Source organism: Klebsiella sp. RCJ4, from assembly GCF_009025755.1.
Taxonomy (GTDB): Bacteria; Pseudomonadota; Gammaproteobacteria; order Enterobacterales; family Enterobacteriaceae; genus Klebsiella; species Klebsiella michiganensis.
Genome location: NZ_WCIN01000041.1, coordinates 1 through 230,686, shown reverse-complemented (window position 1 = coordinate 230,686; position 230,686 = coordinate 1). Strand labels below are relative to the sequence as shown.

Sequence of the window (230,686 nt, the reverse complement as noted above, 5' to 3'; positions counted from 1 at the left end):
AATCGGCACTCTCTCCCCCAGACGCACTGAAGTCGAGTTAAACGGCGTGTGTTTACTGCGGGCGATATACACCAGCTCATCATCATCGATCACGCCGACCGAAGCGTGCTCTTCCGTCCGGCTGGCGATGTACTCCACGATCGGTCGTACCATGCGTGGGAACTGCGCCGAATCGACATACGCCTGCCCCAGCCTTAACGCTTTAGGCGTTAGCCAGTAATGGCGTCCGTCGGTTTGCAGATAGCGCTCATGGAGCAGGGTAAGGAAAAAGCGCCGCGCGGCGCTTTGCGTCAGGCCGCTCATTTTCGCCGCCTGCGGCACGGTGAGCCGGGGGAACTCTTTTGAAAATAGCTGGATCAGCGCCAGCCCTTTTTGCAGGCCGACGATCAGATCGCGGGTATGAATCTGGTTTTGCATACTTGTTCACACTTTCGCAACAATACAATCAGTTTAGCGCGATTATCGCAGTGGTAGTGCGATTAACAACCAGTATGGCCGAATTCTGCGTTGTCGCTCTCAGCTTCCGCTGAAATACTTTCACAACATTCATTTAACAAAATGAGGTTTGAAATGGTCAGTGGATTCACTCAGGTCGTCGCCGTCATCGGCCACCCGATTACCCAGGTTAAGTCGCCGGAGAATTTCAACCGCTTCTTTGCTGACCAGCAGATGGACAGCGTCATGATCCCGGTTGATATCGCCCCCGAAGCCGTTACTGACTTTCTGCAGGCCCTGCGCGGCTGGCACAACATGAGCGGCGTCCTGGTCACCGTTCCGCACAAACAGCGGGCCGCCGCCCTGGTCGACGAGTTAACCCCGCGAGCTCAGCACCTTAATGCCATTAACGTCATCCGTAAGCTGGCCGATGGCCGTTTACAGGGCGATATGCTCGACGGCGTCGGTTTTCAGCTTGCCGCAGAGGCGCACGGCTTTAGCGCCGGCGGTAAAAAGGGGCTGCTCTCCGGCTGCGGCGGCGTCGGCAGCGCTATCGCGTGGGGGCTTTGCGAAGCGGGCATCCGCCAGTTGGCCCTTTATGATCAGAATCCCGCCACCCTTCAGCTGCTGCATAACCGGCTGGCCACCCATTTTCCGCACGTTCATCTCGTCGACCTGCCCGCTACGCTTGCCGGCCTGGATTTGCTGGTGAATGGTTCCCCGGCGGGAATGGCCGGTTTCGAGCCGTTGCCGCTGCCGCAGTCGCTGCTGGAAACCCTTCCGCTATCCACGCATGTCGCCGACGTGGTGACCGCCCCGATCATCACCCCGCTCCTCGCCTTCGCCCGGGATCGCGGCTGCGCGATCCAGACCGGGCCGGAGATGGCGCTGGCGCAGATGAAACTGATGGGGCAATTCATCGGCGCCATTGCGCAGGAACAAGGAGCGGCGGCATGAAAAGCTGGGATGTCATCGTTATCGGCAGCGGCGCCGCAGGCTTTGCCGCGGCGGTGACCGCCAGCTGTAAGGGACTGTCGGTACTGATGCTGGAAAAAGCCCCGCAGTTTGGCGGCACCTCCGCCATTTCCGGCGGCGCGGTGTGGATCCACGATAGCGATCAGGCGCGGAAAATGGCCGTGGGCGGCAGCCCGCAGGCTATCGAAACCTATCTGCGGACGATTATCGGTGAGCCTCATTATCGTCAGGATCTGGTGGATGCCTTTATCGCTTCAGGGCGTGAGGCGCTGGCATTTCTTGAAAAAGAGGGCGCGGTGAAATATAGCCTGCGCCCGCTCTCTCCGGATTATTACCCGGATGAGCCCGGCGCCGTCGATGTCGGGCGGGCGCTGGAGGTGGTGGAGTTTGACGGACGGGAACTGGGTGCGCATTTTCGCGACCTCCGCTCTCCCCCACCGGGAATGCTGCTGTTTGGCGGGATGATGGTTAACCGGGTTGATATCCAGCACTTTCTCGATATGCGCCGCTCCCCGCGCTCGTTCGCGCACTGCTGCAGACTGCTGCTGCGCTTCGGTCGCGATCGCCTGCGGTACCCTCGCGGTACCCGCCTGGCGATGGGCAACGCGCTGATCGCCCGCATGGCGACGCTCGCCTTTCGCAAAGGTATGCAGCTCAGGCTCAACGTCAACGTGCTTTCGCTGAGCGAACGCAATGGCGAGGTGACCGGTGTAGTAATTGAGCGCGAGGGTCAAAAGCAGGCTCTTGAAGCCCGCTGCGGGGTGGTACTGGCGGCGGGTGGTTTTGCCGCAGGCAGGCTGGCTGAACGCTATCGCCCCCAGACCCGCGAGCACTACACCATGTCCGCCGCCAACGACGGCGCCGCGCTGCGCCTTGCCGCCGCGGTCAATGCCCGGGAAGGGGCTGACCTGCCGTCTAACTTTTTCTGGGCGCCGGTCTCGGTTTTACAGCATCCCGACGGCACGCAAGAGCGCTTCCCTCACCTGGTCACCGATCGCGCCAAACCCGGAGTGATTGCCGTCAACCAGCGCGCGGTGCGCTTCGTGAACGAATCTAACTCTTATCACCACTTCGCCAGCGCCATGCAAAGCCGGGCAGAAAATGCGCCCTGCTTTCTGATTTGCGACGCCCTGGCCATGAAGCGCTACGGCCTCGGCCTGGCGCGCCCTGCCCCGGTCAATAACGACGCGCTGGTGAAAGCGGGCTATCTGCATAAGGCCGATACGCTGCCTGAACTGGCGCAGCGGCTCGGCCTGGATCCGCAGACGCTCGCTGACACGGTGGCACGCTACAACCGCGATGCCGCTCAGGGCCTCGATCCGGCGTTCACCAAAGGCGGCAACAGCTATAACCGCGCGATGGGCGACCCCGGCCACCGGCCAAACGCCTGTAACGCTCCGCTGACCCGCGCGCCGTTTTATGCCGTCACCCTCTATACCGGCGATCTCGGTACCTCGCGCGGCCTGGTCACTACCGCCGATGCTCAGGTCATTAACCAGCACGGTGAGCCGATCAAAGGCCTCTATGCCGTGGGTAATGATATGGATTCGATGATGGCCGGAACCTACCCCGGCCCAGGTATTACGCTCGGTCCGGCGCTCACCTTCGGCTATCTCTCAGCCAGCCATATGGCGCAACAACACGCACTATAAACAGGAGAAAATCATGATCTATGAAAAACGCACCTACACCATCAATCCGCTGAAAATGGCCGACTGGCTGGCGCTGTACAAAAGCGATGCTTACGCCGTGCAAACCGAGCACCTCGGTAAGCTCATCGGCTTCTTCTTTACCGAAATTGGCGTGGTCAATCAGGTGGTGCATATCTGGGCCTATGAAAGTCTGGACGATCGCCTGGCGCGTCGGGCGCGCATGACGCAGGACGAACGCTGGCTGACGTTCTCGCGCAAAAACCGCGAGCTGGCCGCCGTCGAGCGCCTGGAGTCGGTGCTTCTGCGCCCCACTGATTTTTCACCACTGCAATAAGGAGAGGGTCATGAGCGGGCAGATGAACGTGGATGTTCTGGTCGTCGGCTCCGGCGCGGCGGGGCTCTCTGCCGCCGTCACCGCCGCGCTCGGCGGCGCCAGCGTACTGGTTGCGGAGAAAGAGTCGGTCATTGGCGGCACCAGCGCCTGGTCCGGCGGCTGGCTGTGGATCCCGCGTAACCCGCTGGCTCGTGAAGAAGGGATTGAAGAAGAGCCCGGCGCGCCGCTCGCTTATTTACGCCATGAAATGGACGGTGAGCCTGCCGATGCGCGTCTGCTTGCCTTCTTACAGTACGGACCGGAGATGATCGACTTTTTCCGCCGCCGCACCGCCGTGCAGTTTCTTTCCGGCAGCAAAATGCCCGATTTTCACGCTTCACCGGGCGCTGCGCTGGGCGGCCGCTCGGTCACGGCGCAGCCTTTTGACGGACGGCTGCTGGGCGACTGGCTGCATCGCCTGCGGCCTCCGCTGGAGACCATCAGCCTTGCGGGTATGGGCATTGCCGGCGGCACGGACATGGCGCACTTTTTCAACGCGACCCGCTCACCGGGCTCGGCGCTGTATGCGACCCGCCGCCTGCTGCGTCACGGCTGGCAGCGGCTGCGCGCCGGTCGCGGACAGCATCTGGTTAACGGCAACGCGCTGGTCGCCCGCCTGCTGCGTTCGGCGCTGGATGCGGGGGTTAATTTTCAGCTTAACGCGCCGGTAGAACGTCTGCTTACCGACAACAACGGCGTTGCAGGCGCCATATTACGCAGCGACGGCGGCGCGCTGGAGGTTCGCGCCGGCGCGGTGATCCTCGCCTGCGGAGGCTTTCCTCACGACAGGCAGCGTCTGGCCGAAAATGTGCCGCACGCCGCCAGCGGCTACGGCCACTTCTCCGCCGCGCCCCCGGGCAATCAGGGGGATGGCATTCGGCTCGGCGAAGCGGTCGGCGGCCAGTTTGATACCTCACTCAGGCACGCCATGGCCTGGGCGCCGGTGTCGCGCGTTACCCTCGCCAGCGGACTGCAGCTGCCGTTCCCGCATCTGGTTGAGCGCGCCAAGCCCGGCTTTATCGCCGTGTTGCCCAACGGTAAACGCTTCACCAATGAGGCCGACTCTTATCATGATTTTATTGCCGCGCTGCTGGACGCGACGCCGCCGGGCGAAACGCCGCAGGCGTGGCTAATTGCCGACGGCCGTGCGCTGCGGCGCTACGGATTGGGCCATGCTCGCCCCTTCCCGTTTACCCCCGAGGCCTGGCGACGGACCGGCTATCTGTACGTGGGTGAGACGCCGGAAGCGCTGGCGAAAACATGCGCCATCAATCCGCAGCAGCTAACGGAAACGATCGCCCGATTTAACGGCTTTGTAGACCAGGGAGAGGATAAGGATTTTCGGCGCGGCGCCTCGGCCTATAACCGCGCGCAGGGTGACGCCAGCCGCTCGCCCCACCCCACGCTCGGGAAACTCAGCCATGGGCCTTTTTATGCGGTACGCATATTGCCCGGCTCGCTGGGTTCCTTCAGTGGATTAATCACCGATGAAAATGCCCGTGTTCTCAACGCCCAGCGGCAGCCGATCCAGGGGCTTTTCGCCATCGGCAACGATATGTCGAGCGTGATGCGGGGATTCTATCCCAGCGGCGGTATCACGCTGGGTCCGGCCATGACTTTTGGCTATCTGGTCGGAAAAAACCTGGCAGAAAATCTTAATAAACCAACGCAGTAAAAGCATTCCACCAGGGACGGCAATACGCATAACAACAATCACCTGCAACTGTACTGGAGTCCTTTATGAACATGCGAACCCTCTCACTCGCCGCGCTTACCCTCCTCGACGTTCCGCCGCCGGAACAGGTACGCATTGCGGCCCAGGCCGGATTCACCCACGTTGGTCTGCGCCTGCTTCCCGCAACCCCGTCAGATCCGGATTACGACATGCTCGGCGACACCGCCGCCGTACGCGATACCCTGGCGGCGCTGATGGAAACCGGCGTTCGCGTTTCGGACGTTGAGATCGTCCGCCTGACGCCCGATTTTTCAGTGGACGCTCGTTTGCAGCTTTTTTTTACTACCGCCGCGCGCCTTGGCGCAAAGCAGGTTTTAGTGGCAGGAAACGATGATAACCGCGCGCGCAGCGCGGAAAATCTCGCCCGACTTGCCGAAGCCGGCCAGGAGCATGGATTAATCATGAACCTGGAGCCCATGCCCTGGACCCACCTGCGCACCATTGCCGAAGCCCGGGCGCTTATCACCGCCAGCGGCCGCAGCGATATCGGTATTTTGATTGACGCTATTCACTTCTGGCGGGCCGGCGAATCCCTGTCCACGATCGCGGCGCTACCGCAAAATTGCCTCAACTATATGCAGCTTTGCGATGCCTCACCGCAACCCCCCGCTGACGAGCAGGAGCTGATTTACCAGGCCCGCGCCGCTCGCCAGGTCCCCGGCGAAGGCGGACTCGACCTGCACGGTCTGATGGCGGCGCTTCCGGTCACGCTGCCGGTATCCATCGAGGTCCCGCTAAGCGGCGATCGGGGTGCGCTGCCGGCGCTCGCTCGCGCTCAGCTACTGTTTAACGCCGCGCAGTCCTACCTGCGCCCTTGCGCATAAGGAGAGTCCCATGACACAGACTCAACGCCTGGACGTCAGGGAGTTAATCAACGCCAATCCGCTAAGCCGCTTTCAGAAGCTGGTGGTGTTTTTAGGCTTCTGCGTTATCGCGCTGGACGGCTTTGATATCGCCATCATGGGATTTATCGCCCCGACGCTGAAGCAGGAATGGGGAGTAAGCAATCACCAACTCGGTTTTGTCATCAGCGCCGCGCTGATAGGCCTGGCGCTGGGGGCCATTTTCTCCGGGCCGCTCGCCGACTGGCTGGGACGGAAAAAAATTATCATTAATAGCGTCTTCTTCTTCGGCTTCTGGACCATCGCCACCGCCCTTTCACAAAATATTGAGCAAATGATGGTTTTCCGCTTCCTGACCGGGCTGGGATTAGGCGCCGCCATGCCGAATATCGGCACCCTGGTGTCAGAGTATGCGCCGGAGCGCCAGCGCTCGTTCCTGATTACAATTATTTTTTGCGGCTTCACCTTTGGCGCGGCGGCGGGCGGTTTCTCCGCATCCTGGCTAATCCCGCAGTTTGGCTGGCACTCGCTGATGCTGCTTGGCGGGATCCTCCCGCTGCTGTTCGCTCCGGTCCTGATCTGGCTGTTACCGGAATCGGTGCGTTTTCTGGTCGTTAAGCGCGCGCCTGCCGAACGTATTCGGCGGATTATGCAGCGCCTCTATCCGGGACAAATCCCCGATGAGGCCGAGTTCAGCCTCCCGGCCCAGCCCGTTCAGGCAAATGCCATGCGCATCGTTCTCTCTCGCCAGTATCGCTTCGGTTCGATGATGCTCTGGCTGGTTTACTTTATGGGCCTTTTTTTGGTTTACCTCCTCGGCAGCTGGCTACCGACGCTGGTAAAAGAGGTGGGCTTAACGGTCGGCCAGGCGGCGGTAATGACCGCAATGTACCAGGCGGGAGGAACCCTTGGCTCGCTGTTTGCGGGCTGGCTAATGGACCGGATCAACCCACATCGGGCGCTCGGGTTGATTTACGCGGTTGGCGGCCTGTTTACGATGGCGATGGGCTATGCCGCGGCAAGCTTTGCGCTCATCTGCCTGCTGGCGTTTATCAGCGGAGCCTGCTTAAACGGCGCCAATACCGGCATGAACGCGCTCTCCGCCCGCTACTATCCTACCGAAGCACGGGCTACCGGCTCCAGCTGGATGCACGGCGTTGGCCGCATGGGCGCGATCCTGAGCGCCTTTGCCGGGGCGGAGATGCTGGCGCTGAATATCAGCTTCGAAAGCGTTTTCCTGATCCTTGGCATTCCCGCCGCGATAACCGTCGCCGGGCTGGCGGCCAAAGGTATTTTCGCGGCTGGCCCGACGGCAAGAGCCACCGCGTCAACCGCGCCCGTCAGAAGTACATTTTAAACGTTGACGCTAAGGCAGGCGTGTTTCAAAAACGCGCCTGCCAAAAAAAGAAAAATTAATTTCATTTAAATGAACAATGAAAAATAAAAATGCCATGCAGTATCGATTCACTTCACAAAATCACAGCGCAAAATCATTAAATACATACAAAAAACAAATCAAACATCGTTCAGAAAAACACTTAATAACCTTATCAATCAGAATGACTTGATAGCTGTAGCCAAAAAATTTACGGCTCAATTTTTACGGTTTTTCGATCCGCCTCGCATATACAGAAATTAAATTCCAAACAACCATTGAAATGAAATAAATATTTCCTTATGTTCTGGCTGATATTCAGGATAAGGTCGTGCCGGTGGAACTGGCGCAGAGGTCCTGACTTGTCCTTCCAGACAAAGGAATTGACCATGAGTGAACAGCAGATTCTTCTCTCTCCCGCGGCAGCACGCGTCGATAAGCTAAGCTGGGCTACCCGAATCGCTTACGGCGGCGGCGATACCGCCTGTAACGTCGTTTTCGGCATGATCGGCACGGTTTTAACCCTGTTTTATACCGACTATGTCGGCATCAGCATCGCCACCGTTGGCCTGGTGATGCTGATCTCACGTCTGTTTGACGGCGTTTCCGATGTCATCATGGGCCTGATGGTGGAACGCACGAACTCTCGCTGGGGTAAATCACGCCCCTGGCTGCTGTGGATGAGCGTGCCCTACGCCGTATCGGCAATTTTACTGTTCACCGTCCCGCAGACCACCGGCACGCTGCAGTTTCTCTATCTGCTGGTCGCCTATAACTTCTGCACCACCGTGTGCTATACCGCCATCAACCTCCCCTACGGCAGCCTCTCTGCGATGATGACCCGCGCCTCCTGGGAAAGGGATATGCTCAGCATCACCCGAATGTCGATGTCGCCTTTTGGTCGTATTCTCGCCGTTGCCTGCACATTGCCGCTGGTGAAGTACTTTGGCGACGATCAGGCGGCGTGGATCAAAACCATGTCTATTTGGGCTTTTCTGGCGCTGCTGTTGCTGCTGTTTTGCTTTTATAAATGCGAAGAGAAGGTGGTCATCAAAGCGCGAGAGAAACAGGGAAACGTACCGGTAAAAACCCAGCTTTCCGCGCTTTTTCGTAACCAGTACTTCTGGGCCAGCGCCATCCTGTGGACCGCGCAAAGCGTGTACTACACCGTGGTAGGGATCGCGCTGCCTTACTACTGCCGCTACGTGCTCGGCGACGATACCTTCTATAGCTCCATTTTCGTTGCCGAAACCGCCTGCATTATTATTTTCACCTTCCTGAGCTCCGTGCCCATCCGCAAATACGGTAAACGCAACGTTGCCCTCTGCGGCATCGTGCTGGCGACCATCGGCCAGGTGCTGTTTATGTTTAACTCTGATGATTACCACTGGGCGCTGGCAAACGCGATTATTCGCGGTATTGGCTTCGCCCCGCTGAACGCCGTGCTGTTCGGCTTCTGCGGCGATGCCGTCGAATTCGGCCAGTGGAAAACGCGCGTCAGACAGGAAGGGATGATCTTCTCCGCCGGTTCCGTTGGGACGAAACTCGGCGCAGGTATTGCCGCCGCGGTTATCTCCGGCCTGCTGAGCATGGCGGGTTACGTCAGCTCCAGCAGCGGATCCGGCGTTCAGCCGCAAAGCGCTATCGACATGATTAACCACGTTTATCTCTACGGCTCTTTCTTCCTGTGGATCGTGGTCATTATCACCCTGCTGTTTTATCGCCTGGATAAGCAATACCCGCAGATCATGCATGACCTGAAAGAACGCGAAGCCCGTGGCGAGATGTAAAACCTTAGAACCAGGCCCGCGCTCGGCGAGCGCGGGTACACAGAAGAACATCTGAAATCCGTAGGATCTCTATCATTGAGGAGTGCACCATCATGTTAAACGGCATGAAACCCTTATCCCGCTCCCTGCGCTGGGGCATGGTCGGCGGCGGCGGCACCAGCCAGATTGGCTACAGCCACCGCTGTGCGGCGCTTCGCGACAACGTCTTTACTCTGCTCGCCGGCGCGCTTGATATCGATGCCGAGCGCGGTCGTCAATTCGGCGAGCAGCTCGGCATCGCTCCTGAACGCTGCTACGCCGATTACCAAACGCTGTTCGCGGAGGAGGCCAAACGCCCTGACGGCATTGAAGCCGTATCGGTCACCACGCCGAACAATACTCACTTCGCTATCACTAAAGCGGCGCTTGAAGCCGGGCTGCACGTGATTTGCGAAAAACCGCTGTGCTTTACCGCCGACGAAGCGCGCGAGCTGCTGGCGCTAAGCAAAAAGCAGAATAAAATTATCGGCGTCACGTACGGTTATGCCGGACACCAGATGATCCAGCAGGCGCGGCAGATGATAGCGGAAGGGAAGCTCGGCGAGATCCGCATTATTAATATGCAGTTCGCCCACGGTTTTCATAATGAAGCCGTTGAGCTGCAGGCTGAATCCACCCGCTGGCGGGTAACGCCCAAATATGCCGGCCCTAGCTATGTGCTGGGGGATCTGGCAACCCACCCGCTATTTATTGCCGAGACGATGGTGCCGAACCTGAACATCACCCGCCTGATGTGCGCGCGTCAAAGCTTCGTCAAATCTCGCGCGCCGCTGGAAGATAACGCCTTTGTGCTGATGGAATATAACAACGGCGCCGTTGGCTCACTGTGGACCAGCGCGGTCAACAGCGGCGCGATGCACTCGCAAAAAGTCCGCGTTATTGGCGAAAAAGCCAGCATCGAATGGTGGGATGAGCGTCCAAATCAGCTCAGCTATGAGGTACAGGGCGAACCGGCCCGCGTCCTCGAGCGCGGGATGCCCTATCTCAGCCAGCAGGCGCTGGCGGACGACCGCATTGGCGGCGGTCACCCTGAAGGGCTGTTCGAGGCGTGGGCCAACCTCTATCGCCGCTACGCTATCGCCATCGACGCGATGGATCGCGGGGACCAGGCGTTCCTGGAGACCTTCTGGTATCCGGACGTCGAAGCCGGTCTTCACGGCGTTTACTGGGTTGAGCAGTGCGTCAAATCCGCCGACGCAGGCGGCCAGTGGGTTGACTTTAACTGCCAATAACCGCTGAACACCAGTGGAGGCCCCTCCACTGGTTTTTTCTTTCTACCGTACTCACCTCATCATGCAACACAGTCGTAATATCTGTTAAACAAACATTTATTTACGCTTCTGTTTCCCCCCACTACACTATGCGCAGTTTTTATATTGAGGTGGTAATGAACGATAATAAAATGACGCCAGGCGAACTGCGTGCGACCTGGGGTTTGGGGACCGTATTCTCTTTGCGCATGCTCGGCATGTTTATGGTCCTGCCGGTTCTGACCACTTACGGCATGGCGTTACAGGGCGCAAGCGAAGCCCTTATCGGACTGGCAATTGGTATTTACGGGCTGGCCCAGGCGCTGTTCCAGATACCTTTCGGGCTGCTTTCTGACCGCATTGGCCGTAAGCCGCTGATCGTCGGCGGCCTGTTAATCTTCGTTGTCGGCAGCGTTATCGCCGCGCTTTCTGACTCTATCTGGGGCATTATTCTTGGCCGCGCGCTGCAGGGCTCCGGGGCGATTGCCGCTGCGGTCATGGCGCTGCTTTCCGATTTAACCCGCGAGCAAAACCGCACTAAAGCCATGGCGTTTATCGGCGTCAGCTTTGGCGTCACCTTTGCTATCGCTATGGTTCTCGGGCCTGTCGTTACCCACCAGCTCGGCCTGCACGCCCTGTTCTGGATGATTGCTCTCCTGGCGACGCTCGGCATCCTGCTGACGCTATGGGTTGTGCCGAACAGCCAGAATCACGTGCTGAACCGCGAGTCCGGTATGGTGAAAGGCTGCTTCAGCAAAGTTCTTGCCGAACCAAAACTCCTGAAGCTCAATTTCGGCATTATGTGCCTGCATATCATGCTGATGTCCACGTTTGTCGCTCTGCCGGGCCAGCTTGAGGCCGCCGGTTTCCCCGCCGCCGAGCACTGGAAAATCTATCTGGTCACCATGCTGGTCTCATTTGTCGCGGTGGTGCCGTTTATTATCTACGCCGAAGTGAAGCGCAAAATGAAGCGCGTCTTCCTGCTGTGCGTCGCCATCCTGCTGATTGCTGAAATCGTACTCTGGGGTGCCGGAGGCTATTTCTGGGAGCTGGTCGCCGGCGTTCAGCTATTTTTCCTCGCGTTTAACCTGCTGGAAGCGCTGCTGCCGTCGTTGATCAGCAAAGAATCACCGGCCGGATATAAAGGCACCGCGATGGGCATTTACTCCACCAGCCAGTTCCTTGGCGTGGCCATCGGCGGAGCGCTCGGCGGCTGGGTGGATGGCTTTTTTGATTCGCAAACCGTCTTCCTGCTCGGCGCCCTGCTGGCGATGCTGTGGCTGCTGGTGGCCAGCACCATGAGCGAGCCGCCCTACGTTAGCAGCCTGCGGGTCGAAATCCCGGAGGATATCGCCGCGGACAAAATGCTCGAAGCGCGCTTACGGGCTAAAGAGGGCGTCAAAGAGGTGCTGGTGATTAGCGAAGAGCGTTCGGTGTATATCAAAATCGACAGCAAGATCACTAACCGCTTTGAAATTGAGCAGGCAATCAAAGGGATATAAAAGCGAGCACCTTTGTTCAGGCAGGCAAAAACGGTTCTGAGCGGTGCTTTGTGTCCTGCCGGGCGGCGGCTAACGCCGAGCCCGGCCGACAGACGGGACTCTTTTAATCGCGGAAGTTTTTGAACTGGAACGGCTGGCCTAAATCACCACCGCGCACCAGCGCCATAACCGCCTGCAGGTCGTCGCGAGATTTACCGGTAACGCGAATCTCTTCGCCCTGGATCTGCGCCTGTACTTTCAGCTTGCTGTCTTTAATCAGCTTGACGATTTTTTTCTGCGTCGCGCTCTCAATGCCCTGCTTCAGCTTCGCATCGACAAACCAGGTTTTACCGCTGTGCACGAACTCGTCCGGCACTTCGATAGAACTGCCCTCAATTCCGCGTTTCAGCAGCTTGGCGCGCAGAATATCCAACAGCTGGTTAATCTGGAAATCAGACTCGCTGAGGACCTTGATGGTCTCGTTTTTTTCGTTCAACTCAAAGCTCGCTTCGACGTTACGGAAATCAAAACGCGATTCAACTTCGCGGGTCGCGTTCTCTACGGCGTTTCGAACTTCCTGAAGATCGACTTCAGAGACAATATCGAAAGATGGCATCTTTTCCTCTCCTTCAGTTTCTTTTGCGTTGCATAATACCCGCAACGCGACATAACTCAACTTGTTATCCCGAAAGGATAACTGATAACGCTATACTTTAGCCATGAGCACCTGATGCAGCACTCACAGGTGAGGAGGAATAATGAAAGTAACCGTACTCGGATGCGGTGCACTGGGACAGTTATGGCTAACTGCGCTGTACAAACACGGACATGAAGTCCAGGGCTGGTTACGCGTCCCACAGCCATTCTGTAGCGTCAATGTGATTGAAACCGACGGCAGCGTGTTTAATGAATCGTTTACCGCTAACGATCCTGATTTTCTCGCCAGCAGCGACCTGCTGCTGGTCACCCTCAAAGCCTGGCAGGTCTCTAACGCGGTAAAAAACCTGAGCGCCATCCTGCCGTCGTCAGTACCTGTTCTGCTCATGCACAACGGTATGGGTACCGTTGACGAGCTTAAGAGCCTCAAACAGCCGCTGCTTCTGGCTTCGACAACGCAGGCGGCCCGCCGCGACGGCAACGTGATCGTCCACGTCGCCAACGGCACCAGCCATATTGGCCCGGCGAAAGCCTATCCTGAGGATTATAGCTATCTCGCCGATGTACTGCAGAGCGTGCTGCCCGACGTCGCCTGGCATAACAATATCTACCCCGCGACCTGGAGCAAGCTGGCGGTAAACTGTGTGATTAACCCGCTGACGGCGTTAAAAAACTGTCAGAACGGCGATTTACGCGAATACCCGCAGGAGGTCGCCGCGATTTGTTATGAAGTTGCGGCGGTGATGGATCGCGAGGGGATGCATACCTCGCCGGAAAACCTGTTATTCTATGTACATCAGGTTATTGAAAGTACGGCAGAAAATACCTCCTCCATGCTGCAGGATATTCTCGCCCAGCGCCATACGGAAATCGACTATATCACCGGTTATCTGTTAAAACGCGCCCGAGCCCACGGTATCGCCGTACCTGAGAATACCCGCCTGTTTGAACTGGTAAAGCGTAAGGAGAATGAATATGAGCGCGTCGGCACTGATTTGCCTCGCCCCTGGTAGCGAAGAGACCGAAGCGGTCACCACCATGGATTTACTCGTTCGCGGAGGCGTAAAGGTCACGACCGCCAGCGTTGCCAGCGATGGCAGCCTGACCATTGTCTGCTCGCGCGGCGTTAAGCTGCTGGCCGATGCGCCGCTGGTCGAAGTGGCCGATGGCGATTTCGATATCCTTGTTCTACCCGGCGGCATTAAGGGTGCGGAGTGCTTTCGCGACAGCCCGCTGCTGGTTGAAACAGTACGTCAATTCCATCTTTCCGGGCGCATCGTTGCGGCGATTTGCGCCGCGGCGCCGACCGTGCTGGTGCCGCACAACCTTTTCCCCATCGGCAATATGACCGGCTTTCCGGCGCTGAAAGAACGCATTCCCGCCGAGCAGTGGCAGGATAAGCGCGTCGTCTGGGACGCTCGCGTTAAGTTGCTCACCAGCCAGGGGCCGGGAACCTCAATTGATTTCGCCTTGAAGATGATCGACCTGCTGGTTGGACGCGAAAAAGCGCACGAAGTCGCTTCACAGCTGGTGATGGCGGCAGGAATTTATAACTACTACGAATAAATGCAAAACGGCAACCCAGGGTTGCCGTTTTCATGATTGCGCCTTGCTCCTGAAGAACTAGGGGCGATATACCTTCACGTTTTCAAAGCCCTGCTCGCGCAGATACAGCGCCTGCAGGCGGCTCATCACCCCACGCTCGCACCACAGCAGCCAGGTTTTACACTGGTCGAGATCGCCAAATTTGGTGCTCAGCTTATAGAACGGCAGAGAAACCACGTCCACGCCTTCCACCTTCAGCGGCTTATCGTCCTGCTCGTCGATAGAGCGGATATCGAGGATCGCGTCGTCAGGGCCAAAACCGCTGACGGTTTCCACTTCCACTACGTCCTGCTCGGTCTGCTGAGCGATATCGCGGATATCAATGTTGCTCGCTTCCGCCACCACTTTCTCAAGGATGCTGAAATCGAAGTGCTCTTCTTCCGCCTCGATCTTCGCCTTCACCGCTTTCACGGTGGGGCTCTTCGAGATAACGCCGCAGTATTCCGGCATGGTGCGGGCAAAATCTTCGGTGCCGATTTCACGCGCGAGGTCAATAATGTGCTCTTTATCGTGCGAAATCAGCGGACGCAGAATCAGCGTGTCCGAGACGTTGTCGATCAGGCGCAGGTTGGTCAGCGTCTGGCTGGAAACCTGGCCTAACGCCTCGCCGGTGACCAGCGCCTGGACGCCGTAGCGCTCGGCGACTTTTGACGCCGCGCGCACCATCATCCGCTTGAGCACCACGCCCATCTGACCGTCGTCGACTTTCTCCAGGATCTCACCCACCACCGGCTCGAAGTTAATCGCCACGAAGCGCACGCGGTGTGAGCTGCCGAAGCGGTTCCACAGATAGTGCGCGACCTGACGCACGCCGATTTCATGGGCCGCGCCGCCGAGGTTAAAGAAGCAGTAATGCACGCGGCAGCCGCGGCGCATCAGCATATAGCTGGAAACGCCGGAGTCGAAACCGCCGGAAATGAGCGACAGCACGTCTTCCTGGGTGCCGATCGGGAAACCGCCGATACCTTCGTAGCGCCCTTTAACCAGCAGCAGGCGATCGTTTTCGATCTCGAGGTTAACCGTCACATCGGGGTCGGTCAGCTTCACCCGCGCCGTTTCAATATGCTGGTTCAAACCGCCGCCGACGTAGCGCTCCACTTCGATTGAGGTAAACTCATGCTTACCGCGACGCTTAACGCGCACGCAGAACGTTTTACCTTCCAGCGCGTCACGCCACAGCGGCAGCGTCTGCTCGAAAATATCGTGCAGAGAGGTATAAGGAACGTCTTCGACTTCCAGAATATGGTGGATACCGGGGATACGGGTCAGGGCATCGCGAATAGCCGGACGCTGGTTTTCATCCTTCGCCCGGACCTCGATATGATCCCAGTGACGAACGACGGCAAGCGTCTCATCATAGTTTTTGAGAACGTTACGAATGTTCCCGGTTAAAATTTTAATGAAGCGCAATCGCACAGATTGGCTTTTGATGGTGATTTCCGGGAACAATTTAATGATAAACTTCATGGCGACACTATTCGTTGGCAAGCCCGACGGGGCTTTAAGCATAAAAAGTTGTACAGGCGCGACTGGCGTCTGCATCCAGGGCGCGGAGTATACCACTATTGGACGCTTTTCACCTGGCATTGCGCGTTATTTGATTAACCGCGCGACTTCGTTACCATATTGATAGCCATCGAGACATTACAAGAGTCTATATTCACTATGCCAAAGAAAAATGAGGCCCCGGCCAGCTTTGAAACCGCCCTGGGCGAGCTGGAGCAAATTGTTAATCGTCTGGAAAGCGGCTCGCTGCCGTTAGAAGAAGCGCTCGGCGAATTCGAGCGCGGGATCCAGCTGGCGCGCCAGGGGCAGGCAAAGCTGCAGCAGGCCGAACAGCGCGTACAAATTCTGCTGGCGGATAGCGAAGACGCGCCGCTTACCCCTTTTACGCCGGACGCTGAATAAATGGACTTCCCGCAACAGCTACAGGCGTGCGTCGAGCAGGCTAACGAAGCGCTGCGCCGTTTTATCGCTCCGCAGCCCTTTCAGAACACTCCGCTGGTCGAAGCCATGCAGTATGGCGCACTATTAGGCGGCAAACGCCTGCGCCCGTTCCTGGTTTACGCGACCGGCGATATGTTTGGCGTTAGCCGCGCTACGCTGGATGCCCCTGCCGCCGCCGTCGAATGCATCCATGCCTATTCGCTGATGCACGATGATCTCCCGGCGATGGACGATGACGATTTACGCCGCGGCCAGCCGACCTGCCATATAAAATTCGGCGAAGCGAACGCAATTCTTGCCGGAGACGCCCTACAAACGCTGGCGTTTTCTATACTGAGTGATGCGCCGATGCCGGAAGTGCCGGATCGCGATCGCCTGGCGATGATTTCTGAGCTGGCCCAGGCCAGCGGCATCGCCGGTATGTGCGGCGGTCAGGCGCTGGATCTGGAAGCGGAAGGCCATCAGGTTGATCTGACGTCGCTGGAGCGAATTCACCGCCATAAGACCGGCGCGTTGATTCGCGCCGCGGTACGAATGGGCGCGCTGAGCGCAGGTGAAGCCGGACGCAGGGCGCTACCCGCTCTCGATCGCTACGCCGAGAACATCGGTCTCGCCTTCCAGGTCCAGGATGACATTCTCGACGTGGTAGGGGATACTGCCACACTTGGCAAACGTCAGGGAGCCGACCAGCAGCTGGGCAAAAGTACCTACCCCGCCCTTTTGGGACTCGAGCAAGCCCGGAAAAAGGCCTTTGACCTGATTACCGACGCCCGCCGGTCGCTAACTGAGCTGGCCGCGCAATCTCTGGATACCACGGCACTGGAAGCGCTCGCGAATTACATAATTCAGCGTGATAAATAAACAATAAATGAGTCTCTGATGAGTTTTGATATTGCCAAATACCCGACCCTGGCGCTGGTGGATTCCACCCAGGAGTTGCGTTTGTTGCCGAAAGATAGCCTGCCGAAACTGTGCGACGAACTGCGGCGTTATCTGCTGGACAGCGTCAGCCGCTCCAGCGGACACTTTGCCTCCGGGCTCGGTACGGTAGAACTAACCGTGGCGCTGCACTACGTCTACAACACGCCTTTCGATCGCCTAATCTGGGACGTCGGCCACCAGGCTTACCCGCATAAAATTCTGACCGGACGCCGCGATCGGATTGGCACCATCCGCCAGAAAGGCGGGCTGCACCCCTTCCCGTGGCGCGGAGAAAGCGAGTATGACGTCCTGAGCGTCGGCCACTCGTCGACCTCCATCTCTGCCGGAATCGGCATAGCTATCGCCGCAGCCAAAGAGGATAAGCAGCGCCGCGCGGTTTGCGTAATCGGCGACGGGGCGATAACCGCCGGGATGGCGTTTGAAGCGATGAACCACGCTGGCGATATCAAACCCGATCTGCTGGTGGTGCTCAACGACAACGAAATGTCGATCTCCGAGAACGTCGGTGCGCTAAACAATCATCTGGCGCAGCTGCTCTCCGGCAAACTCTACTCCACGCTGCGCGAAGGCGGCAAAAAGGTCTTCTCTGGCGTGCCGCCGATTAAAGAGCTGCTCAAACGCACCGAGGAACATATCAAAGGGATGGTGGTTCCGGGGACCCTGTTTGAAGAGCTGGGCTTTAACTACATTGGGCCGGTGGACGGTCATGATGTTATCGGTCTGGTAAATACGCTGAAGAATATGCGTGACCTGAAAGGGCCGCAGTTCCTGCATATTATGACCAAAAAAGGCCGCGGCTATGAGCCCGCCGAAAAAGACCCGATCACCTTCCACGCGGTGCCAAAATTCGATCACACCAGCGGCGTGCTGCCGAAAAGCAGCGGCGGCCTGCCCTCTTACTCGAAAATCTTTGGCGACTGGCTGTGCGAAACCGCCGCGAAAGATGACAAACTGATGGCCGTCACGCCAGCGATGCGCGAAGGTTCCGGGATGGTCGAGTTCTCGAAAAAATACCCCGACCAGTACTTCGACGTGGCCATTGCCGAGCAGCACGCGGTGACCTTTGCCGCCGGCCTGGCGATCGGCGGCTATAAGCCGGTGGTGGCGATCTACTCCACCTTCCTGCAGCGCGCCTACGATCAGGTGATTCACGATGTCGCCATCCAGAAGCTGCCGGTGCTGTTCGCTATCGACCGTGCGGGTATCGTCGGCGCCGATGGGCAAACCCATCAGGGCGCGTTTGATATCTCCTTCCTGCGCTGCATTCCTGACATGGTCATCATGACCCCCAGCGATGAGAACGAGTGCCGCCAGATGCTGTATACCGGTTATCACTACAACGACGGCCCGAGCGCGGTGCGCTATCCGCGCGGCTCCGGTACCGGCGCGGCGTTTGAACCGCTGGCCTCGCTGCCTATCGGTAAAGGCGTGGTGAAACGCGAAGGTGAAAAAATCGCGATTCTGAACTTCGGCACGCTGCTGCCGCAGGCGGCAAAAGTCGCGGAAAAGCTTAACGCCACCCTGGTGGATATGCGCTTTGCCAAACCGCTGGATGAAGCGCTGGTGCTACAGCTGGCTGCAGAACACGAAGTGCTGGTCACCCTGGAAGAGAATGCCATTATGGGCGGTGCGGGCAGCGGCGTGAATGAGCTGCTGATGTCCCGCCGCCGCGCGGTTCCTGTGCTCAATCTCGGCCTGCCTGATTTCTTTATCCCGCAGGGAACCCAGGAAGAAGCGCACGCCGACCTCGGCCTGGACGCAGCCGGAATAGAAGCCAAAATCCACGCCTGGCTGGCATAATTGCCGCCACCGCTCCTGCTATGCTTAAAGGATACCCTTTACCCGTAGCAGGAGCGCACTATGCACTATATCCCTCTTGGCGATACCGATCTCCGCGTTTCCCGACTCTGCCTCGGCTGTATGACCTTTGGCGAACCGGATCGCGGTAACCATGCATGGACCTTACCGGAAGAGAGCAGCCTCCCGCTGATAAAATACGCCCTTGAGGGCGGCATTAACTTCTTCGACACCTCGAATAACTACTCTGACGGCAGCAGCGAAGAGATCCTCGGGCGCGCGCTGCGTGAGTATGCTCGTCGCGATTCCGTGATCGTCGCCACCAAGGTTTACCATCAGGTGGGCGATCTGCCGCAGGGACTGTCGCGCGCGCAGATCCTGAGATCCATTGACGACAGCCTGCGCCGCCTCGGCATGGAGTATGTCGATCTGCTGCAAATCCATCGCTGGGATTACACCACGCCCATTGAAGAAACTCTCGAAGCGCTCAACGACGTCGTCAAGGTGGGTAAAGCCCGCTATATCGGCGCATCGTCAATGCATGCCCGCCAGTTTGCCCAGGCGTTAGCGCTACAGCGGCAGAATAACTGGGCCCGCTTCGTCACCATGCAGGATCACTACAATCTGATTTATCGTGAAGAAGAAAACGAAATGCTGCCGCTGTGCAGCCGTGAAGGCGTCGCGGTGATGCCGTGGAGTCCGCTGGCGCGCGGTCGCCTGACCCGTCCGTGGGGGGAAACCACCGCCCGTCTGGTATCCGATGAAGTCGGTAAGGCGCTCTACAATGCCACTGATGAGAATGATGAACTGATTGCGACAAACCTGGCCGAAGTCGCGGAAGAGCTTGACGCCAACCGCGCGCAGGTGGCGCTGGCCTGGCTATTGAGCAAGCCGGGCGTGGCCGCGCCGATTATCGGCGCCTCAAGGCAGGAGCAGCTGGATGAGCTGCTGCATGCGGTCGATTTAACGCTGACGCCGGATCAAATTGAAAAGCTGGAGACGCCGTATAAACCGCACCCGATTGTGGGGTTCAAGTAACGCGCGGTTCCCTGCCGATTCCCGGCTCGCGCTGCGCTTAGCCGGGCTACAGGTTCTGCTTCCGGGGGCGACGCAAAGCGCTGCCCGGGCGACTGACTCACCAACGCCTGCGGGCCGGTAGCCCGGACAGGTGCGCAGCACCGCCTCCGGGAAAAGCCTGCCTGCTCCATTTCCCAGAGGCGCCAGGCCAGCCGGGCCAGACTGGTTTAAAAAAGACCAATCGGCCAGTGGTGGCCAATCACGTACAGCACCCCGGCGGAAATCACCCCGGCGACAATATCGTCCACCATGATCCCCATCCCGCCGTGGATATTGCGGTCGAACCAGCGGATGGGCCACGGCTTCCACATATCAAAGAGGCGGAAAATCACAAATCCGGCGGCGACCCACTGCCAGTCCATCGTCGGTAGAGCCATCAGGGTGATCCACATCCCGACAAACTCATCCCAGACAATGCTGCCATGATCGTGGGTACCCATATCTTTCGCCGTACGGTGGCAAATATAGACGCCAATGCAGATGCTCATCATCACCGCCAGCGAATAGAGCTGCCAGGGGAGTAAGGTCAGCAAATACCAGAAGGGGATCGACGCCAGCGATCCCATAGTGCCGGGAACCACGGGGCTAAGGCCGCTGCCAAATCCCGTTGCCAGCAGATGCCAGGGGTTGCTCATCTTCAGGCGGCTTTTCGCCACATCTCTACTACGCGCCAAAATGATCGTATCCCTTAAAATCGAACGTGACGGGCTTACCTTCGCGCGTGAACTGCAGACCTTCCGATTCCGGCAGGATCTGCCCAATGCAGGTAAAACGCGCGCCGAGGTTGGCAAGGGCCACGTCCAGCGCCCCGCGATTGAGTTCAGGTACGGTAAAGCACAGCTCGTAATCTTCACCGCCGGAGAGCGCCCAGCGCAGCGCCTGCTCAGGCTCAACCTGGCGCAGCATCGCATCCGAGAACGGCATCGCATCAAGATCGACGCGCGCGCCGCAGCCGCTGGCCTTGAGAATATGCCCCAGGTCAGAAATCAGGCCGTCGGAGAGATCGATGGCGGCGTTCGCCAAATCGCGCAGCGCCTGCCCCTGCAGAACCCGCGGCAGCGGACGCAGATGGCGCGCCAGGAGATAATCCGCGTCGGCGTCATCTTCAACCTGCAGCCGATCCTGCAAAATCGCCAGACCCGCGGCGCTGTCTCCCGGCGTGCCGGTGACGTAAATCCAGTCGCCATGCTTTGCCCCGGAGCGCTTCAAAGCGCGTCCCGTCGGCACATAGCCGTGAATACCCAGCGTCATCGACAGCGGTCCGCGCGTGGTATCGCCGCCAATGAGCTGCATATCGTAATAATTAAGCTGCACGAACAGGCTGTCGCTAAAGGCCTCAAGCCAGGCTTCGTCCGCTTCCGGCAGGGTCAGGGCCAGGGTTAGCCACGCCGGTTCAGCGCCCATTGCCGCCAGGTCGCTCAGGTTGACCGCCAGCGCTTTATAGGCGAGGTCGGCAGGGTCGATATCGGGTAAAAAATGGTTTCCCGCCACCAGGGTGTCGGTGCTGATTGCCAGCGTTTTTTTCTCGGGGATGTTCAGGAGCGCGCAGTCGTCGCCAATGCCGGTTTCAACATCAAGACGTGCGCTTTTTACGCGATCAAAATAACGGGCAATCAGGGAAAATTCGCCGCATGCCATACGTTATGCCTCAGAAAAAGAAAAGAATAAGGCCGGTTTGCAGAAGTGAGACTCTGCAAAAACCGGCCCTGGAATTTACTTTTTGTTGGGACGAATTACCGGGGCAGCTTTGTCCAGCACGCCGTTGACAAACTTATGGCTATCTTCAGCGCCAAAGGTTTTCGCCAGTTCGATGGCTTCGTTAATCGCAACTTTGTACGGTACATCGCTACGCTTTGACAGCTCAAACAGTGCGATACGCAGCACCGCTTTTTCCACCTGACCCAGCTCGTCCAGCAGACGAGAAAGATACGGCTTCATCAGGCCGTCGAGATACGCGCTGTTAGTCGCCACTCCGGACAGCAGTTCGCGGAAATACAGAACGTCTACATCTTTCACATCCTGTTCCGCCAGGAACTGGTATTCGACATCAGCGATGTCGTTTTTGGACAACTGCCAGGAGTAAAGCGCCTGGACAGCACACTCACGGGCGCGGCGACGAGCAGCAGGTTTCACGGAATTCCCCTTACAAAAATCAGGCCTTGATGGCTTTCAATACGTTAATCATTTCCAGCGCGGTCAACGCGGCTTCAGCGCCTTTGTTACCGGCTTTGGTGCCAGCGCGTTCGATGGCTTGTTCAATACTTTCTGTGGTCAGAACACCGAAGGCTACCGGGATTCCGCTGTCCTGAGCGACGTGCGCCAGGCCATTGCTTGCACCGCCAGCCACATATTCAAAGTGCGCGGTGCCGCCACGGATAACGGTACCCAGCGCGATCACTGCGTCATACTTACCGGTTTTCGCCAGTGCGTCAGCCGCCAGCGGCAGCTCATACGCGCCTGGAACCCAAACCACGGTAATGTTTTCATCTTTGACCTGGCCAATACGCTTCAGGGCGTCAATCGCGCCATCCAGCAGGCTGTCGTTGATAAAGTTGTTGAAACGCGCGATGGTGATGGCGACGCGAGCGTCCGGGGTAGCAACGTTAGCTTCAATAATGTTCATACTCTTCCTTCGGGTTCAGTTCATTTGGCCCCGCAAGGGGGGCGGATTCTATCATAATAATCGGCGCACTGCTTTCCCTTTTGTCCGGGGAAATCAAGCGTTCACTAAATGCAGGCAAATATCCGGGCCTACATGACGTATCTCATTGAATTTGAAATGGGGTGCTTGCTCAAGTTTCTCAAGCCCCGGCAGTACACATAATCCGCGCGCATCGCTGCCTAACAGTTTAGGCGCAATATAGACGATAAGCTCGTCCACCAGCCCGGCCTCCAGCAGCGCGCCGGCAAGGGTGGGGCCTGCTTCCACCCAGATCGAGTTAATTTGCTGTTTGCCCAGCAGCATCATCAGGACCACCAGATCCAGGCGACCGTTATGCTCCGGCACCAGCAGCGTGCGTACGTTCTCCGGCCACTGGCGTTCATCTGCACGGGTACGGGCAAACAGCGTTTCACCCACCTGCTCCACGATACGATGCTGCGGCGTGACGCGATTCTGACTATCGATAACGATGCGCAAAGGCTGGCGCAGGTTTTCCTGCGGGTACAGCGCCTGAGTGTCGGCGTTGAGCTCGTCCCAGCGTACGGTTAGCGCCGGGTCATCCGCCAGCACCGTCGCGCTGCTGGTCAGGATGGCGTGGCTTTGCGCGCGCAGGCGCTGCACATCGCGCCGCGCCTGCGGTGAGGTGATCCACTGGCTCTCTCCGCTGGCCATCGCCGTGCGCCCATCCAGCGATGCGCCCATTTTTAACTGAATCCAGGGAAAACCGGTGCGCATCCGCTTAAGAAAACCTTTATTCAGCGCCTCGGCTTCGTTCATCATCAGCCCGTGACTGACGTCGACCCCTTCCTGCTGCAAACGGTACAAACCGCGACCCGCGACCTGCGGGTTCGGATCCTGCATCGCCGCAACCACGCGGGTCACCCCTGCGGCAATCAGCGCCTCGCAGCACGGCGGCGTTCGCCCGTGATGGCTACAGGGCTCCAGCGTGACGTACGCCGTCGCGCCTTTCGCTTTTTCGCCCGCCATGCGCAGCGCGTGCACTTCCGCGTGCGGTTCACCGGCGCGATAGTGAAAACCTTCGCCGACGATCTGGCCATCTTTAACGATCACGCAGCCGACATTCGGGTTTGGGTGCGTGGTGAAGCGTCCGCGCGCGGCCAGCTTCAGCGCTCGCGCCATGTATATTTCATCCTGCATGGGCTCAGTCCTGTAAGCGGGCGATCTCTTCGCCAAACTCTTTGATATCTTCGAAGCTGCGATAGACGGAAGCAAAGCGGATGTAGGCGACTTTATCGAGCTTCTTCAGCTGCTCCATCACCAGGTTGCCGATCATTTTGCTCGGCACTTCCCGCTCGCCGGTCCCGCGCAGGTGGGTTTTTATATGGTTAACCGCCATTTCGACATCGTCTGAGCTGACCGGGCGCTTCTCCAGCGCTTTCAGCATACCGCTGCGCAGTTTGTCCTCATTAAAAGGCTCGCGCACGTCGTTGCTTTTTACGACTCGCGGCATCACCAGTTCCGCCACTTCAAACGTCGTAAAACGTTCATTACAGACCAGACACTGACGACGACGACGCACAGAAGAGCCCTCGCCCACCAGACGAGAGTCGATAACTTTGGTATCTACGGCGAAACAGAAAGGGCAATGCATGGCGCGTCCTGACATGTAGTTAAACTAACGGGTAGTTTACCGCGAAGTGACCCGACAACAAAGAAAGAGCTTTTGAGACAAAGGATCTATAGTGCGATTATCCGATCGGTCTACCATTAAGCATCCTCTGTTAACGGAATCCCAACTATGACAAGACGTTATTTAAAGCTGGCCATCGTGGGTAGCATTTTCACCCTCAGCGCCTGCGCGCAGCAAAGCGAAATCCGCCAGATGAACCAGAGCGTGAGCACGCTGAGCAAAGAGATGACCCAGCTCAACCAGCAAACGGTCAAAATTACCCAACAAAACGTGCTGAATGCGAAATCGAGCAGCGGCGTATACCTGCTGCCGGAGGCGAAAACGCCGGCCCGTCTCAAAAGTCAGATTGGTACGCTGCGCATGTCGCTGCTCAATATCGCGCCGGATGGCGACGGTACGCGCCTGACCCTGCGTATCCAGGGTGAATCAAACGATCCGCTGCCGGCCTTTAGCGCGACGGTCGCCTCCGGGCAGATCAGCGGCACCACCGATAGCTATCAGGAAGTTAACGTACAAAATCAGCTGATTAGCGCGCCGGCAAGCGTTCTGGCGCCGAGCGACGTCGATATTCCGCTACGCCTGAATGGCGTAACGCCCGAGCAGGTTGGCTTTGTCCGCATCCACGATATCCAGCCCGCAAACACGCCGTAACGCCCTCAGCCGGATGCCCTGAACATCCGGCTCCCCTCCCCTCATGCTAATCCACTTACAGATTTTCCATTCAGTTCACTAAAAATTGCCAGAATTTATGAATTTCGGTGGCATTCCCGCAAGAAATGCATAAAATCGTGAACGCAATCGATTACGCATATGTTCGTTATGTGAAACAACACATATTTTTGTGAGCAATGATTCCTATAATAGACGCCACAGAAATACGAAATATTTAGAAACGCTTCGGCGCTTCTTTTAACGCCTTCAGGCTTAATTTAAACAGTGGCATCATTATGAAAAAAACATTACTGGCAGCCGGCGCAGCTCTGGCGCTCTCCGCATCTTTCTCTGCCAGCGCGGCAGAAAACGACAAACCGCAATACCTGTCTGATTGGTGGCACCAGAGTGTAAACGTGGTGGGTAGCTACCACACTCGTTTTGGGCCGCAGATCCGTAACGATACTTATCTGGAATATGAAGCGTTCGCCAAGAAAGAGTGGTTTGATTTCTATGGCTATATGGATGCGCCGGTATTCTTCGGTGGTAACACCAACGCGAAAGGTATCTGGAACCACGGTTCTCCGCTGTTTATGGAAATTGAGCCGCGCTTCTCCATCGACAAACTGACCGGTACCGACCTCAGCTTCGGCCCGTTCAAAGAGTGGTATTTCGCTAACAACTATATCTACGACATGGGCCGCAACAAGTCCGGTCGTCAGAGCACCTGGTATATGGGTCTGGGTACCGATATCGATACCGGCCTGCCGATGAGCCTCTCGCTCAACGTCTATGCGAAATATCAGTGGCAAAACTATGGCGCATCAAACGAGAACGAGTGGGACGGCTACCGCTTCAAAGTGAAATACTTCGTGCCGCTGACCGACCTGTGGGGCGGTTCACTGAGCTATATCGGCTTCACCAACTTTGACTGGGGCTCCGATCTGGGCGATGACAACGCTTATGATTTGAACGGTAAGCATTCACGCACCAGCAACTCCATCGCGTCCAGCCATATCCTGGCGCTGAACTACGATCACTGGCACTACTCCGTCGTGGCGCGTTACTTCCACAACGGCGGCCAGTGGGCGGATGACGCGAAGCTGAACTTCGGCGACGGCGACTTTAACGTCCGCTCTACCGGCTGGGGTGGTTACTTCGTGGTCGGCTACAACTTCTAATCGGCTCGATGATCCCCGGCAACTACGCCGGGGATCATAAAAGCTAACGCTCTTCGCATCTCACCTTACGCAAGAAATCACTCAATGAGCGATCGGCTCGTTCGCTGAAATGACGCCCGGTGGCGGAAATCTCCAGACAGCGGTCGAGGCGAAAACAGCGATAATCTTCCCGCAGTTCGCACCATGTCACCAGCAGCCAGCGCTCGCCCCAGAAAAAAAGCCCCAGCGGCAGTACGTCACGCTGCGACACGTTTCCCGCTTCATCGCGATAGCGCAGCCCCAGCGCCTGCTGGGCGGAGACTGCCCGATGCACTATATCAAACTGATCTTTACTATAGCCCTGCGCACCAAAGTCCGGTGCGAACACGCGCGACTGCTCCGCCTTACGCCGGCTCTCGGCAGGCAAAATGGCCAGCACTTTTTCCTGCGCCGACTCCAGCGCCTGGGACAGCGAGGCGCCGCCCCAGGTTTGCAGCAGCCGTATAGCGGCCATCAGCGCTTCCGATTCCTGAGTTGTCAGCATCAGCGGCGGTAGGTCATAGCCCGCCAGCAGCCGGTAGCCGCTCCCGGCTTCCCCCTCAACCGGGACGCCGGAGAGCGAGAGGTCGCGAATATCACGGTAGATGGTGCGCTCTGACACGCCGAGCCGCTCGGCCAGCAGCCCGGCGGTGGTTAATCTCCTCCCGCGCAGGATCTGGACGATTTGAAAAAGACGGTCGGCGCGTCGGCTCATTTCTGTTTTCTCATTTACGCGGGTTGGTGAAGGCCAATCCGATTACCCTCACTGTCGATAAACAGGGCAATCGTGCCGATATCGTCCGCCAGCTCAAGGGGGCCAAACGCACAGCTTCCGCCCGCCGAGTTGACGCGATCGAGCGTGGCCGCCAGATTGTCAGTATGCAGATAGATAATACATCCCTGATCGGAGGGCTTAACGCCATCGAACTTTGCCAGCGCGCCGCCGGGAGCCGAATCCTCATGCGGGAAAACGGCCATCTCGATGCAATCCATTTTTTCCCGACGCAGCGTCACCTGCATCACCGGCTCGTAAAACGCCACGGCACGATCCATCTCCGCAACCGGGATCTCAAACCAGTTAATTACGTTGTTCATACATCCTCCTGTCCATTGTTTGGGTTCAGGAGGAGTGTAAGACAGACCTACTGACAGCATTGTGTCAGTATGGTGCGCACACCAGCGCGCGCTCGGGACTCAGCAGCCACGGACGCAGGTATCCCACGGTACTGGAAAATGGCAGCACCTCTTCAGGAAGCACAATGCCAAGCTGCTCGCCGATATACAAGCGCCGGGCGACGATACGCTGCCAGAGTTCGGGATAGCGCTGCGCCAGCTCCCGACGCAACGCGCTATCGGCAAGCGCCACGGTATCTTCAATGCTTGCGCCGCCGTAGCCCGGGCGGGAAGGAATGATGTCGATTTGCAGTATCATCCCGCTTTGCAGGCAGGCGGTTGAATGGGGGCCAATGGGCGAACAGAGCCACTCCTCATCCGCGACCAGATGCCCCGGATTCAGGTGCCAGTGATATTCCGCCTTCGGCAACGCTTGCTCTATCAGCGCATACATATCGCCGCCGCGCATGCCGATGCGCAGATTTTCCAGCCAGTTCACCACCGCGTTGAAATAGGGCTTCGCCACGACCTCGAGGTAATCAGCCACCTCGGGCGCCAGTTCGCTCTCATCGGCCACCACGTAGGCGGCGCGGCTGCTCAGGCCGCCTTTGAAGCCGGTGGTCAGCGAGAATTTATCTCCGCGCTGAATCACCTTATCGCCCGGATAGAGATTCGCCCAGGCGAAGCGCTCGCCGGTAGCGGCAATCATCACCACGCTATTAGGCTGCCCTTCCGCCGCCAGCAGCGCGCCGATTTGCTTTTCCGTTTTACCCGGCGCAACGGCGTTAAGCGCGGTGAGAATCGCGGTGGAAGCCAGATTTGCGCCGTACTCATAGTGCGCCAGCTCGTTGGCATTATTGGTGACTCGCGCTCCGCTTGCCGGGTCGATAAAAATGCCGGTGGCGTTAGTTAATCTTGCCTGCGGGCCGGCGGCCTGGCGAATAGCATCCACGATAAAAGCAGGCAGATCGAACATCTGCGCGCGGTCATCCGCCGCGCCGGTAAAGAGCTTCCAGCCCGCCAGGCCAATTCGTTTTTCCGCCGCAACGCCTGCCTCCTGAAGCCGCTGAGCCAGCGTTTTACCGGTTTCCATCGGCTGATTGGGCAGCGAAAACCACGGGGCGTGAATCACACGGTTTTCCAGCCGGGCATGGCCTGCCAGCTTGAGATTCTCGTTACCCAGCACCAGCACCGCCTCGCCGTCCCGATGCAGCACCAGCAGCGCCTCTTCGAAACGGGGAATAAAGCCGGTGAGATACTCAAAGTTGCCGCCGTGCTCTTTGTCGGCATAGACAATAAGCGTGTCTACGCCGGACTGACGCATATTTGCCAGCACCCTGGACTTGCGCAGCCGCAGCGTGTCGTCGTTAAGCGTAACGGAAGGCACATCGTGCCAGAGCGGGGGGTGAGGAACGGTGGAAAGCGTTACGACAGCCATCGGCATTTCTCCATGTCATTGCGTGCTGATACGGGAGAGTAACCAAAATCCGGGCGGCTGTAATAAAAAAATCCCGGCCTTGCGACCGGGATTCGTTTTATCGCTACGCGATTGCCTTACGGCAGAATTGACGGCTGATCCGCCCCTTCTTTCTCGACTTTCTGCTGCAGCATGTGCTCGCGCTTCATGCCCAGCTTCAGCGCCAGCGCGGACGCGACGTAGATAGAAGAAGCCGTACCGATGGAGACACCGATCAGCATGGTCAGCGAGAAGCCTTCCAGAATCGGACCGCCGAAGAGGTACAGCATCAGGATAACCATCAAGGTCGTTCCGGAGGTGATCAAGGTACGGTGCAGCGTTTGCGTCAACGACACGTTAAAGATTTCGTACGGCGTACCGCGGCGAATCTTGCGGAAGTTTTCACGAATACGGTCGGATACCACGATACTGTCGTTCAGCGAGTAGCCGATAACCGACATCAACGAGGCCACAATGGTCAGGTCGATCTCGATATGCAGTAGCGACAGCACGCCCATGGTGATCACCACGTCGTGCGCCAGCGCGATAACCACCCCTGCCGCCAGACGCCACTCAAAGCGGAAGCCGACGTAGATCAGGATACACACCAGCGCGGCTATCAGCGCCAGCGCGCCGGTCTGCGCAAGGTCCGCGCCAACGCTCGGCCCCACAAACTCAATACGTTTGACCGTCGCGTTCTGGCTGGTCGAGTCGTTAATCACGCTAACGACCTTGCTGCCCAGCTCCTGGCTGCCGTTGGCGTCATGCACCGGCGGCATACGCACCATGATGTCGCGGCTGCTGCCGAAGTTTTGCAACTGCGGCTCTTCAAAGCCCGCCTTCTGCAGCGACTGACGCACCTGGTCCATATCGACAGGTTTTTCGAGGGTGATCTCAATCACCGTACCGCCGGTGAAATCCAGACCCCAGTTAAACCCGCGCACGCCAATAATAGCGATGGACAAAATCAGCAGAAAACCTGAAATGCCGAAAGCCCAGTAGTCCCAGCGCATAAAGTCCCAGACTTTACGGCCGTGGTTCAATTGTTCAACAGTATATTCCTGTGCCACAACGCACTCCTCAGATAGACAGCTTTTTAACGCGCTTGCCGCCGTACAGCAGGTTCACGATGGCACGGGTGCCGACGATAGCGGTAAACATTGAGGTCGCAATACCGATACCGGTGGTAATCGCAAACCCTTTAATGGCACCGGTACCGACCGCGTACAGGATAATGACTTTGATAAGCGTCGTAATGTTGGCATCAAAGATGGAGCTGAACGCGCCGCGATAACCTTCGTCAATCGCCTGCTGCACGGAGCGCCCGTTGCTCAGCTCTTCTTTAATACGTTCGTTAATCAGAACGTTCGCATCGACCGCCACCGCAAGGGTTAACACGATCCCCGCAATCCCCGGCATGGTCAGCGTCGCCCCCGGAATCAGGGACATAATGCCGACAATCAGCACCAGGTTAGCCACCAGCGCAGAGGTCGCAATCAGGCCGAACTTCTTGTAGAAGAAGATCATAAACAGGATGGAGACCACCAGACCGGCCAGACACGCTTCCAGGCCCTGCTTGATGTTCTGCATACCGAGGGTTGGACCGATGGTCCGTTCTTCAACAATCTGAATCGGCGCAATCAGCGCGCCTGCACGCAGCAGCAGGGAGAGCTGGCGCGCTTCGGTCGGGTTGCTGATGCCGGTAATACGGAAGCTGTTACCCAGACGAGACTGGATGTTGGCGATGTTAATCACCTCTTCCTCTTTCGCCAGAATCGCGCGCCCGCTGGCATCTTTCTTCCCGCTGTCTTTGTACTCCACAAACAGGGTCGCCATCGGTTTACCGATGTTGTCCTTGGTGAAGTTAGACATGATGTTGCCGCCAGCGCTATCCAGGGAGATGTTAACCTGCGCCTGGTTGTACTCATCCATGCTCGACGTCGAGTCGGTGATGTGGTCACCGGTGAGGATGACGCGCTTGTACAGCACAACCGGCTGGCCTTCGCGGGTATATTTCACTTCAGAGTCGCCCGGAACGCGACCGGAGGCCGCCGCGGCGCTATCAACGTTAGTGTTAACCAGACGGAATTCCAGGGTCGCGGTCGCGCCGAGGATCTCTTTCGCACGCGCGGTGTCCTGGATACCCGGCAGTTCAACCACAATACGGTCGGCGCCCTGACGCTGAACCAGAGGTTCGGCAACGCCCAGCTGGTTTACACGGTTACGCAGGATATTGATGTTCTGCTGAACGGCATATTCGCGGGCTTCTTTCAGACGGTCGTCGGTCATCACGGCTTTCAGGCCAGTGCTGCCCTGAGTGGAGATAACCAGATCGCGGTGACGAGGGCTAAGGTATGAGATAGCCTGGTCGCGCGCGGCGCTGTCGCGGAAAGCGATGCTCAGGCCATAGTTGTCTTCTTTACGCACGGTCGCGTAAGGAATGCCTTTATCACGCAGTTCGCTGCGCAGGCTGTCGATATTTTGTTCCTGCAGTTTGCCCAGCGCGGTGTCCATGTCGACTTCCATCAGGAAGTGCACGCCGCCGCGCAGATCAAGACCCAGCTTCATCGGCTCGGCATACAGGGCCGCCAGCCAGCGCGGGGTTGCCGGAGCAAGGTTAAGCGCCACGACGTATTTGTCACCCAGCACGCCCATCAGCGCTTCGCGCGCGCGCAGCTGGATATCAGTGGTGTCGAAGCGCGCAAGAATTGCGCCCTCTTCCAGTGCCACAGACTTCGCGGTAATTTTTTCTTCTTGTAGTGTTTTCTGGACCTGGATCAGCGTTTGCTCACTGGCGGCGACGCCGCGCGCGCCAGTGATTTGAACGGCCGGATCCTCACCATACAGGTTGGGAAGCGCATACACTAAGCCGACGACAATGACGACGACCAGCATGACGTACTTCCACAAAGGATAACGGTTTAACACGGCAGTTCCCTTAGGGAAAATGGGTAATTACAGCGCCTTCATGGTGCCTTTCGGCAGAACGGCAGCTACGAAGTCACGTTTGATAACCACTTCAGTGGTATCGTTCAGCGCGATAGCGATGTAGCCGCTTTCCGCGACTTTAGTGACGCGCCCAACCAGGCCACCGTTGGTCAGTACTTCATCGCCTTTGGCAATGGAGTTCATCAGGTTTTTATGTTCCTTGGTGCGTTTCTGCTGTGGGCGCAGGATCATGAAGTAAAAAATCAGACCAAACACCACCAGCATCAGGATCAGAGACATCGGGCTGCCCTGCGCCGCGCCACCGGTTGCTGCTACCGCATCAGAAATAAAAAAGCTCATTGAAATTCCCTCATTATTAAAATTAGTCAACGTTCAAAGGTGGAACGGTTCGACCCTGACGTTGGTAAAAATCGGTCACGAAGCTCTCTAATTTACCCTCTTCAATAGCCTTGCGTAAACCAGCCATTAAGCGCTGATAGTATCGCAGGTTATGAATGGTATTGAGTCGCGCGCCCAATATTTCGTTGCAACGGTCAAGATGATGCAAGTAAGCGCGTGAATAGTTGCGACAGGTGTAGCAATCACATTCTGCATCCAGCGGCGAAGTATCGCTCTTGTGCTTCGCGTTACGGATTTTCACCACGCCGTCGGTGACGAACAGGTGGCCGTTGCGCGCATTGCGCGTCGGCATGACGCAGTCGAACATATCGATCCCGCGACGCACCCCTTCAACCAGATCTTCCGGCTTACCGACGCCCATCAGGTATCGCGGCTTGTCGGCCGGGATCTGCGGGCAGACGTGCTCCAGAATACGGTGCATATCTTCCTTCGGCTCGCCGACAGCCAAACCGCCGACAGCGTAGCCATCAAAGCCAATCTCTACCAGACCTTTAACAGAGATATCACGTAAATCTTCGTAAACGCTGCCCTGAATGATGCCAAACAGCGCGTTTTTGTTGCCCAGACCGTCAAACCGATCGCGGCTGCGCTTCGCCCAGCGCAGGGACATTTCCATTGAGCGCTTAGCGTAATCCCAGTCCGCCGGATACGGCGTACATTCGTCGAAGATCATCACGATATCGGAACCGAGATCGTACTGAATCTCCATGGATTTTTCCGGATCGAGGAAAATCGGATCGCCGTTGATCGGGTTGCGAAAGTGCACGCCCTGCTCGGTGATTTTGCGAATATCGCCGAGGCTGAAGACCTGGAAGCCGCCGGAGTCGGTGAGGATCGGTCCTTTCCACTGCATAAAGTCGTGCAGATCGCCGTGCAGCTTCATGATCTCCTGACCAGGACGCAGCCACAGATGGAAGGTGTTGCCGAGGATGATTTGCGCGCCGGTCGCTTCAACTTCTTCCGGCGTCATCCCTTTCACGGTGCCATAGGTGCCAACCGGCATAAAAGCTGGCGTTTCAACGACGCCGCGCTCAAACACAAGACGGCCGCGGCGCGCGCGACCATCGGTGGTATCTAACTCAAATTTCATTATCACTCCCGCGTCAGAAAAACAGTCTGACGTTTAACGACTCGCTACGGAATGATTCCATAGCTAATAAATTCCTGAAGGCGTCAAAATAACCAGCGCGACAGCCTTCTTATGGGCGCTCAAAAATAGCCTGCGGATTGTACGTGATAAACATCGCGTCCCCGTAGCTAAAAAAGCGATATTTTTGTTCTACCGCAGCCTTATAGGCGTTCATGGTGTGCTGATAGCCGGCAAATGCGGAAACCAGCATAATCAGCGTGGATTCAGGCAGATGGAAGTTGGTCACCAGCGCATCAATGACTTTGTACTGATAGCCCGGGTAGATGAAAATCTGCGTATCGCCGAAGAAAGGCTCAATCAGGTCGTTTTTCGCCGCCTGCGCCGCGCTTTCCAGCGAACGCACCGAGGTCGTGCCCACCGCAATCACCCGGCTGCCGCGCGCTTTTGCCGCCAGCACCGCATCGACCACCTCCTGCGGCACTTCCGCATATTCAGAGTGCATAATATGCTCTTCAATGCTGTCTACGCGTACCGGCTGGAAGGTTCCTGCCCCCACGTGCAGCGTGACGAACGCCATCTCAACGCCCTTTTCGCGAAGCTTCGCCAGCATCGGCTGGTCAAAGTGCAGGCCGGCGGTTGGCGCCGCGACGGCGCCCGGTTTTTCGCTGTATACGGTCTGATACAGCTCGCGGTCGGCGTCTTCGTCAGGACGATCGATGTACGGCGGCAGCGGCATATGGCCGATAGCGTTGAGAATGTCCAGCACGCTGCGCGCGTCGTCGAACTCAACTTCAAACAGCGCGTCGTGGCGCGCTACCATGGACGCTTTAATGCTTTCATCGTCGCCGAGCAGCAGCGCCGCGCCCGGTTTCGGCGCTTTAGACGCGCGAATATGTGCCAGAATACGTTTATCATCGAGCATGCGCTCGACCAGCACCTCAATCTTGCCGCCGCTGGCTTTACGGCCAAACAGGCGGGCCGGGATCACGCGGGTATTATTAAAAACCAGCAGATCGCCAGGGTTGAGCTTGTCGAGTAAATCGGTGAAAGTACCGTGCGTCAGCGCGCCCGTCGGCCCGTCTAATGACAGCAAGCGGCAGCTGCTGCGCTCGGGCATGGGATAGTGGGCAATCAGGGATTCGGGTAATTCAAAGGAGAAATCGGCGACGCGCATGGCATATACTCATGACTTAAAAACAGGCGGCTTAGTCTAGTGCTCACACCTCTTCGCTGCAACAACTAGCCGTATCCGGATAACGAATCGCATGAATTTTCTCGCACACCTGCACCTCGCCCATCTCGCTGACAGCTCCCTTTCCGGTAATTTACTGGCCGATTTCGTTCGCGGCGACCCCGCCGGCGAGTGGCCCGCTGACGTCGTGGAGGGCATTTTTATGCACCGCCGGATCGATGTACTGACGGATAACCTGCCCGAAGTCACCGAAGCCAAAGGGTGGTTTCGTCCCGAAACGCGCCGGGTCGCGCCAATTACGCTGGATGTGATGTGGGACCATTTCTTATCACGCCACTGGACGCAGCTGTCGCCCGAGCTGCCGCTGCCGGAGTTTGTCCGCTACGCCCACGCCCAGGTCTCGTTTATTTTGCCCGATTCCCCGCCGCGTTTTGTCAATCTCAACGAATACCTGTGGTCAGAGCGCTGGCTTGAACGCTATCGGGATATGGCGTTTATTCAGCGGGTTCTGAACGGTATGGCCAGCCGCCGTCCGCGGCTGGACGCCCTGCGCGACTCCTGGCAGGATCTGGATACCCATTACGATCGTCTTGAGCAGCAGTTCTGGCGCTTCTACCCGCAGATGATGGCGCAGGCGAAAAAAGGTGAACTGTAAAAGATTGCGCTTTTTTGGCAAAAGACTATTCTGAATAGCCGTTTCAAATAACGATTGATAGGCAAAACCTATCTCATCGATTGTCAGCGTCACGTTGAGTTCGCCGACGCCTCTCCCTATACTTGCCCGCGTTGCGTTCCAATTAACCTTAGTATTAACAGGAGAATCATATGGTTCTGGTTACTCGTCAGGCTCCGGACTTCACCGCGGCAGCGGTTTTAGGTAACGGCGAAATCGTTGAGAAATTCAATTTCAAACAGCACACCAGCGGTAAAGCCACCGTTCTGTTCTTCTGGCCGATGGACTTCACCTTCGTTTGCCCGTCTGAACTGATCGCGTTCGATAAGCGCTACGAAGAATTCCAGAAACGCGGCGTAGAAGTGGTTGGCGTTTCTTTTGACTCCGAGTTCGTCCACAACGCTTGGCGTAACACCCCGGTAGACCAGGGCGGCATCGGCCCGGTTAAATACGCCATGGTTGCTGACATCAAACGCGAAATCCAGAAAGCGTACGGTATTGAGCACCCGGACGAAGGCGTTGCCCTGCGTGGTTCCTTCCTGATCGACGCCAACGGCGTTGTTCGTCACCAGGTGGTTAACGACCTGCCGCTGGGCCGTAACATCGACGAAATGCTGCGTATGGTTGACGCGCTGCAGTTCCACGAAGAGCACGGCGAAGTTTGCCCGGCGCAGTGGGAAAAAGGAAAAGAAGGTATGGCCGCTTCTCCGGAAGGCGTCGCTAAATACCTGACCGAGAACGTATCCAGCCTGTAATCGGCGTACGTTCGGCAAAAGGCTCGCAGATGCGAGCCTTTTTTGTTTTATACGGAGCCGCTTTTTTTCACTTCGCGCCAGATTCGCCACGCCATCAGCGCCAGCACCAGGACGCCCACTATTAGCGCTCCCCATACCAGCAGCGTTTTCCAGCCGCTTTGCTGCTCGGTAGCCGATGTCGCCGTCAACCGCGCTTCACCGCCGAGGGTGACGCTCTCCTGCGCGACGGCCAGCGGTAGATCGCTTACAGCCTGCGTTTTGCGCAGCGACGCCGGGATCAGCATGTCCATGGCGACATCTGCCTTTGGCGCCGCCCGGTTGCCCCAGGCCAGCATATAAGGCCCTTTTCCCTGGGTATTAAAAACCAGCTGGTATTTGTCTCGCGCACCGCTTATCGCGGGCAGCGACGTCGGTAATCTGGCGTTAATCGTTGTGATCCGCACCGCTTCAACCGGCTGGCCTGAAAGTTGAATATCCTGCGAACGCTTTCCGTCCAGTCGATACAGCACGGTTTTGGTCAGCGGCTGCCAGGCTTCTTTTTCGCCGCTGCGCCAGGAGAGCGCGACCGGCAGAACCCCTTCGCTGGCCATCGATATCCTGAGCGAAGTCAGCGGCTGAGGCCGGGCCCAGCGCCAAACGGCTTCCTCATCTGAAATCTTGTTCGCCTGCGCATCAAGCTCAATGCGCGTAGACTCGGGCTCTCTGCGTTCGGCCAGGGCCGTCACGCTCTTTAACACGACCGCCTTGCTTTGCGAATCGAGGATCACCAGCAGGTAACGATTCCCGTCCGCGGAGAGCGTCAGGTCAGCGCTAATGGTATCCATTTTCAAACGATCGCTATCGCGCGCCAGATCCATAAGGGGCGCATCCTCCTGGACAGGGCGCCAGTACTTCAAATCCCGACTGGAATAGACCGACGCTTTCCCCTGCCAGCTGCCCGCCAGCGCCGCCCAGTTCAGCCGCAGCTGAGCCAGCGCAAACGCGTCCGTTTTCTCCGTCGGCAGCGTCAGTAAGTAGCTCTGCCCGAGCGCCTTCGCATCATCGGTTTCCAGATGAATTTCGATCCCCGTTGTTGAACGCAGGACCAGTGATTCTCCGCCGCGTCGCCCCTCTTCGCGCGGCGGAACCGGCGACATCTCCAGAGGGAAAAGCCGCAGCGTCATCGCTTCAGGCGTAACGGGCTGCGCCTTCTGCACCTGCAGCGCGAACGGTACGGTCTCTCCCTGATGGTTAAATACCCGCACATCGCGCAGGTCAGGCCACGCCGTCCCCTGATAGAGCAGCGGGGAAAGCTCGACGCGATACCAGGGCGACGCGCCGGTGGTTTCCAGCATCATCCCCTGCATATAGTCCAGTGGTTTTTCTCGCGCTTCATCGCCGCTGACAGCCGCGCCCGTCACGCCCAGCAGCACGCAGCATAACACCGCTTTCATCCATTTCATTTTTCTTCTCCTGCTTTGGGCGGTAACGGGGAAAAATACCCGACGATCAGCACCAAAATAGCCACGCCGATAAACGCGACAGCGCGCGCCAGCCCGCCGCCGCGCGCGCTGTCCACCAGCATGAGTTTCACAATGACAACGCCTAACAACGCCGCGCCGCACAGCCATTCGCGGCGGGAGTGTCGCCGCGTCGCACGCAGCATGACCGCCAGCGCCGCCAGCGTCCAGACCAGAGCGAAAGTGGTCTGAATTAAGCGCGAATGCCACAGCGCCTCTATATTCCAGGCCACCTCGCCGTACCAGGCCAGGGCGCGCAGCAGCAGGCCATTCAGCCACCAGAAGCCGAGCGCCAGCAGCGCAACCGCGGGCCAGGGGCGGCATACCGATAGCTGCAGCGGAAAATAACGCCGCGAAACGCGATAAAATATCGTCAGCCCAAGCAGCGCAAAAGCGGCGCCCTCTTCCAGCGGGTTAATCAACGGCAAATAGGTCTGACCGTAGACCGTACCATCCTGCACGTTCGTCAGCGTTAGCAGGCATCCCAGCGCAACCGCCACCGGTATCATGGCCTGAGAGGCATACAGCCCAGGCCATACCCGGAATGGCCATATTTGCCGATGAACGGCTTCAGAGACAAGGAAGATCAGCCCCCCGCCTGCCGCCATCATTAATCCACTCGCCCAGGCCGACATGCCCCACGGCAAATCCCGGGTAAACCAAAACAGCTCCATCGCCAGCGCCAGCAACACCATCCAGAACAGCGACAGGTGGGCGAGCCTGTTTATGCGCGGCGGGAGCGAAGGCCCATCACGCCAGAGCAGCGCCACCGCCGCGGGCAGCGCCGCGCACCAGGCCAGATTTTGCCAGCCAGCAGCGAAAATCTGCTGTTGGGATAGCTGATAAAACAGCACTATCAGCATCATTGGCCACAACAACCATTTGCTGGCATCCAGCTCTTGCCAGACTAAACGCGCAGCGACCGCGCGCCAGCACCATACCGACGCGGCCAGCGTCGCCAGCACGCCAAATATAATCTGCGAGTCTTTACTCAACGCCAGCTGCGATGCGCCGACAAGCGCCACCACCCAGAACAGTAGCCCGCCCAAAAGCAGTCCTCCACTGGCGTGCACTTCAATGCTTCGCCACAGCCAGGCGGCGACCAGCCAGCTAAGACTGAGTACAGCGAAAATCAGCAGCAAAGAAAGCGGCGTGGCGTCATTTGCCTGCGCCCAGAGCGCGCTGCCAACCGCCAAAAAGAGTAGCGCAGTCCCACTATAGCTCATACGCCGCTGCTGCTGTTGCACGCCCAGCCAGAGGATCCCGAGCCCCTCCAGCGACCAGGCCATCGCGGTCCAGCGAGCCGAAAGCGCAAGGGGAATAGCAAGGGTGGTAAATGCGCCGCCGAGCGCCAGCGCGGCCAGTACCAGCGGCTTCCCTAAAGAGGGGTAGCGACGCAGTGCCAGCCAGGCTAAAGCCAGATAGAAGCCACCGTAGCCCAGCGCGCTGAGCGCCGGACCATATTCCATATGCCGGGTGATAGCGTACTGCATACCAAAGCCGACCAGCGGCGGTGCAAACAGCAGAACGCCGTCAATAATCTGCTTACCCTTTTCCTGCGCCCGCAGCGACAGCGCCACGCTCAACACGCCAAAAATAATCGTATTGGCGATTAAGAACAGCTGGCAGCTCAGGTAATACTCTGGCCGATAATCATTCAGCCCCCACAGGCCACCGACGCCAAAGGTAAACAGCAGGCCAAGCAGATTAAGCTCCCGCCAGTGCTGGCGGATGCTGATGGTAAGAATGCCCACCGACAGCAGAAGATAGAATGAGAACAACGCCACATGACTGCCGCCGCCGGTAGAGAGCAGCAGCGGCGCAAGATAACCGCCAAGACTCGCCAGCATGGCCAGGCTGAGCGCTTTTTGCACAATCGCCAGCCCTACGCTCGCCGCGCAAATCACCACCAGCAGCGCAAACGCCAGGGTCATCGGCAGCATCTGCCACAGGCGAAAGGCGCCAAAAACGGTGAGATAGAGCGCCCCCGTTGCCCCACCCTGTAAGATCAGGGCGTACATCGGTTGCTTATGCCGCAATCGCCATCCGACAGCCAGCAGGACAATGGCGAACAACGACGCCGCGACCAGACGTAACTCGAGGGGGAACAGCGCGTGTTCAACGGTATAGCGCAGCAGAAAGGAGAGGCCAAGAAACAGCAGCAGGATCCCGAGCTTCGCCAGCGGGTTACCCTGCATAAACCAACGAACCAATGACGATACCATCCCGCCAAACGCGGAAGGTTGTTCGGTTTCAGGAGCCGATTTCGCCATCTGCTCCGGCTTCGGCGTTGGCTTCGGCTGCGAAAGCCATGGGTCAACGGCTTCCGCCACGGGCGCCGGTGATGGCTCGTGTTCTACCAGCGCTGTTGCGTCAACAGAGGCAACGACTTCCGGAGCAGTCGGCACGACGCCACTTGTCTCCGCCACCGGTGCCTGCGCAACGCCGCGCAGCTCAAGCTCCTCAACCCGACGCTGCAAAGCCGCCAGTTCCACACGGACCGCCGCGCTGCGCCTGAGCGCGGCAATCGCCACGAGCGGCCCAACCACCAGCCCGCAGAATAAAATCACAGCGCCAAAGATCAGTAGATCATCCATGTTCTCACCTTCACTGTTTGAAGAGGGAGCAGAATGACACACATTGTCTTATCAGCGCTATCCGAGAAAATGAAAAAGGCCAATGAGGGCGTTGATGCTCTCATTGGCCTACCGGTACTAATAAGCGCCCGTCGCGCTAAAAAGCAAAGCAGGAGCAGCCGAGTACGCCCCAGAACGCCTGCTCATCGGCAACCGGAATCGCCGATTTGCGCGCAATATCATGCTGATGTCCATGTACGCCGCAGCTGCCGCAGCACTGGTGCATCTGAACTATCGCGCCGATATTCGCGGCCGTCGGCGGCGCGGAACGGTAATGGCCCGGAACTTTCACCACCGGCGACCACTCGGGCAGCACCGGAATAGGCGGCGGCGCCAGCGGCGAAAAGTGTCCCGCCGCGTACACCACCTTGCCGTCCACCACCGTCAGCACCGACTCGATCCCCTTGATTTCCTCTTCCGCGACGCTGAAGTAGTCTTTCGACAGCACCACCAGGTCGGCAAGCTGGCCTTGCTCAATGCGCCCTTTCTTGCCCTGCTCGCTGGAAAACCACGCGCTTCCCGCCGTCCACAGCTCCAGCGCCACGTCGCGCGGCAGGCGGTTGCTGTCGTCGTACATCGCCATCCCGCCGACGGTACGCCCTGATACCAGCCAGTAAAGCGCGGTCCACGGATTGTAGCTCGCCACGCGGGTGGCATCCGTCCCCAGACCCACCGGAACCTCCAGTTCGAGCATTTTCGCGACCGGCGGCGTATGTTTGACCGCGTCTTTACCGTAGCGGTCGACAAAATATTCGCCCTGGAAAGCCATACGGTGCTGTACGGCAATGCCGCCGCCCAGCGCTTTAACGCGTTCGATATTGCGCTCGGTGATGGTTTCCGCATGATCGAAGAACCAGTGCAGCCCGTTGAACGGAATATCGCGATTCACCTTCTCGAAGACGTCGAGCATCCGGCTGATGGATTCATCATAGGTGGCGTGCAGGCGGAACGGCCAGCGGTGTTCAACCAGATGGCGCACCACCCGCTCCAGCTCATCTTCCATCCCTTCCGGCAGATCCGGACGCGGCTGGAGGAAGTCTTCGAAATCCGCCGCCGAGAAAACCAGCATCTCCCCGGCGCCGTTGGCGCGGTAAAAATCGGTGCCCTGTCCCGGCTTGAGCATATCGGTCCAGCGCTCAAAATCTTCCAGCTCCTGCTTAGGCCGCTGGGTAAACAGGTTATAGGCGATACGTACGGTCATCTGCTCTTTGGCGTGCAGCTGTTCAATAATTTCATAATCTTCCGGGTAGTTCTGGAAACCGCCCCCGGCATCAATAGCGCTGGTCAGCCCCAGACGATTAAGCTCGCGCATAAACTGCCGCGTTGAGTTGACCTGAAGTTCCAGCGGCAGCTTCGGCCCTTTGGCCAGCGTCGAGTAGAGGATCATCGCATTGGGTTTGGCGATCAGCATCCCGGTCGGGTTGCCGTTACCGTCGCGAACGATCTCGCCGCCCGCCGGATCCGGGGTCTCTTTGGTGTAGCCCACCGCCTTCAGCGCCGCGCGGTTTAACAATGCGCGATCGTACAGATGCAGGACAAATACCGGCGTATCCGGCGCCGCATCGTTAAGCTCCTCCAGCGTCGGCATCCGCCGTTCGGCGAACTGGAACTCGCTCCAGCCGCCGACCACCCGCACCCACTGCGGCGACGGCGTGCGGTCGGCCTGATCTTTTAGCATCCGCAGCGCGTCCGCCAGCGAGGGAACCCCCTCCCAGCGCAGCTCCAGATTGTAGTTCAGGCCGCCGCGGATCAGGTGCAGGTGGGAGTCGCTCAGGCCGGGGATCGCCGTATGGCCTTTGAGATCGATAATTTGCGTCCCGTCCGCGGCAAAGCTCATGATCCGATCGTGGCTACCGACGGCGAGAATTTTACCGTCAGCGATCGCCACCGCATCGGCCAGGGGATTTTGACGATCGAGAGTATGAACCCGACCGTGGGTCAGGATCAGTGTGGCAGTTTGCGACATAACGCACTCCTTCAGGAGACTGGCTCAGTTTTTCTTTAACCAGCCAGCAAACAGACGGGTCACGATGGGCATCCAGAACCAGACCACCAGCGCGACCACACAGGCATCATTGATCAAATGCAGCAACAGGCTTCCCTTCAACGAGGGCAACAGTATTCCGGTTATTGATGGCACCAGATTAGTACTGGGGAAAATCACCAGCAGGGTGATTAAAAATTGCTTCCAGCGTCGCGGCTGGCGCACGTTCGCCGCGGGCGGCGTAAACCAGAAGGCCGGTTCAGTCCGGACTTCGGTACGATCGCCTTCGCTCAGCAGCGGCGCAATTTCCGCCACAAGCTGGCGGCGGGTCTCCGACTGGGTCCAGGCGTAAAGATGCTCAATGGTGTCGAAGCGAATAATCACGCTCCATAAATTCTGCCCGGGGGCCGGACGAATGACGTTTGCGCCAAGATGACCGGGAAACTCTGCCGCAATCGGCATAATTTTGCCCAGCCACGCTTCATACTGCTGGCCATGCTCCGGGTCGAGCACATGGCTGATCACCAGGGTCACCGATTTCTGTTGCGCCATTAAGAGTTCCTTGCTTCAGGGAATGGCGGGTTGTCCGCCGCCATTCGCTATACATGACCATACAAAAAATCATTCATGCTGCGTCGAGGCGGGCAGACGAAGCCAACAAAGAGGCAGCTTGAAGGATGAAGTGTATTTAAGCTTTACGCTCTGGGGCGCCGTGCACCATGGTATAAGCGTAATCCACGCCCATCCCGTAGGCGCCGCTGTGCTCGCGCACCAGGTCCATCACCGCGTCATACGTCTCTTTACGCGACCAGTCGCGCTGGTACTCCAGCAGCACCTGCTGCCAGGTTACCGGCACCGCGCCGGCCTGCACCATACGGTCAATGGAGCGTTCGTGGGCATCAACCGAGGTGCCGCCGGAGGTATCGGTCACCACGTAAACTTCATAGCCCGCATCCAGCGCCATCAGCGCCGGGAAAGTCAGGCAGACTTCTGTCCACAGTGCGGAAATAATCAGTTTCTTGCGTCCGGTCGCCTTTACCGCTTCAACAAAAGCCGCGTCTTCCCAGGAATTCATTGAGGTACGTTCAATAGGTTTCACATCAGGATGTACGGCCAGCAGTTCCGGCCAGATATAGCCGCTGAAGCTTTTGGTTTCTACTGAGGTATAAATCACCGGAACATTAAAAATTTTGCCCGCTTTGGCTAAGGCCACCGTATTATTTTTCAGGGTCTGGCGGTCAATATTGGCCACGCCAAAAGACATTTGCGGCTGGTGGTCAATAAAAATAAGCGCTGAGTTTGAGGGATCGATCAGTTCACGAATAGACATAACATATCCTGTTAATCAATGAGTTAAAAAGATACTACCGTTTCCGTTGTGCTGTCTGGATCCTGACTGATAAAACATGGTGAGTATAGTCAGTAATTTCTAACGAGTTATTAAAGATTTTTTTCTGATTTATTTCCAAAGCGAAAAGTGATGGCTATTCGATTAACCATTACAAGATGGGCGAAATTATGTTTATCAAATTTTTACGGTTAACCGTTCTAAATTATTCACTGGAATTGAACAGGGCGCTCCGGTAAAACGGAGGCACTCTTTTTTACCGGAAGCTGACGCATGCGCCTGAACCTTGATGTCCTGTTGATTCTCGACGCGCTGGACAAACATGGCTCTTTTGCCACCGCCGCAGAATCGCTATTTAAAACCCCTGCCGCGCTGAGCTACATGATTCAAAAGCTGGAAAACGATCTGAATATCACTCTGTTGGATCGCTCCGGGCACCGGGCGAAATTTACCGATACGGGCAGAATGATGCTGGAGAAAGGCCGATTGCTGCTGAATGCCGCCAAAGATCTGGAAAAGCAGGCGGTGCAGCTCAGCGCCGGTTGGGAACGGGATCTGGCAATCGCCCTGGATGACTCTTTCCCGTTTAGCGCGCTGCTGCCGCTGATCGACGCGTTCTACGCCCAGCATCCGCAAACCCGCCTTAACTTTACCCACCATACCCTTGCGGGCTCGTGGGAAGAGCTCACCCACAACGGCGCGGATATTATTCTCGGGGCGATCAATGAACCGCCGACCTCCGCCGAATGGTCGTGGAAAATGCTCGGCGCCATGGACAATATTTTCGTCATCGCGCCGGGGCATCCGCTGGCGGAAACAACCCAACCGCTGACCAACAAGCAGCTCAGCCTGCATCGCGCGGTGGTCATCAGCGACAGCGCCCGCTACTGCCATCCGCTCAACAGCAACCTGCTCGACGAGCAGCCGCAAATCCGCGTCGATGATTTCGCCAGTAAAGTCGAACTCTTGCGCGCCGGGCTGGGCTGCGGCTTTTTACCGCGCCACATTGCCCGGCCGTGGCTGGAAAAAGGCGAGCTGGTCGAAAAGGCCGTCATCTCCTGCCGCGAGAAAGATATCACCTATATGGCCTGGCGCAGCGGCAACGACGGGCTGGCCCAGCGCTGGTGGCGCGAGGCCATTTTGCAAAGTGAAAGCCTGAGCCAGCTTTACGACTAGCGGCTAAACCAGACGCTGGCGGAGATCGCCGGTAGCGTCAGCACGCCGTCGTGTAGCGCCCCGGCGCCCTCTTTCAGCTGCCAGCCGGTGACGTCGAGCAGCGGCGAATCCTCCACCACCACCTCGCAGGCTTCGCCGCGGTTGATCGCCACCAGCACGCGCTGCTGCTTATAGACGCGCACGAACACCACCACGTTATCTTCGGCATAAATCACCTGACAGCCGCCGTAGCGCAGCGCCTGATTGGCCTTACGCAGCTTGCTCATCCGCTTGTACAGTTCGAGCAGAGCGCCATCCTGCAAAGCCGGATCCCACGGGAACGGCTTACGGCAGAACGGATCGTTATTGCCATCCACGCCCACTTCATCGCCGTAGTAAATGCACGGCACGCCCGGCCAGCTAAATAGCCACACCACCGCCAGCGGCAGGCGGGCAACATCTTTGCCGAGCAGAGACTTAAAGCGCGCGGTATCGTGGCTATCGAGCTGGTTAAACATCCGCAGCTGCTGCTGGTGCGACAGTCCGGCGCGATAGTTATCCATCCACGCCATACAGGTCTGCGCATCGATTTTCTGCGGATCGTAGGAGATATCGGTGTTCGCGAGAAAGCCCCACAGCGGAAAGGTAAAGCCGCGGTAGTTCATCGCCGAGTCTTCAACGTCGGCCTGTAGCCACTGGCGCGCGTCGCCGAAATGCTCACCGAACACGAAAGCGTCCGGCCGCTCCAGCTTCGCCGCCTGGGTAATGCAGGCGATATGGCGCAGGTTATTGCGCGCCCCGCCCTCTTCGCCCAGCATATGCACCACGTCCAGGCGCCAGCCGTCCATGCTCCATGGCGCTTTCAGCCAGTGGCGCACGATACTATCTTCCCCGCCATAGATTTCATCGATCAGCGTCGACGACCGGTAGTCCAGCTTAGGCAAGCTGGCGTATCCCAGCCAGTCGTGGGCAACGCCCTCGGGGGAAAAATTATACCAGTCGCGCCACGGCGAATCGGCGTTATGGCAGGCGCCGCCGCTACCGCGCTGGTGGCGGTCGAACCAGGCATGCGAATCGCCGCTATGGTTGAACACGCCATCGAGGATCAGACGCATTCCCTCTTTTTGCGTATGGTGGCGCAGGCGCAGCAGCGCCGCATCGCCGCCAAACTGCGGATCAACGCGACGATAATCCTCGGTATCATATTTATGCACGCTGGGGGCGACAAATACCGGGTTCAGGTACAGCGCCGTTACGCCAAGCTGCTTCAGGTACGGCAGCCGCTCGCTGATACCATCGAGATCGCCGCCGTAAAAGGTGGAGCCGCCCGCCTCGGCGGTTAGCGGTTCATCCCACGCTTTGCGTACGATGTCGTGACCGGCGGCGTGATGGTAATAAATCGCATCCTGTCCCGCTTCGCGAGACTCGCTGCGGGCAAAACGGTCAGGGAAGATTTGATAAAATACCTGATCGGCTACCCACTGCGGTCCGCTGTCCGGCAGATCGACCGCAAACTGCTCCAGCCTCGCCGGCGGAAAGCGGTTGAACCCCTGCGGCGTGAACCACAGCTGGCGGTCGGCCCACAGCAGCTTGAAGCTGTAACGCCGACGCGGCTGCCCGTTAACGAGGCTGATTTCCCCGCGCCACGCCACCACGCCCGGATGCGGCTCCTGCCGCAGGCGGTGCATCGGCAGCGACAGCTCTTCGTTATCCTCTTCCGCGCGCAGCGTGACCCGCGGCGGCAGATCGTCCCCGCTTAACCATAGCGTAATAATCAGTCGTTCCTGCTGTTCCTTAATAAACGGAGCAACCGGGAGGTGCCATGCCTTCAACATCATTATTCCTCTCTTTGCAGAATGGGCACACCTTGCCACAGCGTACTGGCGTATGACTCATCATCGGCAGAATTATTGGGGGAGGATGGCGGGGGTGGAGGGATAGCTTGCCGGATAGCCCGTGCGTGCGTATCCGGCAAGAAGAGAACGAAAATGACTAGGCTTTCGCCAGTTTTCGCTCGCGGCGGGTTTTAAACTGCCAGCCAATCAGCAGCAGGAGAATCCACGCAAAGCCAACGTACAGCGAGATGCGGGTATCAGGATGGTAGCCGATCAGACCGATAATAAAGACCAGGAACAGCAGGCCAATCACCGTGGTCGCGACCCCGCCAGGCACCCTGAACTTCAGCGCCTTCGCCTCTTCCGGCGGCAGGCGGCGACGGAAGGCGATCTGCGACAGCAGGATCATAATCCACACCCAGACGGTGGCGAAGGTCGCCAGCGAGGCGATCACCAGGAAGACGTTCTCCGGCATAATGTAGTTAAGATAGACCGCGAACAGCAGGGCAATCGTCATCACCGTCACCGTCACCCACGGCACCCCGCGACGGGAGGTTTTCGCGAACATCTTCGGCGCGCTGCCCTGTTCCGCCATGCCGTGCAGCATACGCCCCACGCCAAAGACGTCGGAGTTAATCGCCGACAGCGAAGCGGTCAGCACCACAAAGTTCAGGATGCTGGCGGCAAAAGTGATGCCGAGATGCTGGAAGGTCAGTACGAACGGGCTGCCGTTGGTCCCCACCTGGTTCCACGGATAGATAGACATAATCACAAACAGCGTCCCGACGTAAAACACCAGGATACGCATCGGCACCGAGTTAATGGCGCGCGGAATGGATTTCTCCGGATCTTTCGCTTCGCCGGCGGTGATACCGATGATTTCGATCCCGCCGTAGGCGAACATTACCATCTGCAGCGACATCACCATCCCCAGCCAACCGTTGCTGAAGAAGCCGCCGTTGCTCCAGAGGTTGTGGATACCCGTCGGCTGCCCGCCGTTGCCAATACCCCAGATAATGATGCCGAAACCGGCGAGGATCATGATGATAATCGTGGCGACTTTGAAGAAGGAGAACCAGAACTCCAGCTCGCCGAAGACCTTCACGCTCATCAGGTTGACGGCGCAGATAATCAGCACCACGCTGAGTACCCAGATCCAGTGCGGTACCGCCGGGAACCAGACGCCCATATAGATACCGAAGGCCGTGACGTCGGCGATGGCGACAATCAGAATTTCGAAACAGTAGGTCCAGCCGGTGATATAGCCCGCCAGCGGGCCAAGATAATCCTGCGCGTAGCGCGAGAATGAACTGGCGGCCGGGTTATGCACCGACATCTCGCCCAGCGCGCGCATGATAATGTAGGCCGCGGCGCCGCCGATAATATAAGCCAACAGAACGCTCGGCCCCGCCATTTTAATCGCGTCAGCCGAACCATAGAAAAGGCCGGTACCGATTGCCGACCCCAGCGCCATAAAGCGAATATGCCGGGTACTTAGCCCGCGCTTAAGCTTGTTACTACTTTCCATCGTGTTCCATGCCGTTTTTCTCCTCTGGCCTTCGCGGGGGCAAAGAACAAAGGAGGGTGACCAATAAAACAAAAAACCACGGGACCTGAAGTCCCGTGGTTAAACACCTGTGTAAAGCGTCGGTTAGTGCGCGCTGGATGTCACCTGACGTCCCGCTGCGCGATCCCAGATAACCGCCAGCACCACCATAACGGCGGTTGGCATCAGCCAGGCCAGACCCTGCTCCGCCAGCGGCAGACGCGCGGTCCAGGACGGCATCATCTCTGCAAACGCCGACGCTTTAATGCCGTCAATGATACCAAACATCAGGCTGATAAACATTGCCGGGGCGATAACGCGGGACGAATTATGCCACCAACCGCGGGTAAAGCTTAATACAACCAGTGCGATACACGGCGGATAGATAGCCGTCAGCACCGGAATCGAAATCTGAATCAGGTGGCTCAGGCCGAGGTTGGAGACCGCCATCGAAAACAGGCCGAGGATAAACACCAGCGTACGGTAGGAGAACGGCAGGTACTGGGCAAAGAACTCCGCGCAGGCGCAGGTCAGGCCCACCGCCGTCACCAGACAGGCGATAAAGATCAGCGCCGCCAGCAGGAAGCTTCCCGCGCCGCCGAAGGTGTGCTGGACGTAAGCATGCAGAATCGCCGCGCCGTTAGCGGACTGCTCCACCAGCGTGCCGCTATCGGAACCTAAACGGAACAGCGCCAGGTACAGCAGCGTCAGGCCCACGCCGGCCATCAGGCCAGCCCAGACGGTGTAGCGGGTCAGCAGGCGGGCTTCGGTGACGCCGCGAGAACGCGCGGCGTTAACAATCACGATACCAAAGACCATTGCCCCGAGGGTGTCCATGGTCAGATAGCCGTTGACGAAGCCGTTAGAGAACGGCGCGGTGCGGTAGGCTTCCATCGCGTGGCTCAGCGGACCGGCAGGCCAGACGATTGCCGCCACGGCGAGAATAATCAGGGCGATAATTTTCAGCGGCGCGAGGAAATTCCCCACGGTGTCCAGCAGCTTGCCCGGGTAGAGCGAAACGAGGATCACCAGCGCAAAATAGATAACGCTGTAAATCAGCAGCGGCAGCGGGCCGTCGCCGGTCAGCGGGGCAATCCCCACCTCAAAAGAGACGGTCGCGGTACGCGGGGTCGCGAACAGCGGCCCTACGGCCAGATAGCAGACGACCGCCAGCAGGATACCGGCGACTTTACCAATCGGCGTGCTCAGGCTCTCTACGCCGCCGCCGACTTTTGCCAGCGCCACGACCGTTAGCACCGGCAGACCCACGGCGGTAATCAGAAAGCCAATGGCCGCGCTCCAGACGTGTTCGCCGGCCTGTAAGCCAACCATTGGGGGAAAGATAATATTGCCTGCGCCGACAAACAGCGCGAAGGTCATAAAGCCCAACGCTATGATGTCGCGAGATTTTAACTGATGGGTCATAAATTCATTACAGCCTGTGGATGTGGTGTTGTAAAAACGGATAAATACCGCGCCTTTTCCCTGGGGATGATACAGCGGCCATTGTCAGTAAACTCAGCGGGATATGCTCCCAAAGCGGCGTGGAAAAGAATTGTTTTTTGAATTACCACGCAAAAACAGTCTGTCTGCGACCGTAGGGGGGCAATTTAAACGCTTATAACGTTTTAAAGCAAGGAGGGATCGCAAAAGCAGATGATTATGCTAACTCTATTTTGATGCGTAGAATTATTTACCTGATGGATAGAAAACATCTGGCTTATCATGCGAACAAAAAAGCAGCTAGCGTTCGTTAATTACGCAGCTGTGATTGCGCTGCAAAGGAAAATGACCAGCCGAAGCTGGTCATTGGCAAGTTATTCTGACACCCGGCCGCTCGGGCTCAATTTTTGGCAATTAAACGTTCCGGTAACAGGAAGCTAAAGCGGGTGCCTTTCCCCAGCGTACTCTCAATTTCGAGGCGGCTATCGTGATGGCTGACGGCGTGTTTGACGATCGCCAGCCCCAGACCGCTGCCGCCGGTCTGCCTTGAACGCGCTTTATCCACCCGGTAGAAACGCTCGGTCAGACGCGGAATATGTTCCGGCGCGATGCCCGGCCCGTTATCTTCGACGCTGAACAACGCTCCGTGCGGCGCGCGCTGCCAGCTTACGGTAATGTCCGTGCCCGGCGGCGTATGGTTGACCGCGTTATAGACCAGGTTGGAAATGGCGCTGCGCAGCTGTTCTTCATTACCCAGTACTTTCAGCGATTCATCGACCGAAAAATGCAGCACCTGCCTCTGCTGGCTTAGCGTTTGCGCCTCGCGCTCGACCACCCGCAGCATCATCGGCACATCGATTTTATCGTTCATCGCCAGTACCGGCGCGGCTTCGATTCGCGACAGCGTCAGCAGTTGCTTAACCAGGCCTTCCATGCGCTGGGTTTGTTCACGCATGGTGTGCAATGCTTTTTCGCGCGTTCCCCCTTCCAGCACCTGCTCCTGCATCATCTCCAGATACCCCTGCAGCACCGTCAACGGCGTGCGCAGTTCGTGGCTGACGTTGGCGAAAAAGTTTCGCCGCGCCCCTTCCAGTTGGTGCATCTGCGTGACATCGCGCGCCACCATCAGCAGCTGTTTATCGCTATAGGGCATCACGCGAATTTCCAGATGACGGCCGTTATTCAGCACCAGATTGAGCGGTTTGGAAAAATCGCGGTATTTCAGATAATTGGCAAATTCAGGGTAGCGCAAGAGGTTAAGGATGTTCTGCCCGTTATCGTCAGGCCAGCGCAGATTCAGGATCTGCTGGGCCAGACCGTTGCACCAGAACATCACCCCTTCTTCGGTGGTCAGCACCACCGCATCCGGCAGAGACTCCGCCCCGCTGCGAAAGCGCTTAATCAGGCTTCCCAGCTCACGGCGGCGCTTTTTATTACGCATCTGCATCTGGTGCAGTCCGTAAAGCAGCGGCTCCCAGCTGCCGCTGCCCGGCGGCGGCGTCATGCTGCGATCAACCCACAGCCACCACGACAGGCGCATCAGATTCCAGAAATGCCAGACAAGAAGACCGGTCACTGCCGCCAATAAAAACCACGGCAGATAACCTAAAAACGCCCCGAGGATCAGGGCCGGGATACAACACAAGAAAAGCTCAAGCGCCAGCCTTTTCCATGACAGCCGTTCCAGCACGGTTCACACTCCTGTCAGCATTCAGAAACGGGCGGAGAAACGATATCCCGTACCGCGAACCGTTTGTACCATCCGGTCATGGCCGCTATGTTCCAGCGCTTTGCGCAGACGGCGAATATGCACGTCTACCGTTCTGTCTTCGACATAAACGTTGGTTCCCCAGACGTGATTCAGCAGCTGTTCGCGGCTATAGACTCGCTCCGGGTGCGTCATGAAGAAGTGGAGTAATTTAAACTCCGTAGGCCCCATATCCAGCGGATTTTCGCCGGTCATGACGCGATGCGAAGAGGGGTCGAGGCTCAGCCCCTGCATTTCAATCACCTCCTCCACCGCCATCGGCGAAATGCGCCGCATCACGGCTTTAATTCGCGCCACCAGCTCTTTCGGGGAAAACGGCTTAGTGATGTAGTCATCGGCGCCGGTCTCCAGGCCGCGGACGCGATCTTCCTCTTCGCCGCGGGCGGTCAGCATCACCACCGGAATATCACGGGTCATCGCTTCACGCTTGAGCTGTTTAATAAACTGCAGACCCGACCCGCCCGGCAGCATCCAGTCAAGGAGGATCAAATCAGGCCAGGGTTCATTGAGCTGATTGACCGCGCTGTCAAAATCTTCCGCCTCGACGGGCTGAAAGCCGTTTTGCTCCAGAACAAAGCAAACCATTTCGCGGATTGGAGCTTCATCTTCAACGACCAGAATTCTTCTCGCCATTATTTACCCTGTATTTTTTAGCCATCAGTATAGAAGTGCGCGGCCATTATGCGTCAGATTTATGACAGATTTATGAAAAAAATGACCGCCAGATGAACGCGGATTTCGAATTGTGACACGGACTTAACTCACCCAAAAGCAGCGTTATCCCCTCAATAATTCAGGTTTCACTCCCCACAAGCACAGGTAACCAGGTGGCTGGACGTAGCCAACGCATAAGCAACTTGAAGGATGACGGGTATATAATGCCGCTTACGCTTTTTCGCTATGGAACAACTATGCGCATCCTTCACACCTCTGACTGGCACCTTGGACAAAATTTTTACAGCAAAAGTCGCGCCGCCGAACATCAGGCGTTTCTCGACTGGCTGCTGGCCAGCGCGCAGGAGCATGACGTCGATGCCATTATTGTTGCGGGCGATATTTTTGATACCGGCTCACCGCCGAGCTACGCGCGCGAGCTGTATAACCGCTTTGTCGTTCAGCTGCAGCAGACCCGCTGCCGGCTGGTGGTGCTGGCGGGAAACCACGATTCGGTTGCCACCCTCAACGAGTCGCGAGACATTCTCGCCTTCCTGAATACGACGGTGGTGGCCAATGCCGGCCACGCCCCTTTTATCCTGCCGCTGCGCGACGGTACGCCGGGGGCGATTTTTTGTCCGGTACCGTTCCTGCGCCCGCGTGAGCTGGTGACCAGCCAGGCCGGGCACTCTGGCGGCGAAAAGCAGCAGCTGCTGCTCAGCGCCATCAGCGACTACTACCAGCAGCAGTACCAGCTGGCCTGCGAACTGCGCGGCGACCGGGCGCTGCCGATTATCGCCAGCGGCCATTTAACCACCGTCGGCGCCAGCAAAAGCGACGCGGTTCGCGAAATCTATATCGGTACGCTGGACGCCTTCCCGGCGAGCCGTTTTCCGCCCGCCGACTATATCGCGCTCGGCCACATTCACCGGGCGCAGGTGGTCGGCGGCTGCGAACATATCCGCTACAGCGGTTCGCCCATCCCGCTGAGCTTTGACGAAACCGGGAAAAATAAGAGCGTCAATCTGGTCACTTTCGCTAACGGCTGCCTGACGGACGTCACGCCGCTTATCGTCCCCGTCACCCAGCCGCTGGCGGTCCTGAAGGGCGATTTCGCCAGCATTAGCGCACAGCTAAACCAATGGCAGAATAACGACCAGCAGCCCTCAGCGTGGCTGGATATAGAAGTCACCAGCGACGAATATATGCATGATATCCAACGTAAAATCCAGGCGCAGACCGAAACGCTGCCGGTAGAAGTGCTGCTGGTGCGCCGCAGCCGCGCCCAGCGCGATCGCATTCTGGCCGGCGCTCAGCGCGAGACCCTCAGCGAACTGCAGGTGGAGGACGTCTTCGCCCGCCGTCTGGCGCTGGAAACGCTGGAAGCAACGCAGCAGCAGCGCCTGGAACAGCTCTTTAATGAAACGCTGCATAGTCTGAACGGTGAGGATCGCCTGTGAAAATACTCAGCTTACGCCTGAAAAACCTCAACTCACTCAAAGGCGAATGGAAAATTGATTTCACCGCTGAGCCCTTCGCCAGCAACGGACTGTTCGCGATTACCGGGCCAACCGGCGCCGGAAAAACCACCCTGCTGGATGCTATCTGTCTGGCGCTGTATCACGAAACCCCGCGCCTGAGCAGCGTGTCGCAATCGCAGAACGATCTGATGACCCGCGACACCGCCGAATGCCTGGCGGAAGTGGAGTTTGAGGTAAAAGGCATCGCCTACCGCGCCTTCTGGAGCCAGAACCGGGCGCGAAACCAGCCGGACGGCAACCTGCAGGTTCCGCGCGTCGAGCTGGCGCGCTGCGAGGACGGCAAGATCCTCGCCGATAAGGTCAAAGATAAGCTGGAACTGACCGCCTCGCTCACCGGCCTGGACTATGGCCGCTTCACCCGCTCGATGCTGCTGTCGCAGGGGCAGTTCGCCGCCTTCCTGAACGCGAAACCGAAAGAGCGCGCCGAGCTGCTGGAGGAGCTGACCGGCACCGAGATTTACGGCCAGATTTCGGCACAGGTCTTTGAAAAGCATAAGCAGGCCCGCGTCGAGCTGGAGAAAATTCAGGCCCAGGCCTCCGGCGTGCTGCTGCTGAGCGACGAACAGCAGCAGGCGCTCCAACAAAGTTTGCAAGCGCTTACTGATGAAGAAAAACAGCATGTTAGCGAACAAACCCGCTTGCAAAATGCCCGTCAGTGGCTGGTACGCGGCGCAGAGCTGACGGCAGAAGATCGGCAGGCTCAAACCGCGCTACGCGAAGCGCAGGCTGCGCTGGAGCAGGCGCAACCGCAGCTTACCGTATTGCTGAATGCCCAGCCCGCGGAGCAGCTACGCCCGCAGTGGGCGCGTCAACAGGAGCAAACCGCCGCGCTGGCGCAAACCCGCAATCTGAGAGAAGAAGTAAATACTCGCTTACATGAACGACTGCGGCTGCGAGCGGGGATTCGCCTCGCCGCCCGGCAGCAATCTGAACGCCTGCAGAACCACCAGCAAACGCTCGCCGCATGGCTAAAAGAGCACGACCGCTACCAGCGATGGGGCAATGCGCTGGCGGGCTGGCGGGCAGCTTTCCAGCAGCAGGCCCGCGATACGCAGCAGCAAGCCGCGCTGCAGCAGCGTCTGGCGGAAACCAGCCGTCGGCTGTGCGAACTGCCGCCCGACGGGCTGGCGCTGGATGCTGAGCAGGTCAGCGCCGGCCTCGCGCAGCACGCCGCGGCGCGCGCTCTGCGCCAGCAGCTCGCGGCCCTGCATGGCCAGCTGCAGCCGCTGAGCCAGCGTTTATCCCAGCTTCATGCCGCCGGGCAGGCCAGTAAGCAGGAGCAGGAGCGGCTGGAAACCACCCTGGCCCAGCGCCGTCAGGCCTATAAAGAGAAGAATCAGCAGTTTAGCGATGTCAAAGCCCTGTGCGAAATGGAAGCGCGCATTGCCGGCCTGGAGGCCGAGCGAGCCCGCCTGCAGCCCGGTTCCCCCTGTCCGCTCTGCGGTTCCGCGCAGCATCCGGCCGTCGCCGAGTATCAGGCGCTGGTTCCCGGCGTAAATCAGGCGCGGCGCGATGCGCTTGAGCGCGAAGTCAAACAGCTGGCGGAGGCCGGCGCCCTGGTGCGCGGCGAGCTGGACGCCCTGCTTAAGCAGCAGCAAAAAGAGGCCACCGAGAAAGCATCGCTTCTGCAGCAGGAGCAAGCGCTTACCTCACGCTGGCAGGCGACGATCGCCGGATTAAATATCGACCTGACGCCAAAGGATGACATTCCCGGCTGGCTAAACGCGCAGCAGGAGCATGAACAGCGGCTGTATCAGCATCAGCAGCGTCTGGCCTGGCAGGCCCAGCAGCAGGAGTGCCAGCAGCAGCTCCAGCAGCTCCAGCAGGAACAAGCGCAGCGCAGCGCCGCGCTGGCGGCTGAACTGGCCGCATTTGCGCTAAGTTTACCGGCAGCAGAGCAGGCCGCAGGCTGGCTGGCGCAGCGGGAAGACGAGACCCGCGGCTGGCAGACCAAACAGAACGAACTGATCGCCCTGCAGGAACAGCTTCAGCAGCTGACCCCGCTGCTGGAGTCCTTGCCGGAAACGGACTTAGCGGCGGAACCCGCGCCGCTGGACGGCTGGCGCCAGGTGCATGACGACTGTCTCGCGCTTCAGAGCCAGTGGCAAACCCTGGGGCAGCAGGAGAGCCAGCAGCAGGCTCAGTTGAAAGAGAGCGAAGCGCAGTTCAGCGCGGCGCTGGCCGCCAGCCCGTTCGCTGACCAGCAGGCGTTTCTCGCCGCGCTGCTCGATGAGGAGACGCGCCGGCGCCTTGAACGCCTGAAGCAGACGCTGGAAACTACGCTACAGCAGAATCAGGCGCTGGCGATGCGGGCCCGCGAGGCGCTGGACAGCCACCGCCAGCAGCCGCCGGCGGAAACGGATATCAGCCAGCCTCTTGAGCGGGTACAGGAACAGCTTCAGCAGCTGACGACGCTGCTGCGGGAAAACAGCGCCCGTCAGGGAGAGATTCGCCAGCAGCTGAAGCAGAATGCAGAAAACCAGCAGCGTCAGCGGTCGTTACGCCAGCAGATGGAACGCGCTGCGCAGGAAGTGGAAGACTGGGGATGGCTGAACGCGCTTATCGGCTCCAGAGAGGGCGATAAATTCCGTAAGTTTGCGCAAGGCCTGACGCTGGATAACCTGGTGTGGCTGGCCAACCATCAGCTCAACCGCCTGCACGGCCGCTATCTGCTGCAACGCAAAGCCAGCGACGCCCTGGAGCTGGAAGTGGTCGATACCTGGCAGGCGGACGCGGTGCGCGACACCCGGACGCTGTCCGGCGGCGAGAGCTTCCTCGTGAGCCTCGCGCTGGCGCTGGCGCTCTCCGATCTGGTGAGCCATAAAACGCGAATAGACTCGCTGTTTCTCGATGAGGGCTTCGGCACTCTGGACAGCGAAACCCTGGATACCGCGCTGGATGCGCTGGACGCGCTCAACGCCAGCGGCAAGATTATCGGCGTCATCAGCCACGTTGAGGCGATGAAAGAGCGCATTCCTGTGCAAATTAAAGTTAAAAAAATCAACGGGCTGGGCTATAGCCGTCTCGATAAAGCTTTCGCCGTCGAATAAATTTCCCTCTCCGCACCTGTCTTCAAGCCTCTCCCCCACGGGAGAGGTCGCGCCGTTGCCCGGGCTCAGCATTCACGATAAATCTTGATATTGCACGAATTTGCATGATAAGTTTAAATTCGTTGCTTTAACGATGAGCATCAGGCGAAATCATGCATAAAAACCGTGCTTATTATTTTAACCACATCTATTCGTGCAAAACCGTGCATTGATAACTTTTTCTGAGGGCGTGCTGCAGCCTCCGGCAGCATCGTCCCATCCCCTCTGGCCCATTAAGAAGGTCTTAACCATGAAAAGCTTACTTATTTTGATTGCCGGCCCGGTACGCAGCGGCACCCACAATCGCGCGGAACTTATCGACGCTAACCTGAACAATATGGCCCAGGTTGCGCTACGCGTTTACCAGAAAGGCCATATCCCCGTGGTCGGCGAATGGCTGGCTCTGCCCATCGCCAAAGCTGCGGGTTCAACGGAAATTGGCGATGCGATTAGCGAGGAATATCTCTATCCGGTCGCTCACCGTGTCATTAGCCGCTGCGACGCTATATTGCGCATGCCGGGCGAATCCCGGGGAGCGGACCTGGATATTGAGGAGGGTAAAAAAAGGGGGCTGTCGATTTACTACAGCCTGGAGGAGATCCCGGACCGGTAATCCGCGGGGTACCCGCTGCGCCGTTCAGGCCGCGCAGCGGATTGATGATTACAGCGGCCACAGCCAGGCCGCGCCGCGCACGCCGCTGGAGTCCCCGTGCGCCGCCCGGCGAATCGGCGTCTCGCATTCACCGCCGAATACCCATGGTTTTAGCAGATTCGGCACCGTCTGGTAGAGACGGTCAACGTTGCTCATTCCGCCGCCAAGCACAATAACGTCCGGATCGAGGATGTTAACCACGTGAGCCAACGACTTCGCCAGCCGCATCTCATAGCGGCTCAGCGCCAGCTCCGCCACCGGATCCCGCTCGCCCACGCGCTGCATAATCTCGCTGCCTTTTAGCGCATGACCGCTTAACCGCCGGTAATCGGTCGCAAAGCCGGTACCGGAGATAAAGGTTTCAATACAGCCCTGCTTGCCGCAGTAGCACGGTACTTCAGCGCGATAGCGAAGTTCATCTTCATCCATCCACGGCAGCGGGTTGTGCCCCCACTCGCCCGCCGTACCGTTGCCGCCAATATGGGCGCGTCCGTTAAGCGCCACGCCTGAACCGCAGCCGGTGCCGATAATCACCGCAAATACCGTTTGCGCTCCGGCCGCCGCGCCGTCTACCGCTTCCGACACCGCGAGGCAGTTGGCATCGTTGGCCAGACGCACTTCCCGTTGCAGACGCTGGCTAAGGTCTTTATCAAACGGCTGACCGTTGAGCCAGGTTGAGTTAGCGTTTTTGACCACGCCGGTATAGGGCGAAATCGACCCGGGGATGCCGATGCCGACCGTGCCGCTCTGCCCGGTAGCCTGCTCGGCCATCTCGACCAGCGAGGCTATCGTCTCTATTGTCTGGCGATAATCGCCCCCTGGCGTAGGCAGGCGATGACGAAATAGCTGCGCTCCCTGGTCGCTCAGCGCGATGACTTCCGTTTTGGTTCCGCCTAAATCAATGCCAATGCGCACTGTGAATTCCTCTCCCGATTAACAATGCAAGCATAGCGACAATTCGCTATCATGCCCGCTGGATTTAACGACTAAGCCGTGGAAATTATCATGCTGTGGTTCAAAAATTTAATGGTTTATCGTCTCAGCCGCGACATTTCCCTGCGCGCCGAGGAGATGGAAAAACAGCTGGCCGAGCTGACCTTTACTCCTTGCGGCAGCCAGGATATGGCCAAAACCGGTTGGGTACCGCCGATGGGATCGCACAGCGATGCGCTGACGCATACGGCAAATGGCCAGATCGTTATCTGCGCGCGTAAAGAAGAGAAGATCCTGCCGTCTCCGGTGATCAAACAGGCGCTGGAAGCAAAGATCTTCAAGCTGGAAGCCGAGCAGGGCCGTAAGCTGAAAAAAACCGAAAAAGATTCTCTGAAGGATGAAGTGCTGCATTCCCTGCTGCCGCGCGCCTTCAGCCGCTTCAGCCAGACCATGATGTGGATCGATACCGTCAACGGGTTGATCATGGTGGACTGCGCCAGCGCCAAAAAAGCGGAAGATACGCTGGCGCTGCTGCGTAAAACTCTGGGCTCGCTGCCGGTTGTTCCGCTGGCGCTGGAAACCCCGATCGAACTGACGCTGACCGAGTGGGTGCGTTCCGGTACCGTGGCTCAGGGCTTCCAGCTGCTGGATGAAGCCGAGCTGAAAGCGATGCTGGAAGACGGCGGCGTGATCCGCGCGAAAAAACAGGATCTGGTGAGCGACGAGATCGCCGTGCACATTGAAGCCGGTAAGGTCGTCACCAAGCTGGCGCTCGACTGGCAGCAGCGCATTCAGTTCTTAATGTGCGATGATGGTTCGATTAAACGCCTGAAGTTCTGCGACGAACTGCGCGATCAGAATGAAGATATCGATCGGGAAGATTTCGCCCAGCGTTTTGACGCGGACTTTATTCTGATGACCGGCGAGCTGGCCGCGCTGATTCAGAATCTGGTGGAAGGGCTAGGCGGCGAAGCGCAGCGCTAATCTCGTGAATTCCTTCCTGCCAGCGCAGGAAGGAAACGAACATTACAGGTAGCGGCACAGATAAGAGGTCGGCTCAGCCACCTGCAGATTAAACTCGCTATTCCCCGGAACGTTGAATACTTCCCCGGCGGCATAGACTTTCCACTCGGTTTCTCCCGGCAGAAGTACGTTCAGCGCGCCGCTGACTACGGTCATCTCTTCCGGCTGCGCGGTACCAAAGGTATATTCCCCTTCCGCCATCACGCCCACGCTCGCATGACCGGTGCTGCTGCTGGTGAAGCCGATAGATTTTACTTTTCCGTCAAAGTATTCATTGCTTTGAAGCATAAACTCGCCCTTATGATCTTGTGTTGAAGGCACAATATAGGGGGCGCTCCTTGCCCCTGTCACGTAAAATTAACGCGTTACATCAGGTTAAACTAATAGTTCTGCCGCCAGCCGTGAAACCAGCACATTTGACAACAGAACCGGAATATCCAGCGCCTTTTGTAATATGTCGCGATGCTGCTGGTGGTAGCAAAGGCAATCCAGCATTAATACGTCTGCGCCCTGTTCAATCAACTCCCTGCCCGCGGCGATTAACTCCTCTTTACCGCCGCTCACCGGATTGGAAATGGCGTAAAACGGAGTATTTTCTAATACCTGCCATTTATTCCGCTGCAGCGGCAAAATCTCTTCAACCGGAACAATCACCCCCACCTGATGGCCGTCGACAATCGACGCGACCAGCGGCGGAATAATTCTTTGCGGCTCAAGCAGGATCGCATTATTCGCCGTAAATCCGCTAAAGGGATGAGTGCTCATGAGTAAAATAAGGTCGTAATTTTGTTTATCGAGCATCGCAATGACGCTACGTAAATCACGCTCAACCTTCTGCCGTGAGACCTGCGCAATTTGATTATCGTTAAGCAAGGTCAATAGCATCTCATCGCCGGGCTCTATGCTGTAGTCCCGCATAACGTCTTCGCGCGTCATTTTGCCGAGCAGGCTAATGTGGGCGATCTCGTCTTCCCTGATATGTTCAGTTAAAAGCGGCAGCATCTCCGCCACGGGTACGACCCCAATGGTCAAGATTGCCATCGATGCACTACTCATATCGTTTACCTTTTCACAACCGCTGTTTCAAAACAGGCTTTTATTTACAACTTCTGCCCCCTGGTGACCCAAAGCAACCGTCGAGAAGCGTAGCAGGTTACGGCTGATATGGAATGTAAAGATTCCAGAAGCGTCAAAAACGCTCCTGAAAATCTGTACCTTAGGTAATCATTAGTACCGTTAATAGATTAAAAATGTGATACATGTCCGGTAGCGATCTTTTCAGAACGAATCCCGGACATTTAAGAGGAATTAAGACTTATCAGGATCTTCGTAACGCCGTTTGGCGTCCAGCGCTTCCTGTTCTGTAGGATGTTCGCTGATGAGTGAGTTTGGCGTCGGGTGATCGGCGCGCAGTTCATACCAGGTGACCGTCTGGCCCTGCGGGCCCTTTTCAACGGCGACAACACGCGCTTCCCTTGGATATGGAGGTCTGGTCGGCATAGCGTTTCCTTTTTTTACCTTAAGAGCTTTAAAGTATAGGCGCTGCCGATCCGTTTACCCCAGGCAAAGTCTTAACTGGTATAGGTCTCGCCGCAGACGGTGGTCATAATCTGTTCCACGACCTCATCCGGCGTGGCGGTCGCATTAATAATATGATGCGCGGCCGCGCGATACAGCGCTTCCCTCTGCGCCAGCACCTCACCCACTTCATCGCGGATGGGCTTTCCGGTCAGCGTCGGGCGCTGTTCCGCCTTCGGATAGGCTTCAAGGCGGTCAATCAGCGCGGAAACCGAGGCCTCGAGATAGATAACGATGCCATTTTCCCGCATAAACTGTCGGTTGTATTCGCTGAGGATAATGCCGCCGCCGGTGGCGATGATCGTCGCGGGTTGAGCGACGCGTTCTAAAGCCTGCGTTTCCAGCGCACGAAAGCGTTCCCAGCCTTCCTGCTGGACGATAGCCGCTACCGTGCGCTGCTCATGCTCCTGCAGCTCATGGTCCGTGTCGGCGAACTTAAAGCTGCGAGCTTTCGCCAGCGCATGTCCGATGGTCGTTTTACCGCAGCCGCGAGGCCCGACAAGAAATATTAGCTGTGTCATTACCGAAGACCCCTTGGTTCCGCATTTTGCGGATAAATGAAAGCGAAAAGAGAAACAATGGTACCGCAAACTTACCCAACGCAAATCGTAAAATAAACGTTACACACCATCTACAAACCCTTTCACCTTAGTATTAGAAAGGACATTTAATGTAAACTTATCATTGCATTTGGTGTTATGCCAGCTTTACTTTTGTACAGAAGTTATTTTTTGTTCGCAGTCTGGCGTAAACAGTAACACATTTCTGCACAGCTTTACGCTGCCGCATATTTACAAGATGCGTGCTTCGGAGCGAATCTGAAGCTAATCAATCAGTATGACAGAGGTATGTAGTATGCAATCTGAAGAGCAACGCCTTATCGATGGACTGTTTTCCCGATTAAAAGAGGCCGAGAGCCACAGCGCATCACGGGATGCCAGCGCTGAGGAGCGGATTGCCGGGCACATTAAAGAGCAGCCGTTCGCCCCTTACTATATGGCGCAAACGATTCTGATTCAGGAAGCGGCGATCAAACAGCTCAACGACCGTATTCAGGCGCTGGAGAGCCAGGTGACCCAGCTTCAGGCCGCGAAGCCGAGCAGCGGCGGGTTTCTCTCAGGCCTGTTTGGCGGCGGTCAGTCGCGCGGTTCCGACCCGATTCCTGGCGCCGAGCAGTATGGCCGACCGCAGGCCGGCGCCCAGCCTCAGTATGCTCCGCAGGCGCAGCAGCAGAACTACGCCCCTCAGGCGTCGCGCAGCGGCGGCGGTTTTATGGCCGGCGCGCTGCAAACGGCGGCAGGCGTCGCGGGCGGCGTGGTGCTGGGAAACATGTTGACCAATATGTTTAGCGGCTCGCATCCGCAGGAGATCGTCAATATCATCGAAGAGAAACCGCAGCCGGATCTCAGCCAGGCGCAGGACAATAGCGTCGCTGACGATACCTTCCGCCAGGATGACGGGCAGTTCCTCGCCGACAACAACGATTATGACGCCGACTTTGACGCCGGTTTCGGCAATGATGATTTCGGCAGCGACGACGACAGCTGGGTTTAACCCTGCTGGCCCTTAACGTCTAACAGCCATTTCTCCAGCGCGGCGGCAAACTGCTGCCGATCGCGCTGGGATAAGCTATCCGGGCCGCCGGTCTGCACGCCGCTGGCCCGCATCGTTTCCATAAAGTCGCGCATCGTCAGGCGTTCGCGAATGGTCGCCTCGCTGTAGCGTTCACCGCGTGGATTCAGCGCCGCCCCGCCTTTCTCCAGCACTTCCGCCGCCAGCGGAATATCGGCGGTAATCACCAGATCTCCCGGCTCGCATAAACGTACGATTTCGTTATCCGCCACGTCAAACCCCTGCGCCACGCGCAGCGTGCGGATAAAGCGCGACGGCGGGACGCGCAGAGGCTGGTTAGCAACCAGCGTCAGCGAGATTTGCGCGCGCTCGGCGGCGCGGAACAAAATATCTTTAATGACGTTCGGACACGCGTCCGCATCAACCCAAATAGCCATTGCGGCTCCTGTCGATGAAAAAGAGATGCCGTATTGTCGCCTGCTTTTGCCTTCCGCGAAAGCAACAAGATGTTAAGCTATATCGCTAACGATAAAACAAACAAAGGGGATTGGTGATGGAGAAGAAAATCGGCTTTATCGGCTGCGGCAACATGGGCAAGGCCATCCTGGGCGGCCTGATCGCCAGCGGGCAGGTGCAGCCGGGTCAAATCTGGGTCTATACCCCGTCGCCGGATAAAGTGGCGGCCCTGCACGACCAATACGGCATTAATGCGGCGCAAAGCGCGCAGGAAGTGGCTCAGGTGGCGGATATCGTTTTTGGCGCCGTAAAGCCGGGCGTGATGGTAAAAGTGCTCAGCGACGTCGCCTCCAGCCTGAATAAAGACTCTCTGGTGGTTTCTATCGCCGCGGGCGTAACGCTCGACCAGCTGGCGCGCGCCTTAGGCCATGACCGCAAAATAGTCCGCGCGATGCCCAACACGCCTTCGCTGGTCAACGCGGGGATGACGTCGGTCACGCCGAATGCGCTGGTCAGCGCCGAAGAAACCGCGGAGATCCTGACCATATTCCGCTGCTTTGGTCAGGCGGAAATCATTGCTGAGCCGATGATTCATCCGGTGGTCGGCGTCAGCGGCTCCGCGCCGGCTTACGTCTTTATGTTTATCGAAGCGATGGCCGACGCCGCTGTGCTTGGCGGAATGCCCCGCGCGCAGGCTTATAAATTCGCGGCGCAGGCGGTGATGGGCTCGGCCAAAATGGTACTCGAAAGCGGCGAGCATCCGGGAACGCTGAAGGATATGGTGTGTTCGCCCGGCGGCACCACCATCGAAGCCGTGCGCGTGCTGGAAGAGAAAGGCTTCCGTTCTGCCGTCATCGAAGCGATGGTGAAATGCATGGAGAAATCAGAGAAGCTGAGCCGTTCCTGATTGCAATAGCGAATAGCGGGTGAGGTTTCCCTCACCCGCCCATTTCTTACACCTGTTTTTTCAGGCAGGCGCTCATAAATTTGCTGCGATCGTCCCCTTTCAGGGACTGCTGGGTCGCCTGAGCGTTACACTCGCGCATTTTCTGCTGCTGAGGCGTTAGCCCCTTACCGTCCTGCGCGGCGCCATCTTTCTTCAGGCAGCTACTCATAAACGTTTTACGCTCATCCCCTTTCAGCGACTTCGATGACGCTTCTTTATTGCAGACGCTCATCTTTTGCTGCTGAGGGGTCAACTCTTTTTCCGCGGCACTCACCGCTGTCATAAATACCAGGCCAAAAAGTAAGGTCACAAGTAATGTTATTTTCATCGCACCATCCTCTATGAGTGGATCTCTGTAAGTCTGGTCGCTGATGGAGAAAAAACCAGCCGGTAACGAAAATTCATCACCGGCGCCCGGTTATTTCAGATTAAGTGCGGCTTTCATGGTGTAGAACAGGTCCGTCTGGTCGGTTAAACCCACCACGTTGGCCGCGTGCGGGCCGTAGGCGGCAATACGCAGCTGGGTGCCGGTATGTTCCATCGACTCTTCTTCAGAGTTGCCGTAGCTCATCACCATCACCGAACCATCTTTGGTGTTCAGCGCCTGCGTCAGGCCCGGCGCTTTGGTATCTGCCGGGATAATCTGGCTGGCGTGAGCGTGGTCGGCGGTGACGATAACCAGGGTATTGCCCTCTTTTTTGGCAAATTCCAGCGCCTTCTGTACCGCTTCGTCCAGATCGACGGTCTCGCCAATCTGACCGCACGGATTCGCCGCGTGATCCTGTTTATCGATAGAAGCGCCTTCCACCTGCAGGAAGAACCCCTTCTCATTGCTGCTCAGCAGATCGATGGCTTTTTCGGTCATCTGCGCCAGCGTCGGCACCGATGCATCGCGTTTCGGGTTCGGCGTACAGGTCACCGCCGCCTTATCGATATTGCCGTGATAAGACGCCTTTGGGCCTTCCCAACGCACCGGCATATTGCCTTCCGCGAAGAGACCGAGCAGCGGTTTGTCCTGATTGGCCTGGCTAATGGCGGCCAGCGAGCTGGCGTCGGTGACGATCTGGTAGCCGCGGGCTACCGCCTGATCGTGCAGCGTTTTGCCCTGCCATTCACCGGCCGTCGCGCTTTCCGCGAAGGTTTTCGCACCGCCGCCCAGTGTTACGTCGGGACGGGCGTTCAGCAGCTGTTCGGTAATCGAACCTTTACCGCCCTTTTCCAGCGCGTTGCTGGCGCATTTTTCGCTGGTCACGCTCGGGCCGTAGCATTTACGCGACGTCACATGCGCCACCAGCGCAGCGGGAGTGGCGTCCTGCAGTTCCGCCGTGGAGACGTTACCGGTAGCTAAGCCCGCCGCTTTCGCCAGCTCAAGGATGGTCTGATGATCTTTTTCATGGATATCCACGCCCAGCGCGCCGTTATAGCTTTTCACGCCGGTGGTCCAGGCCGTTGCGGAAGCGGCGGAGTCGGTGACATAATCCGGCTTGCCGGTTTTCTTATCCAGAGAATAATGGGTGTACTGGCCGGTCAGCGGCAGCGCGTCAATGCCTTTAAAGAAGCCGCCCGCCCCTTCTGCATAATTTCGCGCGGCGGTGATTTCAGAATCGCCCATTCCGTCGCCAATCAGCAAAATAATATTTTTAGCCGGTTTATTGATTAACGAAGCGCGCAGCGCCTCGGTCTGGTCACCGCTTAAACGACGCGCGCCGCCCGGCGTGGTGATATCGCCCTGCGCGGCACGATTTTCCAGAACCGGTGCGGTTGTTGTTTCTGCGTGAATAATCGGGGAGCCCAGCAGAGGCAGCAGGGCAATAAACAGGGCGCTTAATTTCACTTTTATCGTCTCCATGTAAAAAATACTTTAAAAAACAAAACGAGGGAGACTGTATAAAAGCGATGTGACAGTAAAATGACAGCATCCATACCCTGTCACAAAACTAGCTACGAGGATGCCGTAACAGCTTCTTTATATATTGCTGCAGGAGCTGGGTATCGCGGTCATCCACCAGCGGGCCGGGGCTGGCCTCATCGATTGCCTGCTCAATATCGATGATGAGCGCCTGCTGGGCGTCCTGCTCCATATGACGTAGCAGAGCGGTCACCACCACTTCCAGCGCCTCAACCTGGGCCGTCAGCTCCTTCGATTCTTCTTCCTTTTGGGCGAGTTTTACCAGTAGCTCAGCAATGAGATTCTTCACAGCACTTTATCCTTATGCGAGGTCCGTAGTCTGCTATTTATGTCATACATTAGCCGTCGGTTGCCACTATTATTTTTTAAAAAAGTTCGCCACGCCGGTGAATAACAAGCGAAACGTTTTGCTCTTTGCATGCCACCCGCCAGGAATTTACTCAATGCGGATTAATAAGCATCATAACCAACTTTAACAAATAAGAATAAAATGGAATATCGCTATTCTATCGATAACTATAACGTATCGCCATAATATATCTGGTAGGCCAGATTCACGCTGTCCGGCGCGTCTTTACCGGCCAGGCGCGCAATAAGTATTTCGCTCGCCGTTTTACCGATTTCATAACGTGGGGTAATGACGCTGGCTATTTTTTGCAGCCGCGCACGGCCAATTTCCAGCCCGTGAAAACCGGCGATGGCGATCTCCTGCGGAACGGCTTTCCCCTGCGCCTGGCACTCGAGCAGCACCCCCACCGCCAGATCGTCGTTGGTACAAAAAATGGCGTCAATATCCGGGCGCGTCTGCTGCATCTGCAGGAACATCTGCCGGCCAAGCGCAACCGAGGAGATGGTCCGCGGCGCCATGTGATACGCCTTCAGGCCGTGCTCCGCCAGCGCCAGCTCGGTGCCGCGGAAGCGGCTTAAATCGCGGGGATCGTCCATTGAACCAAAAAAGGCGATCGCCCGTTTGCCGCTCTCAAGAAAAGCATGAGTCATATCCCACGCCGCCTTTTCGTTATCGAACCCCACCTGGATATCCAGCTGCTGGCCGCCGTAGTCCATCAGTTCAGCGACGGGGATACCGCTGGCGCGCACGTACTGCACCATGCGATCGCTGTGCTGCTTCCCGGTCAAAATCAGCCCATCGATATTATAAGAGAGCAGATTGAGCACTTCGCGCTCTTCGCGCTGCGGGTCATATTCGTAGTTGGCAATCAGGGTCTGATACTGGTGCGCGGAGGTCACCGACTCAATGCCGGCCAGCACATCGGCAAAAATCTGGTTGCGGAAGGAGGGAATAAGCACGCCAATCGTTTTACTCCGGGCGTTAAGCAGGATTTCCGGGGCGCGGTTAGGGATATAGTTGTTCTCTTCCATGACCTTTGAAATCAGCTCACGGCTGCGCTCAGAAACCTGGCCGGGGTCACGTAAATAACGGCTGACCGTCATTTTATTCAGCCCCGCCAGGTTGGCGATATCCTGCAATGTCATCCGGTTGTTTTTCATCAGGTTCTCTACGACAAGCGACTTTTATGCTCGCAGAGAACCTTACCACAGCAGCGGCGGTTTATGTTAGCCGGCAACCTTTTTTGCCGTCACCGGGGGGACGGGTTGCGGGTTAGCGCGCACGTTGTACATCAGCACGACGGAGGACAGCAGCGCGACAGCCATAAAGGTATAGGAAACCCCCGGCCCGCCGGTAATCCCGTTGAGGTACCCCACCAGCCACGCGCCAAGGAAAGCGCCGAGCGCGCCAAAGCTGTTGATTAAGCCCATCGATACGCCGGAAACGTTGCGCGGCAGCAGTTCAGGAATAAGCGCGAAGAACGGCCCATACGGCGCATACATGCAGGCCGCGGCAATGACCAGTAGCGCATAGGAGAGCCAGAACGCCTGGTTGCCCACCAGCCAGGAGCCAAAGAAAGCGATAGCGGCAATCAGCAATAACGGCCAAATAAACAGTTTACGATTCTGGCACTTATCCGACAGCCAGGAGACCGTCAGCATCAGGATAATTGCCGCCAGGTACGGCACCGCCGCCAGCCAGCCCACCGCCACGATATCCATCTGCGCGGCGTTCTTCAGAATCGACGGCATCCACATCATGAAGCCGTACACGCCGATGCTCCACAGCGCGTGCACGGCGCAGAGCATGATCACATTGCGCGAGCGCAGCGCTTCACCGTAGTTGCGCACCGGCTTGATATGACTCTGCTCGCTGTCCATCACCTTCTGCAGGGTCTCTTTTTCCTGCTCATTCAGCCAGGAAACCTCGGACGGTTTATCGCGCACCAGTATCCACCAGCATACCGCCCACAGTACCGCCGGAATGCCTTCGATGATAAACATTTCGCGCCAGCCCCACGCCTGAATCAGGTAGCCGGAAACGATGGACATCCACAGCACCGTTACCGGGTTTCCGAGGATCAGGAACGTGTTGGCGCGCGAACGCTCGGTTTTCGTAAACCAGTTGCTGATATAAATCAGCATCGCCGGCATCACCGCCGCCTCAACCACGCCAAGGGTAAAGCGAATCGCCATCAGCATCGGAATATTGCTGACGAACCCGGTCGCCGCCGCGCAGAATCCCCATAAAATCAGGCTAAAGAAAATCATTTTTCGCACGCTGCGTTTTACCGCATATATCGCGCCGGGTACCTGGAAAAAGAAATAGCCGAGAAAAAATAGCGCGCCAATAAGCGATGCCGTTCCTTTGGTAATACCCAAATCGCTTTCAATTCCCGCCGCAGCGGCAAAACCATAATTCGCACGGTCAAGGTAGGCCAGACTATAGGTAATAAATATAATCGGCATTAAATACCACCAGCGACGCGCGGGTAATTTCGCGAGCATGTGCATAAGCACTCCTCAGATATCAATATCATCACACGGGTTTAATACTCTGTCCTTCAGGTAGTGCGGGCACGCTGCTGCCCGAAGGACGCGAAGTGATTCAGACAGCGGCAAGCATTCCGCCGTCCACAAACAGCAAATGACCGTTAACAAAGTTTGCCGCCGACGAGGCCAGATATACCGCGGCGCCAATCAGTTCTTCCGGTTTTCCCCAGCGCGCCGCCGGGGTACGCTGGTACAGCCAGGCGGAAAACGCCTCATCGTTGACCAGGGCGGCCGTCATGTCGGTGGCAAAATATCCCGGCGCGATACCGTTAACCTGAATATTATATTCGGCCAGCTCAACGCACATGCCGCGGGTCAGCATTTTAACCGCCCCTTTCGAGGCCGCGTAAGGCGTAATGGTTTTACGCCCCAGCTCGCTCTGCATTGAGCAAATATTAATTATTTTCCCCGCGCGGCGGCCCATCATATATTTCGCCACCTGCTGAGAAACCAGGAAAACGCCCTTCTGATTGACCTCAATAACGTTATCCCACTCCTCCTCCGGAAATTCGGTAAAAGGGAAACGCCGCTGGATCCCGGCGTTATTAATTAAAATATCAATGGCGCCGATCTCCTCTTCGATGCGGGCTATCGCCTGCTCGACCTGCGCCGCCCGGGTGACATCAAAGGCGACCCCTACCGCATGAAAACCCTGCGCCACCAGCGCCTGCGCCGCCTGGTCCGCGCGCGCCTGGGTGCGGTCGTTGATGATGATCTCCGCGCCGTACTCCGCCAGGCCGCCGGCCAGCAGATGGCCAATCCCCTGAGCGGAGCCGGTGATCAGTGCGCGCTTCCCTGACAAATCAAATAAATTTCGCATAAAACCTCTTTTTCAATAACTGTTACGCGTAACTGTATACGCGTAACAGTCAGGAATAGAAGAGGATGAGAGGGGAAAATGATCGTTTTGTGATCGGTGATACATTTAAAGCTTCGGGAACACCGAGGCCGCTACTGACGCTGTCGCATCCATCGCGGCCGAGGAGAAAGAGCGGAATTAAGCCACAGGACGGCGGCTGCGGCGCAGCATGATGGCCAGCTGCCAGATATTGATCAGGACAATAACCGCCGTGGCGATAAACACCCAGCGGAAGCCGGCCATGGCCGAGACCGACGCGCCGATCAGCGGCCCGGCCACGTTGCCAAGATACATAAACGACTGGTTATAGCCGAAAATACGCCCGGTGACGCTGTCGCTACAGTATTTGAGCAGAAGGGTTTGCACCGCCGGCAGCATCGCCCCATCGGCAAAACCGAGCAGGAAACGCAGCACACCAAGCTGGAATGGGGTGGTAACGAACGACATGGCAAAGAACATCACCACCGCGCAGCACAGCGTCGCCAGCAGGATCCGCGAGGTGCCGATCCTGTCGCCCAGTTTCCCCAGACGGGGAGCCGAAATCAGCGCCGACACGCCCGGCACGGCGGCGATCATGCCGGCGAGAAAGGCGATGTTATTGCTATCCGGCGCCATCGACTTGATAAACAGCGCCAGAATCGGGCCGATTGAGCCGTTGCACAGTTGGATCACCAGAGTGGTGAAAAACAGGCTGATCACCAGTCCCGGATAGGGCAGCGAGGCAAATACCGCCTTGCCGCTCAGCCGCTCCGCCCTGGTGACCTGCGGCCGGGCGCCCTCTTTAATCAGAAACAGCGTCACCAGGAAGCTTACGGTCAGCAAAATCGCGGTGATGATAAATACGGCGCGCAAACCGACGTGGTCGGCCAGGAAACCGCCGAGCAGCGGCCCGCCAATCACGCCGCTGATCTGCGCCGTCGACAGCGTGCTCAGCGCCCAGCCGCTACGCTCGCGCGGAACCTGAGACGCCACCAGCGCCATGGCGTTGGGAATATAGCCGGAAGTCAGTCCCATCACCGCGCGCAGGATAAACAGCTGCCAGACGTTGGTGGCGAACGCCTGAAGTAAAATGGCGATGGCCATCCCCAGCGAGGCGCGCAGCAGCATCAGCTTGCGCCCTTTGCGGTCGGCGAGGCTCCCCCACATCGGCGAGACAATCGCCGACACCAGAAAAGTGACGCTAAACGTCAGGCCCGACCACATGGATAACGCTTCATGCGAGGTCACGCCCAGTTGGGAAACGTACAGCGGCAAAAAGGGAAGAATTTGGCTGATGGCCAGGCCGGTAAAAAAACAGCCAAACCAGACGGAGATAAGATTAACCTTCCAGGATTCCATAACTACGCGTATTCATTAATTTTTTGGCAATTATTAACTAGCTTAGCAATTTCCCCTGTCCGACGTACTACCAGAGATGCGCTGACGGCGAGTTTAGTGTTTTATGACACCAGATTGCCCTGTTGCGAATAATTTCGTGGTGAAAAGCGTGGTATACAGCGAGTTATGCTCAGAAACAGAACCCCTGGCCGCGCATACCGAGGTGAAAATGGTTCGCATGGGCCGCGTTATAGTCCGGCCCTAAAGCGTTGCCGTAATAGCTGCAACCGCCGGCCAGTAACGCCTGTAGCCAGGGGTGATACTGCGCATCGGGCCACCCTTTCAGCACGCTGATGCGTCGGCCATCGGCCAAATGAAAGCCGCTGATATCCAGCGCCTCCGCGGTAGCGTGCTCACTGCGCCGCGCGTTCTGACGATGGTAAATATTACGGCAGGCATAGCTGCCAAAATGGTCGACCTGGCGGAGCTCTTGCCCCAGCATCCGCCGAGTCAGCGGTTTCGCCTGCTGTTGCAGATACAGCGCGCTGCTTAACGCCAGCGGGCAGCTGGCGAGGAAGCTGCTGCTGAGCTTTACCGCGCCAAAATCGCGTACCCGAACCACGTTTTGCAGGGGGCACTCTCCCCCGCTATCGGCCACCGCCCGGCTGGTGATGAGATTTCGCTGATTCGCTTCCTTCAGCAGGTTGGCGCACTGTCCGGGCGTCAATCGCCGCAGCTTATAGTGGGTGATGAACCCCGGCGGATCCTCCAGACGCAGCGGCGCCAGCGGGTTATAGTGCGCGGGAAGATAACGATAGCCGTAATATCCGGCCGCCAGCAGCGCCAACAGAACGATAAGCCCTTTTCCTTTCACGCGCTGCCTCCCAATGCTTTACCCGGTGAATATTATGGCAGCCAGGCGGCCGTTTCACATGCTATGTTATGCCCTTTGATGTAATCATGATGGAAGTTGAAATGGCTAAGATGAGGGTTGGGATCGTTTTCGGCGGTAAGTCGGCAGAACATGAAGTATCGCTACAGTCAGCGAAAAATATCGTGGAAGCCATCGACAAAACGCGCTTCGACGTCGTTTTGCTGGGGATTGATAAGCAGGGGCAGTGGCATATCAACGACGCCAGCAACTATCTGCTCAATCCGCAGGACCCCGCCCATATTGCCCTGCGCCCATCCGATATTACCCTGGCGCAAATTCCCGGACGCGAAGCGCAGCAGCTGATTAACGCCGATAGCGGCCAGCCGCTGGCGGCCATCGACGTCATTTTCCCGATTGTTCACGGCACCCTTGGGGAAGATGGTTCTCTGCAGGGTATGCTGCGGATGGCTAACCTGCCCTTCGTCGGCTCCGACGTCCTCGGCTCCGCCGCCTGCATGGACAAAGACGTGACCAAGCGTCTGCTGCGCGATGCCGGGCTGTCGATTGCGCCTTTTATTACCCTGACCCGCGCCAACCGTCATCAGGTGAGCTTTGCCGAAGTGCAGGCGAAGCTGGGCCTGCCGCTGTTCGTCAAACCGGCGAACCAGGGCTCCTCGGTGGGCGTCAGCAAGGTCAACAGCGAAGAGCAGTATCAGCAGGCCGTCGCCCTGGCCTTCGAATTTGACCATAAAGTGGTGGTTGAACAGGGGATTAAAGGGCGTGAGATCGAGTGCGCGGTATTGGGCAACGATAATCCCCAGGCCAGCACCTGCGGTGAAATCGTCCTCAACAGCGAATTCTACGCCTATGACACCAAGTACATTGACGATCAGGGCGCGAAGGTGGTGGTTCCGGCGGCCATCGACAGCGATGTAAACGATAAAATTCGCGATATCGCCGTTCGCGCCTATCAGACCCTCGGCTGCAGCGGGATGGCGCGCGTCGATGTGTTCCTGACCGCCGATAACGACGTGGTGATTAACGAAATCAATACGCTGCCGGGCTTCACCAACATCAGCATGTATCCGAAGCTATGGCAGGCCAGCGGTCTGGACTATACCAGCCTGATTAGCCGCCTGATTGAGCTGGCGCTTGAGCGTCACGCCGCCGATCGGGCGCTGAAAACATCGATGAATTAAGCCCGGGTAAGCGTTTAGGCCGCGACCCGGGGAGTGCCGGGGTTGATGTATCAGCCCGGCATCTTCCCGGCTCGCGCTGCGCTTAGCCGGGCTACGGGTTCACCACCTCCGGTTCACGCTTCCTCTGCCGGGCGGCGGCGAATAATAAACCCGGCAATCCAGAAGCTAATGACCCACGTCACCAGCCCAACCGCGTAAGAACGCCAGCCTTCGGTTTCATACCCGAGCAGCCCGACCACGCCATTCATAATAAAAATTAACCCCAGCGCTACCGCGTAGTAGTGCCAATCGCGGCGGATTTTTTCCGTGAGTTTCATAACCACTCCGACAACAAAAAAAGCATCTTCGCATAGCCGCCACCGCGGGTCTGTAGCGGCGTTGAGAATTGTCGCACATTGCGATATTGGTCTAAATTTCACAAATTTGTAGCAAACTCACAACCCGATGAAATCAGGAATATTCCTGGGCGGAAATTACCAGCAATCTGATACTGAAATCCCCCCTTCGTTGCCAGAATTACCCTCTACGTCGCCGTGGAAAAAACGGCAAGAAAGTGAAGTACGGAGGTCAAGATGGCAGAGTTCACCTTTGCAAAGACCGTCAACGGCGGCAAAAAGAGGGGCTCTCTCACCGGCAGCAACATCGCTTACGCTCTGTTTGTGCTGTTTTGCTTCTGGGCCGGTGCGCAAATGCTGAGTATGCTGATCCACGCGCCCGGCGTTTTTGAGCATCTGATTCAAATGCAGGACAGCAGCCGCCCGCGGGTCGAGATTAGCCTGGTGGTCGGTACCCTGTTCGGCCTGATTCCCTTCCTGGCGGGCTGCGTGCTCATTGGTATTCCTGGGCTGATATTCCGCTGGCGCAGCCGCCGCTAACGGCGCGCCATACAGCTGGCCCGCCGGTCGTCAACGCGTTTGGCAAACCAGGCGGTCGTCAGGTTACGGGTGATTTTCGGGCTCTCAAGCTGAATGCCCGGCAGCACCTCCCGCGGGAGCGTTTTGCCGGCTTTCTTATCGGCAATGCGAAACACCTGCTTATAGAGATCGCTCTCTTCAAACGCCAGGGTATCGCCCTTCTTTAACTGACGATGGATATCATCATCGCTCATTGCCAGCTGTGAGGATAACCGGCGCACCGCCAGTTCGGTGGTTCCGGCCTCGTCGCTATCGTAGCGAATCAAATCGCCATCCAGCGCCAGCTTCACGCCCGTCGCTTTTGCGACGGCGTTCTGGAAGGCGGCGTTGCGGCTGGCGTACCATCCGGCGTTGAAATCGGCAAAACGGTACAGCGGTACGCTGTAGTTCGCCGGATAGTTCAACAGATGATAGGTGCCGAACCACAGACCGCCGCGCAGGCTGAACACCTCCTGGCGTACGGTACCGTCGATTTTCCACGGGTAGCCGTCGGTATGCTGCTCGGCGAAGGCGATGCTGACCTGCATCGGGCCGCCGGTATGCACCGGGTTCAGCGAGCCGAACAGCTTCTGCCCCATCGGCACCATGCCGATAAAATCATCGAAAATCGCGCTCAGCTGCTTTTCGGTTTTCACGCTATCGAGGCGTTCGCTATAGCTTTTGCCGTTGGGCGATTTGATTTTCAGCGCGGTATGCACCAGAAAAACCGGGATATGCATTTTCTCCGCCCGGCGGTCAATCTCCTGCCAGGCGATTTTATTCAGCCCCGGCACCGCCGGGTCGGCCTGATAGTTGGACTCCTGCTGCGCCACCGCCAGCACTGAACAGACGTTCTCTTCCGTCGGCGCCAGCTTCTGGCTGGCAAAGGTTTTGGCGATGGCCTGCGCCCAGGCCTCGCGATCTTTCACGCTGGCGGGCATTTTCTGCCGCACCACCGTGGCAACATCAATCGCCTTTTCGCCCTTTTTCAGCTCCGGCTCCGGCTTGCTGGAGCAGGCGGTGAGGACAATCCCTGCCAGTAGCGTCAGGGTGAGAGAAGTGATTCGGGATTGCGCTACCGGCATGGTTCATCCTTGCGTTGATCAACTTAATGTTTGCGTCACGGTCTGCAGCTCTTTGCCATCCAGCTCACGCTCGAAGCTGCGCAGACGTTTGTAGATAGACATCAGCTCAACCAGTGTAGTCCATGAGCTAATCAGATACTGGAATGAACCGCGGACCTGGCCAAAGACGTTGGTGATCTGGGTCATCAGGCCCAGCGTAATCGTACCGGCAACAATCGACGGAAACAGCAGGAACAAACCGAAAACGTTATCCACCTGCAGATACAGAATACGGGCGATATTGAAATACATGTAGTGGAAATAGAGGCGGAAATAGTTGCGGCGCACGGCGCCAAACAGCTCACGCACCGTCGGCGGCGTCGCGCGGTTGGCGTCATCTTCGCCGTACACCAGCTCTTTACGATAGGCTGCCTCAACGCGCTGGTTTTTGAACTCCAGGCCGGGCAGCTTGATCCCCACCACCGCCAGCAGGCCGGTACCCATTAACGACCAGACAATGGCGGCAATCACCAGGCCGTAGGGCAGGTGGCCGACAATCGGTAAATCCGGGACGTGCGCGGAGAGCGTCACCAGCACCGGCAGGAAGGCGATAAGGGTCATCACCGCATTAAGGAAGCTGACGCCCATGCTCTCCAGGGTGGAAGCAAAGCGCATGGTATCTTCCTGCACACGCTGCGCCGCGCCTTCGATATGGCGCAGATGCTGCCAGTGCGCCATATAGTGTTCGTTCATGGCGGTACGCCAGCGGAAAACGTAGTGGCTGACGAAGAAGTTGTTCATCACCCCGATGACCACCGCGATAAGCGCGATGCCGAGAAAGATGCCAATCTCCTGATAAAACTGGTTAATGCTGACCTTATGCGGCGTCGCCAGCGCGGCCTGAATAAGATCGTAGAACGGGGCGTACCAGGCGTTGATCGCCACCCCGACCTCGACCAGAAACCAGGTGACGAAAATAATCAGCGAGGTGCCGAGGATCGACCAGTACTGCCAGCGGTGGGGGCTGTAAATAAACCAAAAGAGGGCGAAAACGCCCACGCAGAATACGTAGAACGCGTAGAACACCAGGTAATTGAGCGACCAAAAGCGCGCCGCGCTAATCGCCACATCCTGAGATGCGCCGGTGACCCGCAGCAGCCAGTCGCCGCCGCCCGCCTGCCAAAAGATCACCGCCAGCAGCGACCACATAAAGGCAGAAATAAAAAACGGCCCCGGTTTGGGGAAAAAGGATTTAAACATCATGCTCTCCTGCTAACTTCTTTTTCGTTTTGCTGTGCTGTGTACCACAAAGACGCCCGCCGCAAAGCCGTCGCAGCGAAGCAAAGTGGGCGGATGATGAGACCGGATATCAGCAGCTTAGTTCGCCGACCATCCGTTCAGAATTGTTTCTGTCGATTTCACCTGTAAAGGATTGCCCGGAACGGTCAGCGTACGCCACACCTCGTTGTAGTGGGCGATCAGCGTGACGGCCTGCGCCGCCGGGCGGTTGGCTGTGGTATGGGCATCTTCAGCGACGGTAATCGCATAGCCCCGGCTGGCGCCGTTTTTGATGGTGGTATCTACGCAGTAGTCGGTGGCGCAGCCGCAAATCACAAACTGCGTGATGTGATGTTCGCGCAGCACCTCTTCCAGGCGGGTGCGGTAAAAGGCGTCGCAGGCGGTCTTGGTCACGAACAACGCGCCTGCCGGCTGGTGCAGTTCAGGCAGCAAAGCAAAACCTTCGCTCCCCTCTTCCAGACCGCCCTCTTCGCAGTGCTGAATGAAGATAACGGTATCCGCGGCGTTTATCAGGCGGTTAATTTGCGCCGCGCAGCGCTCGCGCTCAATACGCGGCGTCGCGAAAACGCCGTTTTGCATATCCACTACCATCACTACCCGTTTCGCCGCCATCGTCTCTTGCCACCCATGTTTAGCCAAAACGAATATCATACGCGCCCGCAGGCGAAAGCCGCTATCCGAAAGCAAAAAAAGGATTTTTTACGCCAGGTTACGTTTTTCCGCACAGAATGGCGTTATTAGCGCTTTGCTCGGCGGCGCTTCGTAGTATAAATACGCTCTATATTTTTCTTCACCATGATGGATGCCCCCGTTGAAACGTAGTCTGCTCATTTTTGCTGCGCTGTGCGCGGCGTCGTTGACATCGGCCCAGGCCGCGCAGCCGAGCGTCGACCCGGAATTCGCTGCGGATGTTGTCGACCGTTACGCTAACCATATCTACTACGGCAGCGGCGCGATCGGCATGGCGCTGGTGGTTATCGATGGTAACCAGCGCGTATTCCGCAGCTTCGGCGAGACGCGCCCGGGCAATAATGAGCACCCGCAGCTCGATTCGGTGATTCGCATCGCCTCCCTGAGCAAGCTGATGACCAGCGAAATGCTGGTCAAACTTCTCGACCAGGGCGTGGTGAAGCTCAACGATCCGCTGAGCAAATACGCTCCGCCGGGCGCGCGCGTGCCGACATATCAGGGAGCGCCCATTACGCTGGTGAATCTGGCGACCCATACCAGCGCCCTGCCGCGCGAGCAGCCCGGCGGCGCGGCGCATCGTCCGGTGTTCGTCTGGCCGACGCGCCAGCAGCGCTGGAACTGGCTCTCCACGGCAACGTTAAAAGCCGCGCCGGGTTCCCAGGCCGCCTATTCCAATCTGGCGTTCGATTTACTGGCCGATGCGCTCTCTACCGCCGCGGGCAAGCCCTGGCCGCAGCTGTTTGAAGAGCAGATTACCCGTCCGCTGGGGATGAAAGACACCACCTTTACGCCTTCGCCCGATCAGTGCCGGCGCCTGATGATCCCGGAGAAAGGGGCCAGCCCGTGCAACAATACGCTGGCGGCCATCGGCAGCGGCGGCGTTTACTCCACGCCTGGCGATATGATGCGCTGGATGCAGCAGTTCCTCTCTTCCGATTTCTTCACCCGCGGGCAGCAGGCGGACCGGATGCAGACGCTCATTTATCAACGCAGCCAGCTGACGAGGGTGATCGGGATGGACGTGCCGGGCAAAGCCGATGCGCTGGGTCTCGGCTGGGTCTACATGAAGCCGAAAAACGGTCAGCCGGGCATTATTCAGAAGACCGGCGGCGGCGGCGGTTTTATCACCTACATGGCGATGAACCCGCAGGCTAACGTCGGCGCCTTCGTGGTGGTCACCCGCTCTTCATTGACGCGTTTCAACAACATGAGCGATGGCGTCAACGAGCTGGTCAGCGAATTAAGCGGCGACCGCCCCGGGATTGAGACCGCCAGCCAGTAACCTGTTGGGATGTTTTGCCGACGATAGATAAGGATCGTTTTGGCGAAACATCCCGCCGCCAATTGAGGTAAACTCGCTTTTTTCATTTCACAAAATCAGGCAAACCATGACAGATTTAATCACTCGCCCGCGCCGACTGCGCAAGTCCGCTTCGCTACGTGCCATGTTTGAAGAGACAACACTGAGTTTGAACGACCTGGTGTTGCCGATCTTTGTTGAAGAAGAAATCGACGATTACAAAGCCATCGAAGCGATGCCCGGCGTGATGCGTATTCCGGAAAGACACCTGGCGCGCGAAATCGAGCGCATTGCCAACGCCGGTATCCGTTCGGTGATGACCTTCGGCATTTCCCATCATACCGATGCCGTTGGCAGCGATACCTGGAACGAAAACGGCCTGGTAGCGCGCATGTCCCGCATCTGTAAAGAGGCGGTGCCGGAGATGATCGTGATGTCCGACACCTGTTTCTGCGAATACACCTCCCACGGCCACTGCGGCGTGCTGTGCGATCACGGTGTCGATAACGATTTAACCCTTACCAACCTCGGTAAGCAGGCGGTGGTCGCCGCTGCCGCAGGCGCGGATTTTATCGCCCCGTCCGCCGCGATGGACGGCCAGGTGCAGGCCATTCGCCAGGCGCTGGACGCCGCCGGATTTACCGATACGGCGATTATGTCCTACTCCACCAAGTTCGCTTCATCGTTCTATGGTCCGTTCCGCGAAGCCGCGGGTACCGCGCTGAAAGGCGATCGTAAAACCTATCAGATGAGCCCGATGAACCGCCGCGAAGCGATTCGCGAATCGCTGCTGGACGAAGCCCAGGGCGCCGACTGCCTGATGGTCAAACCGGCCGGTCCCTATCTCGATATCCTGCGCGATCTGCGCGAGCGCACCAACCTGCCGCTCGGCGCGTACCAGGTGAGCGGTGAATACGCGATGATTAAGTTCGCCGCCCAGGCCGGCGCTATCGATGAAGAGAAAGTGGTGCTGGAAAGCCTCAGCGCAATCAAGCGCGCCGGCGCGGATCTGATCTTCAGCTACTTCGCCCTCGATCTCGCCGAAAAGAAAATCCTGCGTTAATTCGGCTATTACCGTTCCCCGGTCGCGGCTATACGACCGGGCTACAGGCTCACAGCTATCTGTGGGTTGGTAGCCCGGACAGGCGCAGCGCGCCGCCTCCGGGAAATCATTTTAACAACGCTCGCCGCACAATAATTCCTTCACCTCCCCACCCCAATCAACAGGATACAAACTACGGCTTACATCGCGATGAAAGGTTGAATAGGGCCAATCCCGTACCTGCCTTACCCACCCGTGCTTAACCGGATTGATATAAATATAATCAACATGGCTTCGGTAATCCTTCTGGTTACGAATGGCGTGTTCCCAATATCTCGGTTGCCACACGTCATGCGCACCTGTTAAACCTGAAAAATGCTTTTTAATTGCTCTCCAGCGCGATGGAAAATCGCTGTCGTTGTCAGGTAAGGTCCAGACGCAATGAAGGTGTTCGGGGAGCACCACCCAGGCATCAATATGAAAAGGTTTCTGTTTGTGGACTATTGCCACCGCCTGTCGTAACGCATCAATACGCTGAACCAGAAATCGACTCTCTCTGTCGCGTAAATTGACGGTAAAAAACCAGCTCCCACCCTTGAGGTAATAACGACGATAATCGACCATCGGATGCTCCCTGCCGAAGATATTTGCCTGTTCCCCAGGTTAAAAGAGGGAGAGACCGAAAGGCAAGAAACCGGAGATCAATCTGGAAAAGCGTTCGCAACTTTTCACCTGTGGCCTTCCCGGAGGCGGCGCTGCGCGCCTGTCCGGGCTACCCGCTCCCGCCAATCCCAAATCTTCACTCTACTGTAATCTGAGCGACATCTGCGCCTTCTACTGTCTGGGCAGGACGGAGGAGGTGCCGCTATGTTTAGTCTCGACAATGTCATCGATGACCTGTGGCCTCAGGCAAAGCCAGCGCTCTGGCAGAAAAAGGTGCTGAAAAAGCTCCTGCATGAGGAAGAGTTTCAGCAGTTTGCCGCGCGTCATCATCACCTGAAAGGACTGGATACGGTCGAACAGGTGCTCGAACATCTTAATATCCGCTGCGCTATCCCGGCGCACGATCTCGAACAAATCCCCGAACATGGCCCGCTGGTCATTATCGCCAACCACCCCACCGGTACGCTTGACGGCCTGGCCCTGCTCTACGCGGTGTCCCGCGTGCGCCGCGACGTCAAAGTGGTCACCAACCGCATGCTGACCCACCTTGAACCGCTGAGCTCGCTGTTTATTCCGGTCGATAATATCAACGGCCGAACCGCCAAAGCGGCGCTGCAGCAGATGGACCAGCAGCTGCAAAACGGCGGCGTGCTGATTTTCTTCCCGGCGGGTGAAGTTTCACGCCTCACCCGGCGCGGTATTCGCGATAAAAAATGGCACTCCGGATTTATTAAGCTGGCGGCGAAATACCGCGCCCCGCTGCTGCCGGCGTGGATCCGCGCGCGCAACAGCGCGCTGTTTTACGCCAGCACGCTGATTTCCGATAGCCTGCCGCTGCTGCTGCTGATGCAGCAAATGTTTCGCCGCCGCAACGGCAGCCTGCCGGTTAATTTCGGCCAACAGATTGCCTGGTCAAGCTGGTTCGATCCTCAGCGCTCTGTTCGCGAGCTGACCGAACGCTGCTATCGCCACCTGGAGCTGCTGGCAAAAGGGCAGCCCGGCGTATTTAAAAGCGAAAGCGCTATCGCCCGACCCGAAGACCGCGCCCTGCTCAAGCGCGAACTGGGCCGGGCGGAAACGCTGGGGCGCACGGCGGATGGCAAAGTGATTTATCTCTGGCAGCGCCGCGGCCAGGAAGATGCGCCGGTGCTGCGCGAACTGGGCCGCCTGCGGGAAATCGCCTTCCGCGCGGTGGGCGAAGGCAGCGGCAAACGTCGCGACGTTGACGGTTACGACGACGACTATCTGCATCTGATTCTGTGGGATGAAGAAGACCTGGAAATCGTCGGCGCTTACCGCTTTATGCCGACCGCGATGCAGCTGGAAAAGCGCGGCCTGAACGGCGTCTACAGCTACAGCCTGTTCCATTACGACGCGCGCATGGACGATATTCTGCAGCATGGAATTGAGCTGGGGCGCAGCTTTATCCAGCCGCGCTACTGGGGCCGCCGCGGACTGGACTACCTGTGGTCCGGCATCGGCGCGTATCTGGCGCGCTATCCGCACTATCGCTATCTGTTCGGCCCGGTGTCGATTTCCGGCGGGCTGCCGCCGTCGGCGCGCGATCTGCTGGTCGCGTTCTATCGACTGTGGTTCCCGGCGACGCATCCGCTGGCGGAGTCGCGCCGCCCTTATCCGGCCTCGCTGCCCGATGTGCTGGCGCAGTTTGGCGGAGAAGATTACAACGACGATCTGGCACGGCTGAAGTCCCTGCTCGGCAACCTCGGCTGCGCGATCCCGCCGCTATATAAGCAGTACTCGGAAGTTTGCGAGCCGGGCGGCGTGCAGTTTATCGATTTCGGCAGCGACCCGGATTTCAACAACTGCGTGGATGGTCTGGTGCTGGTGGACTTGACCTACCTGAAGGCGAACCGCTATCAGCGCTATATTGGGGTACATCTGGACGCGCAAAAATCGGCATAAAAGCCTTTTCCCGGAGGCGGCGCGTATCGTAGGTTGTTTCCCGGCTTGCGGCGCATTGCGCCTTAGCCGGGCTACGGGTTTACCGCTTTCTGCGGACCGGTAGCCCGTACAAGGCGCGTTAAGCGCCGCCTCCGGGAAGCAGCGCGCAATACCGCTTCCGCTTTTCTCCACGGCGCGCGGCCGGGCTACAAGCATTACCCCGCCCGATAATAGGGTTTATCCCCGAGAATCGTCGCCCGGTGCATAATGCGCCGCTGCGGCAGGTAATCGGCGTTGGCGTAGTGCTGGGTGACGCGGTTATCCCAAATCGCCACGTCGTTCGGCTGCCAGCGCCAGCGCACCTGGAAGTCCGGTTTAGTAACGTGAGCAAACAGGAAGCCGAGCAGCGCCTCGCTCTCTTTCTCCGTGACGTCGACGATGCGGGTGGTAAAGCCCTCATTGACAAACAGCGCCTGCTTCCCGGTCACCGGATGGGTGCGCACCACCGGATGCAGCAGCGGCGGATTTTTCGCGACCGCCTCCAGCCAGCGCTGATGCTCCTCTTCGCTTTTGCGGTATTTGTACTCCTGAAACGATTTGCGAAAATCATGCTCCGCGCGCAGGCCGCTTAACAGCTGGCGCAAAGGCGCGGAGAGCGCCTCATAGGCCGCAATGCCGCTGGTCCACAGGGTATCGCCGCCGGTTGACGGCAGCTCTTTTGCCGCGAGGATCGCCCCGGCGGGCGGCGTCTCAATAAAGGTGACATCGGTGTGCCAGTTGTCGTTATCCGGCGGGTTATCGTCGTGGGTATCGAGCACGATAATCTCATCCACGCCGGGCGCGTGCGGATAGACCGGATGAACATGCAGGTCGCCAAAGCGCAGGGCGAGATCCCGCTGCTGCTCGGGAGTGATGTTTTGCTCGCGCAGGAACACCACCTGGTGACGCAGCACCGCGTGATACAGCTGCTCAAACTGGTTGTCGCTCAGCGGGCGGGTGATGTCGACCCCGGATACCTGCGCGCCAATATACGGCCCCAGCGGGGTAATGCTTAAACGTTCGCTCATTGTACTTCTCCATGCCAGGGCGTCAGGCGACGCTGCAGCGCGCGCAGCCCCAGTTCCAGTAAAAAGGCGATGATGGCAATCACCGCGATCCCGGCCAGCACCACGTCGGTGGCGAGGAACTCACCGGCGGACTGCACCATAAAACCTAACCCGCGGGTGGCGGCAATCAGCTCCGCGGCCACCAGCGTCGACCAGCCCACGCCGAGCCCAATGCGCAGGCCGGTGAGGATCTCCGGCAGCGCGCCGGGCAGGATCACCAGCCACAGCACCTGCGCCCGGCTGGCCCCTAAAGATTGCGCGGCGCGAATGCGCACCTGCTGGGCGCTCTTAACCCCCGCCAGCGCCGACATCGCCACCGGTGCGAATATCGCCAGGTAGATCAGCAGGATCTTCGAGGTCTCGCCGATGCCGAACCAGATCACCATCAGCGGTAAATAGGCCAGCGGCGGCACCGGGCGATAAAGCTCGATCAGCGGGTCGAGGATCCCGCGTACCGTGGGGCTCAGCCCCATGGCGATCCCCACCGGCACGCCGAGCAGTACCGCCGCCAGCAGCGCGATAACGATACGCGTCAGGCTCGCCGCCAGGTGCTGCCAGAGGGTGGCGTCCATAAAACCCTGCGGACCGGCAATAGCGATAAGTTTCTGCAATACCTGTCCCGGCGGCGGCAGAAACAGCGGACTAATAAGCTGCAGGGCGGCAACGGCCCACCAGATAGCCAGCAGTACCGCCAGGGTCGCCACGCTCAGGCTGAGCTGACGCGAGAGCGGCCAGCGCCACTTCAGCCCCCGCTGACGCGGTTTGTCATTGATGACCACGCTCATGAGAAAGCCTCCCGTTGTTCAAATACCCGGCTGAGGACGTATTCGCGCTGTTCGATAAACCGCGGGTCCGATTTAATGCTGCGGCAGGATTCACCGGCGACGAAGCGGCGGCCAAAATCGAGCGGCAGCCGTTCAAGCACGCGGCCCGGCCCCGGCGAGAGCAGTACCAGTTCGGTGGCCATAAACACCGCCTCTTCGATATCGTGGGTAATCAGCAGCACCTTCTTACCGGTCTCGTGCCACAGGCTGAGCAACAGGGTTTGCATCTGCTCGCGGGTAAAGGCATCCAGCGCGCCAAACGGTTCATCAAGCAGCAGCAGCTGCGGGTTGGCCGCCAGCGCGCGGGCAATGCCTACCCGCTGACGCTGGCCGCCGGAGAGCTGCCAGATAAAGCGCTTTTCCGCCCCTTCGAGGCCCACTTTTTTTAGCATCTGCGCGGCGGTTGCCCGGCGCTGCGTTTTGTCGACCCCGGCCAGCTGCAGCCCGAGCGCAACGTTATCCTGCACGTTGCGCCACGGCAGCAGCCCTTCGTGCTGAAACACCACGCCGCGATCGGCGCCCGGCCCTTCAACCCGCTGGCCTTCGAGGGTGATGCTGCCGTGCTGATAAGGCACGAATCCGGCAATCAGGTTCAGCAGCGTGGTTTTACCGCAGCCGGAGGGCCCCAGGACCACCAGCAGTTCGCCGCTGTCCAGCGTCAGGTTGATATCCGCCAGCGCCGGTTTACCGCCGTAATCGGCGGAAAGATGCGAGATTTGCAGCATCATGACCTCCTTTACTTCACAAAACGGTCGGTGACGTACTGGCTGTAGTCGCTACCGGCGGCGGGCACTTTGCCCTGCTCTTTAAGGAATTTAGCGGTGTCGATGATGGCTTTATTCACCGGCCCGTTCAGCTCCTGCGCCTGCTGGGCGGCGGTCAGGTAGGTATTGCCTTTCACCAGCCCCGGGACGTCGGCTTCCGGTACGCCGCTTAAGCGCGCCAGCTTGCTGATGTTCTCCGGCTGCTTCAGCCACTCATCCGGGTTGGCGATATAGGGCTGCTGCGCGTCAATGGCGCTTTTGGCGAAGGCTTTGACGATGTCAGGATGCTTTTCGGCAAAGTCTTTGCGTACCACCCACACGTCCAGCGTCGGCGCGCCCCACTCGCCCACCTGCGACGAGTCGGTGAGAACCGTGCCGTCTTTTTCCAGCGCGTTAACCGCCGGCGCCCAGACGTAGGCGCCGTCAATGTCGCCACGCTGCCAGGCGGCAATAATCGCCGGCGGCTGCAGGTTGAGGATCTGCACCTGCCCCGGTTTAATCCCCCAGTGCTTCAGCGCCGACAGCAGGCTGTAGTGGGTGGTGGAGATAAATGGCACGGCGATGCGTTTGCCGATCAGGTCCTGCGGTTTGGTGATGCTCTTCTTCACTACCAGCGCTTCGGAGTTACCGAGCTTTGAGGCCAGCAGAAAGACTTCAATCGGCACCTGCTGGGTGGCGGCGACCGCCAGCGGGCTGGAGCCGAGGTTGCCGATCTGCACGTCGCCGGAAGCCAGCGCCCGCACGATGCTCGCGCCGCTGTCAAACTTGCGCCAGTCGACGGTCGCCCCGCTCGCTTTGGCGAAGGTGTTGTCCGCCTGGGCGACTTTCGCCGGCTCGGCGGAGGTCTGATACGCCACGGTAACGTTGACCGCCTGGGCCTGGAACGCCGCCAGCGCCAGCGCGGCAATGAGTGTGATACGCGATGAAAAAACCATGTTGTCTGCTCCCCTGTCTTGTTATGGGGGCAGTATTTCGTTGCGCCTGAATTTGATAAAGGAATTAAAACATCTTGCTAAGAACAAAGCGTTTTTAGAAAAAAAGCGGCAATGCTTATACACAAAATCATTCATGCTGCATCGAGGCGGCAAGGTTGTTCGTCCCCGGGAGCTGACATAAGTCAGTGACCGGGGCGGGCAAACGAAGCCAACAAAGAGGCAGCTTGAAGGATGAAGTGTATTGCGATTTTGTTACATTCGTTGCATAACTGCGCCTGATTGATTGCCAGCGCAGCGGCGGCAGGCATCATAGAACCATGATGCGCTGAGAGAGAAGAAACATGATTCGAGTGGTGCTGGTCGATGACCATGTGGTGGTGCGTTCAGGCTTTGCGCAGTTACTCAGCCTCGAAGAAGATCTCGAGGTGGTTGGCCAGTTCAGCCGCGCGGCGGAAGCCTGGCCGGCGCTGCTGCGCGACGACGTCGACGTGGCGGTCATGGATATCGCCATGCCGGATGAGAACGGCCTGAGCCTGCTAAAGCGCCTGCGCGCGCAAAAGCCGCAGTTCCGCGCCATTATTCTCAGTATTTACGACACCCCCACCTTCGTGCAGAGCGCGCTTGATGCCGGCGCCAGCGGCTATCTGACCAAACGCTGCGGCCCGGAAGAGTTGGTCCAGGCGGTGCGTTCCGTCGGTATGGGCGGACACTACCTGTGCGCCGATGCGCTGCGGGCGCTGCGCGGCGGAGAACAACCGGCGCAGGTGCTGGAAGTGCTCACCCCGCGTGAACGCGAAGTCTTTGATTTGCTGGTTAAAGGCGACAGCGTCAAGGCGATCGCCTTTAAGCTCGAACTCAGCCACAAAACGGTTCACGTCCATCGCGCCAACGTGCTGGGCAAACTACAGTGTCACAGCACCATTGATCTGGTCCATTTCGCCCTCGACCACCAGCTGCTGGCGGGTCATTAATGTCGCGCAGCCTTCGCCACAGCGTCATCTCGCTGTTCATCGTGCTGGCCTGGGGAAGCGGCTGGCTGATGCTGTGGACACTCGGGTTTTACCTGACCCATAACGGCCAGCAGGCGGCGCTGTTCCTGCCGCACGGCGTCTATCTGGCGCTGCTGATCCTGCTTTCGCGCCGCTACTGGCCCGCGCTGGTACTGCCTCCGGTGCTGATGCTGCTCTGGCTGCACGGCGAACAGCTGCTGAACGGCTATATTCTGCTGGCCGCGCCGTTGATCGGCCTGCTTCCCGCCGGCCTCGCCCAACAGTTCTGGCACCGCTTTCCCCTTTACTGGCAGCGGCTGACGCTGCTGCTGGCCACGGTCACCGCCAGCGCGCTGCTCAACACCGCGCTGCTCTCGCCGTTTGTGAAAAGCCCGGCGATGATGCTCGGCCTGGCCTCGTTTACCGGCGGGGTGCTGCTGACGCCGTTTGTCTATCTGATTTTTGAATTCCTGCGCCAGCAGCACCGCTACCATCTGCTGGGCCTGGATACCAATAATCCGCCGCTGCGCACCTCGCTGATCATCTGGTGCAGCCTGTTCTTTATCATCGGCATCGGCACCCAGATGGTACTGTCGCCGGAAATCGAGCGCCTGCTGTTAATTGTGGTGTTTCTGCCCAACGTGGTGATGGCGTGGAAGTTCGGCTGGCAGGGCGGCGTCCTTTCCGGCCTGCTGGGCAGCATGATGATCACCATCGCCCGCCAGGTTGGCGTTGGATTCAGCAATCTGGTGGAGCTGGAGATTTTTCTGGCGACCCAGGCGCTGCTCGGCATCGGGCTGGGCATTGCCATCAGCCGCCAGCAGCACCTGGCGCAAAACCTGCACCACTACCGCCAGCGGCTGGAGGCGGAGCTGGCGGCCCGGCGGGCGCTGGCCGAAAAGCTGATCCATACCGAAGAGGATACGCGCAAAAGCCTGGCGCGCGAGCTGCACGACGAAATCGGCCAGAATATTACCGCCATTCAGATCCAGTCGCAGCTGGTGAAGCGGGCGCGCGATCCGGCGCAAACCCAGGCCGCCGCCAGCCAGATTAACGATCTCGCCCGGCGTATTCACCACTCCACCCGCCAGCTGCTGCGCCAGCTGCGCCCTCCGGCCCTCGATGAGCTGTCGTTTAAAGAGGCGCTGCACCATTTGCTCAATGAGTTTGCCTTTGCCGAGCGCGGTATCCGCTGCCGCTTTGACTACCGGCTCACCGCCACGCCGGAGAGCGAAACGGTACGTTTTACCCTCTATCGGCTGCTGCAGGAGCTGCTTAACAACGTCTGTAAGCACGCCGACGCCAGCGAGGTCGCCATTGCCCTGTATCAGCAGGGGACGCTGCTGCGCCTGGAGGTGAAGGACAACGGTATCGGCATCAGCCCCGACAAAATGGCCGGCTTCGGCATTCAGGGCATGCGTGAGCGGGTCAGCGCCCTGGGCGGAGAGCTGACGCTGGAGTCGCAGCGCGGCACACGCGTAATTGTTAACTTGCCCACAAATTTGCAACAAACAGCCGGCTAACCAGGAAAAAGTCTTAGTCACTCCGGACTTTCTCTCATCCCCTTTCGATTTCACTTTCATATAGTCAGCAAAACGGAGACGGCTATGCGCTCAGCAACCGACATTAATCAACGTTACAGGACGCTGCGTCCGCAGCTGCTGATGTACATGGTCATCGGATATGCGGCGTTTTACCTGACGCGCAAAAGCGTCAACTACGTATTGCCGGCGCTGCAAACGGATCTGGGCCTGGATAAAGGCGATATCGGCCTGCTGGGATCGCTGTTTTACCTGACCTACGGTCTGTCGAAGTTTACCGCCGGACTGTGGCACGACAGCCACGGGCAGCGCTGGTTTATGGGCGCGGGCCTGTTCGCCACCGGTCTGCTGAACGTGGTGTTCGCCTTCGGCGAGTCGCTGACGCTGCTGCTGGCGGTCTGGACGCTGAACGGATTTTTTCAGGGCTGGGGCTGGCCTCCCTGCGCCCGCCTGCTGACCCACTGGTACTCGCGCAACGAACGCGGCTTCTGGTGGGGCTGCTGGAATATGTCGATCAATATCGGCGGGGCGATTATCCCGCTGATTAGCGCCTTTGCCGCCCACTGGTGGGGCTGGCAGGCGGCGATGCTGGCGCCGGGGACGATTAGCATGGCATCAGGCATCTGGTTAACGCTGCACCTGAAAGGAACGCCCCGCGAAGAGGGATTGCCGTCGGTGGGCGCCTGGCGTAACGACCCGCTGGAGCTGCGCCAGGAGCGGCAAAGCCCGCCGATGGGGCTGTGGCAGATGCTGCGCACCACGATGCTGAAGAACCCGATGATCTGGCTGCTGGGCGTCTCTTATGTGCTGGTCTACCTGATCCGCATCGCGCTCAACGACTGGGGCAACATCTGGCTGACGGAGAGCCACGGCGTCAATCTGCTCAGCGCCAACGCCACGGTGATGCTGTTTGAAGCGGGCGGCCTGCTCGGCGCGCTGTTCGCCGGATGGGGTTCGGATCTGCTGTTCAGCGGCCAGCGGGCGCCGATGATTTTACTGTTCACGCTGGGGCTGATGGTCTCCGTCGCCGCGCTCTGGCTGGCGCCGGTACACCACTACGCGCTGCTGGCGGTTTGTTTCTTTACGGTGGGCTTCTTCGTTTTTGGCCCGCAAATGCTGATTGGCCTCGCGGCGGTGGAGTGTGGACACAAAGCGGCGGCGGGTTCCATCAGCGGATTTCTCGGCCTGTTCGCCTATCTGGGGGCAGCGCTGGCGGGCTGGCCTCTGTCGCTGGTCATTGAACGCTACGGCTGGTCGGGGATGTTCAGTTTACTCTCGGTCGCCGCAGTTCTGATGGGTTTATTGCTGATGCCGCTGCTGATGGCGAGCATTACTACCTCTGCTGCTCAAAGGATAAAATAATGAAAAAAACGCTGGTCACTACCCTGATTGCTTCCGGCATTGCGCTGGCGACGTTAAGCGGCGCGGCGCATGCCAAAGGTCGCCTGGTGGTCTATTGCAGCGCCACCAACGAAATGTGTGAGGCGGAAACTAAAGCCTTCGGCGAAAAATATGACGTAAAAACCTCGTTTATTCGCAACGGCTCCGGCAGCACGCTGGCGAAGGTCGATGCCGAGAAGAAAAACCCGCAGGCGGATGTCTGGTACGGCGGCACCCTCGACCCGCAGTCCCAGGCCGGCGAAATGGGCCTGCTGCAGCCCTATAAATCGCCGAATCTTACGCAGGTGATGGAGCAGTTCCGCGATCCGGCGAAGCTGAAAGGCAACTACTCCTCGGCGGTGTACGTCGGCATTCTCGGCTTCGGCGTGAACACCCAGCGCCTGAAAGAGAAAAACCTGCCGGTGCCAAAATGCTGGAAGGATCTGACCAAACCGGAATACAAAGGCGAAATCCAGATTGCCGACCCGCAGAGCTCCGGCACCGCCTACACCGCGCTGGCGACCTTCGCCCAGCTGTGGGGAGACGATCAGGCTTTCGATTATCTTAAACAGCTCAACGCTAACGTCTCCCAGTACACTAAGTCCGGTATCGCCCCGGCGCGCAACGCCGCCCGCGGTGAAACGGCCATCGGCATCGGCTTCCTGCACGACTATTCGCTGGAAAAAGAACAGGGCGCGCCGCTGGAGCTGATCTCGCCGTGCGAAGGCACCGGCTACGAAATTGGCGGCGTCAGTATCCTGAAGGGCGCGCGCAACCTCGACAACGCCAAACTGTTTGTCGACTGGGTGCTGTCGAAAGAGGCCCAGGAGCTGGCGTGGAAGAAAGGCAAGTCTTATCAGATCCTGACCAACACTACCGCCGAAACTTCGCCGAACTCGCTGAAGCTCGACGACCTGAAGCTTATCAACTACGACATGGATAAATACGGCTCAACGGACGTGCGTAAAGCGCTCATCAATAAATGGGTTAGCGAAGTGAAGATGGGTAAATAAGCCCGCACTGCGTTCATTTGCCGGGTGGCGGCATCCACGCCCTACCCGGCCTACGACACCGGAAAACTTATGTCACACACACTTGCACTCCATCCCGTGAAAAAGCGGGATGCGATATTCCTTTGGGTTTTATTCGGCTGGCTGGCGTTCGCCCTGCTGCCGAGCTGGAGCCTGGATTACGGTCTGCTGGAGTCCACGCGCGATGAAATTCTCGCGGCCTACGGCTGGTCACAGTTCAATATCAGCTGGCTGTGGTATCTCCTGCCGAGCCTGCTGCTGATTCGTCCATGGCAGGAAGCCAGCCGGGAGCAGCGCAGCCGCCACTACCTCGACGCCGGCTGGGCGCTCCTCTGTATGGCGTTTATCGTCGTCAGCGCCACCGTGGAAGGCCGCGGGTTAGGCTACGCCACCCTCGTGCTGTTTGTCGCGCTGGGCGCCATCATGACCCTGGCGCTCACCCGCCTGGAATGGCTGGGCGGCGACCGCTTTGTGATTGGTTCGCTGGTCACCATCGTGACGTTAATCGGCGTCTTTATCGTCTGGCCGAGCATCGCCATTTTCATCCCGATGTTCACCAACGACGCCGGCGAGTTTGCCCCGCTGGCGTTTATGGCCGTGCTGTCGCAGGCGCATATCGTCCAGGTGATCCTCAACTCCATCGCCCTGTCGATTGCGGTAGGCATCGGCTGCACCTTCTTTGGCCTGGTGCTGGCGATTTACACCACCCGCATCGCCCAGCGCAGCGCGATTATTGGCCGCATTTTCTCGATTCTGCCGATCGTCACCCCGCCGTTTGTCGTCGGCCTCGGCGTCACCCTGATGATGGGCCGTTCCGGCTACGTCACCGAGCTGATGGTCGACTGGTTCGGCTTAACCAACACCAACTGGCTGTACGGGTTTACCGGCATCTGGCTGGCGCAGGTGCTGGCGTTCACTCCGATGGCGTTTATGATCCTCGACGGCGCGATTAAAACCATTCATCCGTCGCTGGAGGAGGCGTCGTACACCCTGCGCGCCAGCCGCTGGCAAACCTTTAACGGCGTCTTCGTCCCGCTGCTGAAACCGGCGCTGGCGAACGCGTTTTTAATTGTCATCGTCCAGTCGCTGGCCGACTTCAGCAACCCGCTGGTGCTCGGCGGCAACTTCGACGTGCTGGCGACGCAAATCTACTTCTATATCACCGGTTCGCAGCTCGATTATCAGGCCGCCAGTACCCTGGGCGCGTTCCTGCTGCTGTTCTCGCTGCTGGTGTTCTGCATTCAGTATATGTGGATCGGCAAGCGCTCGTACGTCACGGTTTCCGGTAAGTCCTATCGCGGCGACGTGCAGCCGCTGCCGGTGACCCTGGTATGGAGCGTGATCGCCATTCTGGCGGTATGGATCGCCTTCAACGCCCTGCTCTACGGCAGCATTTTCTACGGCAGCTTTACCGTTAACTGGGGCGTGGACTACACCCTGACGCTGGATAACTTTATCAAGCTGTTCGGCCAGGGGATGAGCGACGGCGCCTGGCCTTCGCTGCTCGATACCCTGCTCTACGCCGGGATCGCCGCGCCGATCACCGCCGCCTTCGGCCTGCTGATCGCCTGGATCGTGGTGCGTCAGCAGTTTAAAGGCAAAAAGACCATCGAGTTCACCACCATGCTGTGCTTCGCGGTGCCGGGCACCGTGGCAGGCGTCTCCTATATTCTAGCCTTTAACAGCGCGCCGGTGTACCTCACCGGAACGGCGGCGATTGTGATTATCTCGATGGTGATGCGTAACGTGCCGGTGGGCATCCGGGCGGGCATTGCCGGTTTAGGCCAGATCGACAAATCGCTGGACGAAGCGTCGCTCAGCCTGCGCGCGGGTTCCCTGCACACCATTACGCATATCCTGCTGCCGCTGCTGCGCCCGGCGATCCTCTCGGCGCTGATCTACAGCTTTGTGCGCGCCATTACCACCGTCAGCGCCATTGTGTTCCTCGTGACGCCGGACACCCGCGTCGCTACCGCCTATATCCTCAACCGGGTGGAAGACGGCGAATACGGCGTGGCGATCGCCTACGGATCGATTCTGATCGTAGTGATGCTGGCGATTATTTTTATCTTTGACTGGCTGATCGGGGAAGCGCGTATCTCCCGGTCAAAAGCCAAAAACCAGGCGTAATGGAGCGCACTATGAGTCAGAAAAATTTTGTTGAACTGCGCAACGTCACCAAGCGATTCGGCAGCAACACGGTTATCGACAATATCAATCTCACCATCCCGCAGGGGCAAATGGTGACCCTGCTCGGCCCTTCCGGCTGCGGTAAGACCACCATCCTGCGCCTGGTCGCCGGGCTGGAAAAACCGAGCGAAGGACAGATTTTCATCGATGGCGAAGACGTGACCCATCGATCCATTCAGCAGCGCGACATCTGTATGGTGTTTCAGTCTTACGCCCTGTTTCCGCATATGTCGCTGGGGGACAACGTCGGCTACGGTCTGAAGATGCTCGGCGCGTCGCGCGGCGATGTGAAAGCGCGGGTGAAGGAGGCGCTGGCGATGGTGGATCTGGAAGGCTTCGAAGACCGCTATGTCGATCAGATCTCCGGCGGCCAGCAGCAGCGCGTGGCGCTGGCGCGCGCCCTGATCCTCAAGCCAAAGGTGCTGCTGTTTGATGAGCCCTTAAGCAACCTCGACGCCAACCTGCGGCGCAGCATGCGCGATAAGATCCGCGAACTGCAAAAGCAGTTTGATATCACCTCGCTGTACGTGACCCACGATCAGAGTGAAGCCTTTGCGGTTTCCGATACCGTGCTGGTGATGAATAAGGGGCATATCATGCAGATCGGCTCGCCGCAGGATCTTTACCGCCAGCCCGCGTCGCGCTTTATGGCGAGCTTTATGGGCGATGCCAACCTGTTCCCGGCCGCCTTCAGCGAGGGTTTCGTCGATATTTATGGCTATCGGCTGCCGAGGCCGCCGCATTTTGCCGCCCACGGCGAGGGCAGCGTCGGCGTGCGCCCGGAGGCGATCACCCTGAGCGATCGCGGCGAGGAGAGCCAGCGCTGCACGATTCGCCACGTGGCCTATATGGGACCGCAGTACGAGGTGACGGTAGAGTGGCACGGGCAGGAAATTTTGCTGCAGGTGAACGCGACGCGGCTGCAGCCGGATGTCGGCGAGCATTACTATCTCGAAATCCACCCGTACGGGATGTTTGTGTTAGCGGATGCCGGATGATTGATGCCGGGTAGCGCTTACGCTTACCCGGCCTACGATTCGTGCACGTTGTCGGCCGGGTAAGGCATCAGCCGCCACCCGGCGCAAACTCAACGCCGGGCGTTCAGTTCGGCAATATCCTTCGGCGTCGTGCGGCAGCAGCCGCCAATCAGCTTCGCCCCCGCCGCCAGCCACTGGGGTAAATATTCCGCCAGCGTTGCACAGGCTTCGCCGTGGTGATGCCATGTCTTGGATACCGGGTCATAGTGCTCCCCGGAATTAGGATAAACCACCAGCGGCAGCGCCGTCAGGCTATGCAGATGCGCCAGCGCGGCGGTGGTGTTTTCCAGCGCGATACAGTTAATGCCCAGCGCCACCACCTGCGGATAGTTTGCCAGCACGGCAACCACTTCCCGCAGCGGCGTGCCGTCGCTGAGATGCTGCGCATCGCGCAGGGTAAACGAGAACCACGCCCGCGCGCGCGGATAGGCGGTCAGCAGCTCCGACAGCGCCTTCATCTCGGCGAAATTCGGCATCGTTTCGCAGGCCAGCAGATCGGCCCCGGCGTCGAGCAGCGCTTCCACGCGCGGACGATGAAACGCCTGAAATTCCTCACGGCTGCGGACATAATCGCCGCGATACTCCGAACCGTCCGCCAGGAAGGCGCCGTACGGCCCGACCGAACCGGCAACCAGCAGCGCGCCCGCCTGCGGGTTTTCCGCCAGATACGCCTCCCGCGCCTTGCGGGCCAGCTCAACGCTTTTGCCGATCAGCGCTTTCGACTGCGCTTCATCGAGGCCGCGGGCGGCAAAGCCCGCCGGCGTCGCCTGATAGCTGGCGGTGATCGCCACCTGCGCGCCGGCGCGGAAATAGTCGAGGTGAACTTCGCGGATAAGCTCCGGGTTGTCGACCAGCACTTTCGCCGACCACAGGCTGTCGGCAAGATTGCAGCCGCGCGCTTCCAGCTCCGTCGCCATCGCGCCGTCCAGCAGGATAAAGGGCTTTGCGTCAAGGAGGGCGGTTAACGGATTATTCTGCGACATGTTGAGGCTCCTGGGTGAGTTTCCGTGAACGAGTCAGATAATACGCACCATAACACAGTGCCACGAACGGGATCCCGCACCACAGCGCAATCCTCTGACTCGGGTCAAACGCCAGACCCACGCAGGCCACCAGGCAAAGCACAAATCCCAGCGCCGGCACCAGCGGATACCACGGCGCGCGGTAGTGCAGTTCGCTTAGCGCCTTCCCCTGCTGCAGATGGCGGCGGCGGAACATAAAGTGCGAGGCGCAGATGCTCAGCCATACCGCCACCACCGCGAAGCCGGAAATCGCCGACAGCGCGACAAACACCGTATCCGGGGCCACGACGCTGGAGAAGAGCGCCAGCACGCCGCCGAGCATGCTGACTGAAATCGCCGTCAGCGGCACGCCGTTTTTGGTTAATTTAGTAAAACAGGCCGGCAGCGTTTTTTCATTGGAGAGCGACCACAGCATCCGCCCGGAGGCGTAGAGGCCAGAGTTGGCCGCCGACAGAATCGCCGTCAGGATCACAAAGTTAAAGATATCCGCCGCGTAGGGGATCCCCACCTTTTCGAACACCAGCACAAACGGGCTTTTTTCGACTCCCGCCTGCTGCATCGGAATCAGCGCCGCCAGCACGAAGACGGTGCCGATAAAAAAGATAATCAGCCGGGCGATGGTGGTGCGAATGGCCACCGGAATGACTTTGTGCGGATTCTCCGTTTCCCCCGCCGCGATGCCGATAAGCTCGGTGCCGGAGAAAGCGAAGTTAACCGCCACCATGGTCATCAGGATCGGCAGACCGCCGTGCGGGAACCAGCCTTCGGCGGTGATATTGCGCAGCCCCGGCGCCGGGGAGCCATCCTGCATCGGAATGATGCCGAAGATCGCCGCCCCGCCGAGAATAATAAAGGCAATAATAGTGACCACCTTCACCAGCGAGAACCAGAATTCACCTTCGGCAAAGAAGCGGGTGGAGATAACGTTGAGCGCGAAAATCACCGCGCAGAACACCACGCACCAGACCCATACCGGCACCTGCGGGAACCAGTACTGCATGCAGAATCCGGCGGCGGTGAAGCTTGAGCCAAGCGCGACGGTCCAGGTAAGCCAGTAGAGCCAGGCGACGGTGTACCCGGTCGCCGGGCCGAGATAGCGGGCGGCGTAGACGTGAAACGCCCCGGTTTCCGGCATCGCCACCGAGAGTTCGCCCAGACACTGCATCACCAGCCAGACCACCAGCGCGCCAATCAGATAGGCCAGCAGCGTACCCGCCGCTCCGGTGGTGGAGATGATATAGCCGGTATTAAAAAATAGCCCTGTGCCAATAACGCCACCCAGCGACAGCATAATCAGGTGGCGGGTCTTCATGGTGCGCTTAAGCTGCCCACCTTGTTGTTGTGTTGTTTGCATTTGACCTCATGGGCGTATAGACATCTAAACATCCAGATAAGAGATTCCTTATACCCCGCCTGTCGCCAAATTGCAAAGCGGCCGGGCCTGTCATCTATGCATTCGCCCAAATCATCAGCGCCAGTTATGGGCAGAATAACGACAAAGGACAAACCGTGATCGCCGCACTCATAAAATCAAAACATTGGTGCTAGTTTTACAAAACAATAAACCAAAAAAGGATAATGTCATGATACCCCGCGCTTTACCTCTGTGGGCCGCCGCTGCCGCCGTCGGTCTTCTACCGCTGTACGCCGCTCAGGCCGCGAGTTCCGTGAAGTTTCCCGATAAAATCTGTGATATCACCCACTACGGCGCAGAAGGCCATCGGCTGCAAATCGCGCTCAACACCGATGCCATTCAAAAAGCGATTGATGACTGCGCCGCCGCCGGAGGGGGAACGGTGCTGGTGCCAAAAGGTAATTTCCTGACCAACCCGCTGTTTCTGAAGAATAATATTCAGCTTAAGCTGGAGAAAGACGCCACCCTGGTGGCCTCAACCGAAGTGGCCGCCTATCGCGGCGATGATAAAACGCGATACGCCGAAGCGGAAAACGGCTGGCTGCCGTTTATCAGCATCGCCGACGCGCAAAACGTGGCCATCGTCGGTGAAGGCACTATCGACGGCCAGGGCGCGGTGTGGTGGGAGCGCTGGCGGGAAAATATCCGCGCCACCGGCAAGAAAGGCGGTACCGACCGACCGCGGCTGATTTATATCACCCGCGCCAGCAACGTGCTTATCGACGGCGTGACCCTCACCCATTCACCCAGCTTCCACGTGGTCACCCGCTACGCGCACGATGTCGATATCAACGGCACGCGTATTCTTTCGCCGTGGCATGCGCCGAATACCGACGCCATCGATCCTATCGATAGCCAGAATATCCGTATTACCAACAACTATATCGACTGTAACGACGACCATATTGCCATCAAGGCGGAAAAAGCCGACCCGCGCTTCCCGGAGGGCGTGGTGGATAACATCTATATCGCCAACAACACCCTGAAGCAGGGGCGCGGGATCTCCATCGGCAGCGAGAGCGCAGGCGGCGTGAATAACGTGCTGGTGGAAAACAATACCTTCGAAGGTTCGATGTACGGTATTCGGATTAAAAGCCCGCGCGGCAAAGGCGGTGAGGTAAAAAATATCGTCTACCGCAATACCAGAATGCATAACGTTGAGGTGCCGCTGGTGTTCTCCGCCTATTACAAAGCCGCGCCGATTGTGCAGGCCGAGGTCGATAAGCTGTTGCAGGCAGGCGGCTTTACCCTCGGCGAACAGATCTATCCGCCGGACAGCGACCCGAAACAGCCGTTCGATAAATACAAGACTCCGCACTTCAGTAATATCACCGTTGAGAATTTAACCTCCACAGGCGACAGCAAAGCGGCGGCCTATATTATCGGTACCCCGGAAGCGCCGCTCAGCGGTTTCCATTTTAGCAACGTCAATATTGAAGCCGACCGCGGTCTGCGCATTCGCAACGCCGAGCTGGAGAGTAAAGGACTTAACCTGCAGGTGAAAGCAGGTCCGGTAATTCAAAAAGACGCTGGCGCCATCGTGCACCAGTAACGCCACATTTGCGGGCAGCTGCACCACGGCGACTCTCTCGCCGGGCGCAGTCTGCCCCTTTTTTGATCCTCGTTGGCGTAAACCGCCGCGTTTATCGGTGGTATGCCCTGGCATTCTCTTTGCAACCCTCCCGATATCTTTATCTGGCGAGGCAACGAACATGACAGAGCAAACCACAACGCTAAAAAGAACGCTCGGCAGTTTCCGCTTATGGGGGATCGCCGTTGGGCTGGTTATTTCCGGAGAGTATTTTGGCTGGAGCTACGGCTGGTCCCAGGCCGGGACGCTGGGCTTTATGATCGTCGCGCTGGCCATCGCCGCGATGTACTGCGCCTTTATTTTTAGCTTTACCGAGTTGACCACCGCCATTCCGCATGCGGGCGGGCCTTTTGCCTACGCCTACCGCGCCTTTGGCCCGACCGGCGGGTTTATCGCCGGCTTCGCGACCCTGATTGAATTCGTCTTCGCCCCGCCCGCCATCGCCATGGCCATCGGCGCCTATCTTAACGTGCAGTTTCCGGCGCTCGACCCCAAATGGGTGGCCTGCGGCGCCTACATCATCTTTATGACGCTGAATATTCTCGGCGTGGGTATCGCCGCGACCTTTGAGCTGGTGGTGACGTTATTAGCGATTTTCGAACTGCTGGTGTTTATGGGCGTTGTCGCGCCGGGCTTCTCCTGGAGCCACTTTACCGCTAACGGCTGGGCGGGCGCGGAGAGCTTCAGCGGCCTGGCGCTGCCGGGGATGTTTGCCGCCATCCCGTTCGCTATCTGGTTCTTTCTGGCGATTGAAGGCGCATCGATGGCCGCCGAAGAGGCGAAGGATCCGCAGCGCACCATTCCCCGGGCGCTGGGCGGCGGCATCCTGACCCTGACCGTGCTGGCGATTGGCGTGATGATTTTTGCCGGCGGCGTGGGCGACTGGCGAACCCTGGCCAATATTAACGACCCGCTGCCGCAGGCGATGAAAATGGTGGTCGGCAACAGCAGCGGCTGGCTGCATATGCTGGTGTGGCTGGGACTCTTCGGCCTGGTGGCCTCGTTCCACGGGATTATCATGGGCTACTCGCGGCAGATTTACTCGCTGGCGCGCGCGGGCTATCTCCCCGCCAGCCTGGCGACGCTGAACCGCCGCACCCGCACGCCGCATCTGGCGATCCTCGCCGGGGGCGTGGTGGGCATCGCCGCCATTTTCTCCGATTCGCTGATCACCATTAGCGGGATGCCGCTGACCGCCTGTATCGTCACGATGTCGGTATTTGGCGCTATTGTTATGTATATCACCTCGATGGCGGCGCTGTTTAAACTGCGCCGCAGCGAGCCGAAGCTGATTCGACCGTTCCGCGCGCCGCTCTATCCGTGGGCGCCGGCCTTCGCGCTGGCCATGGCGGTACTCTGCCTGGTGGCGATGGTCTGGTACAACACCCTGCTGGCGCTGATTTTCGCCGCCATGATGCTCGGCGGCTACCTGTGGTTTCGCAAGACCGCAGCGGCCCGCCAGCGCGCGGCGGTGGATCCGCAGCTGCGTACGGTCTCCTGAGGAGGCGACACATGTATAAAACCACGCTATCGGGCCAGGTATGGCGCTTTGATAGTCTGAAAACCTTGATGGCGAAGGCCTCCCCTGCGCGTTCCGGCGACGCGCTGGCGGGCGTTATCGCCGGCTCCGCCGAAGAGCGGATGGCGGCAAAAATGGCGCTGGCGGAGGTTCCGCTCACGGAGATTCTCGATAATCCGCTGATTCCCTACGAGCAGGATGAGGTGACCCGGCTGATCCTCGATACCCACGACGCCCGGGGCTTCGCGGCGATTCGCCACCTTACGGTCGGCGATTTTCGCGACTGGCTGCTCGACGACGCCACCGATGAAGCGGCGCTGCGCCAGGTCGCCCGCGCGATAACCCCGGAGATGGCCGCCGCGGTCAGCAAGCTGATGCGCAATCAGGATCTGATCCTCGCCGCCAGCAAATGCCGGGTCGTCACCCGTTTTCGCAATACCATCGGCCTGCCGGGGCGCCTGAGCGTGCGCCTGCAGCCCAATCACCCGACCGATGATATGAAAGGCATCGCCGCCAGCATGCTCGACGGCCTGCTGTACGGCGCCGGGGACGCGGTGATCGGCATCAATCCGGCCAGCGACAGCCTGCCGGTGCTGGCGCAGCTGAACCATATGCTTGACGATATTATTCAGCGCTTCGCCATCCCCACCCAGTCGTGCATTTTGACCCACGTCACCAACACCCTGCAGCTGATTGAGCGCGGCGCACCGGTGGATCTGGTGTTCCAGTCGGTGGCCGGTACCGAAGCCGCCAACAGCGGTTTCGGCATTAATCTGGCGCTGCTGCAGGAAGCGCGGGAAGCGGCGCTTAGCCTGAACCGCGGCACGCTGGGCAACAACGTGATGTATTTTGAAACCGGCCAGGGCAGCTGTCTTTCCGCCAACGCCCACCACGGCGTTGATCAGCAGACCTGCGAAGCCCGGGCCTATGCCGTCGCCCGCCATTTTGAACCGCTGCTGGTCAATACGGTGGTGGGCTTTATTGGCCCGGAGTATCTGTACGATGGTAAGCAGATTATCCGCGCCGGGCTGGAAGATCACTTCTGCGGCAAGCTGATGGGGCTGCCCATCGGCTGCGACGTTTGCTACACCAATCACGCCGAAGCGGATCAGGACGATATGGATACCCTGCTGACGCTGCTCTGCGCGGCCGGGCTGACCTTTTTGATCGGCGTTCCGGGGGCTGACGATATTATGCTCAACTACCAAAGCACCTCGTTCCACGATGCCCTTTACGCCCGCCGACTGCTGGGTTTACAGCATGCGCCTGAGTTCGCCGACTGGCTGACGAAGATGCAAATTATTGACCGTCACGGCGCGCTGCGTCTGACCGATGCCCGCCATCCGCTGCTTTCCGTCCTGCCACAAGGAGAACCGGTATGAATCCTCCCGACGCCTGGAACCCGCTGCGTGAGTTTACCGATGCGCGGATTGCGCTGGGGCGCAGCGGCGCCAGCCTGCCGACCCGCGAAGTGCTGAATTTCGGCCTCGCCCACGCCCGGGCGCGCGATGCCATTCACCAGCCTTTCGCCAGCGACCAGTTAGTCCAGCCGCTGGCGGAGCTGGGGCTGTCGACGCTGACCGTCCGCAGCGCCGCCAGCGATCGCCATGTCTATCTGAATCGCCCGGATCTGGGGCGACAGCTGAACGAAGAGAGCCGCGCCGACCTCGCCGCCAGCGGCGCGCGCCCCGCCGACCTGCTGCTGGTGATTGGCGACGGGCTGTCGTCGTACGCCGTGCAGCGCCAGGCGGTGCCGCTGATTCGCGCCCTGCTGCCCTATCTGAAAACCCTCGGCCTGAGCCTGGCCCCGGTGGTGCTGGCGCACCAGTCGCGGGTCGCGCTGGGCGATGATATAGGCGAAACGCTGAAGGCCAGAGCGGTGGCGATATTGATTGGCGAAAGGCCCGGGCTCTCCTCGCCGGATAGCCTCGGGGTGTATTTAACCTGGCAGCCGCATCGTCAGCGGCTGGAGTCGGAGCGCAACTGTATTTCTAATATCCGTCCGGAAGGACTGAGCTTTGATGCCGCCGCTTTTAAGCTGGCCTGGCTACTGGAGCAGGCCTTTTTGCGGCGGCTTACCGGAGTGCGCCTGAAAGACGAAAGCGATAATCCGGCGCTGCATGGAAAAATAAAACCGTTGAGCCAGTTAAAATAATAAGTCACGCGGGCAGCAGAATAGATTTTTAATATTATCGGGCGCACCTGAATATTATATTCGGGTGCGCGCTGAAATTGCGGGTTTTCCAGGCCGGGTAAGGCGTCAGCCGCCACCTGGCAAAATGCGCTCACCGTACCAATAACAGTATTTTCACCAGCCTTATGCCCTCTTCTGGAGGTAATAAGAATATTGCATGAGTAAAAACGAAACGGACGTTGTAAGGTAAATCTGCATACCAAATATATCTCGTTATCTATTCAACATAACAGCCAATAATTCGCCGGATACGCTGGCGAATTATGTCTCAATGTTATGCAGTCATTGATAGTTAAAGATATACCCAAAATAATTCGAGTTGCAGGACAAAACGGTTAACCGTTTTGAACAGCGCTTGCGCTGGCCCTGAAAGGGTGAGTCCCGTAGGGGCGAATCACGCGGCGACGCAGTGAATCCCCAGGAGCTTACTGAAGTAAGTGACTGGGGTGAGCGAGGAAAGCCAACGCACAAGCAACGTGAAGTATGAAGGGTATAAATAATCCACCGACGGCGAGGTAACAATGAACAAGTTTTCCGGGAAAGCGTCTTTAATGGCCACGCTGGTTGCCGCGTGGGTCGGTGCCAGCAGCGCGCAGGCGGCTGAAATTAAAATCGGCGTGGTCTTGCCGCTGAGCGGCGCGCTGAGCGGCTACGGTCAGCCTTCGCAAAAAGGGCTGGATATTATCCAGAGCATTACGCCGACGTTAAAAAACGGCGACACCGTGAAGCTTATCGTGATCGACGATAAGAGCGATAAGGTCGAAGCCGCTAACGCCATGCAGCGCCTGGTTTCCAGCGATAAAGTCGACGCGGTGATCGGCGAAGTCACCTCCTCCAATACCCTGGCGATGACCAAAATCGCCGACGACAGCAAAACGCCGCTGGTCTCCTCAACCGCGACCAACGACCGCGTTACCCGCAACCACCCTTACGTCAGCCGGGTCTGCTTCTCCGACAGCTTCCAGGGCGTGGTCGGCGCTAACCTCGCCTCGCGCGATCTGAAAGCCAAAACCGCCGCCATCGTCTTCGACAGCAGCAACGACTACTCCGTCGGCCTGGCGAAGGCCTTTCGCACGCAGTTCCTGAAAAACGGCGGCGCCATTCCTATCGAAGTTCAGGCTCCCGGCGGCAGCAAAGACTTTAAGGCCCAGCTGGCCAGCGTGAAGGCGAAGAACGTCGACATGATCTATATGCCGATCTACTACACCGAAGGGGCGCTGATCGCCGTACAGGCGAAGCAGCTGGGGCTGAGCAAGCCGGTGGTCGGCGGCGACGGGCTGGCGGCGGATCAGGTCTTTTTTGACGTCGGCAAAGACGCGGTCAACGGCTATATGACCACCGACTACTACTCGCCGAACGCCAAAGAGCAAACGCCGGCGGGCGAGGTGTTTATCAAAGCCTGGGAAGCCAAATACCAGCAGCCGACCCACACCTGGGGCGCGATGGCGGCGGACGCCTATAACGTCATTATCAACGCCATGAACCAGTGCAGCGACCCGCACGACCGGGTTTGCGTTAACGAAAAAATTCGCGCCACTAAGGACTTCCAGGGCGTAACCGGCACGCTGACGTTACAAAACGGCGACGCTATCCGCAGCGCGGTCATCAACGAAGTGAAGGATGGCAAGCTGGCGTTTCGTACCGTGGTTAATCCTTAAGGTTTTATAAGGGATATCAGATGGATGGTGCCATTTTTCTCCAGCAAGTGGTCAATGGAATGAGCCTTGGGGGCATGTACGCCCTGATTGCCATCGGTTATACGATGGTTTATGGGGTGCTGCGCCTGATCAACTTCGCCCATGCGGACGTAATGATGGTCGGGGCGTTTACCACCCTGTTTTTGTTTTCTTCCATTGGGCTACCCTTCGGGGTAGCCGTTTTCCTGACCCTCGCGCTGTGCGGCCTGTTCGGTATGCTGATCGACCGGGTGGCCTATCGCCCGCTGCGTCAGGCATCAAAAATCTCCATGCTGATCACCGCCATCGGCGTCAGCTTCTTCCTCGAAAACCTGTTCAACGTGCTGTTTGGCGGCAGCTCGCGCTTCTTTTCCGCACCGGAATTTTTCAACAACACCCGCGCCTTTGGTGACGTGATTATCACCAACGTGGCGTGGATCGTGCCGCTGATCACCGTCCTGCTGCTGCTGGCGATCCTCTGGCTGCTGTACCGCACCCGCTACGGGATGGCGATCCGCGCGGTGGCCTTCGACGTTAATACCGTGCGCCTGATGGGCATCGACGCCAACCGCATTATCTCGCTGGTGTTCGCCCTCGGCAGCAGCCTCGCGGCGCTGGGCGGGGTGTTCTACTCCATCAGCTATCCGACCATCGACCCGCTGATGGGCGTGCTGATCGGCCTGAAGGCCTTCGCCGCCGCGGTGCTCGGCGGAATCGGCAGCGTCACCGGCGCGGTGCTCGGCGGCTTTATTCTCGGCTTTACCGAGGTGGTGGCGGTCGCTCTGTTTCCCGAACTGGGCGGTTACAAAGACGCCTTTGCCTTTATGTTCTTGATTCTGGTCCTCTTGTTCCGCCCGGTTGGCATTATGGGCGATGAACGTCTGGAAAGGAGCCGTTTCTGATGCTCAACGCTACGACTACCGCCGGGGCGCAGCTGCGCAACCTGGTCATTATTGCTCTCTGCGTCGCGCTGCTGGCCGGGATCAACGTCGTCTTCAACGACTACATTATTCGCGTCATCAGCACCATTTTCGTCTTTATGATCCTCGCGGTCAGCTATAACCTGATCAACGGCGTGACCGGCCAGCTGTCGCTGGAGCCCAACGGCTTTGTGGCGGTCGGCGCTTACGTCACCGCCCTGCTGATCCTCCCCAGCGACAGTAAGCTGGATATGTTTGAGATGGCCGCCCCCAGCCCGTGGATCCTCGTGCTGCACGCCGGGTTCCTGCCCGCGCTGCTCATTAGCGGCCTGTGCGCGGCGGCGCTGGCGGTTTGCCTTGCCCTGCCGGTCTTCCGCGTGCGCGGCGACTACCTGGCGATTGTGACCCTCGGCTTCGGCTTTATCATTAAAATCCTCGCTATCAACAATCCGCAGATCACCAACGGCGCGATTGGCCTCAACGATATTCCGCAGCAGCCGCATCTCCTGTTCTGGTGCGGGCTGTTCGCCCTGCTGGCGACCGGGATGATTTTGCAGCTGGTGTGGTCGAAGTACGGGCGAATGATGAAAGCGGTGCGCGACGACGAAGACGCCGCTATCGCCATGGGCGTGAACACGTTTCGCATTAAAACCTGCGCCTTCGCCACCAGCGCCTTCTTCGAAGGGATCGGCGGCGGCCTGCTGGCCTCGCTGCTGACCACCATCTCGCCGGGCCTGTTCGACTTTATGCTCACCTTCCAGCTGCTGATTATTATCGTGCTCGGCGGCCTGGGCAGCACCACCGGCGCGCTGCTCGGCACCGTACTGGTGGTCGGCAGCGGCGAGTGGCTGCGCTTTCTCGACCAGCCGCTCCAGTTCTTCGGTCACGATCTCGGCGCGTATCCGGGCCTGCGGATGGTGGTGTTCTCGCTGCTGCTGCTGATCATCATGCTGTTCGCCCGCGAAGGTCTGCTGGGCAAAAAAGAGATTTGGCAAGTGGGCAAAAGGGGCCGCGGCTATGGCGCAAAATAAGGTCATTTTACAGGTGCAGGACGTGACCATGCAGTTCGGCGGCCTGCGGGCCATCGACAGCGTCAGTTTCCACGTCGACGAAGCGGAAATTTTTGGCCTGATTGGCCCCAACGGCGCGGGCAAAACCACGATGTTCAACGTCATCACCGCCAACTATAAGCCGACCAGCGGCAGCGTGACCCTGGCGGGAAAGTCGCTGAAGGGGCTGAAGCCGAACCGGGTGGTCAACGCCGGGATTGCCCGCACCTTTCAGAATATCCGCCTGTTCAACTCGATGACGGTATTAGAAAACGTGATGGTCGGCCTCGACAGCGCCAGCCGCTATTCGCTGCTGGAAGCGGCGCTGCATATTGGCCGCTACTTCCCCGCCGAGCGGGCGGCAAAGGCCAAAGCGATGGCGATTCTGGACGATATCGGTATCGCCCATTTCGCCGACGTGCAGGCCACCAACCTCAGCTACGGCAACCAGCGCAAGGTGGAGATCGCCCGCGCGCTGGCGACGTCGCCAAAATTACTGCTGCTCGACGAGCCCGCCGCCGGGATGAACCCGAAAGAGACGGAGGATCTGGCGGATCTGATCTTCCGCATGCGTAACGACTATCAGCTCAGCGTACTGCTGATCGAGCACGATATGCCGTTCGTCAACAAGCTGTGCGAGCGGGTGATGGTGCTGGAGTACGGCAAACCGCTGTTTAGCGGCCTGATGTCCGAAGCCATACAGGATCCGGACGTGATTTCCGCCTACCTGGGGGACGTTCGTTATGCTTAGCGCGCGCGAGTTAAAAGTGTTTTACGGCGTGATTCAGGGGCTGAAAGGGGTGGATATTGATATTCACGATCGGGAGATTGTGACCCTTATCGGCAGCAACGGTGCGGGGAAAACCTCCACCCTCAACGGGATCGTCAATCTGGTGCGTTCCACGGGGCGGGTCAATTTTCTCAACGAGGATATTTCCCGCAGCCAGACGCATCAGATTGTGCGTAAGGGGCTGGCGCTGGTGCCAGAAGGACGGCGCATCTTTACCAACCTGACCATCGAAGAAAATCTGCGCATGGGGGCCTACAACAATCTCGCCGGCTTTACCCGCCTGCGCGATCGCATGTACAGCCTGTTTCCCCGGCTGAAAGAGCGGCGCAGCCAGATGGCGGGAACCATGAGCGGCGGCGAGCAGCAGATGCTGGCGATCGCCAGAGCGTTGATGAGCGAGCCGGTACTGCTGATGCTCGATGAGCCAAGCCTCGGCCTGGCGCCGAAAATTGTCGGGGAGCTGTTTGCGACGATTAAGCAGCTGCGGGAAGAGAATATTACCGTGCTGCTGGTAGAGCAGAACGCCACGGCGGCGTTGACCATCGCCGATCGCGCCTATGTGCTGGAGAATGGGAAGATTATGCTCTCTGGTCCGGCGCCGGAGGTGCTGGCGAATCCGGAAATCAAACGGATGTATCTGGGGGGATAAAGCTGTTCAGGGCTGCGGCTTCGCTTCCTGCGTCGCCGCAACCGCAAACAGCCTCGCGCTACACAAAGCACACCTCGTTCCAGTAGGCTTCACGCGTCCTGCGCCGCTCAGTATGTTTTATCATGGCGAAACCACCTTGTTTCAACGTTGCCGAGCTCAATTCCGTAGAGACTGGCGACCGGTAATATTGCCTCCATGATGCGTTGGGTATCCTGCTGACCGGCTTCACCGCCGGATCCAGATAAAGAAGCCAGCCAGCCCGTTATGCGTTGCCACAGCGCCACTTTCATTTTTCTCCTCCGTCGGGAAGCATTTTTGCCTGTGTCTATTTCAACCACAGTTGACGGCGGGCGGGAAATATCAATTCCGGATTTGTAATTCTGTCGGGCGCATATTAGGGGCCTTTCCCGGATTGCGACGTAAACGTCTTATCCGGGCTACACGACCCCAGACGACTGAGGCCCCGTAGCCCAGCCAAGCGCAGCGCAGGCTGGGAAGGACCCGCAGCGTTTGCCGAAGCCTGATTTGTAATTCTATGCGTAAGGGTTCCGTTCACTCGCAATCTGCAGAAAATGCCTCACCGCTACCCGTGAACGGGTAAAGGGGGAGAAAACCGTCTCCCCCTTTACAATCCCCGCGGTCCCGCAAAGAAATCGGTGCTGCGCACTGCGCTCACCTCCCGGTCCTCAGCCTGCGGTCGGCTCAACTCGACATCGCTGTCTCGATTCGCCTCTGGCCGCCATCCCTGGCGGCCAGCCCTTGTCTTCCGACCTCCGGTTCGCCGATTTCAGCGGGCACCAGGGCATCGCTGCGAGTCTTGTGATTTCAGAAAGATACCAATAGCTGACGGAATGTCTCCCCAGTTTGGTAGCACAGTGCCGGTTAAACAATATCCACAACTTTGTTAAGTTCTTTTTCGTTATAGATAAGAACTTTTTCTTCTTTGCCGCCGACGGGCGATTTGTGGGAGCGTGATAAACACAAAACAAAACAGGGATTCAGGGGAATAACAATGCGCATTGCAAAAACAAAAATCGCGCTGGCGCTGGGCATGCTGGTGCTCGCCGCGCAGGCTCAGGCCGATCAACTAGCCGATATCAAAGCCGCCGGCGTGGTCAAAGTCGCCACCTTCGACGCCAACCCGCCGTTCGGCTCGGTAGACCCGAAAACGCATAAAATCGTCGGCTACGACGTGGACTTCGCCGAAGCGCTGGCAAAATCGCTCGGCGTCAAGCTGGAGCTGGTCGCCACCAACCCGGCCAACCGCATTCCGCTGCTGCAGTCCGGTAAGGCCGACCTGATCGTCGCCGATATTACCATCACCCCGGAACGCGCCCAGGTGATTGATTTCTCAACGCCTTACTTCGTGACCGGCCAGCAGTTCCTCGTCCCGGCAAAATCGCCGGATAAGCTCGATGATTACAGCAAAGCGCGCATCGGCGCGGTAAAAGGCACCACCGGGGAGCAGGCGCTGCATCAGCGTTTCCCGCAGTCGCGCGTGCTCTCTTATGACGATATTCCGCTGGCGCTGACCGCCCTGCGCAACGGCAACGTGCAGGCCATCACTCAGGACAGCACCATCCTCGCCGGACTGCTGGCGGAAGCGCCGGACAAGGCGAACTTCAAAATCATCCCCGACCTGCTGAGCAAAGAAGAGATTGGCGTCGGCGTGAAGAAAGGCGAACCGGCCCTGCTGAAAGCGGTCAATGACGAGCTGGTCAAGCTGGAGAAATCCGGTGAAGCGGCCAAAATTTACGACGTCTGGTTTGGCCCGAGCACCAAAACCCCGCAGCCGCGCGCCTTTACTATCGAAGCGAAATAAGCAGAGAAAGATGATGTTATCGGCTCTATTTTCACGCTCCGCGGCATCGTCCGCGGATTTTTCGCATCTGCAGCGCGCCAGCATTGAGTTTCGCGATGTCGCCAAAAGCTACGGCGACCATCGGGTGCTGAACGGCGTAAATTTACAGGTTGAACCCGGCGAAGTGGTGGCGATCCTCGGCCCTTCGGGATCCGGCAAATCAACCCTGATCCGCCTGATCAATCAGCTGGAATCCCTTAGCGGCGGCGAGATTCTGATCGACGGCAAACCGACGCGCCAGCTTACCGGCAGCGCCCTGCGCCAGCTGCGCAGCCGGGTCGGCTTCGTTTTTCAGCAGTTTAATCTCTACGCCCACCTGACGGCGCAGGAGAATATTACCCTCGCGCTGGAACGCGTTCACGGCTGGAGCAAAAGCGCCGCCCGCGAGCGCTCGCTGGCGCTGCTCAGCCAGGTTGGCCTGGCGGATAAAGCCCGGCAGATGCCTGCCCAGCTCTCGGGCGGTCAGCAGCAGCGGGTGGCGATCGCCCGCGCCCTCGCCTCCTCGCCGCAGATCATTCTGTTCGATGAACCCACGTCGGCGCTGGACCCGGAGATGATCGGCGAAGTGCTGCAGGTCATGAAAACCCTCGCCCACAGCGGGATCACCATGGTGGTGGTGACCCACGAGATGCAGTTCGCCCGCGAGATTGCCGATCGGGTGGTGTTTATCGACGGCGGCGATATTCTCGAAGTCGCGCCGCCGGCCGAGTTTTTCGCCCGGCCGCAGCACGCCCGCACCCGCCGTTTCCTGCAGAAGGTGCTCGATCCGCTGCACCAGGAGAGTGAGGCGTGATCCCACATCTCGACTGGCATGGCGTGCTGAGCGGGCAGCCGCTGCAGTGGATCATCTCCGGTTTTCTCACCACCGTCTGGGTCAGCGTCGCGGGGATGATTCTGGCGACCGTGCTGGCCGTCCTGCTGCTGGCGCTGCGTCTCGGGGGCGGCAGGCCCGGCCGCTGGCTGGTGGCGGCCTGGGTTTCACTGTTCCGCAATACGCCGCTGCTGGTCCAGCTGCTGTTCTGGTATTTTGCCGCCTGGAATCTGCTGCCGCTGGGGGCGCGAGATTTTATCAACGACGACCACAGCTGGTCGATTCTGCCGGGCAACGTCTGGTGGCTGACGCCGGAATTTCTCTGCTCAATGTGGGGACTCGGGGTCTTTACTTCGGCGTTTCTGATCGAAGAGATCGCCTCCGGGCTGCGCGCCGTTAGCCACGGCCAGCGGGAAGCGGCGCTGTCGCAGGGGTTTACGCCGTGGCAGGAGCTGCGCCACATTCTGCTGCCGCAGGGGCTGGCTAACGCCTGGCAGCCGATTATCGGCCAGTATCTGAACCTGATGAAGCTCTCCTCGCTGGCGAGCGGTATCGGCTTCGCCGAACTGACCTATCAGGTGCGGCAAATCGAGAGCTACAACGCGCATGCGCTGGAGGCGTTTGCCGTCGGCACCGCGCTGTATCTGGCGCTTGGGGTGCTCATGGGCGTGGCGCTGACGCGTCTCGGTCCGGGAAGGGATCAGCAAAGGAGAGCCGGCTATGAACGCTAACCTGGCGGTTATCGTTGATAACCTCGATTATCTGCTGTGGGGACGGCTGGCGGACGGTATTCCCGGCGGCGTGGTGCTGACGCTGCTGATGGCTATCGGCGCCGCCGCGCTGGCGCTGCCGGGGGGCGTGCTGCTGGCGGCCATCGCCTGGCGCTACGACGGGATCGTGCGGCGGCTGCTCTTCCTGTGGGCGGAGATTATTCGCGGCATCCCGCTGATCTTCGTCATTTTCTGGCTGTGGTATCTGCTCCCCATGCTCACCGGCAGCGACCTGCCGGGCGCGGTCACCGTCACGGTGGCGCTGGCGTGGTTTACCGCCGCGTCGGTGATGCACTCGGTGCTGGCGGGCCTGCAATCGCTGCCCCGCGGGCAGTACGAAGCGGCGCTGACCCAGGGTTTTGCCCCCGGGCAGACGCTGCGCCTTATTCTGCTGCCGCAGGCTCTGCGCAACGTTCAGCCCTCGCTGGTAGGGATATTTATCGGGCTGCTCAAAGACACGTCGCTGGCGTTTATCGTCAACGTGCCGGAACTGACCACCGTCGCCGGGCAGGTCAATAACCGGGTGCAGATTTACCCGCTGGCGATATTTGTCTTTACCGGCGCGGTTTATTATCTGCTGTGCTGCGGCCTGAGCCTGCTGGCGAACCGCCGCTATGCCGGGCGTACGGTTTAGCGACGAAGCGCGAAAAAAGCTGCCCGGTTAGTTCACCGGGCAGTCTTTGGTCATTTTTATAAATTTATCGTTATAGATGATGTAGTGGTTCCCCGGTTGGCGCAGCGAGGCCTGGCGAACAACGTCCCCGGGCCGTAAATACCATGCATCCCCTTCCTCTTCCGTCGTATCGCACCCGGGCTTGATCAGCAGCTTAAACCAGGTATTCCCGGTATTGCTGACGGTGCCCGCCGCCCGATCGTAGGCCCACTTGAACCGTACCTCGCGCGGGCGCACAACCAGAATCGTGTCCATCACCACCACCGGATCCATACTCACCTCGGTACCGCTTTTATTGCGCATCACGTAATTGCGGGTGGGTATTTCACGAAAGGAGACCCGGTAATAGCGCTCACGGTCATCTTTCGGGCCGTGGTAGTAAAACTTAAAATACTCGCTCTCCCCCGCCTGCAGGGTAAGCTGACGCGGGGCAAACAGCAGCTCGCCGTCCGCCGGGCGAGAACGCACCTCTTTGCCGCCGGGGCGGTCGATAGCGACAATAGAAACCCGATACAACCGGGCGCTTTTATTGTTATTAATCACCCGTTTAGACGCGAAGTTATCTTCCGCCGCCAGCGAGAAAGTTAAATTACCCACCGAGATGGCCTGCGCCGCGGTCGCGAAGCCGAGCGACAGCAGGCAGATAAGCATCCGCAGCAAATTAGTTAATGTTACGCCACGTCGCCTGAACATGAATTTCTCCTGAAGCACTCACTTCACCAAACCAGCCGTTATCTTCCACCGTGCGCAGCGATATCGGGTTATCCATCGGAATGGAAAACGTTACCGTCGTTTTGTCCATCTGACCGACGTCGCCGGAGATATCCGTCCACGGCGTGGTTAACCACAGCGCGTCGGTCATATCGCGCCAGGTATCATCGCATCCGGCATCGTAGGTTTTGATGGTCCCGGTCTGGGTGGTAAACGCCAGCGTCGCCGGGAACGGTACTCTCGACGTGCCGTCGGGTGAACTAAAAATACAGTATAAACGTCCGCCGATCGCCTGCGTTGGCCCGGTCACTTTAATGAGCACTTCATCGGCGGCGGTTTTGCCGCTGGTGGTGACAATATAGCCAAAGTCCAGCGACGGCTCGCCGCTGCCCACGTAGCCTTCGCGCGTCGGCGCCGAAATGTACTCATCGGAAATAATGCTGATGCTGAAGTCGCGCGGTTTAATAATCAGGGTGTTGGAGGTCGAAAACTCGTACCAGCCTGACTCCGGCGAGGTGGTGTTATAGAAACGGAAATTAAACAGGTCTTTGGTGTTCACGTCGCTGATGCCCAGCGTGACCATCTGCTTAAAAAAGTTGCTCGAGAAAAATACGTAAACCGAGTCAGATGATTTCATCTCATTAAACGTATAGTACAGGGAGATGCCGCTCACCGGCTTCCATGAATTCCCATCCAGGCTGAACTGCATATCATAACTTCCGACCGCGGAAGCCAGCGCCGAGTTGCTGATTGCCGGGAAAATATGAATTGAGGTATTACTCAGGCCATTGTGCTGCAAATTGTAGTTCACCATTTTGCAGCTCAGACCGGAACGGGAGCCGATAGTCTGGGTGCGGCAGTCGGCGTTCCCCTCGCCCAGCGTCGGGACCCCGTCGCTGTTGATAAAGACTTCCGCCAGCGCATGGGTGTTAATCAGCTTCAGGTTTGCCGCTTTAGTATGGGTGACTTTACGCACGTACCAGCTTCCTGAAGCCTGATCTTTACAGCGCGCGCCGCTGGTTGCGTCATAGTTCACCGAAGTCTGACAGGAGTTGATGGTCATCGAGAAACTGCTGCCCACCGACATCTGCTGCAGATACTGGTAGAAAGCGTCGGACATCATGCCGTGCATCCACTTTTGTCCGCCGGAGGTCACCGTCGCGCCGTAGAAACCGCTGGCATCGCTGGTTTGCGGCAGAATCAGGCTGGTGGCCATGTCGCAGCCCGCATACCAGTTGATACAGCGCAGCCCCTGTAACGGATGAGATGTGGGGGAGTTATCCAGCCACATATCAAACTTCCAGTTGGCAATCAGGCCGGTGTTATAGCCATTGTCGATATAGCCCAGGCTCTGCTGATAAATGGTGCCCGAGCCGTTATATTTCAGCCCGGTCCAGCGGTTAGCCCCGGTCATTCGCGGGTCCAGCGCGCCGCCCGGGGTAACAAAGAAGTTATCGTCCGAGTTGTTTTCCACGAAAACAAACTGCATGGCCGCCGCATCCGGCCAGGTGGTTTTGGTGACCGCGGCGTTGACCCGCGTCACGCACAGCGCCGCCGTGAACATCACTAAACATGCCAGCCATTTAGCTTTCATTACCTTCTCCTGTCTGCTGCGTGCGGGCATAAGTGGAGAGGCCGCTACAGACCACATCGCCCACCCACACCGCGCCGCGCGCCTGGCTCAGCTCCAGCGCCACTTCGCAGCTCTGGTTTTTACCGTAACTGAAATCGATGGTGGGATATTTTTTATCCACGTCCATCACAAACTCACCGTTCTCATCGGTGCGGGTACGACCGATATGGTTATTAATCCGCGCGTTAGCCAGCAGCGTGCCGTCTTCCGCGCGGATACGCCCGGAGACCGTCACCATCTGCTTCACTTCCGGCTCAATCACCGCCACGTTGCCCGGATAAAGGGTCAACTGGCTCTTACGCCCGGTCACGATATCGTAGCTATCGAGCGAGTTTTTACTGTTCTGCAGCTCCACTTCATAACGGCTGTACGGCGACAGCGGCAGGTAATTACGGTTGCCGGAGAGCTGCACAATGCGGCCGTTAACCTTGGCGCTGAGCTTGCCGTCATCCTCAAGGCCGGTTTTGAAAATCACCCCGGCGTTGCCGTCGGTGCGGCCGCTGGCGGCGATATTTTTCCCCTGCCAGCCCACGCTGCCGTTGGCGGTCAGGTTGGTGTTCACATAGCCATCAACGCCGCTGTTCACATTCAGCGTACCGGTGGAGTAGCGGGTATCAAACTGAGCATACGCGCCGCCGCTGAGGGTTTTGTCATCGCCGGTATCGCCGGAAATGGCGCGCGAAACGTTCGCGCCGATGGTGCGAATACTGCCTTCATCAAACTGTTTACGCGCCGACAGGTTGGCCATGGTGTAACCGTTCTGGTGCGTCATCCCGGCGCTGAACCAGTTGCCGAGCGGCAGCGAGAAATCGAGCGCAATATATTTCCCGGTGCTGGCGCTGCTGTCGCCGTTATTAAAGCGCTGTACGCCCGCGCGCAGGCCCAGCGATCCCCATGAGCCGGTGTAAAGCGTCTGGTAGTAATCCGCCGTGTAGTAATGGCTGTTATAGCGGCGGTCGTCGTTATAGCTGATGCTGAAGGTACCCAGCTTTGACCAGAGTGAATTGAGGTTCAGCGTGCCGCCGATGGCCCGGTTGTCGGCATTACTGCGCCGTATACGGTCGCCAATCTGCGTTTTTTCCTGGTTGACCCACACCGAACTAAAGCCGCCGGGCAGCGTGGCGCTGATGCTGCCGATGCTACTCCAGGAGCTGTCGCTGGCCAGCATATTCTGCAGGTTCACGTTAATGGACTCGCCGATCGGCAGGGTCAGGCGCGTCTCGGCGACGGCGTTGTTATCATAGCCGTAGCCGGTGGCCGCCCAGCTTAAGGTACTGAACGACCCGGAGGCCGAGGCCCCCGCCAGCCAGCTATCTTTTGCCGGAAGCGTTTTTTTACCGCTTTCGGACCAGCGATCCATATGGAAGCTGCCGCCCCAGAATTGCCAGGCCAGCGGCGCACCGGCCCCGCGTCCGCGGCTGAACAATTTATTGACCCGCTGGGTGCGTTTGCTGACCACCCGGCCGTTCACAATCACTTCAACATCGACATCATAAATCCCGTACGGCAGGCCGCGGGTGTCGACTTCATGGTTACCCATGGCAAAGTTCTGCACGCTCATCAGGCGTCCGTCGCGGGTCAGATGGACTTCCCCGGCGGCGGGTAAAAAGGCGACCACCGGGGTGGCCGACTGGGTGTTATCGAACACCGTCGAACTGGCCTGGTTGCCCCACGAAGCGCCGTAGATCTTCCCTGCCGAAACGGCGGTCATCGGGCCAAGGGACTGTAAATTCCAGGTATCCAGCATCCCGCCCGCAAAGCGGTGACCGGCAAAGTCGCGTTCATACATCGCTTTATAGACGTCGCTGTCCTGATTGCCGGAGCCAATACCGTAAAGCGAGCCGTCCAGCACCACGTGGTGCTCGCGCAGCGCGGTGACGTTGTTCAGCGACAGATAGCTGGAGGTGTTATTGCCGCCGTTGCGCATCTGGTTGTTATAGACCCCGAGGTTATAGTTCAGGGTGCTGCTAAGGGTGTTGACGCTGGACTGACCGATATCTTCGCTGCGCGAGCGCAGCACCGTACCCAGCGCCTCTTTTTTTACCACCAGCTGCAGGAGCAGCTGGCGCAGGCTGAGCTGTAGCCGGGCGTCATCCGTCAGGCTAATGTTAAGATCTTTGCTGAAAGCTTCATTGGCCAGCGCGGTCAGCTGTTTGCGGGTCTGCTCGCTGACGGTGGCGTTATTATCGTTTTCTTCCAGCTGAATTTGCCGAACGCGCAGAACGCCATTATCCAGCCAGATAAAGGCATTGCCGATCCGCTGATCGTCCTGGGTACCGGTGCTGCCTTCAAGATGAATAAACAGTGGGATGCTCATTCCGTCCTGCAGCGCCTGGCTGAAGGCCTGAGGGATAATCACGCCGCCGATTTGCTGTACTTTGTCGGTGGCGGCAGTGACGCTAAACGGAACCAGCAAAATGACCATGCCGGAGGCAAGGAGTGTTTTTAATCCTGGAGCGTTCCCTGGTAGAGCCATAATGTTGATCCGTCAGAAGAAATGTCTATTTCACGGGAACAAACTGCTCGCCCTGCCAGAGCGCGACCCGTCCTTTTTTATCCGCCACATTTACGCGCGTGAAGCGCCGTTCTTTTCCCGGCATCAGGAAATAATTTTCCTTGCACTCTTTACCGTCAGCCGGCTTCAGACACGGGCCGTAGGCAAGAATGCGCAACGTCGCGTTACCGGTATTGACCAGCGTGCCGTTGGCGTACTGATAGCGGAAATTGGCTTTTCTTGGCGCGACCACCAGGATGGTGCCGATCCGCGCCGAGGCCGTCGCTACCGCGCTGCGGGTCGAGCCATTGCGCTGGGCATCGCTGAGCGCCTGATCGAACCAGACAATGCGGTAATAGCGTTCTTTATCGTCCGCCGGGCCTTTGTAGAAAAAGCGGATCACGTCGCTGGCCTTCGCGGGCAGCAGCAGACTGGCGGGGGTCAGTAAAATCTCGTCCTGCTGATCCATCGGGATCACCTTGCCACCGTCCAGCGGCGAAGAGAGGCGTTCCATATGGATGTTAATTAAGCGACCGCTGTCGGTCGTGTTCTTGATCTCTTTGCTCAGCGTGCTGCTGCCGCTGTTCATAAATGAAGAGATATCGCCCACATCCAGCGCCAGGGCTGGCGTCATTGTGCTGAGCAACAGGCCGATGGCCAGAATGTGTTTTTTCATATGAATTCAATCCGTGAAATAAGGCAGGGGGAGCCCCCCTGCCTGGTGCTACGAGAGGATCAGCTGGTCCAGGTCGCGTCGAACTGTACGCTGACGTCGCCGCTCCAGATACCTTCCGGCAGAGCGCTGTAGTCAGTAACGGCAGTGGTGCCATCGGTGGTGCCGCTGATGATGGAGAACGTGAAGCCGTCCTGAGCGGTGGTGCGACCGGCGACGTTATAGCCGTTAGACAGCGCGCTGAGGTTGCCGCCCAGGATGCCCGCCGCGGTGTCGATCATGGTGGTGTCAGCCGTTTTTTCGACCGCAGCGCCGTTGTAGTCAACGCCCACGCTCAGGGTGGAACCAGAGGTATCCAGCTGAGTCAGGGTGTTGGTGATCAGACGAGAGGTCAGTTTGAATGCGGTCGCGGTGGCGTCGCCTTCGATAGCCACATCAAACAGGCCTTTCTGTGAGTTAAAGCCTTTAATCCCTTCGGCATACTGGAAAGCCAGGCTGCCCAGCGGAGTCACCACCAGCTTGCTGGTAGTGTCTTTTTTGGCGGTTGCGGACCAGGTAGCGACTGCCTGAGCAGTAACGTCAGCTGCCTGAGCGACACCCATACCGGCAAACGCGGTTACCAGAGCAATTGCAAGAACCTTTTTTTTCATAGCTTTTTCATCCTGAGTTTATTAAGGGACCTGATGTCCCACGTCTGTGTGCATTCCCGCCATAGTTCAGGCCGCATCATTATTATCTGCGACGCAAATTATTTTGGGTGTTACGACCCGGTGCACAATTTTAAAAACAACGTTTATTACTAATTACAGCGCTAACTTATATATCTTTGAATACAGTTTGGCCTCGGCATTTCGTCGATGGGTATAAACCGTTTTCACACTACAATTTTCAATCTTGGCAATAGATTTCGGGTGCATTCCCTGTGCCGTCATCCGAATTATTTGCATTTCCCTGTTGGTAATTTTGTCTTTCTTTATATCTTTACGTAGAAAACGGCCGTTGATAACGTATGCCAGCTCCTGACGAATATCCTTGGCTAAGTCCACATAGACCACGCCACGAATAGCACCATTGTAATACCAGTAGTTGGCCAGCGCTTCCGAGCGCCTCGCGGCAATTAATACAATTTGCTTGCCTTTCATTTCAGCCAGCCACTCGCTATCGCGGCGGATAAAATAGTTCAGCGAACTGGCGCTAAGATTAATAAATACAAACTCCCGGCGTACCTTTTCAAGCGACAGGTAAATCAGGTCATCAATATCAATAATTAGCTCAGCGAGTCCTTTTAAAAAATAGCTGTCATGCGCTGGCCAGATGCACTGGTCCAAAGAATATTTATAATCCATATAAAGTTAAACCCCATAGTCCTGGAAATCTTGAACGTATCGCAACACTGCTGATAGCCCAGGCCTGCAAAGTCTAAGTCAGCAAATTCCCTCTTTAATATATTCAATCAAAATTCAAAATAGTATTGCTAGAGATAAAGAGCACTAAATGACTTGCTTGTTTCTTGTGTTACCAAATTTAGGATTTTTCTCCATGTGTGTCAATAAGTGCGCAAAGGGCTAATTACCGACCAGGTCAATTTAAGTCAGAAGAATAAAAATAAGGATATTGAGTTAAACACAAAAACCATTGGTTTTCATACGGTTATTGGTGGGATATGCGTAGATTCTTAAGTGAATATTATATGTTCCAGGATCTTAGCCATTAGTTGTTAAGACTATTCTTAATCGCACTTTTATTTAAAAAAGCGAAAAAACCGAACAAATTCAAAAAATAAGAATATAAAACCAATAAACAACACAAAATCAGTGGTTAATTTCATTAATTAGCGTAAATAATGGAATTACACGCCGCACAAAAGGGATAGTCACCGACTAAAAATTTTCCGCCGCGAATCGTAATCCAGTACCTGAAGATTATCTACTCGGTTAAACCGACTCAGATATAAGAATTGCACGAGCGTCCAGAGTCGTCCCGTTGTACCCGCGGCGATAGCATTACCCGGCTAATGTCGCATAAAACGCGTCATCTTTATCAGATGAAATACGTATCATTATTAATCTCATGCGCTATCGCGTATTAAAGGTAGGCAGAGTATTCTCAGATGCCCGATTGCTAATGCAAAAGTGTGATCCATGACGAATTTTTTTTCCAACAAATAGGCCAGCTTTCGCATCCGTTCACTATTTGTTCGCCTTACTGTCATCCGGCAGTCATATAAAACACCATTAATAGTGCCCAGTTTACTGACGAACCTGGACGCATTTATGAACAGTTCCCTGGCTGCGGTGGCAGAAACCGATTATCAACCGTTTACGCCGCCCTTTATCGACCGGCAGCGTAAGGTCCTGAGCGTACGCAACCTGAGCAAATCCTACAGCGCGCAGCAAACCGTACTGGACGGCATCAGTTTCGATCTTCATGCGGGCGAGCTGGTTGGCGTCATTGGCCGCTCCGGCGCCGGAAAGTCAACGCTTCTGCACGTACTGAACGGTACCCACAGCGCCAGCGACGGCGAGATCCTCAGCTATCCGGAAGTGGGTACGCCGCAGGACGTATCAAAGCTGTCGGGCCGCGCGCTAAACGCCTGGCGCAGCCAGTGCGGCATGATCTTTCAGGATTTCTGCCTGGTCCCGCGTCTCGACGTTTTGACCAACGTGCTGCTGGGTCGCCTGAGCCAGACCTCCACCCTGAAATCATTATTCAAAGTTTTCCCCGACGCGGACCGCGCCCGCGCCATCTCCCTGCTGGAATGGATGAATATGCTGCCGCATGCGCTACAGCGGGCGGAAAACCTCTCCGGCGGCCAGATGCAGCGCGTGGCGATTTGCCGGGCGCTGATGCAAAACCCGGGTATTTTGCTGGCCGATGAACCGGTCGCTTCCCTCGACCCGAAAAATACGCAGCGGATTATGAATGTCCTGCGCGAAATTAGCGAACAGGGTATCAGCGTGATGGTAAACCTGCATTCGGTGGAGCTGGTGCGTGAATATTGCACGCGGGTCATCGGCGTAGCCAAGGGCAAGATTATTTTTGACGATCATCCCACGCAGCTGAATCAGGATATTCTGCATCGGCTGTACGGCGATGAAATTAGCCAATTGCATTAAATTTCACTCACACGGGCAAAATAATGAAAAAGTACATCACTGGCGCAGTTCGTTTATCCGCAGCGGTTGCAGGCATTATGATGGCGTGGCAGGCAAGCGCTGCTGAACAGCCGAAGGAATTAAATCTGGGCATCCTTGGCGGTCAGAACGCAACCCAACAAATTGGTGATAACCAGTGCGTTAAACAGTTTCTTGATAAGGAGCTGAAGGTCGATACAAAATTACGTAACTCTTCCGACTATTCCGGCGTGATTCAGGGATTGCTGGGCGGAAAAGTTGACGTGGTCTTAAGTATGTCGCCGTCATCATACGCTTCCGTTTATATTAACAACCCTAAAGCCGTCGATATTGTCGGGATTGCCGTAGATGATAAAGATCAGTCCCGCGGCTATCACTCGGTGGTGATTGTCAAAGCCGACAGTCCGTATAAAAAGTTAGAAGATCTGAAAGGCAAAGCGTTTGGCTTCGCCGATCCGGACTCCACTTCCGGCTTTTTAATTCCCAACCACGCCTTTAAACAGCAGTTCGGCGGCACCTCGGATAATAAATATAATAACTTCTTCTCCAGCGTGACCTTCTCCGGCGGCCACGAGCAGGATATTCTGGGCGTGCTGAACGGTCAGTTTGCCGGCGCGGTGACCTGGACCTCGATGGTGGGTGATTATAATAGCGGCTACAGCGTCGGCGCCTTCAACCGACTGATTCGCATGGATCACCCGGATTTGATGAAGCAAATCCGCATTATTTGGCAATCGCCGCTGATCCCGAACGGCCCAATCCTGGTCAGCAATTCCCTGCCTGCTGACTTTAAGGCCAAAGTCGTCACCGCGATTAAAAAGCTGGATACCGACGATCACGCCTGCTTTATCAAAGCGATGGGCGGCACGCAGCATATCGGCCCGGGCAGCGTAGCCGATTTCCAGCAGATCATTGATATGAAACGCGAACTGGTTACCGCGCGTTAATCCCGCCCTGACGACGTCGCCCGGCCAGTCTCGCGGGCGGCGGCGACTCGTTGAAGACACAGCGACGCATGAATAATACCCATACCGAATTCGAACGCTATTACCAGCAGGTCCGCTCGCGGCAAAAGCGCGACACCTTTAGCTGGTCCCTGCTGCTGCTGGCGCTCTATTTTGCCGCCGGCAGTATGGCCGAGTTTAATCTCTTTACTATCTGGTACTCGCTGCCCAATTTTCTCGATTACATGTTTGAGACGCTGCCGACGCTGCACGTCGCCGACCTGTTTGCCGATTCGCACACTAAAGGCTCTCTGGCTTACTGGGGCTATCGTCTGCCCATTCAGCTGCCCCTTATCTGGGAAACGCTGCAGCTGGCGCTGGCGTCCACGCTGGTGGCGGTGGCGATTGCCACCCTGCTGGCGTTCGTTGCGGCCAACAACGCCTGGTCCCCTGCCCCACTGCGTTTTGCCGTCCGCGTGCTGGTGGCTTTTCTGCGCACCATGCCGGAGCTGGCGTGGGCGGTGATCTTCGTGATGGCTTTTGGTATCGGGGCGATCCCCGGCTTTCTGGCATTAATGCTCCACACCATCGGTAGCCTGACCAAGCTGTACTATGAAGCGGTAGAGAGCGCCCAGGATAAACCGGTACGCGGCCTGGCCGCCTGCGGCGCGTCGCATCTGCAGCGTATCCGCTTTGCCCTGTGGCCGCAGGTGAAACCCATCTTTCTCTCCTACGGCTTTATGCGCCTCGAAATTAACTTCCGCTCCTCAACGATCCTCGGGCTGGTGGGCGCGGGCGGCATCGGCCAGGAGCTGATGACCAATATCAAACTGGACCGGTACGATCAGGTCAGCATCACGCTGCTGTTGATTATTATCGTGGTATCGCTGCTGGATATGCTATCCGGCCGCCTGCGGCAGTGGGTTCTGGAGGGGAAAAAATGAGTCAGTGGCAAAATCAACCGGATATCGCCGCCAGCCGTCGCCAGCATCGGCATTTATACCAGGCCCAGGGGCGCTATCTGCGCTACGTCGGCCTGCTGACGCTGGCCAGCGTGCTCTACTATGTCTGGTTCTTTATGCAGTTCGGCATCAGCGGCGAGCAGCTCGCCACGGGGCTGCAGCAAATCAGCCGCTATTTGCTACGGATGTTCGTCTGGCACGACTTTTTCAACTGGCCGTTTCGCTATTACTTCACGCAAATCGCCATTACCCTGGCGATTGTTTTCGCCGGGACGCTTACCGCGACGGTCATCGCCCTGCTGCTCTCGTTTCTGGCGGCGCGGAATATTATGCGCGGCGTGATTCCGGGAACGATCGCCCTGCTGATGCGCCGGTTGTTCGACGTGCTGCGCGGTATCGATATGGCTATCTGGGGGCTGATTTTTGTCCGCGCCGTGGGGCTCGGGCCGCTGGCCGGGGTGCTGGCGATAATTATGCAGGATACCGGGCTGCTGGGCCGACTGTACGCAGAGGGACACGAGGCGGTTGACCGCTCGCCGGGACGCGGCCTGACGGCGGTGGGGGCGAACGGTTTGCAGAAGCACCGTTTCAGCATTTTTACCCAGTCTTTCCCGACGTTCCTGGCGCTGAGCCTGTATCAGATTGAATCGAATACCCGTTCCGCCGCGGTGCTCGGCTTTGTCGGCGCGGGAGGCATTGGCCTGATTTATGCGGAAAATATGCGTCTGTGGAACTGGGACGTAGTGATGTTTATTACCCTGCTGCTGGTGGCGGTGGTGATGGCGATGGATACGCTGTCCGCCTGGCTGCGCCGCCGCTATATCGGCGGCAGCGTGGTGCCGCTGTTTAAAGCTGATTAGTTTTTTCCCGGAGGCGGTGCTGCGCACCTGTCCGGGCTACCCAAACGGCACGAAAAAGTAGCCCGGGTAAGGCGTTTACGCCGCGACCCGGGGGAAAAATCACAGCCGCCACGCCAGCACCGGCCACTGGTGCTGCGCGTTCACCGCCGCCAGCTGCGGGCACGGATTGACCAGCCGTACGCGATCGGCATGCAGGCACAGCGGCAGGTCGTTGATCGAGTCGGTGTAGAAGGTCACCTCCCCCGAGTATTCAGGATGCGCCTGTTGCCACTGCGCCAGGCGCACCACCTTCCCCTGCTGATAGCTCGGCGTACCGGCAATCACGCCGCTATAGCCGCCGTCGGCCATCTCAACGTCAATCCCCAGCGCCTGTTCGATACCCAGCTGCGCCGCCACCGCCTGCACCAGCAGGCTAACCGAGGCCGAGATCACCAGCATCTGCTCGCCTTTAGCCTGTAAAGTCCGAATCAGATCCCACGCCTGGGGATACACGCGCGGCATAATTTCATCGCGCACGCAGCGCGCCAGCAGCGCGTCCACGTCCCGTTTTGCGACGCCAATCAGCGGCGCCTGAATCAGAGCCACATAATCGGCGATATTCATTTCGCCGCGGTCATAGTCGTCCATCAGCATCGCTTCCCGCGCCAGGTAATCGGGATCGTTTACCCAGCCTTCGCGCACCATAAAGCGGCTCCACAGCGTACTGCTGTCGCCCTTAATTAACGTATTATCCAGATCGAAAATGGTCAGCGTTTTACCCATCGTTTATTTTCCTTTATCGGCCACGGCGTCTCGCGAGAGCATGCGCAAGAAAAATGACAGCAGAATGACCCGGGCAAAACGCTCGGATGGATGCGCAGCGCCGCGTCCCTCATTATCCCCACACGCTCATCACCAGCAGTACGGCAATCAGCAATAGCGGATAAATTCGCACATGCCAGCGGTCCGGTAAACGCGCCAGCCAGCGGGAGGCGATTTTTAACCCCAGCCAGCTTCCCGCCACCAGCTGCGCCGCCGCCGACAGCCAGATATTGCCGACAAACCCATTCGGTAACGCCACCGGCGACAGCCAGGCCATCAACAGCCAGGTTAGCGTCGCCGTTGCCGCCAGCGGCAGCGTCAATACGTTGGCCATCCCTGCCGCTTCAGCCATCAGCACGCCGCGACGGCGCATCAGAGGGACGGTCATCACGCTTCCACCCACGCCGAGAAAAGAGGCGATCAGGCCAATGATCCCCCCTACCGTTAGCTCATGGGGCACCGTCGGTATCACCCGGTGGGATGGCGGGGTCATAAATCCGGCGCGAAGGTAGCAATCGGCAACGGTTGCCAGCAGATAGATAACGAACAGCCAGCGGATCCACGCCCCGCTCGCCTCAAGCGCCAGCAGCGCGCCCGCCGTTCCGCCAACCGCAATGCCGGTGAGCATGGCCCATAAGCGGCGCCAGCGGAGGGTACCGGTACGCGCGTGTCGCCAGCTCGCCAGCAGCGCGGAGCAAAGCATGACCAGCGCCGAGGTGGCGACGGCGATGTGCATCGCCTGTTGCCCGACGACGCTTTGCGCGCCCCACGCGCCGGTCACCAGGAAATAGAGCAGCGGGACGGTAACGAAACCGCCGCCGAAGCCAAAGAGCCAGGTGGTCACGCCCGATAGTATGCCGCACAGAAAAAGCCAGTCGCTCATTCGCACTCCTCCACAAAGGGAGGTAACGATATAGAATAACGCCGTGGCCGGCTTACGCTTTAAAGCCAATCTATTACGAATTTCAGCCAGGGCTATCTTCATGCGCAACGTTGCGATTAATGACGTCGACCATCTTCCTCGCCGGGTGCTGGCACTGGGCAGCGACTATCCGCCCAACACGCTTCTGGAGCGACATAGCCACCGCCGGGCGCAGTTTCTGTACGCCATGCACGGATTAATGAAGGTCGAAACGGACGACGGCCAGTGGCTGGTGCCGCCGTTCAGCGGGGTCTGGATCCCGGCGACGAAACCGCATCGCGTCTGGATGCCCGGCGTCAGCACCCACAGCCTGTATATTGACGCGCGGGACGCCCCGCGGGAAAGCGAACGCTGCGAAGTCTTACAGGTTTCTCCGCTGACCCATCAGCTGCTGCTGGCCGCCTGTCAGCTACCGCTGTTGTACGACGAGAGCGGGCGCGATGCCGCCCTGATTGCGCTGCTGCTCCATGAACTGCGCGCCGCCGCGCCGCTGCCGATGTTTACGCCGCTTCCGCAGAACAGCCACCTCGCGGCGCTATGCGGCGATTTTCAGCGCCAGCCGAGCATCCGCAGTACGCCGCAGCAGTGGGCGCAAAAACTGAGTAAAAGCGTACGCACGTTTAATCGTCTGTTTCGCCGGGAGACCGGGATGGCGTTTTGCGACTGGCGCCAGCAGGCATGCCTGATGTACGCCATGACGGCGCTGCGCGAGGGGCGTTCGGTTACCGAAGTCGCGCTCAGTCTGGGCTATGAGTATCCGGCCGCCTTTACCGCGATGTTCCGCAAAGCGATGGGCTATTCGCCGATGGCGTTTATCCGCCAGATAAACGGCGGACCGGCACGCGCCAGCCCGCCGTAGTCGCGGATTACCCGGCTGCGCGATGCAGCCAGTCGAGCAGCGTGTCCACCGAGAGCTGCGCAGGCGCGCGCGATGCTGGCTGCCCCGGTTTAATCAGCAGCAGCGTCGGCAGGCCGCGCACGCCGAGGTCGCTCGCCAGATCCTGATGCCGGTCGGCATCCAGATAGCGCGTATCCAGCTGAGCAAGCCGCGGGCTGAGCTTTTCATGCGCCAGCAGCTGCCAGAGCTTGCGGCAGTGCACGCAGCGTTCCGCGCCGACGAACAGCAGAACCGGCCGTTCGCTCTCCAGCTCGCCCGCCGCGCTTATCGGCGTGAACGCGCTTTCCGCGACGCGGAACAGCTTCGGACTGCGGCGCAGGGTATCGTTATCGGTTGCCACGCACAGCGCATCGGCGCTTTTACTGTACGGCTGTACGCCCACCACCCGCACCACGCTCTGCGCCGGACCGGCCGCCGCCGCGCCGGGCTGGCGCAGGGTTCGTACATCGACCGCCGCAATCGGCGTCTCCTGCGGCTGCGCCAGCTGCGGGATCCAGCCGTAGGGAATGCGGTAGGCGCGATAGACCATATTGTTGTTCAGGGTCTTGCCCCAGAACGGCGAAATATACTCCCAGACGATCTCGTGGTCGCGGGTCACTTCGAAAATGCGCCCGTTCGATCCTTCGTTAATCAGGGTATTGCCGTTTTCCAGGCGCTGCATATTGCTGATGTAGGGGCTGTAAAAGCGGTACGAATCGGTTGGCTGCGGCAGATCCGCTTCATAGGGCGAGTAGCGCCATTCGATATCGAGGGTCAGCGGGTTGATCTCCAGAATCCGTGAATAATCGCGCCAGGCGTTTTTCACCCCGTCCGCCGACGCCGGATTCGGCGCGCCGTATCCGGCCCAGCCGCCGTTATCGAAAATCAGGATATTACCCGCGCCCGGCAGCCCCTGCGGGATCATATGCGCATGGTGCTGGCCGATGATCCAGCCGATGTGCTTCAGCTCCGGTTTGCTGTAGTCCGGGCCCAGCTGCCAGACGATCTTGCCGCTCTGTTTGTCGATAATGGCAATAATGTTGGATTCGCGGGCGTCCCAGATAATGTTGTCGGGATGAAAACGCGTATCGCCAGCGTCGTACCACTTATTCGGCCCCAGCGCCGACATCGAGTTGATATGCATCCAGTCGCCCATTCCGCCGCCGCTGGCGCGCATATTCGGGTTGTTGTAGAGCGCGGTGCGCGCCGCATCGTCGAAGCCCAGCTCGTGAAAATGGTCGCTGCAGCGCCACTCCCACACCACGTTACCCTGCCAGTCGACTTCAATAATGGTGTCGTCCAGCAGCAGCTTGTCGGAGATCGCTTCATTCACCAGATTGGTGTGGGCGAGGATCAGGGTATTGCCGCCATCCACCTGCGGCTCCAGCCCCGGCGCGTAATAGCCCACCGGGTTGCCCGCCCGCTGATAGTCATGATGCGCGCGCGCCATCCAGCGCGTGGCGTTGCCGGGATCGCTCACCTGCTCGTAGCGGTCGAATTTCCAGGTGACGTTGCCTTCCCAGTCCACCTGGATCAGATCGAGCATATCCTGCATGCCGTAGCGCGGGTCGCGCTCGCCGCTGTGGCCAAGGATTGCGCCGCCGGGCAGGATTTTATTGGGAAACCCGTGCAGTTCAGGCCATTCGCGCACCGCGCGGCCGTTCATATCCACCAGCACCGCGCCGTGTTCGGTGGCCTGGAAAAGGGTATAGCCGCTCCAGGCGCGCTGCGGATCGTAGAGGGTGGCGCCGGTCGGGTAGACGGAAGGATGTCCCATATGTTGCTCCTTAAATAATAGAATCAGGCAGAAGTAATCAGGTTGCGAATCTGGCGGCAGGCGGCGGTAAACGCGGCATCATCGCGCTGGCGCGGATGGGGCAGCGCCAGGCTTACCACTTCCCGTATCCGCCCCGGACGCGGCGAAAGCACGACGACGCGATCGGCCAGGGCGACGGCTTCTTCCACATCGTGCGTCACCAGCAGCGTGGTGGTTCCCGCGCGCTGGTGGATCTGTAAAAGTTCCTGCTGCAGGGTGTGGCGCGTCAGGGCATCCAGCGCGCCGAAAGGCTCGTCGAGCATCAGGATCTGCGGACGAGCCACCAGGCCGCGGGCAATAGCCACCCGCTGGGCCATGCCGCCGGAGAGCTGCGCGGGCAGCGCGTTGACGAATTCGCTGAGCTGCACGCGCTCCAGCATTTCCAGCGCCCGCTGGCGCTTCGCCGCCCGGCTGAGCTTTTCATCCGCCAGGCCGAGCATCACGTTGTCGAGCACGTTAAGCCAGGGAAACAGGCGCGGCTCCTGAAACACAATGCCGCGCTCTTTGCCCACGCCGGTGACCGGCTCGCCGTTAATGCAAATATCGCCCTGGGTCGCTGATTCCAGGCCTACCAGCATCCGCAGCAGCGTCGATTTACCGCAGCCGCTGCTGCCCACCAGCGCCACCAGTTCACCGGCGGCGATATCCAGGCTGAAATTCTGTAGCGCCGTCACCTGTTGCCAGGATTTACGCACGTGGCGAAAAGAGACCAGGGTTGAAGAGGTCATAGCTGCTCCTGTTGACGCCAGCGGGTGGCGCGCATTTCCAGTAAACGTCCGGCTTTATCCAGCGCCGCGCCGGTGATACCGACCAGCACCATGCCGCAGAGAATGGTGGGCATATCCAGCAGCTGCTGGGCATTGATCATCAGGCTGCCGATGCCGACGCCGGAGGACATGAAATATTCCGCGCCGATATTGCCAAGCCAGGCGTAAATCAGCGCCAGCCGCAGACCGGCGAAGATCCCCGGCGCCGCGCCGGGAATAATAACCCTGCGCAGGCGCGCTAACTCGCCCAGGCGCAGTACCCTGGCGACTTCGTCGAGCTGCGGGTTACGCTGAAGCACGGCCTGCAGGGTGCTGAAGAACATCGGAAAGAACGACGCCAGCGCGATAAAAACGATTTTGCCGCCGTTATCGTTGCCCACCCATGCGGTCAGCAGCGGCAGCCAGGCAAACAGGGCGATATGGCGCAGCACGTTGAGCGTGGGCGTGAAGATTTGCCCGGCGCGCGGGCGCAGCGCCAGCAGCAGTCCGCAGAGCAGGCCCCCCGCAATCCCCAGCGCGCCGCCGACAAAGGCTCGCCCGAGGCTTGCCAGCATCGCCGCGGTCAGCTCCCCGCTCAGGGCGCCCTGAATAAAACGCGTCGCCACCGCCAGCGGCGAAGAGAACAGCGCGCCATCGATCCAGCCCCACGAGCTTGCCAGCTGCCACAGCGCCAGCAGGACCAGCGGCAGCTGCAGCGCCCGCCAGCTGGCCTGCGGTTTCCACGCCAGGCGTCCGGCGGCAGGCTGCGGCCAGAACACCAGACGGGCACAGGCGCGGTTCGCCGCCCACTCCATCAGCATGCCGCTCAGCCCCACGACCGCAATGGTGACGAAGACGATATCCAGCTGAAACAGCTGGCGGCCCCAGACCATCAGGTAGCCAATGCCTTCTGAAGAGGCCAGCAGTTCGACGACGATAAGCGACACCCAGGCCTGCGATAGCGCCAGACGCAGGCCGGTAAACCAGCCCGGCAGGCTTGCGGGGATCACCAGCCAGCGCAGCCGCTGCCAGCGGGAAAAGTTCATCACCTTTGCGGCTTCGCTCAGGGTCAGCGGCACGCCGGCCACCGCCTGCTGCGTGTTAATGGTCATCGGCACTACGGTGGTTTTGATGATAACCGCCAGCTTGAGGCCGTTATCAATCCCGAACAGCACCATAAACAGCGGGATCCAGCCGAGCGTCGGGATTTGCGCCAGCGCGTAGAACAGCGGTTCCACCCGCTGCGCGGCGGCCGGCACCAGGCCGAACAGCGCGCCGAGCAGCGTCCCAGCAATGGCGCCCAGCAGCAGGCCAAGCGCCAGATGCTGAAGGCTGAATCCCCACTGCGCCAGCAGATCCCCGCTCAGCAGCGATAGCGCGGTATCGGCAACCACCGACGGCGCGGGCAAAATTTGCTCCGGCATCCACCGTTCGCGGGCGGCGATGTACCACAGCAGCAGCAGTAACGCAGGCAGCAGCCACGGCCAGCCGTTAAGCCTGAAGCCCGGCCTGCCTGGGGCATCGGTTCTTAAGATCATCTGCGACATATCAGTCCACTTTTCGGCAAGTTATGCCGCTATCAAAACGTGACTTCTCCTTCGCCGCCATTGCGTAAGGCGAATAATCCCGATGCATCGAATGCATTTCAGCCTGCCGGGCGCGCAGCGTTTGATTTAGCTTTTTTTCACCCAAGCTTGGCGAATAAAAGCATTTAACACGCAGCCCGTTGGCTCTTTAGGGTGAGAAAAAACTCAGGAGAGCAACACGTTATGATGAAAGCATTTTTTAGCCGCACCGTGCTGGCGCTGGTGGCGGTTATCGGCCTGGCGGCCAGCGCGCAGGCCGAAGCGCTGCGTACCATTCGCATCGGCGTACCGGACCAAAGCGCGGGCAGCAAGCCGTTTATTGAGGGGCCGGTCGGCATGGCGTTTATCCGCCATCAGCTGGAAGAGGCGTTTAAACCGCAGGGTGTGGAAGTGCAGTGGCAGTTTTTCAAAGGCGCGGGCCCGGCGGTAAATGAAGCCTTAGCCAACCGCCAGCTGGATTTTGTCTACCTCGGCGATCTGGCGGCGATCATCGGTAAAGCCAACGGGCTGCCGACGCGCCTGCTGCTGGGCAGCCGCGGCTCGGAATCCTGGCTCGCGGTAACCAAAGCCTCAGGGATTAAAACGCTGGCCGATCTGAAAGGCAAACGGGTCGCGGTATATCGCGGCACGGCTGACCAGCTGGCCTTTGACCGGGCGCTGCAAACCGTCGGCCTCAATGAGCGCAGTTTGCAGACGATCAACCTTGACTGGAACGCCGGCAAAGCGGCGCTGGCGGCCGGTCGCGTCGATGCGGTGTGGGGCGGCGTTTCGCTGCTGGCGCTGCGCGGCGATAAGATTGATGTGGTCGTCAAAAGCGGTGACTCCGGCCGCCAGAACACGACTCAGGCGGGGTTCCTCGGCACGCAGGCGTTTATTGACGCCTGGCCGCAGGCGACCCAGCAGATCGTTAACGTGCTGGTGAAGAACGCCGCGGAAATCAGCGACCCGGCCAATCGCGACGCCTGGTCCGCCGAGATGGCGCAGCAGAGCCAGATCCCGCAGGCGCTGTTTCTCGAAGAGCTGCAGCCGCAGGATCTGAACTTTACCACCTCGCCGCGTATCGATCCGTTCCTGACCGACAGCTTTAGCAATAGCGTCGAACAGGCTAAATCCGGGCGGCTAATCCGCAGCGCTTTTGACGTCAGCCAGTGGGTAGACGGCCAGTTTGTCGAGCAGGCGCTGAAAGCCCAGGGGCTGGAAAACCGCTGGCCGCAGTACGATGCCAAAGGCCAGGCGAAAAACGCCGGTTAACTCCTCTCCTCCTGCGCCAGCAGCTGAAGCTGATGCTGACGATCGGTATGAAGGATAATCTCAATCAGCTTCTCCACCAGCGGCGGCTGGGCCGCGTGAACCGGAGAGATAATGGCAAACCGGGTCTGCATCAGCCGCCACTCCTCAGGCAGATCGCTGAGCTCCAGCTTAACCAGCCGATGGCTGTGCTGGCATAGCGCGAAGCCGTCCTCGCTGGCGAAGCTAATCGCGTTGGTCTGCGCGAGGGTGGCAAGCAGCGCGTAGATATGATCGCACTGAATCGCCGGGGTAAAGTCCTGCTGCTGGCTGAGGGTCGCCAGCACCTTGCGCACGCCCGGCGGCAGATAGGGGGCGGCAAAGGGGTAGCGCAGCATCGCCTGGATAGAGACCGGCCCCTGTTTGGCCAGCGGATGATCGGCATGGCAGACGAAAAAGCAGCGCTGCGGGCTGAGCGGCTGCACGCGCAGCTGCGGGTCGAGCTCGGCCTGCCAGCTGTCGGCAACCACAAAAGGGTAGAGCTGAGAGGTCAGCGCCTGATGCAGCGCCAGCCAGTTATCAATCTGAAAGCGCACCCTCGCCTGCGGCAAAAGGCGATGAAACTCGCCGACGGCGGCCGGAATCAGCCTTGCGGCAGGGGCTGGCCCGCAGCCAAAAGCAACCTCGCCGTTTTGCGCATCGTCCGCTTCGCGCAGCTGGCTGCTGAGCTCCACGTTCAGCTCCTGAAAGCGGCGGGCGTAGGGCAGCAGCTTTTGCCCGTGAAGGGTGAGCGTCGGTAGCTTGCTCTGGCGATCGAATAACGGATGGCCGACGCTCTGCTCCAGCGCCTGAATGCTGCGGCTGAACGCCGACTGCGACAGGCACACCGCCTCCGCCGCGCGATTAAAACTGCCGTATTCAACTAACGCGACAAAGTTGCGCAGTTGGCGAAAATCCAGATGCATTAGCCCGCCCCACTCTCTCTTTTAGGGTACAAAAGTACTGGAGGGCAGCCTGGCGGCGCAATGGCGGGATGATGAGGATCTTTCACCTTGCGCTGAAGCGGAACAGACGCGCGACATATGGATATTTGTGAAATATTGTTTCACAGAGAAAAAATTTATTAATGGAAAATGAGGCGCTCCCGGCGAAAATAAAGACCGCCGATGTTCACCGCGTATCCGACCTATATTATTTACGTAAGGTTTCGTAAATTTTGCTTTTGGTCATTCTGAGGCCGTAGCGAATCGGCTATAAAATATCACGGCCCGTTTTCAGTGACGAAAAACAATGATATGAAGCCCAGACTCTCTCACGCGCTATTATTTGTTCCTTTTTTGCTTTTGGCAGGATGTTCATCCTCATCGAAACCGCATAAAACCGCCGCCCAGAGTAGCCACGCGACCATCGACGGAGGTTCTGACGATCTGATCCCGGTGATCGCCGCGCTGCACGATCAGATGCATACCTGGGAGGGAACGCCCTACGAGTGGGGCGGGACGGAGCAAAGCGGGGTCGACTGCTCCGGGTTTGTCTGGCGTACGCTCAAAGATCGCTTCAACCTGCCGATGGAGCGCATCACCACCCGCGAACTGCTGCATATGGGAGAACGCGTGAGCCCGCGGCAGCTGCGGCCGGGAGATTTGGTTTTCTTCCGCATTAAAGGCGGCATGCACGTCGGCTTCTATGATACCGACCGTAATTTCCTTCATGCCTCCACCAGCCAGGGCGTGATGCGCTCTTCGCTGGATAATCCGTACTGGCAATCGGTATTTTATCAGGCGCGCCGCCTGCCGAAGGAATATAACGCGCAGATCACGATGAATAACGATAATCTGCATCTGGCGAAAAACCGTTAATCAGCAAGAATAAAGCCGCCCTGTCACCACGGCGGCTTTATTGTTTTTTACCGGCGACGGCTTAGAACTGGTAGGTCATACCGACAGCGACGATATCGTCATCGTTGATCCCGAGCTTATTATCGCTCTTCAGCTGGTTGATTTTGTAATCCACAAAGGCGTTCATGTTTTTGTTGAAGTAATAGGTCACGCCAACGTCAATGTAGTTGACCAGGTCTTCGCTCCCCACGCCCTCAATATCCTTGCCTTTTGACAGCACGTAGCCCAGGGACGGACGCAGGCCGAAATCGAACTGGTACTGCGCCACGGCTTCAAAGTTCTGCGCTTTATTGGCAAAACCGCCGCTGATTGGCGTCATTTTGCGGGTTTCGGAGTACATGGTCGCCAGGTAGATATTGTTGGCGTCATATTTCAGTCCGGTCGCCCAGGCTTCCGCTTTTTTACCCGTGCCGCGGGCCAGCAGGTTCTGATCGTTCGTGCGATCGGAGCTGGTGTAGGCCGCGCTGACGGCGAAGTCGCTGCCGCCGAAGTCGTAGCTTAAGGCGGTACCGAAGCCGTCGCCGTTCTGTTTCTTGGCTTCACGGCCTTCGTTTTTACCCTGATATTGCAGGGTCAGGTCCAGGCCATCCACCACGCCGAAGAAGTCGGTATTGCGGTAGGTTGCCAGGCCGCTGGCGCGTTTGGTCATAAAGTTATCGGTCTGCGCGGAAGAGTCGCCGCCGAATTCCGGGAACATATCGGTCCAGGCTTCGACGTCGTACAGCGCGCCGAGGTTACGACCATAGTCAAATGAACCGTAGTTTTTGACTTTCACGCCGGCGAACGCCAGACGCGTTTTCTGCGAAGAGTCGCTTTCAGTTTTGTTGCCGGAGAACTCCGATTCCCAGCGGCCGTAGCCGGTCAGATCGTCGTTAATCTGCGTTTCGCCTTTGATGCCGAAACGAACGTAGGTCTGGTCGCCATCTTTGCTGTCATAGTCGCTCATATAGTGCATCGCTTTGACTTTGCCGTAGACGTCCAGTTTATTGCCGTTTTTATTATAAACTTCTGCCGCCTGCGTAGCCGAAGAAGCAATAAGACCCATCATCATTAATGCCAGTGAGCTCTTTTTCATTATTCAGTCCTGGTAATTTATTTATACGCGCTAATCAATTCCGGGCAGAAGCCCCGTCAAAAACTGCAGGTTTTTTAACGCTCTAATATTAAAAATTTATGACAATATGGAACTTTTTCTAAAAAAGGGTATTAAATTATTTCCGTCATGAATGTGTCACACTTCCCCGCCAGAATGCCCGATCCGCGCAATGAAGTGGTTCGTCCACCACGCCAGGTGTTGGCAAGCGGGCTGACTCCTGTTACAACATCAACTCGATATCGAAACTCCTTTTTGAACGGCAGAGAATCATGAGTGATAGCCAGACGCTGGTGGTAAAACTGGGCACCAGTGTTTTAACGGGCGGATCCCGCCGCCTGAACCGCGCCCATATCGTTGAATTAGTGCGCCAGTGCGCGCAGCTGCACGCGATGGGTCATCGAATTGTGATAGTCACCTCCGGGGCGATCGCTGCCGGACGTGAGCACCTCGGCTACCCGGAACTGCCCGCGACCATTGCGTCGAAACAGCTGCTGGCGGCGGTCGGCCAGAGCCGTCTTATCCAGCTGTGGGAACAGCTGTTTTCTATTTATGGTATTCACGTCGGCCAGATGCTGCTGACCCGCGCCGATATGGAAGACCGCGAGCGTTTTCTCAACGCCCGCGATACCCTGCGCGCGCTGCTGGATAACAATATCGTGCCGGTCATTAATGAAAATGACGCCGTGGCGACCGCTGAAATTAAAGTCGGCGATAACGATAATCTTTCGGCGCTGGCGGCAATCCTGGCCGGCGCCGATAAACTGCTGCTGCTGACCGATCAGCAGGGCCTGTTCACCGCCGACCCGCGCAACAACCCGCAGGCCGAGCTGATTAAAGACGTTTACGGCATCGATGACGCCCTGCGCGCCGTCGCGGGCGATAGCGTGTCCGGTTTAGGTACCGGCGGTATGGGCACCAAGCTGCAGGCCGCCGACGTCGCCTGCCGCGCGGGCATCGATACCATCATCGCCGCCGGTAGCCGTCCGGGGGTGATTGGCGACGTGATGGAGGGCATCTCCGTCGGGACTCGCTTCCACGCCCAGGAATCGCCGCTGGAAAACCGTAAGCGCTGGATTTTCGGCGCGCCGCCGGCGGGCGAAATTACCGTGGACGCCGGCGCGACCCAGGCAATTCTCGAACGCGGCAGCTCCCTGCTGCCGAAAGGAATTAAAACCATCACCGGCAACTTCTCGCGCGGTGAAGTGATCCGCATTCGCAGCCTTGAAGGCCGCGATATTGCCCACGGCGTCAGCCGCTATAACAGCGATGCGCTGCGCCGCATCGCCGGGCAGCACTCGCAGCAGATCGATGCCATTCTGGGCTATGAATACGGCCCGGTCGCCGTCCACCGTGACGACATGATTATCCGTTAAGGAGCTGAAAATGCTGGAACAAATGGGCATTGCTGCCAAAGCGGCCTCGTACAAACTCGCGCAGCTTTCCAGCCGCGAAAAGAACCGGGTGCTGGAAAAGATTGCCGACTATCTTGAAGCGCAGACCGACGCGATCCTGCGGGCTAACGCTGAGGATCTGGCGGAAGCGCGCGCCAACGGTTTGAGCGAGGCGCTGCTTGACCGCCTGGAGCTCAACCCGGCGCGCCTGAGCGGAATTGCTAACGATGTTCGTCAGGTCTGCAGCCTGGCGGACCCGGTCGGTCAGGTAATCGACGGCGGTCTGCTGGACAGCGGCCTGCGCATTGAGCGTCGCCGCGTGCCGCTGGGCGTGGTGGGCGTAATTTATGAAGCCCGTCCGAACGTGACCGTCGACGTCGCCTCTTTGTGCCTGAAAACCGGCAACGCGGCGATTCTGCGCGGCGGTAAAGAGACCTGGCGCACCAACGCCGCCACGGTGAAAGTGATTCAGCAGGCGCTGCAGGAGTGCGGCTTACCGGCAGCCACCGTGCAGGCGATTGAGAGCCCGGATCGCGCGCTGGTCGGCGAGATGCTGAAGATGGATAAGTATATCGATATGCTGATCCCGCGCGGCGGCGCAGGTTTGCATAAGCTGTGCCGCGAGCAGTCGACGATCCCGGTGATCACCGGCGGTATCGGCGTCTGCCATATTTATATCGACCACTCCGCCGACGTTGCCGAAGCGCTGAAGGTTATCGTTAACGCCAAAGTGCAGCGCCCGAGTGCCTGTAACTCGGTCGAAACGCTGCTGGTGCATCAGGATATCGCCGAACGCTTCCTGCCCGCGCTGAGCAAGCAGATGGCGGAAAGCGGCGTTAGCCTGCACGCCGATGCGGCCTCCCTGCCCGCGCTGCAAAACGGCCCGGCCAGCGTAGAGCCGGTGAAAGCGGAGCAGTATGACAATGAGTATCTGTCGCTGGATCTGAACGTGAAGGTGGTGGCCGATCAGGATGAAGCGGTAGCGCATATTCGCGAGCACGGCACCCAGCATTCTGACGCCATCCTGACGCGCACCCTGGGCAACGCCAACCGCTTTATCAACGAGGTGGATTCCTCGGCGGTGTACGTCAACGCCTCTACCCGCTTTACCGACGGCGGCCAGTTTGGCCTCGGCGCGGAAGTGGCGGTCAGCACCCAGAAGCTGCACGCGCGCGGCCCGATGGGCCTGGAAGCCCTGACGACCTATAAGTGGATTGGTTTCGGCGACGATACCATTCGTGCTTAATGCTAATTGGGTGATGCAAAAGTAGCCGTTTGATTCGCAAGGGCATTGACGCATCACCCACTTAGTTTTAACCTTCTATCCCGTGCTTACGCTCGTCAGCACATCTTGCAGGGCCGATATAGCTCAGTTGGTAGAGCAGCGCATTCGTAATGCGAAGGTCGTAGGTTCGACTCCTATTATCGGCACTCACACGATAAAATCCTTATAAATCAATGAGTTAGACTTAAAAATCTGTCTTTTATTCATCTATAAGAATCGGTAAATCATCCCTCATAACTGCCGTTATGGTTGATATGGCAATTGGGAATGTTAACTGTAACGGCCTGTAGTTGTACAGCTCGAACAGGTACAAGCTCAACTCGAAGCCTATGACGTTGCCAGCGTCTCTAATCAATCCCAACACTTTTAACCGTTCCACACTTAGCGCGGTGTCCCGTAACAGCCTGTCGTGATGACACGCCACGGATAAACGAGCAAATGATGGGAATCCTAACCAGTCCGGGAAAGGGGCTGGCTCTCTCGTGGTGTTCACCGTGCCATAAACGAACGGTACTCGATAAGAGAACGGTTAACTGAAAGATGCGCATAAGGCGCTTGTTATGGTGTCCCATCACGGCGCTAAATGGCTGCTATTGTCTTTAAATCACTCATGCCGATTCAATCAGGTGAGCCAATGCCAGCAATCTCACGCGCTGCTCTGATAATCCGCCCAATTTGTAACGTCCCGCGAGTTCATAGCCTACTCTGTCCAGCTTCTGTAGCATTGGGACAGGAATATTCAGGGCGAGATTTTGAGTTAACGGAATTGCATCCCCTTGAGACTTCAGAGGATTACACGGATAAAGCGTCATTCAAGCCTCCTGAGCATCTCACCGATTGCCAGTGTTAAACGCTGGTCTTCTGATACCACACCTTGACCAATCTGTTCAGAAAGCTTTTCCAGCTTTGTGATAAGCGATGGATGCAGCGTCATCAGAAGATTACAACTTACTTTCTGACCATATTCATTGAAGAGTTGATTCATTTACAGCCCTCCCATCGACTGAGCAACTTCAACCGCTTCTGAGGCTGCTGTTATGGCTTTGTTTCGTTTTGTCTGTGCTTCGAGGATTCGTACAGTTGCATCACGCTGCAAGCGGGTGACCTTTGAAGAAGCCGCTTTCAAAATCCCGTCACAGAACGCTTTATGCTGGTTACTCATAGCGCTGGTGGCCTTAACGTAATCAGCGGGATTGATACCTATAGCTTCACAGAAAGGCTGTACAGCGTCGATGGCAGTCACTGTATGACGTTGCATTAACTGAGCCTGTAAAGTGGCAATCTGAGCCTTGTAAGCGGCCTCAGTGACTTTGTTAGTCATTACCCACCTCATCAGCGACAATCACAGATAGATACGATTCAAGCGGTTTAATTCCCGATAACGCTTCTTCAGCCTGTTTCACCAATACGTTGTGAGCATGGGTAGCCTTATTTACCTTATTCGCTTTCTCAGTGATTCCTGCATCAACAAATTTCTCAGCGGCTTTCTTACATGCCTTTTCAATCTCAGCAAGCGGGTTATTTTTTGGTGACTGCTGTAATGGTACAAACTTGATAAATCCAGCGCCCATCTCATACACAACGTAATTCTCATTCATCATGTTCTGAATAATGGTCTGTACCATCGCTGGGTGTGTAACCTGTCGGATTCTGAATCCATAATCTTCGACTGGCTGAGACATTAGCTGCTTAGTCTTGATAGCAATAAGAGTATCTTTATTCAGGCTGTCTGCGTTGTAAATATCCTTTGCATCTTCGATATTTTCCAGTGCAGCTTTAATTTTGGGGATGAAATGTGATTCGATTTCAATTCGTTTCTGTGTAGGACTATTCATTATTAACGCTCTCGTGAAATTCAGATACAAAAATACACCACACAGGCCGTCTTTTACGTAACCCGTGTAGTGTCATCTGGAATGTGTAAGGGGTTGGCTAACCTGTCCCCGAGGAAGGGATGCCACAGGAAAGCCATTAATTTGTTAGGAAATCAATCCAATACATAAATGTTAACATTTTGTTAAATTATGTCAAGGGGTTTCAGTTTTCTGACAAATAGCCTTAATGATTTCATACCGTCTGGTTTTAGTCATCATACGAGGCGGGGTGTAATCGGTGGGGGATGTAATTCCTGTTAATTCGGAAAGACCCTTATATTGCATGTAGAACCGATGTGCCTTTTCAGCTACGACAGTAAAGTATTTCTTTCTTTTTTTCATTCATGTTAATACCCCTGAAACAGGAAAGCCCCCCCCATGATAAAACCTGAGAAAGTGACCTTCCAGCTATTCTCATCTATCTAAGACCCTGTTGACCGATTTTGATAAATGAGCATTACTGTATTATTATCATACGAAACTGTGTTTTTGTCCAGTAGTATTTTGTTATTGCAGTAATTGATGAATGGTTATTATTGGCGGGAGGGATGGGATTGCAGAAATACATATTTAGCACTTTTTGCTATTGACGGATTTTTTACGATTGATATAATGCATTAAGACCTTTAAAGTTTCTGATTATCACTAATTGAATACTACAATAAGAAAATGGCTTACGCCAAAAGCCATTAAAATCTTATTATCTCTTCAAAGATACTTAATCAATACCTTTAAAGATTACTGTTAAGATGTGGAATCACCAATCAAGGAATTATCCTTTCAACATTCGCATGGCTTCGCGTTGTCATGCTTCTTGCTTTCGCCTTGTCATCTATTCAGATAGCCTATCAGAACCCCTGTATGCCATTCTGAAGCGTTCCCAATATCAACCATACATTCTCCCCTCAAGGCCCATCATAAGCCCTCAGAGAGCGCTAAAATAGCTCAGGTTACAATTGCATCAAACCATTGCGTTTGATATAATAATCAACCTGTTAGAGATGAGTTCTCTTTGAGTTGTGGGAATATCTGGTGTCGTTGCTTAAGCCCCCGTTGAGTCGGGATAGCTTGAGAGTTCAACTAGTCCAGCCATATCTAAAGAGATTTATCAAATGGCAGACATTCACAATAAGAGTGAATACTAAACAACCCCAAATTGTTGAGTCACCTCACCCTACAGCAATATTGTGAATTGCAACTTTTCAGACTTTCCCATCTGTTAAGCCATAGGCAATCCATCACGGTGAAAAGGGTTCCTTCCCATCAAGCGTTAATCGCTGGTGGGCTGAATGATTTTCCACACCGGAGACTGGAAGAATGAAACCTACTGTACAGACATCAAACCGATTTTTGTTTCTTACCGGAAACGAAGACTTCACCATCCGAAAAACTGCTGCGGCAAAGATTGCCAGAGCACGCGGTCAGCGTTTCTTTGTTCACATCTGCAAGAGACATGGTGCTAGTGAACATTATTCAAGCTGCATGGCTTGTGTTGAATGCCAGAAACAATGGTACAGGGATAACGGTAAGCATAAGCCGGATCCAGACATCAAACCTTTCATCTCAGTTTACCCACTGGTTAAGATGACTTTCAGAGGGTTACAATTCCCTCAGATATTCTCCTAAGGGCCTCTCAATGGATGACGAAAAATTACACACCTACCTTAAAGCTATTGGTATGGGGTGCTTTGTGACGTATTACAGCAAGTTTGCCAACACAACCATTTCACGTGCTGACCTCATTGAACTGCTGCATACTCAGGAAGGATACACAGAAAAAAGCTGTGGGAGCCGCACCAGTAAAGCGAGAGCAATCATTTCCGCAGGGGCAAGTGAAGAAGCATTAAGGCTAATTATTGCGTCTAATCGTGTGAACGATGATTTAAGAGATGAGGCCAGAAAATTACTGATGAAAATTTTTCCGTAAAATCAGGGTGTCACTCGTTATTTTCGGCCTTCATTGATTACTGGAACATATCTGTGAAGGTCTGGAAGATTTGATGAGCAGATGAATACCTGCTTAGAAGGCGAACCTGAGAAAGTAGCGGTTAACAAGCAATTTCTCAACATATCTACAATGAAATCAATCAGAAAGCCCCGCACAAAGCAGGGCGTGACTCTTCACCAGTTAAATTAAGCTAATTCTTTGAGGCTCTTACTGACCTTTGCCACCGTTGCCCTTGAGCAATTCACCGTGTCCATTACGTCAGTGTAGGACATACCAGCCTGTAACAGCCTGGCTATTCTCTCATTGCGCTGTGTGTCCTCTGGACGGCCTTTGTACTTACCGTCTGATTTGGCCTTTACAATGCCCTGAGCCTGTCTTCTCTTACGGTCTGTGTAATCCTTTCTGGCAATGGCCGCTAACATGTCCAACATCATTCCGTTCAATGCTTCCAGCATTCTGCTGGTGAATTCATCCCCTGACTGAATAAGCTGGTGGCTTGTTGGCAGGTCTAAGGCAACCACCCTCACACCTTTCTCATTAATCAGTGACCGTAACTTGTTCCAGTCTTCACCGCTTAAACGTGACAGGCGGTCTACCTGTTCCACAAGCATCACATCACCTTTCTGTGCAATGTCTAGTAGTCTGAACAGTTCAGGGCGTTGAAGAGATGCACCGGATTCATTTTCCGTGAAGTAGGTGGCTATGGTCATGCCGTTGGATTGAGCGAATTCATCAAGCTGCTGTTTAGCGCGTGAGGCGTCTTGCTCTTTCGTTGAAGCTCTGAGGTACGCATAAACACGTGAAGTCATGATAGTGAACCGTAGCAGTCTGTTTAAGATGGTTCAATTATATCAGTCTGTTTTGTATGGTTCAATAAATCATTTTTGGGGTGAACTGGTTCAGTAAATCGGTGCCTCTTGAGGTATACCTTAACCAGACTGGAAACAGTGTGTAAATTACCAGTAAGTTCACTGTAATCACCACAGAACAGAAAAATGGCTTGAGGTCAGCGCTGGCAAGCCTTCTGAGAAGAAAACATGGAGTGTAAGAGAGCTGTTAATTACTGTTAAATAAATGAATAATCATTCAAATTAATCAGCATCCATGAGTTATTAATGTATAACCATGCACTTTTCATGAATGAAAAAGAAAGGCCGTCAGATAATAGCGGCCTTAACCTGATGTCAGACAGGAATGTTAAAGTAGTGGCAAAGCGCATTAGTTAGTAAAGCAGGAGCGGCTGCACCAGCGATTTTAAGCCCTCCAGTGAAAGCCTTTCCCGTAATCTTACCAATCCAAGACCCAAAGCCCTTTTCAACCTCATCTTTTGAAGTCGGTTTAGCAGTCTGTTTAACAAGCTGCTCCAACTCTTTGACATCAGCATCATCAAGCCCCTGCTCTTTTAGCTGACGCGCAAGGGAGTTAAAATCACCTGAAGTAATACTGTTCTGTTGGTGAATATCTCCGGTATTGCCAGCACCAATAGCACCAGCATTATGCACGTTGCCGTTAAAGTTATTAATATTGTTAACAGTCATAACTGAAACCACCTTATCATTAGCAAGCATGGTAACATCTTGCGCCCCACTTTTGGTTATAACAAGAGTTGCCCAGTCGTGAATCTTGTTTCGAACAGCAAAGAGTATTCCTTGAATTTTACCAATGTGAATATCCCAGTAAAGCTCAATACCTTTCCCCCGCTCTTTAAGTAAAATATTTTTTAATTCCAATGGCATCATGAGTTGCCACTCCACACGCTCTTCAGCTAACTCTATAATCGTGGAGATGGGGTTAGCAATCTTGTAAGTCGAAAAAACATTAATTTGCTCTGGTGTCGCTTTTCCAAAGTCGAAATCAAGTGTTCTTTTTAGCTCTACATCCCACGCACTAATTTTCCCGACCCCAACACGATAATCTGGTATGGTTCCTGTTACTTGGTAGCCGTTTATTTCACAATTCAACCATTCTAAAAAATCATTATCCTCCATGCTCATAGCAATACTCTTTGCTTTGAGAAAAAGAGTGAGTATGTCTGTCTCAACATTTTCAGCCAAAGATTGTAATTCCGTTACAGCAGAAGCCATTTTTCCACCCCTCAGAAGTAATTTCGCATCATCATTTTACCTCTTCAGCATACTCTGTAAGCAAACTTTTCACAGCGGCTGATTAGGTTGCTCTTCCATCTCTTTCACCCACTCTGGAGCCTCTTCTAAGGCTATGTGTCGCGGCTTAGTCGAGAACCCTTCAAAATCGAATTCATCACCATCAATCAGCGGTAAAATCTCCAGCCATCGAGCACCGTCAACTACTTTATCGAGTGGAAAATTTAATAATTTCAGTCCGTTGTGTAATAAGACATCACATTTCTTTCCAGCCGTGTTGATTCGAATCTCTTTAACAATACGCTTAATTAATATTTGCGCTTCACTGTGACAAAAACCAGGATAATCAATCACTAATCGACTGTTTATGCACTTTTGAAATATGAAAACGTAAAGCCGTCAAGCTATACTGTCAAAATTGACCTGTTCCACGTACTGAGCAAGCTCTTTAAGTGAAGCCCCTTGACTGTAAGTCTTGAAAGACTCTGTACTCCCCCTTTCATGGCCTACAAGAAGCGCTATCCGGTCTTCAGGCACTTTGAGGCGGTCAAGTTCGGTGATGAACATACCACGCAATGAGTGAAAGACTTTCCTCTCTGTTTCCTTCTCGCCTAAAGCCTTTCGCTTTGCTCTGGTGAATTGCTGTGTATGCCATGCAGAGCGCTTACCATCAGCCCTGTCTGTTAACGCTGCGTGTCTGAAAAGAAACTTATCCGTATGATTTTGAATCAACTTGTCAATAAGCCCGTTAATTGAAGGGTGAACGGGGACTAATCGGGCTGCATTCTTTGTTTTGCCTTTTGAGATGCGTAAACACCTTACGTTTTCCTCTGTCACAATATCATCAGTGGTGAGGCTACAAATTTCATTCAATCTCATTCCTGAATAAAGGCCGATTAAGGTTACCTGTTTCATCTCATCATTGAGTAACTCAAAGACCTTGCTTAACTCAGAAATAAGGAAAGGTTCATAACTATCATGTGAACCTTTGGCCTCTAACCTGTGCCCTCTGAAAGGATTATCTTTAGGTGCATCGTGATAACGATTCTTTGCAAAATCGAATAGTTGAGCCAGTGCGCTTATATAGTTTTGTAGCGTTTGAGTTGCTTTCTCTTTTTTCAGTTGGTCAAGCCATCCGGTTACTACCGTTCTGTTAATATCCTGAAGCTGTGAATCACGCTTTTTAATGTGAGAAAGAATTAACTCAACGGCTTTAGTTATCTTTGATAGCGTTGTTAGTTTGCGTTTATCGCTATATTGCAGCAAATAAAGGTCACGTATATGTATTAGTGTAGGACAGCGCTCGATATTAGCCCCGTAATTCACTGGTGATTCCTTTGCAAAGTTGCTGATACCACGTAGTTCATTGATTATCTGCTCAACCTTTGAGCCGTTTTGTTTTGGCTTAAGCTGTTCCCTTAGCTTGATGAACTCTACCGCTACAGCATCCCTGAAAAGCCTTGCTTGCCTGATATCTTTGGTGGCTGTGGATTTCATGTAGTAGCGCTTACCGTTGAAGTAAGGCTTCATGTAGGACGGTATAACGATTCGCACCATGTAAACCCCGCAATGGTCGAGAATCAGATATCTGTCACGCTTGTAAGTCATGTAAACCCCTGATATTTTGTCGGGGCAGTTTCAGGGTTGATATATACCTTTTGTTGCTGGTGAAAAGTCTAATTAACTAAGTTTAATCAATCGGTTAGCTAGGCTTTGTAGATAATTCATTAGAGTCTGCGAAGGTCGTAGGTTCGACTCCTATTATCGCACCAGTTAAATCAAATAGTTACATAAACCACTATCCTTAAATCCTCTCTGGGGTTACACCGGGGTTGCTTTTACCCTGAGGTCGACACAGTCAAACTCACTGTTCTTATCGCTGAGATAGAGCATCACAACTGCCATACACAGTTCAGGATAGAAACCCCCACGATGAGTTTTAAAAACACATTAGCTTCGATATGAAGTGTCTTTTGGCATGCATACGCTTTTTCCATCTTCAGCCTTAAAAAATTTTCGCATTTATATCAATAGCTTATTCAACATTCTTTGGTTCCCCCCTTCTCTCCCACGCCCCACCCGGCCATTGATGAGAAAGATGACGTAGGCGTCACATTGCGACCAGAACGCAAGCTGGAATACCAGGCAAGATCACGGCCGCGATAGCGCCCCCGGAGTGCCACCGTGCGCGGCGATGAACATGGCGACGGCCGAGCGACAATAAGCTTCGATTTCGTCGTCGTCCTCTGCTCTGGCCTCATCAAAGCGCGCGATCATCAGAAGGTCGGAGCCTTTGAAAAGCGCGGCAAACAAACGAGCGGACTGGTGAGGATCGGGCACGTTCAGAAGCGCCTTTGCGTGCAGCTGGCGCAAAAAAGCCTCGACCTGGGTGATGACATGAGCAGGGCCGGCTTCGTAATGGAGCTTGCTTAACGACGCCTGATTCTTCTTATCGGCCATAACCATGGCTTCGACGCCGCGAACGTCCGATCTCAACAGCGTGCGAAGCAGTAATGACCCCACCGCCATCAGCTGCTCTTCGACCGAACCCTCAACGCCTTCCAGAAGGACCTGCGGTGCAAACGACTGACTGCAGCCGGCCACGATGGCCGCACTGAACAGCGCCTCTTTATTCTCGAAGTGCCGATATATGCTGAGCTTGGATATCTTCGCTCGCTGGGCGACCTTATCCAGGGTCGTCGCCTGAAATCCCAATTCCAAAAAGAGTTCGGACGCGGCGTCAACGATGGTTTGGCCAAGCGCCTCGTTGACGGGCCGGCCCCGCCTGGTCTGGCTGTTTTTATGGGTCACGAAATATAGTCCTTGACAGTATCCTAATTCCATAATTAGGATACCAACAAGTATCACAAATATGCAAGGCGCGCCACACCCAACCATCTTCCCGCATCCAAAACACGGAGCCCATCACCATGAATGACGTTATCATCATCGGCGGCAGCTTTGCCGGCCTTGCCGCCGCCCTGCAGCTTGGACGCGCCCGTCGCAAAGTCACGGTCCTCGACACTGATCGGCCACGCAATCGCTTTGCCGGCTATTCGCATGGTGTGCTCGGCCACGACCACAAGCCGCCGCTGGACATCCTGGTCGAGGCTCGCCAGCAGCTGGAGCGCTATCCAACGATCAGGCTGGTCAATGCGCGAGCCGAAAGCGTATCCGGCACTATCGACGATTTCTGCGTCGTCACTGACGATAACGAAAGCCTGAGGGCGCGCCGCCTGATCCTGAGCTATGGCATCACTGACCAGATGCCTGATATTCCTGGCTTTGCTGAAGGCTGGGGGACGTCCATCATACCTTGCCCCTACTGCGACGGCTTTGAAGTCGCCGACCAGCATTGGGGCCTCATCTGGTCTGGCCCGCAGTCGCACAATCAGGTCAGGCTCTTCCATGACTGGACCGACAGGTTGACGGTCTTTACCGATGGTCACGACATCGCACCCGAAATCCAAACCGACCTCGTCCGCCGAAACAAAGCCGTCGTTGAAGGCAAGATCGTGGAAATTTTCGGTAATGAAGGCCATAAGTCCACCGTCCGACTCGATAACGGCCCCGCTGTCGCGGTCGATATCCTCTTCGCACATCCCCGTACCAGGCCATCCGCAAGTTTGCATAAGTCCCTGGGTCTCGCCACGGTTGATACGCCAACCGGCCTCGTACTCAAGACCAATGAGCGCCGCGAAACCAGCAAGCCAGGCATCTACGCCGCTGGCGACCTCGCCAACCCGGGAATGCCCTCGGTCACTACGGCAACATGGCAAGGCGCGATGGCGGGTATCTTCGCCCAGCAATCGATGCTCACTTGAGTGCAAACACATCGATCGCCCCAGTTCAATTTCATAACAGACAGGAGTCCCCCGTGGCCGCCATAAAACCATTCAAACCTTTAGACGAGAAGATCGGTAGCTGAATCAGCGAACTCCTGCGCCCCCTTCTTTTTTAAATGTCAAAAAAGCAGCGCAAGATAATTTATCTGGTTTAGTTTTAACAATATCTCTATGCAATTACATTTATTGCACCAGGGCTGATACATTTGCTCCCCGTCGGTGCAAGAACCCCGGAAAAAGCGGGCTAAATCCTTTTTTAAATGGCACCATTCTTGCTTTATCTCTTTTTCACACAATGGAGAGGTAATAAATATGGAATCGGTATTAAGTCATTTTACGGCCAGTCATGACGAATATTATACTGATGAAACGGTTTCAACCTTTGGCATATTGCAGACTCTCCCTGAACACATTCCGTCAAAAGAAAACCATATTGTCCCTGACGAAATAATTCAGAAATGGGTAAGCGCGAAATATGACGCTTTATTACCGGGCCTGGGGGAATTCCTGTAGGAGGAGACCATGCGATATATACCTGGCAGGATCCCTGTGATACTAGCGGTCAGTAATCTGTTTTTTACCTGTGCCGTGTCTGTTGATCTGACTATTGCCACCCTGGTGGGCTATCAGCTGGCGCCGTCTGCTCAACTGGCGACGGTTCCATTTGCACTCATCACAGTCGCCGGCGCGTTCTCGAGTCTGTTTGCGGCCGGCATGATTGGTCGGGGAAACGAAAAACTCGCGTTTATTCTGGGCTCTTTATGCGGTACCGCGGGCGGATTTTTGTCTTTTCTCGCTGTGCAGAACGGCAGTTTTTTACTTTTTTGTACCGGCTGCTTTCTCGTAGGTGTCTATCAGGCTTTCAGCCAGTACTATCGACTGGTTGCTGCCGATCACTCCCCACCGGAAGTGAAGGGGCAGTCAATCTCCCTGGTCATGATTGGCGGCGTTGTGGCCGCTATCCTGGGGCCGTTGCTGACGATTGTTGCACGGGATATCCCCGGTCTCCCTCGCTTTGCCGGTGTTTATCTCGTTGTGGCGGGACTGGGGATTCTGTCCGCGCTTAACCTGGCTCTGTTCCTCGATCGTTCAAAAAGAGACGTCCCCTCCCCGGACACCCGGGCGATCCCGGGAGTATCGCCAACCAGTCGGGAATTAATGAAACGTCCAGATTATCGTACGGCCTGGTTTCACCTGGTTATTGGCTCCTTCGTTATGCTTTTTCTGATGACGGCGGCCCCCCTCTCCGTTACGCACCACCACTCGATGAATGATGGTGCACTGGTCATTCAGCTGCATCTGCTGGGGATGTATGTCCCTTCACTGTTTACCGGCCTCCTGATACGAAAACTGGGGCTCACCGTTCTGCTGTACGCGGGGATTGCGCTCAACATATCCGCTGTCGTGATAAACCTGACCGGGGAAACGATGCTGGCATACAGCTTAAGTCTGCTTCTGGTCGGGGTCGGATGGAACTTTATGTTTGTTGGCGGCTCGACGCTGCTCAGTCTGTCCTACCGTGATAATGAGCGAAAAAAAGCACAGGGCCTGGCCGAAACCAGCCGCTTTGTTTTCTCTGCGATAGCCACATCCGGAGCGGGCGTGATGCTGGCCTTGCTGGGCTGGAAGCTGCTGGGTCTGATGATGATACCGGTTTTACTGGTCTGTCTGGTTTCCACCTGGCAGTACAGCCAGGCGATGAGGAAAGCAAGCGGGACCGCCTCACGTCCTGCAGAAGACGGTTCATGAATCCCGCTCAGTCCTGGTATTGTGAAAAGCCCCTTTCCGCAAGGAAGGGGGCAGTTCAGAAAGACGGAGATATAAGGGGGTTCCGCTAACGGCCCGCATTCCCCCTCTCTTCAGAAGAAGCCAGGCAGGCGGTAAGGCGTGTCGCTTTATTTGACCTTTCTTATCGCCTTCGGCTGTTTACAGACTTTTCGGGTGCCTGTGTTTTCAGCTTTTCAATATACGAGTTCACACTCCGGGCTCGCCGTACTGCTCTCGTCCCCACTGCAACGCAGTATTAATCAACCTCTCCAGCAGTTGTTGCGCCTGCTGCCCTTTCTCCGGAAGATAAGCAAAGCTCTCCTCATCCATATAGCAGCACTGGGCCATTTCTAGCTGAACAGCATGAATATGGTTGGCGGGATCGCCATAGTGACGGGTGATATATCCGCCTTTAAAGCGGCCATTGAGTATCCGGCTATACTGCGGGAACGCATTGCAGCTTGCCAGCAGCGCCTGGCTGAGCTGCGTCGAACAGCTGGCGCCGTCCGCCGTACCAAAGTTCAGATCCGGCAGGCGCCCTTCAAACAAGCGCGGCACCACGGATTTGATCGAGTGCGCATCCCACAACAGCGCATAGCCAAATTTCTCACGCAGGCGTGCCAGTTCAGCGGCAAGCGCCTGGTGATAAGGCTGCCAGACCTGTTTTAGGATCGCGTCCTTCGCCGCCGCGTCAGGCGCACCGCCCGGCACGAACAGGGCTTCGCCGTCAAAAAAGATATCGGTAAACAGCCCGGTTGTCGCCGTGCTGTAAAGCGGTTTATCATCCGCCGGGCGATTGATATCCACCACATAGCGGGAATAGCGGGCGCATAACGTGCTGGCCCCCATGTCCGCGATGGTCTGATAGAGCAAGGGAATATGCCAGTCGGTATCTTCCAGACGCTTCGCCCTTGGCGTGAGCCCCTGGGCGACTTCGGGGGTTAATAACGTTCCCGGGTGGGGCATACTGACCAGAAGCGGCAGGTTCCCCTGCTGCAAATCAAACGCCTTAATCACAATAAACCTCCTTACCTTGATAAATCACCTGTTTCGAAAGGGAGCCTCCCAGCCAGTAGCTTAGCTCCGCCGGATGAGCGATATCCCACGCCACGAAGCTGGCCTCTTTTCCGGCTTCCAGAGAACCGCAAACTGTATCCAGCCCCAGCGCCTTCGCGCCGTTAAGCGTCACGCCAGCCAACGCCTCTTCCGGCGTCATGCGGAATAGCGTACAGGCCATATTCATCATCAGACGCAGGGACAACACCGGCGAGGTGCCGGGATTTAAATCGCTGGCGAGGGCAATCGGCACCCGGTACTGACGCAGCAGATCCAGCGGCGGTAGCAGTTTCTCACGCAGGAAGTAATAGGCGCCCGGCAGCAGCACCGCCATCGTCCCATGGCGTGCCATTGCGGCGATATCTTCCTCGCACAAATATTCCAGATGATCCGCCGACAGCGCATGGTAGCGAGCGGCCAACGCCGCCCCATGCTGTAGCGTTAGCTGTTCAGCATGGAGCTTCACTGGCAGCCCCAGTTCCCGGGCCTTCTGAAAGACCCGCTCCACTTGAGAGGGCGAAAATGCCAGGTGTTCGCAGAACGCATCCACCGCATCCACCAGCCCTTCCTGATGCAGTTCCGGCAGTAGTCGTTCGCAAATATAGTCAATCCAGGCATCCGCCCGCTCCTGATACTCGACGGGCACCGCATGGGCCGCCAGGCAGGTACTGCGCACGGTCAGCGGCAATATGTCGCCTAAACGGCGGATCACCCGCAGCATTTTACGTTCGTTAGCCAGATCCAGGCCGTAGCCGGATTTGATCTCCAGCGCCGTTACGCCGTCCCGGCACAGCTCCCGGATACGCTGCCGCGCGCTCTCCAGCAACTGGCTTTCGCTGGCCTGTCGCGTGGCGTTGACTGTACTGGCGATCCCGCCGCCGCCAGCCGCGATCTCCGCATAGCTCGCCCCGTTGAGACGCATTTCAAATTCCCGGGCCCGGTCGCCGCCAAACACCGCGTGGCTATGACAATCCACCAGTCCCGGCGTGACCACCCTGCCCTGCAAATCCATCCGCTGCGCAACGGGTAAGTCCGGCAATTCTGCCCGGTTCCCGACCCATAACAGCACTGCGCCGTCGGTCAGCATCGCGCCATCGTCAAGCAACTGATAATGCCCTGCGGCCATGGTGGCGATCCGGCAGTGGTGCCAAAGGGTATACATGGCGCTCTCCTTTAACGACTGATGGCGGCGCCAGCCGCCGCTGCGGACTGCGCTTTGCGCAGGACATAGTAGAGCCCCGCCGGAAGCGCCAGCCCAATGAGCCAGGAGATATCGATACCGCCCAGCATCTTCACGAATGGGCCGGAATAGAATCCACTATCAATAAACGGCGTCTGTACCGCCACTCCGACGAGATAAACCCCGAGCCCCGTCACATTCCACGCCCGATATTTCCCGTTCGGATCGTTCAGCGCCTCCATGTCTATCGCCTGATGGTTGAAGAAATAGTAATCCACCAGGTTAATCGCGCTCCACGGTGTAAAGAAAGTCAACAGGAACAACAGGAAGGATTTAAAAGCCGACAGGAAAGAGTGTTGCCCGATAATCGCGATAGCGGTCGCCAGGGTAATAATCATCGCCAGCACCAGCAGACGTACCGACTGGCTTACGCGCACTCGCTGCTTCCCGCAGCTGTACACCGTCGCCAGGCACATCAGGCTGCCGTAGGCATTCAGGGTATTGATCGTCAGTTTACCAAACGCGATGCTCAGATATAACAGCGTGGCAATCGCGCCGGTGCCGCCCAGGCCGACGATATAGTCCACCTCATGACCGACCAGTTTTCCCTGAGAGAGAGCGGCAGCCAGCACCCCGACGGTCATGGCGATTTGCGCGCCAATCACCGAACCGCTCCCGACGGCGAAAAAGACCTTCCCGGGAGAGGTGCTGCGCGGCAGATAGCGGGAATAATCGGCAACATAGGGGCCAAAGGTGATCTGCCAGGAAGCCGCAAGGCCGGTGGCGGTTAAAAACGTACTCCAGCTAAAGGGTCGGATACTCAGCAGGTTGCCAATAGCCGGAAAGGAACTGATTTTCCACAGCAGGTAGATAAACGCGATAATCCCCACCAGGCTCGCCAGCTTACCCAACAGGTGGATCAAACGATAGCCGACATAGGCGATAACCAGCGTGGCGGCAGCAAAAAGCAGAATGCCGCTGGTTTCCGTAGTATGGAAAACCGCTGAGATCGCCTGGCCGGACAGCACCGCCCCGGTGGCGATAAAGCCAAGGTACATCAGGCAGACCAGCAGAATCGGCAGGCAGGCGCCGTAGACGCCGAACTGTACCCGGCTGCTGATCATCTGTGGTATCCCCAGCTGCGGCCCTTGCGCGGCATGCAATGCCATCACAATCCCACCGGCAATCTGCCCCAGCATAAGACCGGCCAGCGACCAGAAAACATCCCCGCCGAATACAATAGTTAATGCGCCAGTGACCATAGCGGTGATTTGCAGGTTAGCCCCCAGCCACAGGGTGAACTGGCTAAAAATGCTACCGTGGCGTTCACCGTCAGGGATGGGTTCAATAGAACGTGTTTCGATGTATGTTGTGTTGTTATTATTCATGGCAGCACTCCGGTGAGGCGAAGGGGATACATTGTCCCCTTCGCCGGAGAAATTAGTCCGCAATCATTGGCAAGTTGAGTCCTTGCTCTCTGGCGCATTCAATCGCGATGTCATAACCCGCATCCGCATGGCGCATCACACCGGTGGCCGGGTCGTTGCTCAGCACCCGGGCGATGCGCTCCGCCGCTTCATCGCTGCCGTCGCATACAATGACGACGCCGGAGTGCTGGGAGAAGCCCATCCCTACGCCGCCGCCATGGTGCAGGGAAACCCAGGTCGCGCCACTGGCGGTATTCAGCAGCGCGTTCAGCAACGGCCAGTCGGAGACCGCGTCGGAGCCGTCCTGCATCGCTTCCGTTTCGCGGTTAGGGCTGGCAACGGAGCCGGAGTCAAGATGATCGCGGCCGATCACGATCGGTGCCGACAGCTCGCCGCTGCGGACCATTTCGTTAAACGCCAGGCCCAGCCGGGCGCGCTGTCCCAGGCCGACCCAGCAGATCCGGGCCGGCAGCCCCTGGAAGCTGATGCGCTCTCTGGCCATATCCAGCCAGTGGTGGAGGTGTTCATCATCGGGTATTAGCGCTTTAACTTTCGCGTCGGTGCGGTAGATATCCTGCGGATCGCCGGAAAGCGCCGCCCAGCGGAATGGGCCAATCCCCCGGCAGAACAGCGGACGAATATAGGCGGGAACAAAGCCTGGGAAGTCAAAAGCGTTTTCCACCCCCATCTCTTTCGCCATCTGGCGGATGTTGTTGCCGTAATCGAAGGTGGGAATGCCCTGCTGCCTGAAGGCGAGCATGGCTTTAACGTGTTCGGCCATTGAGGCTTTCGCCGCGTGGATCGTCTCCACCGGGTGGGACTGCGCGCGAGCGCGGTAGTCTTCCCAGCTCATGCCCAGCGGCAGATAACCGTTGAGGGGATCGTGTGCGCTGGTCTGGTCGGTCACCATATCCGGGCGCACGCCGCGTCTTACCAGCTCCGGTAAAATTTCCGCCGCGTTGCCATGCAGCGCGATGGATACCGCTTCTCCTTTTGCGGTATAGCGGGCGATGCGGGCCAGGGCGTCATCCAGATCGCTGGCCTGCTCATCGACATAGCGGGTACGCAGACGGAAGTCGATACGCGACTGCTGGCATTCAATATTCAGCGAACAGGCTCCCGCCAGGGTTGCGGCCAGCGGCTGGGCGCCGCCCATTCCCCCCAGACCCGCAGTCAGCACCCAGCGTCCGCGCAGGCTACCGTTATAGTGCTGGCGCCCGGCTTCCACAAACGTTTCGTAAGTGCCCTGAACAATGCCCTGGCTGCCGATGTAGATCCATGAGCCGGCCGTCATTTGCCCGTACATCGCCAGACCTTGTGCATCAAGCTCGTTGAAGTGCTCCCAGTTTGCCCAGTGCGGTACGAGGTTGGAGTTGGCGATCAGCACCCGCGGGGCATTGTCGTGGGTTTTGAAAACCCCCACCGGTTTACCGGACTGGATCAACAGCGTTTCATCATCATTGAGCTGCTTCAGGGTCTCAACGATCTTGTCGTAGCATTCCCAGTTGCGGGCCGCCCGGCCAATACCGCCGTACACCACCAGCTCTTTTGGATTTTCGGCGACATCAGGATCCAGGTTGTTCATCAGCATGCGCAGCGGCGCCTCTGTGAACCAACTTTTTGCGTTCAGCTTAGTGCCTCGCGGGGCTCTGATTTCAACATCGCGAAAACGGGTTGCTTGTTTACTCATGCGCTTTACCTTCTTATCCGTTACCTGTCATATGTTAATTAATTGTTAGTTTTGTTATTTGCATTTTAATTGTATATACATGATAAGCATATTGGATGCCAGGTTAGAAATTAATTTATAAAACCAATAAAATTCAACAAATTAACATAAAAACAGAAGGACATGCTGCGCTATACACTCGTGAACACACCGTGATGATGGGCCATTTTGGTGCAAAAATACAGCTCTCTGCCTTATTTTTGTGCACTAAAACATCACAAAAAGATAACACTAGTGCATTTTCTATCTCGTCATGACTTCTTATCTCGCCATAGACGGCAGTACCAGATAACGCAAACACACTATAAGCGATTGTTTTAAAATCACTAAATAACCATCTTATTGCGTATCCCTCTGGCAGTGGCACAAGTTTTGCTAGTTGTACATACAAGATTATACATAGCAGCATTTTGTCGCGTGACTCCCCTGCATTCGGGAACACCACACACAACAATCAGAGGCGTGAAGATGATTACCTTCCAGAATGTGACTAAGCACTACGACAACGGTTCGGTCGTAGTAGATGGCCTTAGCCTGGTAGCGCCGGGTGGCAAAATTACGGTATTTGTCGGCCCTTCGGGCTGTGGAAAAACCACCTCATTGCGGATGATTAACCGGTTAGTGGAACCGTCATCGGGCCGAATCCTGCTTAACGGCGAAGCCACCGAGCAAATGGATATCGTGCAACTGCGCCGCCGTATTGGCTATGTCATTCAAAATGCAGGTTTATTCCCTCACAAAAACATTATCGACAACATTGCCACCACCGCGATTCTCAACGGCGCCGCCAAAAGTAAAGCCAGAGCCAGAGCCGGGGAATTACTGGAAGTCGTCGGTCTGGATCCGCAAATCGCCAAACGCTTCCCCTGGCAGCTTTCCGGAGGCCAGCAGCAGCGCGTGGGCGTTGCCCGCGCCCTGGCGGCAGACCCGGAGTTTATGTTGATGGACGAACCGTTCAGCGCGGTCGACCCGGTGGTCCGCGAACAGCTGCAGGAAGAGTTTTTGCGTATTCAGAAAGAGGTGAGCAAAACCATCATTATGGTCACTCACGATATTGATGAAGCCATGAAGCTCGGCGACCTGGTCGCGGTACTTAAACCTGGCGGCAAGCTGGCGCAGATGGCCTCCCCAGGCGAACTGCTCAATACGCCGCAAAACGCCTTTGTGGCGGACTTTATCGGCAAAGACAGAGGCTATCGCAAACTGAGTTTCCACGCCGCCGACACAGAAACCGGGTTACGCAACGAGCCCTATGCCGAGCTGGACTGTTCCTTCGAGCAGGCCAAAGAGATGGCCATCGACCGCTGGCTGCTGGTTACCCAAAACGGCAAAGCGTTTGGCTGGTTCGACACCCATCAGCCGGCAACAGCAATTACCCACGACAACATCAATCTGGGGGCGACGTTCCACCAGCAGGGGAGCCCGTTGCGCCATTTGCTGGACGCTGCGCTGAGCTCGCCCAACCATCGGGCCGTGATCGTCGATGAACGGCAAATCCCGCAGGGGACCATCCACCTCGATCAAGTACTCGACATGTGTAAATCCACACGCCAGGAGGGAGCATGAGATTCGATTGGCTATGGGCGCAGAGCGATAAAATCTTCAACCTGTTTCTCTGGCACAGCTATCTCGCAATTGTGCCGGTAGTGATAGGGTTAATTCTGGCGATCCCTGTAGGCTGGGGCATTCACCACCTGCCATCGGTCAAGTCGGCGATCGTTAACCTGTTTGGCCTACTCTATACCATTCCCTCCCTGGCGCTGTTTGTGCTGCTGCCCCCGCTGCTCCACACGCAGATTCTGGACCCCATTAATGTTGTGGTCGCACTGACCATCTACAGCTTTGCGCTGCTGGTTCGCACCGTCTGCGACGGGCTGGACTCCGTATCGGCCGATACCCGTCAGTCCGCGGCAGCGCTCGGGTATAAACCCGCCCAGCAGTTTTTCCAGATCGACCTGCCGCTGGCCGTGCCGGTGATTGGTTCCGGCCTGCGCGTTGCCGTGGTGTCTAACGTCAGTATCGTTTCCGTCGCGGCATTAATCGGCGCACCGCAGCTCGGCTCGCTGTTTACCCTGGGCTTCCAGCTGCAATTTCTGACTCCCATCATCGCCGGGATCGCGCTCAGCATCATTCTGGCGCTGCTGCTGGATATGCTGGTGGTTTACGCCACTCGCCAACTCAGCCGCTGGCAACCTCAGAGAGGATAATTATGCTTACCTGGTTTATGGATCCCATCCACTGGTTTGGTGAGGGCGGCATTTTCCCCCTTCTGGCGCAGCACATCAGCTATAGCGCTGTCGCTCTGGCGATCGCCTTTATCATCGCGTTTCCCGTCGGCTGCTACACCGGCCATACCGGTAAAGGGGAAGGCCTGCTCATCGGTACCACCAACGCCCTGCGCTCCCTGCCCTCATTTGGGCTGATTATTCTGCTGGTGATTTTACTTTCCGGCGAGTTTGAGTCCGATATGGCCTTTATTCTGCCCTGTATTCTGGTGCTGGTGGCGCTGGCGCTCCCGCCGATTGCGCTGGGTGTGCATGCAGGTATTCGCGCGCTCGATCCCTATGTCCTTGATGCCGCTCGCGGCATGGGGATGACGCGGCTGCAGATCCTGCTAAAGGTGGAGTTGCCCTGCGCGCTTCCGCTGATCCTCTCCGGCGTGCGCAGCGCCACGTTGCAGATTATTTCCACCGCCACCATCGCAGCCTATGTCTCGCTGGGGGGATTCGGACGTCTGATTATTGACGGACGCGCGGCGAACGATTTCAGCCAGATGATCGCCGGCGCCATGCTGGTGGCGCTACTGGCTTTACTGATCGACTGCTTGTTCTCTTTCTCGCAAAAAATAGTCGTTTCACCCGGTATTACCCGGCGTATTAAAAACCCATAACCTCATTCCACTGCTCAAAAGGATACCTCAATGAATATGAAAAAACGTATTTTGACGCTGTGTTCAGCGCTGCTGCTGTCGACGACCTCATCGGTCTGGGCCGCGCCGAAAGTCATTGTCGGTTCTGCAGACTTCCCGGAAAGCCAACTGCTGGGCACCATTTATGCGGGTGCGTTAGAAGCGCAAAATATCCCGGTGGAGAAAAAGCTGAACATCGGCAGCCGCGAAGTGTATATCCCGGCGCTGCTGGACGGCTCCATCACGCTGATCCCGGAATACAGCGGCGCGCTGTTGAGCTATCTGGATGCGAAAAATGCGGCACACGGTAGTGAGGACGTCGCCAGAGAGCTGGCCGCTAAGCTGCCGGAGAAAGTTAAAATGCTGCAGATCTCCCAGGCTCAGGATATCGACGTTCTGGCCGTGACGCAGAAAACCGCCGATAAATATAAACTGAAAACCATCGCCGATTTACAGCCTGTTGCCAGCCAGCTGGTGCTGGGCGGCCCGGCGGAATGGAAAACCCGCCATGAGGGGCTCTCCGGCCTGCGCGACGTGTACGGGCTGAACTTTAAGAGTTTTAAAGTGCTGGATGTCGGCGGGCCGCTGACGCTCAGCGCCATGAAAAATAACCAGGTCCAGGTCGCCGATCTGCTTTCAACCTCGCCAGCAATCAAAAAAGATCGCCTTGTCGTGCTGGAAGACACAAAACATCTGTTCGCGGCGCAAAATATTGTGCCAATCGTCGCCAGTGAAGCGCTGAATGACGCCGTGACCACCACGCTGAATAAAGTATCTGCTCAGCTAACGACTGAAGATCTGATCGACATGAACGAGAAAATTGCCGAATTTGTCAGCATCGACGATATCGCGCATCAGTGGCTGGTAAAACACGGATTTAGCCAATAAGGTCGCAGACATGACAACTCCTCTGAACGGCAGCATTACCCTCGGGCAGGCACCGGGTACTGTGGATGAGATAGTGCGGATTGCCGACGGCGCGCCGATCGCGCTGGAGAAGGCCGCGCTGGATAATATGGCGCGGGTCAGCAGCCGTATTCAGCGCGCCATTGAACAAGGCCAGGTAATCTACGGGCTGACGACCGGCGTCGGCGATCTGGTCACCACCCGGCTGTCCCCGGACAGGATGACGGATACTCAGCTGAATATGCTGCGCAGCCACGCCTGCGGAGTCGGTCCGGACCTGACGGTGCGTGAAGTGCGGGCCATGATGGCGGTGACGTTAAAATCCCTGCTGCAGGGATACAGCGGCGTCACCCCGGCGCTGGCGCAGCGTATCGCCGATATGTTGAACCGTCAGGTCACGCCGTGGTCACCCGCCAGCGGCTCCGTCGGTTACCTGATTGCCACAGCCCATATCGGCCTTGCGGTCTTCGGCGAGGGCAAATGCTGGTATCAGGGAGAACTGCTGCCGGCGCAACAGGCGCTGACGCGGGCGGGTATCCCGCCCTATGTTCCCGGCCCCAGAGAGGGTCACGCGTTGGTCGGCGGCACCTATGAGATCACCGCGCTGGGCTGCCTGGCCGTGGCGGATTTCCAGCGTCTGCTCCCCGTCGCCGATATGGCGGGCGGGATGTGCCTCGAGGCCATGCGGGGCAATACGCGCGGCTACGATGCCCGCCTGCACGCCCTGCGCCCTCATCCCGGACAGCAGGAAACCGCGCAAAACCTGCGCCGCCTGCTGAAAGGCAGCGAGATCCTGGCGCGTTATCGCGACCACCGGGTTCAGGACGCGCTTAGTTTACGCTGTATCCCCCAGATCCACGGCGCGGTGCGCGACCAGCTGGCCCACTGTCGGCAGATTATGACCATCGAACTCAATTCGGTGACCGATAATCCGCTGTTTCTGGTAGAAGAAGACAGGCTTATCGTGATGCCCGGGGGCAACGGTCACGGTGCGCCAACGGCGCTGGCGCTGGATACGCTGGCCGTTGCGATTGCCCAGTTGAGCACCGCTTCCCAGGCCCGTTGCGACCGAATAACCAATACGCATCTCAGCGGGCTGCCGGCCTTTCTTATCTCGCCGGATTCGGGGTACTCCGGGATGATGATCCCACCCTACGTCGCCGCTGCGCTGGCGGGCGATAACCGCAGTCTGGCCGGCCCGGCCAGTATCCACACGGTATCCACCTGCGCCGGTCAGGAAGATCATGTCAGCATGGGGGTTGCCGCCGCACGCAAAGCGCTTAAGGCGGTAGAAAACGCCGTGGACATCGTCGCCATCGAACTGCTGTGCGCCTGTCAGGCGCTGGAGTTCCATCGCCCGCTGCGTGCCGCCGTGGGCAGCGAGGCGACGCTGGAGAGAGTGCGTCAGGCGGTGCCGTTCCGGGATAAAGATACGCTGCTCTACCCCGATATACATGCGCTACGCGCCCTGATTCATCAGGGCGAACTCAGCGCGATGCTGCAGGCATTGTGCGAAGAGGAGTGACAACAGGCGCCGCAGAAGGAGCCTGCGGCGTGATTAAAGGGGAATCAGCGTGATGCGGGCCAGACGCGCGCCCGGAGAGTCCTGGATAACCAGCGCCACCGCTTCATCCACCAGCAGGCTGTCGTAATGTTCCAGTAAATAGCGTTGGTCGCCGACGCTCACCCGCAGCGCGGGCCCGGCATTAAACAATATCCGCAGTCCGCCCTGATGCGACCACGTCCCCGCCCCGCACCAGCTCACCGTCGCCCGCAGAGCGGCTTCCCGGTAAATCACATTAAAATCCAGCAGCGGGCCGCCGACAATCTCACAGGATACGCCGCTCGCGCCGTTAAACCCCAGCGCCTGGAAAGGCGTAATCAATGCGCTGCGCTGCCCATCGATTGTCAGGTACATCCCGCCGCCTTCCAGCACGCTGATATTGCGCAGGTAGCCGGGAAATGCGGAGAACGGACCAGGCTGGCGAATGGTCGCCAGGGAAATACGCCAGTCATATTCCCCCGCCTCCGGATAGCGGGCCACTTCGCGCGTCACGCCCTGGCCGTTTTTCCAGGGCATTTCCGTATACAACCCGGCAGGGAGCAGACGGATCATTTACGCATGCTCCCTTCCAGGCGGTAACGCGGACCGGGATAGACCAGGCGCACGCTGGTGACGATTTTCTTCTCCTGTCGGCCGGTCCACGTCCGACGATTGACCAGCAGACAAGGCGTATGTTCATCAATTTCCAGGTAAACACACTCGGCCCGCGTGACGTTGACCGCTTCAATAACGTGTTCGCCTTCAACAATCGGGGCAATTGAGGAGAGATAGGCGTTCGGCGTGATACGTGTAAAATCCTGCTGCAGGTAGTCCGGCACAACCTGCATATTCACCAGTCGGTCTTCCAGCATAACCGGTACGCCATTTTCATAATGGCAAATCAGCGAATGGTACAGACCGCAACCCTGCTGCATGCCGAAGCTGAATGCCTGCTGGGCATCGGCTTCGATTTCCGTCAGTCTGAAGACTCTGGCGTGGTGGCGGTGGCCACGGCTGGCGATTTCGTCAGCGATATTGTTAATGTCCAGCAGCGCCGACTGGCCGCGAATTTCGGCGACAAAAGTACCGACCCCCTGCATCCGCACCAGCAAGCCCTCCGCGGTCAGTTCTCGCAACGCGCGGTTAATCGTCATTCTGCTATAGCCAAACAGCGTGACCAGCTCGCTTTCAGAAGGAACACGGTAATTCGCGGGCCATGCCCCGCTGTGGATCTTGGTTTTGATCATGGCCTTTACCCTTTCATAAAAGGGGGCGGGATGTTCAAGTAACTCATCCATGGAATCCGAATTTGACAGGTCGTTACGCGCCATTAACCATTCCTCATATGCTGACGTTGTCAGTTTACTCTATGACCTGTTAGATGTATATATATGTACATGTATATACATTAGCACTGATAATAAGGTGGTAAAATGGCAGTCTGGTTGGCAGAAAAAGCGCTGTTGCCTGATGGCTGGGCAAATAATGTCGGCATAACCGTGTCCGAAGAAGGCATCATAACCGCGCTGGAAAAGAACGCAGCGCCGAATCCGCAGGCGACGCGCATCAAAGGTGTCGTCGTGCCGGGTATGCCGAACCTGCACTCCCATGCCTTCCAGCGGGCGATGGCCGGGTTAACGGAGGTGGCGGGAAACCCGTCGGATAGCTTCTGGACCTGGCGGGATCTGATGTACAGGCTGGTAGATAAAATTACGCCAGAACAGCTGGAAACCATCGCCAGCTATCTGTACATCGAAATGCTGAAAGCCGGGTACACCTCGGTCGCCGAATTCCACTATCTGCATCACAGCAGCAGCGGCGCGCCTTATGAAGAGCGGACGGAATTAGCGCTGCGTATCGCCAGCGCGGCGAAACATACCGGCATCGGCCTGACGCTGCTGCCCGTCCTGTACAGTTACGCCGGGTTTGGCGCGCAGCCGCCCTCCGTTGGACAGCGCCGCTTTATCAACGATAGCGACAGCTATCTGACAATGTACGAGTCGCTCACATCGCGGCTGGCCGGCGAGCCAATGCAGCGTACCGGTCTGTGCTTCCACTCATTACGGGCCGTTACGCCGGAGCAGATTGGCGCCATTCTGGCCTGCCATCCTGGCCAGCAGCCGATTCATATTCATATTGCTGAACAGCAAAAAGAGGTGGATGACTGCCTGGCCTGGTCCGGCGAGCGCCCGGTGGAGTGGCTGTACAACCATCTCCCCGTGGATTCGCGCTGGTGCCTGATCCACGCCACTCATCTGACGCCTCAGGAAACGATGAAGATCGCCACATCCGGTGCGGTGGCCGGCCTGTGCCTGACCACCGAAGCCAATCTCGGCGATGGCATATTCCCTGGCCCACAATATCTGGAGCATAACGGCGTCTGGGGAATTGGTTCCGACAGCCACATTAGCGTCAGCGTCAGCGAGGATTTACGCTGGTTCGAATACGGGCAGCGCCTGATAGCCCAGCGCCGTAACCGGCTCATCGTCCCAGGCGAGCCTCACGTCGGCAACGTGCTGTATCAAGGGGCGCTACGAGGCGGCGCCAGAGCGCTGGGCCAAAACATTGGCCATCTAAGCGTAGGATATCGGGCCGATCTGGTCGTATTGGATAGCCAGAATCCCTTTATCGCCAGCGCAGAAGACCAGATGCTGCTCAACCGCTGGATCTTCGCCTGCTCGTCTAATCCCATTACCGCGGTGATGACTGGCGGACGCTGGGTGATTGAGGATGGGCATCACCATAAAGAAGAATCTGTCTCTCAGGCATTTATTCAGGTGATGAAAGATCTTGCAGCCTGATATCGAAAAAAGCGGTTCACCGACGGTGAACCGCTTTGTTTTCGGAGGTATTCAAAGTAAAAGCCTCAGGCGATTCACTGAATCCAATAAGCCAGCCCCGCGGCGAAGAGCATTGAAAGCAGGACCGATGCCAGGCCAGGCAGCAGAAAAGGGTGATCGATAATATGTCGGCCCAGTCTGGTGGAGCCGGTATCATCCAGCTCTACCGCCGCCAGCAGCGTCGGATAGTTTGGCAGAATAAAAAGAGAAGCCGTTGCCGGGAAGCAGGCAACCAAAATAGCCGGGGCAACGCCCATACTCAGCGCGGCGGGGAATAAAATTTTTGTGGAGGCCGCCTGAGAATACAAGAAGCATGAGGCCGCCATAATAATAATGGCCAGCATCATGGGCGAATCCAGCAAGTGTGACGAGACCGCGCTTTGCAACCACTGTTGATTACTGTCCATAAAGGTTGAACCCAGCCAGGCGACGCCGAGAATACAGATGCAGGAGGTCATCCCGGTTTTAAACACCGAGCCGGACGGGACCTTGTGTACGTTAACCCGGCAGCACACCACAATCAGCAGCGCAACGCCCATCATCACCCCTACCCGCGCCTGTCCGCTGCTCATGACCGGATGGGCAATCAGCCCGAGTTTCGGACTGGTGACAATCGCATAAACCAGCACCACAACCAGCCCGACGATAAAAATCAGCACCGAACGACCGGCGCAGGGCGGGATCGCCCGCGCAGTCCTTGCCTGCACCTGAACCGGATTGTCATTGAGCCGATCCTGCTGGCGGATCCTGTCCCAGCACAGGTAAAAAACGGAGGTGACCAGCAGCGCCAGAAAGGTGGACGGGATTGATACCGCGATAAGCTCAATATAGCCCCAGCCAGAATGGCCCTTTTCCAGAATCCCCGAGAAGAAAATCACCGCCGCAGAAATGGGCGACGCCACAATGCCCAGCAAAGAGGCGCCGACCGAAAGAGCAAGCGCCCGGGTGGGCTTTATATTGTTCTCTTTCGCCACGCCGACAATCACCGGCATACAGGCAAAAGAGACCTGCCCGGTGCTGGCCATCATGGTTAATAGCCAGGTGGAAAGGGGCGCGGTGATGACTAACAATCGCGGATAGCGGCGCAGCAGGCGCTCGGTGAGGTCAACAAGGTATTCAATACCGCCGGCCTCCTGCATGGCGGCAATCGCCACGATCACCACCATGATAAATACGATAACCAGCATCGGCATATCACCCGGCGTGGCGCCGAGCGCGCTGAGGACAATCACGCCGGCGCCGCCGGCAAACCCCACGCCGATCCCCCCGACCCGCATGCCGATGTACAGAAACAGCAGCACCACCAGAAACTGAACCAATATCATATATTGCCTCCACGGCTCCCTGTCCGGCATTAACCCTTTACATGATTAAATGGCCTGCAAGTCCTGGCCGCCGGGCAAACGCGCTCTCACCCTGTTTTTAGATACAAAACGATAACTTATCGCGCTACCGCGGCATCGCTGCGCACGCTATTCATCAGGCATCCGATCTGCTCAATCTCGACTTCCACCCTGTCCCCGGGCTGCATAAAGAGCGGCGGGGTACGTTTTTTTCCGATGCCTCCGGGCGTGCCGGTCAGAATGACATCTCCCGGAGAGAGCGCGCTGAAGGTGCTGATATACGCAATGAGTTCGGCAATTGAATACAACATGCTGCCCGTATTATCCTGCTGCACCGTCTGGCCATTCAGTCGGGTAGTAATATTCAGATTTTGCGGGTCGGGGATAGCGTCCGCGGTCACCAGCCAGGGGCCGAAGCCGCCCGTCACTGGCCAGTTTTTGCCGCCGGTAAAGCAGGCATGCTGCCAGTCGCGCACGGAGCCATCCATATAGCAGCTGTAGCCGGCAACATAATGCAGCGCCTCCTGCTCTGGTATATTGCGTCCTCCACGGCCCATCACCAGCGCCATTTCGCCTTCATAGTCAAACTGATTGCTGCGTTCCGGCTTGAGGAGCGGTGCCAGATGCCCGGTCTGTGAATCCGCAAAGCGGATGAATAGCACAGGATTAGAGGGCTTCTCGTTACCGGCAGCATTTTTATCGCGATAATTCACGCCAGCGCAGATAATTTTTTTCGGTTCAGTAATAACCGGCAGGAAAGCGATCTCGTCGAAAGAATAGTTCGCCTGTTTCGCAGACGGCGGCAGAGTATCAACAAGATGAAGATGCGGTATAAATTCCAGCAGGCTGCCATATTGAGGAAACCGCGCCTGCAGATCGATGACGCCGTCAGCGGTCGCCAGGCCATATTTGTTTTTATCATTAACGCGAAAGCTTAATAGTTTCATAAATCACCCAGCAATATACAGAGGTGAAAGCCCCGACGTTATGATGAAGAGCAGCAAAAAATACCGGGGCGAAGTAACCGATGATCCGCAATACAGTAAGCGATATTTCTGCATTGCGGATTAACAACAGACGCAGAATAAATTAACCGACGCGGCCCAGCTCAGCGGCGCGCATGGCGTCGTGGATCTCTTTTTCAGCGCCATTTTCGAGCGGCAGCAGCGGTGAGCGAACGGTGGCATGTTCAAGGATCCCGCGCGCAACCAGAGCATGTTTAAGGGCCACGGTACCTTCCATGTGCGAACCGCGGTGGTAGACGCTTTTGGTCACCGGCAGCAGTCGGTCGTGCAGCTCACGCGCTTTAACGTAATCGCCCGCTTTACCCGCCTTAATCATTTCAATTAACGGCTCAGGCGCGATATTGCCGTAGCCGACCAGGAAGCCATCCACATCAAAGGCGGTATGCAGCAGATATTCATCGTGGCAGCTTAAGATTTGCAGATCCGGACGCTCGCGGCGAATAACCGGAATTTCGGTATCCCAGCGGCGCATATTACGTACGCCATTCTTCATGGCAAATACGCCCGGCTGCGCGGAGATATCCAGCAGCGTTTTCAGGTTGTAGGTGGCTTTAGTGACATCCGGATACTGGAAAAGAATCAGCGGCAGGCCGCTTTCTTCGTACACCACGCGGTAGCGATCCTGAGGCGCGCCATCCTGATAGCCAAAGCGCAGCCAGCCGTGGGAAGGATAGAGCAAACCGGCGGATGCGCCGGCGGCAACGGCGCGCTTCGCCTCCAGCGCAGCCACTTCCGTCCCTTCCCCGGTGATGCCGGCAATAATCGGAAGCTTATCATCCACGGACTTCACAAATGCGCGGATCACATTCGCCTGCTCTTCCTGGGTCAGAAAAGTCCCCTCCCCTGCGTGTCCCAGCACCACCAGACCTTTCACCCCGTCGATGCTGCCCAGCCAGCTGCCGAGGCGCTGAATGGCATCATAGTCTACGCGTCCATCGCGAGTGAAGGGTGTAACCGGAGCCGGAGTCAAACCTCTCAGATCGATGTTAATCATAAATATCTCCTTGATGAGTAAGCATTTGTTTACGGTTAAGCGATTCTTTGAAACGGAAGTGAAATCGTTTCTGCAATCGTTTTCACGACGTTGACATTGAACCTCAAAAATAAAACCGTCAACGCCATGTTGGTTAAAAATGCAACGCAGATCACAAACTAAACCGCGATCTGCATCCGGGATGAGATCCGTTATACAAAATTCAACCCTCCCCGCTTTCTCCTGGAAAGTCGGGGGAGGATCGCAGGGGGATTATTTACGTGGAGACGCGGTAGACTTACGGGGAATAAGGGAAGGCGTGGTAATCCGCATGTTATTATTTATCTCTGGATTCAATAACATATCAACCGCATTGCTGGCGATATGCTCCAGCGGCGTTCTGACCGAGGTCAGCGCCACGGGCAGTCTGCTCACCAGGGGAATATCATTGTAACCGACCAGGGAGAGATCTTCGCCAATCACCAGCCCCTGCTGGTGCGCGGCCGCGAGGACGCCGATCGCCAGTTCGTCATTGACGGCAAATAGCGCGCTCGGGCGATGAGGCTGGCTGAGAATTTTCATTCCCTGCTGCTCCCCCGAGGCGATATTAAAATCTGAATGACAGCACCATTCCGCTTCGATCCTGAGCCCGGCTTCCTGCATTGCCCGCTCAAAGCCCTTACGCCGGTTGCGCGCGTTGGAGGCAAAATCAGGGCCGCCAATCAGGCCAATATCGCGGTGGCCTAAATCAATCAGGTGTCGGGTAGCCAGATAGCCGCCAAGCTCATCGTCCCCGACCGATGAGGGGCTAAAACCGTCGGTACGCAGCGCCAGAACGTGGGGCACATCCCGTTCACGCAGGGTTTGCGGCAAAGGATCGTCCAGCCGGCAGGTGGACATGATCAACCCATCCACGCGGCGATCCAGCAGCGATTCCACGGCGTTTTTCTCCTGATCCTTGCTATCACCGCAGGTCGCAACAATCGCGAAATAGCCTCGCCTGGCCGCCGCCCTGGCTATCTCTTCGAAAAGCATCGCCGTAACGGCATCGGTCAGCCTCGGCACCAGGACGCCAAGCGTTCCGGTATCGCCCCGGCGCAGGCTGGAAGCAACATAGTCCCGACGGTAGCCCAGCTCACGGGCCACCTGGCGAATTTTCTCTGCCGAGGCGCTGCGCGAGGTGGGTAACCGTTCATCGAGTACGCGCGAAACGGTCGAGACGCTCACGCCCGCAGCGCGAGCAACATCCCGCATTGTCGCCAGCTTTTTTTCCGGCAAATCGTTCAGTTCACTTTCTTGATCCATCTGCTGCTCCAACTCATCAATGCGGGTAAAAATCCGTGTTGCCCGTTCAACGGATACCATCGTGCAAACCGTGGGGTTAAAGGATCTTACGTCAAACCTCGCCCGGACAAAAGGAATGGTGCTTCACTTTGCCGGGTTCATTCGGCAGGTCGTTAATTCACATTTCTTATCCATTTTGCTTTGCATTCACCGCTTCGCCTTTTTGCGCGTGAGTTTTTTCAGATTGTGAACTGCTCGACATTTATACAACAGGCGTAATTGACTTAGCGGCGAATCCAGCAAAGGATTAGCTGCAAGTGAAATCGATTGCAGTAACGTTATCATAAACACATCAGGACAGCATTATATGCAGCACGTCGATGAATAAGGGTTCGTTGCCCTGTGGTTATTCAGAACCTTACGTGTATGCCCCAGACAACGTTTAACAGGGTAATACTATGTCAACTCAGGCCATTGCTTCAGATTACGCCGTTGCCAGCGGAACGGCGTCCACGCCAGACGCGCTGCTGGCAAGGCTGGAACGCCTCCCCATCACCCGACGGCTGAAAGCGATCCGCGTTATCGTCGGCTTATCGACGTTTTTCGATGCCTATACCATTATTGCTATCGCTTTTGCGCTCCCCCAGCTTACTCAGGAGTGGGGTCTCACGCCGACGTTTGTCGGTCTTATTATTGCGGCCAGCTACGTGGGCCAGCTGTGCGGCGCCCTGTTTTTCGGCTCGCTGGCGGAAAAAATAGGCCGCATCGGCGTATTGCGTATCACCATCATCATGTTCGTACTCATGGATGCGGTCTGCCTTTTTGCCTGGAACGGCTGGTCAATTCTTGTTATTCGCTTTTTACAGGGGGTGGGTATCGGTGCGGAAGTCCCCGTTGCCAGCGCCTATATCAATGAATTTGTCGGTGCCAAAAAGCGCGGGCGTTTCTTTTTGTTGTATGAAGTGATTTTCCCTATCGGCATGATGTTTGCCGGATTGGTGGGGTATTTTCTGGTGCCCATCTATGGCTGGAAGGTCATGTTTTTAATTGGCTTAGTCCCCTCCGCGCTGACCGTTCCCCTGCGCTGGCTCATGCCGGAATCACCGCGCTGGTTGACCGCAAAAGGGAGGCTGAAGGAAGCGGACAGCATCGTATCGACGCTGGAATCAGAGGTCATCAGGCGCGGGATGACGTTGCCCGAACCGGAAATAAAAGCCCCCGCGGTGCAAAAAGCGGCTCCGGAAGGGGTTAAAGCCCTCTTTGGCGGTATCTATAAATCCCGCACCTTTATGCTCTGGGGACTGTGGCTGACGGTTTATAGCGTCAACAACGGAATGATCACCTGGTTTCCAACCCTCTACAAAACCTGGTTTAACCTCTCCCTCGATACCAGTCTGGCCTACGGCTGGATCACCTCTTCCTGTGGCGTCGTGGCTTCAGTGATCTGCGCCTTGATGATCGACCGCGTCGGGCGCAAACGCTGGTACACATGGGCCTTTTTACTGGCTATCGTTCCGCTGATTACGCTCTCCGTTCTGGGCGCGAAATCCGCCGTTGAAATTCTGATTCTGGGCAGCCTGACCTACGCCATTCTGCAGACCATCGCTTTCTCGCTTTATCTGTACGCGGCAGAGCTTTATCCCACCCGACTGCGCGCTATCGGCACCGCGTATTCCAGCGCATGGCTCCGGGCGGGGTCGTCCATCGGCCCACTGATGGTCGGTTTTATCGTCAGCGGCTTCGGGATCCGCTTTGTGTTTATTACTTTCGCGGTCATTGCGCTGATTGGCGGCTTAATTACCTGGCTTTTTGCCATTGAAACCAAAGGAAAATCGTTAGAAGAGCTGTCGCCATAGACGGCCTGTGGCTCCGGGAAGCGCGGGGCCACCTCTGACGGGAGGTCGGCGCAGTCGGCTGATTCAGCTGCGCCTTACCGGGAATTATTCATAGACCTGGATCATTAACAGGCGGTAAAAACATGAACAAACTCATCCACAGCGGCACGATGCTGCTGGCTTTACTACACCCTTTACAGACGCTGGCCAACGAGACGCTTTTTTCTCCCACCGCAAAAAACATGACCGGAGAATGGGGAGGCGTGCGTACGGATCTGCGCCGTCATGGTTATGATTTTACGCTGGAATATAGCGCAATGACGGCCACGAATATCTCCGGCGGTTACGATCGCGATAAAACCCTGCGCTACAGCGACCAGTATATTCTCGGCGTAAATATGGATCTGGAAAAGATTTTAGGTATTCACGACGGTGAATTTAAAGCGTCGGTGAATAATCGTAACGGGCGAGATCTGACTCAGGATCGCCTTCAGGATCCGCGCGCGCCGGTAATAGGCTCCGGTGTTCAGAGCAACTACGGTCGGGGGCAAACATGGCACGCGACGCAGTTTTGGTTCAAAAAAACCGGGTGGGATAAAAAGCTGGATCTCAAGGTGGGCCTGATGCCGCCGGGAGAGGATTTTGATAACAACGGCTGCTTTTTTCAAAACCTGTCGCTGTGCGGCTCTTTAGCCGGCCACGGCAGCGGCGTCTGGTATAACACCCCCATAGGCCAGTGGGGCGGCCGTATTAAATACAGCCCTGCCCCGGCGCTTTACGTCCAGGCCGGCGCGTTTCAGTACAATCCTGCCTACGCCACCCGCCACGGAAGCTTCCAGCTGGATGGTACCGGGCATCTGGGGTACATGTACCTTTTTGAACTGGGATATCGACCTACTCTCGGCGCGGCAAAACTCCCCGGCATCTGGAAACTCGGGGGATGGTATAACACGGCGGACGCCAATGATGTGCTGGATGATGACAATGGCGATCCCTATGTGCTCACGCACCAGGCCGCCCGGCGACACGACGGCCGCTACGGAGGTTATCTCTATGTCGTCCAGCAGCTGACCTACTCGAGCAGCCAGCGCCAACGTGGCCTTAGCCTTTTCGGGCATCTGGCAATGAATGATAAAGATACGGCGACAATGGACTATCAGATTCAGGCCGGAGCCATTTATCAAGGCCCTTTCGCCAGCCGTCCGCAGGACTTTATCAGCTTCGGCGTCAGTAAAATGCACGCCAACGACAGAGTCGCCCGTCGGGCGCAGCTCCTGAACCAGATGCGGGGGATCGATGATTATGATAACCCTCTGTATGTTCCGGTTCGCAGAGCCGAGTATGCCGCAGAGCTGCATTATAGCTTTCGCGCGACGCCATGGCTGACCGTGCGCCCTAACCTGCAGCTGCTCGTTCATCCGGGAGGAAGCGAAGAGATTAAAAACGCCTGGGTGCTCGGCAATCAGGTGACCGTCAAATTCTGATAAAACGGGCTGCCGCCGTCAGGTCTGCTGTATTCGAGCAGCAACGTGTCTTCAGCGGGGAAACGAATATCTCCCCATTTACTCCCCACGCCACAGGGGATTCAGAGAGAGTACGGACAGAACTGGAGCCAGCTTCTTTATTTAGCCCTCTTGTCTATCGCGGGAAATTCTTTGGTCGCGGTCGTGGTTATCCAGTCACGGAAACGCCGGCATATCTTCTGCAAGACCGCGGACTCGTCGTACACCAGATAGTACGCAATCGGGGTATCAACCGGTATTTTTAGCGGGTTAATCAGCAAACCACTCTTCAGTTCTTCACAAATAAGAGAACTGCGCACGAGCACGATACCTTTGCCCGCGATTGCGGCCTCAATCACGCCGTTGGAATCGATGAAAACGGGCCCCGTGTCTGTCTTCAGATCGCTAATACCCAGAGCACGAAACCAGAGAGCCCAGTCCAGCCGGTGTTCATCGTGCAGCAGCGTGTATTCAGCCATATCGCCCGGTGATGAGAGCTCGTCTTCTGATGCGATTAACCGGGGGCTACAGACAGGGAGGAGTTTATCGTTTATCAGGCACTCAGACTCCAGCCCGGGATAGTCACCAGCCCCGTGTCGGATGGCGAAATCAATCCCTTCAGACAGTAAATCAACCTGCCTGTTGGTGGTACTGATTTGCACTTCCACGCCCGCGTTAGCTTTTTCAAATGCAGGCAGCCGCGGCAGGAGCCATTGGATGGCAAAACCACTTGTGCAACTGACCGTCACTTTGTTTGCCTTTCCTTCATTCATTAAGCGCTGTGTTGCTTCTGCTATCTGATTGAAAGCCGGCCTTATCGCCCGCAGATAGATGCGTCCTTCGGTTGTCAGTTCGAGACGGCGAGGACTACGGATGAACAACCGGCTGTTCGTCATGCTTTCCAGCTTCGCAATCTGTTGGCTGACCGCGCTGGATGTTACGCATAACTCATCGGCAGCCGCTTTCATACTCATCAGCCTTGCCGCAGACTCAAAACACATAAGCGCATGTAAAGGTGGCATTTTCATCGGCTACACGAATTCATGAATTAGAAAAGCTTAAGTATAAACAAAAATCTTGTTTGTCAGTACGCCCGCCCTGTTTCACAGTTACGTTGTGACTTCTCATTCAAATAAAAGGAACCGCTATGCGCATTGCTGATTATCTTCGGTTATTGTTGCTCGCCGCTATCTGGGGCGCGAGTTTTCTCTTTATGCGCATAGCCGTACCGCAGTTTGGCGCTATTAACACGGCTTTTTTGCGCGTCTTTTTTGGTTTCACAGGCCTCGCGGTTATTTTATTTATCTTTAAATCTTCTTTTGACTTTAAAGATAAATTTAAGTCCTCAGTGATGCTTGGCGTCATTAATTCAGGATTACCCTTCCTGATGTATTGCCTGGCTGCCAAATGGTTACCGGCTGGGTATTCAGCCATTCTGAATGCAACAACGCCGTTGATGGGGGCGGTGATTGGGTTTGCATTTTTTGCAGAGAAATTAACCTTCAGAAAATGGGCTGGCATGCTCCTGGGCATTGTCGGGATCATCGCGATCGCCACAATTGGTGAACCCCTGTCAGCTGAGAAACAAATTGCCGGCGTTATTGCCTGCCTCATCGCGACCAGTTGCTATGCGACCGCCGGTTTTCTGACGCGTAGCTGGATTTCAAACAAAGGTGGACTCGATCCTAAAATCGTGGCCTTCGGTAGTCAGATAGGTGCGTCCTTTTTTTTGCTACCCTTTTTTATATGGAGCACCCATAGTGGACCGACCGTTAACTGGTTACAGCAAGAGGCATGGATAAGCGTCATTGCCGCAGGAGCGATCTGTACCGCATTTGCCTACATACTCTATTTCCGGCTTATCGCTGATATCGGCCCCTTACGTTCACTCACAGTTACTTTTTTAATTCCCCCCTTCGCTGTGTTGTGGGGATATCTGGCTCTGGGGGAAACCATTAACCAAGGATTTATTATCGGAGCGTTAATTGTATGCGTTTCGGTGTGGCTGGCTGTCAGTCCGGAAAAAGCATCGACAGTCTTAAAGAGTGAAGCAACAAAATAAACTCGAAGGCGTCGATATCACTACATTGAAGGTACCTGCCAGAGGCACAGCTCTGTAATCTGCTCCAGCCGCAGCAGTGAAGTCCGCTCACGATCTTCACTGATAACACGACCGGGCCATCTTTCAGGCATGGCCCGGTTTAAAAAGATACGCTGACAGTTCGGCAGCGGTGATATCAAACTCGAGTTGCTGTATGACTTCTGCCAGTTTTTTTCTGCCGTTTCACGGTCAATCTGATCCAGCAAAATCTGGATAGCGGCCAGTTTAAGCTCCTGAGGAAGGTGTTCCAGATCAATAACAACATCGCCGTCAGTTTCTTCAGCCGGTTCTCTGAAAAGCCAGCCGTAGTCCGTGTGTTCAGCATTCATTTCTCTCGTCTCCGTAACGAAATTTTTTTCGGGATTATTTCACCCAGTCTTCCAGCACCAGGCCCGGCACCCGCGCAAACTCCCGCGTATTATTCGTCATCAGTACGGCGGCGGCCAGTGCCGCCTTGATCGCCGTGGTGGCATCCACTACCCGCCTTGATTTAGCTTCCATCCTCTTCGCAGAACATTGTCAAGAAACTCATCCCGTTTTAATCCCGGCGATTGACCTGCTTCGGTAATAATGGCGTTCAGTGTTTTTCTGGCCAGGATACGTGCTTGCAGAATGTGTTCACCTGGAATTTTCTCAAGCATATTGCCGTGCACATAGTTACTACGGGCTTTATACAGGACGTGCAACTTCTCTTTGACAGATGCATCATTAAGTAACCCCGCCAACCTGTGTTTTAATCTACCAGTACCACCAAGATCTTTGAGCTCTTTTTCCAGTGTCTTATTCACTGATTTTTCGCCAACACAGGCGTCAATCACGACAATATGAGCCAGGAACTCGTCAACGCCATCGGACCGAAACGCTTTCACAAATTGATGACGAGCCGCCATATTGATGAGGCCATTGGTTATGGCCGTTTCAAGGCGCTCGAAGACGTGAGTGTCAACAAAAGGCATCAGTTGGTCACTGGTCAGGCTGTAATTGTATTTGTAGGGAGCCACATACTCCTGGCAGTCCGTATTTTCATCCTGATATGTATAAGGTACCCAGGTGAGTGAGGCGGCTGACGGGATGGGGGGTTGTTGCCAAAAAATATCGTCTGAGAGCGTATGCACCCAGGGGATATCGAAGGGGCGCCAGTGGTATTCTTCGTTAAGTTGCCATTCTTCCCAGATGGCCAACAGCAATAAAAAAATGGCACCTTCCACGGCTTCCGGATAATGGTATTTGTAGGGATAGACCGTTCCTGGAATTTCCTTACTGGCATTCCAAAACCAGTAGCGTTCAGCAAATTCTGCACACAGCGCCTCATCATGACTGACCACCAACCACAAAAACTGCGATAAACCCGCAGTATCTGCATGGGCGTACCCAAGCTGTCTTTGCTGCGGCAAAGAATTCAGCAGCTCATCCAGCTCACTTCTACTGAAGCGCCTGATACTTGCGTTGGCCGTCTTAATTTGCGGTATATCGCCAGCGCAATCGAGCGGGCAGAGATAGATATGATGCGTGTGGTGCTTCATTAATGCCTCGTAACAGCCTGCGGCCGTATCAGATCTATCCGTGGCGGCGAGCGGGGAGCCGGCAGGAAACAAGCAGGGAACCCCAAGTTTTTGGAGTCCACGAAGCAGAAAGGGATCAAAAAAGTTTCCTTTGATTTTGGCATAGCAAAGCTTATCTGCCGTGTTCCGAAGAAGCAGAAATTCGGGTAATTTAAGTATGGTGTTGATGTCCATGCCCGACGGCAGGTGCCATACGCGGTCAAATGCCTCGATAAATTCGTCCGGTATTGTCGCTGTCATTGCCGCCCTTCCCGTTGCTGATAATGCTCTGGAGTATACCGCGAAAAACTTCATCAATATCACGGGTTTTCCCGCCCTTCTCTGTCCGCCTGCGCTATCATGATGGCGCCGCCGGATTGACCGGTGTTCAGATACTGAAGGAAAAACTCAGCAACTGGCGGGACGGACCTGAACCGGCCAGGAATTCCACATGGGCTGATTGCCCGATACAACGAAATGAAACCCCTGTACGCGGAACTCGCTGAAAAAGGTATTAATAACCTGCAGCTTTGGGAGCTGCTTGAACAGTGTATTTTTGCCGGGGCGTATGCCACAGATGGGTATCACAAAGCCCTCTGTGCTGAACACGGTGAGCTACAGGAACTTTGCGAAGAAATCTCACGTACGGCTGTACATTTCCGATGTGGCATCCACCGCCGCTCGGCCCCAGATCAGCACGGTATCAACGCCTCGACCAGCAGCCGTGGCAGGGTGACACTTTCCTGCAGCTCGCCCGGAATGCATCCCGGTGCAGGTGATGGCCGGGACCACAACCTGTGGACATCGGTGCATTCAGTTTCGAATGTATTCTCTTGAGGAGATAAATCTTGTCATTGAGACGAATGCATATTATTTTTTAAAAATCGATACGAGTTATAATATTCATTTAATCAATACACATCATGAATTTATGATTAATGAATCGATCCATTATGATTATATTTGACAACATAATGTGAAACACATCACGGATTTATTAACTTTTCAATTCCATTATGAATTACACCAAATGAAAAATGAAACTTAAAAATTAATTCACTATGTTTTTAAGTTGATTTTTATTGTGTAAGCGCAATTCTCTTCTGTTGATTTATAAGGATATGACTATGCTGACCGAAATGAAAAAAAACAGTCCGGTTTTTAAATTCACCTCACCTGAAAAAACAACACTTTCAGAATATTTACGTATATTCAAAACTCAAGAAAATAAGGATAATGTCGGTGGTGAAACTCCTGTTAATTTCATTATGAATCAGACAGGAAATATATACTATGCCACAACCAGTGAAGTGATGCAGGAAAGAACGAAGGAACTGTTTGACTGTGTGACGGTTTTATTTGCGGCGATGACCCGGGCACTTGCTCTTAGCAACAAAACATTATTTGATTATGATGCGTGGGAAAAAATGATCAGCAGCACTGGTTTTTTTGTGCAGGTCCAGAAGTTCAGCAATACACTGACTATCAAGAGTGGATCTCTGAGTGTGGATACCCAGATTGTTCAGAATTTATTACCCGGCCTGACCGCAGGGCGGTCAATGCAAATAGCAAAAGATGTTCTGAACGCTCTCAGTGGTGAATTCACCCGTTCGCAGGAAGACGATAAAGCAAAAATCGCCCATCTTCTGTTTATCTGTGAAGAACTCTTTGGGGCACCAAGCGTGACGGTAAGGCTCTTTTATGCGACAAAGGAATCTCATAAAAAAGTCACCAGTTCACCGTGCCATAAATCTGTGCAGACTTCTTTTGAGCAACTTCAGGAAGCCAGTACATTCCTTTTTGTCGACCCTGCTGCAATTGCAAAATATGGCGTCATACTCAATCAGGAGCCCGAAGAATATACAAAACTCATTGAAAGATTGAAATCTTACGTTCAATAAATTTATTCCATATTAACCAGTATTGGCCTGGATGTGGGATAACGGGAAAATCGGGGGGCCGGCATAGACCCCCTGTCTGAAACTTTACAACCGGCAGCAACACCGGAGAGCAGTTCAACTGCCCAGTCAGAATAAGCAGACATGTATTATTATCATGTTTATTACTGATATCATCACGTCTGGAAAGGAACTATTATTTAAAATTCAACGCTCCCATCCTTGTATTTGTTGGCATGACCTGAATATATCAGAATTAATTATATGATTCTAAAAAAGTGTTGTTTGAGGGGATTTAATTCCGGAGATTAAAATGAATAAATTATTTTTGTATGATGACGGTTCAGTAACATCCGATACGTTAAGGATTATGCGCAGAAAGGGGTATAGTTGCCAGCCATTAACTGAAGATCCCGATTTTTTTTGGACGTCAATATCGGCATTAAAAAATGGTGATGTTTTCGTGTTACTGAGCCATGGTAACGAGAGGGGGCCTTTGGCGGTGAGAGGTGATGAGGGGGATGACATTGATCTTACAAAGTTCAGTAAAGATATTAGTGAGAAAAACATAAAACTATATCTTCTCTCTTGCCATACTGGACTCCCTCCTTGTGAAACTATCCTGACTGCGAATGGTGTCAATTTTGTCGCCCCTCTGGGACTGGCGGTATTCGAGACAGTTGGTGAGGACATGATAAACATCCATTCAAAAGAGGGTCAAACTAATCCTGGATGGGCTGGCCGGCTTAGCCCGGGTAGAGCAACTAAATCTCTTTTTCTGCCATAAAAAAAGAGTTCTTTCTTCAGATCTCTAAATGTTGGAACAGGCAGCAATAATCTTGGGCCCTGTTATATCACTGGCTGACAGGACAGGGCTGGCAGGGTAATAAAGCATTCCGGTCGTACTTAACGATCGTTAATACTGAGTGTTCACTGCACCAGTAGTATCGACTCAGCCAGCATTTACCGGAAATTAGGTTCCTCACACTGACGGGGATATTGCTCAGAATTTCGTGCCACTCACCACGATACCCTTATCGTGACCTTCACTCATTTTATTTTATCCAATCTTCCAGAACCAGGCCCGGCACCCGCGCAAACTCCCGTGTATTATTCGTCACCAGCACGGCGCCGACCGCGATGGCGTGCCCGGCTATCGCGATGTCGTTTGGCCGATTGGCGTCCCGGCGAGGCGCAGCACCACTTTGATGTCCGTGGTGGCGTCCACCGCGGCGCGGTCCCAGGGCAGGACAGCATCGAGGCGCGCGCAGAACGCGTCGACCAGTTGCACATGGCGCGGCGAGGCCTTCGGTCCGGTGGTGCCGAAACGCATCTCGGCATAAATCAGGGCCGAGACCACGATGCGGTGACCGCGCAGCACTGCCTGCTCCAGGCGCTTCAGCAACGTTGCCGGCTACTCAAGCATGATGAAAGAGCAGATGCAGGTGTCGAGCATCCAGCTCTTCTTCATAGCTCAAACCGTCTTTCATCGCTGACCACGTCTTCACGCTCCGCCATAAATTCCGGATCGGCCCTGTCCAGCTGCACGAACGAGCTCCAGGTCGGCCGGACGGGACGCAGAATGATGCTGTCCCCTTCCCGGACGATCTCCAGCTCGCTGATCCCGGCATAGCCTTCCTGCTATGCCGGGTCTTTCAACTACCGCTTGATTAACGCAAATACGCCCCAGCCAAAGTATTCACGCGTATAAGTCGCATGGCGTTTTGGCGCCATCGTCAGCTCCGCCCGGACTTCTGGCACAAACTCATCATCGGGGTTTTCCTCTAACCAACGGCGCATGGTGAGCCATTTCGCCGCTTCGTAGCGGTCCCAACCTTCCTGGTCCGCCAGCACCATTTCGACGAGGTCATAACCAAGCGCATCGTAAGAGGAGACCAGATCGGCAAGCGTCAGAAAGTCGGCGAGCGAAGAGGCGCCACAGGCCTGTGCTATCTCTTCCGTTGCCGGTACCTGGCGCCAGTACGGTTCGCCGATCAGCAGCATACCGCCGGGCTTGAGGCTTTTGCTCAGCAGCTCGATAGTCCCGGCGACGCCGCCGGCGATCCAGGTCGCGCCCACGCAGGCGGCGATGTCGCATTTTTCCTCGGCCACATAACCGGCGGCGTCCTGGTGAATAAACGTCACGCGGTCGGCAACGCCAAGCTCTTCTGCCCGCAGCTTAGCCTGCTCGCTGAACAGCGCGCTCATGTCGACGCCGATGCCGCGAATGCCGTGATCGCGCGCCCAGGTACAGAGCATCTCCCCCGATCCGCTGCCAAGATCGAGTATCCGGGTTCCGGCCTTCATTCGCAGCACGCGGCCAAGGGCGGCGTATTTTTCCGGCGTAAACGGGTTATGGATGCGGTGAGCGCTTTCACTAATGGTGAAAATACGTGGAATATCCAATGGTTGAATTCCTTTTATGGGTTTTGCGGAAAGAGAATCGGGAACGTTTTTTTCGGCCAGCAGCGCGTACAGCTTGCCGGTAAAGGTTTCGCTGACCGGCCATTCCGCCTCATCCGGGCGGGTAATGGTGGTCAAACCCGCCGTGCGCAGCAGGTCGAGATAAGCGTCATCGTGCCAGGCGGTCATCCGGCTGCCGAAGCGCGTCACCTTGCCGCTCTCTTCAATCGCCATAAACCGCGTGGAGCTGGTTTGCGCCGCCGGATCCCAGGCGTGCTCCGTCAGCAGCAGGTGCGGAACATCAAGAAACAGCCCCTGCGGACAGCGCTGCCAGCCGGGATCGGCCATTCCCTGACGTTTAACTTCAGCATAGGTATGAACCTCGATGAGCAGCTTTCCCCACGGAACCAGCCACTGCGCGCAGCGATGAACCAGCGAGCGGGCCTCAGCCGCGCTGAACACGTTCAGTTCACCGAAGGTCATCATAATGAAATCAAACTGGGTTTCCGGCGCGTACTCGCGAACGTCCTGCTGGTGATAGGCAATATCCAGCCCGGCCGCCTGCGCCTGCTGCCGGGCCCAGGCGATCGACGCCGGCGAAAAATCCACGCCCGTACAGTAAAAGCCGCGCTCCGCCAGCAGGCGGGTGTAAAAGCCCGGCCCGCAGCCGAGGTCCAGAATGCGCGCGCCGGCGGGTAGCTGTCCGGCAATCCACGCGACCTGTTGTTCGATAACCGCCCGCCTGCGGCTGGCCCAGTCGTGCTCCTGCGACAGGTGGTTTTCCAGCATACGCTGGCTAAAAGCCGGTTCATCCCAGGGGATTTTGCGCTCCCGGGATGACAACGCGATATGCCTGGAACCGGTAATAATCGTGCCAATAGTCATCATCATCTCCTTATTGATTACTCGCGCCAGTGCTCGGGTTTCATTAACGCCCGGGCGCACTGTATCTGGCCCGTTCGTCCCAGCGGCTGAGACGAAATCGGCTGCAGCATCCAGCAGGCTTTATGCGCCGCGGGAATCGGATAAGGCGCCGGATAGCCTTTATCTCCCGCGCCTGGCTCAAACCCGTGCCTGGGGTAGTAAGCGGCGTGGCCCAGAACAAATACCGCCTGGCTTCCCATTGCTTTCAACTGCTCAATGCCGTGCCGGATAAGCTCTCCGCCAACGCCCGCGCCCTGGTATTCCGGCACCACCGCCAGGGGAGCAAGGATGTGCATCATCGGCGAGTCCGGCTCCCCTTTGAACGTCGCCCGGGTGAATAAAATATGCCCAACCGCCTCTCCGTTATGCCTGGCCAGCAGCGATAGCGTCGGGCAGGCGCTCTCATCGTTGAGCAAATCGGCCACCAGCCTGGCCTCTTTGCTGTAGCCGAAAGCCCGGGTTTCGACGTCGAGAATGTCATCGGTATCGCCTTCAGAGGCGACATGAAAAGTGAAGCTGTGGTTTGTCATCAGAGGCTCCTTAGCGATTGTCCAGCTGTGCGCGGACGTTATTCAGCCCGGTGGTATTGATGCGGTAAGGCTGTCCGTTGACGGACTTAATCAGCTTTTTGGTTTTGAGTTTTTTGAAAACGGCGAGCGTGCAGTCGCTGAGCAGGAGCCCTTCGCGGCTGTAGCATTCAACAGAGGTGACGCGGCCTGATGCATCGCGGATGTGCGCGATCCGGCCACCTTTAGCGAGAACGTGTAAGGTACGTTGTTCCTGACGGGATAGATTCATACTGAAGAAACCTGTTAATCATCATGCGTAAAAACGAGCCAACACCCTCAGGTGTTCGCGTAAGGTTTAAGCGCAGCGATAACCAGTCCGGCCTGAAAAGGTCGGGAAGCTGATTATCTGATGATGACATTCTCCAGCATCAAAGCCTCGGTGAGAGTTGAAAAGGTATTTACCAGCGGAATGATAACACGTAGTTTTTATATGGAAATCGTAATAATCAAAAAGTGTGATCTGCTGCGAGTCCGTACGCGCTCCGGCCGGCATCAATGACCGCCTCCGTTCTTCTGGTCGATAGGTTTGGCACATTGGTTAACCATTTAGCAACACCTCGCTACCCGCCGCGCACTGGCCCTATGCCCATGAAGAATTCCACTTCTCCGGTTCTGAGTAATCTCTTGAAGTACATGAAAAATGCTTAACGCTAACGCCAGCAGAATCAGCCCGCGCCCCGTGGCGGTTTATCAATGCCGCCCTGTTTAACGTTCCCTCCCCTTCGCGCATCTCCGTCACACTTTGGTTTACCAATTTGCCATTCATGGTTGACATGTTCGACCAATTGGAGGAATTTATACGCCATATCGTCTGGTTTCCCCTCCGTTACGATGGTTGACCGGAACCGACGCTACCATCAAAGCAGCGGCCTGAAGCAGGTCAATAACGTGAAAGAGGTTAAGCATGGAACAGACATGGCGCTGGTATGGCCCTAACGATCCGGTCACTTTAGCTGACGTCCGTCAGGCGGGCGCGACCGGAGTGGTTACCGCCCTGCACCATATCCCGAACGGTGAAGTGTGGACGGTTGACGAAATCCTCAAGCGTAAAGCCATCGTGGAAGCCGCCGGGCTGGTATGGTCGGTGGTCGAAAGCGTACCGATTCACGAAGAGATCAAAACCCATACCGGCAACTACGCGAAGTGGATCGCTAACTACCAGCAGAGCCTGCGCAATCTGGCGCAGTGCGGCATCCGTACCGTGTGCTACAACTTTATGCCGGTCCTCGACTGGACCCGTACCGATCTGGAATACGTCCTGCCGGATGGCTCCAAAGCCCTGCGTTTCGATCAAATTGAATTCGCCGCCTTTGAGCTGCATATCCTCAAGCGTCCGGGCGCGGAAGCGGACTACACCGCCGAAGAGGTCGCTCAGGCGAATCAGCGTTTCGCCGCCATGAGCGATGAAGATAAAGCGCGCCTGACCCGCAACATTATCGCCGGTCTGCCGGGCGCGGAAGAGGGATATACCCTCGACCAGTTCCGCCAGCACCTTGCCACCTATAAAGATATTGATAAAGCCGCGCTGCGCGAGAATTTCGCCGTCTTCCTGAAAGCGATTATCCCCGTCGCCGAAGAGGTTGGCGTACGTATGGCGGTACACCCGGACGATCCGCCGCGCCCGATTCTCGGCCTGCCGCGCATCGTCTCGACCATTGAAGATATGCAGTGGATGGTCGACACGGTGAACAGCATGGCTAACGGCTTTACCATGTGCACCGGCTCCTACGGGGTCCGCGCCGACAACGATCTTGTGGATATGATTAAGCAGTTCGGCCCGCGCATTTACTTCACCCATCTGCGCTCTACGCTGCGCGAAGAGAACCCGAAAACGTTCCACGAAGCCGCTCACCTGCACGGCGACGTGGACATGTACGAAGTGGTGAAAGCGATTGTTGAAGAAGAGCACCGCCGTAAAGCGGAAGGCAAAGAGGATCTTATCCCTATGCGTCCTGACCACGGTCACCAGATGCTCGACGATCTGAAAAAGAAAACCAACCCCGGCTATTCCGCGATTGGTCGCCTGAAAGGGCTGGCTGAAGTTCGCGGCGTCGAGCTGGCGATTCAGCGCGCTTTTTTTAGCCGCTAATTCCTGACTGGCGGGGCCGACGTCCCGCCTTTACCTCTTCGGCCGCCTTTTGCGGCCCACTCTGGAGTTTGCTATGACTGCAACCATTGCCGACAGCAACCTGCCGGTGACGCGCCCCGCGTGGGATCGTTCTCGCCTGGAATCCCGCATCGTTCACCTGGGCTGCGGCGCATTTCACCGCGCGCATCAGGCGCTTTATACCCATCATCTGCTGGAAACCAGCGACAGCGACTGGGGCATCTGCGAAGTCAACCTGATGCCGGGCAACGATCGCGTTCTGATTGAACAGCTGAAAAATCAGCAGCTGCTCTACACGGTGGCGGAAAAAGGCGCTGACAGCACCGCGCTGAAAATTATCGGTTCGATGAAAGAGGCGCTGCATCCGGAAATCGACGGCTGTGACGGCATTCTGCGCGCCATGACGCGTCCGCACACGGCAATCGTCTCCCTGACGGTCACTGAAAAAGGCTACTGCACCGATGCGGCCAGCGGCCAGCTCGATCTCAACAACCCGCTGATTCAACACGACCTCGCCAACCCGACGACGCCGAAATCCGCCATAGGCTATATCGTCGAAGCGCTGCGCCTGCGCCGTGAGCAGGGGCTTGAGGCCTTTACGGTGATGTCCTGCGATAACGTCCGCGAGAATGGCCACGTGGCGAAAGTGGCGGTGCTTGGCCTGGCCCAGGCGCGCGACCCGCTGCTGGCGGCGTGGATTGAAGCCCATGCCACCTTCCCGTGCACCATGGTTGACCGCATCGTACCCGCGGCGACGCCGGAAACGCTGCAGGAGATTGCCGACCAGCTTGGGGTCTACGATCCGTGCGCCATCGCCTGCGAACCGTTCCGCCAGTGGGTGATTGAAGATAGCTTCGTCAGCGGCCGCCCGGCGTGGGATAAAGTCGGCGCGCAGTTTGTTGAAGACGTCGTGCCGTTTGAAATGATGAAGCTGCGGATGCTCAACGGCAGCCACTCCTTCCTGGCGTATCTTGGCTATCTCGGCGGCTATGAAACCATCGCCGATACCATGACCAACCCGGCCTATCGTGAAGCGGCTTTCGCCCTGATGATGCAGGAGCAGGCGCCGACGCTCTCCATGCCGGAAGGCACCGATCTCCAGGCCTACGCCACGCTGCTGATTGCCCGTTTCAGCAACCCGTCGCTGCGCCATCGTACCTGGCAGATCGCCATGGACGGTAGCCAGAAGCTGCCGCAGCGCCTGCTGGATCCCATCCGTTTGCATCTGCAAAACGGCAGCAGCTGGCGCCATCTGGCGCTCGGCGTGGCGGGCTGGATGCGCTATACCCAGGGCATCGACGAGCGGGGGCAGCCTATTGATGTCGTCGACCCGCTGCTGGCGGAGATCCAACAGATCAACCAGCGTTTTCAGGGTGCAGAACGCGTCGCCGCGCTGCTGGCGTTAAGCGGAATTTTTGCCCACGATCTGCCGGACAATAGCGATTTTATTGCGGCGGTGACGCAGGCTTACCACGCGCTGTGCGAACGCGGCGCCCGCGAGTGCGTTGCGGCGCTCGGCGGCGGCCTGTAACGCTCTGTCCTGCCACGGGTCAACTGAACACCAATGTGGTTGACCCGTTTTCCCACTCTCCGCGCACGGGGAGGTGCCAACCCCCTGGCCAGATGCTATAGTCAGCCACCGGGCTATCGCATCTCACAACATAACATCATGAAATCACAAACTTCTCAGCACAGACCCTATCAGGAAGTCGGCGCGTTGATCCGCAATCTGATCGTCCAGACGCCCTATAACCCCGGCGATCGCTTACCGCCGGAACGCGAAATCGCCGAGATGCTGGACGTGACCCGCACCGTGGTCCGCGAGGCGCTGATCATGCTGGAGATTAAAGGGCTGGTCGAAGTGCGCCGCGGCGCCGGGATCTACGTGCTCGATAACGCCGTCGGAGAAGGCGCGGCGGAGAGCGCGGACATCAATCATTGCAATGATGCCGGTCCGTTTGAACTGCTGCAGGCCCGCCAGCTGCTGGAGAGCAATATCGCCGAATTTGCCGCACTGCAGGCAACCCGGGAAGATATCATCAAAATGCGCCAGGCTTTGCAACTGGAAGAGCGCGAGCTGGCCAGCAGCGCGCCGGGCGGCTCCGAAAGCGGCGATATGCAGTTTCATCTGGCCATTGCCGAAGCGACCCACAACAGTATGCTGGTCGAGCTGTTCAGGCAGTCATGGCAGTGGCGGGAAAATAACCCCATGTGGATCCAGCTGCACCGCCATCTCGGCGATACCCACTACCGTCAGGAGTGGCTGGTGGATCACAAACGGATCCTCGCCGCCTTAATCAAAAAAGACGCCCGGGCGGCCAAGCTTGCCATGTGGCAGCATCTGGAAAACGTCAAACGCCGCCTGCTGGAGTTCTCCAACGTCGATGATATCTACTTCGACGGCTACCTGTTCGACTCCTGGCCGCTGGACAACGCTGACGCCTGATCCCTGCCGCTGGCGCACGGATAGCGGCCGTCCGCGCGCCTTCTGTGCCGCAGCGCAAAAGTTGATAATGATTCTCATCTTTATTGTCGCCCTGCCCGCGCAGTGATAAGGTGACGTCATCCGATGACGCCCTCTCCGGTGCCGAAAACCGCATGAACAAGACAACTACGCAGAACGAACCCGCCCGCCAGGCGCTGAGGAAAACCTTCTCCGTCAGCGAGTTTATGGCGTTTGGTGAACGATACGGTATCGACTACCGCTTCCCGCAGCTGCTGCAAAAGCCGGAGCCTCCGCACGCCAGCCCGGTGCTGCGGGGAGAAGTGGAAGAGATGACCCTGCCCTGCGGCATGTGCGTCACCCATTCTGATGTTCACGTATTGCAGCCTTATGAGACCACCTCCCGCCACAGTAGCCCGCTCTATATGCTGGTGGTGCTGGAAGGCTGCGTCGCGCTGACCCTCAACGGGGAGCAGCACCTGGTGCGTTCCGGGATGGCCTTCACCTCGCGCCTTAGCGAACATCAGGCCATGCGCGCCCGCCACGATGCCGACAGCCGGCTCCGTACGCTCTCCCTCGGTCTCTACCCGGACGGCACCTGGCGCGATGGCCTGCTCGATTCATTGATGCGCGAGTGGGAAAGGTGCCAGACGCCAACGCTTATCTGGCAGATACCGGGTTTTCTGCTGAGCGGACTGCAGTACGCGCAGCAGAGCGCGCTGAGTCGCGTGTCCCGACAGCTGATGCTGGAAGGGCTTATCCTGCAGCTGTTCGGCCATGGACTGAGCGTCTGTCAGGATGAAAGCGCGAAGCACGTCGCCCCGGCGGGCGGCGAACAGCAGCGGCTGGAGAGAGTTCGCCGCCTGCTGGAGCAGGCGCCGGAAAACGACTACACCCTCAATGAGCTGGCCCAGCGGGCGGCGATGAGCTCCAGCAGCTTGCGCAGTAAGTTTCGCCAGGCCTACGGCTGTTCGGTTTTTGACTACCTGCGCGATTGCCGCCTGGCGCGGGCAAGAAGCTATCTGCTGGAGGGCTATAGCGTGCAGCAGGCGGCCTGGATGTCGGGCTACCAGCACGCCACCAACTTCTCTACCGCTTTTCGTCGGCGCTACGGCATCTCGCCCTGCGATGTGCAAAAGCCGGGCTAATCCATTTTTCCCCTTTTTGCGAAAAATAGTCAGCGGCTTTGGCAGCGCGCATACGTATCCTGGCATTGCGCATAGCTATAGACGGCATCAAAAAGGTAATAATTCTTATTAACAATTAGAAATGCCTTTGGAGATGTTCATGTTTGCGAAAACTCGCCTGGCGCTACTGGTAGGATGGGTGACCGGCGGCGTCGCCTTCCCGCTGCTGGCCCAGGAAACAACAAAAAACGAAACCATCGTGGTCACTTCGCAGATGCAGAGCGGCGCGACCAAAATTGCCACCCCGGATATAGAGACCCCGCAATCGGTGTCTATTATCACGCGCGAGCAGTTTGAAGAACAGGGCGCGATCAGCGTCCGCCAGGCCGTGAGCTATACCCCCGGGGTTTACAGCAACCAGATTGGCGCCTCCAACCGCTTTGACTATATCGTCCTGCGCGGCTTCTCCGACGGCAGCCTGGATAACGTCTATCTCGACGGCCTGAAAATGATGGGCGATACCAACTCGCACAGCTCGCTGGTGGTCGATCCGTGGTTCCTGGAAAATATCGAAGTGGTGCGCGGCCCGGCCTCGGTGCTGTACGGCCGCTCTTCGCCCGGCGGCATCGTCGCCCTCACCTCGCGTAAACCCTCATTCGATCCCGGCGGAGAAATTAAGCTGTTTGCCGGGAATAACAACCAGCGCGGGGCGGCGTTTGACGTTACCGGGGCGCTGGACGATAACGATCGCGTGGCGGCGCGCTTAAGCGGCATGACCCGCTATGCAGACTCGCAGTTTGATACCTTAAAAGAGCAGCGCTACGCGATTATGCCCAGCCTGACCTGGCGCATCACCGACCAGACGCGCCTTGATTTAATGGCCTATCTGCATCGCGACCCGGAGGGCGGCAGCCACTCGGGCCTCCCCTATGAAGGTACCGTGGTGCCGCACTACGGCAAGAAAATCGCTAACACCTTCTTCGAGGGAGAAGATGACTACGACAAGTACGATCGCCGCGAAAATATGGTCGGCTACAACTTCGAGCATCTGTTTGATAACGGCTGGTCGGTGCGGCAGAAGCTGCGCTACCTGCATACCAAAGTCGAGCTGAATCAGGTTTATGCCGCGGGCTGGCTGAACGAAACCGAGCTGAACCGCGGCTATTCCGGCTCGGACGAAAAGATGAACGCCATCACCCTCGATAACCAGCTCGACGGCAGCGTCGATACCTGGGCCGTTAACCATCGCCTGCTGATAGGGATCGACTATCAGGACCGCAGCAACGACACCACCGGCTACTATGGCGCATTCCCGGCCATTGACGCTTTTAATCCGGTCTACGGCGCGAAGCCGGATTACATCACCATGTACAGCCGCGAGAAGCACAAGCTGCGCCAGACCGGCTACTATTTACAGGATCAAATGTCCTGGGAGCGCTGGCGTTTGACCCTCGGCGGGCGCTACGACCAGGTCAGCGTCTCCAACATCGATAAGCTTAATCAAACGCGCAGCGATCTGGATAAGAACAACTTCAGCACCCGCGCCGCGCTGCTGTATCTGTTCGATAACGGGTTTGCCCCGTACATCAGCTACTCCACCGCCTTTACGCCCACCAGCTTCGCCGACGAAAACGGCAACGTGCTGGATCCGATGAAAGGCAAGCAGTGGGAAGCCGGGCTGAAGTATGAGCCGGAAGGAATGAACAGCCAGTTCAGCGCCTCGGTATTCCGCATCAATCAGACCAATATCGCCACCAAAGAAGAGCCGACCGATCCGTATCGTTCGATTGGTGAAATTGAGTCGAAAGGGGTGGAGCTGGAGGCGATAAGCCAGCTAACGGATAGCTTCCGCCTGCAGGCCGCCTATACCTACACCGACATTCGCTATAAGAAAAGCAGCCCGGAAGAGCAAGGCAAGCGTGCCGTTTACGCGCCGCGCAATCAGGCCAGCGCCTGGCTGAGCTATGATGTGAAAAGCGGCCCGCTGGATGGCCTGACGCTGGGTTCCGGCGTGCGCTACGTCAACGGCATTACCAGCGACCGCCTGAATACGCACACTCTGCCGTCCTGGACGCTGGTGGATATGGCGATCGGCTATGACCTGTCGAAGGTGGGAATTAAAGGCCTCAGCGCCCAGCTGAACGTGAATAACCTGACCGACAAGAGCTACGTTGCCGCCTGTAACTCGCTCTCTTACTGCTACTTTGGCGCAGAGCGCAGTATCGTCGGCAGCGTCTCCTGGAAGTTCTGATCGCGCTAAAAAAGCCCGGAGTTTGCGCTCCGGGCTGCGGGTTACTCTTCCGCTTTGTGGGCCCACGCGGGCATGGCCGTTAAGTAGCGCATCGCCCGCTTGCGCGCTTCCGCGGGGCCGACCTTCTGCCAGGAATCGAGGAACTCGGCCAGGCCGGAGACGGCGTCCTCCCAGGATTTAAGCTTCCCCTCGTTATCGCAGCACCAGGCGCAGTACTCGTCGCTTGCGCTTTTCGCCTCCCCGGCGGACATCGGCATTCCACAGGCCTGACAAAACCGTTCTTGCTGTGACATAGAGCGCTCCTTTCTTGCGAATTGAGCATAAAAAATACAGCATTGTTTGCACAATAACGTTCTGCCAGTTCAAATATCCGTAAATTATTTGTGGTTATTGTTGTATCACCCAGCATTGATCCCGGTTCTCTGAACGCGTTCGTCTACACTAAACAGGGACAGGTGTTTGACGCAGCTGATTCAGGCGCATCCACGGTTTAAAACAGATTAAGACAGGACGCAACCATGCAACTTAACGACCCTACCCTTTTTCGCCAGCAGGCGTTGATTAACGGACGCTGGCGCGACGCCAGCAGCAAAGAGACCCTTGCGGTCACGAACCCCGCCAACGGCCAGCAGCTGGGCAGCGTGCCCAAAATGGGCGGCGCAGAAACCCGCGAGGCTATCGATGCCGCCGCCGGCGCGCTGCCCGCATGGCGCGCCCTTACCGCCAAAGAACGCTCCGCTATCCTGCGCCGCTGGTTTGAGCTGATGATGGAGCATCAGGACGATTTGGCGCGCCTGATGACGCTGGAACAGGGTAAACCGCTGGCAGAAGCAAAAGGTGAAATCAGCTACGCCGCCTCCTTTATCGAGTGGTTTGCCGAAGAGGGCAAGCGCATCTATGGCGATACCATACCCGGCCATCAGGCCGACAAGCGGCTGCTGGTGATTAAACAACCGATTGGCGTAACCGCCGCTATCACCCCGTGGAATTTTCCCTCGGCGATGATCACCCGTAAGGCGGGCCCGGCGCTGGCTGCAGGCTGCACGATGGTGCTCAAGCCCGCCAGCCAGACCCCGTTCTCCGCGCTGGCGCTGGCGGAGCTCGCCAACCGCGCCGGGATCCCCGAGGGCGTGTTTAACGTGGTCACCGGATCGGCCAGCGAAGTCGGCAATGAGCTCACCGGTAACCCGCTGGTGCGCAAACTCTCGTTTACCGGCTCGACGGAAATTGGCCGCCAGCTGATGGAACAGTGCGCGAAAGATATCAAGAAGGTCTCGCTGGAGCTCGGCGGCAACGCGCCGTTTATCGTTTTTGATGACGCCGATCTGGATAAAGCCGTCGAAGGCGCGCTGGCCTCCAAATTTCGCAACGCCGGGCAGACCTGCGTCTGCGCCAACCGCCTGTATGTCCAGGATGGCGTCTACGATCGTTTCGCCGAAAAGCTTCAGCAGGCGGTGAGTAAGCTGCAAATCGGCGATGGCCTGCAGCCGAACGTCACCATCGGGCCGCTGATTGACGAGAAAGCGATCGCCAAAGTACAGGAGCATATCGCCGATGCGCTGGGCAAAGGCGCGCGGATAGTAACCGGCGGGAAAGTTCATGAGCTCGGCGGAAATTTCTTTCAGCCAACGATTCTGGTGGATGTCCCCGGTGATGCCAAAGTGGCGAAAGAAGAGACCTTTGGCCCACTCGCCCCGCTATTCCGCTTTAAAGATGAAGCGGATGTTATTGCTCAGGCCAACGACACCGAATTCGGCCTGGCGGCCTATTTCTACGCTCGCGATCTGAGCCGCGTCTTTCGCGTCGGCGAAGCGCTGGAGTACGGCATTATCGGGATTAACACCGGCCTGATCTCCACCGAGGTCGCCCCGTTCGGCGGCGTGAAATCTTCCGGTCTCGGCCGCGAAGGGTCGAAGTATGGCATCGAGGATTACTTAGAAATCAAATACATGTGCATTGGGATTTAGCCGATAAACGCGCCAGCCCCGCTGGCGCGGATTTTTTAACGCTCAAGTGCGGATCGGCCAGGAACTGTAGCCCTGACGGCCGTTCGTTTGCCACCCGGGTCTCTCCGCCCCTATTTAATCGTAACCGCCATTTTTATGCTTCAGGCAATGATAAAAATATTATTGCCCGTCAGGAAAAGTTATCTCCTCTCAGTCCGGGGCAGGTTCGACATAAGATTAATCGTAGGCTACAATAATCAACGCCGAGCTAAAGCTTAATTTTTGAATAGATTCATAGACATAAATTCAGCTTTAAAGAAGGACAGGACATCATTTTATTGACTATAAAACGAGCAAAAAGATGACGGATAGCACCATTAAAATTTACAACGCCCGCTATAGTAAGCTGATGAAGCTACTGGATTTTATTGCCGTCAACTTGTTCATTTTCGCTTATTTAAAATACTTTTTCGTCGAACCCTCAACGGCCTCTCTGTTCCTGGGCATAATATATTCACTGATTTTTATCAGAGCCAATGAACACTTTCAGCTATATTCTGGTCAGTTTAAAGGCCAGTATTTAAAAAAATTAACTAAATTGTTTTTCAGCGTCAGTATAAGCGGCTTGTTATCATTTTTATTGTTTGTAAGCGCCGAATTATTACTGAACAATCACGCCAGCACAAACGCGGTGCGATTAGCTGAAATTATTGTGCTGTGCTCGATTGCCATATTTATTAGTATGTTTCTGATTCGCGTTATCTCCAGCCGCTATTTTTTCAAATCCAGACTCAAGGTGGCTATTTTAGGCATAACGCCAGCCGGGCTGGCCATCGAGCAGGCGCTGTTTAAGGAGTATACCCACGACGGGATTGACATCACCTTCTTTGAGGACCGCGCCGTGCAGCGCGACAGTCGCCTGCTCAGCATTGAGAAAAAAGGCAACTCACGAGACCTGTTGGCGCTGGCGAAAGCCGGAGAAATCGATGAAGTCTATATTGCCCTGCCGATGGTCGCCCAGCAGCGTATTCGCCAGTTCTTGAATGAATTTTCCGACACCACCGTAGATGTGTTTCTGGTACCGGACCTCTTTTCCTACAGCTCACATATTTCTCAGCTGCGGATGTTTGGCAATATTCAGACGATCAGCATTTTTACCTCGCCGTTTGAAGGCGAAGGCGCGGTACTCAAGCGTATCGAAGATATCGTGCTTGGCGCTTTTTTTACCCTGGTCAGCCTGCCGGTCATGCTGGCGGTGGCGATCGGCATTAAGCTGACTTCGCCGGGCCCGGTGCTGTTTAAACAAAACCGTTACGGCCTGAACGGTAAACAGATCCCCGTCTGGAAGTTCAGAACCATGCGCGTGATGGAAAACAGCGCGGTAGTGACCCAGGCAACGCGTAACGATCCGCGCATTACCCGCTTCGGCGCCTTTTTACGTAAAACCTCACTTGATGAACTGCCGCAGTTTTTTAACGTGCTGCAGGGAACCATGTCGATAGTGGGCCCACGCCCTCACGCGGTCGCGCATAATGAGCAGTATCGCGTGCTGGTGGAAAATTACATGATCCGCCATAAAGTGAAGCCCGGCATTACCGGGCTGGCGCAAATACACGGTTTTCGCGGCGAAACCGACACGATTGATAAAATGGAAAAACGCATTCAGTACGATCTGGAATATATTCAGTCGTGGTCGCTGCTGCTGGACATTAAAATTGTGTTTTTAACGTTTTTCCGCGGATTTGTGGGGAAGAATGCGTTCTGAACTCACTTTCCTCGCAGGTTTGCTGGCGATGCCTTACGCATGGGCTGACCTGCAGGCAAAACCACATACCGGTGTGGCTGGCATCGATTTCGAGAGCCAGGTGGGTTATGACGTCGGTTACAATGACAACGTGACCTGGCAACGCTACGGCGGGAATGAAATCGGCTCCGCTTATCAAGGCGTTAAGCCGATTTTCAAAGCCATCGGCGAACGCTACGAGGACCGTTATTTATTGATGTACTCCGGCGATTACCGCCGCTACGCCAGCGATAGCGCAGATAACCGCGACAATCATTTTTTTATGTTTAACGGCAAGTGGCGCTTCGGCAGCATGCACGGGCTGTCGTTGGATCTCGATGAAACGTTCGGCCATGAAGAGCGCGGCCGCGATACCACCGAGGGGTTTCTCCCCGAGCAGTTTAAAGAGTTTGGCATTAATAAGCCCATCGCCACGCGCTTCTTTAACAGTGAACTGCGCTATAGCTACGGGGCGCCGGAAGGGCGCGGTAAAGCAGAAGTTGCGCTAATGCATAAGCAGCTGCGCTTTCGCAATCTCGACAGCATTGAGGACGCCAGCGCCGACTTTCATTATTACATGCACGATCAGGAGTGGCATGAAAACAGCCTGGTCGCCGAGCTTTTTGATCAAAAAGCCAAAACGCTGCGCTATCGCTACAGTTTTATTACCAACCAGCGTCGCTATGAGCTCAACCCGTTAAAAGACAGTAATGAATATTATCTGCTGGTCGGCATGAAAAATCGTCTTTCCGGCAAGACCGAGATCCACGGCAACGTCGCCTGGCTGTATAAAGATTTTATCCATAATCCCGACTCGCAGGGATTCAACGGCCTGAACTGGGATATTAACGCCGACTGGAAACCGCTTGAACAGATAAAGCTCAACTTACATAGTTCACAACGAATAAAAGATCCCACCGACTCCGGCGGCTATATTCTGGTATCAAATTTCGGTCTGGGCTATGAGCACCACTGGCTGGTCGACAGGTTCTCCACTCTGGTTGATTACTCTTATATTACAGAGGATTACAAACACCAGACCAACGGACGCAAAGATCGATCAAACCTCGTGTCGCTCACCTTCAACTACGACTACCGTCCATCCGTTAATTTTCAGCTGAAGCTGCAATGGAACACGATGCATTCTAATAAAGAAAAAGATGCCTTTTATATTGGCCCGGACTATGACCATGAGGTCGAGCGCACGCTGGGCTACAACGACTCGGCCATTATTTTTATGACGCAGGTACAAATATGATCCTTAGCTATGGAAAACGGGCGGTGATTTCTCTTCTGGCGCTATGGCTGGCGGGCTGTTCGGCGCCGCCGCAGACAATCCGAACGCCGCTGGATGCCGTTTATCATCTGGACCAGGGAGATGAGATCAATATCGCGGTTTCCGGCGAGCAGGATCTCACTATGCGCGTAAAAATCGATAATAGCGGCAGCGTTGATTATCCTTATATAGGCTCCCTGATGCTGAAAGGGAAAACGCCTGAACAGGTCGGCAACGAAATTGCCGATAAGCTGCGCGGTAACTATCTGCAGGCGCCAATGGTGACCGTGAGCATTGCCGAATACCGTAAAATTTATCTGTTAGGCGAAGTCAAAAAACCGGACGGTTACGCCTGGGAACCGGGCTTAACCGCTGAAAAAGCCATTGCGCTGGCCGGCGGGTTTACCGATCGCGCCGATCGCCATGACATCCGCATTCGTCAGTTTCGCAGCGGTAAACTGCTGGAAAACGTCGCCGCCGACTCCGCCGTACAGGCCGGAGATACCATCATCATTGGCATGAGTTTCTTCTGATATGGCTATTTCATTAGTTGAAAATGGAAAGAAGAAAGAAGGCTTTATCGACTTCACGCCTTATTTCAACAAAATTAAGCACAAGCTGATCTGGTGCCTGGTGGTGGTGGTGGTGGCTGCCGCGGCGTCGTGGATCCTGACGCGCTTTATGTCATCCAGCTATACCGCAACCGCGACGGTGCTGTTTAAAGCGCAGTCGCAGGATGTTACCCCCCTGCCGCGGCTGGAAAACTATGATTCCACCCGCAGCGATTACTATGAAACCAAATACGCGCTGATGGGCTCCCGCGTGGTGCTGGAAGCCGCGGTAAAAGCGCTAAAGCTGGATCGGGACCCGGAATTTAACGGCGGGGACAATCTTGATGAGGCCGCACGGGTCAATAATGCGCTGCGCGCCCTGCAAAAAAACCTGACCATCTCCGGCGTGCGCACCACGCAGCTGGTATCCGTTTCGATGGAGGCGAAATCGCCGCAAAAAGCCGCCGATATCGCCAACGGCGTGGCGCAGGCGTTTATCGATTACAGCCTGGCGCAGAAGCAGAAAATCTTACTTCAGGCCCAGGGCTGGAACGAGAAAATGATGGACGATCTGCGCGATAAGCTCGATCGCCAGAAAGCCGACATCGATGATTTCCTCAAACAAAATGGCCTGCTGACCTTCCGCAGCATGGATGGCTACGAGACCGAACGCCTGGGGATCGTGATTAACCATCTGGCCGACGCTACCCAGCGCCGTCTGAAAGCGCAAACGGTGTGGGACAAAGTGCGCCGTCAGCAGGGAAAAGCGCCGGAAGCCATCATCTCGCTGCCGGAAATTTCCGGTCATCCGCAGATTCAGGATCTGCGTATCGCGCTGATCCAGACGCGGCGTAACCTATCGGAAGCGGCGAAACACTATGGCCCTAAGCATCCGAAATATCTTCAGGCTCAGGCCCAGCTGCAGGTCGTCAACGGGCAGATAGGCCAGGTGTTGGGGGAACTACTTAACGGCTTACGCCAGCAGTATCAGATTGCGCTGGACGATGAGCAGCACTATCAGAAGATGCTCGACGATCAGAAAGCCGACTTCCAGGCGCTGGGCGCCAGGCGCGACAAATACAACACCATGATGACCGCGCTGAACAAAACCGAAGAGCTGTATAAATCGCTGTATCAGCGGGCGAATGAGCAGAAGCTCTCCGAGAGCTTTTCGGTTCCCGATGAAGTGATCTACGATGCCGCCGTGCCGCCAAACCTTCCCTCTAAACCGCAGCGCGGTCTGCTTATCGTGATGGCGACCCTGATGGCGCTGGCGCTGTACATCATGTACCTGATAGTCAGCACCGCGCTCGACAAAACGGTGAACAGCATCAGCGAACTGAAAGCCAAAACGGGCCTTGATGCCAGCGGTGAGTTTCCGCTGTTGCCTCAGGCGAACAGCGCGAAGCTGACGTTCCAGAACCTGCTGTATGCCGATATGCTCCACAGCCTGCGCCTGGCGCTGCTCGGCCAGAATACTCATAGCGGGACGATACTGGTAACCTCGACGCAGGCCGATGCAGGCAGCAGCCTGATTGCCGAAATGCTGGCGTGGTCCGCCGCTAAGTCAGGCAAAACCTTGCTCATCGATATAGATTATCTGGCAAGCGCGGGGCTCTCCGCGCGCTATCCTCAGCATAAAACAGGGTTCAGCGAGCGTCTTGATGGCCGCAGCGCCGCGTCCCAGGCGGTGGCCCCCCTTTCCGAGACGCTGGATTTTATGCCGCGAGGCGAACTCAGCGACTCAGCCCTGCTGCTGCTCACTTCTGAACGGCTCCCGGCGCTGCTGACGACGCTGCGGCAGACCTACGATTATCTGATTATTGATGCGCCATCGCTCGGGCTAGCCCAGGACGCCCTGCTGCTGGCGCCGCACGTCGATATCAGCCTGCTGGTGGTCAGCGCAGGCGAGCAGGCGTCGCGCATCCGCGACGCGCAACATCGTCTGCAAGCCGCTGCGCCAACGCCTGTCGCCACCATGCTTAACCGGGTGCAAGAAGAGAACCTGGAGACGCAGGAGGGCAAACGCCTGCCCGAGCGCGGCATGGGCGAACTGATTTCACCGAAGTAGCGATTATGAACTTAATTAAGAGTATTTCTTCAATCGCCAGCTCCTCGGTCCTCTCGCAGGCGATCGGCGCTTTTTCCGTATGGCTGATTTCCCATCGCTACGGCATGGCGGAAGTCGGGCACTATGCGATGATCTACAGCAACGTGCTGATTGGCGCACAGGTTTGCACCTTTGCGTCGCAGCTGCTGATCCCGCGCCAGGAAGAGCATGAGCTGGGGCAGAACGTGGTGTTTTGCCTGCTGCAAAGCCTGCTTCTGGCGCTGCCGTGGGCGGTCATCACCGGACTGATATTCCATCTCAATATCGCGTTTCTCTACCTGCTCACCTTCGGCTATGCGCTGGTTTTGATCGCCGAGAACCTCTCGCTGCGCGGCGGTAACTATCAGTTCCTCACCTTCCAGCGTATCGCCGTGTCGCTGGTGGTGGCGATAGCTCTGCTGGCGATGCCGAATACCACGCTGTTCTATATTGCCTGGATGGCGGGCATTTTGCTGCTGCTCGGCCTCTGCCTGCTGCGTTTGTTTCGCTTCAGCACCCTGACGCCGGCGCATTTTTCACCGCGAGCGAACGGCCTTTTTGCGCGCCAGCACTGGCAGCACCTCAGCCGCGTCGGCAGCGCGGAAGTGCTGGCGATGGCCAGCAATAATCTGCCGACGATGTTGATAAATATCTGGTTTTCACCGCTGGTCGCGGGCTATTTCTCGGTGGTGAGCCGCTTCTGTTTATCACCGGTGATGATTGTCGGTAACGCGGTGCGCAACTCCATCTTTTCAAAATGGTCGATGGATTTTCGCAACGGCACCTTTAACTATCCGGAGTACAAAAAGATTCGCCTGCTGCTGATGGCCGCGGCGCTGATCTGTATCCTTGGGATCTGGATTTTCTATCCGCTGGCCATGCGCCTGGGCTTCAGTCAGGAGTGGCTCAATTCCATTCCGACCTCACGCTATATGCTGCCTTATCTGTTCGCCGCGCTGGCCGTCAGTCCGCTGACCGTTATTGAGCTTATCTTTGGTTCTAAACGCTATTTTTTACGCATTCAGATCGAGCAGCTGCTGATCATTATCGTCGCTTTTATCGCGCTGCCTGAATTGGGCCAGCGCTATGAGATAGCCCTCCTGACGTTCTCCGTGCTGACCAGCATTCGCTATCTGTTCATCCTGCTGAAAATGAACAAACGGGCGCTACAGATCTCCCGGCAGGAGCAGAAAATATGCAGCTAAACACCGGTCGCTATCTGGAGGTATTCGCGCTGACGACCATCGTCTTCTGCGGCACGATTCAGTATTTCACCGGCGTGGCAGCCGTGCTGTGGCTCCCCTTTTTCATGGTGCTGGTGATGGTGGTTTTGCTGATGATGCAAAGCCGTCCGCAGCCGCTGGCGCTTAGCGCGCGCGAGAAGGTGGTGCTGGCGCTGTATCTGACGTTTATCATCCTTAGCCTCTGCGCCACGGTTTTACAATCCGGCATCGTTACCGCCATCGTCGGCTTCAAAAACGAACTGGCCCTGTCGCTGGTGATGTTTTGCATGCTGCTCGGCATGTTTCGCGAGTCGCAGCTGCACCGCCTGACCCGGCTATTTTACTGGCTGTTCTACGTCCAGTTCCCGCTGGCTATCTATCAGGTGCTGGTGGTGGTGCCAAAACGCGTGGCTTTGCGCGGCGAGGATGAAAAGTGGGATTCGGTGGTCGGCACGTTTGGCGGCGACCCGATGGGCGGCGGCAATACCGCGGCTATGGGGATGTTCTGCCTGCTGATTATGCTGCTGAAGGTGTCCGAATTTAAGCACGGTATCTGCTCGTTCAAGTCGATGGCGGCGCATATCGTGCTGGCCTTTTTCCTCTGCGTGGTGGGCGAGGTAAAGTTCGTGATTCTGCTGTCGCCTTTCTTACTGGCGCTGCTGTGGATCATGCCCGCTTACGTCAGCGGCATCAGCAAAGTCACCCTGCGCTCGTTGATGATTATCGCCGCCGGAATGGTGGTGCTAATTTTTGCCGCTATCACCATTCTGGCGTCCAATTACTCGTCGGCCTTCGGCGGGGACCCGACCAAAAGCGCGCTCTCGGTATTTATCGATTCCCTCGGCTATATCTTTGATACCAATTACATTATGGAAAGCGGCGAGCTCGGCCGGTTTACCACTATTTTCTTCTGGCTCCAGCATAACGAGCTTTTTGGCCCCGGCGGGATGCTGTTTGGCTACGGTCTGAACGCCACCAACAGCGGCAGTACCGTCTCCCCCGGCTATATTGGCGCCTGGTATCATCTGATACTCGACTCCACCGCGCTGAGCATGATGCTGTGGGAAGTCGGTATTATCGGCGTGATCTTATTTATCGCCATGATTGCCGCTATTCTCATCGGCATGCGGCCCAAAGAGACCTTTTCCCGCTACGATCTCAAACGGGAAGATTTACAGCTGCTCAGCTCCGCGCCTGCGTTTTACGTCTTTGCCATTGGCTGTTTGCTCAGCCTTCCCTACAGCCAGATCCTGATGATCATTCCCATGCTACAGTTTTTATTATGGCTGGCCCTCGGGGCGCTTATTGTCATTCATCGTTCCGTCCGTCTGAACTCCGGTACCCAATATGAATAAAACGCCATCAATTACCGTCAGCATTAAGACCCTCAACGAAGCGCAGGGTATTGAAAAAACGATCGACAGCGTCCGCAAACAATTGCAGCCTTACCCGCATCAGATTATCGTCGCCGATAGCCTGTCCACCGACAATACCCGGGAGCTGGCCGTCGCCAAAGACGCGATGGTGGTCTGCCTCGATAACGCGAAAGATCGCTGCTGCGGCGTGGGCCACCAGCTGGGCTGGTTATTCAGCGAAGGGGACTATCTGCTGCTGCTTGACGGCGATATGGAGCTGGAGCCGGGTTTTCTCGACACCGCCGTGGCGTTTCTTGAAACGCATCCCGAATATGCGGGCGTGGCGGGCAGCGTCGAGATGGATGACGCCGCTAACTATGAGTTTAAATCGCGCAAGCAGCGTCTGCATCTTATCTATCCGCAGGGCGATACCGATCATCTTGGCGGCGGCGGCCTTTACCGCCGTTCGGCAATCGAGAAAATTGGCTATCTGACCAATCTTAACCTTCACGGTTATGAAGAAGCCGAATTGGGGATCCGTTTACAGGCCGCGGGCTATAAACTCCACCGCCTCGCCGCACCCTATTTTAGCCATGCGTCCTATACTATGCCGACGTTCAAAATGCTGACCTATCGCTGGAAGAACGGTTTTTTATGGGCGCCGGGTGAGCTATTACGCAACTGCTGGGGGAAAAAGCATTTCCCCGCCGCGCTTAAGATTGTTCGCAACGAACTGATATTCACGCTGTATATCCTGGTATTGATTATTTGCCTCCTGTCGTTCAATCCCGGGGTGATTATTATCGCCCTGCTTCCGCTGCTGGCGTTTATCGCGCTGAAGGCGATTAAAAATAAGTCGCTGCGGGACGGCGTTCAGAGCGTGATCAACTTATCGTTATTTTCCGCAGGTATGGTGCGAGGCGTCATTAACCCCGTTCGCGATCCGCTGAAACAACCCGCCGTGACCGTCTCCAACCCAAAACATATCCAGACAGAACATGAAAATATTATTCGTTAATAAATTCTTTTTTATTAAGGGCGGAGCGGAAACCGTTTTTTTCCAGGAGCGAGACGCCATGCTGCAAGCGGGCTATCAGGTTGTCGACTTCAGCATGCAGCATGCGGAAAATAAGCCTTCGCCCTGGGAAAGCTTCTTCGTACATAACGTGGATTATCATCAAAGCCACGGGCTGACGGGCAAGCTCAAAGCGGGCATCAACTTTATCTACAACGCTGAGGCCTGCAATAAACTCAACACCCTGCTGCTGGAGCAGCGCCCGGATATTGTGCACTTTCATAATATCTACCACCAGCTGACGCCCGCATTGATTGGCGTCGCTAAGCGCTTTGGCTGCAAAACCGTACTGACGGCGCACGATTATAAAATCGTCTGCCCATCGTACACCATGCTACGCGATGGCCACGTCTGCGATGACTGTCTTACCGGTTCGGTGAGCAATGCCTTTCGCCATCGTTGCCAGCAGGGCGATACCTTTAAAAGCCTGCTGCTCTCGCTTGAGGCCTACTGGCAAAAGTTCGCGCAAAATTACGCCATGCTCGATTGCATTATCGCTCCCAGCGAATTTATGCGTCAGACGCTGCTGCGTAAATTACCCAGGTCGCGGATCGATGTGATCGTCAACGGTATTGATGCCAGCACCACGATCCCGGGCGATACGGCGGGAGATTATTTCCTCTATATCGGCCGCTTGAGCCGTGAGAAAGGCGTCGCCACCCTGGCGCTGGCGCAGCAAAAAATGCAGCAGTCCATGCCGCTGAAAATCGTCGGCGATGGCCCTCTCGGCAGCGACCTGCGTGCCCGCTTTAGCGGTCCGGAATTTCTCGGCTATATGCGCCACGGAGACGCGCTCAACGCGTTGATTCGCGGCGCGCGGGCGGTGATCGTCCCTTCCGAATATTATGAAAACTGCTCGATGTCGGTGCTGGAGGCCATGGCGTTCGGTCGCCCCGTCGTCGGCGGCAATATCGGCGGCATTCCGGAGCAAATTCGCGATGGCATTGATGGCTATCTGGTGGAACCCGGGGATGCCGACGCGCTGGCGCGCATCATGGATAGCCTGGCCGTCAATCCGCAGCAGGCGCGTGAAATGGGCATCAACGCACGCCAGCGTTTAGAGGAGAAATACGATCTCGCCCGGCATATGCAGGTTCTGCAGGAACTCTATCAGCAGCTCGTGGGGGAAGCGAAATGAAGCTCAAAGTGACGGTGCTTGGCACCCGCGGTATTCCGAACGTCCAGGGCGGCGTTGAGACCCACTGCCAGAATCTCTATCCGGAAATCTATCACCAGAATCACGCCGATATCTGCGTCATTGCCCGCTCACCGTACGTGGACTATCGCCGTAGCGAATATAAAGGCGTGCGGTTGAAAAGCCTGTGGGCGCCCAAAAGCCGTAAATTCGAAGCCATTATTCACTCTACGCTGGCCGCCTTCAGCACCCTGTTTGACGGCTCAAATGTGGTTCACGTTCACGCGGTCGGCCCTGGCCTGGTGGTCCCGCTGCTGCGCCTGCTCGGCAAACGCGTCGTTTTTACCCACCACGGCCCGGACTACGATCGCCAGAAGTGGGGCAAAATGGCGAAAGAGATGCTGCGCCTCGGTGAGAAATGGGCGGTGAAATATGCCAACGAGGTTATTGTTATCTCGGAAGTGATTAATACGCTGATTAAGACCAAACACGGCCGTACTAACGCTAACGTGATCTATAACGGCGTGCGCCAACCGCAGCTTCCCGCCGAAGAGACGCGACGGGCCACGCTGAATCAGTATTCGCTGGAAGCCGGGCAATACGTTGTCGCCGTCGCCCGTTTTGTGGAAGAAAAAGGGCTGCACGATCTGCTTGCCGCCTACAAAGCCTCGAACTGTTCGCTGCCGCTGGTGCTGATTGGCGATGCCGACCATCCCGATGAGTACAGCGAGCGGCTGAAGAAGCAGGCGGCCGAAACCCCGGGAGCGATCATGACCGGTTTTATTAGCGGCGATCCGCTGCACACTTTGTTCTCACAGGCCGGGCTTTTTGTTCTACCGTCTTATCACGAAGGGCTGCCCATTGCCCTGCTGGAGGCCATGTCCTGGTCACTGCCGGTTATCGTCAGCGATATCCCGGCCAACCTCGAGATTGGCCTGCCTGCCGAGGTCTATTTTCCGACGGGCAATGTCGCCGCGCTGGCGCAAAAGCTCCAGTCCTGGCGCGGCGAGGAGACCGCGGATTACAGCCAACTGATGCCCAAATACCGCTGGCCGGACATTGCGGCAAAAACCGCTCAGGTCTATCAGCGTTTAACGAATAAGAGTCAACCGTGACTAAATCAACATCCGACCTGGTCGTCGAGCGCTTTTATTCCGCGCTTGACCCGGAAACAGAAACCTCACTCACGCCGGAGCAAAAGCGCGGTATTGAACAGGCGCTGGTGAGATCGAGCCTGGCCTCGCGCCATCGCATCGATTTTCGCCACAGTTTTCCTTTTCTGCATCGCCGCTATTTCGTGGTCTTTTTATGCGGCCGCGATCTACGCAAAATTCCGCGAGAGAGTACGCTGCTCGGGCGTATATTCTCCACCCTGGCGATTACCATCGCCGTGCTGTTCGCCATTCTTGCGGTGCTGCTGGCGCTCTATATGCTGAAATCCGCGCTGGGTATCGATATGTTTAAAAACTTCCACGTCGGTATCTGGACGTGGTTTGTGAACCTCCACGATAAAGTGAATTAACGATGAGCTCTTTTTCGCTGCGCCGCGCCGCGCTGCTTGTGGCGCTACTGCTGGCCGGAGTCATACCCTCAGCGGCAGTGCTGGCTGAACGCACGGTTATCACCCCGCCGGCCTTTACCGGTCTGTTAACGAACCCAGGGATCGGCGTGGCCAGTTTCCACGATGGTTATGGCCAGAAGCCTTCTCTGAAAGAGTATCCGGACACCGGGTTTGAATACGATCGCTTTTACTGGAGCGATCTGGAGCCTGAAGAAGGCGTCTATGATTTTGCGCCGATCGATCGTGCTTTCAGCGTCGCCGCCCGGCATCAGCCGGCGATGAACGTCGGATTGCGTTTCATGGCGCTCGATGAACCGCAATCGGGCTCGAAAATCCCCGCCTGGCTTATCAAAAAAGGCATTCAGGGACAATGGGTCGAAAATGGCAAAACCTTTGTGCCGGACCTCAGCGATCCGACCTTTATCGCCTATGCGCAAAAGCTGCTTAACGCCCTCGGCGCGCGTTATGACGGCAATCCGAACCTCGCGTTTGTCGATATCGGCATGGTGGGTTCGTGGGGGGAATGGCACAACTCCAATTTCCCTGACGTTGCGCCGTTGCTGGAAAAGTACGCTCCGGAGCAGCTCAATCGCTACGTTGATATGCACTTCAGCAGCTTCCCGAAAACGCCCAAAATCATGTTAATCAGCGGCGGTAATTCGCTGGTCTGGGCCAGCCAAAAAGGCGCGGGGTGGCGTGCGGATTGCTGGGGAGACTGGCATAACTTTTCCGCAGAGTGGAGCCATATGCGCGATGATTATCCTCAACGCCTGGCCGCGGCGCAGACGGCGTGGTCCGGGTTTAATGATAGCTGGCAGCACGCCCCCGTTAGCCTGGAAATTTGCGGTTATATGGCGGAGTGGGAAAGCGTGCAGCACTATACCCGCGAAGAGGTCCAGGCAAGCTTCGACTGGGCATTAGCGCAGCACGCCAGTACCCTGAATCTGAAATCGCGTCCGGTGCCGGCAGCGTATCGCGATATCGTTGATAGCGCGTTATTGCGAATCGGCTACCGCTACCGGGTGGGTCAGCTGGAATGGGATACGCCCGTACGCAGCGGCATGCCGCTTACGCTAAACGTCACCTGGCGTAACGACGGCGTCGCGCCAGCCTATCTCCCGTACCTTGTGCAATGGCGGATAGTCAATGACGCCGGAACGACCGTTACGCAAATCAAAACGGCGGATGACGTTCGCCAGTGGCTGCCCGGCGATCATCACAGCAGCGCTACGCTGCCGCTGCCTGCCGGACTCCCGGGCGGCCAATATCGTCTGGAAGCGGCCTTGACCAATTATCAGGGCCAGCCGCGTATTCAACTCGCTAACGAAGGTAAAACCGGTGATGGATGGTATTCACTGGCTTCGTTTAACCTTAAGGAATAACCATGTTTGAGGCTATCAGGCTGGTCGCCCGGGAAATCAAATCCTGCGGCGGCATAAAAGCGAAAATCGCGGTTCTGCTTTATCGTCTGGCGACGCTCTATCGCAGCCGTAATCCTCTGTGGAAGATCTGCGGTATCCCCTTCGTTATTCTCAATATCGTGATTAACGAGTGTTTATTTTGCATTGAGCTGCCGTGGCGAGCGCGCATTGGCTATGGGCTGAAGCTGTATCATCCGCACTGCATCGTGATTAATCGGGGAACGGTCATCGGCCAGAACTGCACCCTGCGCCAGGGCGTCACGATTGGCAGCGTGACCGACAGTCAGGGCCGTGAGGGCGACAGCCCGCGCATCGGCGATAACGTCGAATTTGGCGCCCACGCCGTGGTGATTGGCGCGGTCACGCTGGGCGACAACGTCAAGGTTGGGGCAGGCACGGTGGTGACCAAAGATCTGGCCGCAGGAATGATTGCCGTCGGTCAACCCTGTCGGGTATTAAACGGTATTTAGCGCGGGTTTGCCTGGGAAGGAAACCCGCGCTGGTCGAAACGCGGGTTTTATTGCGAGCAGGATGACAGCCGCTGACCGGAACTCAGGCTCTCAGCTTAACCGGTTCGCTAAAATCATCGGCGGGCTCCAGCTTAAGACTGAACGTCGCCAGCAACGCTTCGGCTCGTTCGTGAAAACCACGTAGCGTCTTTTCAAGCTTTTCAGTGACTTCAGGATCGTCAATCGCGACCGGACGCCAGACGCCCTCTTTGTCGAACAATCCAAACTGATAGCTATAGGTGAAGCGCGATTCCTGCGCTTCCATCTCCATCCACCATCCCCAGAACTCGCGTTTTTCAGGCGCTGGTTTTACGTTGACGCAAACAGCCAGGCAATCGAAAAAGAAGCGGTTGTCTTCACATTGCTCCTCACGGATGTAAGGGCCAAGCGCCGTGAATTTCTTAATCAGCTTACTCTTCAGGTGTCCACTCGGTAACGTCATTGCGATCTCCTTTAGTGATGCCATGACGTTACCAAATCGATAGAATTTAGCAATATATTAACTAAATCTATGGCTAATCCAGCGGGCGATCTGCCGCAGCGCGTGATCGAAATTGCGATAGACCGGATTGAACGGGATCTCCAGCAGCTTGCCATCGGATGATGATGAAGTAATCAGCCGCGACTCCTCCTCCGGGCTGAACGGATCGTCTTTCCAGAAGCCTGAGAGCATCGGCGTGGGGCAGCGGCGCCCCAGCAGCCCCTGAACCTTCAGGGAATAGCGGTTAAGCTCAACGCGCAGCGCGTCGTCGGAAGCGTCATGCATCCCCAGCCGCGAAGCCAGAACGTCAAGATACATCTCCGGCACCCGCCCCTGATGCAGCGGGTCCACCAGCAGGCCGTGTACCACCGGCCCCAGGCAGGCCACCGCCTTCAGGCGCTGGGACTCAAGATAGCCCAGCCGCACGGCGATATTCGCGCCGAAACGGAAACCAAAGGCGGCCACGCGGGTATGATCGACCCAGGGCACATTAGCCAGATGCTGCAGCACATACTGGTGCAGCAGACTGGTATCCTGGGTCAGCTTGCATTTTGAGGAGAAACCGATGGAAGGCATATCCACGGTCAGCATAGCGATACCCAACGGCGCAAAATAGTTTTCATACAGGTTGTAATAGTCGGTCTGTAGCGCGTCAAGCCCGCCGCACATCAGTACCGTCGGGAACGGCCCATCGCCTGGCGGCATATGCAGGAAACCGGTGATCAGCGCGGCGCCGGGGATAGAGAACTCCAGCTCTCGCAGCTTGCCGGGCAAGCGCTGAGCGGCTTCTTCATAAGCCCGGTATGCCAGCACCTGCGCCTGTTCCGCCAGCTCGTCGCCCTTGATGTGCGGATAGGCGGCAATGCTGTAAAGGTTTGCCGCATGGAGCCAGTGACGACCACTCACGAGCAGATTCGCTTCCTGACCGGCCTTCTGCTGCCAGTCCATCGCCTGTTTGGCCCATTCAAAGATCCAGTTGCCGCCGCGATAGCCAACGACCGTATCGTAAAGCTCCGGGTCGGTTCGCTCGGCATCGCTCATGACGATGCGCGCCTGCACGTCGAGGATTTCCTGCGGCGTCACGCCACGCCAGATCCACATCAGGCGGTTAATCAATCGATACCAGTGATCAACGTGATTACCGCTGAGCGCAGACTGGATCGGTTGCTGCGCTCCGGTATTAAACCGACGCACCAGCGTGGAGGTTTCCGGATGTTTGAATCGGGGTTTAAACAGCGTTTCGCTAAGGTTAGCCTGGGACATGTGCAGCCTCCATCATGTTGCCACTGAAGCTATTGTAACCTGCGCAAGGGTAAAAAAAACCACGCCCGGCAAAACCGGGCGTGGTAATTAGCATTTATGCTGGAAATTAACGACCTGCGATAGGCGGTACGAACACCACGCCCATATCCCACGGCTGTTCAATCCAGGTATCCTGGGGAATATCAACAACATAATCATCAACCAGCGGGCGACCGGCCGGTTTTGCGAAGATAGTGACAAAATGTGCTTTCGGATACATTTCGCGGATGGCTACGGCGGTACCGCCAGTGTCGACGAGGTCATCGATCACGATAAAGCCTTCGCCATCGCCTTCCGCACGTTTCAGCACGGTCAGTTCACGCTGATTATCGTGGTCATAGCTTGAGATGCAAACGGTATCAACATGACGAATACCCAGTTCACGCGCCAGTAGTGCTCCCGGTACCAGACCGCCGCGGCTAACGGCAATAATGCCTTTCCACTGTTCAACCGGCAGCAGGCGAGTTGCCAGCTTGCGGGCGTGAATCTGCAACATGTCCCAGGTGACGACGTATTTTTCGCTCATGTGAAGTGTCCCAGCCTGTTTAATACGGCTTAAATAATGTTCGAGGGGGAAAATGGTTGCGCGAGATTATAGAGATCTGACGCGCTAAAAACCAGCGTTAAGCGGCCACGACGACTCTTTTTACGTGGTTTACACTACCAGAGTACACGGAAAGTGGTATTCTCAACCCCATCGCGCAAGCCCGGGCTTGTAGTGTATTTGATTGCTAACCCCTCGATCTGCAAACGACTTTTGCAGGTGATTGTAAGGAGACTTATCGTGTCTGAACTGTCTCAATTATCCCCGCAGCCGCTGTGGGATATTTTTGCCAAAATCTGCTCTATTCCTCACCCCTCCTATCACGAAGAACAGCTCGCTGAGCACATCATGGGCTGGGCAAAAGAAAAAGGCTTACACGCGGAACGCGACCAGGTTGGCAACATTCTGATTCGTAAAGGCGCGACTGCCGGTATGGAAAACCGCAAACCGGTTGTGCTGCAGGCGCACCTCGATATGGTGCCGCAGAAAAACAACGATACCGTTCATGACTTCGCTAAGGACCCGATTCAGCCGTACATCGACGGCGAGTGGGTCAAAGCGCGCGGCACCACCCTGGGCGCCGACAACGGTATCGGCATGGCTTCCGCGCTGGCGGTACTGGCTGACGACAACGTGGTTCACGGCCCGCTGGAAGTGCTGCTGACCATGACGGAAGAAGCCGGTATGGACGGCGCGTTTGGCCTGCAGGCCAACTGGCTGCAGGCGGATATCCTGATCAACACCGACTCCGAAGAAGAAGGTGAGATTTACATGGGCTGCGCGGGGGGTATCGACTTCACCTCTGATCTGGCGCTGACCCGTGAAGCCGTTCCGGCCGGTTTCCAGAGCTTTAAGCTGACCCTTAAAGGACTCAAAGGCGGCCACTCCGGCGGCGAGATCCACGTTGGTTTAGGTAATGCCAACAAGCTGCTGGCACGCTTCCTCGCAGGCCATGCTGAAGAGCTGGATCTGCGCCTGGTCGATTTCAACGGCGGCACCCTGCGCAACGCGATCCCGCGTGAAGCGTTCGCGACAGTCGCCGTGGCCGCGGATAAAGCGGACGCGCTGAAAGCGCTGGCTAATGAATACCAGGCGATCCTGAAAAACGAGCTGGCGGCCAAAGAGAAAAACCTGACTGTGCTGCTGGAGTCGGTTGCTAACGAGCAGCCTGCGCTGACGGCCCAATCTCGTGATACCTTTGTGCGTCTGCTGAACGCCACGCCAAACGGCGTCATCCGCAACTCTGATGTGGCAAAAGGCGTGGTGGAAACCTCACTGAACGTCGGCGTGGTGACCATGACCAGCGACAACGTGCAGATTCACTGCCTGATTCGCTCGCTGATCGACAGCGGCAAAGATTATGTCGTGAGCATGCTGGATTCGCTGGGTAAGCTGGCCGGTGCGAAAACCGAAGCGAAAGGCGCCTACCCGGGCTGGCAGCCGGACGCCAACTCGCCGGTGATGCATCTGGTGCGTGAAACCTATCAGCGTCTGTTCAACAAGACGCCGAACATCCAGATTATCCACGCGGGCCTGGAGTGCGGTCTGTTCAAAAAACCGTATCCGGATATGGACATGGTTTCTATCGGGCCAACCATCACCGGTCCTCACTCCCCGGATGAGCAGGTTCATATCGAAAGCGTGGGCCAGTACTGGACGCTGTTGACTGAACTGCTGAAATCCATTCCGGCGAAGTAAGACAATACTGGCCCACTCCGCAGAGAGTGGGCCTTTTCTTTATAAAATGACCGAGCGAAAGCACGCCGTGCCGATTGTGGTAACTGCATCCGGGCATACCTGTCACGCGCTGTATGTGGGGTCGATTTGCCGCCGCATCAAATAATTAAGAAATCGTTCTCCCCGCGCCGTCACTTCCTGTGGCTGAATAACCGTGAAGCCGTGACGCGCAAAAAAGGGCTTTGCCGTAATACTGGCCTCTACCGTATAAGCGCGCTCAGGAAGCTGCCTCAATAGCGTATTGAGCAGCGCGCTGGCGACGCCCTTGCGGCTATAGTCGGGAGAGACAAATAGTAAATCGATATAGTCATCCACGGCGGTAATAAACCCGACCGGCGAGGCATCATTTATTGCCACCAGTACGCGTGACGCCGCAAGTTTTTGCCGCCAGCGGGCTTCATCAACCTGCGCCCAGGCGGCAATTTGCCGGGGGGAATAGTCAGCGCTGGCGGTCTCTTTAACGGCGCGTAAAAATAGTGCGCATAGCGCCGGAAAATCCCCCTCTTCGTACATTCTTATCGTTAACATTGTTACAATCCCAAAACGAGTTGCCGCTCCAGCTGCGGATCAAGCAGCGTCACGTGCAGCCCCACCAGCCTGACTCCCCGACCTCCGCGCCGCTCGTGCCAGGCTTTGTACGCGGTAGAAATCAAATCATCTTTATTCAGCCGGGGCCAGACATGTTCCTGGGTGGTGAGCTGAAAATCATTAAACTTCAGCTTGACCCCCTGACGGGCAATCAGCAAATCCGGTTTAACCTTCGCCAGTCGCCGTTCCAGCTCCGGGTAGAGGTTCTCAATAATCGATTCACACTCCGCCCATTCGTGGATATCTTCTATCAGGGTTCGTTCAACGCCCACCGATTTGCGCTGGCGCTCGCTGCTGATTTCTCGTTCATCAATCCCCAGGCTGCGTTCCCACAGTATCCGCCCAAATTTACCAAAGCGCTTGAGCAGCATCGCCAGATCGCTGTTCTGCACATCTTCACAGGTCCTCAGCCCCATGCTCTCGAGCTTCGCGGCGGAAACCTTGCCGACACCCGGGATCTTCGATAGCGGCAACGTTTTGACAAACTCCGCGACCTGATGCGGCGCAATAACAAACTGACCATTGGGTTTATTCAGATCCGAGGCGATTTTTGCGAGAAATTTTACCGGCGCAATTCCTGCGGAGGCGGTCAAATTTAGCTCACGATGAATGGTCTCGCGGATCTCCTGCGCCATCAGCGTCGCCGACCCCTGACAATGAACGCTGTCGCTAACGTCGAGATAGGCTTCATCCAGCGATAATGGTTCGATTAACGAGGTATAGCGGGAAAAAATTTCCCGGATATGGTTCGACGCCTCTTTATAGGCGTCAAAGCGGCCGGGAAGCAGCGTCAGGTGGGGGCAAAGTTTGAGCGCGGTGGCGGTTGGCATGGCGCTGCGCACGCCGAATTTACGCGCCGGATAGTTAGCCGTACTGATAACACCGCGCTGCACCCGACTGCCGCCAATGGCAATAGGGATGTCGCGCAGTGCCGGGTTGTCACGCATTTCCACCGCCGCGAAGAAGCAGTCCATATCAACGTGGATGATTTTACGCATAGCCAAACCTTAGACTGTACATGCATACAGTATAGCAAAATACGGCGAAATTTAATCTTTTTAAATCCACTATCCTGAAAAACGTGCTACAACATAAAATTGCAATAAATATAAGTTACTTTTCATATAGTTATATGAGCATATAAGGTGAATGCAATCATGAAATCAATACTTACTGCGCTTGGTTTGCTTATTGCCAGCAGCGCCTGCGCCGCGCCGCAGCTCATTGCGCATCGGGGAGGCACCGGCGATGCGCCGGAAAATACCCTTCCGGCGATAAAACTTGCGCTGGAGAATAAGGCCGAGGCGATTTGGATAACGGTACAATTAAGCCAGGATGGCGTTCCGGTCTTATATCGCCCGAGCGATCTGTCCGCGCTGACTGACCATACGGGGAAAATCTCAAGCTTCAGCGCTGCCGAGCTGACCCGTATGGACGCGGGATGGACATGGGGCGGTGAAACTCACCCCTGGCGCGGTAAAAACGCAACCATTCCAACGCTGCAATCGGTACTGGAACAGTGGCCGCAGACCTTCTTTTACATCGATATCAAATCGCCTGATGCAGATCCGGCCATCATGGCGGCGCGTCTTAGCGAAGTACTGCAAAAAACCAATAGCCTCTCGCGCGTACGGGTGTATTCAACGGAAGACCGCTATATCGCGGCGCTGCCAGCATCAATCCCCCATTTCGTCAGCCGGGGCGAAACGCGAACGAAGCTGGCTAATATTTCACTTAGCCACCAGTGCCAGCCAACCGCGGCGTCGGGCAATGAATACTGGTACGGTCTGGAGCTGAAACGCAAGGTAGAAGTAGTGGAGAAGTTCACGCTGGGCGAAGGCGTATCGCCAGCCACGCTCACCTGGGATAAAGAAGCTATGGATTGTTTCCGCTCACAGGGCAAAGCCCATATTGTCTTCTTCGGCATTAATAGTGCCGATGATTTTCGTACCGCAAGCGAGCTTGGCGCCGACGGCGTAATGGTAGACTCGCCGGCGAAAGCGAAAGCCTGGTAAATCAAAAAAGGCCGCACGGTGCGGCCTGCTGTTTATAGGATGCGATCCTGCTTGCGCTGCGCTTCGCGAGCCAGGCGTTTTTTGCGCGCATCGCAGGGCTCGGGACAGTCGCAGACCTTTTCCATACCCAGCGATGAGATCCCGCCGCAGCTGCCCTGAATACTTTTGCGCTTGATCAGATAACCAAGCGACATTCCCAGGATAACCAGCGCGAAAATCACGAAGGTCGCGACAAATACCGTCAGCATCATCAGCCTCCAAAATCGTCCAGCATGATGTTTTCATCCTCAACGCCGAGATCTTTAAGCATTTTAATGACCGCGGCGTTCATCACCGGCGGCCCGCACATGTAGAATTCACAATCTTCCGGCGCCGGGTGATCGCGCAGATAGTTTTCATACAGAACGTTATGAATAAAGCCGGTATGGCCGGTCCAGTTATCTTCCGGCTGCGGATCGGAGAGCGCCACGTGGAAGGTAAAATTCGGGTTTTCCCGCGCCAGCTGCTCGAATTCGTCATCATAGAACATTTCTCGCAGAGAGCGCGCACCGTACCAGAAGCTGATTTTACGTTTGCTGTGCAGCCGCTTAAGCTGGTCGAAAATATGCGAGCGCATCGGCGCCATCCCCGCTCCGCCGCCGATAAAGACCATCTCAGCGTCCGTTTCTTTGGCAAAAAATTCCCCAAACGGCCCGGAAATCGTCACTTTATCGCCCGGCTTCAGCGACCAGATATAGGAGGACATGATCCCCGGAGGCGCATCAGGTACCTGCGGCGGCGGCGTTGCAATACGCACGTTGAGCATGATGATACCCTTCTCTTCCGGATAGTTAGCCATGGAGTAGGCGCGTAGCGTTGGCTCTTTCACGTCAGAGACGTAGCGGAAAAGGTTAAATTTATCCCAGTCGCCGCGATACTCGTCCGGAACGTCAAAATCGGCATAGGCAACCTTGTGCGAGGGGCATTCGATCTGAATATACCCGCCGGCCCGGAACGGAACCGCGTCACCGTCCGGCACGCGTAGCTTCAGCTCCTTGATAAAAGTGGCTTTGTTATCGTTCGAGATAACTTCACACTCCCACTTCTTAACGCCAAAAATCTCCTCCGGCAGCTCAATTTTCATGTTCTGCTTCACCGCGACCTGGCAGGCCAGACGGCAGCCCTCTCTCGCCTCACGCTTGGTGATATGAGACAGTTCGGTAGGCAGAATATCACCGCCGCCCTCTTTCACCGTCACCCGGCACTGGCCGCAGGAGCCGCCGCCGCCGCAGGCGGATGAAACAAAGATACCGTTGCTGGAGAGCGTATTCAGCAGCTTGTCGCCGGCCGGAGTACGAATTTGTTTATCCGCTTCGTTATTGATTTCAATGACCACGTCGCCCGCATTCACTAATTTCGAACGCGCGGCCAGTATCAGCCCCGATAGTACCAGGACGATCAGCGTGAACATCACTACGCCAAGAATTATTTCCATACTTTCCGCCCTTATAGCTGCACACCGGAGAATGACATAAAGCCCAGCGCCATCAGACCCGTGGTAATAAAGGTGATCCCTAACCCGCGCAGACCCGCAGGCACGTTTGCGTATTTCATTTTTTCACGAATGCCCGCCATCGCCACAATTGCCAGCAGCCAGCCGATGCCGGAGCCAAAGCCGTAAACGATGGATTCGGTGAAGTTATAGTCACGCTGCACCATGAAGGAGACGCCGCCAAAGATCGCACAGTTGACGGCGATCAGCGGCAGGAAGATCCCCAGCGCGTTATAGAGCGTCGGGAAGTACTTATCGAGGATCATCTCCAGGATTTGCACCAGCGCGGCAATCACGCCAATAAAGGTGATAAAGTTCAGAAAGCTTAAGTCGACACCTTCAACCAGCGCACCGTCGCGCAGCACCAGGTTATACACCAGATTATTGATCGGCACCGCCAGCCCAAGTACGACCGTTACCGCCACGCCGAGTCCGAAAGCGGTCGAGACCTTTTTCGATACCGCGAGGAAAGTACACATCCCAAGAAAGAAGGCCAGCGCCATATTTTCAACAAACACGGCGCGAACAAACAGGCTAATATAATGAGCCATAATCGGTTACTCCTTTTCCTGCTGTTCAGGCTTCCAGCTGCGCACCGCCCAAATCAACAAACCGATAATGAAGAACGCACTGGGCGCCAGAAGAAACAGACCATTTGGCTGGTACCAGCCGCCGTTCTGCACCGTTTCCAGCACGGTAATACCGAATAGCTTACCACTGCCGATCAGCTCTCTCAGGAAACCGACGATGATTAGGATCGCCCCGTATCCCAGGCCGTTGCCAATACCGTCCATAAAGCTCGCCAACGGCGGCGACTTCATGGCATAGGCTTCGGCGCGCCCCATCACGATACAGTTAGTGATGATCAAACCGACGAAAACCGAAAGCTGTTTCGAGATCTCATAGGCAAACGCGCGTAGCACCTGATCGACGACGATAACCAACGAAGCGATAATCGCCATCTGTACAATGATGCGCACGCTATTCGGAATGTGGTGGCGAATCATGGAGATAAACATGCTGGAGAATGCCGTAACCAGCGTCACCGCAATGGTCATTACAAAAGCGGTCTCCAGCTTGGTGGTCACCGCCAGCGCGGAGCAGACGCCCAGAACCTGCAGAGTGATAGGGTTATTAGCGATAAGCGGCCCCACCAGCACGCGCTTCATTTCTTTCATGTCGCCCAAATCAGCCATTATTCAGCTCCCCTTCACGCACCTTTTGCAGGAATGGGCCAAAGCCCAGTTTGCCCATCCAGAAATCAAAGCTATGCTGCACGCCGTTTGACGTCAGCGTTGCGCCCGACAGGCCATCAACGGCGTGCAGGTCGCCAGGACGCGCGCCGCCTTTGACGATTCTCAGCGCAGGCATCCCTTTATCATCAAGCACTTGTTTACCGACGAACTGCTGGCGCCAGTTGGGATTTTCAATTTCCCCGCCCAGCCCCGGCGTTTCACCGTGATCGTAATAGGTGATCCCTTTGACCGTGCGGCCATCGGTTTCCAGCGCAACAAAAGCGTACATCACCGACCACAGGCCGTTACCGTAAATTGGCAGTACCACTTCCTGAATCTGCTGCTTTTCATCGCGCACCAGGTAAATTTCGGCAATATTACTGCGGCGTTTGATACCGGCAGGATCCTGGCTCGCCTCCAGCTGTAGGCTCTGCTGAGGGTCTTTCAGGGCCTGGGCCTGATTAAACTTGCCCGGATCTTTATCCAGCAGCTCACCGCTGGCTAAATCGACTAAACGCGGAGAGATATGGGCCTTAAAAATGTCAGCCACTTCATCTGCGCTCATTCCCTGCTTCATCAGACCGGCAACCGCCAGGATATTGCGCTGTTTATCGAGAGCGCGCTGCTCCTGCTGGCGCGATTTTAGCCCCACGGCAGAACTGGCGACCACGATTGAGCAGACCAGACAAAGCACCAGCACCACCAGCAGCGTTTTGCCGATGCTATCGTTACTTTTATTCTCAGCCACGCGATTTCCTCCGCTTAATATTGGCCCGCACCACCAGGTAATCAAACAGCGGCGCGAAGAGGTTGGCGAAGAGGATCGCCAGCATCATCCCTTCCGGATAGGCCGGGTTGACCACGCGAATCAGGACGCACATCACGCCGATCAGCAGGCCATAGCTCCATTTACCTTTATCCGTAAACGACGCGGACACCGGGTCCGTCGCCATAAACATCATGCCGAAAGCAAAACCGCCGAGCACCAGATGCCAGTACCACGGCATGGCAAACATCGGGTTGGTATCAGAGCCTATAAAGTTAAACAGCGTCGCGGTGGCCACCATGCCGATGAAAACCCCTGCGACAATGCGCCACGAGGCCACGCGACCAAAAATGATGATGGCGCCGCCGATGAGAATCATCAGCGTCGAGACTTCGCCAATCGACCCCGGGATATTGCCGAGGAAGGCGTCCATCCAGCTTACCGGCTGGCCGGTAGAGACGTTAACCAGCGATTCACCGCCGCCGCTTGCCCACTGGGATAACGGCGTCGCGCCGGAGAAACCATCCGCCGCAGTCCACACCAGGTCGCCGGAAATTTGCGCCGGCCAGGCAAAGAATAAAAACGCGCGCCCCGCCAGCGCCGGGTTGAGAAAGTTACGCCCGGTTCCGCCAAAAATCTCCTTGGCCATGACGACGCCGAAGGTAATCCCGAACGCGGCCTGCCATAGCGGCAGCGATGGCGGCACAATCAGCGCGAACAGAATTGACGTCACGAAGAAGCCTTCGTTTATTTCGTGCTTGCGCACGATAGCAAACAAGACTTCCCAGAACCCGCCGACAAGAAACACGGTGATGTAGATAGGCAGGAAAAATACGGCCCCCAGGGTCATCATACTGAGCCAACCGGCGTCAGCGGTGAAGTTCACCCCCAACCACTGCGCGATGCTGTAGTGCCAGTTCCCGGCGATAACCTGCTGCAGCTGCTCAGCGCCGTATAATTTATGCAGTGCCGGAATGGTCTGCAGGCCAACGTTATACATTCCCCAGAACATCGCCGGGAAAACGGCGAACCACACCAGAATCATCATCCGCTTGAGATCGATGGCGTCTCTGACGTGCGCCGCGCCGCGCGTGACCTGCCCGGGGGTGTAGAACAGCGTCGCCGTCGCTTCAAACAGCGGATAGTATTTTTCCAGCTTGCCGCCGTGCGTAAAGTGCGGCTCAATTTTGTCAAACAGTTGCTTTAAGCCCATCACTTATCCTTCCTGCTCTATCTGGGTTAACACGCTGCGCAATGCCGGGCCATATTCGTACTTGCCGGGACATACGTAGGTGCAAAGCGCCAGGTCTTCTTCATCCAGTTCCAGACAGCCCAGCGCCTGCGCGCTGTCGGTATCCCCCGCCAGCAAATCACGCAGCAGCATGGTGGGCAGAATATCCAGCGGCATCACTCGCTCATAGTTGCCAATCGGCACCATAGCCCGCTCGCCGCCGTTGGTATCCGTCGAGAAATTAAATAGCTTACGCTTCATAAAATGGCCGAGCGTGGTGCGGGTGATGGAAAATTTATCTTTCCCGGGCATTACCCAGCCGAACAGCTCTTTCTCACGCCCCTCTTTTACGACGCTTATCTGTAAATGAAAGCGGCCAAGAAAAGCATGGGGCCCTTGAGCGTGCGTTCCGCTGAGGACTGAACCAGAAATAACGCGGTTTTCATCATCCAGAAGTTCATCTGCCAGCAGTTCATCAAGGCTGGCGCCAGAGCAGGTCTTTAATAAACGAGGCTCTTTCACCTGCGGGCCGCCGAGCGCAACAATGCGTTCGCTAGACAACTCCCCTTCAAGGAACAATTTGCCAACGGCGATAACGTCCTGATAGTTAAGATGCCAGACCTGCTTTTTCAGGCTAACCGGCTCGAGAAAATGGATATGGGTCCCGACCAGCCCGGCCGGATGCGGCCCGGCAAACTGGTTGAAGGTCACCTGGCCCACGGGATGCCCGCCAAGCTTGCCACCGCTGGCCTGGCAGACGTGGACCTTACCGTCGGTCAACCGCGTCAACAGGGTTAAGCCCGCGTCAAAAGCCTCGCGCTGGGCCAGAATGATTGGCTGAGGATCTGCCGCCAGTGGATTCGTATCTATGGCGGTGACAAATATGGCCGCTGGAACGCTGCCCGGCGCAGGTATTTTGCTGAAAGGGCGGGTGCGAAACGCCGTCCACATCCCCGACTCCACCAGCTGCTGCTGCACGGCCTCGCGCGTCAACGCGGCAAGATCGGCTAATTCATAGCGGGGAAAATGAACGGCATCATCGCCATCTACGTCAATAACGACCGATTGCAGAACCCGCCGTTCGCCGCGATGAATGGCGCTGATGGTTCCACTCGCAGGGGCAGTAAATCGCACGCCAGGATTTCTTTTATCTTCGAACAGAAGCTGACCTTTTTGTACCCGGTCTCCTTCACGCACCGCCATCGAGGGGCGCATACCGATGTACTCTTCACCCAACAGCGCAACGCGCTTGACCGCAGTCTTCGAAGAAATCTGCTGTGATGGCATGCCAGCTATGGGCAAATTTAGCCCTTTCGTGATTTTAATCATATCGTTAGCAGGTATCCGTTACGTAAACCCCGGCATCAGGCCGAGGCCAGCATAATTAATGGAAAATAAGAGGAAGAAAGGAACATCGTAGTCCTGGTGATTCACAAGACGGGAGAGAAGCATCCTTTCTTACCCTGAGTATTTAGCGGAGCAAGTGTAACATTTCGTGAGCAGCGCCTGTAGACAAACTGCCATTAAGTCGTTCTAAAATGCGAGCTATTACGCAAAGTTCTGACTGCGCTTTACCTGAATATTCGCTATAACGGAAAACTAAAACGTAAACGTGGCACGTCGTGCTTGCGAAAAAATGCCGTGATGCTAATGTGAGCGCTCTAAAACCAGAAAACTCTGATTTCGGGTCTCTCTTGCCGTCCTGGCAATGTGGTTATTTGTTTTATCAAGGAACAAGTAGTATGCGCAAAATCGCATTATTTATTGCGATGCTTCTGTTGCCGTGCGTTTCATTCGCAGGGCTACTTAGCAGTAACAGCTCGACAACGCCGATGAGCAAAGAGTATAAGCAGCAGCTCATGGGTTCGCCGGTCTACATTGAGATCTTCAAAGAAGAGCGCATGCTCGATCTTTACGTCAAGATGGGCGAAACCTACCAGCTTCTCGACAGCTACCGAATCTGTAACTACTCCGGCGGGCTCGGTCCAAAGCAGCGCCAGGGCGATTTCAAGAGTCCCGAAGGTTTCTATAACGTTTCCCGCAATCAGCTAAAACCCGACAGCCGTTTCTACAAAGCGATCAATATCGGTTTCCCGAACGCCTACGATCGCGCGCATGGCTATGAAGGAAAGTATCTGATGATTCACGGTGCCTGCGTATCCGTTGGCTGTTACGCCATGACCGATACCGGCATTGATGAAATCTTCCAGTTCGTCACCGGCGCGTTAGTCTTCGGCCAGCCCAATGTTCAGGTGAGCATTTATCCTTTCCGCATGACCGATGCCAACATGGCCCGTCACAAATTTTCCTACTTCGCGGATTTCTGGCAGCAGCTGAAACCCGGGTACGACTACTTCCGGCAGACGCATAAGCCGCCGGTGGTTTCGGTAGCCAATGGCCGCTACGTGGTGAGCAAACCGCTCAGCCACGAAGTTGTGCAGCCGCAGCTCGCGTCAAACTACTCGGTCCCCGAGGCAAAATAACGCCCACTCGCCTGGCATAATTTTATTCCAGGTTTCGTTGCCGGTAAGCGGCTGAGTGGCGATAACGGAGACCACATCATTCGGTGTGGTCTCGCGTTGAAAGTCAATTTCTACATCCTGATCCAGCAGCGTCGCTACGCCAAACGGCGCCCTTCGCGTAATCCAGTATAAATTCGTCGAGCAAAACGCCATCACGTAGCGCCCGTCGGAGAGCAGCATGTTAAACACGCCTTTTTCACGCAGCGCTCCGGCAAGCGTGGCGATAAATCTGAATACCTCAACCATATCGCCCGGCATTTCCGGATAGCGCTCGGTGATGCTGTGCAGCAGCCAGCAGAAGGCCTTTTCGCTGTCGGTCTCCCCGATAGGATGCAGACTTCCCGTCTCAAGGCTCTCATACCCCTCCAGTTGACCGTTATGGGCGTAGGTCCAGTTGCGCCCCCATAGCTCCCGGGTAAAGGGGTGAGTGTTTTCCAGCGCAACGATACCCCGGTTGGCCTGGCGAATATGGGCGATGACCGAGCAGGACTTGATAGGATATTCCTGCACCAGCTTTGCTATGGGCGACTGGAAGCTAGGCTGCGGATCTTTAAATGTGCGACAGCCCTTACCTTCATAAAACGTAATGCCCCAGCCGTCTTTATGTGGCCCGGTTCCGCCACCGCGCTGCACCAGCCCGGTGAAACTGAAGCAAATATCTGTGGGCACATTCGCGCTCATCCCGAGCAATTCGCACATAGATCACCTCATACCACTTACTGAAACATAAAAGGCGTTATTGGTGCAGCCAGTTTGGACACGGCCAGCGCGCAGAAACCGGAGCGTACTTCATGTACGTGAGGATCTTGAGCACTGCCCGGGTTCAAAATGGCTAACAAAATAGCCTTTTAAGCTTTAACCATCTCTTTTTCGATCAGCATAATCAGGATATGAATCACTTTAATATGGATTTCCTGAATACGGTCGGCGTAGCCAAAATGCGGTACGCGAATTTCTACATCCGCTGACCCCGCCATTTTACCGCCATCTTTCCCGGTCAGAGTAATCACTTTCATCCCCCGGGCGCGGGCGGCTTCAATCGCTTTGATAACATTACCTGAGTTACCGGAAGTAGAGATCCCCAGTAATACGTCGCCTGCACGACCCACTGATTCTACATAGCGAGAGAAAACATATTCATAGCCGAAATCATTGCTGACGCAAGAGAGATGGCTCACGTCGGAAATCGCAATGGCCGGATAGCCGGGGCGATTTTCACGATAGCGCCCGGTCAGTTCTTCCGCAAAATGCATCGCATCGCAGTGCGAACCGCCGTTACCGCAGGAAAGGACTTTGCCGCCAGCTTTAAAGCTATCCGCCAGCAGCACCGCAGCACGCTGAATCGCGTGAATGTTGGCTTCGTCCTGCAGAAAGTTAGCCAGCGTTTCAGCGGCTTCATTCAGTTCGTTACGAATAAGATCCTGGTACATGAGGATAATCCTTCAGTATTTGTGGGATAACCCAGGCAGTTTACCGGATAGCCGACGCAGCGAGAAGCAGCACGCGATGCAATCCCCTGTGCTTTTGATTTTATGTGCCGCATTTCCGTACAACAATGTGAGCAAGGTTGTAATTATTTTGTAAACACATTGCTAAAACAAATTACATCCACTACAACCATATCATCACAAGTGGTCAGACCTCCTACAAGACAGGGAGCATTTCTCTATGATGATTTTGAGTATTGTTGCAACCGTTGTTTTACTCGGTGCGCTCTTCTATCACCGAATCAATCTGCTGCTGAGCAGCGCGATTTTGCTTGTCTGGACCGCCGCGCTCGGCGCTGCGGGGCTGTGGAATATCTGGCTGCTGATTCCGCTGGCGATCGTTTTACTGCCGTTTAACCTTGCGCCGATGCGTAAATCCATGATTTCAGTCCCGGCGTTCCGCGCTTTCCGTAAGGTCATGCCGCCGATGTCGCGCACCGAGAAAGAAGCGATTGACGCTGGCACAACCTGGTGGGAAGGCGATCTGTTCCGCGGCAACCCGGACTGGCAGAAACTGCACAACTATCCGCAGCCGCGCCTCACCGCTGAAGAACAAGCCTTTATTGACGGCCCGGTCGAAGAAGCCTGCCGTATGGCGAACGACTTCGAAATTACCCACGAGATGGCCGATCTGCCGCCGGAGCTGTGGGCCTATCTGAAAGAGCATCGCTTCTTCGCGATGATCATTAAGAAAGAGTACGGCGGGCTGGAATTCTCCGCCTACGCGCAGGCTCGCGTCCTGCAAAAGCTGTCGGGCGTCTCCGGGATCCTGGCGATTACCGTCGGCGTGCCGAACTCATTAGGCCCGGGCGAGCTGCTGCAGCATTACGGTACCGAAGAACAGAAAAACCACTATTTGCCGCGCCTGGCTCGCGGCCAGGAGATCCCGTGCTTCGCGCTGACCAGCCCGGAAGCGGGTTCAGATGCCGGCGCCATTCCGGATACCGGCGTCGTCTGCATGGGCGAATGGCAGGGCCAGCAGGTGCTGGGTATGCGCCTGACCTGGAACAAACGCTATATCACCCTTGCGCCTATCGCCACCGTACTGGGGCTGGCGTTTAAACTCTCCGATCCAGACCGCCTGCTGGGTGGAGAAGAGGAGCTGGGCATCACCTGCGCGCTCATCCCCACCAGCACCCCCGGCGTTGAAATCGGGCGTCGCCATTTCCCGCTGAACGTTCCGTTCCAGAACGGCCCGACCCAGGGGAAAGATATTTTCGTTCCTATCGATTACATTATTGGCGGCCCGTCGATGGCCGGCCAGGGCTGGCGGATGCTGGTTGAGTGTTTATCCGTGGGACGCGGCATCACCCTGCCGTCAAACGCTACCGGCGGCCTGAAATCCGTCGCCATGGCTACCGGCGCCTACGCGCACATTCGCCGCCAGTTCAAAATCTCTATCGGTAAAATGGAAGGGATCGAAGAACCGCTGGCGCGTATCGCAGGCAACGCCTACGTAATGGATGCCGCCGCCTCGCTGATTACCTACGGCATTATGCTTGGCGAAAAACCAGCGGTACTGTCGGCAATTGTGAAGTATCACTGTACTCACCGTGGTCAGCGTTCCATTATTGACGCAATGGATATTACCGGCGGTAAGGGCATTATGCTCGGCACCGGAAACTTCCTGGCGCGGGCCTATCAGGGCGCGCCGATCGCCATCACCGTTGAAGGGGCGAATATCCTGACCCGCAGCATGATGATCTTCGGCCAGGGTGCGATTCGTTGCCATCCGTACGTGCTGGATGAAATGGCGGCCGCGCAGAATAACGACGTTAACGCTTTCGATAAGCTGCTGTTTAAACACATTGGGCACGTGGGCAGCAATAAGGTACGCAGTTTCTGGCTGGGCCTGACCCGCGGTCTCACCAGCAGCTCGCCGACCCGCGATGCCACTCGTCGCTACTATCAACATATGAACCGACTGAGCGCCAACCTGGCTCTGCTGTCCGATGTCTCAATGGCGGTACTGGGCGGTAGTCTGAAGCGTCGTGAAAGAATTTCTGCGCGTCTGGGCGATGTGCTGAGCCAGCTCTACCTGGCGTCGGCGGTCCTGAAACGCTATGACGATGAGGGGCGTAACGAAGCGGACTTACCGCTGGTTCACTGGGGGGTGCAGGATGCGCTGTATCAGGCCGAGCAGGCGATTGACGATCTGTTGGTGAACTTCCCGAATCGTCTGGTCGCTGGGGCACTTCGCGTGGCAATCTTCCCGACCGGACGTCATTACCTGGCGCCTTCAGACAAGCTGGATCATAAGGTAGCGAAAATCCTGCAGGTTCCGAGCGCGACGCGTTCGCGTATCGGCCGCGGTCAGTATCTGACGCCGAGCGAGCATAATCCGGTTGGCCTGCTGGAAGAAGCGCTGCTTGATGTTATGGCAGCAGACCCTATCCACCAGCGCCTGTGCAAAGAGCTGGGCAAGAATCTGTCGTTTACGCGTCTTGATGAACTGGCCCGCAACGCGCTGGCAAAAGGGTTAATCAATCAGGACGAGGCGGACATCCTGGTCCGTGCGGAAACCAGCCGACTGCGCAGCATTAACGTCGACGATTTCGCCCCGGATGAACTGGCGACCCGCCCGGTAAAGCTACCGGAGAAAGTGCGCAAGATCGAAGCGGCTTAAAAACGAAAAAATAAACCCATCACGATCGAGGCGGGGACTTCCCCGCCTCTCTTTTTTTCTGACAATTCAGCGGAAGGTATTTCCAGGGCTGTCATTCTTTTACAAAATATTCCCTGAGCCGTCCATCGGCTGATATGGTGTTAAAGTCATTATAATTCCTCTCATCATACTGGAGTTCACCACCGTGCCCGGACTGAAAATTACCCTTTTACAACAACCGCTGGTGTGGATGGACGGTCCCGCCAACCTGCGCCATTTCGATCGTCAACTGGAAGGGATTACCGGGCGTGACCTCATTGTTTTACCCGAAATGTTCACCACCGGTTTCGCGATGGAAGCAGCAAAACAGTCGCTGTCGCAAGAGGAAGTGGTAGCCTGGATGGAGGCTAAAGCCGACCAAACCAACGCGCTGATTGCCGGTAGCGCCGCGCTGCAAACGGACCGCGGTCCGGTTAACCGCTTCTTGCTGGTTGAGCCCGGCGGTAAAATCCATTTCTATGACAAACGCCACCTGTTTCGCATGGCGGATGAACATCATCATTACGCAGCGGGTAACGAGCGGGTCATTTTTGCCTGGCGCGGCTGGAGAATTCTGCCGCTGGTATGCTACGACCTGCGCTTCCCCGTATGGTCACGCAACCATAACGACTACGATTTAGCGCTGTATGTTGCCAACTGGCCCGCCCCGCGCTCAATGCACTGGCAGTCGCTGCTGGTCGCCAGAGCTATCGAAAATCAGGCTTATGTTGCCGGATGCAATCGCGTCGGCACCGATGGCAACGGGCACCATTACCGGGGCGATAGTCGGATAATCACGCCGCAGGGTGAGATTATCGCGACGGCCGAACCGCATCAGGCGACTCGCCTGGATGCTGAGCTTTCGCTGACGTCGCTAAAAGAGTATCGCGAGAAGTTTCCGGCCTGGCAGGACGCTGACCCCTTCACGCTCAGCTAAAGCCAGCCTGGCAGGGGAGCCCAGGCTCCCTTTTTATGCCTCAAACCAGCGCTATCCCGCCCGCTCGCCCCAGAGCCCTGCAGGTAAACGCCCGCAGCGCGGAACAAGGATATGAATGCTGTTAACGCCAGGCTCGCGGGCAAACGTTGTCAGCCCGGCGCGACGGATGGCTGGCGAAGACGGGGAAGAGAATGTGTTCTGCAGGCTAAAACGACGAAAGCCTGAATCATTGCTGATTCAGGCTTTCTGAATAGTGGCGGAACGGACGGGACTCGAACCCGCGACCCCCTGCGTGACAGGCAGGTATTCTAACCGACTGAACTACCGCTCCACTTACTGTTCCCTTGGGAACGAGGCGAATATTACGGATTCCCCTCTACTCCGTCAACGCTTTTTCTTCATTTTTGAATCGCTTGCTGCAAAAATCACCCAACAGACTATTTTTAGCGCGTTTATGGGTAAATCAGGCCCGCCACAGGCAGCTTCCGCCTTTCTTTTGCACCAGATCGAGCCGCGACTCGTGGTTCATCAGCTCTTCATCAGAGGCGTAAACCACCCGTAATTTGCTGGCGGCGCGCACAACGCGTTGAATGCCTATTTCTCCGGCCTGCTGCTGCCCTTCCCCTTCCATTGAGAAAGCCATCGTCGTCTGGCCACCGGTCATCATCAGATAAACGTCGGCCAGAATCTGGGCATCGAGCAACGCCCCGTGCAGCGTTCGCTTGCTGTTGTCTATTTCATAACGTGAACAGAGGGCATCAAGGCTGTTACGCTTGCCCGGGAACATTTTACGCGCCAGGGCCAGGCTATCGGTCACCTTACAAAAGGTATCCGTCTTCGGAATGCCGCGATTCAGCTTAGCAAATTCATAGTCCATAAAGCCGATATCGAACGATGCGTTATGGATGACCAGCTCCGCGCCGCGGATATAGTCGAGAAACTCATCGACCACATCACCAAACGCGGGCTTATCCATCAGGAATTCGTCCGCAATACCGTGGACGCCAAACGCTTCAGGATCCACCAGCCGGTCCGGCTTTAAATAGACGTGGAAGTTGTTTCCGGTCAGGCGGCGGTTGATCACCTCCACCGCACCGATTTCAATTATCTTGTGCCCTTCATAGTGCGCACCAATCTGATTCATACCGGTGGTTTCGGTATCGAGAACGATCTGTCGCGTAATTGCAGTGCTCATAGCGGTCATTTATGTCAGACTTACCGTTTTACGTATCGATTTCAATTACAGGAAGTCTACCAGAGATGCTCAAACAGGTAGAAATTTTCACCGATGGTTCTTGCCTGGGAAATCCAGGTCCTGGCGGCTACGGTGCGATTTTACGCTATCGCGGGAAGGAAAAAACTTTTAGCGAAGGCTTTAACCTTACAACGAACAACCGCATGGAGATGATGGCCGCCATCGTCGCCCTGGAAGCGCTGAAAGAACATTGTGAAGTGATCCTCAGTACCGACAGCCAGTATGTGCGTCAGGGGATTACGCAGTGGATCCACAACTGGAAAAAACGCGGCTGGAAAACGGCCGACAAGAAACCGGTAAAAAATGTCGATCTCTGGCAGCGCCTGGACGCCGCGCTGGGTCAACACAAGATAAAATGGGAATGGGTTAAAGGCCACGCCGGACATCCGGAAAACGAACGTTGCGACGAACTGGCGCGCGCGGCGGCATCTAACCCAACCCGGGACGACATCGGTTATCAGGCAGAAAGTTAATTCTCCCCCTTGCGCCACTGACGCGTGGCGCCTACCGCCTGCGGTATCCGTTTTTTTGCTTTGCCCGATTTCATCGGGTTTAGCGTCAATGGGATAGTGCGTTTACGGGCAACAATGAGCTGCAGACATCCCAACGCCGGTAGATGCGTGCTGAGCATTTTCCCCCCGTGGCGCGACCAGGGAAGGACCTGATAGCCCCCGTAGTGCATAACTTCAAAATTCAGCAACCCCAGCCAGTCCATCTGACGCGTTAAGGTGAACATGCGGCTGTTATAGGGGGGCTTATTGCGTAACACCGGCACCAGTTTACGTAACCCCATCAGGCTTACAGGATTAAAACTGGTTAAAATTATCCAGCCATCGTCAATCAGCACCCGGTCCGCTTCCCGCAGCAGTCGATGCGGATCGCTGCACCACGGTAAGGTATGCGCCAGCAGGCAGGCATCTACCGACTTTTCGGCAAAAGGCAAATGCAGCGGATCGGCCTTTACCTGCACAGGATTCCCCTGCAAAGAGACATTCACCTGATGGGAAATCGCGCAGGCTTCGGTATTGATTTCCGCGCTCAGATTGCCAATCTTAAGTAAATGAAAGCCATATAATTTAGCGAGCCACGGTTTCATCTGCCGTTCCAGCGATTCGCGGTAGTATTCGCCCCACGGCATGCTGGACCAGTGCTCTGGCGCTGTAACTGTATGAGGTATCCTTGCCGGCTTCATCGCAACCTTCCGCTACGCATTAGAGGTAATTTATGAATCTTATCAGTATTCCCGCATTTCAGGACAACTACATCTGGGTTCTTAGTGAAGATAGCGGGCGCTGCCTGATAGTCGATCCCGGAGAAGCCGCGCCCGTGCTCACCGCCATCGAACAAAACCGCTGGCAGCCGGAAGCCATCTTGTTGACGCATCACCACCGCGACCACGTTGGCGGCGTTAAACAACTGCGGGAAAAATTTCCGAACCTGGTGGTTTACGGACCGGCAGAAACCCAGGATAAGGGCGCAACCCACGTCGTGAAGGACGGAGATAGCCTCACTGTTTTGGGCCGCGAATTTTCTATTTTTGCCACGCCAGGTCACACTTTAGGACACATCTGTTTCTACAGCGCACCTTATCTATTTTGTGGCGATACAATGTTTTCCGGCGGCTGCGGCAGACTCTTCGAAGGGACCGCAGAGCAGATGTATCAATCATTTAAGAAGATTGGCGCCCTTCCTGACGAAACATTAATATGTTGCGCACATGAGTACACTTTAGCAAACATGAAGTTTGCAATAAGCATCCTTCCCCATGATAGGGAGATAAACGATTACTACCGCAAAGTTAATGAGTTACGTGCAAAAAACCAAAAAACACTCCCCGTAACTCTGAAAAATGAGCGTCTTATTAATTTATTTCTTCGAACGGATGATGATGATTTAATTAAAGAAATAGACAAAGAAACAAATTTGCAACACTCTATTCAGCGATTTGCCTGGTTAAGGTCAAAGAAAGACGACTTCTGATATTTAATTCTTGTCTTCAGACGACTTCACCGTTATCCTTGCTCGTCTTTTAAGCAACTATTGACACACACATGAAGGCACGAGCGATTTTACTCGCCTCTGTCCTGCTGGTGGGGTGCCAGGCGTCTAAGAACGATGGCACCGTACAACAGCACGCACAGAGCCTTTCTGCAGCGAGTCAAGGGGAAGCAAGCAAGTTCACAAGTCGAGCGCGCTGGTTAGATGATGGAACCTTCTACGCGCAAGACCAGGATCTGTGGACTTCAATAAGCGACGAGCTAAAGATGGGAATTCCGGAAAACGTCCGGATTCGCGAACAAAAACAGAAGTACTTAAGAAATAAGAGCTATCTCCACGATGTAACTTTACGGGCAGAGCCGTATATGTACTGGATAGCCGGGCAAGTTAAGAAACGTAACATGCCAATGGAACTGGTATTACTACCCATAGTGGAGAGCGCTTTTGACCCGCACGCAACGTCTGGCGCCAATGCCGCAGGCATTTGGCAGATCATTCCGAGCACCGGGCGCAATTATGGTTTGAAACAGACCCGCAGTTACGATGCGCGTCGTGACATCGTTGCCTCAACCACGGCAGCGTTAAACATGATGCAACGTCTGAACAAAATGTTCGACGGCGACTGGTTGTTAACCGTCGCTGCCTATAACAGCGGTGAAGGTCGGGTAATGAAGGCTATCAAAGCGAACAAATCACGGGGTAAACCCACCGATTTCTGGTCGCTGTCATTACCACAGGAAACCAAAATATACGTACCAAAAATGCTGGCCCTGAGCGATATTCTCAAGAACAGCAAGCGGTATGGCGTAAGGCTGCCGACAGCAGACGAAAGCCGTGCCCTGGCGCGTGTACGTCTCGACAGTCCGGTTGAGATTTCCCAGCTAGCGGATATGGCAGGAATGCCCGTCAGCAAGCTGAAAACGTTCAATGCAGGCGTTAAGGGGTCGACTCTGGGCGCGAACGGGCCGAATTACGTACTGGTACCGCAGAAGCATGCGGCGCAGCTGCGTGAGTCTTTGGCCTCCGGTGATATTGCCGCCGTGCAGCCGACGCTGCTGGCTGACAACAAGCCGTTGACCAGCCGCAGCTACCAGGTGCGCTCCGGTGACACCATCTCCGGCATTGCATCGCGTCTCGGCGTATCAACGAAAGATCTGCAGCAATGGAACGGTATTCGCGGTTCTAACCTGAAGGTCGGTCAGAATCTGGTGATTGGCGCAGGCAGCAGCGCTGAACGTCTGGCAAACAATAGCGATAGCATTACCTATCGCGTGCGTAAGGGCGACTCTTTGTCGAGCATTGCGAAACGCCATGGCGTGAACATTCGCGATGTGATGCGCTGGAACAGCGATACCGGCAACCTGAAACCCGGCGATCAGCTGACGCTGTTTGTGAAAAATAGCGACAGACCAGAATCCTGATGATTCAGCAGGCATTAAAAAAGGCACCCATGCGGTGCCTTTTGTTTTATCTCTGCGTCAGATGGCCTTATGGGCCTCAAACATAATCGTATCGCTGGTGAAAGAACCATCCTGCTGCAATGCAAAATAGGCTTTGACCTCCGCCGATGCGCTCTCCTGGTATAAACGAATCGCTTCCGTCAGCGCCGCTGGCGTCCGCATCCGCGCGACCCAGGAGCTGAACTCCAGAGGCAGGCGATCGGTCAGCAGATGATTTATCACCAAACCGGCCTCACTCGCCATTGTCAGCCATTCGCCGCTGGAGTAGTTGCGAACATGGGAGGTATCGCGCAGCGCCTCAACCGTCTGCAGCCAGACGTCGCGAACAGGATGGCCGGGCGACATCACATCCATAATAATCATCACTCCGCCCGGTTTCAGCACCCGCTTCACTTCGCGCAATGCCTGGCCGACATCATGCCAGTGATGCGCAGAATAACGGCTGATCGCGACATCAAAGCTGGCATCAGCGAAAGGCAAAGATTCAGCATAGCCCTGCTGCGTGGCAATGTTAGCAAAACCTTTATCCCTTGCGGCCTGAGCCACCACCTCCAGCATCTGGCTGGATAAATCATATGCCGTTACCTGGGCAACCTGCCCTGCCGCCGCAAAGCTGGCGTGTCCGGCACCGCATCCCATATCGAGCACGTGGGCCTGAGGGAAGTCCGCCAGCCGTTCGGCCAGGCGCTGCAGATCGCGCCCTGAAGCGTGTACGGCACTGCTCAGGTAGGCGCTAGCCTGTGAGCCAAACTGTTTTTCGACGTTGTCATGATGAGAGCGTGTTGTCATTGCATTGTCCTTCGGTTTTTTGAGTAATAAAGGCAGCACCATGCATACGCAGGCCTGCCCCCATGGCAGGCCTGACATACCTTAATTAATCAGGCTTGCCGGGACTGAATTCAACTAGTAGCGGGTTGTGGTCGGACGCGCGGGTCACCAGCACGGAAGCATCGTGCACGCTTAACCCCCGGTAGAACACAAAATCAAGCGGGCGGCCAAAAGTACGGCGGCGCTGATCGTCAGAGAAGCGGACTTCGCGCAGCGACATTTCACGCGCAAAGCGATACAAAGCGTTCATTCGCGGACGACTCCAGGCGTTAAAGTCACCCGCCATTATCACCGGCCCGCTGTGATGGGCAATCTGGTCGCCAATCGGCAGCAGCTGCTTGCTGTAGACATCCACGCCAAGACTAAAGTTGACCGCGTGGATATTTACCACCATCAGCAGCCGGGTATCCGGTAACGGGTAAACGGTGACCAACGCTGACTTTGCCAGCCGCAGGATAGGCTCGCGCTCGCGCAGTGGGCAGCAGTAAATGGGGTGGGCGGAAGCTAACGTCATCACGCCGGAAGGATGCTGCGGAAGCACCAGTGCCGGAACCTGGTCAGCGGCCAGATAATTGGAGGTGGCGAATTTCACTAACTCAGGCGTGGTTTGCGCTTCCTGTAATAACACCAGGTGCGCATCTTTACCGAAATTATTAAGCACGGATTTCCACTCGGCGCGCTGCTGTTTGAAGATGTTCCACACCAGCACGCGGATTTTCTCATCCGAACTTAACGGTACCCCGGCCGGAAAAGCCGGAGTCATGCCAGCAAACGACCCCGGAGGTAAGATTCTCTCCGCGGGTTGTCCGGCGACGTAGCGCATGGCATAGGTATTCTTTCGCAATTTAGGCATCAAACCTCGATAACAGGAAACCAGCCCGAGACTGCAGCTGGTCCTTCTGTTATAGGGATTTTTGTATACACTTTCAATGCAATTTGCCAGAAACCTTTATCCTTCTACGGAAAGAACCGTAGCACAGCGCTGAGGCTTATCGAGCCGGCCGCTAAGAACCACCAGCAACAGCGCGACCAGAACTATCAGCGCGCCAATCCAGGGCGTCTGATCCAGACCATAATGTTCTACCGTCTGCCCGCCAATCACCGATCCTAAGGCAATCCCGATGTTAAAGGCGGCAATATTCAGGCCTGAGGCAACGTCAACCGCGCCTGGAGTATACTGCTCCGCTTTCTGCACAACGTATACCTGCAGACCCGGAACGTTACCGAATGCGAAGATGCCCATCACCAGTACCGTCGCCAGCGCCGCATACTGAATGCTGGCCGTAAACTGAAAGATCAGCAGTAAAGCAACCAGGGCGGCAAAAATCAGCTTCAGCGCGGGCACGGCGCCATGCTTATCCGCCAGCTTTCCGCCCCATACGTTACCCACCGCTACAGAAACACCGTAGCCCAGGAGGATCCAGCTAACGGCCGCCGGGCTAAATCCGGCAAGATCCTGCATCATCGGCGCCAGGAAGGTAAAAGCGGTGAATACGCCGCCGTATCCCAAAGCCGTAATGGCATAGATTATCAGTAAACGAGGATGAGTCAGAACCTGGAGCTGAGCGCGCAAACCGGCGCTGACACGACCGGGAATGTTATTCGGCACCAGGATAAGGCTGCTCATTAACGCGATTACGCCAAGGATCGACACGGCAAGGAACGTCTCGCGCCAGCCAAAGTGTTGGCCGATAAAGGTGCCCAATGGTACGCCGGTCACCAGCGCAACGGTCAGACCGCCAAACATAATCGCAATCGCCGAAGCCGCTTTCTCTTTCGGGACCAGGCTGGTCGCAATTGTCGATCCGATCGAAAAGAATACCCCGTGCGCCAGTCCCGTCAGCAGGCGTGCCAGAACCAGAGTTTCATAACCCGGCGCCTGCCAGGCCAGCAGGTTACCGGCGGTAAACAGCGCCATTAACGCCAGCAGCAGTTGCTTACGCGGCATACGCCCGGTCAGCGCGGTGAGCACCGGGGCGCCAATCGCCACGCCGAGCGCGTAGATAGAAACCAACAGCCCCGCTGAGGGTAGCGAAATAGCGAGTTGTTCTGCAATGGTGGGCACCAGGCCCACAATGACAAATTCGGTCGTGCCAATAGCAAAGGCACCGATAGTTAAGGCAAGTAGCGCCAGCGGCATAATGTACTCCGTATCAACATGATTAAGATGACACGTAGTATGAAGAGATGCTTTAATAACAAAAATAGCCAAAGTATCAATATAATTTTGCCACAGGTGCAATAATGAGAGCTACCTCAGAAGAAATCGCTATTTTTGTCGCCGTGGTCGAGAGCGGCAGCTTTAGCCGCGCAGCGGAACAGCTAGGTCAGGCCAATTCCGCCGTCAGCCGGGCGGTGAAAAAGCTGGAATCAAAGCTCGGCGTGAGCCTGCTTAACCGTACGACCCGTCAGCTAAGCCTGACCGAAGAAGGGGAACGTTATTTCCGTCGCATGCAGGTTGTGCTTCAGGAGATGGCCGCTGCCGAAAATGAACTTCTGGAGAGTCGTACGACGCCAAGAGGACTATTACGGGTTGATGCCGCGACGCCGGTGATACTGCATTTTCTGATGCCGTTGATAAAACCCTTCCGCGAGCGTTATCCAGAGATGAGCCTTACGCTGGTCTCGTCCGAAACCTTTATCAATCTGATTGAGCGGAAAGTTGACGTCGCGATCCGCGCCGGCACGCTGACCGATTCCAGCCTGCGCGCCAGGCCATTGTTTAATAGCTACCGCAAAATAATCGCTTCACCGGACTATCTTGCTCGCCATGGCACGCCGCAAAGCATCGCTGAGCTAAAAAATCATCAATGCCTCGGTTTTAGCGAACCTGTTTCATTGAATACCTGGCCAGTCTCCTGCTGCGATGGCCAGCTGCTGGAAATCGAAAGCGAGATATCTTCCAATAGCGGAGAAACGCTCAAGCAGCTGTGCCTGGCCGGTAACGGAATCGCCTGTCTGTCGGACTATATGGTGGATAAGGAAATTGCTGAAGGGGCGTTTGTCGAACTGCTGGCTGATAAACGGCTGCCGGTTGAAATGCCGTTTAGCGCGGTTTACTACAGCGACAGAGCCGTAAGCACGCGGATCAGAGCCTTTATCGACTTTCTTAGCGAACATGTAAAACAGCTCCCGAAGGAGCTGTAAGAGGGTTGTAGAGTACAGAGGGGGATTAGATTAGTCCCATTCAGGCGCCAGACCGTCCGGGCTAACCAGACGATCGTTGCAGTCCAGGGCGGCGATCGCCTGGCGATCGTCTTCATCAAGCTGTAGATCCTGAGCTTTAAGGTTGCTTGCCAGGTTTTCGCGCCGCGTCGAAGACGGAATTACCGCATAACCTTCGCCCATTGCCCAGGCCAGGATAACCTGTGCCGGCGTGGCATTATGTTTCGTCGCAATACGTGCAATCACTTCATCTTTCAGCGCCTTACCGTAGGCCAGCGTCATGTAAGAGGTGATATGAATACCGTGTTCACGCGCCCAATCAACCACTTTACGATTCTGCAGGTACGGAGAGAGTTCAACCTGGTTGGTCGCGATATTCTCTGCGCCAACGGCGGCAATTGCCCGCTCCATCAGCGGAATGGTGAAGTTAGAAATACCAATCTGACGGGTCAACCCCTGCTTTTTCGCTTCCAGCAGCGCGGCCATAAACTCTTCGACGGCAACGGCATCGTTTGGCGACGGCCAGTGGATTAACGTCAGGTCGACATAGTCAGTTCGCAGCTTCAGCAGGCTCTCTTTCAGGCTGGCGATCAGCTTGTCTTTGCTGAGATTTTCAATCCAGATCTTGGTGGTGATGAACAGTTCATCGCGCGCAACGCCGCTTTCAGCAATAGCCTGACCCACAGCAGCTTCATTATCATAGATTTGCGCGGTATCAATGGTGCGATAGCCCAGCTCAAGCGCCGTTTTTACAGATGCAATAACCACGTCATCTTTCAGACGGAAGGTCCCAAGGCCAAATGCAGGGATTGTCATGATTTTCCTCTTTATTCATTCATATCGGTTAACGAGGGTAATTATGACCAACGAGAGGATTGAGAAAAAGAGCGCTAAACGCAGAGGATTTTTGCTAAAAAAGCAATAATAAAGCGACAGGCAAAGAAAAAGCCCTGATCAAATGCTCAGGGCTTTTAATAAGTGGCGGAACGGACGGGACTCGAACCCGCGACCCCCTGCGTGACAGGCAGGTATTCTAACCGACTGAACTACCGCTCCACCGAATACTTCTGTAACCACCGGATTTATGCACCGGCTTACTACTTAATTTGATGCCTGGCAGTTCCCTACTCTCACATGGGGAGACCCCACACTACCATCGGCGCTACGGCGTTTCACTTCTGAGTTCGGCATGGGGTCAGGTGGGACCACCGCGCTAGTGCCGCCAGGCAAATTCTTTGTGCTCAGTACGCAATTCTTTATCGCATCAGCTGCGTTGCCCGCGCTCGTAAAGTCAGTCACATACCTCAGTATGCTCCTTCCTTTCCTTCGCTTGTCGCCTTGCTGCTGCGCAAATTATTGCGTACTCAACTCTGAATCTAAGCTGAAAATCTCTCAATCCGCCAAAACATCTTCGGCGTTGTAAGGTTAAGCCTCACGGTTCATTAGTACCGGTTAGCTCAA

213 protein-coding genes, 3 tRNA genes, 1 rRNA gene and 5 pseudogenes (1 of these 222 cut by a window edge) are annotated in these 230,686 nt (G+C 56.5%); 102 read left to right on the top strand and 120 right to left on the bottom strand.

Translation table 11 applies throughout. The features are described from left to right. Positions 1-417: the 5' portion of an IclR family transcriptional regulator C-terminal domain-containing protein gene (locus F8562_RS19995; RefSeq protein ID WP_014228177.1), read on the bottom strand. 342 nt of this gene lie to the left of the window's left edge; the window shows 417 of its 759 coding nt (coding positions 1-417); the start codon lies at positions 415-417; its stop codon lies off the left edge, out of view. Between the two features lie 153 nt (positions 418-570). Here F8562_RS19995 and F8562_RS19990 point away from each other — a divergent pair, with 153 nt between their 5' ends. The 9 genes from F8562_RS19990 (at position 571) to F8562_RS19945 (ending at position 11,968) form a co-directional block, all read left to right on the top strand. After that, positions 571-1,392 carry a shikimate dehydrogenase family protein gene (locus tag F8562_RS19990; protein WP_014837586.1) on the top strand — a complete coding sequence of 274 codons (822 nt, stop codon included), beginning with the start codon at positions 571-573 and terminating at the stop codon, positions 1,390-1,392. Next, a complete protein-coding gene (locus F8562_RS19985) occupies positions 1,389-3,062 on the top strand; it encodes an FAD-dependent oxidoreductase (RefSeq protein ID WP_014837585.1) in 1,674 nt (557 codons plus the stop codon). Before F8562_RS19990 ends, F8562_RS19985 begins: the two co-directional genes overlap by 4 nt. A gap of 13 nt (positions 3,063-3,075) precedes the next feature. After that, entirely contained in the window at positions 3,076-3,396 is a 321-nt protein-coding gene (locus F8562_RS19980) for an NIPSNAP family protein (RefSeq protein WP_014228174.1), read from the top strand. A 10-nt stretch (positions 3,397-3,406) separates the two neighbouring features. After that, a complete protein-coding gene (locus F8562_RS19975; RefSeq protein ID WP_014837584.1) occupies positions 3,407-5,110 on the top strand; it encodes an FAD-dependent oxidoreductase in 1,704 nt (567 codons plus the stop codon). A gap of 65 nt (positions 5,111-5,175) precedes the next feature. Continuing rightward, complete coding sequence (locus F8562_RS19970; RefSeq protein ID WP_042944447.1) at positions 5,176-5,994, top strand: sugar phosphate isomerase/epimerase family protein; 819 nt, start codon at positions 5,176-5,178, stop codon at positions 5,992-5,994. Positions 5,995-6,004: 10 nt separating this feature from the next. Continuing rightward, a complete protein-coding gene (locus F8562_RS19965) occupies positions 6,005-7,369 on the top strand; it encodes an MFS transporter (RefSeq protein ID WP_014228171.1) in 1,365 nt (454 codons plus the stop codon). A 407-nt stretch (positions 7,370-7,776) separates the two neighbouring features. Next, a complete protein-coding gene (locus F8562_RS19955) occupies positions 7,777-9,177 on the top strand; it encodes an MFS transporter (RefSeq protein WP_014837581.1) in 1,401 nt (466 codons plus the stop codon). A 92-nt stretch (positions 9,178-9,269) separates the two neighbouring features. Further along, positions 9,270-10,448, top strand: a complete 1,179-nt coding sequence (locus F8562_RS19950; protein WP_014228169.1) for a Gfo/Idh/MocA family protein — start codon at positions 9,270-9,272, stop codon at positions 10,446-10,448. A 155-nt stretch (positions 10,449-10,603) separates the two neighbouring features. Beyond that, positions 10,604-11,968: an MFS transporter gene (locus tag F8562_RS19945; RefSeq protein ID WP_014228168.1), complete on the top strand. Its 1,365-nt coding sequence runs from the start codon at positions 10,604-10,606 to the stop codon at positions 11,966-11,968. Between the two features lie 103 nt (positions 11,969-12,071). On the opposite strand, the gene F8562_RS19940 is transcribed toward F8562_RS19945, so the two are convergent. After that, a complete protein-coding gene (locus tag F8562_RS19940; RefSeq protein ID WP_004129715.1) occupies positions 12,072-12,563 on the bottom strand; it encodes a YajQ family cyclic di-GMP-binding protein in 492 nt (163 codons plus the stop codon). 142 nt (positions 12,564-12,705) lie between these two features. Between F8562_RS19940 and panE the strand changes: the two genes are divergently transcribed. Both panE and yajL read left to right on the top strand, forming a co-directional pair. Next, a complete protein-coding gene (gene panE, locus F8562_RS19935) occupies positions 12,706-13,617 on the top strand; it encodes a 2-dehydropantoate 2-reductase (RefSeq protein WP_004848223.1) in 912 nt (303 codons plus the stop codon). After that, a complete protein-coding gene (gene yajL / locus F8562_RS19930; RefSeq protein WP_014228167.1) occupies positions 13,580-14,170 on the top strand; it encodes a protein deglycase YajL in 591 nt (196 codons plus the stop codon). Before panE ends, yajL begins: the two co-directional genes overlap by 38 nt. 57 nt (positions 14,171-14,227) lie before the next feature. Here the strand turns inward: yajL and thiI are convergent, their stop codons facing one another. Beyond that, positions 14,228-15,676, bottom strand: coding sequence for a tRNA uracil 4-sulfurtransferase ThiI (gene thiI, locus F8562_RS19925; protein WP_014837579.1), 1,449 nt, complete (start codon positions 15,674-15,676; stop codon positions 14,228-14,230). A 198-nt stretch (positions 15,677-15,874) separates the two neighbouring features. Between thiI and xseB the strand changes: the two genes are divergently transcribed. Genes xseB through F8562_RS19905 form a run of 4 tightly spaced genes read left to right on the top strand, consistent with a single transcriptional unit; the run spans position 15,875 to position 19,933 of the window. Further along, positions 15,875-16,117: an exodeoxyribonuclease VII small subunit gene (xseB, locus tag F8562_RS19920; protein WP_004099468.1), complete on the top strand. Its 243-nt coding sequence runs from the start codon at positions 15,875-15,877 to the stop codon at positions 16,115-16,117. Continuing rightward, a complete protein-coding gene (ispA, locus tag F8562_RS19915) occupies positions 16,118-17,017 on the top strand; it encodes a (2E,6E)-farnesyl diphosphate synthase (protein WP_004848218.1) in 900 nt (299 codons plus the stop codon). Between the two features lie 18 nt (positions 17,018-17,035). Further along, the gene (gene dxs, locus F8562_RS19910) at positions 17,036-18,898 is read left to right on the top strand and encodes a 1-deoxy-D-xylulose-5-phosphate synthase (RefSeq protein WP_004129698.1); all 1,863 of its coding nucleotides are present in this window, start codon (positions 17,036-17,038) and stop codon (positions 18,896-18,898) included. Between the two features lie 60 nt (positions 18,899-18,958). After that, entirely contained in the window at positions 18,959-19,933 is a 975-nt protein-coding gene (locus F8562_RS19905; RefSeq protein ID WP_014837578.1) for an aldo/keto reductase, read from the top strand. Between the two features lie 206 nt (positions 19,934-20,139). On the opposite strand, the gene pgpA is transcribed toward F8562_RS19905, so the two are convergent. The 6 genes from pgpA to nrdR form a co-directional block, all read right to left on the bottom strand. Further along, positions 20,140-20,646, bottom strand: coding sequence for a phosphatidylglycerophosphatase A (gene pgpA, locus F8562_RS19900; protein ID WP_004133926.1), 507 nt, complete (start codon positions 20,644-20,646; stop codon positions 20,140-20,142). Next, on the bottom strand, positions 20,636-21,610 hold the full coding sequence (thiL, locus tag F8562_RS19895; protein WP_014228164.1) for a thiamine-phosphate kinase: 975 nt from the start codon (positions 21,608-21,610) through the stop codon (positions 20,636-20,638). The genes pgpA and thiL overlap by 11 nt, the downstream gene beginning before the upstream one ends. A 75-nt stretch (positions 21,611-21,685) precedes the next feature. Further along, positions 21,686-22,105: a transcription antitermination factor NusB gene (gene nusB, locus F8562_RS19890; RefSeq protein WP_004099457.1), complete on the bottom strand. Its 420-nt coding sequence runs from the start codon at positions 22,103-22,105 to the stop codon at positions 21,686-21,688. A gap of 19 nt (positions 22,106-22,124) precedes the next feature. Further along, positions 22,125-22,595: a 6,7-dimethyl-8-ribityllumazine synthase gene (gene ribE / locus F8562_RS19885; protein WP_004129690.1), complete on the bottom strand. Its 471-nt coding sequence runs from the start codon at positions 22,593-22,595 to the stop codon at positions 22,125-22,127. A gap of 93 nt (positions 22,596-22,688) precedes the next feature. Next, the gene (ribD, locus tag F8562_RS19880) at positions 22,689-23,792 is read right to left on the bottom strand and encodes a bifunctional diaminohydroxyphosphoribosylaminopyrimidine deaminase/5-amino-6-(5-phosphoribosylamino)uracil reductase RibD (protein ID WP_014837576.1); all 1,104 of its coding nucleotides are present in this window, start codon (positions 23,790-23,792) and stop codon (positions 22,689-22,691) included. Positions 23,793-23,796: 4 nt separating this feature from the next. Then, complete coding sequence (gene nrdR / locus F8562_RS19875) at positions 23,797-24,246, bottom strand: transcriptional regulator NrdR (RefSeq protein WP_014228162.1); 450 nt, start codon at positions 24,244-24,246, stop codon at positions 23,797-23,799. Between the two features lie 147 nt (positions 24,247-24,393). Between nrdR and F8562_RS19870 the strand changes: the two genes are divergently transcribed. Both F8562_RS19870 and F8562_RS19865 read left to right on the top strand, forming a co-directional pair. Further along, positions 24,394-24,936: a DUF3251 domain-containing protein gene (locus F8562_RS19870; protein ID WP_004848204.1), complete on the top strand. Its 543-nt coding sequence runs from the start codon at positions 24,394-24,396 to the stop codon at positions 24,934-24,936. Positions 24,937-25,232: 296 nt separating this feature from the next. Further along, the gene (locus tag F8562_RS19865; protein ID WP_014837575.1) at positions 25,233-26,117 is read left to right on the top strand and encodes a nucleoside-specific channel-forming protein Tsx; all 885 of its coding nucleotides are present in this window, start codon (positions 25,233-25,235) and stop codon (positions 26,115-26,117) included. 43 nt (positions 26,118-26,160) lie between these two features. Here the strand turns inward: F8562_RS19865 and F8562_RS19860 are convergent, their stop codons facing one another. The 8 genes from F8562_RS19860 to queA form a co-directional block, all read right to left on the bottom strand. Then, complete coding sequence (locus F8562_RS19860; protein WP_014228161.1) at positions 26,161-26,850, bottom strand: helix-turn-helix transcriptional regulator; 690 nt, start codon at positions 26,848-26,850, stop codon at positions 26,161-26,163. Positions 26,851-26,864: 14 nt separating this feature from the next. Then, positions 26,865-27,230 (bottom strand): VOC family protein, encoded by a 366-nt coding sequence (locus F8562_RS19855; RefSeq protein WP_014837574.1) that lies wholly within the window; start codon positions 27,228-27,230, stop codon positions 26,865-26,867. Between the two features lie 64 nt (positions 27,231-27,294). Then, positions 27,295-28,686 (bottom strand): M24 family metallopeptidase, encoded by a 1,392-nt coding sequence (locus tag F8562_RS19850; RefSeq protein WP_014837573.1) that lies wholly within the window; start codon positions 28,684-28,686, stop codon positions 27,295-27,297. Between the two features lie 116 nt (positions 28,687-28,802). After that, positions 28,803-29,774, bottom strand: coding sequence for a protein translocase subunit SecF (gene secF, locus F8562_RS19845; RefSeq protein WP_004848195.1), 972 nt, complete (start codon positions 29,772-29,774; stop codon positions 28,803-28,805). A 10-nt stretch (positions 29,775-29,784) separates the two neighbouring features. Next, positions 29,785-31,632, bottom strand: coding sequence for a protein translocase subunit SecD (gene secD, locus F8562_RS19840; protein WP_071886312.1), 1,848 nt, complete (start codon positions 31,630-31,632; stop codon positions 29,785-29,787). Between the two features lie 27 nt (positions 31,633-31,659). Continuing rightward, complete coding sequence (gene yajC / locus F8562_RS19835) at positions 31,660-31,992, bottom strand: preprotein translocase subunit YajC (RefSeq protein ID WP_004099423.1); 333 nt, start codon at positions 31,990-31,992, stop codon at positions 31,660-31,662. Between the two features lie 22 nt (positions 31,993-32,014). Beyond that, a complete protein-coding gene (tgt, locus tag F8562_RS19830) occupies positions 32,015-33,142 on the bottom strand; it encodes a tRNA guanosine(34) transglycosylase Tgt (protein WP_004129667.1) in 1,128 nt (375 codons plus the stop codon). 109 nt (positions 33,143-33,251) lie between these two features. Beyond that, entirely contained in the window at positions 33,252-34,316 is a 1,065-nt protein-coding gene (queA, locus tag F8562_RS19825; protein WP_014837571.1) for a tRNA preQ1(34) S-adenosylmethionine ribosyltransferase-isomerase QueA, read from the bottom strand. Positions 34,317-34,407: 91 nt separating this feature from the next. On the opposite strand from queA, the gene acpH reads away from it, so the two are divergent. Beyond that, a complete protein-coding gene (gene acpH, locus F8562_RS19820) occupies positions 34,408-34,989 on the top strand; it encodes an ACP phosphodiesterase (protein ID WP_014228156.1) in 582 nt (193 codons plus the stop codon). A gap of 170 nt (positions 34,990-35,159) precedes the next feature. After that, on the top strand, positions 35,160-35,762 hold the full coding sequence (locus F8562_RS19815) for a peroxiredoxin (RefSeq protein WP_004099418.1): 603 nt from the start codon (positions 35,160-35,162) through the stop codon (positions 35,760-35,762). Positions 35,763-35,809: 47 nt separating this feature from the next. Here F8562_RS19815 and F8562_RS19810 read toward each other — a convergent pair whose 3' ends face one another. From F8562_RS19810 to F8562_RS19790, 5 genes are all read right to left on the bottom strand, one after another. Beyond that, positions 35,810-37,204 carry a DUF3999 domain-containing protein gene (locus F8562_RS19810; protein ID WP_014837570.1) on the bottom strand — a complete coding sequence of 465 codons (1,395 nt, stop codon included), beginning with the start codon at positions 37,202-37,204 and terminating at the stop codon, positions 35,810-35,812. Continuing rightward, a complete protein-coding gene (locus tag F8562_RS19805) occupies positions 37,201-39,858 on the bottom strand; it encodes a DUF2339 domain-containing protein (protein ID WP_038424153.1) in 2,658 nt (885 codons plus the stop codon). The genes F8562_RS19810 and F8562_RS19805 overlap by 4 nt, the downstream gene beginning before the upstream one ends. Positions 39,859-39,994: 136 nt before the next feature. Continuing rightward, positions 39,995-41,863, bottom strand: a complete 1,869-nt coding sequence (locus F8562_RS19800) for an amidohydrolase (RefSeq protein WP_014837568.1) — start codon at positions 41,861-41,863, stop codon at positions 39,995-39,997. A 24-nt stretch (positions 41,864-41,887) separates the two neighbouring features. After that, positions 41,888-42,433, bottom strand: a complete 546-nt coding sequence (locus F8562_RS19795) for an antibiotic biosynthesis monooxygenase (protein ID WP_014228152.1) — start codon at positions 42,431-42,433, stop codon at positions 41,888-41,890. A gap of 136 nt (positions 42,434-42,569) precedes the next feature. Next, entirely contained in the window at positions 42,570-43,211 is a 642-nt protein-coding gene (locus F8562_RS19790; RefSeq protein ID WP_004848179.1) for a hydrolase, read from the bottom strand. Positions 43,212-43,502: 291 nt separating this feature from the next. Here F8562_RS19790 and F8562_RS19785 point away from each other — a divergent pair, with 291 nt between their 5' ends. Beyond that, positions 43,503-44,405 (top strand): LysR family transcriptional regulator, encoded by a 903-nt coding sequence (locus F8562_RS19785; RefSeq protein WP_014228151.1) that lies wholly within the window; start codon positions 43,503-43,505, stop codon positions 44,403-44,405. On the opposite strand, the gene malZ is transcribed toward F8562_RS19785, so the two are convergent. The 5 genes from malZ to phoB all read right to left on the bottom strand — a co-directional run bounded on the left by malZ (position 44,402) and on the right by phoB (position 51,609). Then, positions 44,402-46,219, bottom strand: a complete 1,818-nt coding sequence (malZ, locus tag F8562_RS19780; RefSeq protein WP_014837567.1) for a maltodextrin glucosidase — start codon at positions 46,217-46,219, stop codon at positions 44,402-44,404. The genes F8562_RS19785 and malZ overlap by 4 nt on opposite strands. 157 nt (positions 46,220-46,376) lie before the next feature. Further along, on the bottom strand, positions 46,377-47,747 hold the full coding sequence (proY, locus tag F8562_RS19775) for a proline-specific permease ProY (protein WP_014228149.1): 1,371 nt from the start codon (positions 47,745-47,747) through the stop codon (positions 46,377-46,379). A 123-nt stretch (positions 47,748-47,870) separates the two neighbouring features. Continuing rightward, a complete protein-coding gene (brnQ, locus tag F8562_RS19770) occupies positions 47,871-49,190 on the bottom strand; it encodes a branched-chain amino acid transporter carrier protein BrnQ (RefSeq protein ID WP_014837566.1) in 1,320 nt (439 codons plus the stop codon). Between the two features lie 418 nt (positions 49,191-49,608). Continuing rightward, the gene (gene phoR / locus F8562_RS19765) at positions 49,609-50,898 is read right to left on the bottom strand and encodes a phosphate regulon sensor histidine kinase PhoR (protein WP_004848171.1); all 1,290 of its coding nucleotides are present in this window, start codon (positions 50,896-50,898) and stop codon (positions 49,609-49,611) included. Between the two features lie 21 nt (positions 50,899-50,919). Next, on the bottom strand, positions 50,920-51,609 hold the full coding sequence (gene phoB, locus F8562_RS19760) for a phosphate response regulator transcription factor PhoB (protein ID WP_004099401.1): 690 nt from the start codon (positions 51,607-51,609) through the stop codon (positions 50,920-50,922). A gap of 278 nt (positions 51,610-51,887) precedes the next feature. On the opposite strand from phoB, the gene sbcD reads away from it, so the two are divergent. From sbcD to F8562_RS19745, 3 genes are all read left to right on the top strand, one after another. Continuing rightward, positions 51,888-53,090, top strand: coding sequence for an exonuclease subunit SbcD (sbcD, locus tag F8562_RS19755; protein WP_014228147.1), 1,203 nt, complete (start codon positions 51,888-51,890; stop codon positions 53,088-53,090). Continuing rightward, a complete protein-coding gene (gene sbcC / locus F8562_RS19750; protein WP_014837565.1) occupies positions 53,087-56,221 on the top strand; it encodes an exonuclease subunit SbcC in 3,135 nt (1,044 codons plus the stop codon). Before sbcD ends, sbcC begins: the two co-directional genes overlap by 4 nt. Before the next feature lie 289 nt (positions 56,222-56,510). Next, positions 56,511-56,873 (top strand): NUDIX hydrolase, encoded by a 363-nt coding sequence (locus F8562_RS19745; protein WP_014228145.1) that lies wholly within the window; start codon positions 56,511-56,513, stop codon positions 56,871-56,873. 48 nt (positions 56,874-56,921) lie between these two features. On the opposite strand, the gene mak is transcribed toward F8562_RS19745, so the two are convergent. Then, on the bottom strand, positions 56,922-57,827 hold the full coding sequence (mak, locus tag F8562_RS19740; RefSeq protein ID WP_014837564.1) for a fructokinase: 906 nt from the start codon (positions 57,825-57,827) through the stop codon (positions 56,922-56,924). Positions 57,828-57,917: 90 nt separating this feature from the next. Here mak and rdgC point away from each other — a divergent pair, with 90 nt between their 5' ends. Further along, a complete protein-coding gene (gene rdgC, locus F8562_RS19735; protein ID WP_004099396.1) occupies positions 57,918-58,829 on the top strand; it encodes a recombination-associated protein RdgC in 912 nt (303 codons plus the stop codon). A gap of 42 nt (positions 58,830-58,871) precedes the next feature. Here the strand turns inward: rdgC and ppnP are convergent, their stop codons facing one another. From ppnP to aroL, 4 genes are all read right to left on the bottom strand, one after another. After that, complete coding sequence (gene ppnP, locus F8562_RS19730) at positions 58,872-59,156, bottom strand: pyrimidine/purine nucleoside phosphorylase (RefSeq protein ID WP_014837563.1); 285 nt, start codon at positions 59,154-59,156, stop codon at positions 58,872-58,874. Positions 59,157-59,243: 87 nt separating this feature from the next. Beyond that, the gene (locus F8562_RS19725) at positions 59,244-59,924 is read right to left on the bottom strand and encodes an AroM family protein (protein WP_165795123.1); all 681 of its coding nucleotides are present in this window, start codon (positions 59,922-59,924) and stop codon (positions 59,244-59,246) included. 252 nt (positions 59,925-60,176) lie between these two features. Next, positions 60,177-60,368, bottom strand: coding sequence for a YaiA family protein (locus F8562_RS19720; protein WP_004129622.1), 192 nt, complete (start codon positions 60,366-60,368; stop codon positions 60,177-60,179). A gap of 71 nt (positions 60,369-60,439) precedes the next feature. Continuing rightward, a complete protein-coding gene (aroL, locus tag F8562_RS19715; protein WP_004848163.1) occupies positions 60,440-60,967 on the bottom strand; it encodes a shikimate kinase AroL in 528 nt (175 codons plus the stop codon). A 334-nt stretch (positions 60,968-61,301) separates the two neighbouring features. Between aroL and F8562_RS19710 the strand changes: the two genes are divergently transcribed. Next, complete coding sequence (locus F8562_RS19710; protein ID WP_014228142.1) at positions 61,302-62,000, top strand: DUF2076 domain-containing protein; 699 nt, start codon at positions 61,302-61,304, stop codon at positions 61,998-62,000. Here F8562_RS19710 and F8562_RS19705 read toward each other — a convergent pair. After that, entirely contained in the window at positions 61,997-62,455 is a 459-nt protein-coding gene (locus F8562_RS19705; protein ID WP_014837561.1) for a YaiI/YqxD family protein, read from the bottom strand. The two genes, F8562_RS19710 and F8562_RS19705, sit on opposite strands and share 4 nt — an antisense overlap. A 116-nt stretch (positions 62,456-62,571) precedes the next feature. On the opposite strand from F8562_RS19705, the gene proC reads away from it, so the two are divergent. After that, positions 62,572-63,381 (top strand): pyrroline-5-carboxylate reductase, encoded by an 810-nt coding sequence (proC, locus tag F8562_RS19700; RefSeq protein ID WP_004848157.1) that lies wholly within the window; start codon positions 62,572-62,574, stop codon positions 63,379-63,381. 46 nt (positions 63,382-63,427) lie between these two features. On the opposite strand, the gene psiF is transcribed toward proC, so the two are convergent. The 8 genes from psiF to F8562_RS19660 all read right to left on the bottom strand — a co-directional run bounded on the left by psiF (position 63,428) and on the right by F8562_RS19660 (position 71,280). Continuing rightward, positions 63,428-63,748, bottom strand: coding sequence for a phosphate starvation-inducible protein PsiF (gene psiF / locus F8562_RS19695; protein WP_004132478.1), 321 nt, complete (start codon positions 63,746-63,748; stop codon positions 63,428-63,430). Between the two features lie 90 nt (positions 63,749-63,838). Next, positions 63,839-65,269: an alkaline phosphatase gene (gene phoA, locus F8562_RS19690; RefSeq protein ID WP_025107196.1), complete on the bottom strand. Its 1,431-nt coding sequence runs from the start codon at positions 65,267-65,269 to the stop codon at positions 63,839-63,841. Positions 65,270-65,357: 88 nt separating this feature from the next. Continuing rightward, a complete protein-coding gene (gene iraP / locus F8562_RS19685) occupies positions 65,358-65,618 on the bottom strand; it encodes an anti-adapter protein IraP (protein WP_014228140.1) in 261 nt (86 codons plus the stop codon). A gap of 227 nt (positions 65,619-65,845) precedes the next feature. Continuing rightward, positions 65,846-66,838 carry a DNA-binding transcriptional regulator IdnR gene (gene idnR / locus F8562_RS19680; protein ID WP_014837560.1) on the bottom strand — a complete coding sequence of 331 codons (993 nt, stop codon included), beginning with the start codon at positions 66,836-66,838 and terminating at the stop codon, positions 65,846-65,848. Positions 66,839-66,904: 66 nt separating this feature from the next. Continuing rightward, entirely contained in the window at positions 66,905-68,191 is a 1,287-nt protein-coding gene (locus F8562_RS19675; protein WP_042934006.1) for an MFS transporter, read from the bottom strand. Positions 68,192-68,285: 94 nt separating this feature from the next. Continuing rightward, the gene (gene idnO / locus F8562_RS19670; protein WP_014228137.1) at positions 68,286-69,050 is read right to left on the bottom strand and encodes a gluconate 5-dehydrogenase; all 765 of its coding nucleotides are present in this window, start codon (positions 69,048-69,050) and stop codon (positions 68,286-68,288) included. A gap of 177 nt (positions 69,051-69,227) precedes the next feature. Then, a complete protein-coding gene (locus F8562_RS19665; RefSeq protein WP_014837558.1) occupies positions 69,228-70,427 on the bottom strand; it encodes a multidrug efflux MFS transporter in 1,200 nt (399 codons plus the stop codon). Positions 70,428-70,596: 169 nt separating this feature from the next. Beyond that, complete coding sequence (locus tag F8562_RS19660; protein WP_014837557.1) at positions 70,597-71,280, bottom strand: extensin family protein; 684 nt, start codon at positions 71,278-71,280, stop codon at positions 70,597-70,599. A gap of 101 nt (positions 71,281-71,381) precedes the next feature. On the opposite strand from F8562_RS19660, the gene ddlA reads away from it, so the two are divergent. Next, positions 71,382-72,479 (top strand): D-alanine--D-alanine ligase, encoded by a 1,098-nt coding sequence (gene ddlA / locus F8562_RS19655; protein ID WP_014228134.1) that lies wholly within the window; start codon positions 71,382-71,384, stop codon positions 72,477-72,479. A 113-nt stretch (positions 72,480-72,592) separates the two neighbouring features. Here the strand turns inward: ddlA and F8562_RS19650 are convergent, their stop codons facing one another. Then, positions 72,593-72,796: a DUF2754 family protein gene (locus tag F8562_RS19650; RefSeq protein WP_004132489.1), complete on the bottom strand. Its 204-nt coding sequence runs from the start codon at positions 72,794-72,796 to the stop codon at positions 72,593-72,595. A gap of 255 nt (positions 72,797-73,051) precedes the next feature. Between F8562_RS19650 and F8562_RS19645 the strand changes: the two genes are divergently transcribed. Further along, positions 73,052-73,354 carry a DUF2755 family protein gene (locus F8562_RS19645; protein WP_009653569.1) on the top strand — a complete coding sequence of 101 codons (303 nt, stop codon included), beginning with the start codon at positions 73,052-73,054 and terminating at the stop codon, positions 73,352-73,354. Here the strand turns inward: F8562_RS19645 and F8562_RS19640 are convergent. The 3 genes from F8562_RS19640 to F8562_RS19630 all read right to left on the bottom strand — a co-directional run bounded on the left by F8562_RS19640 (position 73,351) and on the right by F8562_RS19630 (position 76,326). Next, complete coding sequence (locus F8562_RS19640) at positions 73,351-74,457, bottom strand: DUF1615 domain-containing protein (RefSeq protein WP_014837556.1); 1,107 nt, start codon at positions 74,455-74,457, stop codon at positions 73,351-73,353. The genes F8562_RS19645 and F8562_RS19640 overlap by 4 nt on opposite strands. 18 nt (positions 74,458-74,475) lie before the next feature. After that, on the bottom strand, positions 74,476-75,696 hold the full coding sequence (gene sbmA, locus F8562_RS19635) for a peptide antibiotic transporter SbmA (RefSeq protein WP_014228132.1): 1,221 nt from the start codon (positions 75,694-75,696) through the stop codon (positions 74,476-74,478). Positions 75,697-75,813: 117 nt separating this feature from the next. Beyond that, a complete protein-coding gene (locus F8562_RS19630; RefSeq protein ID WP_160741885.1) occupies positions 75,814-76,326 on the bottom strand; it encodes a cysteine hydrolase family protein in 513 nt (170 codons plus the stop codon). A gap of 220 nt (positions 76,327-76,546) precedes the next feature. On the opposite strand from F8562_RS19630, the gene ampH reads away from it, so the two are divergent. After that, positions 76,547-77,707, top strand: coding sequence for a D-alanyl-D-alanine-carboxypeptidase/endopeptidase AmpH (gene ampH, locus F8562_RS19625; RefSeq protein ID WP_014837555.1), 1,161 nt, complete (start codon positions 76,547-76,549; stop codon positions 77,705-77,707). 106 nt (positions 77,708-77,813) lie between these two features. After that, positions 77,814-78,788: a porphobilinogen synthase gene (gene hemB, locus F8562_RS19620; RefSeq protein WP_014837554.1), complete on the top strand. Its 975-nt coding sequence runs from the start codon at positions 77,814-77,816 to the stop codon at positions 78,786-78,788. A gap of 111 nt (positions 78,789-78,899) precedes the next feature. Here the strand turns inward: hemB and F8562_RS19615 are convergent, their stop codons facing one another. Beyond that, the gene (locus F8562_RS19615) at positions 78,900-79,391 is read right to left on the bottom strand and encodes an REP-associated tyrosine transposase (RefSeq protein ID WP_014837553.1); all 492 of its coding nucleotides are present in this window, start codon (positions 79,389-79,391) and stop codon (positions 78,900-78,902) included. Positions 79,392-79,634: 243 nt separating this feature from the next. On the opposite strand from F8562_RS19615, the gene F8562_RS19610 reads away from it, so the two are divergent. After that, positions 79,635-81,353, top strand: coding sequence for a lysophospholipid acyltransferase family protein (locus F8562_RS19610; RefSeq protein WP_014228127.1), 1,719 nt, complete (start codon positions 79,635-79,637; stop codon positions 81,351-81,353). 194 nt (positions 81,354-81,547) lie between these two features. Here F8562_RS19610 and tauD read toward each other — a convergent pair whose 3' ends face one another. The 4 genes from tauD to tauA are packed head-to-tail and all read right to left on the bottom strand — an operon-like array spanning position 81,548 to position 84,961. Next, the gene (tauD, locus tag F8562_RS19605) at positions 81,548-82,399 is read right to left on the bottom strand and encodes a taurine dioxygenase (RefSeq protein WP_014228126.1); all 852 of its coding nucleotides are present in this window, start codon (positions 82,397-82,399) and stop codon (positions 81,548-81,550) included. Beyond that, entirely contained in the window at positions 82,396-83,223 is an 828-nt protein-coding gene (gene tauC, locus F8562_RS19600; RefSeq protein WP_004848136.1) for a taurine ABC transporter permease TauC, read from the bottom strand. Before tauC ends, tauD begins: the two co-directional genes overlap by 4 nt. Continuing rightward, positions 83,220-83,987: a taurine ABC transporter ATP-binding subunit gene (gene tauB, locus F8562_RS19595; RefSeq protein WP_004848135.1), complete on the bottom strand. Its 768-nt coding sequence runs from the start codon at positions 83,985-83,987 to the stop codon at positions 83,220-83,222. The genes tauC and tauB overlap by 4 nt, the downstream gene beginning before the upstream one ends. A gap of 11 nt (positions 83,988-83,998) precedes the next feature. Next, positions 83,999-84,961 (bottom strand): taurine ABC transporter substrate-binding protein, encoded by a 963-nt coding sequence (gene tauA / locus F8562_RS19590; protein WP_004848133.1) that lies wholly within the window; start codon positions 84,959-84,961, stop codon positions 83,999-84,001. Positions 84,962-85,302: 341 nt separating this feature from the next. On the opposite strand from tauA, the gene F8562_RS19585 reads away from it, so the two are divergent. The 6 genes from F8562_RS19585 (at position 85,303) to fbpC (ending at position 93,090) form a co-directional block, all read left to right on the top strand. Further along, the gene (locus tag F8562_RS19585; protein WP_042934004.1) at positions 85,303-85,932 is read left to right on the top strand and encodes a response regulator transcription factor; all 630 of its coding nucleotides are present in this window, start codon (positions 85,303-85,305) and stop codon (positions 85,930-85,932) included. Next, positions 85,932-87,473, top strand: coding sequence for an MASE1 domain-containing protein (locus F8562_RS19580; RefSeq protein ID WP_014837550.1), 1,542 nt, complete (start codon positions 85,932-85,934; stop codon positions 87,471-87,473). Before F8562_RS19585 ends, F8562_RS19580 begins: the two co-directional genes overlap by 1 nt. Before the next feature lie 60 nt (positions 87,474-87,533). Continuing rightward, positions 87,534-88,853 carry an MFS transporter family glucose-6-phosphate receptor UhpC gene (uhpC, locus tag F8562_RS19575; protein ID WP_224225971.1) on the top strand — a complete coding sequence of 440 codons (1,320 nt, stop codon included), beginning with the start codon at positions 87,534-87,536 and terminating at the stop codon, positions 88,851-88,853. Then, positions 88,853-89,884 carry an ABC transporter substrate-binding protein gene (locus F8562_RS19570; protein WP_004133724.1) on the top strand — a complete coding sequence of 344 codons (1,032 nt, stop codon included), beginning with the start codon at positions 88,853-88,855 and terminating at the stop codon, positions 89,882-89,884. The genes uhpC and F8562_RS19570 overlap by 1 nt, the downstream gene beginning before the upstream one ends. 69 nt (positions 89,885-89,953) lie before the next feature. After that, complete coding sequence (locus F8562_RS19565; protein WP_042934003.1) at positions 89,954-92,032, top strand: ABC transporter permease; 2,079 nt, start codon at positions 89,954-89,956, stop codon at positions 92,030-92,032. Between the two features lie 11 nt (positions 92,033-92,043). Beyond that, entirely contained in the window at positions 92,044-93,090 is a 1,047-nt protein-coding gene (gene fbpC, locus F8562_RS19560; RefSeq protein ID WP_014228120.1) for a ferric ABC transporter ATP-binding protein, read from the top strand. An 89-nt stretch (positions 93,091-93,179) separates the two neighbouring features. On the opposite strand, the gene mmuM is transcribed toward fbpC, so the two are convergent. Continuing rightward, a complete protein-coding gene (mmuM, locus tag F8562_RS19555) occupies positions 93,180-94,112 on the bottom strand; it encodes a homocysteine S-methyltransferase (protein ID WP_014837547.1) in 933 nt (310 codons plus the stop codon). Then, positions 94,099-95,505, bottom strand: a complete 1,407-nt coding sequence (gene mmuP, locus F8562_RS19550; protein WP_032748168.1) for an S-methylmethionine permease — start codon at positions 95,503-95,505, stop codon at positions 94,099-94,101. The genes mmuM and mmuP overlap by 14 nt, the downstream gene beginning before the upstream one ends. Before the next feature lie 229 nt (positions 95,506-95,734). Here mmuP and F8562_RS19545 point away from each other — a divergent pair, with 229 nt between their 5' ends. The 4 genes from F8562_RS19545 to eutC all read left to right on the top strand — a co-directional run bounded on the left by F8562_RS19545 (position 95,735) and on the right by eutC (position 100,830). After that, complete coding sequence (locus tag F8562_RS19545) at positions 95,735-97,117, top strand: glycoside hydrolase family 28 protein (protein WP_014837544.1); 1,383 nt, start codon at positions 95,735-95,737, stop codon at positions 97,115-97,117. Between the two features lie 160 nt (positions 97,118-97,277). Beyond that, entirely contained in the window at positions 97,278-98,657 is a 1,380-nt protein-coding gene (gene eat / locus F8562_RS19540; protein ID WP_004129501.1) for an ethanolamine permease, read from the top strand. Between the two features lie 11 nt (positions 98,658-98,668). Then, complete coding sequence (locus F8562_RS19535) at positions 98,669-100,057, top strand: ethanolamine ammonia-lyase subunit EutB (RefSeq protein WP_004133738.1); 1,389 nt, start codon at positions 98,669-98,671, stop codon at positions 100,055-100,057. Then, positions 100,054-100,830, top strand: a complete 777-nt coding sequence (eutC, locus tag F8562_RS19530) for an ethanolamine ammonia-lyase subunit EutC (RefSeq protein WP_004099335.1) — start codon at positions 100,054-100,056, stop codon at positions 100,828-100,830. The genes F8562_RS19535 and eutC overlap by 4 nt, the downstream gene beginning before the upstream one ends. A gap of 260 nt (positions 100,831-101,090) precedes the next feature. Here eutC and F8562_RS29520 read toward each other — a convergent pair. Then, positions 101,091-101,171 (bottom strand): annotated as a pseudogene (locus tag F8562_RS29520) (hypothetical protein); the annotation flags it as partial. A gap of 249 nt (positions 101,172-101,420) precedes the next feature. Here F8562_RS29520 and F8562_RS19520 point away from each other — a divergent pair. The 5 genes from F8562_RS19520 to F8562_RS19500 are packed head-to-tail and all read left to right on the top strand — an operon-like array spanning position 101,421 to position 105,953. After that, complete coding sequence (locus F8562_RS19520) at positions 101,421-102,527, top strand: ABC transporter substrate-binding protein (RefSeq protein ID WP_014837543.1); 1,107 nt, start codon at positions 101,421-101,423, stop codon at positions 102,525-102,527. A gap of 20 nt (positions 102,528-102,547) precedes the next feature. Beyond that, positions 102,548-103,447, top strand: a complete 900-nt coding sequence (locus F8562_RS19515; protein ID WP_004099333.1) for a branched-chain amino acid ABC transporter permease — start codon at positions 102,548-102,550, stop codon at positions 103,445-103,447. After that, positions 103,447-104,496 carry a branched-chain amino acid ABC transporter permease gene (locus F8562_RS19510; RefSeq protein ID WP_004848115.1) on the top strand — a complete coding sequence of 350 codons (1,050 nt, stop codon included), beginning with the start codon at positions 103,447-103,449 and terminating at the stop codon, positions 104,494-104,496. Before F8562_RS19515 ends, F8562_RS19510 begins: the two co-directional genes overlap by 1 nt. Next, entirely contained in the window at positions 104,483-105,265 is a 783-nt protein-coding gene (locus F8562_RS19505; RefSeq protein ID WP_014228113.1) for an ABC transporter ATP-binding protein, read from the top strand. Before F8562_RS19510 ends, F8562_RS19505 begins: the two co-directional genes overlap by 14 nt. Further along, the gene (locus F8562_RS19500; RefSeq protein WP_004848112.1) at positions 105,258-105,953 is read left to right on the top strand and encodes an ABC transporter ATP-binding protein; all 696 of its coding nucleotides are present in this window, start codon (positions 105,258-105,260) and stop codon (positions 105,951-105,953) included. The genes F8562_RS19505 and F8562_RS19500 overlap by 8 nt, the downstream gene beginning before the upstream one ends. Before the next feature lie 107 nt (positions 105,954-106,060). On the opposite strand, the gene F8562_RS19495 is transcribed toward F8562_RS19500, so the two are convergent. Next, positions 106,061-106,243, bottom strand: coding sequence for a hypothetical protein (locus tag F8562_RS19495; protein ID WP_004129481.1), 183 nt, complete (start codon positions 106,241-106,243; stop codon positions 106,061-106,063). Between the two features lie 722 nt (positions 106,244-106,965). On the opposite strand from F8562_RS19495, the gene F8562_RS19490 reads away from it, so the two are divergent. Genes F8562_RS19490 through F8562_RS19475 form a run of 4 tightly spaced genes read left to right on the top strand, consistent with a single transcriptional unit; the run spans position 106,966 to position 110,029 of the window. Further along, complete coding sequence (locus F8562_RS19490; protein ID WP_004099328.1) at positions 106,966-107,775, top strand: ABC transporter substrate-binding protein; 810 nt, start codon at positions 106,966-106,968, stop codon at positions 107,773-107,775. Between the two features lie 13 nt (positions 107,776-107,788). After that, on the top strand, positions 107,789-108,607 hold the full coding sequence (locus F8562_RS19485; protein ID WP_014837542.1) for an amino acid ABC transporter ATP-binding protein: 819 nt from the start codon (positions 107,789-107,791) through the stop codon (positions 108,605-108,607). Continuing rightward, positions 108,604-109,356 carry an amino acid ABC transporter permease gene (locus tag F8562_RS19480; RefSeq protein ID WP_014228108.1) on the top strand — a complete coding sequence of 251 codons (753 nt, stop codon included), beginning with the start codon at positions 108,604-108,606 and terminating at the stop codon, positions 109,354-109,356. The genes F8562_RS19485 and F8562_RS19480 overlap by 4 nt, the downstream gene beginning before the upstream one ends. Next, positions 109,346-110,029: an amino acid ABC transporter permease gene (locus F8562_RS19475; protein WP_014837541.1), complete on the top strand. Its 684-nt coding sequence runs from the start codon at positions 109,346-109,348 to the stop codon at positions 110,027-110,029. Before F8562_RS19480 ends, F8562_RS19475 begins: the two co-directional genes overlap by 11 nt. Before the next feature lie 27 nt (positions 110,030-110,056). Here F8562_RS19475 and F8562_RS19470 read toward each other — a convergent pair whose 3' ends face one another. From F8562_RS19470 to ecpR, 6 genes are all read right to left on the bottom strand, one after another. After that, complete coding sequence (locus F8562_RS19470; protein ID WP_014837540.1) at positions 110,057-110,761, bottom strand: molecular chaperone; 705 nt, start codon at positions 110,759-110,761, stop codon at positions 110,057-110,059. Continuing rightward, positions 110,730-112,343, bottom strand: a complete 1,614-nt coding sequence (ecpD, locus tag F8562_RS19465; protein ID WP_224316626.1) for a fimbrial adhesin EcpD — start codon at positions 112,341-112,343, stop codon at positions 110,730-110,732. Before ecpD ends, F8562_RS19470 begins: the two co-directional genes overlap by 32 nt. Positions 112,344-112,362: 19 nt before the next feature. Beyond that, positions 112,363-114,888: a fimbrial biogenesis outer membrane usher protein gene (locus F8562_RS19460; protein WP_089046424.1), complete on the bottom strand. Its 2,526-nt coding sequence runs from the start codon at positions 114,886-114,888 to the stop codon at positions 112,363-112,365. A gap of 25 nt (positions 114,889-114,913) precedes the next feature. Beyond that, on the bottom strand, positions 114,914-115,582 hold the full coding sequence (locus F8562_RS19455) for a hypothetical protein (RefSeq protein WP_094909190.1): 669 nt from the start codon (positions 115,580-115,582) through the stop codon (positions 114,914-114,916). Positions 115,583-115,641: 59 nt separating this feature from the next. Next, a complete protein-coding gene (gene ecpA / locus F8562_RS19450) occupies positions 115,642-116,229 on the bottom strand; it encodes a common pilus major fimbrillin subunit EcpA (protein ID WP_014228102.1) in 588 nt (195 codons plus the stop codon). Between the two features lie 153 nt (positions 116,230-116,382). After that, positions 116,383-116,925, bottom strand: coding sequence for an ECP biosynthesis operon DNA-binding transcriptional regulator EcpR (gene ecpR, locus F8562_RS19445; RefSeq protein ID WP_014228101.1), 543 nt, complete (start codon positions 116,923-116,925; stop codon positions 116,383-116,385). A 927-nt stretch (positions 116,926-117,852) separates the two neighbouring features. Between ecpR and phnC the strand changes: the two genes are divergently transcribed. From phnC to phnE (F8562_RS19425), 4 genes are all read left to right on the top strand, one after another. Then, the gene (phnC, locus tag F8562_RS19440; protein ID WP_014837535.1) at positions 117,853-118,695 is read left to right on the top strand and encodes a phosphonate ABC transporter ATP-binding protein; all 843 of its coding nucleotides are present in this window, start codon (positions 117,853-117,855) and stop codon (positions 118,693-118,695) included. 23 nt (positions 118,696-118,718) lie between these two features. Then, positions 118,719-119,660, top strand: a complete 942-nt coding sequence (gene phnD, locus F8562_RS19435) for a phosphonate ABC transporter substrate-binding protein (protein ID WP_009654530.1) — start codon at positions 118,719-118,721, stop codon at positions 119,658-119,660. A gap of 68 nt (positions 119,661-119,728) precedes the next feature. Then, positions 119,729-120,601: a phosphonate ABC transporter, permease protein PhnE gene (phnE, locus tag F8562_RS19430; RefSeq protein ID WP_014228099.1), complete on the top strand. Its 873-nt coding sequence runs from the start codon at positions 119,729-119,731 to the stop codon at positions 120,599-120,601. Further along, the gene (gene phnE / locus F8562_RS19425) at positions 120,598-121,479 is read left to right on the top strand and encodes a phosphonate ABC transporter, permease protein PhnE (RefSeq protein WP_014837534.1); all 882 of its coding nucleotides are present in this window, start codon (positions 120,598-120,600) and stop codon (positions 121,477-121,479) included. Before phnE (F8562_RS19430) ends, phnE (F8562_RS19425) begins: the two co-directional genes overlap by 4 nt. Before the next feature lie 99 nt (positions 121,480-121,578). On the opposite strand, the gene F8562_RS19420 is transcribed toward phnE (F8562_RS19425), so the two are convergent. After that, complete coding sequence (locus tag F8562_RS19420; protein ID WP_014837533.1) at positions 121,579-122,241, bottom strand: HAD family hydrolase; 663 nt, start codon at positions 122,239-122,241, stop codon at positions 121,579-121,581. Between the two features lie 112 nt (positions 122,242-122,353). Continuing rightward, complete coding sequence (locus F8562_RS19415; protein ID WP_014837532.1) at positions 122,354-123,163, bottom strand: sulfite exporter TauE/SafE family protein; 810 nt, start codon at positions 123,161-123,163, stop codon at positions 122,354-122,356. A gap of 100 nt (positions 123,164-123,263) precedes the next feature. Here F8562_RS19415 and F8562_RS19410 point away from each other — a divergent pair, with 100 nt between their 5' ends. After that, on the top strand, positions 123,264-124,061 hold the full coding sequence (locus F8562_RS19410; RefSeq protein ID WP_004848073.1) for an AraC family transcriptional regulator: 798 nt from the start codon (positions 123,264-123,266) through the stop codon (positions 124,059-124,061). 7 nt (positions 124,062-124,068) lie between these two features. On the opposite strand, the gene F8562_RS19405 is transcribed toward F8562_RS19410, so the two are convergent. The 3 genes from F8562_RS19405 to F8562_RS19395 are packed head-to-tail and all read right to left on the bottom strand — an operon-like array spanning position 124,069 to position 128,188. Beyond that, complete coding sequence (locus F8562_RS19405) at positions 124,069-125,856, bottom strand: aryl-sulfate sulfotransferase (RefSeq protein WP_014837531.1); 1,788 nt, start codon at positions 125,854-125,856, stop codon at positions 124,069-124,071. A 23-nt stretch (positions 125,857-125,879) separates the two neighbouring features. Next, the gene (locus F8562_RS19400) at positions 125,880-126,623 is read right to left on the bottom strand and encodes an ABC transporter ATP-binding protein (RefSeq protein ID WP_014837530.1); all 744 of its coding nucleotides are present in this window, start codon (positions 126,621-126,623) and stop codon (positions 125,880-125,882) included. Next, positions 126,620-128,188, bottom strand: a complete 1,569-nt coding sequence (locus F8562_RS19395) for an ABC transporter permease (RefSeq protein WP_151891934.1) — start codon at positions 128,186-128,188, stop codon at positions 126,620-126,622. The genes F8562_RS19400 and F8562_RS19395 overlap by 4 nt, the downstream gene beginning before the upstream one ends. A 222-nt stretch (positions 128,189-128,410) precedes the next feature. Between F8562_RS19395 and F8562_RS19390 the strand changes: the two genes are divergently transcribed. Then, entirely contained in the window at positions 128,411-129,478 is a 1,068-nt protein-coding gene (locus F8562_RS19390; protein ID WP_014837527.1) for an ABC transporter substrate-binding protein, read from the top strand. Here the strand turns inward: F8562_RS19390 and F8562_RS19385 are convergent. Then, positions 129,475-130,419 (bottom strand): LysR family transcriptional regulator, encoded by a 945-nt coding sequence (locus F8562_RS19385; protein WP_014837526.1) that lies wholly within the window; start codon positions 130,417-130,419, stop codon positions 129,475-129,477. The genes F8562_RS19390 and F8562_RS19385 overlap by 4 nt on opposite strands. A gap of 330 nt (positions 130,420-130,749) precedes the next feature. On the opposite strand from F8562_RS19385, the gene F8562_RS19380 reads away from it, so the two are divergent. Continuing rightward, the gene (locus F8562_RS19380) at positions 130,750-131,313 is read left to right on the top strand and encodes a C40 family peptidase (RefSeq protein WP_025107227.1); all 564 of its coding nucleotides are present in this window, start codon (positions 130,750-130,752) and stop codon (positions 131,311-131,313) included. A gap of 61 nt (positions 131,314-131,374) precedes the next feature. On the opposite strand, the gene phoE is transcribed toward F8562_RS19380, so the two are convergent. Next, positions 131,375-132,427 (bottom strand): phosphoporin PhoE, encoded by a 1,053-nt coding sequence (gene phoE / locus F8562_RS19375; protein ID WP_004129421.1) that lies wholly within the window; start codon positions 132,425-132,427, stop codon positions 131,375-131,377. Between the two features lie 290 nt (positions 132,428-132,717). Between phoE and proB the strand changes: the two genes are divergently transcribed. From proB to F8562_RS19360, 3 genes are all read left to right on the top strand, one after another. Then, positions 132,718-133,821, top strand: coding sequence for a glutamate 5-kinase (proB, locus tag F8562_RS19370; protein WP_004848066.1), 1,104 nt, complete (start codon positions 132,718-132,720; stop codon positions 133,819-133,821). Between the two features lie 10 nt (positions 133,822-133,831). Beyond that, positions 133,832-135,085 (top strand): glutamate-5-semialdehyde dehydrogenase, encoded by a 1,254-nt coding sequence (gene proA, locus F8562_RS19365; protein WP_014837524.1) that lies wholly within the window; start codon positions 133,832-133,834, stop codon positions 135,083-135,085. Positions 135,086-135,197: 112 nt separating this feature from the next. Next, a tRNA-Thr gene (locus F8562_RS19360) sits at positions 135,198-135,270 on the top strand. A gap of 462 nt (positions 135,271-135,732) precedes the next feature. On the opposite strand, the gene F8562_RS19355 is transcribed toward F8562_RS19360, so the two are convergent. From F8562_RS19355 to F8562_RS19345, 4 genes are read right to left on the bottom strand one after another with little or no spacing between them, the layout of a single operon-like run. Beyond that, positions 135,733-135,936, bottom strand: coding sequence for a hypothetical protein (locus F8562_RS19355; RefSeq protein ID WP_012542743.1), 204 nt, complete (start codon positions 135,934-135,936; stop codon positions 135,733-135,735). Beyond that, entirely contained in the window at positions 135,933-136,109 is a 177-nt protein-coding gene (locus tag F8562_RS29345) for a hypothetical protein (RefSeq protein ID WP_012967825.1), read from the bottom strand. The genes F8562_RS19355 and F8562_RS29345 overlap by 4 nt, the downstream gene beginning before the upstream one ends. Beyond that, the gene (locus F8562_RS19350; protein WP_094909189.1) at positions 136,110-136,445 is read right to left on the bottom strand and encodes a hypothetical protein; all 336 of its coding nucleotides are present in this window, start codon (positions 136,443-136,445) and stop codon (positions 136,110-136,112) included. Continuing rightward, positions 136,438-136,959 carry a hypothetical protein gene (locus F8562_RS19345; RefSeq protein WP_094909244.1) on the bottom strand — a complete coding sequence of 174 codons (522 nt, stop codon included), beginning with the start codon at positions 136,957-136,959 and terminating at the stop codon, positions 136,438-136,440. Before F8562_RS19345 ends, F8562_RS19350 begins: the two co-directional genes overlap by 8 nt. 1,675 nt (positions 136,960-138,634) lie before the next feature. Here F8562_RS19345 and F8562_RS19330 point away from each other — a divergent pair. Beyond that, complete coding sequence (locus tag F8562_RS19330; protein WP_032453058.1) at positions 138,635-138,925, top strand: hypothetical protein; 291 nt, start codon at positions 138,635-138,637, stop codon at positions 138,923-138,925. Positions 138,926-139,131: 206 nt separating this feature from the next. Here F8562_RS19330 and F8562_RS19325 read toward each other — a convergent pair whose 3' ends face one another. The 5 genes from F8562_RS19325 to F8562_RS19305 all read right to left on the bottom strand — a co-directional run bounded on the left by F8562_RS19325 (position 139,132) and on the right by F8562_RS19305 (position 143,859). After that, positions 139,132-139,755 (bottom strand): recombinase family protein, encoded by a 624-nt coding sequence (locus F8562_RS19325; RefSeq protein ID WP_094909188.1) that lies wholly within the window; start codon positions 139,753-139,755, stop codon positions 139,132-139,134. A 375-nt stretch (positions 139,756-140,130) separates the two neighbouring features. Continuing rightward, positions 140,131-141,030, bottom strand: coding sequence for a hypothetical protein (locus tag F8562_RS19320; RefSeq protein ID WP_094909187.1), 900 nt, complete (start codon positions 141,028-141,030; stop codon positions 140,131-140,133). A 69-nt stretch (positions 141,031-141,099) separates the two neighbouring features. Continuing rightward, entirely contained in the window at positions 141,100-141,402 is a 303-nt protein-coding gene (locus F8562_RS19315; RefSeq protein WP_226789538.1) for a hypothetical protein, read from the bottom strand. 45 nt (positions 141,403-141,447) lie between these two features. Next, positions 141,448-142,656: a tyrosine-type recombinase/integrase gene (locus tag F8562_RS19310; RefSeq protein WP_094909186.1), complete on the bottom strand. Its 1,209-nt coding sequence runs from the start codon at positions 142,654-142,656 to the stop codon at positions 141,448-141,450. 543 nt (positions 142,657-143,199) lie between these two features. Beyond that, positions 143,200-143,859 carry a TetR/AcrR family transcriptional regulator gene (locus F8562_RS19305; protein ID WP_014837513.1) on the bottom strand — a complete coding sequence of 220 codons (660 nt, stop codon included), beginning with the start codon at positions 143,857-143,859 and terminating at the stop codon, positions 143,200-143,202. A 119-nt stretch (positions 143,860-143,978) separates the two neighbouring features. Here F8562_RS19305 and F8562_RS19300 point away from each other — a divergent pair, with 119 nt between their 5' ends. The 3 genes from F8562_RS19300 (at position 143,979) to F8562_RS19290 (ending at position 146,642) form a co-directional block, all read left to right on the top strand. Beyond that, on the top strand, positions 143,979-144,872 hold the full coding sequence (locus F8562_RS19300) for an NAD(P)/FAD-dependent oxidoreductase (protein WP_071886310.1): 894 nt from the start codon (positions 143,979-143,981) through the stop codon (positions 144,870-144,872). A 333-nt stretch (positions 144,873-145,205) separates the two neighbouring features. Then, a complete protein-coding gene (locus tag F8562_RS19295) occupies positions 145,206-145,406 on the top strand; it encodes a hypothetical protein (RefSeq protein ID WP_014228073.1) in 201 nt (66 codons plus the stop codon). 9 nt (positions 145,407-145,415) lie between these two features. Continuing rightward, a complete protein-coding gene (locus F8562_RS19290) occupies positions 145,416-146,642 on the top strand; it encodes an MFS transporter (protein WP_089046420.1) in 1,227 nt (408 codons plus the stop codon). A gap of 225 nt (positions 146,643-146,867) precedes the next feature. Here F8562_RS19290 and hutG read toward each other — a convergent pair whose 3' ends face one another. The 4 genes from hutG to hutU are packed head-to-tail and all read right to left on the bottom strand — an operon-like array spanning position 146,868 to position 152,013. Further along, positions 146,868-147,677: an N-formylglutamate deformylase gene (gene hutG, locus F8562_RS19285; RefSeq protein WP_014837511.1), complete on the bottom strand. Its 810-nt coding sequence runs from the start codon at positions 147,675-147,677 to the stop codon at positions 146,868-146,870. Beyond that, positions 147,670-148,878, bottom strand: coding sequence for an imidazolonepropionase (hutI, locus tag F8562_RS19280; protein ID WP_014837510.1), 1,209 nt, complete (start codon positions 148,876-148,878; stop codon positions 147,670-147,672). Before hutI ends, hutG begins: the two co-directional genes overlap by 8 nt. An 11-nt stretch (positions 148,879-148,889) precedes the next feature. Continuing rightward, positions 148,890-150,284: a purine-cytosine permease family protein gene (locus F8562_RS19275; RefSeq protein ID WP_014837509.1), complete on the bottom strand. Its 1,395-nt coding sequence runs from the start codon at positions 150,282-150,284 to the stop codon at positions 148,890-148,892. Between the two features lie 52 nt (positions 150,285-150,336). Further along, positions 150,337-152,013 (bottom strand): urocanate hydratase, encoded by a 1,677-nt coding sequence (gene hutU, locus F8562_RS29515; protein ID WP_014228068.1) that lies wholly within the window; start codon positions 152,011-152,013, stop codon positions 150,337-150,339. A gap of 507 nt (positions 152,014-152,520) precedes the next feature. On the opposite strand from hutU, the gene F8562_RS19265 reads away from it, so the two are divergent. The 5 genes from F8562_RS19265 to F8562_RS19245 are packed head-to-tail and all read left to right on the top strand — an operon-like array spanning position 152,521 to position 157,391. After that, positions 152,521-153,618 carry an ABC transporter ATP-binding protein gene (locus F8562_RS19265; protein WP_014837508.1) on the top strand — a complete coding sequence of 366 codons (1,098 nt, stop codon included), beginning with the start codon at positions 152,521-152,523 and terminating at the stop codon, positions 153,616-153,618. Then, positions 153,615-154,259, top strand: coding sequence for an ABC transporter permease (locus F8562_RS19260; RefSeq protein WP_004848024.1), 645 nt, complete (start codon positions 153,615-153,617; stop codon positions 154,257-154,259). The genes F8562_RS19265 and F8562_RS19260 overlap by 4 nt, the downstream gene beginning before the upstream one ends. Positions 154,260-154,261: 2 nt before the next feature. After that, positions 154,262-154,942: an ABC transporter permease gene (locus tag F8562_RS19255; protein ID WP_014837506.1), complete on the top strand. Its 681-nt coding sequence runs from the start codon at positions 154,262-154,264 to the stop codon at positions 154,940-154,942. 30 nt (positions 154,943-154,972) lie between these two features. After that, a complete protein-coding gene (locus F8562_RS19250; RefSeq protein ID WP_094909185.1) occupies positions 154,973-155,848 on the top strand; it encodes an ABC transporter substrate-binding protein in 876 nt (291 codons plus the stop codon). A 10-nt stretch (positions 155,849-155,858) separates the two neighbouring features. Next, entirely contained in the window at positions 155,859-157,391 is a 1,533-nt protein-coding gene (locus F8562_RS19245) for an HAL/PAL/TAL family ammonia-lyase (RefSeq protein WP_094909184.1), read from the top strand. A gap of 33 nt (positions 157,392-157,424) precedes the next feature. Here the strand turns inward: F8562_RS19245 and F8562_RS19240 are convergent, their stop codons facing one another. Together F8562_RS19240 and hutC are read right to left on the bottom strand one after the other, a co-directional pair. Then, on the bottom strand, positions 157,425-157,982 hold the full coding sequence (locus F8562_RS19240; protein ID WP_014837503.1) for a HutD family protein: 558 nt from the start codon (positions 157,980-157,982) through the stop codon (positions 157,425-157,427). Beyond that, entirely contained in the window at positions 157,979-158,740 is a 762-nt protein-coding gene (gene hutC, locus F8562_RS19235) for a histidine utilization repressor (protein ID WP_004848014.1), read from the bottom strand. The genes F8562_RS19240 and hutC overlap by 4 nt, the downstream gene beginning before the upstream one ends. A gap of 102 nt (positions 158,741-158,842) precedes the next feature. Between hutC and F8562_RS19230 the strand changes: the two genes are divergently transcribed. Continuing rightward, positions 158,843-160,210, top strand: a complete 1,368-nt coding sequence (locus F8562_RS19230) for a formimidoylglutamate deiminase (RefSeq protein ID WP_032693200.1) — start codon at positions 158,843-158,845, stop codon at positions 160,208-160,210. Between the two features lie 74 nt (positions 160,211-160,284). Here the strand turns inward: F8562_RS19230 and F8562_RS19225 are convergent, their stop codons facing one another. The 4 genes from F8562_RS19225 to F8562_RS19210 form a co-directional block, all read right to left on the bottom strand. Then, the gene (locus F8562_RS19225) at positions 160,285-161,574 is read right to left on the bottom strand and encodes an anaerobic C4-dicarboxylate transporter family protein (protein ID WP_004848008.1); all 1,290 of its coding nucleotides are present in this window, start codon (positions 161,572-161,574) and stop codon (positions 160,285-160,287) included. Positions 161,575-161,690: 116 nt separating this feature from the next. Continuing rightward, positions 161,691-162,539, bottom strand: a complete 849-nt coding sequence (locus F8562_RS19220; RefSeq protein ID WP_094909183.1) for a fumarylacetoacetate hydrolase family protein — start codon at positions 162,537-162,539, stop codon at positions 161,691-161,693. A 142-nt stretch (positions 162,540-162,681) separates the two neighbouring features. Continuing rightward, positions 162,682-163,611, bottom strand: coding sequence for a dihydrodipicolinate synthase family protein (locus tag F8562_RS19215; RefSeq protein WP_004848004.1), 930 nt, complete (start codon positions 163,609-163,611; stop codon positions 162,682-162,684). A gap of 252 nt (positions 163,612-163,863) precedes the next feature. Further along, the gene (locus F8562_RS19210; protein ID WP_004848002.1) at positions 163,864-164,895 is read right to left on the bottom strand and encodes a LacI family DNA-binding transcriptional regulator; all 1,032 of its coding nucleotides are present in this window, start codon (positions 164,893-164,895) and stop codon (positions 163,864-163,866) included. A 437-nt stretch (positions 164,896-165,332) separates the two neighbouring features. Between F8562_RS19210 and F8562_RS19205 the strand changes: the two genes are divergently transcribed. After that, positions 165,333-166,730 (top strand): MFS transporter, encoded by a 1,398-nt coding sequence (locus tag F8562_RS19205; RefSeq protein ID WP_014837500.1) that lies wholly within the window; start codon positions 165,333-165,335, stop codon positions 166,728-166,730. Positions 166,731-166,852: 122 nt separating this feature from the next. Further along, the gene (locus tag F8562_RS19200; protein WP_014228059.1) at positions 166,853-168,193 is read left to right on the top strand and encodes a carbohydrate porin; all 1,341 of its coding nucleotides are present in this window, start codon (positions 166,853-166,855) and stop codon (positions 168,191-168,193) included. Positions 168,194-168,330: 137 nt separating this feature from the next. Here F8562_RS19200 and gcvA read toward each other — a convergent pair whose 3' ends face one another. Next, positions 168,331-169,239, bottom strand: a complete 909-nt coding sequence (gene gcvA, locus F8562_RS19195; RefSeq protein WP_094909182.1) for a transcriptional regulator GcvA — start codon at positions 169,237-169,239, stop codon at positions 168,331-168,333. Between the two features lie 119 nt (positions 169,240-169,358). On the opposite strand from gcvA, the gene F8562_RS19190 reads away from it, so the two are divergent. Continuing rightward, positions 169,359-170,273, top strand: coding sequence for a DMT family transporter (locus F8562_RS19190; RefSeq protein WP_014837498.1), 915 nt, complete (start codon positions 169,359-169,361; stop codon positions 170,271-170,273). Positions 170,274-170,293: 20 nt separating this feature from the next. On the opposite strand, the gene F8562_RS29330 is transcribed toward F8562_RS19190, so the two are convergent. From F8562_RS29330 to F8562_RS19185, 3 genes and pseudogenes are all read right to left on the bottom strand, one after another. After that, entirely contained in the window at positions 170,294-170,641 is a 348-nt protein-coding gene (locus F8562_RS29330) for a hypothetical protein (RefSeq protein ID WP_014837497.1), read from the bottom strand. 34 nt (positions 170,642-170,675) lie between these two features. After that, a pseudogene (locus tag F8562_RS29325) lies at positions 170,676-170,798 on the bottom strand (VapC toxin family PIN domain ribonuclease); the annotation flags it as partial. After that, positions 170,789-172,114 carry a hypothetical protein gene (locus F8562_RS19185; protein WP_176394013.1) on the bottom strand — a complete coding sequence of 442 codons (1,326 nt, stop codon included), beginning with the start codon at positions 172,112-172,114 and terminating at the stop codon, positions 170,789-170,791. The pseudogene F8562_RS29325 and the gene F8562_RS19185, both read right to left, overlap by 10 nt. A gap of 866 nt (positions 172,115-172,980) precedes the next feature. Here F8562_RS19185 and F8562_RS19180 point away from each other — a divergent pair. Both F8562_RS19180 and F8562_RS19175 read left to right on the top strand, forming a co-directional pair. Continuing rightward, complete coding sequence (locus F8562_RS19180; RefSeq protein WP_088168442.1) at positions 172,981-173,754, top strand: Zygote formation protein zyg1; 774 nt, start codon at positions 172,981-172,983, stop codon at positions 173,752-173,754. A gap of 310 nt (positions 173,755-174,064) precedes the next feature. Further along, on the top strand, positions 174,065-174,538 hold the full coding sequence (locus tag F8562_RS19175; RefSeq protein WP_032693194.1) for a hypothetical protein: 474 nt from the start codon (positions 174,065-174,067) through the stop codon (positions 174,536-174,538). A gap of 268 nt (positions 174,539-174,806) precedes the next feature. Here F8562_RS19175 and F8562_RS19170 read toward each other — a convergent pair. From F8562_RS19170 to F8562_RS19155, 6 genes and pseudogenes are all read right to left on the bottom strand, one after another. Further along, positions 174,807-175,156 (bottom strand): annotated as a pseudogene (locus tag F8562_RS19170) (type II toxin-antitoxin system VapC family toxin). A 62-nt stretch (positions 175,157-175,218) separates the two neighbouring features. Then, a pseudogene (locus F8562_RS29320) lies at positions 175,219-175,383 on the bottom strand (AbrB/MazE/SpoVT family DNA-binding domain-containing protein); the annotation flags it as partial. 27 nt (positions 175,384-175,410) lie between these two features. Beyond that, complete coding sequence (locus tag F8562_RS29510) at positions 175,411-176,157, bottom strand: SAM-dependent methyltransferase (protein ID WP_223226754.1); 747 nt, start codon at positions 176,155-176,157, stop codon at positions 175,411-175,413. Positions 176,158-176,517: 360 nt separating this feature from the next. After that, positions 176,518-176,943: pseudogene (locus F8562_RS29505) on the bottom strand (class I SAM-dependent methyltransferase); the annotation flags it as partial. Between the two features lie 113 nt (positions 176,944-177,056). Next, on the bottom strand, positions 177,057-177,608 hold the full coding sequence (locus F8562_RS19160) for a GNAT family N-acetyltransferase (protein ID WP_014837489.1): 552 nt from the start codon (positions 177,606-177,608) through the stop codon (positions 177,057-177,059). Positions 177,609-177,618: 10 nt separating this feature from the next. Next, the gene (locus tag F8562_RS19155) at positions 177,619-177,876 is read right to left on the bottom strand and encodes a YjhX family toxin (protein ID WP_004110819.1); all 258 of its coding nucleotides are present in this window, start codon (positions 177,874-177,876) and stop codon (positions 177,619-177,621) included. 675 nt (positions 177,877-178,551) lie between these two features. Between F8562_RS19155 and uxuA the strand changes: the two genes are divergently transcribed. The 5 genes from uxuA to foxA all read left to right on the top strand — a co-directional run bounded on the left by uxuA (position 178,552) and on the right by foxA (position 185,575). Beyond that, positions 178,552-179,736: a mannonate dehydratase gene (gene uxuA, locus F8562_RS19150; protein ID WP_014228054.1), complete on the top strand. Its 1,185-nt coding sequence runs from the start codon at positions 178,552-178,554 to the stop codon at positions 179,734-179,736. A gap of 73 nt (positions 179,737-179,809) precedes the next feature. Further along, positions 179,810-181,285, top strand: a complete 1,476-nt coding sequence (locus F8562_RS19145) for a fructuronate reductase (RefSeq protein ID WP_014228053.1) — start codon at positions 179,810-179,812, stop codon at positions 181,283-181,285. A 138-nt stretch (positions 181,286-181,423) separates the two neighbouring features. Then, positions 181,424-182,200, top strand: a complete 777-nt coding sequence (gene uxuR, locus F8562_RS19140; RefSeq protein WP_004847986.1) for a Uxu operon transcriptional regulator — start codon at positions 181,424-181,426, stop codon at positions 182,198-182,200. 152 nt (positions 182,201-182,352) lie between these two features. Beyond that, on the top strand, positions 182,353-183,345 hold the full coding sequence (locus F8562_RS19135; protein ID WP_014228052.1) for a helix-turn-helix transcriptional regulator: 993 nt from the start codon (positions 182,353-182,355) through the stop codon (positions 183,343-183,345). 121 nt (positions 183,346-183,466) lie between these two features. Continuing rightward, on the top strand, positions 183,467-185,575 hold the full coding sequence (gene foxA, locus F8562_RS19130; RefSeq protein WP_088168441.1) for a ferrioxamine B receptor FoxA: 2,109 nt from the start codon (positions 183,467-183,469) through the stop codon (positions 185,573-185,575). Positions 185,576-185,616: 41 nt separating this feature from the next. On the opposite strand, the gene F8562_RS19125 is transcribed toward foxA, so the two are convergent. Beyond that, complete coding sequence (locus F8562_RS19125; protein WP_014837485.1) at positions 185,617-185,868, bottom strand: zinc ribbon domain-containing protein; 252 nt, start codon at positions 185,866-185,868, stop codon at positions 185,617-185,619. Positions 185,869-186,093: 225 nt separating this feature from the next. Here F8562_RS19125 and gabD point away from each other — a divergent pair, with 225 nt between their 5' ends. The 13 genes from gabD to F8562_RS19060 all read left to right on the top strand — a co-directional run bounded on the left by gabD (position 186,094) and on the right by F8562_RS19060 (position 201,460). Next, a complete protein-coding gene (gabD, locus tag F8562_RS19120) occupies positions 186,094-187,542 on the top strand; it encodes an NADP-dependent succinate-semialdehyde dehydrogenase (protein WP_014837484.1) in 1,449 nt (482 codons plus the stop codon). Between the two features lie 340 nt (positions 187,543-187,882). After that, on the top strand, positions 187,883-189,286 hold the full coding sequence (locus tag F8562_RS19115) for an undecaprenyl-phosphate glucose phosphotransferase (protein WP_014228048.1): 1,404 nt from the start codon (positions 187,883-187,885) through the stop codon (positions 189,284-189,286). After that, a complete protein-coding gene (locus F8562_RS19110) occupies positions 189,276-190,562 on the top strand; it encodes an outer membrane beta-barrel protein (RefSeq protein WP_014837483.1) in 1,287 nt (428 codons plus the stop codon). Before F8562_RS19115 ends, F8562_RS19110 begins: the two co-directional genes overlap by 11 nt. Further along, the gene (locus tag F8562_RS19105; protein WP_014837482.1) at positions 190,559-191,113 is read left to right on the top strand and encodes a polysaccharide biosynthesis/export family protein; all 555 of its coding nucleotides are present in this window, start codon (positions 190,559-190,561) and stop codon (positions 191,111-191,113) included. The genes F8562_RS19110 and F8562_RS19105 overlap by 4 nt, the downstream gene beginning before the upstream one ends. Position 191,114: 1 nt before the next feature. Continuing rightward, positions 191,115-193,202: a GumC family protein gene (locus F8562_RS19100; protein ID WP_014837481.1), complete on the top strand. Its 2,088-nt coding sequence runs from the start codon at positions 191,115-191,117 to the stop codon at positions 193,200-193,202. 5 nt (positions 193,203-193,207) lie between these two features. Beyond that, positions 193,208-194,425, top strand: a complete 1,218-nt coding sequence (locus F8562_RS19095) for a lipopolysaccharide biosynthesis protein (protein WP_014837480.1) — start codon at positions 193,208-193,210, stop codon at positions 194,423-194,425. After that, positions 194,416-195,798, top strand: a complete 1,383-nt coding sequence (locus F8562_RS19090; protein WP_014837479.1) for a hypothetical protein — start codon at positions 194,416-194,418, stop codon at positions 195,796-195,798. The genes F8562_RS19095 and F8562_RS19090 overlap by 10 nt, the downstream gene beginning before the upstream one ends. Then, a complete protein-coding gene (locus tag F8562_RS19085; RefSeq protein WP_014837478.1) occupies positions 195,791-196,816 on the top strand; it encodes a glycosyltransferase in 1,026 nt (341 codons plus the stop codon). The genes F8562_RS19090 and F8562_RS19085 overlap by 8 nt, the downstream gene beginning before the upstream one ends. Beyond that, positions 196,797-198,011 (top strand): glycosyltransferase family 4 protein, encoded by a 1,215-nt coding sequence (locus tag F8562_RS19080; protein ID WP_014837477.1) that lies wholly within the window; start codon positions 196,797-196,799, stop codon positions 198,009-198,011. The genes F8562_RS19085 and F8562_RS19080 overlap by 20 nt, the downstream gene beginning before the upstream one ends. Beyond that, entirely contained in the window at positions 198,008-199,123 is a 1,116-nt protein-coding gene (locus tag F8562_RS19075) for a glycosyltransferase family 4 protein (protein ID WP_014228041.1), read from the top strand. Before F8562_RS19080 ends, F8562_RS19075 begins: the two co-directional genes overlap by 4 nt. After that, complete coding sequence (locus F8562_RS19070; RefSeq protein ID WP_014837476.1) at positions 199,120-199,530, top strand: hypothetical protein; 411 nt, start codon at positions 199,120-199,122, stop codon at positions 199,528-199,530. Before F8562_RS19075 ends, F8562_RS19070 begins: the two co-directional genes overlap by 4 nt. Before the next feature lie 2 nt (positions 199,531-199,532). Further along, complete coding sequence (locus F8562_RS19065; RefSeq protein ID WP_014837475.1) at positions 199,533-200,951, top strand: DUF4832 domain-containing protein; 1,419 nt, start codon at positions 199,533-199,535, stop codon at positions 200,949-200,951. 2 nt (positions 200,952-200,953) lie between these two features. After that, positions 200,954-201,460, top strand: a complete 507-nt coding sequence (locus F8562_RS19060; protein WP_014228038.1) for a serine acetyltransferase — start codon at positions 200,954-200,956, stop codon at positions 201,458-201,460. Between the two features lie 82 nt (positions 201,461-201,542). On the opposite strand, the gene crl is transcribed toward F8562_RS19060, so the two are convergent. The 3 genes from crl to gpt form a co-directional block, all read right to left on the bottom strand. Beyond that, positions 201,543-201,941, bottom strand: a complete 399-nt coding sequence (gene crl, locus F8562_RS19055; protein ID WP_004847949.1) for a sigma factor-binding protein Crl — start codon at positions 201,939-201,941, stop codon at positions 201,543-201,545. A gap of 57 nt (positions 201,942-201,998) precedes the next feature. After that, entirely contained in the window at positions 201,999-203,243 is a 1,245-nt protein-coding gene (gene frsA / locus F8562_RS19050) for an esterase FrsA (protein WP_094909181.1), read from the bottom strand. 106 nt (positions 203,244-203,349) lie between these two features. After that, positions 203,350-203,808: a xanthine phosphoribosyltransferase gene (gene gpt / locus F8562_RS19045; RefSeq protein ID WP_004129200.1), complete on the bottom strand. Its 459-nt coding sequence runs from the start codon at positions 203,806-203,808 to the stop codon at positions 203,350-203,352. A gap of 258 nt (positions 203,809-204,066) precedes the next feature. Between gpt and pepD the strand changes: the two genes are divergently transcribed. Next, positions 204,067-205,524, top strand: coding sequence for a cytosol nonspecific dipeptidase (gene pepD / locus F8562_RS19040; RefSeq protein ID WP_014837473.1), 1,458 nt, complete (start codon positions 204,067-204,069; stop codon positions 205,522-205,524). A 102-nt stretch (positions 205,525-205,626) separates the two neighbouring features. On the opposite strand, the gene F8562_RS19035 is transcribed toward pepD, so the two are convergent. Both F8562_RS19035 and dinB read right to left on the bottom strand, forming a co-directional pair. After that, positions 205,627-206,091 carry a GNAT family N-acetyltransferase gene (locus F8562_RS19035; protein WP_042933994.1) on the bottom strand — a complete coding sequence of 155 codons (465 nt, stop codon included), beginning with the start codon at positions 206,089-206,091 and terminating at the stop codon, positions 205,627-205,629. Between the two features lie 2 nt (positions 206,092-206,093). Further along, positions 206,094-207,149 (bottom strand): DNA polymerase IV, encoded by a 1,056-nt coding sequence (gene dinB, locus F8562_RS19030; RefSeq protein WP_014837471.1) that lies wholly within the window; start codon positions 207,147-207,149, stop codon positions 206,094-206,096. 159 nt (positions 207,150-207,308) lie between these two features. Here dinB and F8562_RS19025 point away from each other — a divergent pair, with 159 nt between their 5' ends. Further along, a complete protein-coding gene (locus F8562_RS19025) occupies positions 207,309-208,166 on the top strand; it encodes a glycerophosphodiester phosphodiesterase family protein (protein ID WP_014228033.1) in 858 nt (285 codons plus the stop codon). A gap of 32 nt (positions 208,167-208,198) precedes the next feature. On the opposite strand, the gene nqrM is transcribed toward F8562_RS19025, so the two are convergent. The 7 genes from nqrM to F8562_RS18990 are packed head-to-tail and all read right to left on the bottom strand — an operon-like array spanning position 208,199 to position 214,258. Beyond that, entirely contained in the window at positions 208,199-208,414 is a 216-nt protein-coding gene (nqrM, locus tag F8562_RS19020; RefSeq protein ID WP_004847934.1) for a (Na+)-NQR maturation NqrM, read from the bottom strand. A gap of 2 nt (positions 208,415-208,416) precedes the next feature. Continuing rightward, positions 208,417-209,640, bottom strand: a complete 1,224-nt coding sequence (gene nqrF, locus F8562_RS19015; protein WP_004847931.1) for an NADH:ubiquinone reductase (Na(+)-transporting) subunit F — start codon at positions 209,638-209,640, stop codon at positions 208,417-208,419. Between the two features lie 11 nt (positions 209,641-209,651). Beyond that, a complete protein-coding gene (nqrE, locus tag F8562_RS19010) occupies positions 209,652-210,248 on the bottom strand; it encodes an NADH:ubiquinone reductase (Na(+)-transporting) subunit E (RefSeq protein ID WP_004847929.1) in 597 nt (198 codons plus the stop codon). Between the two features lie 6 nt (positions 210,249-210,254). Next, complete coding sequence (locus tag F8562_RS19005; protein WP_004099162.1) at positions 210,255-210,893, bottom strand: NADH:ubiquinone reductase (Na(+)-transporting) subunit D; 639 nt, start codon at positions 210,891-210,893, stop codon at positions 210,255-210,257. Next, the gene (locus F8562_RS19000; protein WP_014837470.1) at positions 210,886-211,680 is read right to left on the bottom strand and encodes a Na(+)-translocating NADH-quinone reductase subunit C; all 795 of its coding nucleotides are present in this window, start codon (positions 211,678-211,680) and stop codon (positions 210,886-210,888) included. The genes F8562_RS19005 and F8562_RS19000 overlap by 8 nt, the downstream gene beginning before the upstream one ends. Continuing rightward, positions 211,673-212,911 carry an NADH:ubiquinone reductase (Na(+)-transporting) subunit B gene (locus F8562_RS18995; RefSeq protein ID WP_004847922.1) on the bottom strand — a complete coding sequence of 413 codons (1,239 nt, stop codon included), beginning with the start codon at positions 212,909-212,911 and terminating at the stop codon, positions 211,673-211,675. The genes F8562_RS19000 and F8562_RS18995 overlap by 8 nt, the downstream gene beginning before the upstream one ends. Before the next feature lie 3 nt (positions 212,912-212,914). Beyond that, the gene (locus F8562_RS18990; RefSeq protein ID WP_004847919.1) at positions 212,915-214,258 is read right to left on the bottom strand and encodes a Na(+)-translocating NADH-quinone reductase subunit A; all 1,344 of its coding nucleotides are present in this window, start codon (positions 214,256-214,258) and stop codon (positions 212,915-212,917) included. Between the two features lie 413 nt (positions 214,259-214,671). Here F8562_RS18990 and dpaA point away from each other — a divergent pair, with 413 nt between their 5' ends. After that, on the top strand, positions 214,672-215,412 hold the full coding sequence (gene dpaA, locus F8562_RS18985) for a peptidoglycan meso-diaminopimelic acid protein amidase (RefSeq protein ID WP_014228031.1): 741 nt from the start codon (positions 214,672-214,674) through the stop codon (positions 215,410-215,412). On the opposite strand, the gene F8562_RS18980 is transcribed toward dpaA, so the two are convergent. Both F8562_RS18980 and lpcA read right to left on the bottom strand, forming a co-directional pair. Then, positions 215,383-216,150 (bottom strand): class II glutamine amidotransferase, encoded by a 768-nt coding sequence (locus F8562_RS18980; protein ID WP_004847917.1) that lies wholly within the window; start codon positions 216,148-216,150, stop codon positions 215,383-215,385. The two genes, dpaA and F8562_RS18980, sit on opposite strands and share 30 nt — an antisense overlap. Positions 216,151-216,299: 149 nt before the next feature. Next, entirely contained in the window at positions 216,300-216,881 is a 582-nt protein-coding gene (gene lpcA, locus F8562_RS18975) for a D-sedoheptulose 7-phosphate isomerase (protein WP_014837469.1), read from the bottom strand. Positions 216,882-217,119: 238 nt separating this feature from the next. Here lpcA and fadE point away from each other — a divergent pair, with 238 nt between their 5' ends. Together fadE and F8562_RS18965 are read left to right on the top strand one after the other, a co-directional pair. After that, on the top strand, positions 217,120-219,564 hold the full coding sequence (gene fadE / locus F8562_RS18970) for an acyl-CoA dehydrogenase FadE (RefSeq protein WP_014837468.1): 2,445 nt from the start codon (positions 217,120-217,122) through the stop codon (positions 219,562-219,564). Between the two features lie 184 nt (positions 219,565-219,748). After that, positions 219,749-220,519 (top strand): amidohydrolase, encoded by a 771-nt coding sequence (locus tag F8562_RS18965; RefSeq protein ID WP_014837467.1) that lies wholly within the window; start codon positions 219,749-219,751, stop codon positions 220,517-220,519. A 254-nt stretch (positions 220,520-220,773) separates the two neighbouring features. Here the strand turns inward: F8562_RS18965 and F8562_RS18960 are convergent. Continuing rightward, positions 220,774-220,850 (bottom strand) — tRNA-Asp (locus F8562_RS18960). A gap of 132 nt (positions 220,851-220,982) precedes the next feature. Further along, on the bottom strand, positions 220,983-221,714 hold the full coding sequence (dnaQ, locus tag F8562_RS18955) for a DNA polymerase III subunit epsilon (RefSeq protein ID WP_014228028.1): 732 nt from the start codon (positions 221,712-221,714) through the stop codon (positions 220,983-220,985). A 65-nt stretch (positions 221,715-221,779) separates the two neighbouring features. On the opposite strand from dnaQ, the gene rnhA reads away from it, so the two are divergent. Further along, a complete protein-coding gene (rnhA, locus tag F8562_RS18950; protein WP_004129160.1) occupies positions 221,780-222,247 on the top strand; it encodes a ribonuclease HI in 468 nt (155 codons plus the stop codon). Here rnhA and F8562_RS18945 read toward each other — a convergent pair. Continuing rightward, a complete protein-coding gene (locus F8562_RS18945) occupies positions 222,244-222,966 on the bottom strand; it encodes a class I SAM-dependent methyltransferase (protein ID WP_014228026.1) in 723 nt (240 codons plus the stop codon). The genes rnhA and F8562_RS18945 overlap by 4 nt on opposite strands. Before the next feature lie 32 nt (positions 222,967-222,998). On the opposite strand from F8562_RS18945, the gene gloB reads away from it, so the two are divergent. After that, positions 222,999-223,754 (top strand): hydroxyacylglutathione hydrolase, encoded by a 756-nt coding sequence (gene gloB, locus F8562_RS18940; protein WP_014837463.1) that lies wholly within the window; start codon positions 222,999-223,001, stop codon positions 223,752-223,754. A gap of 71 nt (positions 223,755-223,825) precedes the next feature. Beyond that, positions 223,826-225,193, top strand: coding sequence for a murein transglycosylase D (mltD, locus tag F8562_RS18935; RefSeq protein ID WP_014228024.1), 1,368 nt, complete (start codon positions 223,826-223,828; stop codon positions 225,191-225,193). A 57-nt stretch (positions 225,194-225,250) separates the two neighbouring features. Here the strand turns inward: mltD and F8562_RS18930 are convergent, their stop codons facing one another. The 3 genes from F8562_RS18930 to F8562_RS18920 form a co-directional block, all read right to left on the bottom strand. Next, the gene (locus F8562_RS18930; RefSeq protein WP_042933993.1) at positions 225,251-226,021 is read right to left on the bottom strand and encodes a class I SAM-dependent methyltransferase; all 771 of its coding nucleotides are present in this window, start codon (positions 226,019-226,021) and stop codon (positions 225,251-225,253) included. An 85-nt stretch (positions 226,022-226,106) separates the two neighbouring features. Beyond that, on the bottom strand, positions 226,107-226,904 hold the full coding sequence (locus F8562_RS18925; RefSeq protein WP_025108464.1) for an endonuclease/exonuclease/phosphatase family protein: 798 nt from the start codon (positions 226,902-226,904) through the stop codon (positions 226,107-226,109). Positions 226,905-227,009: 105 nt separating this feature from the next. Beyond that, positions 227,010-228,200, bottom strand: a complete 1,191-nt coding sequence (locus F8562_RS18920) for an MFS transporter (protein WP_014228021.1) — start codon at positions 228,198-228,200, stop codon at positions 227,010-227,012. A gap of 104 nt (positions 228,201-228,304) precedes the next feature. On the opposite strand from F8562_RS18920, the gene yafC reads away from it, so the two are divergent. After that, complete coding sequence (yafC, locus tag F8562_RS18915; RefSeq protein ID WP_014837459.1) at positions 228,305-229,207, top strand: DNA-binding transcriptional regulator YafC; 903 nt, start codon at positions 228,305-228,307, stop codon at positions 229,205-229,207. 30 nt (positions 229,208-229,237) lie between these two features. On the opposite strand, the gene dkgB is transcribed toward yafC, so the two are convergent. The 3 genes from dkgB to rrf form a co-directional block, all read right to left on the bottom strand. Further along, positions 229,238-230,041 (bottom strand): 2,5-didehydrogluconate reductase DkgB, encoded by an 804-nt coding sequence (gene dkgB, locus F8562_RS18910; protein ID WP_014837458.1) that lies wholly within the window; start codon positions 230,039-230,041, stop codon positions 229,238-229,240. Positions 230,042-230,204: 163 nt separating this feature from the next. Next, positions 230,205-230,281 (bottom strand) — tRNA-Asp (locus F8562_RS18905). 55 nt (positions 230,282-230,336) lie between these two features. Continuing rightward, positions 230,337-230,452: ribosomal RNA gene (gene rrf / locus F8562_RS18900) — 5S ribosomal RNA — on the bottom strand. Positions 230,453-230,686 lie beyond the last annotated feature (234 nt).

Excerpts from the sequence above, each read along its gene's own strand:
- F8562_RS19610 (WP_014228127.1), top strand. The coding sequence starts at position 79,635 with ATGTTTAGTCTCGACAATGTCATCGATGACCTGTGGCCTCAGGCAAAG.
- F8562_RS19790 (WP_004848179.1), bottom strand. The coding sequence starts at position 43,211 with ATGTCTATTCGTGAACTGATCGATCCCTCAAACTCAGCGCTTATTTTT.
- F8562_RS19330 (WP_032453058.1), top strand. The coding sequence starts at position 138,635 with ATGGATGACGAAAAATTACACACCTACCTTAAAGCTATTGGTATGGGG.
- F8562_RS19710 (WP_014228142.1), top strand. The coding sequence starts at position 61,302 with ATGCAATCTGAAGAGCAACGCCTTATCGATGGACTGTTTTCCCGATTA.
- F8562_RS19060 (WP_014228038.1), top strand. The coding sequence starts at position 200,954 with ATGTTTGAGGCTATCAGGCTGGTCGCCCGGGAAATCAAATCCTGCGGC.
- F8562_RS19160 (WP_014837489.1), bottom strand. The coding sequence starts at position 177,608 with ATGACAAACCACAGCTTCACTTTTCATGTCGCCTCTGAAGGCGATACC.
- F8562_RS19385 (WP_014837526.1), bottom strand. The coding sequence starts at position 130,419 with ATGCATCTGGATTTTCGCCAACTGCGCAACTTTGTCGCGTTAGTTGAA.
- F8562_RS19980 (WP_014228174.1), top strand. The coding sequence starts at position 3,076 with ATGATCTATGAAAAACGCACCTACACCATCAATCCGCTGAAAATGGCC.
- F8562_RS19175 (WP_032693194.1), top strand. The coding sequence starts at position 174,065 with ATGAATAAATTATTTTTGTATGATGACGGTTCAGTAACATCCGATACG.
- F8562_RS18995 (WP_004847922.1), bottom strand. The coding sequence starts at position 212,911 with ATGGGCTTAAAGCAACTGTTTGACAAAATTGAGCCGCACTTTACGCAC.
- acpH (WP_014228156.1), top strand. The coding sequence starts at position 34,408 with ATGAATTTTCTCGCACACCTGCACCTCGCCCATCTCGCTGACAGCTCC.
- F8562_RS29330 (WP_014837497.1), bottom strand. The coding sequence starts at position 170,641 with ATGAATGCTGAACACACGGACTACGGCTGGCTTTTCAGAGAACCGGCT.
- F8562_RS19855 (WP_014837574.1), bottom strand. The coding sequence starts at position 27,230 with ATGAACAACGTAATTAACTGGTTTGAGATCCCGGTTGCGGAGATGGAT.
- F8562_RS19865 (WP_014837575.1), top strand. The coding sequence starts at position 25,233 with ATGAAAAAAACATTACTGGCAGCCGGCGCAGCTCTGGCGCTCTCCGCA.
- gloB (WP_014837463.1), top strand. The coding sequence starts at position 222,999 with ATGAATCTTATCAGTATTCCCGCATTTCAGGACAACTACATCTGGGTT.
- F8562_RS19485 (WP_014837542.1), top strand. The coding sequence starts at position 107,789 with ATGTTATCGGCTCTATTTTCACGCTCCGCGGCATCGTCCGCGGATTTT.
- F8562_RS19955 (WP_014837581.1), top strand. The coding sequence starts at position 7,777 with ATGAGTGAACAGCAGATTCTTCTCTCTCCCGCGGCAGCACGCGTCGAT.
- tauD (WP_014228126.1), bottom strand. The coding sequence starts at position 82,399 with ATGAGCGAACGTTTAAGCATTACCCCGCTGGGGCCGTATATTGGCGCG.
- phnE (WP_014837534.1), top strand. The coding sequence starts at position 120,598 with ATGAGTCAGTGGCAAAATCAACCGGATATCGCCGCCAGCCGTCGCCAG.
- F8562_RS19225 (WP_004848008.1), bottom strand. The coding sequence starts at position 161,574 with ATGATATTGGTTCAGTTTCTGGTGGTGCTGCTGTTTCTGTACATCGGC.
- F8562_RS19110 (WP_014837483.1), top strand. The coding sequence starts at position 189,276 with ATGCGTTCTGAACTCACTTTCCTCGCAGGTTTGCTGGCGATGCCTTAC.
- F8562_RS19985 (WP_014837585.1), top strand. The coding sequence starts at position 1,389 with ATGAAAAGCTGGGATGTCATCGTTATCGGCAGCGGCGCCGCAGGCTTT.
- F8562_RS19400 (WP_014837530.1), bottom strand. The coding sequence starts at position 126,623 with ATGACCTCTTCAACCCTGGTCTCTTTTCGCCACGTGCGTAAATCCTGG.
- dkgB (WP_014837458.1), bottom strand. The coding sequence starts at position 230,041 with ATGACAATCCCTGCATTTGGCCTTGGGACCTTCCGTCTGAAAGATGAC.
- ecpD (WP_224316626.1), bottom strand. The coding sequence starts at position 112,343 with ATGTTCACGGCGGCGCTGTGCGTGACGCGGGTCAACGCCGCGGTCACC.
- F8562_RS19940 (WP_004129715.1), bottom strand. The coding sequence starts at position 12,563 with ATGCCATCTTTCGATATTGTCTCTGAAGTCGATCTTCAGGAAGTTCGA.
- ribE (WP_004129690.1), bottom strand. The coding sequence starts at position 22,595 with ATGAACATTATTGAAGCTAACGTTGCTACCCCGGACGCTCGCGTCGCC.
- phoE (WP_004129421.1), bottom strand. The coding sequence starts at position 132,427 with ATGAAAAAGAGCTCACTGGCATTAATGATGATGGGTCTTATTGCTTCT.
- F8562_RS19220 (WP_094909183.1), bottom strand. The coding sequence starts at position 162,539 with ATGAAACTATTAAGCTTTCGCGTTAATGATAAAAACAAATATGGCCTG.
- F8562_RS19035 (WP_042933994.1), bottom strand. The coding sequence starts at position 206,091 with ATGTTAACGATAAGAATGTACGAAGAGGGGGATTTTCCGGCGCTATGC.
- aroL (WP_004848163.1), bottom strand. The coding sequence starts at position 60,967 with ATGACACAGCTAATATTTCTTGTCGGGCCTCGCGGCTGCGGTAAAACG.
- tgt (WP_004129667.1), bottom strand. The coding sequence starts at position 33,142 with ATGAAATTTGAGTTAGATACCACCGATGGTCGCGCGCGCCGCGGCCGT.
- F8562_RS19420 (WP_014837533.1), bottom strand. The coding sequence starts at position 122,241 with ATGGGTAAAACGCTGACCATTTTCGATCTGGATAATACGTTAATTAAG.
- F8562_RS19155 (WP_004110819.1), bottom strand. The coding sequence starts at position 177,876 with ATGAATCTATCCCGTCAGGAACAACGTACCTTACACGTTCTCGCTAAA.
- eutC (WP_004099335.1), top strand. The coding sequence starts at position 100,054 with ATGAATCCTCCCGACGCCTGGAACCCGCTGCGTGAGTTTACCGATGCG.
- F8562_RS19085 (WP_014837478.1), top strand. The coding sequence starts at position 195,791 with ATGAATAAAACGCCATCAATTACCGTCAGCATTAAGACCCTCAACGAA.
- proA (WP_014837524.1), top strand. The coding sequence starts at position 133,832 with ATGCTGGAACAAATGGGCATTGCTGCCAAAGCGGCCTCGTACAAACTC.
- F8562_RS19415 (WP_014837532.1), bottom strand. The coding sequence starts at position 123,163 with ATGAGCGACTGGCTTTTTCTGTGCGGCATACTATCGGGCGTGACCACC.
- idnR (WP_014837560.1), bottom strand. The coding sequence starts at position 66,838 with ATGAAAAACAACCGGATGACATTGCAGGATATCGCCAACCTGGCGGGG.
- F8562_RS19405 (WP_014837531.1), bottom strand. The coding sequence starts at position 125,856 with ATGGGACATCCTTCCGTCTACCCGACCGGCGCCACCCTCTACGATCCG.
- F8562_RS19705 (WP_014837561.1), bottom strand. The coding sequence starts at position 62,455 with ATGGCTATTTGGGTTGATGCGGACGCGTGTCCGAACGTCATTAAAGAT.
- F8562_RS19095 (WP_014837480.1), top strand. The coding sequence starts at position 193,208 with ATGAACTTAATTAAGAGTATTTCTTCAATCGCCAGCTCCTCGGTCCTC.
- F8562_RS19080 (WP_014837477.1), top strand. The coding sequence starts at position 196,797 with ATGAAAATATTATTCGTTAATAAATTCTTTTTTATTAAGGGCGGAGCG.
- tauB (WP_004848135.1), bottom strand. The coding sequence starts at position 83,987 with ATGCTGCAAATCTCGCATCTTTCCGCCGATTACGGCGGTAAACCGGCG.
- F8562_RS19535 (WP_004133738.1), top strand. The coding sequence starts at position 98,669 with ATGTATAAAACCACGCTATCGGGCCAGGTATGGCGCTTTGATAGTCTG.
- F8562_RS19495 (WP_004129481.1), bottom strand. The coding sequence starts at position 106,243 with ATGAAAGTGGCGCTGTGGCAACGCATAACGGGCTGGCTGGCTTCTTTA.
- frsA (WP_094909181.1), bottom strand. The coding sequence starts at position 203,243 with ATGTCCCAGGCTAACCTTAGCGAAACGCTGTTTAAACCCCGATTCAAA.
- hutU (WP_014228068.1), bottom strand. The coding sequence starts at position 152,013 with ATGAGTAAACAAGCAACCCGTTTTCGCGATGTTGAAATCAGAGCCCCG.
- F8562_RS19585 (WP_042934004.1), top strand. The coding sequence starts at position 85,303 with ATGATTCGAGTGGTGCTGGTCGATGACCATGTGGTGGTGCGTTCAGGC.
- F8562_RS19390 (WP_014837527.1), top strand. The coding sequence starts at position 128,411 with ATGATGAAAGCATTTTTTAGCCGCACCGTGCTGGCGCTGGTGGCGGTT.
- F8562_RS19795 (WP_014228152.1), bottom strand. The coding sequence starts at position 42,433 with ATGGCGCAACAGAAATCGGTGACCCTGGTGATCAGCCATGTGCTCGAC.
- fbpC (WP_014228120.1), top strand. The coding sequence starts at position 92,044 with ATGAGTCAGAAAAATTTTGTTGAACTGCGCAACGTCACCAAGCGATTC.
- proY (WP_014228149.1), bottom strand. The coding sequence starts at position 47,747 with ATGGAAAGTAGTAACAAGCTTAAGCGCGGGCTAAGTACCCGGCATATT.
- F8562_RS19990 (WP_014837586.1), top strand. The coding sequence starts at position 571 with ATGGTCAGTGGATTCACTCAGGTCGTCGCCGTCATCGGCCACCCGATT.
- xseB (WP_004099468.1), top strand. The coding sequence starts at position 15,875 with ATGCCAAAGAAAAATGAGGCCCCGGCCAGCTTTGAAACCGCCCTGGGC.
- proC (WP_004848157.1), top strand. The coding sequence starts at position 62,572 with ATGGAGAAGAAAATCGGCTTTATCGGCTGCGGCAACATGGGCAAGGCC.
- F8562_RS19065 (WP_014837475.1), top strand. The coding sequence starts at position 199,533 with ATGAGCTCTTTTTCGCTGCGCCGCGCCGCGCTGCTTGTGGCGCTACTG.
- F8562_RS19230 (WP_032693200.1), top strand. The coding sequence starts at position 158,843 with ATGGCAGTCTGGTTGGCAGAAAAAGCGCTGTTGCCTGATGGCTGGGCA.
- F8562_RS19240 (WP_014837503.1), bottom strand. The coding sequence starts at position 157,982 with ATGATCCGTCTGCTCCCTGCCGGGTTGTATACGGAAATGCCCTGGAAA.
- F8562_RS19475 (WP_014837541.1), top strand. The coding sequence starts at position 109,346 with ATGAACGCTAACCTGGCGGTTATCGTTGATAACCTCGATTATCTGCTG.
- sbmA (WP_014228132.1), bottom strand. The coding sequence starts at position 75,696 with ATGTTTAAATCCTTTTTCCCCAAACCGGGGCCGTTTTTTATTTCTGCC.
- F8562_RS19275 (WP_014837509.1), bottom strand. The coding sequence starts at position 150,284 with ATGAATAATAACAACACAACATACATCGAAACACGTTCTATTGAACCC.
- malZ (WP_014837567.1), bottom strand. The coding sequence starts at position 46,219 with ATGTTGAAGGCATGGCACCTCCCGGTTGCTCCGTTTATTAAGGAACAG.
- F8562_RS18920 (WP_014228021.1), bottom strand. The coding sequence starts at position 228,200 with ATGCCGCTGGCGCTACTTGCCTTAACTATCGGTGCCTTTGCTATTGGC.
- phnC (WP_014837535.1), top strand. The coding sequence starts at position 117,853 with ATGAACAGTTCCCTGGCTGCGGTGGCAGAAACCGATTATCAACCGTTT.
- ispA (WP_004848218.1), top strand. The coding sequence starts at position 16,118 with ATGGACTTCCCGCAACAGCTACAGGCGTGCGTCGAGCAGGCTAACGAA.
- dpaA (WP_014228031.1), top strand. The coding sequence starts at position 214,672 with ATGCGCAAAATCGCATTATTTATTGCGATGCTTCTGTTGCCGTGCGTT.
- F8562_RS19510 (WP_004848115.1), top strand. The coding sequence starts at position 103,447 with ATGCTCAACGCTACGACTACCGCCGGGGCGCAGCTGCGCAACCTGGTC.
- F8562_RS18990 (WP_004847919.1), bottom strand. The coding sequence starts at position 214,258 with ATGATTAAAATCACGAAAGGGCTAAATTTGCCCATAGCTGGCATGCCA.
- ribD (WP_014837576.1), bottom strand. The coding sequence starts at position 23,792 with ATGCAGGATGAAATATACATGGCGCGAGCGCTGAAGCTGGCCGCGCGC.
- F8562_RS18945 (WP_014228026.1), bottom strand. The coding sequence starts at position 222,966 with ATGAAGCCGGCAAGGATACCTCATACAGTTACAGCGCCAGAGCACTGG.
- F8562_RS19190 (WP_014837498.1), top strand. The coding sequence starts at position 169,359 with ATGCGCATTGCTGATTATCTTCGGTTATTGTTGCTCGCCGCTATCTGG.
- F8562_RS19800 (WP_014837568.1), bottom strand. The coding sequence starts at position 41,863 with ATGTCGCAAACTGCCACACTGATCCTGACCCACGGTCGGGTTCATACT.
- F8562_RS19355 (WP_012542743.1), bottom strand. The coding sequence starts at position 135,936 with ATGACGCTTTATCCGTGTAATCCTCTGAAGTCTCAAGGGGATGCAATT.
- F8562_RS19945 (WP_014228168.1), top strand. The coding sequence starts at position 10,604 with ATGAACGATAATAAAATGACGCCAGGCGAACTGCGTGCGACCTGGGGT.
- F8562_RS19805 (WP_038424153.1), bottom strand. The coding sequence starts at position 39,858 with ATGGATGATCTACTGATCTTTGGCGCTGTGATTTTATTCTGCGGGCTG.
- F8562_RS19135 (WP_014228052.1), top strand. The coding sequence starts at position 182,353 with ATGAACAAGACAACTACGCAGAACGAACCCGCCCGCCAGGCGCTGAGG.
- F8562_RS19310 (WP_094909186.1), bottom strand. The coding sequence starts at position 142,656 with ATGACTTACAAGCGTGACAGATATCTGATTCTCGACCATTGCGGGGTT.
- F8562_RS19455 (WP_094909190.1), bottom strand. The coding sequence starts at position 115,582 with ATGAAAAAACACATTCTGGCCATCGGCCTGTTGCTCAGCACAATGACG.
- F8562_RS19125 (WP_014837485.1), bottom strand. The coding sequence starts at position 185,868 with ATGTCACAGCAAGAACGGTTTTGTCAGGCCTGTGGAATGCCGATGTCC.
- dxs (WP_004129698.1), top strand. The coding sequence starts at position 17,036 with ATGAGTTTTGATATTGCCAAATACCCGACCCTGGCGCTGGTGGATTCC.
- F8562_RS19410 (WP_004848073.1), top strand. The coding sequence starts at position 123,264 with ATGCGCAACGTTGCGATTAATGACGTCGACCATCTTCCTCGCCGGGTG.
- uxuR (WP_004847986.1), top strand. The coding sequence starts at position 181,424 with ATGAAATCACAAACTTCTCAGCACAGACCCTATCAGGAAGTCGGCGCG.
- F8562_RS19260 (WP_004848024.1), top strand. The coding sequence starts at position 153,615 with ATGAGATTCGATTGGCTATGGGCGCAGAGCGATAAAATCTTCAACCTG.
- tauC (WP_004848136.1), bottom strand. The coding sequence starts at position 83,223 with ATGAGCGTGGTCATCAATGACAAACCGCGTCAGCGGGGGCTGAAGTGG.
- F8562_RS19630 (WP_160741885.1), bottom strand. The coding sequence starts at position 76,326 with ATGGTAGTGGATATGCAAAACGGCGTTTTCGCGACGCCGCGTATTGAG.
- F8562_RS19965 (WP_014228171.1), top strand. The coding sequence starts at position 6,005 with ATGACACAGACTCAACGCCTGGACGTCAGGGAGTTAATCAACGCCAAT.
- phnE (WP_014228099.1), top strand. The coding sequence starts at position 119,729 with ATGAATAATACCCATACCGAATTCGAACGCTATTACCAGCAGGTCCGC.
- yafC (WP_014837459.1), top strand. The coding sequence starts at position 228,305 with ATGAGAGCTACCTCAGAAGAAATCGCTATTTTTGTCGCCGTGGTCGAG.
- dinB (WP_014837471.1), bottom strand. The coding sequence starts at position 207,149 with ATGCGTAAAATCATCCACGTTGATATGGACTGCTTCTTCGCGGCGGTG.
- F8562_RS19290 (WP_089046420.1), top strand. The coding sequence starts at position 145,416 with ATGCGATATATACCTGGCAGGATCCCTGTGATACTAGCGGTCAGTAAT.
- F8562_RS19905 (WP_014837578.1), top strand. The coding sequence starts at position 18,959 with ATGCACTATATCCCTCTTGGCGATACCGATCTCCGCGTTTCCCGACTC.
- eat (WP_004129501.1), top strand. The coding sequence starts at position 97,278 with ATGACAGAGCAAACCACAACGCTAAAAAGAACGCTCGGCAGTTTCCGC.
- F8562_RS19520 (WP_014837543.1), top strand. The coding sequence starts at position 101,421 with ATGGCCACGCTGGTTGCCGCGTGGGTCGGTGCCAGCAGCGCGCAGGCG.
- nqrF (WP_004847931.1), bottom strand. The coding sequence starts at position 209,640 with ATGGAAATAATTCTTGGCGTAGTGATGTTCACGCTGATCGTCCTGGTA.
- F8562_RS19300 (WP_071886310.1), top strand. The coding sequence starts at position 143,979 with ATGAATGACGTTATCATCATCGGCGGCAGCTTTGCCGGCCTTGCCGCC.
- F8562_RS19515 (WP_004099333.1), top strand. The coding sequence starts at position 102,548 with ATGGATGGTGCCATTTTTCTCCAGCAAGTGGTCAATGGAATGAGCCTT.
- rnhA (WP_004129160.1), top strand. The coding sequence starts at position 221,780 with ATGCTCAAACAGGTAGAAATTTTCACCGATGGTTCTTGCCTGGGAAAT.
- proB (WP_004848066.1), top strand. The coding sequence starts at position 132,718 with ATGAGTGATAGCCAGACGCTGGTGGTAAAACTGGGCACCAGTGTTTTA.
- mmuP (WP_032748168.1), bottom strand. The coding sequence starts at position 95,505 with ATGCAAACAACACAACAACAAGGTGGGCAGCTTAAGCGCACCATGAAG.
- lpcA (WP_014837469.1), bottom strand. The coding sequence starts at position 216,881 with ATGTACCAGGATCTTATTCGTAACGAACTGAATGAAGCCGCTGAAACG.
- F8562_RS19215 (WP_004848004.1), bottom strand. The coding sequence starts at position 163,611 with ATGATTAACATCGATCTGAGAGGTTTGACTCCGGCTCCGGTTACACCC.
- F8562_RS19025 (WP_014228033.1), top strand. The coding sequence starts at position 207,309 with ATGAAATCAATACTTACTGCGCTTGGTTTGCTTATTGCCAGCAGCGCC.
- F8562_RS19850 (WP_014837573.1), bottom strand. The coding sequence starts at position 28,686 with ATGGCTGTCGTAACGCTTTCCACCGTTCCTCACCCCCCGCTCTGGCAC.
- F8562_RS19380 (WP_025107227.1), top strand. The coding sequence starts at position 130,750 with ATGAAGCCCAGACTCTCTCACGCGCTATTATTTGTTCCTTTTTTGCTT.
- F8562_RS19005 (WP_004099162.1), bottom strand. The coding sequence starts at position 210,893 with ATGGCTGATTTGGGCGACATGAAAGAAATGAAGCGCGTGCTGGTGGGG.
- phoB (WP_004099401.1), bottom strand. The coding sequence starts at position 51,609 with ATGGCGAGAAGAATTCTGGTCGTTGAAGATGAAGCTCCAATCCGCGAA.
- F8562_RS19860 (WP_014228161.1), bottom strand. The coding sequence starts at position 26,850 with ATGAGCCGACGCGCCGACCGTCTTTTTCAAATCGTCCAGATCCTGCGC.
- nqrM (WP_004847934.1), bottom strand. The coding sequence starts at position 208,414 with ATGCTGACGGTATTTGTCGCGACCTTCGTGATTTTCGCGCTGGTTATC.
- phnD (WP_009654530.1), top strand. The coding sequence starts at position 118,719 with ATGAAAAAGTACATCACTGGCGCAGTTCGTTTATCCGCAGCGGTTGCA.
- F8562_RS19505 (WP_014228113.1), top strand. The coding sequence starts at position 104,483 with ATGGCGCAAAATAAGGTCATTTTACAGGTGCAGGACGTGACCATGCAG.
- F8562_RS29345 (WP_012967825.1), bottom strand. The coding sequence starts at position 136,109 with ATGAATCAACTCTTCAATGAATATGGTCAGAAAGTAAGTTGTAATCTT.
- F8562_RS19615 (WP_014837553.1), bottom strand. The coding sequence starts at position 79,391 with ATGGTCGATTATCGTCGTTATTACCTCAAGGGTGGGAGCTGGTTTTTT.
- mmuM (WP_014837547.1), bottom strand. The coding sequence starts at position 94,112 with ATGTCGCAGAATAATCCGTTAACCGCCCTCCTTGACGCAAAGCCCTTT.
- F8562_RS19490 (WP_004099328.1), top strand. The coding sequence starts at position 106,966 with ATGCGCATTGCAAAAACAAAAATCGCGCTGGCGCTGGGCATGCTGGTG.
- F8562_RS19090 (WP_014837479.1), top strand. The coding sequence starts at position 194,416 with ATGCAGCTAAACACCGGTCGCTATCTGGAGGTATTCGCGCTGACGACC.
- queA (WP_014837571.1), bottom strand. The coding sequence starts at position 34,316 with ATGCGCGTCGCCGATTTCTCCTTTGAATTACCCGAATCCCTGATTGCC.
- nqrE (WP_004847929.1), bottom strand. The coding sequence starts at position 210,248 with ATGGCTCATTATATTAGCCTGTTTGTTCGCGCCGTGTTTGTTGAAAAT.
- crl (WP_004847949.1), bottom strand. The coding sequence starts at position 201,941 with ATGACGTTACCGAGTGGACACCTGAAGAGTAAGCTGATTAAGAAATTC.
- F8562_RS19210 (WP_004848002.1), bottom strand. The coding sequence starts at position 164,895 with ATGGATCAAGAAAGTGAACTGAACGATTTGCCGGAAAAAAAGCTGGCG.
- gpt (WP_004129200.1), bottom strand. The coding sequence starts at position 203,808 with ATGAGCGAAAAATACGTCGTCACCTGGGACATGTTGCAGATTCACGCC.
- F8562_RS19255 (WP_014837506.1), top strand. The coding sequence starts at position 154,262 with ATGCTTACCTGGTTTATGGATCCCATCCACTGGTTTGGTGAGGGCGGC.
- hutC (WP_004848014.1), bottom strand. The coding sequence starts at position 158,740 with ATGGCGCGTAACGACCTGTCAAATTCGGATTCCATGGATGAGTTACTT.
- F8562_RS18930 (WP_042933993.1), bottom strand. The coding sequence starts at position 226,021 with ATGACAACACGCTCTCATCATGACAACGTCGAAAAACAGTTTGGCTCA.
- mltD (WP_014228024.1), top strand. The coding sequence starts at position 223,826 with ATGAAGGCACGAGCGATTTTACTCGCCTCTGTCCTGCTGGTGGGGTGC.
- brnQ (WP_014837566.1), bottom strand. The coding sequence starts at position 49,190 with ATGACCCATCAGTTAAAATCTCGCGACATCATAGCGTTGGGCTTTATG.
- F8562_RS19325 (WP_094909188.1), bottom strand. The coding sequence starts at position 139,755 with ATGACTTCACGTGTTTATGCGTACCTCAGAGCTTCAACGAAAGAGCAA.
- F8562_RS19265 (WP_014837508.1), top strand. The coding sequence starts at position 152,521 with ATGATTACCTTCCAGAATGTGACTAAGCACTACGACAACGGTTCGGTC.
- F8562_RS19500 (WP_004848112.1), top strand. The coding sequence starts at position 105,258 with ATGCTTAGCGCGCGCGAGTTAAAAGTGTTTTACGGCGTGATTCAGGGG.
- F8562_RS19250 (WP_094909185.1), top strand. The coding sequence starts at position 154,973 with ATGAATATGAAAAAACGTATTTTGACGCTGTGTTCAGCGCTGCTGCTG.
- F8562_RS19345 (WP_094909244.1), bottom strand. The coding sequence starts at position 136,959 with ATGAATAGTCCTACACAGAAACGAATTGAAATCGAATCACATTTCATC.
- ecpR (WP_014228101.1), bottom strand. The coding sequence starts at position 116,925 with ATGGATTATAAATATTCTTTGGACCAGTGCATCTGGCCAGCGCATGAC.
- F8562_RS19725 (WP_165795123.1), bottom strand. The coding sequence starts at position 59,924 with ATGAGTAGTGCATCGATGGCAATCTTGACCATTGGGGTCGTACCCGTG.
- panE (WP_004848223.1), top strand. The coding sequence starts at position 12,706 with ATGAAAGTAACCGTACTCGGATGCGGTGCACTGGGACAGTTATGGCTA.
- F8562_RS19720 (WP_004129622.1), bottom strand. The coding sequence starts at position 60,368 with ATGCCGACCAGACCTCCATATCCAAGGGAAGCGCGTGTTGTCGCCGTT.
- dnaQ (WP_014228028.1), bottom strand. The coding sequence starts at position 221,714 with ATGAGCACTGCAATTACGCGACAGATCGTTCTCGATACCGAAACCACC.
- gcvA (WP_094909182.1), bottom strand. The coding sequence starts at position 169,239 with ATGAAAATGCCACCTTTACATGCGCTTATGTGTTTTGAGTCTGCGGCA.
- F8562_RS19565 (WP_042934003.1), top strand. The coding sequence starts at position 89,954 with ATGTCACACACACTTGCACTCCATCCCGTGAAAAAGCGGGATGCGATA.
- F8562_RS19180 (WP_088168442.1), top strand. The coding sequence starts at position 172,981 with ATGCTGACCGAAATGAAAAAAAACAGTCCGGTTTTTAAATTCACCTCA.
- ddlA (WP_014228134.1), top strand. The coding sequence starts at position 71,382 with ATGGCTAAGATGAGGGTTGGGATCGTTTTCGGCGGTAAGTCGGCAGAA.
- F8562_RS19460 (WP_089046424.1), bottom strand. The coding sequence starts at position 114,888 with ATGGCTCTACCAGGGAACGCTCCAGGATTAAAAACACTCCTTGCCTCC.
- F8562_RS19785 (WP_014228151.1), top strand. The coding sequence starts at position 43,503 with ATGCGCCTGAACCTTGATGTCCTGTTGATTCTCGACGCGCTGGACAAA.
- F8562_RS18980 (WP_004847917.1), bottom strand. The coding sequence starts at position 216,150 with ATGTGCGAATTGCTCGGGATGAGCGCGAATGTGCCCACAGATATTTGC.
- F8562_RS19745 (WP_014228145.1), top strand. The coding sequence starts at position 56,511 with ATGAAAAGCTTACTTATTTTGATTGCCGGCCCGGTACGCAGCGGCACC.
- F8562_RS19970 (WP_042944447.1), top strand. The coding sequence starts at position 5,176 with ATGAACATGCGAACCCTCTCACTCGCCGCGCTTACCCTCCTCGACGTT.
- tauA (WP_004848133.1), bottom strand. The coding sequence starts at position 84,961 with ATGGTTTTTTCATCGCGTATCACACTCATTGCCGCGCTGGCGCTGGCG.
- F8562_RS19100 (WP_014837481.1), top strand. The coding sequence starts at position 191,115 with ATGGCTATTTCATTAGTTGAAAATGGAAAGAAGAAAGAAGGCTTTATC.
- psiF (WP_004132478.1), bottom strand. The coding sequence starts at position 63,748 with ATGAAAATAACATTACTTGTGACCTTACTTTTTGGCCTGGTATTTATG.
- foxA (WP_088168441.1), top strand. The coding sequence starts at position 183,467 with ATGCCTTTGGAGATGTTCATGTTTGCGAAAACTCGCCTGGCGCTACTG.
- F8562_RS19975 (WP_014837584.1), top strand. The coding sequence starts at position 3,407 with ATGAGCGGGCAGATGAACGTGGATGTTCTGGTCGTCGGCTCCGGCGCG.
- F8562_RS19470 (WP_014837540.1), bottom strand. The coding sequence starts at position 110,761 with ATGTTCAGGCGACGTGGCGTAACATTAACTAATTTGCTGCGGATGCTT.
- F8562_RS19105 (WP_014837482.1), top strand. The coding sequence starts at position 190,559 with ATGATCCTTAGCTATGGAAAACGGGCGGTGATTTCTCTTCTGGCGCTA.
- F8562_RS19580 (WP_014837550.1), top strand. The coding sequence starts at position 85,932 with ATGTCGCGCAGCCTTCGCCACAGCGTCATCTCGCTGTTCATCGTGCTG.
- F8562_RS19570 (WP_004133724.1), top strand. The coding sequence starts at position 88,853 with ATGAAAAAAACGCTGGTCACTACCCTGATTGCTTCCGGCATTGCGCTG.
- F8562_RS19545 (WP_014837544.1), top strand. The coding sequence starts at position 95,735 with ATGATACCCCGCGCTTTACCTCTGTGGGCCGCCGCTGCCGCCGTCGGT.
- phoA (WP_025107196.1), bottom strand. The coding sequence starts at position 65,269 with ATGGAGACGATAAAAGTGAAATTAAGCGCCCTGTTTATTGCCCTGCTG.
- yajL (WP_014228167.1), top strand. The coding sequence starts at position 13,580 with ATGAGCGCGTCGGCACTGATTTGCCTCGCCCCTGGTAGCGAAGAGACC.
- ecpA (WP_014228102.1), bottom strand. The coding sequence starts at position 116,229 with ATGAAAAAAAAGGTTCTTGCAATTGCTCTGGTAACCGCGTTTGCCGGT.
- F8562_RS19675 (WP_042934006.1), bottom strand. The coding sequence starts at position 68,191 with ATGCACATGCTCGCGAAATTACCCGCGCGTCGCTGGTGGTATTTAATG.
- ppnP (WP_014837563.1), bottom strand. The coding sequence starts at position 59,156 with ATGCTTCAAAGCAATGAATACTTTGACGGAAAAGTAAAATCTATCGGC.
- thiL (WP_014228164.1), bottom strand. The coding sequence starts at position 21,610 with ATGGCATGCGGCGAATTTTCCCTGATTGCCCGTTATTTTGATCGCGTA.
- yajC (WP_004099423.1), bottom strand. The coding sequence starts at position 31,992 with ATGAGCTTTTTTATTTCTGATGCGGTAGCAGCAACCGGTGGCGCGGCG.
- F8562_RS19320 (WP_094909187.1), bottom strand. The coding sequence starts at position 141,030 with ATGGCTTCTGCTGTAACGGAATTACAATCTTTGGCTGAAAATGTTGAG.
- F8562_RS19185 (WP_176394013.1), bottom strand. The coding sequence starts at position 172,114 with ATGACAGCGACAATACCGGACGAATTTATCGAGGCATTTGACCGCGTA.
- F8562_RS19145 (WP_014228053.1), top strand. The coding sequence starts at position 179,810 with ATGACTGCAACCATTGCCGACAGCAACCTGCCGGTGACGCGCCCCGCG.
- hutI (WP_014837510.1), bottom strand. The coding sequence starts at position 148,878 with ATGTATACCCTTTGGCACCACTGCCGGATCGCCACCATGGCCGCAGGG.
- uxuA (WP_014228054.1), top strand. The coding sequence starts at position 178,552 with ATGGAACAGACATGGCGCTGGTATGGCCCTAACGATCCGGTCACTTTA.
- nrdR (WP_014228162.1), bottom strand. The coding sequence starts at position 24,246 with ATGCATTGCCCTTTCTGTTTCGCCGTAGATACCAAAGTTATCGACTCT.
- F8562_RS19075 (WP_014228041.1), top strand. The coding sequence starts at position 198,008 with ATGAAGCTCAAAGTGACGGTGCTTGGCACCCGCGGTATTCCGAACGTC.
- F8562_RS19200 (WP_014228059.1), top strand. The coding sequence starts at position 166,853 with ATGAACAAACTCATCCACAGCGGCACGATGCTGCTGGCTTTACTACAC.
- F8562_RS19245 (WP_094909184.1), top strand. The coding sequence starts at position 155,859 with ATGACAACTCCTCTGAACGGCAGCATTACCCTCGGGCAGGCACCGGGT.
- F8562_RS19870 (WP_004848204.1), top strand. The coding sequence starts at position 24,394 with ATGACAAGACGTTATTTAAAGCTGGCCATCGTGGGTAGCATTTTCACC.
- F8562_RS19395 (WP_151891934.1), bottom strand. The coding sequence starts at position 128,188 with ATGTCGCAGATGATCTTAAGAACCGATGCCCCAGGCAGGCCGGGCTTC.
- F8562_RS19205 (WP_014837500.1), top strand. The coding sequence starts at position 165,333 with ATGTCAACTCAGGCCATTGCTTCAGATTACGCCGTTGCCAGCGGAACG.
- F8562_RS19640 (WP_014837556.1), bottom strand. The coding sequence starts at position 74,457 with ATGCCGGTAGCGCAATCCCGAATCACTTCTCTCACCCTGACGCTACTG.
- fadE (WP_014837468.1), top strand. The coding sequence starts at position 217,120 with ATGATGATTTTGAGTATTGTTGCAACCGTTGTTTTACTCGGTGCGCTC.
- idnO (WP_014228137.1), bottom strand. The coding sequence starts at position 69,050 with ATGCGAAATTTATTTGATTTGTCAGGGAAGCGCGCACTGATCACCGGC.
- F8562_RS19665 (WP_014837558.1), bottom strand. The coding sequence starts at position 70,427 with ATGGAATCCTGGAAGGTTAATCTTATCTCCGTCTGGTTTGGCTGTTTT.
- sbcD (WP_014228147.1), top strand. The coding sequence starts at position 51,888 with ATGCGCATCCTTCACACCTCTGACTGGCACCTTGGACAAAATTTTTAC.
- F8562_RS19950 (WP_014228169.1), top strand. The coding sequence starts at position 9,270 with ATGTTAAACGGCATGAAACCCTTATCCCGCTCCCTGCGCTGGGGCATG.
- gabD (WP_014837484.1), top strand. The coding sequence starts at position 186,094 with ATGCAACTTAACGACCCTACCCTTTTTCGCCAGCAGGCGTTGATTAAC.
- F8562_RS19295 (WP_014228073.1), top strand. The coding sequence starts at position 145,206 with ATGGAATCGGTATTAAGTCATTTTACGGCCAGTCATGACGAATATTAT.
- F8562_RS19650 (WP_004132489.1), bottom strand. The coding sequence starts at position 72,796 with ATGAAACTCACGGAAAAAATCCGCCGCGATTGGCACTACTACGCGGTA.
- thiI (WP_014837579.1), bottom strand. The coding sequence starts at position 15,676 with ATGAAGTTTATCATTAAATTGTTCCCGGAAATCACCATCAAAAGCCAA.
- rdgC (WP_004099396.1), top strand. The coding sequence starts at position 57,918 with ATGCTGTGGTTCAAAAATTTAATGGTTTATCGTCTCAGCCGCGACATT.
- F8562_RS19115 (WP_014228048.1), top strand. The coding sequence starts at position 187,883 with ATGACGGATAGCACCATTAAAATTTACAACGCCCGCTATAGTAAGCTG.
- F8562_RS19815 (WP_004099418.1), top strand. The coding sequence starts at position 35,160 with ATGGTTCTGGTTACTCGTCAGGCTCCGGACTTCACCGCGGCAGCGGTT.
- F8562_RS19350 (WP_094909189.1), bottom strand. The coding sequence starts at position 136,445 with ATGACTAACAAAGTCACTGAGGCCGCTTACAAGGCTCAGATTGCCACT.
- F8562_RS19645 (WP_009653569.1), top strand. The coding sequence starts at position 73,052 with ATGGCAGAGTTCACCTTTGCAAAGACCGTCAACGGCGGCAAAAAGAGG.
- hemB (WP_014837554.1), top strand. The coding sequence starts at position 77,814 with ATGACAGATTTAATCACTCGCCCGCGCCGACTGCGCAAGTCCGCTTCG.
- F8562_RS19810 (WP_014837570.1), bottom strand. The coding sequence starts at position 37,204 with ATGAAATGGATGAAAGCGGTGTTATGCTGCGTGCTGCTGGGCGTGACG.